Raw genomic sequence first — 227,266 nt, forward strand, 5'->3', positions numbered from 1 at the left:
TCGTCGACCATGTCGGCCTTGTTCAGGAACACCACGATGTGCGGCACGCCGACCTGACGCGACAGCAGGATGTGCTCGCGGGTCTGCGGCATCGGACCGTCAGCGGCCGAGCACACCAGGATCGCGCCGTCCATCTGCGCCGCACCGGTGATCATGTTCTTGACGTAGTCCGCGTGACCCGGGCAATCCACGTGCGCGTAGTGGCGCGTCGGGGATTCGTATTCCACGTGGGCGGTCGAGATCGTGATGCCGCGCGCCTTCTCTTCCGGCGCCGCGTCGATCGCGTCGTACGCCTTGAACTCGCCGCCGAAGCGCTCTGCGCCGATCTTGGTCAGCGCCGCGGTCAGCGTGGTCTTGCCGTGGTCGACGTGACCGATGGTGCCGACATTGACGTGCGGCTTGGTGCGCTCGAACTTACCCTTGGCCATGGCTGCTTCTTCTCGATGATCGTAGAAAGATTTGACGACTGAATATGGTGCTCACGAAAGGAATCGAACCTTCGACCTCCTCCTTACCAAGGAGGTGCTCTACCGACTGAGCTACGTGAGCGTTGTTCTATTGTGACACAAGCGCGTTCAATGGAGCGGGAGACGGGAATCGAACCCGCACCATCAGCTTGGAAGGCTGAGGTTCTACCGTTGAACTACTCCCGCTACGGGATGCCGCACTGCCACAACAAAATAACTGGTGGAGGGAGGTGGATTCGAACCACCGAAGGCGTAAGCCAGCAGATTTACAGTCTGCCCCCGTTGGCCGCTTGGGTATCCCTCCAACTTACCCACTCGAACCCGGCTGCGAAGCCGAAATCAGAGAGGGGTGAAACAGCCCGCTATTCTTCCCTGACATCCCCGCCTTGTCAACAGTATTTTGACGCGATGTCGAAGGAAATCGTCGTTGCCCGCATGCGCCCGGCCAGGACGCACGCGCGCATCAGACGTTGAAGCGGAAATGCAGGATATCGCCTTCCTGCACGCGGTACTCCTTGCCCTCCAGGCGCAGGCGCCCGGCTTCCTTGGCGCCGGCCTCGCCCTTGTACTTGATGAAGTCGTCGTAGGCGATGGTTTCGGCGCGGATGAAGCCCTTCTCGAAGTCGGTGTGGATCACCGCCGCGGCCTGCGGCGCGGTCGACCCGGCCTTGACCGTCCAGGCGCGCACTTCCTTCACCCCGGCGGTGAAGTAGGTCTGCAGCCCCAACAGGGTGTAGCCGGCACGGATCACCCGGTTCAGGCCCGGCTCGCTCAGGCCCAGGTCGGCCAGGAACGCGTCGCGATCGGCATCGTCGAGTTGCGACAGCTCTTCCTCGATCGCCGCCGACACCGGCACCACTTCGGCCCCCTCGGCCGCGGCATGCGCACGCACCGCATCCAGGTGCGGGTTGTTCTCGAAGCCGTCTTCCAGCACGTTGGCGATGTACATCACCGGCTTGAGGGTGAGCAGGAACAGATCGCGCACCAGCGCCTTCTCCTCCTCGTCCAGGCCAGCGTTGCGCCCGGCCTTGCCCTCTGCCAGCGCGGCCTGCAGCTTGGCCAGCACCGGCTTGCGCGCGGCCGCATCTTTGTCGCCACCCTTGGCCGCGCGCTCGGCGCGGTTGAGCGCCTTCTCGACGCTGTCCAGGTCGGCCAGGGCCAGCTCGGTGTCGATGGTTTCGATGTCGGAGACCGGGTCGACCTTGTTGTTCACGTGGATGATGTCGCCATGCTCGAAGCAGCGCACCACGTGGGTGATCGCATCGACCTCGCGGATGTGCGCCAGGAACTTGTTGCCCAGGCCTTCACCGCTGGCCGCACCGGCGACCAGGCCGGCGATGTCGACGAACTCGACCGCGGTCGGCACGACCTTCTGCGGATTGATGATCGCCGCCAGCGCGTTCAGGCGCGGATCCGGCACCGGCACCACGCCCACGTTCGGCTCGATGGTGCAGAACGGAAAATTGGCCGCGGCGATGCCCGCCTTGGTCAGCGCATTGAACAGGGTCGACTTGCCGACGTTGGGCAGGCCGACGATGCCGCATTTGATGCCCATGTGTGTGATCCGGGATTTGGGATTCGGGATTGGGGATTCGCCAGCCGCGCGGCCACGAATCCCCAATCCCCAATCACGAATCCCTGCTCGTATGCAACCGCTTCATCGCCTCGTTGAAGTCGCCCTGCACGGCCAGCGGCAGCACCGCGATGGCGTCGTCGATGGCGCGATCGATGAGGATCTGGTCGTCCTTGCCGGCACGCCCCAGCACCCACGGCACCACCTTGTCCTTGTGGCCGGGATGGCCGATGCCGATGCGCAGGCGGTGGAAGCCGGCATGCCCGAGCAGGCGGATGGTATCGCGCAGTCCGTTCTGGCCGCCGTGGCCGCCGTCGAACTTGAGCCGCGCCGTGCCCGGCGCCAGGTCCAGTTCGTCGTGCGCCAGCAGCGCCTGCGCCGGTTCGATCTTCCAGAAGCGCAATGCGGCCGTCACCGACTTGCCGCTGAGATTCATGAAGGTGGCCGGCTTCAGCAGCCACACCGCCCGTCCCGCGACCTCGACCTTGGCGGTCTCGCCGAACAGCTTGGCGTCCACGTTCCAGCGCGCGCCGGCCCGTTCGGCCAACGCGTCGACAAAACGAAACCCGGCGTTGTGCCGGGTATTCGCGTGTTCGGCGCCGGGGTTGCCCAGGCCGACGATCAGACGCAGACCAGTCATGCGCAATGCATCGCCGCAGCGCCCGGACCGAAGGCCCGGACGCTGCGCAGGCGATTACTTGCCGTCCTTCTTGGCCGGCTCGGCGGCAGCCGCCGCGTCGGTGGCTTCCGGCTCTTCCTCGACACGGCCGTGCTTGGCGATGACCACCGCCACGTCGTGCTCCTTGCCCAGCTTCAGTTCCGGCAGCTCGACGCCGGCCGGCAGCTTCAGGTCGGACAGGTGGATCACGTCGCCAACCGACAGCGCGGCCAGGTCGACTTCGACGAACTCCGGCAGGTCCTTCGGCAGGCACACCACCTGGATTTCGTTCAGCTCGTGGGTGACGACCACTTCGGCCGACTTGCCGGCCGGGGACACGTCCTCGTTGATGAAGTGCAGCGGCACCGAAGCGTGCAGCGCCTCGTTGTCGTTCACGCGCTGGAAGTCGATGTGCATGATCAGCTGCTTGAACGGGTGACGCTGCATATCGCGCAGCAGCACCTTCTGCACGTCGCCGTTCAGGCTCAGGCTGAGGATGGACGAATAGAACCAGTCGTTCTGGCTGGCCAGCCAGACTTCGTTGTGATCGAGCTGGATGTTGACCGGCTTCAGATCGCCACCGTAGACGATCGCCGGGATCAGGCCGTCGCGACGGAGGCGGCGGCTCGCACCCTTGCCCTCGACTTCGCGGCGCTGCACCTTGATTTCATGCGTGGTTGCCATTTGCGTTTACTACCTTGGTTGAATGAACCGCCTCGCGGCGGTTTGAAGGACTCTTCCGCGACCAGAAGAGTCTGTGTGGAGCAGGGATTGGGGAGTCGGGATTGGGGATTCGCCGAAGCGGCGCTGTTGCGAATCCCGAATTTCGAATCCCCAATCCCCGCCCTGAATCAGTCGACGTACAACGAGCTCACCGACTCGCCGAAGGCGATGCGGCGAATGGTTTCGGCCAGCAGCTCGGCGACGCTGAGCTGACGGATCTTGCCGCAGGCGCGGGCGGCCTCCGACAGCGGAATCGTGTCGGTGACCACCAGTTCGTCCAGCTGCGAATTGCTGATGTTGCTCACCGCCGGGCCGGACAGCACCGCGTGCGTGCAGTACGCCGCAACCTTCAGTGCGCCGCGCTCCTTCAGCGCGGCCGCGGCGGCGCACAGGGTGCCGGCGGTGTCGACGATGTCGTCGACCAGCACGCAGGTCTTGCCCTCGACGTCGCCGATGATGTTCATCACCGTCGACACGTTGGCGCGCGGGCGGCGCTTGTCGATGATCGCCAGGTCCGCGTCGTCCAGGCGCTTGGCCACGGCACGGGCGCGCACCACGCCGCCCACGTCCGGCGACACCACGATCAGGTTGTCGGTGCCGTAGGCGCGCCAGATGTCGGCCAGCAGCAGCGGCGAGGCGTAGACGTTGTCGACCGGGATGTCGAAGAAACCCTGGATCTGGTCGGCGTGCAGGTCGACGGTCAGCACCCGGTCGGTGTTGACCGCACTGAACATCTTGGCCGCAACCTTGGCGGTGATCGGCACGCGCGAGGAACGCATGCGCCGGTCCTGCCGCGAGTAGCCGAAGTACGGCACCACCGCGGTGACGCTGGCGGCGCTGGCGCGCTTGAGCGCGTCGATGATCACCAGCAGCTCCATCAGGTTCTCTGCGCTGGGCGCGCAGGTCGGCTGGATCACGAACACTTCCTGCCGGCGCACGTTCTCCTCGATCTCCACCTGCACTTCGCCGTCGGAGAAGCTGGAGACCATCGCCTTGCCGGGGCGTACGCCCAGCTCGCGGCAGATGCTTTTGGCCAGGGGCTTGTTGGCGTTGCCGGAGAACACCAGCAGGTTGCGTTGGTCTTGCATGAGGGGTCTCTGGGGTGGCTGCAAAGAGCGTGTGGCGGCGAAACGACGTGAATCGGAAAGCGAAGAGAAGCGATGCTTTTCCCATTGAATCCCCGCACATGGAGGTGCGGGCTTTTGCAGAGGGATCTGCATACCTAAATGGCAGGGGCGGTAGGATTCGAACCTACGAATGCCAGGATCAAAACCTGGTGCCTTGGGCCTCTTGGCGACGCCCCTGCGTAAACCTGTTCAAGCTTCCAGCGCGTCGAGCAGCGGCGAACGCGGGACGCCGCCTGCCACCCAGGCGCGCACCCCGTCCGGCAAGTCCGCCAGCGCGCGCACGGCGGCAGCGCGATCGGCGAACTCGACGAAACACCCGCTCCCCGACCCGGTCAGGCGTGGCGTGCCGATCCGCGCGAGCGCCTGGAACGTGGCCTGGACGGCCGGTTCGCGGCGAAGCAGGACCGGCTCGAACGCATTGCCGAGCAGGAAACCTGAAACGAAGTCCGCTATTTTCGCGGGCGCAGCATCCCGCGTCAAATCCGGGGACTGGAACAGCGCCGCGGTGGGCACGTGCACGCCCGGATCGGCCAGCACATACCAGGCCGGCGGCAACCCGAGCGGGGTCAGTCGCTCGCCCACGCCTTCGGCCCAGGCATCGCGCCCGCGCACGAACACCGGCACGTCCGCGCCCAGCGACAGGCCGAGGCCGGCCAGGGCATCCTCGTCCAGCCCTGCGCCCCACAACGCATTCAGCGCCACCAGCGCGGTGGCCGCATCGGACGAGCCGCCACCGAAGCCACCGCCCGCAGGAATGCGCTTTTCGACGCGGATATCCACACCTTGTGCGACATTCGCCGCTTTTTGCAGCAATCGCGCAGCACGCACCAGCAGGTCGTCGGCCTCGGCGACGCCGGCCACGGAGGGCCCGATCCGGGTCACCACGCCGTCCGCGCGCGGCCGCAGGTGCACCGTGTCGCCCCAGTCCAGCAGGCGGAACACGGTCTGCAACTGGTGGTAGCCGTCCGGCCGGCGGCCGGTGATCTGCAGAAACAGGTTCAGCTTCGCCGGGGCCGGCCAGGACGACCAGCCCCCGTCCTTGGCTCCGCTCATGGCGCAGGCACGCTCCAGGCGTCGACCAGCAGGCGCACCTTGGCGTCGCCGTTGCGCGCCTCGATGCGCCGCGGCAGCGCCGGCCGGCCATCGCTGGGCGGGTACCAGTCCTGGAATTCGATCTCCCAGCCCATCTGCCGCAGCGTGTGCGGCCGCCCCTGCGCGTCGTAGTCGACCCGCTCCGGCGCCTGCGCGTCGGTCGCCACCAGCCCGCGCACCCAGTCCGGCAACAGGTTGACCGGAATCTCCCAGCCGGTCGCCTCCAACAGCAGCTGCTCGGCGTTCTCGCCGTCGCGCGGTCCGCCCTCCAGCCCCTCCAGGCGCCCGGCCTCGGAGTGGCTGTCGCCGATCAGGCGCCAGCTCTGCCGGGTCACCGGCGCGCTGAGCTGCACTTCGTACTGCCGTTGCCGCTGCGTCCAGTCGATGCGGCCGCTGCCGCCGTTGCGCCCCTTGGTGATCGCCACCCGGCCCTGGAATGCCCAGTCCGGATGCGCCTGCAGCCACTGCGCGCGCGCCGCTTCGGCCTGCTGCGCAGCGACATCGGGCGTGGCGACGGCGACAGGCGCCGGAGTGCGGGACGGCAGCGCGCTGCAGCCGGCCAGCAGCAGCCCGGCGGCCAGCGCCCAGGCGGTGCGCAGACCGCGCCTCACGGCGCCACCTGTTCCAGGGCGCGGCGCAGCGCGCGGTTGTCCGGATCGAGCTTGCGTGCTTCGTCGAAGTACTTGTTGGCCTCCTCGCGCTTGCCCTGCTCCCACAGCACCTGGCCGATGTGCGCGGCGATCTCCGGATCCTTCACCAGGCTCCAGGCGCGGCGCAGTTGCACCAGCGCCTCCTGGGTCTTGCCCAGCCGATACAGCACCCAGCCGTAGCTGTCGATGATTGCGGCATTGTCGGGATCGGCGGTGCGTGCGCGGTCGATCAGCTGCAGCGCCTCGCGATAGCGCTTGGTGCGGTCGGCCAGGGTGTAGCCGAGCGCGTTCAGCGCCGCCACGTTCTCCGGCTCGGTGACCAGGATCTTGCGCAGGTCGGCCTCGGCGCGGTCGATGCGATCGCGGCGCTCCCACGACAGCCCGCGCGCGTACAGCAGCGCGTTGTCGTCCGGATACGCGGCCAGGCCGCGCTCGAACACCTGCAGCTCGCCGGCGTCGTCGCCGCTGCGCTGGCGCAGTTCCGCCTCCAGCACATACGCGTCGCGGCGCGCGGCATCGTCGGCCTCGGCATCGTCCTGCAGCGCGCGCGCCTCGGCGAAGGCCGCGTCCTTCTGGCCGAGCGCGTACAGCGCACCGGCGGCGCGCAGCCGCGCCTCGCTGCGCAGCGGACCGCCCGGCACGCCGCGGTACCAGTCCACCGCCTCCTGGTTGCGCTTGAGGAACTCGGCGATCTTGCCGAGCAGCAGGCGCCGCTCCGGATCGGGCCGGTCGGCACCCTTGCGCAGCTCGTCGTACAGCGCAGTCAGGGCGGCGTTGTCCTGCAGCTTGGCCAGCATCGAAGCGCGCAGGCCGTAGTTCTGGGTGGTCTGCGGCCCCAGCGCCAGCACCCGCGCCGCGGCGGCGGTGTCGCCGATCGCGTCATAGGCATACGCCAGCGCCGTGCGCAGTTCCGGGTCGCCCGACACCTTGGGTTCCACCCCCTGCAGCAGCGCGCGCGCCTGCTCGGTCTTGCCTGCCTGCTGCAGCTGCGTGGCATGCAGCAGCGCCACGCGCGGCTCCTGCGGGAAGCGCTTGACCAGTTGATCGACGATGCGCTCGGCCAGCTTGGGCTGGTCCAGCCGCAGCGCCAGGCGCCCGAACTCCTGCCAGGCTTCGAGCTGGTCGGGGATGGCATTGGCGTCGAGCAACTGGTCCAGGGCCTTGGCCGCCACCTCCGGATCGCGGTTGCCGCTGACCAGGGCGATCAGGGCAAAACGCCAGCCGCGCGGATCCTTGTCGCGCAGCAAGGCCACCAGCAGGCTGCGCGCCTGGCGCAGGTTGCCGCTGCGCAGGGCCAGCGAAGCCTCGGCGCTGCGCATGGCCAGCGACTCCGGCGCGCGCTGGCGCCACAGCGCCAGGGCCTGGGTGGCAGCGGCGCTGTCGTTGGCCAGCATTGCGATGCGGGTGGCGCGCTCGGCCAGGCCGGCGTCGCCGGGGCTGTCGTTGGCGGCCTGCAGGTACCAGCGCGAGGCATCGGCCAGTTGCCCGGCCTGCAGGGCGAACTCGCCGGCCAGCACCGGCGTCATCACGTCCTGGGCGGGGCTCGGCGCCTTGGCCGCGGCCGGTGCGGCCACGGCGGCGATTGCGGACAGCAGCAGAAAGGTACGGATGCGAATCAGTGCGGGCATCGGAAGCGGCCGGGCCGTAAAATGGGGCCCTGAATGGCCAGCAGCTTATCGCAAGCAACTGAACAGATGACGTTGTGGGTGCTCGGATTGAACCACCAGACCGCGCCGGTCGACCTGCGCGAACGGGTGGCATTCGCCGGCGACGCCTTGCCGCGCGCGCTGCAATCGCTGCGCGCGCTGCCCGACGTCGCCGAGGCGGCGCTGCTGTCCACCTGCAACCGCACCGAGCTGTACGCGATCGCCGGCGATGCGCAACACCTGGCCGATTGGCTGGATTCGCACGCCGCCGGCCTGCACGGCTACCTGTACCAGCACCAGGACGCGGACGCCGTGCGGCATCTGTTCCGCGTCGCCACCGGGCTGGACTCGATGGTGCTGGGCGAGCCGCAGATCCTCGGCCAGGTGAAGGACGCCTGGTCGCTGGCGCGCGAGCACGGGGCGATTGGCAGCCGCCTGGACCGGCTGTTCCAGCAGACCTTCTCGGTGGCCAAGCGCGCGCGCACCGACACCCGGGTCGGCGCCAATCCGGTCTCGGTCGCCTCCACCGCGGTGCGCCTGGCGCAGAGTTCCTTTGCCCGGCTCAGCGAATCCACCGTACTGCTGGTCGGCGCCGGCGAGACCATCGAGCTGGCCGCCAAGCATCTCAGCGAGGGCCGCGTGCGGCGCCTGTTGATCGCCAACCGCACCCTCGCCCACGCACAGGAACTGGCCAGCCGCCACGGCGGCGTGGCGCTGCCGCTGAGCGAGCTGGAGCGTCACCTGCACGAGGCCGACGTGGTGTTCTCGGCCACCGCCGCGCGCGAGCCGGTGGTGACGCGGGCGCAGGTCGAACAGGCGCTGCGCGCGCGCAAGCACAAGCCGATGCTGCTGTTCGACCTGGCGGTGCCGCGCGACATCGAGGCCGGCGTGGCCGACCTGGCCGACGCCTACCTGTACACCGTCGACGACCTGGAGCGCGCGGTCGAGGACAACCGCCGCGGCCGCCGCGAGGCCGCCGAAGCGGCCGAGGCGATCATCGACCTGCAGGTCGTGCGCTACATGGAAGCGCTGCAGGCCAGCACCCGCCAGGCCCCGCTCAAACGCCTGCGCGCGCATGGCGACAGCACCCGCGACGACGTGCTGGCCAAGGCGCGGCAACAACTGGCGCACGGCAAGCCGGCCGACGAGGTGCTGGAGTTCCTCGCCAACACCCTGACCAACCGCCTGCTGCATCCGCCCACCGCGGCCCTGCGCGAGGCGGCGCTGCGCGGCGACGCCGACCTGGCGCGCGCCGCCGAGCGCCTGTTCCCGGAGAAGCCGGGCTATTTCCATCCGATCCTGAAGACCGATGACACCGACCCTGCGCCGTAAGCTGGAGGCGCTGGCCGAGCGTCGCGAAGAACTCGAACGCCTGCTGTCCGACCCCGAGGTGGTGAGCGACAACACGCGCTTCCGCGATTACTCGCGCGAGTTCGCGCAACTGGAGCCGGTCGCCGCCGCGCTGGCCGCCGAGGCGGCGGCCAAGGCCGACCTGGCCTCGGCCGAGGCGATGCGCGCCGATCCGGAACTGCGCGAGCTGGCCGAGGAGGAAATCGCCGCCGCGCAGGCGCGCCTGGGCGAACTGGACGCGGAACTGGCGCTGCTGCTGGTGCCGCGCGATCCGCGCGACGACGGCAACCTGTTCCTGGAAGTGCGCGCCGGCACCGGCGGCGACGAGGCGGCGATCTTCGCCGGCGACCTGTTCCGCATGTACGCGCGCTACGCCGAACGCCAGGGCTGGAAGGTGGAAGTGGAATCGGACAGCCCCGGCGAGCACGGCGGCTACAAGGAGGTCGTGGCGCGCATCGTCGGCCGCGGCGCCTATTCCAAGCTGAAGTTCGAATCCGGCACGCACCGCGTGCAGCGCGTGCCGGCGACCGAATCGCAGGGCCGCATCCACACCTCCGCGGCGACGGTGGCGATCATTCCCGAGGCCGACGACGTGGAGGAGATCGCGATCAACCCGGCCGACCTGAAGATCGACACCTTCCGCTCCTCCGGCGCCGGCGGCCAGCACGTCAACAAGACCGAGTCGGCGATCCGCATCACCCACGTGCCCAGCGGCGTGGTGGTGGAGTGCCAGACCGAGCGCAGCCAGCACGCCAACCGCGACAAGGCGCTGAAGCGGCTGAAGGCGCAGTTGCTGGAGGCCGAGCGCAGCAAGCAGGCCGCGGCCGAGGCGCAGGACCGCAAGCTGCAGGTCGGCAGCGGCGACCGCAGCCAGCGCATCCGCACCTACAACTTTCCGCAGGGCCGCATCACCGACCACCGCGTCGAGGGCCTGACCCTGTACGACCTGCCGAACGTGATCGAGGGCGACCTGGATGCGCTGATCGGGCGCCTGAGCCACGAGCACCAGGTCGACGAGCTCGCGCGCCTGAGCGACAGCCCATGAGCGTGCGCGTGCGCCAAGCCGCTGCGCACGACCTGCCGGCGCTGGCAACGCTGTTCGATGCCTACCGGCAGTTCTATGGGCAGGCGCCGGATGCGGCGACCGCGCACGCCTTCCTCGCCGCGCGCCTGGGCAACGCCGAGTCGGTCGTGCTGCTGGCCGAGCGCGACGCGCAGGCCGCCGGCTTCGTGCAGTTGTATCCGTCCTTCTCCTCGGTGCGGGCGGCGCGGGTGTGGATCCTCAACGATCTGTACGTGGCGCCGGCGCACCGCCGCCACGGCGTGGCGCAGGCGCTGCTGCATGCCGCAGAGCGCCACGCCGCAAACGACGGCGCGGTGCGCATCGTGCTGGAGACCGCGCAGGACAATCTGTCCGCGCAGGCGCTGTACCGCGCCTGCGGCTGGCAGCAGGACCTGAGCGCGCAGCACTACGTCAAGGCGCTGGCGCCGTGAATGCGCGCCGCCCGCAATCGGCCGCGACCGCGACGGCCGCATGAACGGCGGCAGCGACGAACGCCTGCAACTGCAGGCCGCGGTGCGGCGCGATCCGCAGGATTTCCTGGCCTGGGTGATGCTCGCCGACGCCGAACTCGGCGCCGGCGCGGTGGCGGCCGGCGAACAGGCCGCCGCGCGCGCATTGCAGTTGCGCCCCGGGCATCCGGAGGCGCTGGCGCGGCTGGGCCGGGTGCGCTGGACCCAGGGTCGCCATGCCGAGGCGACGCAGGCCCTGCGCCAGGCGCTGCAGCAGGCGCCGCAGCACCCGGGCATCGCGGTGTGGCTGGGCCACGCGCTGGAAGACAGCGGCGAGGCCGAGGCCGCGGCGCAGGCCTACGCGCATGCCCATGCCCTGCTGCCGCAGGAACCGTCGATCGCCGCCTACCTGTTGAACTGGCGGCGCAAGCTGTGCGACTGGCGCGAACTGGACGCGCTGTCGCAGCAGGTGCGCAGCGCGGTGCGGCAAGGGCAGCCGACGATCGAACCGTTCGCCTTCCTCAACGAGGACGCGGGCGCGGACGAGCAACTGCGCTGCGCGCGCAACCGCGCCCAGGCGCTGGCGCGCACCCTCGCACCGCTGCCCGCCACGCAGGTGCGCCGCGATGGCGCGTTGCGCATCGGCTTCCTGTCCAACGGCTTCGGCGCGCATCCCACCGGCCTGCTGACCGTTGCCCTGTTCGAGCGCCTGCGCGCGCACGCCGACCTGCAGGTGTACCTGTTCGCGCTCAACGGCGATGACCGCAGCGCGCTCCGCGCGCGCCTGCAGGCGGCCGCACACGCGTGGCACGAGGTCGCCGGGCAGCCGCACCGGCAGATCGCCCAGCGCATCCGCGACGCCGGCATCGACCTGCTGTTCGATCTGCGCGGCTGGGGTGGCGGCGGCACGCCGGAGGTGCTGGCGCTGCGCCCGGCACCGGTGCAGCTGAACTGGCTGGCCTACCCCGGCACCTCCGGCGCGCCATGGATCGACTACGTGGTCGGCGATGCCTACGCGTTGCCGCCCGCACTGGCCGCGCACTACAGCGAGCGGGTGCTGCGGCTGCCGCGCGCCTTCCAGCCGTCCGACGACACCCGCCCCATCGGCATTCCGCCCGCGCGCCGCGATTGCGGGCTGCCCGAACACGGCACCGTGTTCTGCTGCTTCAACAACAGCTACAAACTCGGCCCACGCAGCATGGCGCGGATGCTGGAGGTGCTGCGCCAGGTACCGGACAGCGTGCTGTGGCTGCTGTCCGGCCCGGGCCAGGCCGATGACCGGCTGCGCGCGGTCGCCGCAGCGGCCGGCGTGGAACCGACGCGCCTGCGCTTCATGCCCAAACTGGCGCATCCGGACTATCTGGCGCGCTACCGGCACGCCGACCTGTTCCTGGACACGCATCCGTACAACGCGCACACCACCGCGTCCGATGCCTTGTGGGCCGGCTGCCCGGTGTTGACCTGCCCCGGCAGCACCTTCGCCGCCCGCGTGGCCGGCAGCCTCAACCATCATCTCGGCCTGGACGAGATGAATGCCGCCGACGACGCGGCGTTCGCCGCCACCGCGGTGCGCCTGGGGCGCGATCCCACGGCGCTGCACGCGTTGCGCGAAAAGCTGCAAGCGCGGCGCGCGGACAGCGGCCTGTTCGACATGCAAGGCTTCGCCGACGACTTCGCCGCGCTGCTGCGCGACACCGCGGCCCGCCACGGCTGGCAAGGCGCAGCCTCGGCCTGATCGCTTGCGCCTGCGCTGCGCGCCGCGGGATGCATCGAGCAGCGCAAGGTACTGGAACGCACTCCTGTTGCCATCGGGGTGGCCGATGCCTCCCCCTGGCATCGCATCCTTCGACCGCACACGACACACCCGGCGAGGAGGACGCGCCATCGCGCAGATCCCACCGATGCGTCACCGGCAGCGGGTGCGAGGCGCTGCGCGTGCATCCCCTTACCTGCGTCTCGCGGATCGCCCCCCGATGCTTGACCTCAAGCGAACTTGAGGTCTGATACTCCGCGCACGCTCCCTGTGCAGATCCCGCGATGTCGCCATCGTTCCCTCACCCGCTGCCCCTTCATCCCACGCCAGCGCGCAGCATGCTGCTCGCCGAGGCGCTCATCCCCGACCGCACCGCGCTGCTCGACTGCGTGCGCGGCCTGTGCGACCACCGACTGCAGGCCCTGACCTGGATGGAATCCCTGGGCGACACCCCCGACCTGCTGTACGCACGCTGCTGCTGCGACGCCGCGCCGGAACTGCATGGGCTGCTGCGCGCGCGCCTGCCGGCGCTACGGCGGACGCTGCGCCGCTACCGGCGCATCCGCAGCGGCGTCTCCGATCCGCACCGGGAAGCGTCCTGCGTGGTGGTCACGCGCGTCCCGACGCGCGATGCGGCATCGGCGCAGCGCCGTGCCGATGCCGCCTTCGCCGCCCTGCAGGACGGCGCGCATGCGCTGCGGGGCCTGATCGCCTCGCACCTCTACCTGTCCGACGATGGCCGCACCCTGCTCGAACGCACCGAGTGGCACAGCGCCGACGCGCAGCGACGCGCACTGCAGCGCGAGCCCGAGCGCCTGCCGCTGGCTGCCGATCGTGCCGCCAACGTACGCCGTTTCCGGCCACGCATGTTGGCGCTGCCATGTGAAGAAAGGACCACCGCCCATGCCCACGCCTGAATCGACAGAGCGCCGTGCCAGCAGGCTTCCCGCCGCAGCCTGCAGGCACGCCGCCTGCGGCCGCTGATCACACTTCCGGCCTTGGCGCCCCGCTCAGGCATTTCCGCTCGGCAGCCAGCATTGCGCGACGTGCCGGCTCGGTCCGCGACGGCCTCCCTTGCCCAACGCAGCCGCGGCTGAAGCAGTGGCGCCGGCAGGCTATACGCCGGCCGGGCGAGCGGCTAGGCTGCCGGCATGAGCGCCAACGCCGACTTCATCGCCTTGAACCTGTGCGTGCTGACCGTCTCGGACACACGCACCCTCGAGCAGGACAGCTCCGGCGACTACCTGGTCGCCGCGCTCGGCGGCGCCGGCCACCGTCTGCATGCGCGGGCGCTGCTGCCGGACGACCGCTACCGGATGCGCGCCACGGTCTCGGCCTGGATCGCCGATCCCGCCGTGGACGGCATCCTGGTCACGGGCGGCACCGGCTTCACCGGCCGCGACTCCACGCCCGAGGCGCTGCTGCCGCTGCTGGACAAGGAGATGCCCGGGTTCGGCGAACTGTTCCGCGCGATCAGCGTCGAGGAGATCGGCACCTCCTCCCTGCAGTCGCGCGCCTTCGCCGGCCTGGTCAACGCCACCTTCCTGTTCTGCCTGCCCGGCTCCACCTCGGCCTGCCGCACCGCCTGGGAGCGGATCATCGCCGCGCAACTGGATGCCCGCACCCGCCCCTGCAATCTGGCGACGCTGCGCCCGCGACTGAAGGAATGACCTGGACTCGCGCATGCCCCTGGATACCACGTTGCGTCTGCTGGCCAAGGCCAGCGGCATGAGCGCCGCGGACATCGCCGCGGCCATTCCGCGCGCCGGCGCGGCCACGGTCAAAGCCTGGATGGCCGGCGAGAAACTGCCCGGACGCGCCCAGCTCACCGCCTTGGCGCGCACCTTCGGCGTCCCCGCCGGCGCGCTGCTCGGCGAACTGGCCAGCCAACTGGACCCGGCGCGCACCCGCGGCGAACACGACCTGCTGCAGGCCTACCGCGCCCTCGATGCCCGCCAGCAGGGCGCGCTGCTGGAAGTGGCGCGCAGCATGGCCGGCACCGGCACCCGCAAGCGGAGCAGCAAATGAGTCACCTCAAGCGCAAGCAGTACAAGGCCCTGATGCAACCGCTGCAGCTGGAGCTGATGGCGATGGCGCAGGCGGTGCAGCACAGCGGCGAGCGCGTGCTGGTCCTGTTCGAAGGCCGCGATACCGCCGGCAAGGGCGGCGCGATCCAGGCCATCGCCGAACACCTCAACCCACGCCAATGCCGCGTGGTGGCCCTGCCCAAGCCGACCGACCGCGAAACCACGCAGTGGTATTTCCAGCGCCACATCGCGCACCTGCCGGCCGCCGGCGAGATCGTGCTGATGGACCGCAGCTGGTACAACCGCGCCGGCGTGGAACGGGTCATGGGCTACTGCAGCGACGCCGAGTACCACGCCTTCCTGCGCCAGACCCCGCTGTTCGAGCGGTTGTTGGTGGACGACGGTATCCGCCTGTTCAAGTACTGGCTGTGCGTGGACCAGGCGCAGCAGGAAAAGCGCTTCGCCGAGCGCCTGCACGACCCGCTGAAGGGCTGGAAACTGTCGCCGGTGGACCTGAAGTCGCGCAGCCAGTACGCCGACTACACCCGCGCCCGCGAAGCGATGCTGGAAGCCACCCACCGCGACTACGCGCCGTGGACCCTGGTCGATTTCAACGACCAGAAGCGCGGCCGCCTGACCCTGATCCGGCACCTGCTCGACCAGTTGCCGGAAACCCGCCTGCACGAACCGGACCTGGACCTGCCGCCGCTGAAGCACAAGCTGCACAAGGAAAAGTTCGGACTGCTGCAGCCGATTCCCTCGTATGGGGTCGGGAGTGGGGATTAGGGAGGGGATTGGTTGAACGCATGCGGCGTGCAGCTCGTCGAGCTTCGACAGTGCGTCGCTGGGCACGCGGTTAGCGGTTTCGGGAAAGCGCGTCGCGGCTGAAGCCGCTCCTACGCTGGATCCCGGCCACGGCGCCTGCTGCCTCCTGTAGGAGCGACTTCAGCCGCGACGGGCGGCACCATCCAAGCCTCTCGTCGCCCAAGGCGTCGGGACTGAAATCCCTCCCACAAGGAAAGCGCTGCGCTTCCGACGCATCGGAGGGCGGTGCGGGCACACCCGCAGCGCCAGCACGGGTCGGCTTTCCGAGTCGCGGCTGAAGCCGCTCCTACGGCGGCTCCGCGGCCCAGCGGCGATCGGACGGCGACACCATGCGCACGCACGGAAGTAGACATCCCCAATCCCCAATCCCGGGCGGCGGCCGCGCCACCCAGGCCACTGACAGCCTCAGCCCGCCGCCTTCGCCTTGCCCTGCCCCGGCGCCGGACCACCGGCGGCGGCGATCGCGGTTTCGATGTCGTGGGCGGTGACTGGCCCCAGGAACTGCTTGGCGACCTTGCCATCGGGCGCGATCAGGTAGGTCATCGGCAGGCCGCGCGGGGTGGCGAAATCGGCCGGCGGCGCGTAGGTGTCGACGATGACGATCGGGTAGGCCACCGGATGCTGCTTCAGGAAGGCCTGCATCTCCGCCGGCTCGATGTCCTCGTAGGCCAGGCCCACCACCTCGATGTTGTCGCGCATCACGTGCAGGGCCGACAACTCCGGCATCTCCTTCAGGCACGGCGCGCACCAGGTGGCCCAGAAATTCACCACCACCCACTGCCCGCGATGCGCGGCCAGGTCGTACTCACGCCCGTCCACCGCCTTCATCTTCAGGGTCGGCTCGGGGCGGGTCTCCTGCACCACCGATGGTCCAGCCGCCGGCGCGGCGGGCGCTTCCGGTGCTGCCGGCGCCTTGGGCGCGGCGGACGGCGCGGTGGTCGCGGCGCCGTCGGCCAGCTTGGGCGTGGGCTGGCGGTCGCAGCCGGCCAGCAACGCGGCGGCGGCGAACAGCGGGAACAGCAGGCGCATGGCGGTCATGCAAGGTCTCCGATCTCGGTGTAGAGGTCGCCGACACGACGCTTGAGCACGTCGCGCAGCGGCAGGCGCAGTTCGTCCAGCGCGCGGCAGGCCGCCTGGCCCAGGGCGTCGTCGCGGCACGGCAGATAGCTTTCGACGACGGGGATGCGCAACTGGCAATTCTCGTACAGTTCGGCCACCGGCAGGTCGCTCAGGTCGCGGGCCAGCAGCCAGTCGCCTTGTTCGGTGCGGCGGAGCAGACGGATGCGTTCCAGCTCGCACAGCAGTTGCTGCATCAGCGAGTCGGTCAGCATCGGCTCCAACTGCAGGATCTGGTCCTCCTGCAGTCCGCTGCCCTGCTTGCGTGCCTGCGCGAAGCGCCCGAGCAGGCGCAGCAGGCCGTAGATCTCGTAGCCGGCCGGCAGGCGCATCGAGGCCGGCTGGTAGCGGAAGGCGGCGATCGAGGACGACACCGAGGCGCCGAGCAGGATCGCGATCCAGCTCAGGTAGATCCACAGCAGGAAGATCGGCACGAACGCGACCGTGCCGTAGATGCGCTGGTACGACTGGAAGCTGCCCAGGTACAGACTCAGGCCCCACTTCACCAGTTCCAGCAGCAGCACCGCCAGCAGCGCGCCCGGCACCGCATGGCGCAGCTTGACCGTGTGGTGCGGCACCACCCGGTACACCAGGGTGATGCAGACGAATTCGATCAGCACCGGCGCCACGCTCAGTACTACCTGCGCCAGCAGCCGGCCCTCGCTGGTCTTGAACAGCGGCAGCGCGAAGAACCGCGCCGACACCGCCAGCGACGCCGCGGCCAGCAGCGCACCAAGGGTCAGCACCGTCCAGTACACCAGGAAGCGGGTCAGTTGCGGCCGCGCCGAGACCACCCGCCAGATCTGGTTGAAGGTCTGCTCGACGCTGTTGAGGGTGATCAGCAGCGAGACCACCAGCGCGATCACGCCGGCGGTGGTCAGTTGCCCGGCACTGGCCGAGAACTGCCGCAGGTAGGACTCCACCGAGCGCGCCGCGGCCGGCACGAAGTTGGAGAAGATGTAGTCGCTGAGCTGGTCGCTCCACTTGTCGAACACCGGGAACGCCGACAGCACCCCGAACACCACCACCGCCAACGGCACCAGCGCAAAGATGGTGGTGTAGGCCAGCGAGGCCGCGGCCTGGAACAGGCGGTCGTCGATGAAGCGCCGCCACAGGAAGCCGGCGAAGCTGCGCATGCGCGCGCGGTCGCGCAGGCGGTCGGCCCAGAGGTTGACGGTGTCCAGCGGCTGCATCGGGCAAGGGTACCCGATGCGCATGGACGCCGGCATCGTCGATACTGGCGGCCGTTCCGATCCACGAGAGGGCCGCATGGCCGAGATTCTGGTCCTGTACTACAGCCGCGGCGGCTCGGTGGCGCGCCTGGCACGGCAGATCGCGCGCGGCGTCGGCGAAGTGCCGGGCATGAGCGCGCGCCTGCGCACCGTGCCGCCGGTGGCGGCGGTCACCCAGACCAGCGCACCGCCGGTGCCCGACAGCGGCGCGCCGTACGTGGATGCCAGCGACCTGCGCGAATGCGTGGGCCTGGCACTGGGCAGCCCGACCCGTTTCGGCAACATGGCCGCGCCGGTCAAGCACTTCATCGACGGCCTCGGCGCCGACTGGGCCAGCGGCACCCTCGCCGGCAAGCCGGCGGCGGTGTTCACCTCGACCGCCTCCCTGCACGGCGGCCAGGAAGCCACCCTGCTGTCGATGCATCTGCCGCTACTGCACCACGGTTGCCTGATCGTCGGCATCCCCTACACCGAACCGCTGCTCAGCAGCACCCGCAGCGGCGGCACGCCCTATGGCGCCAGCCACGTCGCCGGCGCCGACGACGACCCGCAACCCAGCGAGGAAGAAGCGCAGCTGGCGCGCGCGCTCGGCCGACGCCTGGCCGACATCGCGCAACGACTGGCGGCGCCATGAGTGGTGGGCGCCTGCGGGTAGCGTTAGGGGTGGCGCTGCTGGCGCTGGCGGCGCTGTTCGCGGCCTGGTTCCACGACGATCGTCACCGTCTGGCCGCCCTGCTGGTGTTCGCGCTGCCGCCGCTGCTGCTCGCCGTGGGCGTGCTGCGCGGCTCGGCGCTGGCGCGATTCTGGAGCGGCGTCGGCGCGCTGCTGTGGTTCAGCCACGGGGTGATGACCGCCTGGAGCCACCCGCCGCAGCGCGGCTACGGCTGGGCCGAACTGCTGCTGGCGCTGCTGGTGGTGGGCCTGTCCAGCGCGCCAGGCATCCGCGCGCGTTTCGCCCGCCGCCGTGGCGCGGCCGGGCGCGACTGAGCGGCCGCACCGCCGCGCCCGGTATCATGGACGGCCTGCGCGGCCACGCCCGCGTCCCGACATGCTTCTAGGAACGGCAATGGAAGAACTCCTGATCGTCACCACCGGCGGCACGATCGACAAGATCTACTTCGACGACAAGTCCGACTATCAGATCGGCGACCCGCAGATCGGCCAGATCCTCAAGGAACTGGGCGTGACCTTCCGCTTCACCGTGATCCCGATCATCCGCAAGGATTCGCTGCACATCACCGACGAAGACCGCGAACTGATCCGCGCCACCATCGCCGCGCAGTCCGCGCGCCATGTGCTGATCACCCACGGCACCGACTCGATGGTGCAGACCGGCAAGGTGCTGCAGGCGATCGAAGGCAAGACCATCGTGATGACCGGTGCGCTGAACCCGGCCCGCTTCCGCGGCTCCGACGCCGAGTTCAACATCGGCTGCGCGGTGGGTGCGGTGCAGTCGCTGCCGGCCGGCGTCTACATCGCCATGAACGGGCGCATCTGGGACCCGCAGAAGGTGCGCAAGAACGTGGCGGCCAACCGCTTCGAAGCCGCCTGAGCGACCGCGATGTCCAAGGCCACACGCGCAACCACGGCGTTGGACGCGGCCGGCATCGCGTACCGGCTGCATCCGTACGACTACGCCGCCGAGGCTGGCGCCAAGGGCCTGCAGGCCGCGCAGGCGCTGGGCCTGCCGCCGGAGCGGGTACTGAAGAGCCTGATGGCCTGGGTCGACACGCGCGCGGTCTGCGTGGTGGTGCCATCCGACCGCCGCGTGCAGCTGAAGAAGCTGGCCGCCGCCGCGGGCGGCAAGGCCGCGCGGATGATGGAGGCTGCCGAGGCCGAGCGCCGCACCGGCTACAAGGTCGGCGGCATCAGTCCGCTGGGCCAGCAGCGGCCGGCGCCGGTGCTGATCGAGCAATCGGCGCTGGGCGCGGGCAGCGTGTGGTTCAACGCCGGGCAACGCGGCCTGCTGCTGGAGATGGAGGCCGCGCAGGTGCTCGACGCGCTGCAGGCGCGTGCCTGCGATCTGTGCGAGTAATGGCGACATCGGAGCGGGTGACGTAGATCGCGATCCTGCCCATCGCCGCGCCGGACAGCGCCTGCGCCGTGGCATTGGCGGGCACCCGGCTCCACGCTGCAGTGCCGGCGAGCGGATCCACATGACCACCGCAGCGATGGCGCGCAGGACGTAGCGCCATGGCGCGCCACGCGGCAGTGCGCGCGCATCGCCCATAAAAAAGCCTCGCGCCGAAGCGCGGGGCGACCGAGAGTGGCAGCAGCGGCGTCCTGGCCGCCCGCTGCGATCCGGCACCGGGAGGTGCGCGGCGGCCATGGCGCGGCCGCCGCGACGGAGTGCCTCAGTAGTCGGCCTTCAGGCTGACGCCGGAGAACGTGCTGTACGCCTTCACCCGCACGTAGTAGGTGCCGGCCTGCGGCGAGTTGAAGGTGCAGGTCTCGTTGTTGCCGTTGCGGTACGGACGGCAGTCGTAGGCCGAATCGGTCGGCGCGCTGCCGAAGCGCACGTACAGGTCGGCATCGCCGCTACCGCCGGAGGTGGCGACCGACAGGCTGCTGGCACCGGACGGCACCTTGACCGTGTAGTTCAACGAGGAACCGGTGTTGGCGCTGAGGTTGGTGACCGCCACGCCGTCCTGCAGTTCGTTGCTGCTGCCGCCACCGCCGCCGCCACCACCGCCGCTGCCGCCGTTCTGCGCCGCGGTGACCGCTGCGTTGGCGTCGAGCAGGCCGGCGCCGCAACCCTGCGAGCAGGAGAAGCTGGCCGCGGTGTTCTTGATGGTGCTTTCCACCTGCGCCGGGGTCAGCGCGGTCGGCGCCACCGACTGCATCAGCGCGACCACGCCGGCCACGTGCGGCGTCGCCATCGAGGTGCCGCTGTAGGAGGCGTAGCTGGCGTTGCCCGGGGTGGTGGTGCCGTCGTTGAGGGTCGACAGGATGCTCGAACCCGGCGCGGAGATGTCGATGCCCGAGCCGTAGTTCGAGTAGCTGGCCTTGGCCCGCGACGAGGTGGTGGCCGCCACTGCGATCACGTTGTTGCAGTTGGCCGGCACCGAGCTGGACACGTTGGTCGAGCTGTTGCCCGCCGCCACCACCACCGTGGTGCCGCGGCCGACCGCGCCGTTGATCGCGTTCTGGTAGGTGCTCGAGCAGGTGCCGCTGCCGCCCAGCGACATGTTGATCACTTCGGCCGGGTTCTGGTTGGCCGGCACGCCGCTGACGGTGCCACCGGAGGCCCAGGTGATCGCATCGGCGATGTCGGAGGTGTAGCCGCCGCACTTGCCGAGCACGCGCACCGGCACGATCTTGGCGTTGAACGCGGTGCCGGCCACGCCGGTGCCGTTGTTGGTGACCGCGGCGATGGTGCCGGCCACGTGGGTGCCGTGCCAGCTGGAGTCGGAGGCGGGCGAGCCGGAGTAGCACTCGCCGGCGGCGGACCAGTCGCCTTCGTCGGACGGGTCGCTGTCGCGGCCGTTGCCGTCGCGCGCGGCGTCGGCGTCGCTGATGAAGTCGTAGCCGGGCAGGATGTTGGCGTTGAGATCCGGGTGACTGGTGATGCCGGTGTCGATCACCGCCACGACCACGCCGTTGCCGGTGGCCTTGTCCCAGGCCGAACGCACGTTGATGCCGGCGTTGCTGGTGCCGAAGGCCCACTGGTCGCCCAGGCGCGGGTCGTTCGGGGTCAGCGCGATGGTCATGCGCTGGTCGACCTCGACGTACTCGACGTTCGGGTCGGCGGCGATCTGCCGCATCAGCGTCTCGGCCTCGGCGCGGTCCAGCGGACGGCTGGCCTTGACCACTTCCGGCCCCAGCGCCAGGCGGCGCAGGCTGGTCAGGCCGAGCGCACGGCCGTTCTTGGCCGGCAGCGCGGCGGCGGCCGACTGCAGCGTGGCGCGCAGCGCCGCCGAGGGCGCGGCAGCGGCCGCGGAGGCGCTGGAGATGCTGATCGGCGCGGCGTCGCGGGTCTTGACGATGAAGCGCTGCACGGTCGGCTCGGAAGACAGGCCGGAGAGGTTCACGTCACCGGCGAAGGCCGGGGTGGCCAGCAGCAGCGAGGTGAGAGCGGAGGCGCCCAGCACGACCAGCCACGGACGCTGGCGCGAACCACGATGCGACATTTCGAACATTCGGACTTCCTTTCGGTTGAGTAGCCGCCTGCTGGCGGTGTTCCGCGCCGCACCGGTCCGGCCCTGACCTGAACCTGGCGTGCATTGCGAGCCCGGCCGACCCATGTGTTGCCGACCATTCATCGAACCTAGCTCAGTACAAGCGCGTATGGAGCAGGGTGTGACGGAAATCCGTTGTACAAAACGGAGAAGTGCAATGAGTTTCGATGTAACAAAGAGATGCATACCTCACTTTTGTTGCGCTGCAGCATGGCGAGACGCCAAACTTGGCAAATCCAGAGCACATTTTTGGCTCTCGCGCGACACATCGGCAAGAACACGGGACAGCGGATACGGACAGACGGCGTGGTCTGCGGGACACCCCTGCGCGTCAGGATGGCCACGGAATGTCAGGGGAGCGGACGCTTTCGGAGAGACCGGGAGGCGGCGGCACAGAGAAGAGGCGCCGAGGCGCGAGAGACGCTCCAGCGCACCGCGGCGGCTACCGCCGGCGAAGGCCGACGACATGTCGCCGGACCATGCGCCACGGCGCGGATCCGTCCGCCAGGGCCGCCGACGGCCACCCTGGCGTCGGACACGGCAGGCTCAGCCCAGCCGCACCAGCCAGCCGTGGCGATCGGCGACGCGGCCGTACTGGATGTCGGTCAGTTCCTGGCGCAGCGACAGGGTCACCGGGCCGGTCGGGGCGGTCAGGTCGCCGACCTCAAAATCCTTGCCCTTGAGCTGGCCGATCGGGGTCACCACCGCGGCGGTGCCGCAGGCGAAGACCTCGGCGATCTCGCCCGAGGCCACGCCGTCGCGCCACTCGTCGATGCTCACCTGCCGCTCCACCACCTGCATGCCGCGGTCGCGGGCCAGTTGCAGGATGCTGTCGCGGGTGATGCCTTCCAGGATGCTGCCCGACAGTGCCGGGGTGACCAGGCTGCCGTCGCGCATCACCAGGAACACGTTCATGCCACCCAGTTCCTCGATGTACTTGCCCTCGACCGGGTCGAGGAACAGCACCTGCGAGCAGCCCTGCGCCTGCGCCTGCTGCTGCGGCAGCAGCGAGGCGGCGTAGTTGCCGCCGCACTTGGCCGCGCCGGTGCCGCCCTTGGCGGCGCGCGCGTAGTCGGTGGACAGCCAGATCGCCACCGGCGCCACGCCCTTGGCGAAGTAGGCGCCGGCCGGGCTGGCGATGACGTAGTAGCCGGCCTTCTGCGCGGCGCGCACGCCCAGGAACGCTTCGTTGGCGATCATGAACGGACGGAAGTACAGGCTGGTCTCCGGCGCCGACGGCACCCACGCCGCGTCGACCGCGATCAACTGCCGCAGCGACTCCACGAACAGCTCCACCGGCAGTTCCGGCAGCGCCAGGCGCTGCGCCGAGCGCTGCAGGCGCTTGCCGTTGGCCTCCGGGCGGAAGGTCCAGATCGAGCCGTCGGCATGGCGGTAGGCCTTGATGCCTTCGAAGATCTCCTGGCCGTAATGCAGCACCGAGGCGGCCGGGTCCAGCGCCAGCGGGCCGTAGGCACGCACTTCGGCGTCGTGCCAGCCCTGCTCGCGGCTCCATTCGATGGCGACCATGTGGTCGGTGAAATAGTTGCCGAAGCCCGGCGCGGCGAGGATCTGCGCGCGCGCCTCGGCGCTGCGCGCGGCGGTGGACGGGATCAGGCGGAACTGCGTGGACGGCTCGGTAGCGGACACCGGGAATTCCTGTGGTAGTCGAGGGATGGCCAGGGCCGCTGCGTCGTGGCGACGGCAGCGGCGGCGCCCGATCGGGCTCCGCACGACGCGCGAGGCGTCGCGCGCGGGTCAGAGCATGCCGGTTTCCAGGCGCGCGGCCTCGGACATCATATGCCGGCCCCATGGCGGATCGAACACCAGCTCGACGTCGGCTTCGGCCACCGTCGGGATCATCTCCAGCTTGCTGCGCACGTCGTCGACCAGGATCTCGCCCATGCCGCAGCCGGGCGCGGTCAGGGTCATCTTGACATCGACGGTGCGCTGGCCATCGTCGCGCGCGTGCATGGTCACGTCGTAGATCAGCCCAAGATCGACGATGTTGAACGGGATCTCGGGGTCGAAGCAGGTGCGCAGCTGTTGCCAGATCAGGGCCTCGACCTGCTCGTCGCCGGCGTCCTCGGGCAGTTCCAGCCCTGGCGGCGGCTCCTTGCCGATGGCGTCGCCGTCCTTGCCGGCGATGCGGAACAGGTTGCCCTCCACGAACACCGTGTAGCTGCCGCCCAGGGCCTGGGTGATGTAGCCGTAGCTGCCGGCCGGCAGGGTCACCGCGTCGCCCTGCGGCACCATCACCGCCGCGCAATCGCGTTCGAATTGGACAGGTTCGCTGCTGCGTGAGTACATGGGGGCGATATGGGGCCAGGCCCCGCCGGTGCAAGTCGTGCAGTTTATCCGAGTGCGCGGGGCGCGCGCCGGAAGTATCCTGTACGTCTTCTCCGGGAACATCGAATGCCGCCTTCCTCCACGCCGGCCAGGCCCTCGCACTGGCTGTGGCCCCTGCTGCTCGCCATGGGCTGTTTCACCGCGCTGATCGCCTGGTTGCTGGTGGCGCTGTCGCTGGGTCGCCAGGCCGGCTGGATGGCCGTGGTGGTGGCGCTGGAGATCGCCTGGATGCTGCGCCTGGGCAACCTGCCGCGCGGCCCGCTGCGCATCGCCGTGGCGATGCTGGCCACGGTGCTGGTGATCGTCGCCGCCAACTGGGGCATCGCCGCCGCGCAGATGGGCGCGGGCCTGGGCCTGAACGTGTGGGACTCGTCGCTGAAGATGGGTGCCCACTACGCCTGGACCCTGACCCGGCTGGCCAACAGCCCCGGCGATCTGCTGTGGCTGGGCATCGGCGTGGCCACCGCGTATTTCAGCGCGCGCTGAGCCGAGGCCCCCGGGTCGCGGCGGATGCCGCTGTTGGGGCGATGACGGTCTCGCAGGGAACGCCCTAGCCGATTCTTCGCGAAGCGCGGCGTTTGCAGGCGCGGCGCCTGTCCCCTTTTGCGGGATCAGCTACGGCAGGCCTTACCGGTAACGCCTGTCGCGGCTGAAGCCGCTCCTACGGTTCCTGCAGCCGCCCTGCACCGGCTCAATGCCCGCCTCCGTCCAGCGCCTTCAGTTCGCTGACCAGGGCCCCGGCGGCCTCGGCGCCGTCGCCATAGAGCATCCGGGTGTTGTCGGCATAGAACAGCGCGTTCTCGATGCCGGCGAAGCCGGTGCCCTTGCCGCGCTTGATCACGACGACGTTCCTGGACTTGACCACGTCCAGGATCGGCATGCCGTAGATCGGGCTGGCCGGATCGGTCCTGGCCACCGGATTGACCACGTCGTTGGCGCCGATCACCAGCGACACGTCGATGCTGGCGAACTCGGGGTTGATGTCGTCCATGTCGGCGATCAGGTCGTAGGGCACGCCGGCCTCGGCCAGCAGCACGTTCATGTGCCCAGGCATGCGCCCGGCCACCGGGTGGATCGCGAACTTGACCTTGACCCCGCGTTCGATCAGCCGCTGCGCCAACTCCCAGATCTTGTGCTGGGCCTGCGCCACCGCCATGCCGTAGCCGGGCACGATCACCACGCGCTCGGCATAGGCCATCATCGCCGCCACGTCGCCGGCCTCGATCGGCTTCTGGCTGCCGGCGATCGCCTGCGCCTGGCCGCCGCCACCGAAGTTGGAGAACAGCACGCCGCGGATCGGCCGGTTCATCGCCTTGGCCATCAGCCGGGTCAGCAGGATGCCGGCCGCGCCGACCATCATGCCGGCGATGATCAGCGCCTCGTTGCCGAGCACGTAACCTTCGAACGCCACCGCCAGGCCGGTGAAGGCGTTGTACAGCGAGATCACCACCGGCATGTCGGCGCCGCCGATCGGCAGCGTCATCAGCACGCCCAGGGCCAGCGCCAGCACGAAGAACAACACGATCGCCAGCGGACTGAGGCTGGTCGCGGCCCAGGCGCCCACGCCCAGCATCGCCACGCACACCAGCAGGTTGAACGCCTGCTGCGCGGGGAAGGTGACGCGCTTGTCCAGGCGGCCGTCGAGCTTGGCCCAGGCAACGATCGAGCCGGACAGCGACACCGCGCCGATCGCCGAGCCGATCACCGCCAATGCGAGCGTCGTCGCATCGGGCTGGCGCGCGGCCAGCGCGGCGATCGCGGCCTCGCTCCAGTGCGTGGTATCGCGGCGCATCAGGAACGAGAAGCGCAGCAGTTCCACCGCGCCGATCGCCGCCGCCGAGCCGCCGCCCATGCCGTTGTACAGCGCGACCATCTGCGGCATGTCGGTGATCGCCACCTTCTTGGCCGAGATCCACGCTGCGGCGGTGCCGAGCACGATCGCCAGCACGATCAGCGGCAGGTTGTGCAGGCCCGGCAGCAGGAAGGTGGCGGCGGTCGCCAGCAGCATGCCGAAGCCGGCCCAGCGGATGCCGCTGCGCGCGGTCCTGGGCGAAGCCATGCGCTGCAGGCCGAGCAGGAACAGGGTAGCGGCGACCAGGTAGCTGCTCTTGATCAGGATCGGCAACAGTTCCATCAGCAGGCGTGCTCCGAAAAAGGACATCTGCCCGAGCGGCAGCAGGTGGGAGAGAACGCCCGAGGCGATGCCGAGCAGCAGCGCGGGCAGGGCGACGGCGGCCAGCGCCGCGACGATGCGCGGATGCCGCGCATTCAATCCTTCGCCTTGGTCTTGGCGGCGTCCGGCTTGCTGGACTTGAACATGTCCAGCATGCGCTCGGTCACCACGTAGCCGCCGGCGGCGTTGCCGGCGCCGAGCAGCACCGCGACGAAGCCGATGGCTTTTTCCAGCGTCGTGTCGGCATGGCCCAGCACCACCATCGCGCCGATCAGGACGATGCCGTGGATGAAGTTGGAACCGGACATCAGCGGGGTGTGCAGGATCACCGGCACCCGCGAGATGATCACATGCCCGGCAATGGCCGCCAGCATGAAGATGTACAAGGCCACGAACCCGTCGCTCATCGCACTGTTCTCCCGGGCGCCGCGCCCGTCCGCCGCATCATAACCACGTGCTGAACCGCTGTGCGATGCCGCCCTGCCGTTGCGCGGAGGCGCCGGGCGATGGCCGGTCAACCGCGACCGCCGCGGCGCGTTTACCACGTCATCCCCCTGCCAGGAAGCTAAGCTGTGCTGGTGAGCACGCCTGCCCTCGCCCCGCCGTCGACCGATGCCGATGCCGAACAACGCCCGCTGCCGGCGTCGCTGGACGCGTTCCTGGCCGAGATCGGGCCGCGCGCGTTCCGCTTCGCCGAAGCCGGCCTGCGCCAGCGCGAGGACGCACTGGATGCGGTGCAGGACGCGATGATCAAGCTGCTGGCCTACCGCGAGCGCCCGGCGCAGGAGTGGACGCCGCTGTTCTGGAGCATCCTGCGCCGGCGCATCATCGACCTGCAGCGTCGCCGCAACTTCCGCCTGCGTTTCTGGGCACCGAACAGCGAGCGCGACGCGGACAGCCCGCCGGACTGGGCCGACGACGGCCCCAATCCGTCCGAGCAGCACGAGCGCCGCCAGACCCACGCGCGGCTGGTGACGGCGCTGCGTGCACTGCCGGCCCGGCAGCGCGAGGCCTTCACCCTGCGCGTGCTGGAAGAGCTGGACGTGGCCACCACCGCACGCGCGATGGGCTGCTCGGAAGGCTCGGTAAAAACCCATCTGTCGCGCGCCCGCGAGGCGCTGCAGAAACATCTGGAGGACGTCCGATGACATCCGATCCCACCCGCTCCGCGGACTTCGACGCGCGCCTGCGCGCGGTCCATCAGACTGGCCTACAGGCCCTGCCCGCGCCGACCCTGGCGCGACTGCGTGCGGCGCGCCAGCAGGCCAGCCAGACGCACACGGCACCGGGCCGTCGCTGGGGCTGGCTGCTGGCGGCGGTGCCGGCGCTGCTCGGTGCGGCGCTGGGCGTGCACCTGTTGCTGCGCCCTGCCCCGTCGGTACCGACCACCACCGCCAGCATCGCTGCCGGCACGCCCGCGATCGCGAGCACGCCGGCAGGCGCGGGCGCCGATACCGACCAGGCCGCGACCGCGATGCTGGACGAAAACCCCGACCTATACCTGTGGCTGGGCTCCGATACCTCGCTGGCAATGGAATGAACCCGATGACTCGCCTGATCCGTCTCTCCCTGGCGCTGGCGCTGCTGGCCGGCAGCGTCGTCCCGGTCGCTCTTGCCGCCCCGCCCCCGCCGGGACCGCCACCGCCACCTGCCGCCGACCGCGACGACGACGCCGGCCCACCGCTGCCCGACTGGGAACACCTGAGCCCGCAGCAGCGCGAGTTGCTGATCGCGCCGCTGCGCCAGCGCTGGAACGACATCCCGCAGCAACGCCGGCGCATGTTCGAGCACGCGCAGCGCTGGCAGTCGATGACCCCGGAGCAACGCGACCAAGCGCGCAAGGGTGCGCGTCGCTACGAGGACATGAGCCCGCAACAGCGCGAGAAAGCGCGGGTGCTGTTCGACCGCATGCGGGCGCTGCCGCCGGAGCAGCGCAAGGCGCTGCGCGACCGCTGGGAAGCGATGACGCCGGCGCAACGCGCCGCCTGGATCCGCGCCAATGCCGGCCCGGACAACCGGCCGCCGCCCGATGCGTCCAGGTAAGCGGGCAGCGCACGCCGGTCGAGACTTGCTGCGCATGCCGCGCGGCGCATCGTCGTGTGCCGCGGGCAATGGCCTCCAGCGAAGATCGCAGGACAACCCGTAGGAGCGGCTTCAGCCGCGACGGCGTTCCCGGTAAAGCCCGTCGCGGCGGAAGCCGCTCCTACATGGAACAGCAGCCTGCGAGGTGCTGGATCAAGTTGCCTACAATGCCGCCTGCTGGCTCGCCCGGTGTAAGGACACGGACATCAGTGCCTGGAGTCCAGCCAGACGCAAGCTGCTGCGCGGAGACCCGCGCGTCTAAAGCGATCGTCGAACGGCACGCTCTTTGTGGGAGCAACGTCAGGCGCGACGGGCTGTACCGGGAACGCCGGTCGCGGCTGAAGCCGCTCCTACAGGCATAACGTCGATAGACACCAGAGCGGCAGGTCGACTGCGAACCAGCCAACAGACGCGCCGGCGAAAGAAGGCGACCGCGTCACTGCTGTCCCCACTCTCACCGGGTCAACGCCCCGCAACGCCGACTCACGCCGTCCAGCGCGTCTTCGCCAGCAGTTCGTCGTTCCAGTCGTAGGCGATCGCGCCGTCCTTCAGGAACAGGGCGACGAAGTTGTAGACGTTGCGCGCGTACATTTCGCTGGCATGCACCGCGCCCATGCTGGCCAGGTCCAGCGGACCGGCGATGGTCACGCCGGCGTGTTCGAGGGTCTCTCCCGGCCGGGTCAGCTCGCAGTTGCCGCCGGTCTCGGCGGCCAGGTCCACCACCACGCTGCCGGGCTTCATGCCGGCGACCATCGCCGCGCTGAGGATCTTCGGCGCCGGCCGCCCCGGCACCGCAGCGGTGCATACCACCACGTCGATGCCCTTCAGGTGCTCGGCCAGACGGCGCTGCTGTTCCGCGCGTTCGTCGTCGGTGAGTTGCCGCGCGTAGCCGCCCTCGCCGGCGGCGCTGACGCCGAGATCGAGGAACTTGCCGCCCAGCGATTCGATCTGTTCGCGGGTTTCCGGGCGCACGTCGAAGCCCTCCACCTGCGCGCCCAGGCGCTTGGCGGTGGCGATGGCCTGCAGGCCGGCCACGCCGGCGCCGACGATCAGCACCTTGGAAGGACGGATGGTGCCGGCCGCGGTGGTCAGCATCGGGAAGAAGCGCGGCGCCAGCTGCGCGGCGATCAGGGTCGCCTTGTAGCCGGCCATGCCGGCCTGCGAGCTGAGCACGTCCATCGCCTGCGCGCGGGTGGTGCGCGGCAGCCGTTCCAACGGGAAGGCAACCAGCTGCCGGGCCTGCAACGCCGCCGCACGCGCCGGATCGGCCTGCGGCTGCAGGATGCCGACCACGCCGGCGCCTTCCTTGAGCTGCTCCAGCGCCAGCGCCGGCAACGGCTGCACGCACAGCACCAGATCCGCCTGCGCCGGGCTGTCGGCATCGGCCAGGCTGGCGCCGGCGGCCAGATAGGCGTCATCGACGAACCCGGCCGACACCCCGGCTTGCGGCTCGACCCGCACCTGCGCGCCCAGCGCGACCAGTTTCTTGACCGTCTCCGGCGTGGCCGCCACGCGGCGTTCGCCCTGCGCCGACTCCTTCACCACCAGCACCTGCACTGCCATGCGATTCCCCGTGCCTTGCCCGTCGTCCGCGCCGATCCTACAGGGTCCGCACGCCAGGTGGAGGCGCGCCGCTCGCCTGGCAGGCGTCGGTGGACAGGCGCGCTGGCGATGCGGACGCGATGGCATCCCCTGCGGGTCGCGTCGGTGCAGGCGCATGGCCGAGTCGGATGTGACGCGGCTTGCCAGGAACCGCGCATCGCCGAATGCGATGAGCAACGTGGATCGATGGTGCGCAGGCGCGGCGTCAGCCGCGACCGGCAGAGCGAGAAAACCCGGCGCGCCGGAGGCAACCTCCTAGAGCTAGGCAATGCCCGCGGATAGGATCGGTTTGAGTTGCGACGGGCATTGCCGGGAATGCCCGTCGCGGCTGAAGCCGCTCCTACGATCACGATGGCCTGTCGGCTAACAGCCGACAAAAGGCATCGTTCGTGATGCGCTGACACCGCCAATTCGGGCAGCGAGTTGCGCGTGACACGTGCGACGCCACCGCAGCGACGCCGGCGCCCCGCAACGTCCCTCAGTGCAAGGTCGCGCTATGCGGATCCAGGCGATCGATCACGCCCTGCATGGCGCTGTCGAAGGCGCCGTCGTCGACGTGGGCGCGCAGCCGGCCCAGCCGCACCATCACCGCCAGTTCTTCCGGCGAGGCCACGCAGAAGCGCACGCCGCGCCGGTTGACGAACAGCAGCCGCGACGAGATCGGGCTCACCCACGACAGCTTGCCGGCCTGCGTCTTGCCGTCGCGGTCGACGAAATCCAGCCAGGTGCCGATCGGCATCGCGCGGAAGCGGTCGGCGTCGGCGTTGTCGAAATCGTCCATGGTCTGCGCCGGCGACACTTCCACCGGCTGCGCCTCCTGCACCGGCGGCTGCGGCAGCGCCACCTGCGGCAGTTCCGGCAGCGGCCGCTCCAGTTCCGGGCGCAGTTCGGCCACCGCCTGCAGCGTGTCGTGCAGCGCATCGATCGCCGCCGCGGCCGCCTCGGCATGCAGGCCGACGCTGGCGAAGACGCGCTGCAACGCGCCCTGCCAGGCCTGCAACCAAGGCTTGCCGACGATGTGCCGCTGCGCCTCGGCAGCTTCCTCGAGCAGGCCGTCGGCCAGCGCCAGCGCATCGCGCACGCCGGGACCGCCCTCGCCTTCGCGCAGCATCGCCATGGTCAGGTGGTGCTGCCACGGCTGGCGCAGGAAATCCTGCAGCGCCTGCGGCAGCTGCCGGCCCTGCAGGCGCACCTGCAATTCTGCGTCGGCGCGCTGCCGCGCCAGTTCCAGCTTCTCCTGGCCGCGCTGGGTCTCGGCGGCGCGGCGCTCGGCGATCTCGATGCGGCGGCGATGCTGCATCAGGAAATCGCGGAATTCCTCTTCCAGGGTCAGGAAGATCGCCAGGTTCTCGTTGAACTCGGCCACCAGCCGGTCGATGATCTCCTCGACCTTGCCCATCAGCACGCGCTCGGCCTGGCTCTCGCCGGTGTTGCCCTCGCAGGCCTCGGCCAGCGAGTTGAGCAGGCGCCGCGCCGGGTGGGTCTTCTGCACGAACATGCGCCGGTCCAGCAGCGCGACCTTGACGAACGGCACCACCAGCCGGCCGATCAGTTCGCGCGAGCGGCCTTCCAAGTCGCGCTCGTCGAGCATCACGTCGAACAGCATGCCGACCAGGTCGATCGCGTCCTCGTCGACCGGATCCAGCCGTGCATGCGCCGGGTCCACGCCGAACTGGGTGGCATTGGACAGCACCTCGCTCTTGAGCCGCTGCGCCAGCGACTCGCTGTCGTCGCCGATCGCCGCGCGCAACGTGGCGCTGGGCGTGGCCTGCAGCAGCGAGAGCACCGACATCATCTCGCGCTGGCTCAGCGGCCGCTGCTGGCCAACCGCGGCGGTCGCCGCGGACGTGGCGCTCTCGCGCGCGTTGCGGGTCTGCTGCAGCAGCTCGTGCAACGCCTCCAGCAACACGCCCTGGCTGCCGCCGGGCAGGCGCGCCTCGGCACCCTCGTAGCGCTCGCCGGCCTGCAGGCTGCCGCGGCGCTCGGCCCACCGGTTGACGAAGCGGTTGGCCCAGGCCGGCGCGTAGTGTTCTTCCTCCTCGCCCAGCTCGGCACCGATGCCGGCATCGGCCGGCGCGCCGGGCTCGCGCGGCGGGCGCTGCTCCGGCGCCGGCGTGCGCCGCGGCGGCGGCGTTCGTGGCCGCGAGATCTCCGGCATCACCCCGGCCTGGGCGAGGCTGTCGTCCAGGTCCTGATAGAGCTTGCCGACCCCTGCAGTGAAATCGCGCTCGCACAGCTTGATCAGCACAAGCCGCACTTCCGGGGCCAGGTCGCTGGTGGAGAACGCGGCATGCACGGCCACGCCGATGTGTTCGGGGCCGATCGGATTGGTGTCCGCATCCAGTTCCAGGCCGCCGGCGATCCAGCCCAGGCGCCGGTCGATGCGGGTCAGCACCGGCTTCCACTCGCGCAGCAGCACGCTGGCCAGGTTGCGCACCGCCAGCCGCGATTCCAGTTCGTGTTCGGAGATCAGGCTCAGGCCCTGCCCATAGCCGGCCAGGGCGACCTCGGCCGACAGCGGCGCACCGGCCTCCAGCGCCTCCCAGGCGGTGTGCAGTTGCGCGCGGAAGCGCGCGGCGATCTCGTCGCGGCGGCGGCGCAGTTCGCGCATGCCGTCCAGGAACAGCAGCTGCGACGCGCCGGCGCTCTCGGCGCGGTCGAACAGCACATCGTCGAAATGCGCAAGCGCCGCGGCGAAGGCCTGGCCCAGCACCGGCAGCATGCCCTCGCGCGCCTGCGTCAACAGGCGCGGATCACGCGCCGGGTGTGCGTGCGGGCTGGGGCTGAAACTCATGCGCGACGGCTCCGCGCCATGGACGGCGCCAGGTAGAAGAATGGTGGAGGACGAACAGACGCGGCCCCTGTTTCCGCTCCTGCATGGTAGGCAAGGTAGCTGAATGTCGACCGTGATGGGCTACGCATTTCTCGCTCCAGAACGTGACACCGAGCAGGATCGTAGGGCGCGGCAGCGTAACCGCGCGTGCAGCGCGGCCTGAATACGCCCACTCAGGCCGCGACCGCCACCCGTTCCAGGCGGTCGACCGCGCCCTGCATGGCGCTGTAGAAGGCATCGTCGTCGCGATGCAGGCGCAGCCGGTCCAGCCGCGCCATCACCGCCAGCGCCTCGGCCGAGGCGACGCACAGGCGCCCGCCGCGACGGTTGACGAACAACAGGCGCGCCGAGATCGGACTCACCCAGGTCAGCTTGCCGGGCTGCACGCGGCCTTCGCGATCGACGAAATCCAGCCAGGTGCCCAGCGGCAGGGTGCGGAAGTAATCGGCGGTGATGTGGTCGAAATCGGTGGGCTGGGCCGGCTCCGGCAGTGCCGGCACGGTCTCGGCGGCAGGCGGCTCGGGCGCCTCCACGCTGGCCACGGGCAGCGCGGCCTGCAACGGCCGCGCGTGCGCCAGGTCGTCCAGCGCGGTGTGCAGGGACTGCCAGGCGGCCTCGGCGGCCGCCGCGTCCAGGCCGATGCTGGTCCACAGCCGGGTCAGCTCGGCGCGCTGCGGCTGCAGCCAGCCCTCCAGCGGCGCCGCACCGGCCTGGGCCTGGCGGCACTGCGCCAGCACCGCATCGCCCAGCGCCAGCGCCGCGGCGAGCGCGCTGCCCTGGCCGTCGTCGCGCAGGGCCGACTGCTGCACGTACTGGCACCAGGACTGGCGCAGGAAGGCATCGATCGGCGGCGGCAGGATCAGGTCGTCGCCGGCCTGCTGCAGCAGTTCGTGCACGGCCTGCGCGGCGCGCTGGCGGGCGACCTCGCGGCGCTCCTCCGCCCGCTGCAGTTCGGACGCGCGGCGCTCGGCGATCTCCACCCGGCGCCGGTACTGCTCGTAAGCGCTGCCGAACTCGGCCTCCAGCGCCAGGAACACCGCCAGGTGCTCGTCGAAATCGCGCACCACCCGCTCCACCGCCGCCTGCGCCTGCGCCAACAGCGCCTGCTCCGGGCCGGTGCTGCCGGCATTGCCGTCGCAGGCGTCGGCCAGCAGGTTGAGCAGGCGCCGCGCCGGATGCCCGTCGCGCACGAACAGGCGCCCGTCGATCAGTGCGACCTTGGCCATGGGCACCAGCATCTGGCCCAGCAGTTCGCGCTGCGCCGGCTGCAGCACGCACTCCTCCAGCATCACGTCGAACAGCAGGCCGACCAGATCCAGCGTGTCGGCGTCGGCCGGGTCCAGGCAGGTGCTCGCCGGATCCAGGCCGAGTGAGGCGCCGACGCCGGCGATCTGGCGGCGCAGGCCCTGCGCCAGCGGGCCGCCGTGCTCGCAGACGGCGGCAAACCCGGCCAAGGGCATGGTCTGCAGCAGCGACAGCACCGACAGCACCTCACGCGGCGACAGGCAGCGCCGGCCATCGCCCGCGCCCGCGTCCGGCTGCGCCTCGTGCAGCAGCGCGCGCAGCGCCGGCGGCAGGACGTCCTGCTCGTTGCGCGCGTGCGCGTCCAGCGCGCGTGCGGCGCGGCGCTGCGCCGCCGACAGCGGCGCGGCGGTTTCCCAGTTCTCGAAGAAGCGGCTGATCCAGTCCGGCGCCGCCTCGTCCTCGCTCGCGCCCAGGCGCGGGATGGCGCGGCGGCGCGGGCGCCCGCTGGGCAGCGCGCGGGCGCGCGCAACCTGGTTCAGGCGCTGCTCCAGTTGCGCATACAGCTCGCCGACGCGTTCCTGCAGTTCCTGCTCGCAGATCTTGACGATCGCCAGTTGCACCTGCGGCGCCAGCACCAGCCCGTGCAGCGCCGCATACACGGCCGCGCCCACGTGCTCGGGGCCGAACGGGTTGTTGTCGGCATCGATGCGCTGGCCGCCGGCGATGAAGCCGAGGAACCGGTTCAGCCGCATCAGTTCCGGCCGCCAGCGGTGCTGGATCGCGCCGGCCAGGTTACGCACCGCCAGGCGCACGTCCAGTTCCTGCTCCGAGACCAGGCTCAGATCGCCACGCTCGCGCGCCAGGCTGCGCTCCACCGACAGCGGACGGCCGGCCTCCAGCGCCTGCCAGGCCTGGGCCAGGTGCGCGCGGAAACGCGCGGCGATCGGCTCACGCTGCTGGCGCAGCAACTGGATCGCTTCGAAATAGTCGTTCTGGCTCGGCCCGGCGCGCTCGGCCATGCGGAACAGCGCCTCGGCCAGCACATCCAGCACCTCGCCGAAGGCGCCGGCGAGCGGGACCGACACCACATCCCGGACCTGCTCGAGCAGATCCGCGTTGCGGCTGGGCGACAACTCTTCAGCGTATTCAGCAAGGGTCATGGCAGTGTGATACGCAGGCAGCAGTGAGACCGACGTCAATCCGGAAGCTAGCGGCAGATCAGCAACGCAACGTGATTGTCCGTGTAACTGCGGCATCCGCTGCCGCCTGCGAGCGCGCGACTATAATTTCGCGCCCGCCCCACGGAATCGAGACTATGCGCACAATTCATTCGCTGCAAGCGCTGGATGCGCGCCGTTCGGTGCCATCCAAGCAACTCGGCGAGCCGGGACCGGACGCGGACACGCTGCTGGCCATGCTGCAGTCGGCGGTTCGTGTCCCCGATCACGGAAAGCTGGTGCCGTTCCGCTTCCTGCGCATCGCCGGCCCGGCGCGCCAGGCATTGGGCGACATCCTCGCCGAGCGCACCGTGCAGCGCGACCCGGGCGCGTCGCCGGCGGCGGTGGAAAAGGACCGCGAACGCTTCGCGCATGCGCCGGTGGTGATCGCGGTGATCACCTGCCTGCAGCGCGGGCACAAGGTGCCGGAAATCGAACAGTGGCTGACCGCCGGGTCGGTGTGCTTCGCGCTGCTGCAGGCGGCGCAGGCCTATGGCTTCGGCGCGCAATGGCTGACCGGCTGGATGGCGTATGACGAAATAGTGACCGCGCGGCTGGGTTTGGCCGAGCACGAACACGTCGCCGGCTTCATTCACATCGGCACCGCCCGCATCGACGCCCCGGAGCGCGAGCGGCCGGATCCGCGCGCGCTGCTCAGCGACTGGACGCCGTGAACGCAGGCCTGCCCCTGTCGCGGCCGCTGTACCTGGTCGACGCCAGCCTGTACGTGTTCCGCGCCTGGCATTCGATTCCCGACGAGTTCCAGGACGCGCAGGGCTGGCCGACCAACGCGGTGCACGGCTTCGCCCGCTTCCTGCTCGACCTGCTCGAGCGCGAACGCCCGCAACACATCGTGATCGCCTTCGACGAAGCGCTGGACAGTTGCTTCCGGCATCGCCTGTACACCGCCTACAAGGCCAACCGCGCGCCGGCGCCGGATGCGCTGCGCCGCCAGTTCGCGCACTGCAAGGCGCTGTGCGCGGCCTTGGGCCTGGGCGTGCTGGCGCACCACGACTACGAGGCCGACGACCTGATCGGCAGCGCCCTGCATCGCGCGCGCGGCGACGGCTTCCACGGCGTGATCGTCTCCGCCGACAAGGACCTGTCGCAGTTGCTGCTGGAATTTGACGAGCAATGGGACTACGGACGCGGCCAGCGCTGGGGCGCGGCCGGGGTCAAGGCACGCCACGGCGTGCATGCGCACCAGATCGCCGACTACCTGGCGTTGACCGGCGATGCGATCGACAACATTCCCGGGGTCACCGGCATCGGCGCCAAGTCGGCGGCGATCCTGCTGGCGCATTTCGGCGACCTGGACACGCTGCTGGCACGGGTCGAGGAAGTGGCGTTCCTGCGCCTGCGCGGTGCCGCGCAGATGGCCGTGCGCCTGCGCGAGCAGCGCGAACACGCGCTGCTGTGGCGGCAGCTGACCACCATCGCCCTGGACGCACCGCTGCACACCGCCGCGGCGGATTTCGCCCGCGGCGCGGCCGACGCCGACATGCTGCAGGGCCTGTGCGAGGCACTGCGCTTCGGGCCGCTGACCCGGCGCCGGCTGCTGCAGGCCGCCGGCCTGGAGCTTGCGGCCGGCTGAGCGCCGCGCTCGCCGCGCGGGCGGCGCTGCCGCTGGCCCGGCGCGGGTGCCCTTCGAGGCGAGAGGCCGCCGCAATGCTCGGCGCGCCCTGCCCGTGGCGCACAGCGAAACCGTGGCGCCGGTTCCGCGTCGCGCCCGCCGCACCGCAGGCCGCATGCCGCGCATCAAAAACACATCGCACGCTCTACACTGCACCGCATCGCCGGACCGCGCCGCGCGCGACCGCGCCTTCTTCCTCCGCTACCTGCGAGCTGCCCATGCCCCGCCATGATTCCCCGCCCCGCGTCGTCTACGAAGGCAAGTACCAGCGCATGGTCGTGCGCGGCACCTGGGAGTATTCCGAACGCGTGCATGCCGGCGGCCTGGCCGCGATCATCGTGGCGGTCACGCCGGACGACGAGGTGCTGTTCGTCGAACAGTTCCGCGTGCCGCTGCAGGCGCGCACCATCGAGATGCCGGCCGGCCTGGTCGGCGACATCGATGCCGGCGAATCGATCGAAGTGTCGGCGGTGCGCGAGCTGGAGGAGGAGACCGGCTGGACCGCCGACCACGCCGAGGTGCTGCTGATCGGCCCGACCTCGGCCGGCGCCAGCAACGAGAAGGTCGCCTTCGTGCGCGCCAGCGGCCTGCGCAAGGTCGGCAACGGCGGTGGCGACGCCAGCGAGGACATCACCGTGCATTCGGTGCCGCGCACGCGCGCTGCCGCGTGGCTGGTGCAGAAGATGGGCGAAGGCTACGCGTTGGACGCGAAACTGTGGGCCGGCCTGTGGATGATCGAACACGAGCTCGACGGTACGCCGCGTGGCTGAGGCATCCGTTTCCGACCTGCCGCCACTGCTGGGCGCCGACGACCCGGCGGTGTTCCGCATCCACCGCCCGCACGGCAGTTCGCCATTCGTGCTGCTGGCCGACCACGCCGGACAGGCGGTGCCGCGCGCGCTGCACGGTCTCGGCCTGGCGCAGGCGGACCTGGACCGGCACATCGGCTGGGACATCGGCATCGCCGGCACCACCCGCGCGCTGTCGGCGCTGCTCGACGCCTGGGCGATCGAGCAGACTTATTCGCGGCTGCTGATCGACTGCAACCGCCCGCTCGCCTCGCCGACGCTGATCCCGCCGGTCAGCGACCGCACCGTGGTACCGGGCAACGCCGGGCTCACGGCGACGCAGCGGCAGCAGCGCATCGACGCCGTGCACGCGCCCTACCACGCGCGCATCGCCGCCGAACTGGACGCGCGCCGCGCCGCCGCGCGGCCCACCGTGCTGGTGATGATGCACAGCTTCACCCCGGTGATGGACGGCGTGCCGCGGCCCTGGCATGCCGGCGTGCTGTACCACCGCGACACCCGCTTCGCCCACGCGCTGCTGCAGGCGCTGCGCGCGGAGGACGACCTGCTGGTCGGCGACAACGCACCGTATGCGGTCAGCGACAGCAGCGACTACGCGGTGCCCGTGCACGGCGAAGGCCGCGGCCTGCCGCATGTGGAACTGGAGATCCGCCAGGACCTGATCGCCGACGCCGCCGGCCAGCAGGCCTGGGCGCAACGGCTGGCGCGGATCTTCACCACGCTGCAGCCGCAGTTGCTGGCGCTGGGCTGAGCCGGGGCGGACGCAGGCCGGCCGATCGATCATGCCTCGCGCGGCAGGCAGGGCGCTGCGCCGCACTCGCCGCGCGGATAACGCAGGCACAACGCGATGGCCACGCCCACGACCGCGAACACAGCCGCCCCGTACTGCGCCTGCACCAACCCGTGCAGCGCCGCCGCGCTGGTGGCCGGTTGCGCGCCGCGCGCCGCATTGGCCACCATCACCAGCACCGCCAGGCCCACCGCACCGCCGATCTGCTGCGCCGTGGCGGCCATGCCCGAGGCCACGCCCTGCTGCGGCGCCGGCACGCCCTGACCGGCCACCACCCACATCGCCGTCCAGCTCATGCCCTGCCCCACACTGAGCAGGACAATGCCCGGCAGCAACGGCCAATAACCCGCGCCATGCGGCAATGCGACGGTCGCTGCGGCGATGCCCAGCGCGCCCGCGCTGAATCCCCAGGCCAGCACCTGCCGCGGCGAACGCCGCTGCAGCAAGCGCTCGGCGATGCGGATGCCGAAGGCGCAGACCACCGTCGGCGGCAGGAACGCCATGCCGGCCTGCAGCGGACTCCAGCCATAGCCGTCCTGAAAGTACAGCGCCAGGAAGTAGTACTGCACGCCGTAGCTGCTCATGAAAGCGAAGGTCAGGCCCAGCGCGGCGCGCAGACCGGGAAGACGCAGCAGCGCGAAGCGCATCAACGGATCGCGGCTGCGTTGCTCGATCCACACGAAGCCTGCCAGCAGCACCGCCGATGCCAGCAGGCAGGACAGCGTGACCGGCGCGCTCCAGCCCCATTCCGGGCCCTGCACCAGGGTGGCGACCAGCAGGCTGCCGCCGGCGGTCACGGTGGTGCATCCGGCCAGGTCGAAGGTGCGGCTATGCGCGCGCGGGCCATCGGCCGGCAACCACCGCCCTGCCGCCGCCGCGCAGGCGATGGCCGGCGGCACGATGACCGCCAGCACCGCCGGCCACCCGAAGGCCTGGGTCAGCGCGCCGCCCAGCAAAGTGCCCAGCGCCAGTCCCACCGCACTGGCCGTGCTCCAGATCGCCAACGCGCGATTGCGCGCCGCGCCTTCGGCATAGAGGGTGTTGATCAGGGCCAGGGTTGCCGGAAACAGCAATGCCGCGCCCACACCTTGCGCGGCCCGCGCGGCGATCAGCAGCACGGCGTTGGGTGCCAGCGCGCCCAGCAACGAGGCCAGCGCGAACAGCAGCATGCCCAGCCGGTAGAAGCGGCGCCGCCCCAACAGATCGGCTGCGCGGCCACCGAGCAGCAGGCAACCGCCGAATGCCACGGTGTAGGCGCTGACCACCCATTGCAGGCGCTGCGCGTCGATCTGCAGCGCCCGGCCCATGTCGTGCAAGGCGACGAAGATGATGGTCGCGTCCAGGGCGATCAGCAATTGCGCGGTGGCGAGCAGCGCCAACGCCCTGCGCGGATGGGATAGGGAGTGCATCGGCATCGGGGACATGGGGAGGAACCGCCAGTCTCACTGATGCGAAATCGCCGATAAATCCTGTGCTCTTCATATTTGTCATGATTTTTCGCATGAATCGCAAAAGCATGGATCTCAACGCGGTGCGCATGCTGGTGCGCGTGGCCGAAGCGCGCAGTTTCACCATCGCCGCCGGCCAGCTCGGCGTCAGTCAATCGGGGCTGTCCCGCGCGATCGGCAGGCTGGAAGCGACACTGGGGGTCAAGCTGCTGCAGCGCACGACCCGCAACGTCGGGCTGAGCCCGGACGGGCGCCAGTTCGTCGAGCAGGTAGCGCCGCTGCTGGGCGGGCTGGACGAGGCCGAGCGGCAACTGGCGGATCGCTCTTGCACGCCGTCCGGCACGCTCAGGATCAGCGCGCCGTCGATGTTCGGCCGCAAGGTGCTGGTGCCGCTGCTGGCCCCATTGCTGGCGCAGCATCCGCAGCTACGCGTGGAGACCGTGCTCAGCGACCGCCTGGTCGATCTGGTCGAGGAAGGCTTCGACGCGGCACTGCGCACCGGCCCCATCGCCGACAGGCGCATCGTCGCGCGCCCGTTGCGGCCGCTACGCTGGGTGACCGTCGCCAGTCCCGCCTACCTGGCCGCACGCGGCGCGCCCACCGATCTCGAGACGCTGCGCGATCACGCCTGCCTGGCGATCCGCAATCCGCGCAGCGGGCGCCTGGTGAACTGGCAATTCCTGCAGGAGGGGCAACGCTGCGGATTCGCGCCGCCGGCGCGGATGGTGTTCGACCACGGTGACCCGCTGGTGGAAGGCGCCATCGCCGGCATGGGCATCGTGCAGGTGATGGATTTCGCAGTGGCCGATGCACTGGCCGACGGACGCCTGCAACGTGTGCTGCAGGCCTTCGAAGGCCGCAGCCGCACGCTGTCGTTGATCTATCCGCCGTCGCGGCAACGCTCGGCCAAGCTGCACGTGTTGACGGAGGCCCTGCTGACCGGGAGCTGGTGAAGCCACTGCACCGCCGATGGCACGGCAATGCGCCGCGACGACGATGCACGCCATGCGCATGCGGCCCGTCGCCCTATGCCAGCGTCGGCACCGGCATCCACGGAAACGCCTTGTAGCCCTGTACCTGCAGCCGAATACCCAGCGCGGCGACATCGGCCGCGATCGCCGCGGCGCGGCGACGGTCCAGTGCCTCGCCCACGGTCAACGGCCCGGCGCGGCACGCTGCCAGCGCCTGCCTGATCGGACACTCCAGCAGGCGTGCGACCTGCTGCGCCACCGGCTTCAGGTGTTCGGGCGGGCAGCGCGCGAGCACCAGATCGAACGAGGCGAAGATGCCGGGGCCGACGCCCAGTGCACGGGCCGCCTCCCAGGCGTCCTCGTCCGCCTCGCCCAGGGCCTCGTCCACACCCTCCACCTGCAGGAACGCGTCGTACTCGGCGTAGTAGGCCAACGCCTGCGCGTAGTCCTGCAACGTGGACAGCGGGCATTGCCGCTTCTGCACATCCAGCACATCGGCGAACGTCGCCGGTTCCAGGTAGGGTGCCAGGCCCAGCGCGCGCCGCCGCCGGCACTGCGCCAGTGTCGTCGAACGCGGTGGCTTCGTCTGGCAGCAACCAGAAGCGCGCCTGCAGCGGATCCTCGCCAGTCGCATGCACCCAGCCGAACGCCTCGTGTATGTGGCCCTCGTCGTTGCAGGCGGCAAAGGCGTCCAGCGTCTCGCGCAGGCTCATCAGCGGGATCATGTGTCGTCGGACAGGCAGTGGCAGCGCAGTCTACGTCAGGCTTGCGCCGGGGCCCATGCGGGACCATGACGGCACGCCGCCGGACCTCGCCAGGGTCGGCGCCAGGCGAGACCACCACGTCCGCCCATGCAGTTCGCGGCCGGTGCGCCGCCGCGATGCGTGCCAGTGCAGCGACGAGGCTGGGTTGGCGCACATGCGCCAACGATCGGCAACGCATCCGATCGCCACTGCGACCATTCGGCATGCCTCGACCGCAGCGACGCTCAGCATGCTGAAGCGGCGAGCGCCCATCTTCACATCAAGCTGAGCGCTGGCTGCGCACGCTCGGGCTGGACCGGTGCGCACCCGCGCCCCGCCCCGCACCGGACACCCCATGCTCATCCGCCTCGGTTACGAGATTCGCTATCGGTTCGCGCAAGCGACGCCGATGCTGGCGATGCTGGACATCCATGACAGCCGCCGCGACGACATCGTCGCCGCCACCGCCTTGCACAGCGCGCCGGCGGTACCGCTGCACAGCTATCGCGACGGCTTCGGCAATCGCTGCACGCGCCTGCTGGCGCCCGCCGGCACGCTGACCCTGCGTGCCGATGCGGTGGTGCGCGACAGCGGGCTGCCGGACCAGTACCGCTACGATGCGGCGCAGACGCCGGTGGAGCAGTTGCCCGACGACACCCTGGTGTATCTGCTCGGCAGCCGCTACTGCGAAACCGACCTGCTCAGCGGCATGGCCTGGGAGCTGTTCGGCGGCACGCCAACCGGCTGGGCGCGGGTGCAGGCGATCTGCGACTACGTGCATGCGCACATCGCCTTCGGCTACGCCCACGCTTGCGCCACCAAGAGCGCCGCGCAGGCGTTGCAGGAAGGGCGCGGCGTGTGCCGCGACTTCGCGCATGCGGCCATCGCGCTGTGCCGCTGCATGAACATCCCGGCGCGCTACTGCACCGGCTATCTGGGCGACATCGGCGTCCCCGCCTTTGACGCGCCGATGGACTTTTCCGGCTGGTTCGAGGCCTTCCTCGACGGGCACTGGTACACCTTCGACGCGCGCCACAACCTGCCGCGCATCGGCCGGGTGCTGATCGCGCGCGGCCGCGATGCCGCCGACGTGGCGATCAGCACCACCTTCGGCGACAACGTGCTCGAATCGTTCGTGGTGTGGACCGAGGAGACCACGCAGGCGCAGCTCGACGCGCGGCCCGCACCGCCAGGTGCGGTCGAGGCTGCCGGGTACGCGCCTGGCAACGTGCTGGCCTGCTGAGCCGGAAACGGAGGCGCCGCACGGCGCCCCCTGCGTGAGCGCGCCGCGCAGGCGCGCGCGGACTCAGGCGAAACCGTCGGTGGCGCGCACCAGCGCGTCGACGTTCTCCGCCTCGAACGCCGAATGGCCGGCCGCCGGCGTGATCTGCAGCGTCGCCTTCGGCCAGGCCTTGGCCAGGTCCCAGGCGTTGGCCAGCGGGCACACCACGTCGTAGCGGCCGTGCACGATCACCCCGGGGATGTCGGCGATGCGGTGCGCGTCGCGCAGCAACTGGTCCTCGACCTCGAAGAAGCCGCCGTTGACGAAGTAGTGGTTCTCGATGCGCGCGAACGCCAGCGCGAAGTGCGGGTCTTCGTGGCTGTCGACGAAATCGGCATCCACGTGCAGGAAGCTGGTCGCGCCTTCCCACACGCTCCAGGCCTTGGCCGCGGCCAGGCGGGTGGCCTCGTCGTCGCTGGTCAGGCGCCGGTGGAAGGCCGAGATCAGGTCGGCGCGCTCCACCGGCGGGATCGCCGCGACGTAGTGCTCCCAGGCATCGGGGAACAGGCGGCTGGCACCTTCCTGGTAGAACCACTCCAGCTCCCAGCGGCGCAGCATGAAGATGCCGCGCAGCACCAGCTCGGTGACGCGCTGCGGATGCGTCTGCGCGTAGGCCAGCGCCAGGGTCGAGCCCCAACTGCCGCCGAACACCTGCCAGCGCTCGATGCCCAGGTGCGTGCGCAGCCGCTCGATGTCGGCGACCAGGTCCCAGGTGGTGTTGTCGACCAGGTCGGCATGCGGCGTGGAGCGGCCGGAACCGCGCTGGTCGAACAGCACGATGCGGTACTTGGCCGGGTCGTGGAAGCGGCGCATCTTCGCGTTGCAGCCGCCGCCGGGACCACCATGCAGCAGCACCACCGGCTTGCCGTGCGGATTGCCGCACTGTTCGTAGGACAGGGTATGCCGTGCGTCCACCGGCAACATGCCGCTGTCGAACGGCTCGATCTCGGGATACAGCGTGCGCATGGCGCCTCCTGCGGGAAAACCGCGATTCTACCCATGCGCGCCACGATCAGCGGCGCTGATCAGCAAACGGCCGGCCGCGAAGGGGCCCGGCACAGCGCCGACCGGTCACGCGGGATCGGGACTAACCGAGAACCGACGCGCTTCTGCCGTGCGCGTCCTGCTGCCGCTGCTGCGCTTCCATGGCCACGTGCTGCTCACGCTGCTGATTGAACGCCTGCGCCCGCTGTACCGTCTCGTGCATCGGTGCAGCCGCCTGCGCCACGTCCGTGGCGGCGCGAAAGCCAGGCGTGGTACCGGACACCCACAGCGTGTCGCCGGCCATCTGCACCCGGTCGATCTTGTCCGCGCCCACGATGCCGGCTTGCTTGGCGCCGAGCATCGCCTGCGCGACGTGCGCATCGTCGATATGCGCCGGCACGTCCTTGCGGATACGCGCGAACATGGCCTGATCGGACGCAGACAGCGCGCCGAGATTCTGCGCACGATCGGTTGCGTGTGCGGCCGACGGTGCCGCCTGGACGCTGGAAGCCGGCGGCGTCGACGCGCCATGCGGATGCGTCGCGGCAGGCGTCTGCGGATGCGGCTGCGCGGACGCAGGGGCCGGCGTGCCGCGCTGGAACCATTGCCCAGGATGGGTCAGCGTGTCGTAGGCCTGGCCCGCCGCGTGCTTGGCCGCATCGATGCCCTGCGTGGCGGTCTGTCTTGCGGTTTCGTACGCCTGCGTGCCGACCCGTGCGGCGCTGTCGGCCGCTTGCGAGATCGCGTGTCTGGTCGCGGCGTAGGTGTGCGTCACCGCGCGTTCGGCCCGCTCAACCCCATCGGAGACCGCCTGCTTGCCGAGCTGATACGTTTGTGTGGCGGCTTGCGCCGCAACCCGCGCGCCATCGTAGGCATTGACGATGTGATTGGCGACGTTGGCCACGCCCGCCTGGAAGCGAGGATCATGGATGCGTTCCACCACGGCGTCGGCAGCCGCATGCGCGCCTCGCTCCACGGCGCTTTTTGCCGATTCCAGTCCACCGCCTACCCAACGTGCCGCCGCATCCGCACCCCGGCCGTGCAGGCGGGCGGCTTCGCCCACCACATGCCCAGCCAGCGGCGCAACCGGGATGAACGGTGCGGTAAAGCGGCCACCCTCACGCGCCACCGCGGCTATGCGCTCGTCCAATGCCTGCACGTAGCGGCCGCTGGAACGCACCGCATCGGCACTGGATTGCAAGCCGTGCTGCACGCCCTGCACGATACCGCTGCCTTCGATCCGGTCACGGATAGGCTGATCGGCATGCAAGGTCAGGTATTCGTTCACTTGCCGCTGGACTCCGGGAGGCAGCAGGCGCTGGCCATCGCCTGCTTGCATCTGCCGCAGCGCCAGCGACAGTTCCCCGCGGTGTTGCGATACGTCGCTGCGGAAAGCTGCAATGGCCGCTTCATGCTCCTCAGAGCGCTGCACCGCCTCTGCGAAGCGGGCGGGTTGCAGCATATTCTCCGGACTCTGGCTGCCAAAGTGCTGTTGGCCGCCATGATCATCCAGGCGCATCGCGATCAGCACGTTGGGCGGCGGCGCGCCGGCCGGCGCATCCAGATAGCGCCCCGCGCGAAGGCTCTGGATGTCGTCCTGGCTGGCCAGCGACACTACCTCGCCGATATGCGGGCTGGCCGCGCTCACCACATCGCCGGCCATGCGGTAATTGGTGAGTTGGCAGCCCGGTTGCGCCGGACCATCGATCAGCTGCGCCGCGCCATAGCCGTTGAAGGTGGCGCCGCGCAGGCCGTACTTGGCCGCCTCGAGTTCCGCCAGCGCCCCGCCGAGGGAATGGCCGGCAACCGAGATCTGGTCACTGGGGATGCCGCGACTGGCTGCCTTGGCGAGCATGTCCGCGGTGAACGCATCGGCGGCGGCTTTTTGCGGATTGACATTGTCTCGCACCATCTTGGCGTCGACAGCAATGTCCTGCAGCGTGGTCAGCGCGTGGTCCCGCCTCTCCGCGCTGGTCGCCCCCGAAAACAGCGCTGGATCAGTGCCACGATAGGCGATGATGACGTCATGCGGCGCCGCCACGTTTTGATAGGCGGTCGCGTGAAAGCCGGTCGTCGGGTCGTTCGCATAACCGAAGACGGTATAGTCCTTGCCGTCCAGGGAAACGGCCTTCGACGTTTCGACATCACGCTGCGAGCGGTTGACATAGGCGTCGTTGGCCGCGTCGGCGCGCACCTGATCCATGTGGCTCATGGGATGACATCCTTGACGACGACGGTGACGAGAAAGTACGCATCTGGATGTTGCGAGACTTCAGGGTCTTCAGCAGTCAGGGTCTGCGCACCATAGCGCGCGGCGGCGCGGTCGCCGTACAAGCTCTTCTTGAAATAACTCGTCTGCAGGCCGTCGCGCAGGAGGGTATTCAACGTGTGGCTCCAGTTGAACCTGACTCCCGTGGCGACTGCCGTGATGCCCACACTGGTCACGTCCCAGTGGCATACGCCAAGCTTGTAGTAATCCTCGTCCTGCAAGGCGTCGCGGTAGAAATATCCTTTCCACGTGTGTTCGTCCACGCGAGCCATTTCAATGTCGATGCCAATGTTGGGGACATCCTGCTGGCCGAGGAATGAGTCCATCGGCAAGCATTTCTTGTTGACCACGTCATATCCGATGTAACCCGCGATCGAATCCCACGGTCCGGGAGCCTGCGACGTAGCGATGACTTCGTAGCGCTTGACCGGGTGTGGATTCTTCGCGGGGTCTTTCGGGCTGCCGTGTGTCATGGAACATCCTGCCGTCAGGGTTATGGAGAGGGTGAATGCAGCCAGGGCAATTCGGGTTTTCATGCGGGCACTCTACGCCGCAGCCGTCAGGGACGGCAACGCGCTGGCAGCGCGGCGCTCCAGCCTGACCGCCTCTTCCAGCGCCCACGGAAGACGGTCGCGCCACCGCACCTCATCGCAAACCATATTCAATGCCAGGCGGGGAGCGCGGCGCTTCAATAATGCGCGACTGAGCGCTCCACACTGACCCGCAGCGAATGCGGCACGGCGTTGCCGAGCCGGTGGATGACCGCGTTGTCTACGCATAGCGCCACGCCGACACCCGGGCTGGCGGGTGCAGCGCAGTGCGGAATTCCCATGGGATGGCTGCGGGCTTACGCCGCCAGCCACTGCCCAAGCGTGACCCGATCGCGCGCTTCCAGGTCCTGGTGGGTCGCCACCTCCACGAAGCCGGCCGCCTCCAGCAGCGCGCGTACCGCCGGGCCTTGGTCCCAGCCGTGTTCCAGCAGCAGCCAGCCACCGGGCAGCAGATGCGGCGGCGCGTCTGCGACGATCCGGCGCAGATCGTCCAGGCCATCGGGACCGGACGCCAGCGCACTGGCCGGTTCGTAGCGCAGGTCGCCCTGCTGCAGGTGCGGGTCGTCGGCGGCGATGTACGGCGGGTTGCTGGCGATCAGGTCGAAGCGCTGCCCGGCCAGCGGTGCCAGCCAGGCGCCGTGGACGAAGGCGACGTTATCCAGGCCGTGCGCATGCGCATTGGCCTGCGCCACCGCCAGGGCGGCTGCACTGAGGTCGGTGGCCGTCACCTGCGCCTGCGGGCGTTCGCTGGCCAGGGCCAGGGCGATGGCGCCGCTGCCGGTGCCGAGGTCGGCGACACGCCGGCCCGGCGCCGCATCCAGCCGCTCCAGCGCCAGTTCCACCAGCCGCTCGGTGTCCGCGCGCGGGATCAGCGTGGCCGGCCCGACCGCTAGGTCCAGGGTCCAGAAGCCGCGCCGGCCGGTCAGGTAGGCCACCGGCTCACCCTGCGCACGCCGCGCCAGCAGCGCCTGGAACCCAGCGACCACGGCCTCGGCCAGCGGCTCGCGGGCGTGCGCGAACAACCACGCGCGATCGCGTTGCAGGGCGTGCAGCAGCAAGGCTTCGGCGTCGCCGCGTTTGACCTGGAGGCAGGCCGCGCGCAGCAGGGACTCGGGGGTAGGCGCATTCATCGCTGTCACGATGACGCAGCGGGCGCGGAAAAGCCAACGTGGTAGAAGAGAGCAACGCCTAAGCGCCATGGGCGGCTGGCGCCATCGTGCGGCAGTGCAGCAAAGAGCCAGGCTTGGAAATCGATAGAGGAAACCTATCTATTTAATTCCATCAATCGATTTGAGGGATCTATCGGCGCCCCCTATCATGAGCCTCGTTCCATCCCCCGACCCTATTGCAACCACGAGGAAACTCCATGTCGTCTTTGATCAACACCCAGGTCCAGCCGTTCAAGGCCAACGCCTACCGCAACGGCGAATTCATCGAAGTCACCGACGCGGACCTGAAGGGCAAGTGGTCGGTGCTGATCTTCATGCCGGCCGCCTTCACCTTCAACTGCCCCACCGAAGTGGAAGACGCCGCCGAGCATTACGCCGAGTTCCAGAAGATCGGCGCCGAGGTCTACATCGTCACCACCGATACCCATTTCTCGCACAAGGTGTGGCACGAGACTTCGCCGGCGGTGGGCAAGGCCCAGTTCCCGCTGGTCGGCGACCCGACCCACCAGCTCACCCGCGCCTTCGGCGTGCACATCGAGGAAGAAGGCCTGGCCCTGCGCGGCACCTTCGTGATCAACCCGGAAGGCGTGATCAAGACCCTCGAGATCCACGACAATGCGATCGCGCGCGACGTCACCGAGACCCTGCGCAAGCTCAAGGCCGCGCAGTTCGTCGCCTCGCATCCGGGCGAGGTGTGCCCGGCCAAGTGGAAGGAAGGCGAGAAGAGCCTGAAGCCGTCGCTGGACCTGGTCGGCAAGATCTAAGCCGCCCTCGCTCCCATCTCCGCCTGCTGGCGGGGGTGGGGGTGAACCGCAGCCGGCATCGCGCGCCGGCGCCGGCTGCGGTTCATCCCTCCTCCCTTGTTCGCGGCGCACTGCCCTGGCAGTTCGCCTCCCCCTCGTTTTGCCCAACGTCAGGAGTCCGCCATGTTGGATGCCGATCTGAAAACCCAGTTGAAGGCCTACCTGGAGCGGGTCGTCCGGCCCATCCACATCACCGCGTCGGTGGACGATGGCGCTAAGTCGCGCGAGATGCTCGACCTGCTCGAGGATCTGGTGCTGCTGTCGGACAAGATCACCCTGGACGTGCACCGCGACAGCGGCGAGCGCGCCCCGTCGTTCGCGCTGAACAGCCCCGGCCACGACATCCACCTGCGCTTCGCCGGCCTGCCGATGGGCCACGAGTTCACCTCGCTGGTGCTGGCGCTGCTGCAGGTCGGCGGCCACCCGTCCAAGGCCACCGCCGAGCTGATCGAGCAGGTGCGCAACCTGCCCGGCGAATACCGCTTCGAAACCTATTTCTCGCTGTCCTGCCAGAACTGCCCGGACGTGGTGCAGGCGCTGAACCTGGCCGCGGTGCTGAACCCGAACATCCAGCACGTGGCCATCGACGGCGCACTGTTCCAGGACGAGGTCGAGGCGCGGCAGATCATGTCGGTGCCCACCGTCTACCTCAACGGCGAAGTCTTCGACCAGGGCCGCATGACCCTGGAGCAGATCGTGGCCAAGCTCGACACCGGCGCGGCCAAGCGCGACGCGGCGGCGATCGCGGCCAAGGCGCCGTTCGACGTGCTGGTGGTCGGCGGCGGCCCGGCCGGCGCGGCGGCGGCGATCTACGCCGCGCGCAAGGGCATCCGCACCGGCGTGGCGGCCGAGCGCTTCGGCGGCCAGGTGCTGGACACCATGGCGATCGAGAACTTCATCTCCGTGCAGGAGACCGAAGGCCCGAAGATGGCCGCGGCGCTGGAGCAGCACGTGCGCCAGTACGACGTGGACATCATGAACCTGCAGCGCGCCGAACAGCTGGTGCCGGCCGGTGCCGACGGCCTGGTCGAGGTCAAGCTCGCCAACGGCGCCTCGCTGAAGAGCCGCACGGTGATCCTGTCCACCGGCGCGCGCTGGCGGCAGATGAACGTGCCCGGCGAAGACCAGTACCGCAACAAGGGCGTGGCCTACTGCCCGCACTGCGACGGCCCGCTGTTCAAGGGCAAGCGCGTGGCGGTGATCGGCGGCGGCAACTCCGGCGTGGAAGCGGCGATCGACCTGGCCGGCATCGTCAGCCACGTGACCCTGGTCGAGTTCGACAGCAAGCTGCGCGCCGACGACGTCCTGCAGCGCAAGCTGCGCAGCCTGGGCAACGTCGACATCCTGGTCAACGCGCAGAGCACCGAGGTGCTGGGCGATGGCCAGAAGGTCACCGGCCTGGTGTACAAGGACCGCGTCGGCGGCGATGTGCATCGCCTGGCGCTGGAAGGCATCTTCGTGCAGATCGGGCTGCTGCCGAACACCGAGTGGCTGCAGGGCACGGTGGCGCTGTCGCCGCGCGGCGAGATCGTGGTCGACGACCGCGGCCAGACCTCGCTGCCGGGCGTGTTCGCCGCCGGCGATGCCACCACGGTGCCGTACAAGCAGATCATCATCGCCATGGGCGAAGGCTCCAAGGCGGCGCTGAGCGCCTTCGACCACCTGATCCGCCACAGCGCACCGGTCGCCAGCGGCAGCGTCGCCGAAGCGGCCTGATCCGCCCCGTCCCGCGCCGCCCTGCCGGCGCGGGACCCGGGCGTACGGCCTGCGACGCGCACGCCCATCTGTCTCGCCGTCAGCGGCGCCAGACGCTCTATGCTGTGATCCTGCGACACCTCCCGCCGCTGCGTCCCGAGGAACCCGTCGATGAACCTGCGTGATCTGAAATACCTGGTGGCGCTGGCCGATCACAAGCATTTCGGGCGCGCCGCCGCGGCCTGCTTCGTCAGCCAGCCGACGCTGTCCACGCAGATCAAGAAGCTCGAGGACGAACTGGGCGTGCCGCTGGTCGAACGCGCCCCGCGCAAGGTCATGCTGACCCCGGCCGGGCGCGAGGCGGCCAGCCGCGCGCGCGGCATCGTCGCCGAGATCGAGCAGATGAAGGAAGCGGCGCGGCGCAGCCAGGATCCGGAAGCCGGCACCGTACGCCTGGGCATCTTCCCCACACTCGGTCCGTACCTGCTGCCGCACGTGATCCCGCGCGTGCGCGAGCGCTTCCCGCAACTGGAACTGCTGCTGATCGAAGAGAAGAGCGACGTGCTGCTGACCCGCCTGCGCGAGGGCCGGCTGGACGCGGCGCTGCTGGCGCTGCCGCTGCACGACGAGCAGTTGCACGCCGAATTCCTGTTCGAGGAACCGTTCGTGCTGGCGGTGCCCGAGCAGCATCCGCTGGCGCGGCGGCCGACCCCGCTGACGCTGGAGGAACTGCACGCGCAACGCCTGCTGCTGCTCGAGGACGGGCACTGCCTGCGCGACCAGGCGCTGGACGTCTGCCATCTGTCCGGCGCGCTGGAGAAGGCCGAGTTCCAGGCCACCAGCCTGGAGACGCTGCGGCAAATGGTCGCCGCCAACGTCGGCGTGACCCTGTTGCCGCTGCTGGCGGTGCAGCCGCCGGTGGCCAATCCGCCGAACCTGCGGCTGCTGTCGTTCGCGCCCGACGGCGGGCCGAGCCGGCGCATCGCCATGCTGTGGCGGCGCAGTTCGGCGATGGGTGCGTTCCTGCAGCAACTGGCGCACCTGTTCGGCGCGCTGCCTGAAGCGTTGTTCACGCTGCCGGCGCAGGCGCCGCTGCCGAGCCAGGCGCCGCGCCAGGTGGCCTGAGCGGGGCCCGACCGGGCCGCGGCGTCGCATCGGCGCCGGCTTGCTTGCACAATGGCGACAGGGGGCGGCACGGTGCCGCCCCCGTTCGTTGTGCCATCCAACCGGAGCCTGTCCATGACTTCGCAACACCGCAGCGGCCTGCCGCCCTCGTTGATCGTCTCCAGCCGCGACCTCGCGCGCCTGGAAGCCCTGCTCGACTCCTCCGCCTTGCACCAGCACCCGGCCGCGCTCGCGCTGGGCGCAGAACTCGACCGCGCCACCGTCGTGGCGCCGGACCAACTTCCTCCCGGCATCGTCGCCATGCATTCGCGCGTGGAATGCGAAGACGAGCTGCACGGCGAGCGCCACCACCTGACCCTGGTCTATCCGCACGAAGCCGATGCCGCGCATGCGCGCATCTCGGTGCTGGCCCCGGTCGGCAGCGCCCTGCTCGGCCTGGGCGTGGGCCAGTCCATCGACTGGCAGGCGCCCGGCGGACGCCCGCTGCGCCTGCGCGTGACCGCGGTGCAGCGCGCCGACGACGACAACGCGCGCGCAGCGCGTTAACGTGCGCGGCCCTATCCTTGTTCCCACTCGTTCCCGAGAGATACCGATGACCTCTTCCGCCCCCTCCAAGCTCGCCCAGTTGCGCGAGTTGTCCGTGGTCGTGGCCGATACCGGCGACTACGACGCGATCAAGCGGCTCAAGCCGGTGGACTGCACCACCAACCCGACCCTGGTGAAGAAGGCGCTGGACCTGCCGGTCTATGCCGACCTGATCGACGAGGCGCTGGCCTGGGCGCGCGGCCAGGACGGCGACCACGCCGCCCTGGTCGACGAGATCGCCGACCGCCTGACCATCGGCGTCGGCGCCAAGCTCAGCGCGCTGGTGCCCGGCCGCGTGTCCACCGAAGTGGACGCCGACCTGGCCCACGACACCGCCGCCACCATCGCCAAGGCGCACAAGTTCATCGCCATGTACGCCGAACGCGGCATCCCCAAGGACCGCATCCTGATCAAGGTCGCCGCGACCTGGGAAGGCATCGAGGCGGCGCAGCAGTTGCAGAAGGACGGCATCGACTGCAACCTGACCCTGATCTTCAACCGCACCCAGGCCCTGGCCTGCGCCGAGGCCGGGGTCTTCCTGATCTCGCCGTTCGTCGGCCGCATCCTCGACTGGTACGTGGCCAAGGGCCAGACCCCGGCGACCATCGACGAAGACCCGGGCGTGCAGTTCGTGCGCGGCGTGTACGACGAGTTCAAGCGCCGCGGCTCGGCGACCGTGGTGATGGGCGCCTCGTTCCGCTCCACCGCGCAGATCGAGGCGCTGGCCGGCTGCGATCGCCTGACCATCTCGCCGGACCTGCTGGAGAAGCTCGACGCCGACCACGGCCCGCTGCCGCGCAAGCTCTCGCCCGGCCAGGCCGATGGCGCCAAGGTGGAACCGATCGACGCCAAGCGCTTCGCCGCCGACCTGGCGGCCGATCCGATGGCCACCGAGAAGCTGGCCGGCGGCATCGACACCTTCGCCAAGGACCTGCAGAGCCTGCGCGACACGATCCGGCACAAGCTGATCGGCTGAGCGGCGCTCGCCTTGCGGCACCCGAAGAGCGGCGGCGATGCCGCTCTTTGTTTGTGCGGGAAACCGGGAATGGGAATAGGGGGATGGGCGAGGCGGGTGTCCGCCGCGCGGCCTGTTCGTCGTTCGATCCGCTGCCGTCGGTGCAGGCCGCTGCGCGGCGCGGCGCCGCATCGGCAACGACGCGGAACACGGCAAACAGGCGCAGGCACAGCACATATCACCTGCGGCGCTTTCGACATCGCGTTGGCGCGGCCGCAACTTTTCCCGGGCTATGCTGCGCGCCCGAGTGCAGAGGCAAGGCAATGGCAACGATCGCGGTGGTGATGGTGGACGGCGTGGCGGACTGGGAGATCGGCACCATCCTGCCGGCGGCGCGAGCCTGGTTCGGCGACACGCTGCAGATCGCCAGCATCGACGGCAAGCCCATCACCTCGATCGGCGGCCTCGACCTGCACCCCACCTATGCCCTGTCGGATCTGGCGCCGTTGGACGCCGACCTCTGGCTGCTGCCCGGCAGCGACCGCTGGCAGGCCGGCGAGATTCCGGGCCTGAGCGCGTTGCTGCAACAGCGCCTGGAGGCCGGTCGCGGCGTCGCGGCGATCTGCGGCGCGACCCTGGCGCTGGCCTACGCCGGCCTGCTCGATACGCGCCCGCACACCAGCAACTCCGAAGCCTTCCTGCGCGAGCACGCCACTGTCTATGCCGGCAGCGCGCACTACCAGGAACGCCGCGTGGTCAGCGCTGACGGCCTGATCACCGCCCCCGGCACCAGCCCGGTCAGCTTCGCCGAGGCATGCCTGCGCCTGCTGCACCCCGAACGCGAGGAGCAGATCGCGCAGATGCGGCAGATGTTCGCGGCCGAGTTCGTCTAGCGCGACCAGTGCCACCTGTCATGCAGACGGCGGCATCGCAGCATGACTACACTTGTCGCCACACCCTGCAGTCCGCCATCGGCGGCTGCGCGCGGCGTCGCGGTCGATCGTGGCCGGGCATGACGTAACGGCGGTTACGCACACCCGCGCGCCGACAGGGTGCTTCCACGGCTTCGACAGGAGAGAGTGCATGCGCGGATGGATGGCGCGTTGTGTGTTTTTGCTGGCGCTTGCCACCGCCAGTGCCACCGGCATGGCCGCCACGCCGGCACCGACCCGGGTCGCGATCCTGGGCGTGGAGCACGCCGCGCAACTGGTCTCCGAGCGCGACCAGCCGGGCGTGCTCGCCGCGTTCCTGGAGCACCTCGCGCCGGACGCGATCTGCCTGGAGCGTCCGCCGGAGCAGGCGGCACGCGGTGACTATTACGAGTACACCTACGAGGTGCAGGGGGTGATCCTGCCGTACGCTGCGGCGCATCCCGTCGCCCTCTGTCCGATCGACTGGATGCCGCCGGTGGAGGACGCCAAGCTCGGCTTCGGCGTGGACCTGGACACCCCGCTGGAACTGCGCCGCGAACAGGGTTTCCAGGGCTTCCTGTCGTTCCCTGACAAGGCCGCCCTGCAGCGCGACTTCTTTGCCGCGGATGCCGCCGAGAACGTGGCCGCGGTGCAGAAGTGGGCGCAGACGCCGGCGCCCCGTGCCGACCAGGACCTGCCGCGGCGGCTGTACCTGTACCGCACCTTCCTGCAGGCCCAACGCATCCGCGCCGCGGCGCTGGCGCACCCGGGCAAGACGGTGCTGGTCGTGGTCGGCTATTTCCACAAGCCGGACCTGGAAGCGATCCTCGCGCACGATCCGGCGATCGCGCTGGTCAAGCCCTCGACGCTGGGGCGCCCGACGGCGGACGCGGTCGAGCGCGCCACCACCGCGACGCAGCGCGCGGCGATCCTCGCCTTCAACCTGCTCGGCACCCAAGCCGACACCGGCAACGTCGACTGGGCGTGGATGCGACGCGTCCTGGATGCCTACGCCGCCGACGCACCACCCGCCGAAACGGCGCTGTTGCGGACCCGCCTGGCGCTGCTGAGCGGCCAGCTCGCACCGGCCGAGGCGCGGCGGCGCTACGCACGGCTCGCCGAGGAGACGCCGGCCGAGCTGGAATTCGGCTGGACCGGGGTGCAGGACCGCACGCGCGTGGACTCCTTCTTCGACCCGTTCGGCAACCTGACAGTGCGCCAGCGCGCCACGCTGGAACTGGCACGGACCGACTATGCGCTCGGCCGCAGCCGCGACGGCGATGCGGCGATCGCACGACTCACCGCCGACCTGCCGCCGCGCAAGGCGCTGCAGCTTTCCGGCTACGCGGCGCGGCTGCGGCCCGCCGCCGGCAAGGGCAGCGCGGGTAGCGCCAAGTAAGCGGATGGCGTCGGCAAGACGCACGCTGTCGCCGCGCCCATCGAGGTGCAGTCTCGCTCCTTGAGAGGCTGCTTTGGCTTGATGCGTCCGAGTCCAGTCCGGAGCCGCAGCATGTCACTCGCCGAGTTCGCAGGTCGCTACAGCCATATCGCCGGCGTCATCGCCGCCGCTGGCGCGCTTCCCATGTTCTTCCTCAAGTGGAGGACCGGCTTTCTCGGGCTCTCGGTGAAACGTACGCAACGCCTGTACGCACTGTCCCTTGACGGCGCCTGGCGACATGCGGATGCGGCCGCCTTGCAGATCGCGGTCGGCAACGCGATCGGGGGCAACCTCGACGCCGACGAGATCAGAGTCGCGTTGGAACGCAGCAATGCAGCGCGGGTCCTGGCGTACTGCAAGATGGCCAAAGGCATGATTGGCCTGTCGGACGACAAGGCGCGCTTCGTACCCAAAGGGATCTGGAGATCGGCCAGGAGCTATCGAAAAGGGGCCATTGCGCTGTACGTGGCCGCATTCGTGCCTTGGCTGCTTGCGCCGGCCGCCTTCCATCTCTTTGAGCCATCCAACGAAAGTGCCGGTGGGATTGCGCTGGCGATGGTGCTATCGACCCCCATCCTGGCCTGGCTCTCTGCGTGTGCGGAGGCCGCTTACCGGCTCACCAGCGACTTCGATCGCAGATACCCTAGGCTTCAGCCGCTCCCGGCCACCAAAGGGCGGACGGGAGCGCGCAGGAAGCGTGCAGGCGCGCCGCAGCCAAGCGCGGGTGGGCCGCGGCGCAACCTGCGCGTCGAGGCTCAGGCCTCCAGCCCGATCGGGCAACTCACCCCGGTCCCGCCCAAACCGCAGTAGCCGCCCGGGTTCTTGGCCAAGTACTGCTGGTGCTCGTCCTCGGCGTAGTAGAACGGCGGCGCCGGGAAGCGGATCTCGGTGGTGATGGGGCCATAGCCGGCGGCGTCCAGGCGCTGCTGGTAGGCATCGCGGCTGGCCAGCGCGGCCTCGTACTGCGCCTGGGTGGTGCAATAGATCGCCGAGCGGTACTGGGTGCCGGTGTCGTTGCCCTGGCGCATGCCCTGGGTCGGATCGTGGCTTTCCCAGAAGGTCTGCAGCAACTGCTCGAAGCGCACGGTCTGCGGATCGAACGCCACCAGCACCGCCTCGGTGTGGCCGGTCTGGCCGGAGCAGACCTCGCGATAGGTGGCATTGGGCGTCTCGCCGCCGGCGTAGCCGACCGCGGTGCTGAACACGCCCGGCAGCGACCAGAACTTGCGTTCGGCGCCCCAAAAGCAACCCAGGCCGAACTGCACCTGCTCCAGGCCGGCGAAGGCGTCGCGCAACGGATGGCCGTTGACGAAGTGACGGTTGTGCAGCGGCAGCGGCTGCGCGCGTCCCGGCAGGCTCTCGCCCGGGCGCGGCAGGCGCTGCTTGAAGGCACCGATTCCCAACATGGCACGGACTCCTGGCAGCGACGGCGATGTCATGTGGATGGCGCTGCCGGCGTCCGCTTTCAAGTGCGCCCGGCCACCGCGGCGGCGGCGCCGGGCGTGACGCTCATTTCGCCGCGGCAGTGGCGGTGGCCGTGGCGACCGGCTCCGGCATCGCCGAGCTGTGGTGGTTGATGATCAGCCAGCGCCCGTCGCGCTTTTCGTAGACGAAGGTGTAGCGCGCCTGCACCTGGCGGGTGCTGCCGTCGGGATTGTTCAGGGTGAAGGTGTAGACGCCGGCATCGACCGCGCTGTCGTCGTCGAGCAGCCGCACCTGGCGGTAGTTGATGGCACCGCGCGGCTTGGCGGCGAGGAAGTGGCTGAAGTAGTCCTCGATCTCGGCGCGGCTGGCGCGGACCTGGTTGGACACGGTGGGCAGCAGCACGCCGTCGCGGGCGTACAGGTCGGCCACGCGCTGCGGGTTGCCGGTGGCCAGCGCCGCGTTCCAGCGGTCGAACAGGCCGGCGATCTCGCGTTCGGCGCTGCTGGCCGGCGTCGCCGGTTGGCCGTCGTAGTGCATCGCCGGCGCGGCCAGCGCGGTGGAGGTGGTGGTCAGGCCCAGTGCCAGGGCGAACAGGATGCGACGCATGGGAAGTCTCCGTGTGCTGAGGGGATGCCGTCTCGGGGCGAAGCGAGTATTGGCGGCCGCGGCTTGCGGAACATCCGCCGGGCGGCATATCCTCGAATATGCCGTTCGGCATACCGGAGACGCGCCCGTGCACCCTCCTTCCAATGCAGGCCAGTGGCGTGAAGCGCTGCGCCGCGACGCTGCCGACGCCGCGCGCTGGCAGGCCGTGGCCGCCGCCGCCGCGGCACTGCGCGAGGCCGGCGACGCCGCGCAGGCCGCCGCGCACGCACTCGTGCCGGCCAGTGTCCTGGTGGCGGCACCGCACGCCGCGGTGCTGGCCCTGCGCGGCGCGCGCTGCCTGGTGCTGGCCAGCCAGGGCGATGCGCTGCCACCCGGCGCCAGCGTCGCCGTCGAGGCCCCGGTCCATGCCTGGCGCCTGCGCGGCGAGGCCGCCGCCGAGGCCAGCGAACTGTGCCTGCCGATCGCCGCACTGGGCGTGCCGCTGGGCACGCTGTGCCTGGGCTGGAACACGCGCACCGTGCCGGCGCCGGAGGACGTGCAGGCCCTGTCTGCGATCGCCGCGCTGCTGGCGCCGCTGGCGGCCGAACCGCCGCGTGCGCCGCGGCGGCGCAAGCCGGCGCAGGCCGACCGCCTGGCCGTGCTCAGCGCGCGCGAGCGACAGGTGCTGGCGCTGCTGTCGCGCGGCCTCACCAATGCCGCGCTCGGCGCCGAACTGGGCATCAGCGCCGGCACCGCCAAGGTCCACGTCGAGCGCATCCTGCACAAGCTGCAGGTGGCCGACCGCACCCAGGCCGCAGTGGTCGCGGTGCAGGCGGGGGTGGCGCTGTGAGGGCGCTGGCGCGACGCTGGAACGACTGGCCGCTGACCCGCAAGAGCCTGGCGCTGGTGGCGTTGCCGCTGTTGCTGCTGGTGGCGGCGCTGGTGGCGATCTACAGCGTCGAACGGCAGAACATCGCCGCCGAGAACGACGTGCGCCGCACGTTGCAACTGCTCAGCGACCTGCACGAGGCGCATGCGCTGCTGGCCGAGACCGCCGCCGGCGTGCGCGGCTACCGGCTGGTGCGCCAGGATGCGTTCCTGACCCCGTATCGCGACGCCGAGCCGCGACTGAAGACCGTGGTGCAACGCCTGTCGCAACGCATCACCGACCCGCGCCAGGCGCAGCGCTTCGCCCGCATCCAGCCGCTGTTCGAGGAGAAGATGCAGGGCTGGCGGCGGCTGCTGGCGCCGGACCTGAGCCGCGAGGAAGAGATCCGCCAGTTGCGCGAAGGCAAGGTCACCCTCGACATCCTGCGCGCGGAACTGCGCGAGCTGCGCAACTACGAGACGGCGCAGCTGCAGGTGCGCACCGCCAAGGCGCAGGCGCTGCGCCAGCGCAACCTGCTGATCACCCTGTGCGCGGCGATGCTGGGCGGGCTCGGCGCGGTGCTGGCGGTGGCCTGGTTCGCCTCGTCGCTGTCGCGGCGCCTGCGCCAACTCTCGGCCAACGCCGACCGCCTCGGCGACGGCCGGCCATTGGCGCCGCAGCCGCCGGCCGGCGACGAACTGGGCCAGGTGGCGCAACGCCTGCAGCAGGCCAGCACCCTGCTCGCCGCGCGCGCCGAGGAAGCGCAGTCGGCGCGCCGCGAGGCCGAGAGCGCCAACCGCGCCAAGACCGAATTCCTCTCGCGCAGCAGCCACGAACTGCGCACCCCGCTCAACGCCATCCTCGGCTATGCGCAGGTGCTGGAGATGGACCTGCCGGGCGCGGCGCAGCGCGATCACCTGCAGCACATCCTCGGCGCCGGCCGGCACCTGCTGGGGCTGATCACCGAACTGCTCGACATCGCCCGCATCGAGGCCGATCAACTCGACCTGAGTCCACGTCCGGTGCCGGTGCGCACCGCGCTGGAGGAGGCGCTGGGCCTGGTCGCGCCGGAAGCGCAGGCGCGCGGCATCGTGCTGCGGCCGCCGCAGCCGCCGCCGGAATGGACCGTGCGCGCCGATCCGCAGCGGCTGCGCCAGGTGCTGATCAACCTGCTGTCCAACGCGATCAAGTTCAACCGCCCCGGTGGCGCGGTGTGGGTGAGCGCCGTGCCCGAAGGCCAGTCCCTGGCGCTGACCGTGCACGACCAGGGCCATGGCCTGACGCCGGCGCAGGTGCAGCGGCTGTTCACCCCGTTCGAGCGGCTCGGCGCCGAGCGCTCGGCGATCGAGGGCACCGGCCTGGGCCTGGCGCTGAGCAAGCGCCTGACCGAGGCGATGGGTGGGCGCATCGCCGTGGACAGCGGCCCGGACGGATCGCGGTTCACGGTCGCGCTGCCGCTGGACCGACCACAACCGGCGCCGTTGCCGGATCCGACGGTAGCGACGGCGGCGACGGGCGTGGCCCAGCGCCAGTTGCTCAGCGTGGAGGACAACCCGTCCAACCAGGCGCTGATCCGCACCCTGGTCGAACGCCGCCCGCACTGGCGCCTGCACGAGGCCGCCAGCCTGGCGCAGGCACACGCGCATCTGCAGCACGCCACGCCCGACCTGATCCTGCTCGACCTGCACCTGAGCGACGGCAACGGCGAGGACCTGCTGCAGGCGCTGCGCGCGCAACCGCACACCGCTGCCATCCCGGTGGTGGTGATCAGCGCCGATGCCACCGCGACCACGCTGGCACGCGTGCAGGGCGCCCCCGTGCGTGCCTATCTGACCAAGCCGCTGGACGTGGCCGACTTCTTTTCCATTCTGGACCGGCACCTCGCATGACCCGCAACGATGTCCTCGCCGCGCGCATCCTGATCGTCGACGACGAACCGGCCAACGTCCGCCTGCTGGAGGAACTGCTGCAGCGCGAGGGCTTCCGCCAGGTGGTGGCGACCACCGACCCGCAGCGGGTGCTGGGCCTGGTCGCCGCATTCGCGCCGGACCTGATCCTGCTCGACCTGGTGATGCCGGAGCTGGACGGCTACGCGATCCTGGAGCAACTGGCGCGGCTGGCCGGCCCGTCCAGCTTCCTGCCGGTGATCGTGCTCACCGCCGACCCCAGCCGCAGCGCCCGCCACCGCGCCCTCGGCCTGGGCGCCAAGGATTTCCTGACCAAGCCGCTGGACACCTTCGAGGTGGCCCTGCGGGTCTGGAACGTGGCCGAGACCGTGGTGCTGTTCAAGCGCCTGCGCGGCCTCGCCGTGGCCGATGCCGCGCCGCCGGGCTGGCGGGCGGAGTGACGGGACCCGGGACCCGGGACCCGGGACCCGGAAAAGCGTAAATAGCGATCTGTGGCAAAAACGGCAAAGAAAGTCCTCACCGGTATTCCTCCTGCCGCAGCTGGCCACGCTCGCGCTTGCCCCAGCCCCCCGGGTCCCCGGTCCCGGGTCCCGGCCTCTCCTACATCGCCCGCGTCACCTGCCCGCCCAGGCCCAATGCCATCAGCACTTCCTGCGCCTTTTCCAGCAGTTCGTCGGCCACGCAGACCTGGACCACGCCGAACGGCAGTTCGCCGGCGCCGCCAAGCAGGGCCTCGCCGAACACGAAGGCGGTGATGCCGGCGTCCTCCAGCGCGTGCTTGGCCAGGTGCGCATCGATCAGGTGCTGGGCGCGGTAGGCGATCTGCATGGTCGCGCCTCAGCCGGGTACGCCGACGGCGGCGGCGGGGGCACGCCAGGCGCGCTGCGGCCGCGCGGGCCGGAGCCGATCGCCGACGACGAAGCAGGACAAGGACATGGCGGGATCTCGCAGCTGAGCCAAGCCGCAGCCTACGCGCCGGGGCGGCCGCCGGCCAGCTCGGCTAAACTTGCGCTTTACTTATTCTCCGACGCGCGCATGTCCGACACCCCCGCCACCGACGCCTCCGCCCCGGCCGAGAAGAAAGACTTCATCCGCCAGATCGTCCGCGAGGACCTGGCCAGCGGCAAGCACACGGCCATCCGCACCCGCTTCCCGCCCGAGCCCAACGGCTATCTGCACATCGGCCACGCCAAGGCGATCTGCCTGGACTTCGGCATCGCCGCCGAGTTCGCCGGGCGCTGCAACCTGCGCTTCGACGACACCAATCCGGCCAAGGAAGACCCCGAATTCGTCGCCGCGATCCAGGACGACGTGCGCTGGCTGGGCTTCGACTGGGCCGAGCTGCGCCACGCCTCGGACTATTTCGAGGTGTACTACCTGGCCGCCGAAAAGCTGATCCGCGACGGCCACGCCTTCGTCTGCGACCTCTCCGCCGAGCAGGTGCGCGAGTACCGCGGCACCCTCACCGAGCCGGGCCGCGACTCGCCGTACCGCACCCGCAGCGTCGAGGAGAACCTGGACCTGTTCCGGCGCATGCGCGCGGGCGAGTTCCCGGACGGCGCGCGCACCCTGCGCGCCAAGATCGACATGAGCAGCGGCAACATCAACCTGCGCGACCCGGCGCTGTACCGGATCAAGCACGTCGAGCACCAGAACACCGGCAACGCCTGGCCGATCTACCCGATGTACGACTTCGCGCATTCGCTGGGCGATGCCGTGGAAGGCATCACCCACTCGCTGTGCACGCTGGAGTTCGAGGACCACCGCCCGCTGTACGACTGGTGCGTGGACAAGGTCGACCTGGCCGGCCACCCGGAGCTGCTGCAGCCGCTGCTGGACAAGGGCCTGCCGCGCGAGGCGGCCAAGCCGCGGCAGATCGAGTTCTCGCGGCTCAACATCAACTACACGGTGATGAGCAAGCGCAAGCTGACCCAGCTCGTCGCCGAAGGCCTGGTCGACGGCTGGGACGATCCGCGCATGTACACCCTGCAGGGCCTGCGCCGCCGCGGCTACACGCCGGCCGCGCTGCGCCTGCTGGTCGACCGCGTCGGCATCAGCAAGCAGAACTCGGTGATCGACTTCTCGGTGCTGGAAGGCTGCCTGCGCGAAGACCTGGACGCGCACGCCGCGCGGCGCATGGCGGTGATCGAGCCGCTGAAGCTGGTGCTGAGCAACCTGCCGGACGGCCACAGCGAGACGCTGACCTTCTCCAATCACCCCAAGGACGACAGCTTCGGCACGCGCGAAGTGCCGTTCTCGCGCGAGCTGTGGATCGAGCGCGAGGATTTCGCCGAAGTCCCGCCCAAGGGCTGGAAACGCCTGGTGCCGGGCGGCGAAGTACGGCTGCGCGGCGCCGGCATCGCCCGCGTCGACGAGGTGATCAAGAACGACGCCGGCGAGATCGTGGAACTGCGCGGCTGGCTCGACCCGGAATCGCGCCCGGGCATGGAAGGCGCCAACCGCAAGGTCAAGGGCACCATCCACTGGGTCAGCGCCGCGCACGCGGTGGAGGCGGAGATTCGCCTGTACGACCGCCTGTTCTCGGTGGAGAAGCCCGACGACGAGTCCGACGGCAAGACCTACCGCGATTATCTCAACCCCGCCTCCAAGCGCAGCGTGCGCGGCTACGTCGAACCCGCCGCCGCCCAGGCCGCGCCGGAGCAGGCGTTCCAGTTCGAGCGCACCGGCTATTTCGTCGCCGACCGCTACGACCACCGCGCCGACGCGCCGGTGTTCAACCGCAGCGTGACCCTGCGCGACACCTGGAGCGGCGGCCAGGGCGGCGCCTGACGCAGGGCGCCTGAGACAGTACGGGCTGCGGCCCTCGCGGCCGCACGCGCCAGCGCGCCGCGTGGGCCAGCGCCGGCCGATCCCGGCGTCTGGTCTCCGCACCGCATCGCTGGTACACCGCGATGAAACGCTCCAGGCGTCCGTAGGAGCGGCTTCAGCCGCGACGGGCCTTACCAGGAACCCAGGGTCGCGGCTGAAGCCGCTCCTACGACGACAGCGCGCCATCGGGCTGTCGCGAATCCCCAATCCCAGCCCTTCCCCCGCCACCACCCGCGCGCTAGCGTAACGGGCATGTCCCCCGCCCCCTCCTTCAGCCTGCGCAGCTACGGCCGCGATGGCGCTGCCCATCAGCACGGCCATGTGCAGTTGGTGCTGCCGCTGCACGGCACACTGGAACTGGACGTGGACGGGCGCGGTGGCTATCTGGACCGTTTCCGCGCTGCCGTGGTCGCACCGCAGACCCGGCATGCGCAGTCCGCGCTGGACCCCAACCGCTTCCTCATCGTCGATTGCGCCGCCGATGCTTTCGGCGACGACGCGCTGCAGCGCCTGCAACGGCAGCCCTTCCTCGACCTGCCCCCGCCCTTGCAGGATCTGCTCGCCGCGCAGGCACCGCATCCCGACCTTCACCTTGCCCATGCCCGGGCCGGCGCCGCGGTGCTGGCCTGGCTGCAGGCGAACACCGCGCCGCGCGGCTGGCAGCGGCTGCAGGCGCTGTGCCGGCGCATCGAAGCCGCGCCCGGCCAGGACTGGCCGGTGCGACGCATGGCGCAGCTGGCGCACCTGAGCCCGAGCCGCCTGCACGCGCTGTTTCGCGCCGCGCTGGGGCGCACGCCGCAGGATTGGGTGGCGGCACGGCGGCTGGACTGGCTGCGTCGGCAGCTGGCGCACGGCGACCGACCGATCGCATCGCTGGCCCAGGACAGCGGCTATGCCGACCAGAGCGCGCTGACCCGCGCGCTCAAGCGCAGCACCGGGCAAACCCCGGCCGCCTACCGCCGACGCCATCGCCCCGCGGCAGGACAGGAGTCTGGGACAAGCCGGCGCCCGCCGCCGGCGGCATGCTGAGCCGGAACCGTTGGAACGGAACCGGAACACATGCGCGAACGTCTATGGGCAGGGGTCGGCAGCGGCATGGCCGCGGGCGCGCTGTGGGGCCTGGTGTTTCTGGCGCCACAACTGCTGAGCGCGTTTTCGCCGCTGCAGCTGGCGGTCTCGCGCTACCTGGCCTATGGCGCCATCGCCGCCGTGGTGCTGTTGCCGCGCTGGCGCGCCGCGACCGCGCCGCTGGGCGCCGCCGAATGGTGGGCGCTGCTGCGCCTGAGCCTGCTCGGCAACATCGTCTACTACGTGCTGCTGGGCAGCGCGGTGCAGTGGGCCGGCGGCGCCGCCACCGCGCTGATCATCGGCCTGCTGCCGGCGGCGGTCACCGTGATCGGCTCGCGCGCGGCGGGCGCGGTGCGCTTGCGCCGGCTCGCCGCGCCCTGCGCGCTGTGCGTGCTCGGGGTGGCGCTGGTGGCGGTGCAGACCCTGGCCGTCGCGCGCCCGCACATTCCGACCAGCCTCGGCCTGCGCGCGGCCGGCCTGGCCTGCGCAGTCGGCGCGCTGGCGTGCTGGACCGCCTACTCGATCAAGAACGCACGCTGGCTGCGGCGGCGCGCGGACCTGTCCGGCCGCGACTGGTCGCTGCTCACCGGCGTGGTCACCGGCGCGCTGGCCCTGGTGTTGGCGCTGCCGGCCTTCGCCCTGCCCGGCACGGCGCATGCCAGCGATGCGTGGGGGCGCTTCTGGGGCATGGCGCTGGTGCTGGCGCTGTTCGCCTCGGTGATCGGCAATGCCTGCTGGAACCACGCCAGCCGGCTGCTGCCGCTGACCCTGGTCGGGCAGATGATCGTGTTCGAAACCGTCTTCGCGCTGCTGTACGGCTTCCTGTGGGAACAGCGCTGGCCGAACGCGCTGGAACTGCTGGCGATCGCCTGCCTGCTCGGCGGCGTGCTGTGGTGCACCCTGGTGCACACGCGGCCGCAGCCCGCAGCGCACGAAGCCAAGCCCGGTTAAGCCGCGCCGCCTAGACTGGCGCAGAGTCTCCCCGAGGGAATCGCGCCATGCACATCGTTCTGCGCCGCTGCTGCACCGCCTTCGCCCTGGCCACCGCACTCGCCGGCTGCGCCGCCTCCACGACGCCTGCCGGCGCTGCGCCGAATGCAGTCGCCAATGCCAACGCCAGCGCAGCGGCGGCGACCGGCAAGTGCGACGCCATCCCCGACCACGCTTACGCCCTGCCGGCCGGTCGCTTCGATGAGGTCGCGCAGCAACTGGCCCACGCCACCGGCTGCATGGTCGTGTATCGCGATCCCGGCCTCGCATCGCTGCCGGTCAACGCGGTGCAGGGGCAGGTCAGCATCCGCCAGGCGCTGCACCAGGCGCTCGACGGCACGGCGCTGCGGATCGCCCAGGAGAGCGTGGACACGCTGACGGTCGTGCGCCGCTGAGCCGGCGGCGGCACGGCGGATTGCTACCATGGCCGCACTCCACCGCACGGAAGGTCGCCATGCCCCGCCATTTCGCGTCGTTGCTGTGTTCGCTGTGCCTGCTCGCCGCCATGCTGCTGTCCAGCGCCTGCGCACGCAGCGAAACCGCCAAGCCTGCGGTGCCGGCCCCCGCGCCAGCGCCGACGGCGTCAGCACCGGGCCTGCCGATCAAGGTCGACACCAGTTGCCGCACCGATGCCGACTGCACGGTCAAGAACGTCGGCAACTGCTGCGGCGCGATGCCGGCCTGCGTCAACCGCGACAGCCCCACCGATCCGCAGGGGGTGATGGCGCAGTGCCAGGCCAGCGGCCGCATGAGCGTATGCGGCTCGCGCGCGATCGCCGGCTGCTCCTGCGTGTCCGGGCAATGCAGCGCGCGCCCCGCCCAAGCCGATACACTGCGCGCCCCCCAGCCTGCCGAACCCGTCCGCTGATGCTCTACGCGCAAGTCCACCTCACTCTGCCCGCCTGGATCCACGAGGCGGTCGATCCGCAGGCCGTCTACGCCAGCGACGCCGACAAGGTCGCACTGGCGGTGGAACTGTCGCGGCTGAACGTGGACGCCGGCAGCGGCGGTCCGTTCGGCGCGGCGGTGTTCGGCCCGGACCACCGCATCATCGCCGTCGGCGTCAACCGCGTGGTGCCGCAGACCACCTCGCTGGCGCACGCCGAGAACATGGCCTACATGCTGGCCCAGCAGCGCCTGCAGACCCCGCGGCTGAATGCGGTGCTGTCGCCGGTGACCCTGGCCACCTCCTCGCAGCCGTGCTGCCAGTGCTACGGCGCCACCATCTGGGCCGGCATCGACCGCCTGCTGATCGGCGCCAGCGCCGAGGACGTGATGGCACTGACTCCGTTCGACGAAGGCCCGCTGCCGGCGGACTGGGTGGGCGAGCTGCAGCGTCGCGGCATCGAGGTGGTACGCGGCCTGCACCGCGACGCCGCCTGCGCGGTGCTGCGCCGCTACGGCGAACTCGACAGCCCCCGCTACTGAAGCCGCCGGCGAAGGCTTGCCCATGTCCTCCGAGAACGGCGCGCTGGTCCATGGCCTGCTGTGCTACTGCCGGCCCGGCTTCGAACCCGAGCTGGCGGCCGAACTCAACGCCCGCGCCGGCGAGACCGGGCTGGCCGCCTACGCCCGCACCGAGCGCAACAGCGGCTATGCGTTGCTGCTAAGCGACACCGCGGTGCCGGCGCAGACGCTGCCCTGGCGCGGGTTGATCTTCGCCCGGCAAAAGCTGCAGCTGCTGGCCGAACTGCGCGAACTGCCGGCCAGCGACCGCATCGCGCCGATCCTGCAGGCGCTGGCCGGCCAGCCGCGCTTCGGCGACCTGTGGGTCGAACATCCGGACTCGGACGCCGCCAAGCCGCTGTCGGGCCTGGCACGCAGCTTCGGCAACGCGCTGCGCCCGGCACTGCGCAAGGCCGGCCTGCTCAGCGACAAGCCGCAGGCGCGGCTGCCGCGCCTGCACGTGTGCTTCCTGACCGGCACCCATGCCTTGCTGGCGGTGGCCGACAGCGAGGACAGCGCGCCGTGGCCGCTGGGCATCCCGCGCCTGAAGCTGCTGCCGGAAGCGCCTTCGCGTTCGGCCCTGAAGCTGGAGGAAGCGCTGCTGGCGCTGCTGACCCCGCACGAGCGCGAGACGCTGCTGCGCCCGGGCATGCGCGCCGCCGACCTCGGCGCCGCTCCCGGCGGCTGGACCTGGGTGCTGACCCGCCAGCACCTGCACGTGACCAGCGTGGACAACGGCCCGCTACGCCAGCACGTGCTCGACAGCGGCCTGGTCGACCACCTGCGTGCCGACGGCTTTCACTGGAAACCGCCGCAGCCGCTGGACTGGATGGTCTGCGACATGGTCGAGCAGCCGCGCCGCGTCGCCGAGCGCATGGCCACCTGGTTCCGCGAGGGCTGGTGCCGGCACGCGATCTTCAACCTGAAGCTGCCGATGAAGAAGCGCTGGGACGAAACCCGGCTATGCCTGGAGCTGTTCGCCGAGCGCGCCGAACGCCCGCTGCAGTTGCGCGCCAAGCAGCTCTACCACGACCGCGAAGAGATCACGGTGCTGGCGATGCCGCGCTGAGCGGCCGCGAGCCTCCATCCCATTTTTTTCGTAGGAGCGGCTTCAGCCGCGACAGGCTGTCCCTGGAACGCCTGTCGCGGCTGAAGCCGCTCCTACGGAGAGCACATTGCCGCCATCCACCGCTACAGCACGATCCGCGCCCCGTCCGCGCGCGCCGAGCGCTGGATCGCCTCCACAATGCGGATGTCGCGCAGGCCTTCCTCGCCAGGCACCCGCAGCGGCGTACCCTGCAAGATCGCCAGCGCATCCTCGTCCATCTGCAGCGCCTGCTGGTGCCGCACCCGCGCGTCGAACAGGCGGCCATCGCTGGCCCGGCCGCGCACGCCGTCGTAGGCCTGGAACGGCGCCAGTTCGTACCAGCCGTTCGCGCACTCGGCACGCAGCAGGTTCATGGTGCGGCCGAAGCTGGCCGCGCAGGTGGCGGTCACCTCGTGCGGGAACTCCAGGGTGAAGTGCGTGTGCTCGTCGACTTCGTCGAACAGCGCCGGCCGCTCCGTGGAACGCCGTGCGCTGACCGCCAGCGGCTCGGCGCCGATCGTGTAGCGCGCCGCGTTGAGCGGATACACGCCCATGTCGTACATCGCGCCGCCGCCGTACTGCGCGCGCAGCCGCCATGGCCGCTGCGCGGGGTCGGTGTCGCCATAGCCGGCATAGCCCGCCTCCGCGCGCACGCTGCGCATCGCCCCGAACGGGCGCTCGCCGGCCAGGGCGATGAGGCGCCGGGTGTTGGGCTCGTGCTGCATGCGGTAGCCGATGCTCAACCGCACCTTGTTGCGCGCGCAGGCCTCGATCATCGCCTGCGCCTGTTCGGCGTGCATCGCCATCGGCTTCTCGCACCACACGTGCTTGCCGGCGGCCGCGGCGCGGATGCTCAGCGGTGCGTGCAGGTGCGGCGGCGTGACCACGTAGACCACGTCGATGTCCGGATTGTCGGCGATGCGTTCCAGGTCGTCGTAGCTGTAGACGTTGCGATCCGGGATGCGGTAGCGCGCCTGCCATTGCGGGATCTTCTGCGGCGAGCCGGTGACGATGCCGGCCAGGCGACAGTGCCTGGTCAGGGCGAGACCCGGGGCCAGGCGATTGCTGGCGTAATCGCCCAGCCCGACCAGGGCCACGCCCAGCGGCTTGCGGCGATGTGCCGGCGCGGCGGCCCAGGCGGGCGATCCCAACAGGCCGGCGGCACCGGCGGACAGGCCGGCCAGCAGCAGGCGGCGGCGATTCGGCGAGAACGGCAGCATGCGCAACTCCGACCGGAAAGATTCCTCACCCTAACCGCTCGTGCGGCATCGGCACTGTGAGCGCCATCGCGCGATGCGCCGGGGCCTCTGGCACACTGCCGCCTCCCCCGCCGTCCGGATATCCGATGCGCTGCCGCCCCTTGCTCGCCGCCCTCGCCCTGCTGCTGGCTGCCCCCGCCGGCGCGCAGGAGGCCCTGTTCCACGCCCGCGACCTGGTCGGCGACGGCGTGTTCACCGACAAGATCGAAGGCCCTGCGACCGGCCCCGACGGTGCGCTGTACGTGGTCAACTTCGCCCACGACGGCAGCATCGGCCGGGTCCAGCGCGATGCCGACGGCCGCGGGCAGGCCACTCTGTTCGTCGATCTTCCTGAGGGCAGCATCGGCAACGGCATCCGCTTCGACCGCCGCGGGCGCATGTACGTGGCCGACTACGGTCAGCACCGCATCCTGCGCATCGCCCTGCGCAGCAAGCGCATCGAGGTCTACGCCACACTGCCGGGCGCCTTCCAGCCCAACGACATCGCGATGGCGCCGGACGGCACCCTGTATGCCAGCGACCCGGACTGGAAGCACGACGGCGGCCAGCTGTGGCGCATCGACCGCGACCGCAGCGCGCATCTGATCGAGACCGGCATGGGCACCACCAACGGCATCGAGGTCAGCCCCGACGGCAAGCGCCTGTACGTCAACGAGAGCGTGCAGCGGCGGATCTGGGTCTACGACCGCGCCGCCGACGGCAGCGTGTCCAACAAGCGGCTGTTCGCCAGCTTCGCCGATGCCGGCCTGGACGGCATGCGCTGCGACGTCGACGGCAACCTGTACGTGGCCCGCTACGACGCCGGCAAGGTGATCGTGCTGGCCCCCGACGGCACGCTGCTGCACGAGGTCGCGACCAAGGGCCGCAAGCCCACCAACCTGGCCTTCGGCGGCGCCGACGGACGCGATGTCGACGTGACCCTGCAGGACCGCGGCGCGATCGAAACCTTCCGCAGCGACCGCCCCGGACGCGAGCACGGACGCTGATGGGATGCGTATCGCAGCGGCGTCTCAGCCCGCGCAATGGCCGCCTGGCATGCTGGCTGCACTGACTGGAGGGCCGCGCACATGCAGCCGATCGAACTGAACAACCCGGCCGGCTTTGCCGACGAATTCCTGCGCCTGACCCTGTTGCAGGGCTTCCAGTCGCTGACCAAGCGCGACCTGGAACTGCTGATCTTCGTGTTGCTGGAACGCGACGGCGCGATCTCGCGCAGCGACTCCAACAACGCGGTGGCGATGCGCCTGCGGGTGACCCCGGCCAAGGTCAAGGGCCTGCGCCGCGACGGCTATGCGCGCTGGCGCGCGCTGGTGCCCGAGGACAACGAGGCGGCGCTGCAGCGCATCGTCGCCAGCGTGCTCACCGAGGACAACCTGCGCGCCGGGGCCAAGCACGTCAGCGAGCGCAGCAAGAAGGACGGCTTCCTGGCGATCCGCATCGAACACCCCGACGACCAGCAGCGCTTCGAACAGGCCATCGTCGACGTCGGCGCCATGCCCGTGTACGAGCGCAATCGCGACGTGATGGCGGTGCGCTTCGACACGCTGCTGAAGATCGCCGAGCGCTGGGGCTACCTGCAGCCGGAGCCGGAGAAGGTGACGCACGAGTTGCAGAAGCTGGCGCCCACCGCCGAAGAGGTCGCCGACCTGTTGAAGAAGGACGTGAGCAAGCTACGCTGGGAGGACGTGCGCCGCGCCCTCAACAGCCTCGGCGCCAAGGCCGTCGCCAGCACCGCCGAGGGCGGGCTGAAGGGCCTGTTGAAGCTCGCGTTTCCGTTCATCCCCGGCTGAGCCGGGGCCGCCATCCATCGCCGTACCGGAGTTTCGTCGTGTCCATGTCCTGCCGTTCCTTCGTCCTGCTCTGCTGCCTGTGCGCCTGCGCCGCGCCGGCCGCGGCGCAGAATCTCAACAGTGCCTCCAGCGCCACCACCGAACCGCTGCGCGACGTGCCGGTCAACGTGCGCGCGCAGCCGCTCAGCAACGGCGTGGTCACCCACCAGGTGCAGTTGCCGGCGACGCCCGGCGAAGCCCAGGTGACCGTGCGCAGCATCCAGCCGGACCGCGTCGCCGGCAGCTACCGCATCGACTTCGAGGCGCTGGATACCGACCACGACGGCTACATCAGCCGCAGCGAAGCGCAGGCCAACCCGTCGCTGGCCGACGAGTTCGATGCCTTGGACACCGCCCACAGCGGCCGCCTCAGCCGCGCGCAGCTGGCCGGCTGGCTGTAGGGCATCTGTCATCACGCCGGGACGCGTTCTGTAGGAGCGGCTTCAGCCGCGACGGAGCGTTACCGGTAAACCGGTCGCGGCTGAAGCCGCTCCTACAGGCAAGCTGCATTCGGCTTGCGTGTGGCGGAAGCAGATCATGCGAAGTGCGCTGTAGCCGCGCCGAGCTGCGTCCGGCACCGCCATGGCGGACGCCGTGGCAGCGTGAGCCGCGTTGGAGCGCGCATTGGAAACGCTTGCTAAACAGCGCCGGCGCGCAGATGCGAACGCCCGATTTTTTTAGTGTCGATTAATTCGGCCAGGCCTATGTTCTTGACTCCTTCCCAGCAACAGGAGTCGTGCCATGAACCGCATCGTTCCTCGTCTCGTCCCGTTCGCGTTTGCGCTGCTTGCCGCGCCGGCGCTGGCCATGGCGCAGTCGGCGCCGGACGAAGTGACCCTGCACCAGAACGGCCAGATCATCAATGTCACCTCGGTCGAACCGAACTCGATCGTCGGCGACTACCGCATCGATTTCGCCAAGCTCGACCGCAACCATGACGGCTACATCAGCCGCGCCGAGGCCAAGGCCGATCCCACGCTGTACGCCGAATTCGATGCCGTCGACGTGCAACACCACGGCCGCCTGAGCAAGGCCGACCTGGAAGGCTGGATGTCGACGTGACGCGACCCACGCGTCGACCGGCCCGCGTCCTTCCCACCACACGCGCCGCCTGCGGCCTTCCCGCCGCATGCGGCGCGATTGTTTTCTGAAGCGGCAAAACCACAGACACCAACGACACCCAGAGCGTCGCGCGACCACTTCAGCGCAGCGGCCGCCGCCGCACCGATCGCCGCGCCGCACGCGCCATCCAACACTCCCCGCCTTCCAGCGTCTCCTTCTACGCTGACGCGCGCTACAGCATCCCGTCCTGCAGCGGCGCATCCTGCGCTCCGCCCCAGGGATCGTCCAACAGATAGCGCGCCGCCACCGGCTGCGCCGCCGGTACCAGGGTGAGCCGGCAATACACCTCGTCGCCTTCGCAGACCTCGTAGTACAGCGCGTAGTCGCCGGGCTGCAGCGGCAAGGTCACATCGAAGGCCTCGGCGGCGGACGCTACCTGCACCCGCGCGTTTGGATTCACCCGGAATAGCACCTGCATGCGCCGCTGCGCGCGCGGGTCGGGCGCGAACGCCGTGGCCAGTACCACGTGCACCTGCGCGCCGAACGCGTCCTCGGGCAGCGGAGCGAACACCACGTAGTCGCGGTGCAGGATCGCCCCCTGCTCCAGGTTGCGCGGCCTCCAGCGGCAGGCGGCCTCGTTGAAGTCGCGGGCGCGCAACTGCACCTGGCTGTGGGAGATCAGCAGATCCACGGTCTGGGTCTGGGCCGCGTCTTGCATCGTCATCCTCCATGGCAGGGACGCGGCCTGCGTGCTGCGCTTCGCGCCCTACCCTCACCCAACCCCTCTCCCGAGGGGAGAGGGGCTCAAGCAAACCAGCCGAAGCTGGCTCTTCCTTCTCCCTCCGGGAGAAGGTGCCCCGAAGGGGCGGATGAGGGGACGGGCGCCGCTCGGCGCGTGGTCGGATCCTACGGCCGCCGCGTCCGGCTGGAACATGCGCCTACACGCCGGAAGCGCGCTTCCAGAAACCGTGCATCAACAGCGGCAGCTTGCCGGCCAGGCCCAGCAGCGGGCCGCGCAGCAGGGTCAGGTGCAGCTCGTCGTTGGAGAACAGGCGGTTGATCGCATCGAAGCCATAGGCCGCCACGGTGTTGTCGCTGCGGCGGCCGCGCGCCCAGCGCGCCAGCCGCTGCGGCGCCGCCCAGTCCACGCGCTGCGCCTGCGCCTGCCGCACCAACCCCGCCAACGCGGCAACGTCGCGCAGGCCGAGATTGACGCCCTGCCCGGCCAGCGGATGCACCACGTGCGCGGCATCGCCCAGCACCAGCAGGCGACCGCGCTGGTAGGCCTCCACCAGTTGCCGGCGCAACGGGAACCCCAGCCGCGGCGACAGCGCGCGCACCGCGCCCAGGCGCGCGCCGAAGGCCTGGGTCAGTTCGGCGCCGAACGCCGCATCGTCCAGCGCCAGCACCCGCGTCGCCTCGGCGTCGGGCAGGGTCCAGACGATCGAGCTGCGGCCATCGGCGAACGGCAGGAACGCCAGCGGCCCGCCCGGCAGGAAGCGCTGCCAGGCGGTGTCCTGGTGCGGTTGTTCGGTCTGTACGAAGGCGACCACGCCGCGCTGGCCGTAGTCGTGCGCCGGCGCGTCCAGTCCGGCCAGCCCGCGCAGGGTGGAATCGGCACCGTCGGCGGCGATCGCCAGGCGTGCGTCCAGGCGGCTGCCGTCGTCCAGGCGCAGGCGCGCACGTTCGGCCGAGGGCTCCAGCGCCTCCACCCGCGCCGGGCAATGCACCTGCACGCCGGCCGCCGGCAGCGCCGCCCATAGCTGTTCGACCAGCAGGCTGTGTTCGACGATCCAGCCGAGCTGGTCGCGGCCCAGGGTGTCGGCGTCGAAGGCCAGTTCGCCACCGCCACCGGCATCCCACACGCGCATGCGCCGGTAGGCGCTGGCGCGGTTGGCGACGACCTGCGGCCACACGCCAAGGCCCTGCAGCAGGGAGGCATTGTCGGGGGCGAAGGCGTACACGCGCAGGTCCGGCGTGTCGGCCGACCAGCGCGGCGGCTCGCGGCCCTCGACCAGGGCCACCGCCAGGCCTTCGCCGGCCAGGGCCAGCGCGCAGGCCGCGCCGACCACGCCGCCACCGACCACCACCACATCCAGCACGCCACGCCGACTCATGCGCGCGTCTCCCGGCACAGCTGCGGCACATCGCCGCGGAAGCCCATCGCGCCGCCGACCAGGAACGACTGCAGCGGCGCGGCCTGCGCTGCCGCCAGCAGGCCCAGGCTGCGCAGCGGGCGCAGCAGCGGGGTCGGATTGGCGGTCAGCCGCGCCAGCCCGCCGGAGAACGTCACCGTGCGTTGGCGATCCTGCTCGCGGCGCTGCGCGTACTGCTGCAGCAGTGCCGGCGCGCCCGGATCGGTGCCGTCGCGCTCGATCAGTTCGGCCAGGGTCAGCGCATCGCGCAGGCCCAGGTTGAAGCCCTGCGCGCCTAGCGGGTGCAGGGTCTGCGCGGCATTGCCCAGCAGCACCGCGCGTACGGCGGTCAGCCGCTCGGCCAGTACCTGCACGATCGGGTAGGCGCTGCGCTCGCCGCTGCCCAGCAGGCGGCCGACGCGCCAACCCAGCGCGTCCTGCAGCCGCTGCAGCCAGGCGCCCTCGTCCAGCGCCGCCACCGCATCCGCGTCCTCGGTGGCGACCGCATGGATCGCGCCGTAATGGCGGTCGCCGCGCGGCAGCAGCGCGGTCGGGCCGTCGTCGCGGAAGCGCTCGTAGGCGGTGCCGTCGGGCTGGCGGCTGCCGCGCACCCGCGCCACGAACAGGGTCTGCTGGAAATCGTGGCGTGTTGCGGCGATGCCCAGGGCCTCGCGCACCGCGCTGGCGCTGCCGTCGGCACCGACCAGCAGGCGCGTGTGCAGGACCTGCTCGCTGCCGTCGCGCACGATCCGCAGGCGGCGCACGCCGTCCTCGGGGTCGGCCTCCAGCGCCACGAACTGCGCCGGGCGATAGCGGGTGAGCCGCGTGGTCGCGGCCAGACTGGCCTCCAGCGCCTCGCCGAAGTCGCGCGCGACCACCACCTGGCCGAAGGCCTCGCGCCCGTAGTCGGCCGCCTCCAGCCGGACCCGGCCGAAATCCCCCGCGCGGCTGACGTGAATACGGCGGATCGGCCCGGTCGGCGCGCGCAGCCGCTGCATCACCCCGAGCGCGCCCAGCGCGTTGACCGTGGCGGCGGCGAAGCTGAGGTTGCGCTGGTCGAACACCGGCGGCAGCGCGCCCGGCGGCGCGGCCTCGACCAGGCCCACGTCGATCCCCAGCCGGTCCAGGGCGATGGCCAGGCTGGCGCCGACCAGGCCGCCGCCGACGATCACTACGTCATGTCGTTTGCTCATCCGGCCATGATACGACCCGCACCCGTCTGCCCGGTGAGCGCCGCCGCCCAGCTTGCGCAGCGCGGGCCGCCCCGGCGCGCCGCACTCGCGCGCGCCGCGCTTCCAGTAGAATCCGGGGTCTTACGTGCACCGGTGCCCGCCGCCATGACGCCTTCCGCCCACCGTCTCCCCGCCCTGCTGCTGTTGGCCGCGCTGCTGGCCGCGACCCGCATCAACCACTTCGGGGCGATCCCGGACGCGTCGTGGGCGGTGTTCTTCGTCGGCGGCTTCTATCTGCGCAGCTGGACCCGCTGGGCGTTCCCGCTGCTGATGGCGCTGGCGGTGCTGGTCGACTACCTGGTCATCCGCGGCCAGGGCCTGGATTTCTGGCAGCACTACTGCGTGTCGCCGGCCTACTGGTGCCTGATCCCGGCCTACTTCGTGCTGTGGGCCGGCGGCGCCTGGCTGGCGCGGCGCTACCGCGGCGCCGACTGGCGCACCCTGGGCCTGGCCGCCGCCAGCCTGCTGGTCGCGGTGGCGCTGTGCCACCTGCTGGCGCAGGGCAGCTTCTACTGGGTCAGCCGCAGCGTGCCGAACCCGACCCTGGCCGGCTGGTGGCAGAACTACAGCGACTGGCTGCTGCCGTACCTGGGCAGCGCCAGCCTGTACGTGGCGCTGGCCGCGGCGATCCAGGTCGGCGTCGAGCAACTGGCGCGGCTGGGCCAGCGCGGCCAGCCGGTCGGTCACTGACCGGGATGGGCAACCGCCTCTCCAAGATCTACACCCGCACCGGCGACGACGGCAGCACCGGCCTGGGCGACGGCAACCGGGTCGGCAAGGACTCGGCGCGGGTGGCCGCCTACGGCACCGTGGACGAAGCCAACTCGGCGATCGGCGTGATCCTGGCCTGCCCGCTGGCCGAGGACGTGCGGCAGCTGCTGACCGCGATCCAGCACCAGTTGTTCGATCTTGGCGGCGAGCTGTGCATCCCCGGCCACGCCGCGATCCAGGCCGCCGACATCGATGCGCTGGAACGGCACCTGGACCGCTACAACGACACCCTGCCGGCGCTGCAGGACTTCATCCTGCCCGCCGGCGGCGAAGCCGCGGCGCGCTGCCACCTGGCGCGCACCATCGTGCGCCGCGCCGAGCGCGAGACGGTGGCGCTGTCGCGCCAGGACGCGGTCCGCCCGGAAGCGGTGCGCTACCTCAACCGCCTCTCCGACCTGCTGTTCGTGCTGGCGCGGGTGCTGGCGCGGGCCGACGGCCACGGCGAAGTGCTGTGGCGCCACGACCGGCGCCAGGCCTGAGCGACACCCGGGCCGCGGCGCGCATGCTGATCTACACCCATCCTGCCTGCCTGGGGCACGCGCCCGGACCGGAACACCCGGAACGGCCGGAGCGCCTGGACGCGGTGACGACGGCACTGCGCGAGGCCTTTCCGGCGCTGGAGTGGCGCGAGGCACCGCTGGCCAAGCTCGGCGACCTGGCCCGGGTCCATGAGCGCGGCCTGATCGACCGCGTGCTGGCCGACCTCGACGGCCCGCAGATGCTCGACGTTGACACGGTGATCTCGCCCGGCTCGCGCGCCGCCGCACTGCGCGCCGCCGGCGCCGGCGTCGCCGCAGTGGATGCGGTGATGCACGGCGCCAGCGACACCGCGTTCTGTGCGGTGCGCCCGCCCGGCCATCACGCCACCGCCGACACCGCGATGGGCTTCTGCCTGTTCAACAACGTCGCGGTCGCCGCCGCCCATGCCCGCGATGCGCATGGCCTGGAGCGGATCGCCATCGTCGATTTCGACGTGCATCACGGCAACGGCACGCAGGCGATCTTCGAGCGCGAGTCGAAGGTGCAGTACCTCAGCACCCACCAGTCCGGGCTGTTCCCGCACACCGGCGGGGTCCACGACCGCGGCGTCGGCAACCTGCACAACGCACTGCTGCCGCCGGGCAGCGGCGGCTTCCGCTTCCGCAACACCTGGGCCGACCAGATGCTGCCGCTGCTGGACGCCTTCAAGCCGCAGCTGCTGCTGATCTCGGCCGGCTTCGACGCGCACATGCGCGACCCGCTGGCCGACCTGATGCTGGAGACCGAGGACTTCGGCTGGATCACCGCCGAACTGCGCGCGGTGGCGCAGCGGCACGCGCGCGGCCGGGTGGTGTCCCTGCTGGAAGGCGGCTACGACCTGCAGGCGCTGCGCGAGGGCAGCGTCGCCCACGTCGACGCGCTGCGCTGAGCGCGGGTCATCCAGGCAAAGGAGTGCCACACGGTGAGTGCGCGCCGCCGGCCAGGCCCGGCGGACATGCCCGGAACTGGATGGGCGCCGCCCTGGGCACCGATGAACCCCGCCCCCCGGCGCCGGGACGCCTTCATTGCCCCTATGCACGGGATGGGGCAAGCTAGCGACCGTTTTAGCCCGATACCTGACGCGCGTGCGCCGAACCCTTCGCCTGCTCCCTCTTCCGTTCAGTATCGCCCTCTGCCTGCCGGCCGTGGCGGCTGAAAAGCCGCCGAACTGGGGCCTGTGCCCGACCCCGGACGTGCTGCCCAAGTTCGACGACGCGCAGCAGCCGGACCCCAAGCTCGCGCAGAACCGCGACCAGCAGCCGACCAATATCGAAGGCGATCAGCTGTCGGGCACCACCACCATCCCGAACTACACCGGCAACGTCGCGCTCAAGCGCGGCGACCAGTTCATGGGCACCGACAGCCTGCGGGTGGACACCGAGACCGGCAACTACATCGCCGAAGGGCATGTGCGCTACCAGGATTCGTCGATCCGCATGATCGCCGACCGCGCCGAAGGCAACCAGGACACCGACACCCACAAGATCACCAACATCCGCTACCAGCTGCTGGCCCGCCGCGGCAACGGCAAGGCGGATTCGGTCGACCTGCAAGGCGCGCTGGGGCAGATGCACCGCTCCACCTACACCACCTGCGACCCCTCGCAGCGGGTGTGGGAACTGCACGCGCCGGAAATCGACGTCGACAACGACGAGGGCTTCGGCACCGCGCGCAACGCGATCCTGAAGGTTTACAACTTTCCGGTGCTGTATGCGCCCTGGTTCAAGTTCCCGATCGACGATCGCCGCAGCAGCGGTTTCCTGTTCCCGGCGCTCGGCATGTCCAGCCGCAACGGCTTCGACTACACCCAGCCGTACTACCTGAACCTGGCGCCGAACTACGACGCCACCCTGTATCCGCGCTTCATGGCCCGCCGCGGCCTGATGCTGGGCAGCGAATTCCGCTATCTCTACGAGGGCGGCAAGGGCGAGCTGCAGGCGGCCTACCTGCCCGACGACAAGCTGCGCGACAAGGATCGCGGCCGCTTCAGCTACCAGGGCTACCACAACATCAATTCGCAGTGGCAGGCGCGCGCCTCGCTGGCTTGGGTCAGCGACGAGCGCTACACCGAGGATTTCTCCAACCGCCTGCTCGGCAACGCGGTGTCCAACATCCAGAGCACGATCGGCGTCTACGGCACAGGCGAGACCTGGACCGCGGGCCTGATGGCCGACCGCTGGCAACTGACCGACTACACCCTGACCGAGGACGCGCTGCCGTACAACCGCCAGCCGCGCGCTTTCTTCAACTGGGACCAGTCGTTCGGCAACTACTTCGAAGCCGGCCTGTACAGCGAAGCCGTGCGCTTCGTGCACGACGACATCCACCAGAAAACCACCGACGGCACCTACGAGCGCACCGGCGTGGTCACCCCGCGCCCCGGCGGCAGCCGCCTGGACCTCAAGCCCTACATCTCGATGCCGCTGGCCGGCGCCGCCTGGTTCCTCAAGCCGACCCTGGCCTGGCGCTACACCGCCTATCAGCTGGACAAGGATCTGGCAGCCACGCTCGGCGGCGACACCACGCCCTCGCGCAGCCTGCCGATCGCCACGGTCGATGCGGGCGTGTACTTCGACCGCGATACCAAATGGGGCAACACCAACTATCTGCAGACCCTGGAACCGCGGCTGTTCTACCTGTACACGCCGTACCGCGACCAGAACGACCTGCCGATCTTCGATACCCGCGAGTTCACCTTCAGCTGGGGCCAGTTGTTCCGCGATTCGCGCTACACCGGCGCCGACCGCCAGAACGACGCCAACCAGCTGACCATGGCGCTGAGCTCGCGCCTGCTGCGTCAGGACGACGGCAAGGAGAAGCTCTCGGTCAGCCTCGGCCAGATCCTGTACTTCAGTGATTCCCGGGTCAGCCTGCCCAACAGCGACACCACCATCGAGCAGGGCAAGTCGGCCTGGGTGGCCGATGCCAACTACATGGTCAACGACCGCTGGACCCTGGGCGCCACCTATCAGTGGGATCCCAAGTACCACCGCAAGGATCTGGCCAGCTTCCGCGCGCGCTATCTGATGCCCGGCGACGGCATCGTCAACATCGGCTACCGCTATCGCCGCGACCTGCTGGAGCAGGCCGACGTCTCGTTCCTGTACCCGATCAATCCGACCTGGAGCGTGGTCGGCCGGCACTATTACTCGCTGATGGACAAGAAGCCGCTGGAGAGCATCCTCGGCGTGCAGTGGGACAGCTGCTGCCTGGCAGTACGGGCGCTGGCGCGCCGCTACGTGCGCAACCGCACCGGTGCGCTGGATACCGCGTTCCAGATCGAGTTCGTGCTCAAGGGCCTGTCCTCCCTGGGCCAGGACACGGACCGCGTTCTGCGCCGTGCTATTCTCGGCTACAACCGCGACGACCTGTACTTGGTCCCGCCCAGCAACACCACGACCGATCCGGACGCTTACGATCCGAACCAGATTCCATGACCAAGACCCTTTCTGTTTTTCTCGCCGCCCTGATGGCGGTCGCCGGCGTGTCCGCTCCGGCCGCCGCGCAACAAACCCAACCGCTGGACCGCATCGCCGCGGTGGTCGACGAGGATGTCGTGCTGCAGAGCGAGCTGGATCGTGCCGTGCGCAACGTGAAGGCGCAGTATGCCGGCCGCGAGGCGCAGCTGCCGCCGGATAACGTACTGCAGCGGCAGGTGCTCGAGCGTCTGATCCTGGTCAAGCTGCAGGTCGCGCGCGCCAACAGCACCGGCATCCGCGTCGGCGACGACGAGCTGAACCGCGCCATCGCCAGCATCGCCCAGCAGAACGGCACCGACGTGGACGGCCTGCGCAAGAAGCTGGCCGCCGACGGTATGTCCTACACCGACTTCCGCAACTCGGTGCGCGACGAGATCACCGTGCAGCGCCTGCGCCAGAGCTTCGCGCAGAGCCGCATCAACGTCAGCGAGGCCGAAGTCGACGCGGCGCTGGCGCAGCAGGCCACCACCGGCGCCCAGTACCACCTGGCGCACATCCTGGTCGGCCTGCCGGAAGGCGCGACCGCCGAGCAGATCAAGACCGCCCAGGGCAAGATCGACGGGGTCAAGAACCTGATCGACAAGGGCGAGATCGACTTCAACGCCGCCGCGGTGCGCTACTCCGACAGCCCCAATGCGCTGGAAGGCGGCGACCTGGGCTGGCGCAGCCTGGACGAAATCCCCAATGCGTTCGCGCAGCTGATCCGCGACATGAAGCCGGGCCAGGTGGTCGGCCCGCTGCGCGGCCCCAGCGGCTTCCAGCTGCTGAAGCTGATCGAGGTGCGCGATGCCTCGGCCAATCCGGAAAAGAAGACCGTCACCGAGTACCACGCCCGCCACATCCTGATCCGGGTCAACGACGCGCAGCCCGACGCGGCCGCCAAGGCCAAGATCGAGACCCTGCGTGCGCGCATCGCCGGCGGCGCCGACTTCCAGGCCGTGGCCAAGGAAGCCTCCGAAGACACCAACAGCCGCAGCCAGGGCGGCGACCTGGGCTGGTTCCCGGCCGACGCGTTCGGCCCGGACTTCGGCCAGCACGTGGCGAGCCTGCAGGACGGCCAGATCTCGCAGCCGTTCCGTACCGAGGCCGGCTGGCACATCGTGCAGCGCGTCGGCGAGCGCCAGACCGACGTGACCAGCGACACCCAGCGCGCCCAGGTCCGCGAAACCATCGGCCGCCGCAAGCTGGAAGAGGAATACAACCGCTTCCTGCAGGAAATGCGCGGCGAAGCCTACGTCGACATGCGCGTGGGCAACACCGACGCCGCCACCGCGCCGGCGGCCACGCCGGCGCCGGCGCCCGCCGCCAAGCCCTGATCCATGCGTCCCTCGCTCGCGCTGGTGCCGGGCGAGCCGGGCGGGATCGGCCCGGAGCTGTGCGTGCGGCTGGCGCAACAGCCGCGTCACGATTGCCAGCTCCTGGCCTTCGCCGATCCCGACACCTTGCGCGCCGCCGCCGCGGCGCTGGCGCTGCCGCTGCAGTTGCTGCCCGAATCCAGTCCCGCCCTCGCCCCTGGCGACCTGCGCCTGCGCACGGTCGCCAATGCCGTGCCCAGCCGCTTCGGCGCGACCGAGCCGGCCAATGCCGCGGCAGTGATCGCCGCGCTGACCCAGGCCGCCGACGCCTGCCTGAGCGGCGAACTGGCCGGCATGGTCACCGGCCCGGTGCACAAGGCCGCGATCAACGCCGGCGGCATCGCCTACACCGGCACTACTGAACTGTTAGCCCAGCACGCCGGCCGCGAGGTGGTGATGATGCTGGCCAACGCCATCGTGCGCGTGGCCCTGGTCACCACCCATCTACCGCTGCGCGCGGTCGCCGATGCGCTCACGCCGGCGCTGCTGGAACGCAGCCTGCGCATCACCGAGGCCGCCCTGCGCCGCGAGTTCGGCATCGCCACCCCGACCATCGCGGTGTTGGGGCTGAACCCGCATGCCGGCGAAGATGGTCACCTGGGCCTCGAGGAGATCCAGGTGATGCAACCGGTGCTGGACGCATTGCGCGCGGAGGGCATGCGCCTGCTCGGTCCGCTGCCGGCCGATACCGCGTTCCTGCCGCAGAAGCTGGCGAGCGTGGACGCGGTGCTGGCGATGTACCACGACCAGGGCCTGCCGGTGCTCAAGTACAGCGGATTCGAGCAGGCGGTGAACCTGACCCTGGGCCTGCCCTACCCGCGCGTCGCGGTCGATCACGGCACCGCGCTGGAGTTGGCCGGCCGCGGCGTGGCCGACCCGTCCAGCCTGTTCGCCGCCACCGCGCTGTGTGCGCAACTGGCCGCACGACGCGCGCAGTCCTAGGCCCGAACGGCGTTCGCCGATCTGCCGCAACCCGACGTTCCCGGTGATGCCGGTCGCGGCCAACGCCGCTGCTACGTGGCCGCATGCGCGCGCCACCCCGTGCATGCCGATAAAATGCCACGCATGACTTCCTCTCCCGGCTTCGGCGCCCCGGCCAAGAAATCCCTTGGCCAGCACTTCCTCAGCGACCGCCACTACATCGACAGCATCGTGCGCGCGGTCGACCCCAAGCTGGGCGACCGGCTGGTCGAGATCGGCCCCGGCCAGGGCGCGATCACCTTCCCGCTGCTGCGCCGGCACGGCCAGCTGACCGTGATCGAGTTCGATCGCGACCTGATCGCGCCGCTGACCGCGGCGGCGGCCGGCGTCGGCGAACTGACCATCCTCAACCGCGATGTGCTGTCGGTGGATTTCGCCGCCCTGGCCGAGGGCGCGCCCATCCGCCTGGTCGGCAACCTGCCGTACAACATTTCCTCGCCGATCCTGTTCCATGCGCTGGACCACGCCGCGGCGATCGCCGACATGCACTTCATGCTGCAGAAGGAAGTGGTCGACCGCATGGCCGCCGATCCCGGCAGCAAGGTCTACGGCCGGCTCAGCGTGATGCTGCAGGCCTACTGCGAGGTGACCTCGCTGTTCGTGGTGCCGCCGGGCGCGTTCCGGCCGCCGCCGAAGGTGGATTCGGCCGTGGTACGGCTGGTGCCGCGGCCGCCGCAGACGGTGGGCATCGCCGATCCCAAGCGCTTCGCCGATGTGGTCCGTGCCGCATTCGGCCAGCGCCGCAAGACCCTGCGCAACGCCTTGAACGGCGTCTGCGATGCCGCGCAGTTCGAGGCCGCGGGCGTGCGCCCGGACGCGCGTGCCGAGCAGCTCGAGGTCGCCGACTTCGTGCGCCTGGCCAATAGCGCACAAGCCTGAGCAGACGTCCCGCGCGGCCCGCGCATGCATGCGTGGTGCGAAGGTCTGCGCGCGCGTTGCTCTGCTTCTTGCATGCTGGCCCAGGCATCGCCGACCGCGCCGTAGTCGGCGCCGCAGCATGGCGAGCCGCCCAACACGGATCGCCGCTCCAACGCCCCTCCTGCACACTGCCCGCGGCAACAACAGGCCCGCACGGGCGACTCGCGCAGGCGGCAGCCAGGGCCGCTGCCGCGCGCCAGCCGCCTCGCAGTGACAACCGTTGACGCATCTCGCCTCAAACGGCAAAACACACTCTAAACTGTGGGGATGAACGATGACGCCCCCTATCGGATCGAGGTCGAAGTGTCGCCCCGATTCCTCGACGACCAATCGGCGCCGGAGGACGGACGCTACACGTTCGCCTACACGATCCGCATCCACAACCGCGGCCGCGTCGCCGCGCGCCTGATCGCCCGCCACTGGGAGATCACCGACGGCAACGGCCGCATCGAGCGCGTGGACGGCGATGGCGTGGTCGGCGAACAGCCGCGGCTGCGCCCGGGCGAGGATTTCCGCTACACCTCTGGGCTGGTGCTGGAGACCGAGCACGGCACGATGCGCGGCCACTACGACATGGAGGCTGACGACGGCACCCACTTCATCGCCGCGATCGCGCCGTTCGTGCTGTCCGTGCCGCGGACCTTGCACTGATGGCGGTCTGGGCGATCGGCGACCTGCAGGGTTGCTACGACATCACCCAGCAACTGCTGGAGAAGATCCGCTTCGATCCGGCGGTGGACCGGCTGTGGTTCTGCGGCGACCTGGTCAACCGCGGCGGGCAGTCGCTGGAAACCCTGCGCCTGGTGCACTCGCTGCGCGAACACAGCGTGGTGGTGCTGGGCAACCACAACCTGTCGCTGCTGGCGATCGGCGAGCGCAGCCCGGACGAACAGCGCAAGGTCAATCCGGACCTGCAGCGCATCGTGCTGGCCGAGGACCGCGACGAACTGCTGACCTGGCTGCGCATGCAGAAGCTGCTGCACGCCGACCGCGAGCTCGGCTGGATGATGATCCACGCCGGCCTGGCGCCGAAGTGGACCACCGCGCTGGCCGAGAAGCACGCGCGCGAGGTCGAGCAGCAGTTGCACGGCAACGGCTACCGCAAGCTGTTCCGCAACATGTATGGCGACCGCCCGGCATGGTCGCCGGGCCTCACCGGCTACGACCGCTCGCGCGCGATCATCAACCTGTTCACCCGTGCCCGCTACTGCACCCCGCGCGGGCGCATCGCGATCGAGGAAAAGGGCACACCCGGCACCCAGGCGCAAGGCCTGTACCCCTGGTTCGAGGTGCCGGGACGGGTCGAGCGCGACCTGAAGATCGTCTGCGGACACTGGTCGACGCTGGGCCTGACCATCACCCAGGGCGTGCACGCGATCGACACCGGCGCGGTCTGGGGCGGCAAGCTCACCGCCCTGCGCCTGGACAGCGAGGACCTGCAGGTCGTGCAGGTCCCCGGCCGCCCGGTACAGGGACCACCGCCGGCGGCGCGCAGCGGCACGCCGCGACGGCGCGGCGCACCAAACCGTGGCCAGGCACCGGCTGCCTCTGCGCCCGCGCAGGAGTGAGTTTCACGCGCTCCGTTGCGCTCTCGTAGGAGCGGCTTCAGCCGCGACAGACGTTCCCTGGAATGCCCGTCGCGGCTGAAGCCGCTCCTACGAAAGCCTGGCGGCGCCTACACCGCGCCAGACCGGCGCCGGTAGTCCACGAATTCGAAGGCCAGCGCATGCCGCGCATCGGCCGGGTGCGCCTGCCGCGCCACCACTTCCCACTGCGCCGGATCGAACGCGGGGAAATGCGCATCGGCACCGTCGACCACGGTGTCGACATGGGTCAGGTACAGCACCTCGGCCAACGGCAGGGCCAGGGCGAAGATGTCGCCGCCGCCGATCACCGCCAGTTCCGTGGCGCCGGCTTCGCGCGCGGCGTCGATCGCCGCCGGCAGCGATGCCACCGCCTGCATGTCCGCGAACGGCACCTGCCCGGAACGGGTCATCACCAGGTTCAAGCGCCCGGGCAGCGCGCGCCCCAGCGACTGTGCGGTCTTGCGCCCCATCAGCACCGGCTTGCCCAGCGTCAGCGCCTTGAACCGCTTGAGATCGTCCGGCAGGCGCCACGGCAGATCGTTGTCGCGGCCGATCGCATTGGCCCGATCCAGCGCCGCAATCAGGGAAATCCGGGGCCCAGGCCCCGGGACCCGGGACTCGTCGCTCCGCATCTGCCCCGATGTCGCCGCTTGCGCTTTTGCCGGGTCCCGGGCCCCGGGTCCCGAGTCCCGGCTGCTCATACGGCCACCGGCGCCTTGATCGCCGGATGCGGGTCGTAGCCCTCGATGGCGATGTCTTCGTAGGTGAAAGCGAACAGATCGGTGACCTCAGGATTCAGCCGCAGCCGCGGCAACGGCCGCGGCGTGCGCGCCAGTTGTTCGCGCGCCTGTTCGAAATGGTTGGAGTACAGGTGCGCATCGCCCAGTGTGTGCACGAAATCGCCCACGCCCAGACCGGTGGCCTGCGCCACCATGTGGGTCAGCAGCGCATAGCTGGCGATGTTGAACGGCACGCCGAGGAAGATGTCGCCGCTGCGCTGGTACAGCTGGCAACTGAGCTTGCCGTCGACCACATAGAACTGGAACAGGCTGTGGCACGGCATCAGCGCCATCTGCGGCAATTCGGCCACGTTCCAGGCGCTGATCACCAGCCGCCGCGAATCCGGATTGCGCTTGATCTCGTCCACCAGCCACTGCATCTGGTCGATCTCGCGGCCGTCGGCGCCGGTCCAGCGCCGCCACTGCTTGCCGTACACCGGGCCGAGTTCGCCCTGCGCATCGGCCCACTCGTCCCAGATGCTGACCTTGTTGTCCTTGAGATAGGCGATGTTGGTCTCGCCCTTCAGGAACCACAGCAACTCGTGCACGATCGAGCGCAGGTGCAGCTTCTTGGTGGTGACCAGGGGGAAGCCGTCGTTGAGGTCGAAACGCATCTGCCAGCCGAACACGCTGCGCGTGCCGGTGCCGGTGCGGTCGGATTTCTCCGCGCCATGCTCCAGCACGTGCTGCAGCAGGTCCAGGTACTGCTTCACTTGGTCACCTCCGGCGGCGGCACCGGCTGCAGCACGGGCGCGCTTCGCGAGCGCCACAACAGGAACACGCCCAACAGGATCAGCGGAATGCTCAGCTGCTGCCCGCGGGTCAGCCAATGGAACGCCAGGTAGCCGAGCTGCGCATCCGGCACGCGCACGAATTCCACGGCGAAGCGGAACACGCCGTACAGCAGCGCGAACAGGCCGGACACCGCATAGCGCGCGCGCGGCTTCATCGAGAACGTCCACAGCACCACGAACATCACCAGCCCTTCCAGCGCCGCTTCGTACAGCTGCGACGGATGACGGGCGTAGCGGTCCAGCAGGCCCGCGGCGTACTGCTGCTGCAGTTGCGCGGCGCTCATCAGGCTCTCCAGCGCCGGTGCGTTGGCCACTCCATCCGTCGCTGGCGCGTGCGGGAAGATCACGCCCCAGCCGGCGTGGGTCAACTTGCCCCACAACTCGCCGCCGACGAAATTGCCGATGCGGCCGAAGCCCAGGCCCAGCGGCACCAGCGGCGCGATGAAATCGACGGTGTCGAAGAAATGCAGGCGCGCCTTGCGCGTCCACCACAGGCAGGCCGCCAGCACGCCCAGCAGGCCGCCGTGGAAGCTCATGCCGCCGTCCCACACCTTGAAGATCAGCAGCGGATTGGCCAGGAAATCGGACAGCGCGTAGAAGAGCATGTAGCCGATGCGCCCGCCCAGCACCACGCCGAGCATCGCGTAGAACAGCAGATCGGAAAAGCCGTCCTCGTTCACCCCGGGCAGGCGACCGGCGCGGATGCGGCGGCGGCCCAGCCACCAGGCCGAGATGAAGCCGGCCAGATACATCAGCCCGTACCAATGCACCTTCACCGGACCGAACGAGAAGGCGATGGGATCGATCTGGTGGAGATAGGTCATGCGCAGGCGTCGGCCGGGGGCAAAGAGCGCCTATTCTGCCACCGACTCCGCTACTTGCCGCGATTTGCGGACGGCACAGTGGGGTGGCGCTTCATCTGCCGGCAGGCGCACGCGTCTGCCACCGACTCCGCTGCTTGCCGCCATTTGCGGACAGTACAGCGGGGTAGCGCTTCATCTGCCGGCAGGCGCACGCGTCTGCCACCGACTCCGCTGCTTGCCGCCATTTGCGGACAGTACAGCGGGGTATCGCTTCATCTGCCGGCAGGCGCAGACGTCTGCCAAGGAATTCGCTGCTTGCCGCGATTGCGCACGGCACAGCGGGGTGGCGCTTCATCTGCCGGCAGGCGCATACGTCCACCGCCGACTGCGCGTGTCACCGCTGCACAGTCAGACACGTTGCGCACTCCCGTAGGAGCGGCTTCAGCCGCGACGGGATTTATCGGGAAGGCCCGTCGCGGCTGAAGCCGCTCCTACGGGAGGGATGCATCGGCGGCAAGTCCGGTGCGGAAACCCAGACCAAGCAAATGGCTTGGATCGACCGCATGTGGGCGGCATCCGCACTCGCCGCATACCTGCCGGAAGCCAGCCTCCTTGTCCGCCACATCGACGCCAAAACGCCGCGTGTCATCTGGCGGCAGAACACACCCAGACTCCAGGCGCTCAGTCCAGCACGTGCGGCAGGTTCGGCAGCTCGTTCTCGCCCTGCTGGCCCGGCTGCGCCGGGAAGTGCGCGGCCAGCAGCGCCGAGACTGCGCCGACGCCGGCGATCACCGCCTGCTCCGGCTGGCCGGCGCGCATGTCGCGCTCGATCAGCGCGCAGACCTGGCGCCACTGCGCCGCGTCCACCCGCCCACGCAGGCCGCGGTCGGCGACGATCTCGATGTGGTGGTCGGCCAGCAGCAGGTAGATCAGCACGCCGTTGTTGGCCTCGGTATCCCAGGTGCGCAACTGCGCGAAGGCCTGCTCGGCGCGCAGCCGCGGCGCCACGCCGCGCAGCACCTGCGCCGGCGCCAGGCCCGACTCCACCGCGAACATCACCTGCCCGCTGTGCAGCCGCTCGCCGTCTGCAATCGCCGCGCCGATGCGCTCCAGGCTGGCCGCCGGGAACAGGCGCTGCGCGGATGGCGCGAACAGGTGCCGGAGCAGGCGCATCACCAGCTCCCCGAGGCGCCACCGCCTCCGGAACTGCCCCCGCCGCCACCCCAGCCGCCTCCGCCGCCGCCCCAACTTCCTCCGCCACCGCCGCCCCAGCCACCGCCGAAGCCGCCGCCTCCCCAACCTCCGCCGCCCCAGCCGCCCCAACCGCCGCCGCCAGCCGAGCGGCCCGGCGCGATCCCGACGAACAGGCCCAGCAACAGGCCGATCGCCCCAGTCAGCGCACCGACGAACAGCGACAGGCTCAACACCAGGCCGACGCCACCGCCGACCACGCCGCTCAGCACACCGCGCACAGGCCGCGACAGCCGCGCGAACAGCACCTGCGCGACCAGCGCCGCGAACAGGCCGGCGAAGAACCCGAATCCCAGGCCGCCGCCGCGCGAGGCCGAGGCATGCGCACTCACCGGCGCCGGTAACGCCTCGCCGTCGATCAGCTTGACCAGCATCGCGGTCGCTTCGGCAATCCCGCCGCTGTAGTCGCCGGCGCGGAAGCGCGGCACCAGGTACTCCTGGATGATGCGGTTGGCGGTAGCGTCGGGAATCGCGCCCTCCAGGCCATAGCCGGGCTGGATGCGCACGCGCCGGTCGTTCTTGGCCACCACCAGCAGTACGCCGTCGTCCACGCCCTTGCGGCCGAGCTTCCACTGGTCGAACACGCGCTGGGTGTATTGCTCGATGCTTTCCGGGGCGGTGCTGGGCACCACCAGCACCTGCAACTGGCTGCCTTTGCGCTGCTGCAGCTGCACCGCCTGCCGGTCCAGCTCCAGGCGCTGGTTCGGCGTCAGCGTGCCGGTGGTGTCCACCACCGGCGCATCCAGCGGCGGGATCGGCGCCTGCGCCTGCGCCCAGGCCACGCACGGCAGCAGCGCCAGCAGCAGCACCAGCCAGACGCAGGCGCGGCGATGGCCGGGCATGCGGTGGATGGCGCCGCGCAACGCCGCCGCACGCTCAGCCGACACGGATGTGGAACACACGCTCGGGCCCGCCCGCGGCGGCGCTTACTGCGCCGGCGCCGGCTGCTGCGGCTGCTGCGGCGCGGACGCCGGCTGGCCGCCGAAGTTCACCGCTGGCGCCTCGGAGATCTGCGCCTCGTTCTCCACCGAGAAGTTGGGCTTTTCCTTGTAGCCGAACAGCTTGGCGGTGATCACCTGCGGGAACGACAGGATGTAGGTGTTGTAGTCCTGCACCGCCTGGATGTAGCGGCCGCGCGCCACGGTGATGCGATTCTCGGTGCCTTCCAGTTGCGCCTGCAGGTCGCGGAAGGCCTGGTCGGATTTCAGGTTCGGGTAATTCTCGCTGACCACCAGCAGCCGCGACAGCGCGCTGGACAACTGGCCCTGCGCCTGCTGGAACTGCTGCAGCGAGGCGGCGTCGTCGGCGTTGACCTGCACCTGGCCGACGCGGGCGCGGGCGTTGGTCACGTCGGTCAGCACCTGCCGCTCCTGGTCGGCATAGCCCTTGACCGTGTTGACCAGGTTCGGCACCAGGTCGGCGCGGCGCTTGTACTGGTTCAGCACTTCCGACCAGCCGGCCTTGACCGCCTGGTCCTTCTGCTGGATCGCGTTGTAGCCGCAGCCGGACAGCAATACCGCCAGCGCGGCCAGGAACAGGGAGCGGGACAACAGGCGCATGCGATGACTCCGGCAGATGACTGCGCGCAGCTTGCCACGCCGCCGGTGAAAACGCAGCCGACCTCAGCCGTGGCTCACCACTTGCCGGCGCCGGGCACCTGGTGCGCCGCGGCGCGCCGGCGCATCAGCAGGTTCAGCCACTCCACCAGCACCGAGAAGCCCATCGCCGCGTAGATGTAGGGCTTGGGCACGTGCACGTCCAGGCCATCCAGGATCAGCACCACGCCGATCATCAGGATGAAGGCCAGCGCCAGCATCTTCACCGTCGGGTTGGCGTCGATGAAACGGCCCAGCGGGTTGGCCGCCAGCAGCATCACCGCCACCGCCAGCAGTACCGCCGCGATCATCACCGGGATGTGCTGGGCCATGCCCACCGCGGTGATCACCGAATCCAGCGAGAACACGATGTCGATCACCGCGATCTGCGCGATCACCATCCAGAACACGCCCGAGGCCTTGCTGGTGGTGGGGTCTTCGTCCTCGCCGCCGGTGATCAGTTCGCGGATCTCCATGGTGCCCTTCACCAGCAGGAACAGGCCGCCGATGATCAGCACCAGGTCGCGGATCGAGATCCCCATGCCGGCGACGCTGAACAGCTCGCCCTGCATGCGCGCCAGGAACGCCAGCGATACCAGCAGCGCGATGCGGGTCAGGCAGGCCACGGCGATGCCGAACTTGCGCGCGGCCGGGCGCTGCGCCTCCGGCAGCTTGCCCACCGCGATGGAGATGAACACCAGGTTGTCGATGCCCAGCACGATCTCCAACGCGCTCAGCGTCAACAGCGTCAGCCAGGTGTTGGGGTCGGCGAGAAACTCGAGGGCCATGGCGTCGGGTCCTTTAACAGAAGAAGAAACGGGCGGCGATCACAGCAGGCGCGGCAGCAGGATCAAGCCCCAGCACAGCACCACGTTGGCCAGCATCACGAAGACCGCGGCCGAGCCCATGTCCTTGGCGCGGCCGGCCAGCTCGTGATGCTCGGGGCCGTAGCGCTCGATCACCGCCTCGATCGCGGAATTGAGCAGTTCCACCGCCAGCACCAGCAGCAGCGAGCCGATCATCAGCACCTGCTGCACCGGCCCCTGCCCCAGCCACAGCGCCAACGGCGCCAGGATCAGGCACAGGCACACCTCCAGGCGGAACGAGGACTCGTGCAGCCAGGCTGCGCGCAGCCCCTGCCAGGACCAGCGTGCCGCCATCAGCATGCGGCGCGGCCCGCGCGGCAGATGCCCGAACTGGTCGGCCACGGCTCAGCCCCGTCCCAGGCAACGGGGACGCGACGACGACGGCCGGAAGGAATCGGTCATGGGCAAGGGCGCAGCGGGATAGGCCGCAATTTTGCCACAAGCCCCGCGGCGGCGCCCGGCATCGCCGTGGATTTGCCTGCATGCGGCGCCTGCGGCACCATCGCCGATCCCCTAGCTTCGAGGAGGCGTCATGCCCCGTTCGCCGCTGCGCGCACCGCTGCTCGCCCTGAGTCTGTTCAGCCTGTCCCTGCTGGGCCTGTCGCCGGCACGGGCGCTCACCCCGCCTGCGCCGCCCAGCGTGCCCGACCAGGTCTCCAATGCCGCCTGGGAAGAGGACATGGCGCGGTTCGCCAAGGACGATGCCGCACATCCGGTCAAACCCGGCGGCGTGCTGTTCGTCGGCAGCTCCTCGATCCGCTTCTGGACCTCGCTGGCCACGGACTTCCCCGGCGTGCAGACGCTCAACCGCGGCTTCGGCGGCTCGGAGATTCGCGACAGCACCTGGTACGCCGACCGCATCGTGGTGCCGTACAAGCCGCGCCTGATCGTGTTCTACGCCGGCGACAACGACCTCAACAGCGGCCGCAGCCCGCAACAGGTGCGCGACGACTTCGTGGCCTTCGTGACCCGGGTGCACCGCGACCTGCCCAAGACCCGCATCGTCTACCTGTCGATCAAGCCCAGCCCCTCGCGCGCGGCGCTGATGCCGAAGATGGCCGAGGCCAACGCGCTGATCCGCAAGGCCGCGGCCGGCCTGAAGCAGGTCCAGTTCGTCGACGTCTACACGCCGATGCTGGGCGCCGACGGGCAGCCCAGTGCCGAGCTGTTCGGACCGGACAAGCTGCACATGAACGCCGCCGGCTACGCGCTGTGGCGCGACACGCTGCGGCCGTACCTGGCTCCCTGACAGGCGGTGAACGGCCTCGCGCAGACGGCGCAATGGCGGCTGCCGGCCGGCACGGTCGGCGGCGTCCGCCGAGGGTTTTCCGCTGGCCACGGCACGGAGTAAGCCAGGATGCCCAGAGCCCTGGTCATCGAAGACGACGAAGTGACCGCCCGCGACATCGTCGCCGAACTCGGCGCGCATGGCTTCAGCGCCGACTGGATCGCCGACGGGCGCGACGGCCTGCAGCGCGCGCTGGCCGATGGCTACGACATCATCACCCTCGACCGCCTGCTGCCCGGCATGGACGGCATCGACGTGGTCTCCGAACTGCGCAAGCGCGCGGTGCAGACGCCGGTGCTGATGATCAGCGCGCTCTCGGAGGTGGACGAGCGCGTGCGCGGCCTGCGCGCGGGCGGCGACGACTACCTGACCAAGCCGTTCTCGCCCGACGAACTGGTGGCACGCGCCGAAGTGCTGGTACGCCGCCATCGCAACGCGGCGGCCACGCCCGAGACCCGCCTGCGCGTGGCCGACCTCGAACTCGACCTGGTCCGCCACAACGCACTGCGCGCCGGCCAGCCGCTCGCGCTGCTGCCCACCGAGTTCCGCCTGCTCGAGTTCCTGATGCGCAACGCAGGCCAGGTGGTGACGCGGCAGATGATCTTCGAACACGTCTGGGGCTTCCATTTCGACCCGGGCACCAACGTGATCGACGTGCATATCGGCCGCCTCCGCCGCAAGATCGACGGCAACGGCCAACCACCGCTCATCCGCACGATGCGCGGCTCGGGGTATGTCCTTGCCCCCGCTGAGTGACGCCTGGCGCTCGGCCACGACGCGGCTGATCCTGATCTACGGGGCGCTGTTCGCGATCTGGTGCATCGTGCTGCTGGGCATCGTGCAATGGGAGTCCACGCGCTACCTGTCGCACGTGATCGACCAGATGCTGGTCGCGCGCATCCATTACCTGGAGAACACCGACCCCAGGCGCCTGGCCGACACGGTGGGCGAAGCCAACGCCATCGACATCCAGGGCTTCATGTGGGTCGGTCTGTTCGACCCGCAGGGACACCGCATCGCCGGCAATATCGCCGAGATCCCCAAGGACGTGGCCACCGATGGCAGCGTCGGCCTGGTCAGCGCCAGGCTGATCGGTGCCGGCAACGACCGCCTGACCCAGGCCCGAGGCATCGCCAGGGAGCTGCCGGACGGGCGGCGTCTGGTCGTGGCCAAGGCGAGCACCGTGATCGACGGGCTGACCACCATCATCTACCGGGGGCTGTTGTGGGGACTGTCCCTGACCCTACTGCCGGGGCTGCTCGGCGGCATCCTCCTCGCGCGCGGCCCGGCGCGGCGCATCCGCGCCATCCAGCAAGCCATGCAGCCCATCCACCGCGGCGACCTCAGCGTGCGCCTGCCGGTGTCGCGGCGCGGCGACGAGGTGGACCTGCTGGCGGCCACGGTGAACCGGACCCTGGACGAGGTCGAGCGCCTGCTCGGCGAGGTGAAGGGCGTCACCGACAACATCGCCCACGACCTGCGCACCCCGCTGACGCGCATGCGCACGCGCCTGCACCGGCTGCAGCAGCAGTTCGAGGAGCGCCCGGAAGGCGCGCAACTGGACGCCTGCGTGAGCGAGATCGACACCGTGCTGACCCGATTCCGCGCGCTGCTGCGCGTGTCGGAACTGGAAGACCGCCAGCGCAGCGCCTGCTTCTCGACGATCGACCTGGACGCGCTGCTGCACGACGTCCATGCGTTCTACGCGCCCTTGGCCGAGGACCGCGGGCAGGTCTTCGACCTCGCGCTGCGGCCGCTGCCCGCCGTGCACGGCGATCCGCACCTGCTGTTCGAGGCACTGGCCAACCTGGTCGGCAATGCGATCAAGTTCACTCCCGATGGCGGGACGATCCGCCTGCTGGCAGGGACCGACCAGCACGGCAACGCCCGCATCGATGTCGCCGATACCGGACCCGGCATCGCCCCCGACGAACGCGAGACGATCTTCCGCCGCTTCTATCGCGCCGACCAGACCCGCTCCCAGCCCGGGTGCGGCCTGGGGCTGGCGATCGTCAGCGCCATCGTCCGCCTGCATGGCTACGACCTGCAGGTGGGCGGCGACACGGGCGGCGCGGTGTTCTCGCTGCTCTGCCCGCCCGCCACGTCGGCGCAGCACGCACGCGGCGCGCCCGGCCCGGCCTGACACACGGGCCGCCCGTGCCGGCAGGGCACCGATCCGCCCGGCGTGCCCGCCACTGGCGCCCAAGCCATTGAACCAGCGCGCGTTTGCGCCCAGGGCCGGGCTATCTAAATAAATCTTCATGACGCCGAGGAAAGGTCCGCAGGCAAAATCCGCCGCGACGCAACATTCGCGCAGGGAAACCGCTCCTCCATGATTGGCCTCGTCCGGATCGCACTGACGCGTCCGTATACCTTCGTCGTCCTGGCCCTGCTGATCCTGATCGTGGGCCCGCTCGCCGCGCTGCGCACGCCCACCGACATCTTTCCGGACATCAAGATCCCGGTGATCGCCGTGGTGTGGCAGTACAACGGCCTGCCGCCCGACCAGATGGCCGGCCGCGTCACCTCGCCGTTCGAACGCGTGCTCACCACCACCGTGAACGATGTCGAGCACATCGAAGCCAATTCGATCCAGGGCTTCGGCATCGTCAAGATCTTCTTCCAGCCCAACGTCGACATCCGCACCGCCAACGCGCAGGTCACCGCCGTCGCGCAGACCATGCTGCGGCAGCTGCCGCAAGGCACCACGCCGCCGCTGATCCTCAACTACAACGCCTCCACGGTGCCGATCATCCAGTTGGCGCTGTCCGGCAAAGGGCTCACCGAACAGAACCTGGCCGACCTCGGCCTCAACATCATCCGCCCGCAGTTGACCTCGGTGGCCGGTGCGGCGATCCCGTACCCGTTCGGCGGCAAGACCCGCCAGGTCCAGATCGACATCGATCCGCCGGCGCTGCAGGCGCGCGGCCTGTCGGCGCAGGACGTGGCCAACGCGCTGGCGGCGCAGAACCTCATCACCCCGGTGGGCACGCAGAAGATCGGCAAGTACGAATACACGCTTCAGCTCAACAACGCGCCGTCGGACATCGCCGAACTGGGCAATCTGCCGGTGAAGACCGTCGACGGCGCCACGGTGTTCATCCGCGACGTGGCGCATGTCCGCGACGGCGCGCCGCCGCAGACCAACATCGTGCACGTCAACGGCAATCGCTCGGTGCTGATGACGGTGATGAAGAACGGCTCGGCCTCGACGCTGGCGATCATCGCCGGCATCAAGGACCGGGTGGCGGCGATGAAGGATGCCCTGCCGCCGGACCTGCGGATCGTGCCCATCGGCGACCAGTCGCTGTTCGTCAGCGGCGCGATCGAGGGCGTGGCGCGCGAAGGCGTGATCGCCGCGGCGCTCACCAGCCTGATGATCCTGCTGTTCCTCGGCAGCTGGCGCTCGACGCTGATCATCGCCATCTCGATCCCGCTGGCGATCCTCGGCTCGATCGCCGCGCTGTCGGCGATCGGCGAAACGCTGAACATCATGACCCTGGGCGGCCTGGCGCTCGCCGTGGGCATCCTGGTGGACGATGCCACGGTGACCATCGAGAACATCAACTGGCACCTGGAGCAGGGCAAGTCGGTGGAAACGGCGATCATGGACGGCGCCTCGCAGATCGTGACGCCGGCCTTCGTCTCGCTGCTGTGCATCTGCATCGTGTTCGTGCCGATGTTCTTTCTGGAAGGCGTGGCGCGCTTCCTGTTCGTGCCGATGGCCGAGGCGGTGATGTTCGCGATGATCGCGTCCTTCCTGCTGTCGCGCACGCTGGTGCCGACCATGGCCAAGTACCTGCTGCGTCCGCATGCGCCGCATACCGACATGCACGGCGACGGCCATGGCCAGCCGCCGTCGCGCAATCCGCTGGTGCGCTTCCAGCGCGGTTTCGAAAAACGCTTCGAACGGGTGCGCGCCGGCTACTACGCCCTGCTCGAAACCGCGCTGCTGCGCCGCAGGGCGTTCGTGCCCGGCTTCCTGCTGTGCGTGGCGCTGTCGTTCCTGCTGCTGCCGATGCTCGGCCGCAACTTCTTCCCGTCGGTGGACTCGGGCCAGATCCTGATGCACGTGCGCGCCCCGGTCGGTACCCGCGTGGAGGAGACCGCGCACCTGTTCGCCGACGTGACCGGCGCGGTGCGCAGACTCATTCCGCCACACGATCTGGCCAGCGTGGTCGACAACATCGGGCTGTCGTCCTCGGGCATCAACAACACCTACAACAACACCGGCACCATCGGCTCGCAGGACGGCGACATCCAGATCGCGCTGAGCGAAGGCCACGCGCCCACGGCCGACTACGTGCGGATGCTGCGCCAGACCTTGCCGCGGCAGTTCCCGTCGGTGGTCTTCTCGTTCCCACCGGCCGACATCATCAGTCAGATCCTGAACTTCGGTGCGCCGGCGCCGGTGGACCTGCAGATCCGCGGCCCCAACCTCGCCGCCAACTTCGCCTATGCCAATCGGCTGCTGCGCGAGATCCGCCGCGTCCCCGGCGTGGCCGACGCGCGCATCCAGCAGTCGCAGGCCAGCCCCGGGTTCGCGGTGAACGTGGACCGCAGCCTTGCGCAACAGGTCGGCATCACCGAGCGCGACGTCAGCAGCAGCCTGGGCGTGAACCTCGCCGGCTCCAGCCAGATCGCCCCGACGTTCTGGCTGAACCCGCAGAACGGCGTGTCCTATCCCATCGTGATGCAGACACCGCAGTACAGCCTCGACAGCCTGCCCGACCTGCAGAACGTGCCGATCAGCCCCAGTGCCGGCCAGGGCGGCGCGCAGCGCCTGGGCGGGCTGGCGACGCTGTCGCGGACCGCGACCAATGCGGTGGTCAGCCAGTACAACATCAATGCGACCGTGGACATCTTCGCCTCCCCGCAGGACCGCGACTTGGGCGCGGTAGCCGCCGACATCCAGAAGATCCTCGACGCCGACCAGAAGTTCCTGCCCAAGGGCTCCAGCACGGTCCTGCTCGGCCAGGTGCAGACGATGAACAAGGCGTTCTCCGGCCTGATCTTCGGCCTGCTCGGCGCGATCGTGCTGATCTACCTGTTGATCGTGGTGAACTTCCAGTCGTGGAGCGATCCGTTCGTGATCGTGAGCGCCTTGCCCGCAGCGATCGCCGGCATCGTCTGGATGCTGTTCGCCACGCACACCACGCTGTCGGTCCCTGCGCTCACCGGCGCGATCATGTGCATGGGCGTGGCCACCGCCAACTCGATTCTGGTGGTCAGCTTCTGCCGCGAGCGCCTCGCCGCGCACGGCGACGCGGCGAAGGCGGCGCTGGAAGGCGGCTTCGTGCGCTTCCGCCCGGTGCTGATGACCGCGCTGGCGATGATCATCGGCATGGCGCCGATGGCCTTGGGCATGGGCGAAGGCGGCGAACAGAACGCACCGCTGGGCCGCGCCGTCATCGGCGGCCTGATCTTCGCCACCGTCAGCACGCTGTTCTTCGTGCCGATCGTCTTCAGCCTCATCCACCGTCGTGCCTCCCAGCCGTCCTCGCCCACGGCGCACGCCCCCGGAGCGTCCCCGCATGTCGCCTGATCAGTCCTCCCCCGTCCCGCCGCGCCGGCTGCGCCTGGCCGCGCTCATCGCCGCGATCGTGGTCCTGGCCATCGTCGTCGCCGGGGTCGCCACGCGCGCCGGCGACGCGCGCCGGCTGCGCACCTGGACCGCGGACCAGGCGGTGCCGACGGTGGCCGTGGTGGCCCCGCACACCGCCCAGGGCGACGGTGTCCTCAATCTCCCCGGTCGCCTGGAGGCGTATGCGCGCGCGCCGATCTTCGCCCGTGCCAGCGGCTACCTGAAATGGTGGAAGACCGACATCGGCGCCAAGGTGAAGGCCGGCGATGTGCTCGCCGAGATCGAGACGCCCGACCTGGACCAGCAGTTGCTCCAGGCCAAGGCCGACCTCGCCAACGCGCGCGTCAACGCCGCGCTGGCGCAGACCACCGCCAAACGCTGGCAAACCATGGGCCAGACCGAGGTGGTGTCCAAGCAGGCCGTGGACGAGAAGACCGGCGACTACGACGCCAAGCGCGCCCTCGCCCAGTCCGCACAGGCCAATCTCGACCACCTCCAAGCGCTGAAACGCTTCGCCACCCTGGTGGCGCCGTTCGACGGCACCGTCACCGCCCGCAACACCGATGTGGGCGCACTGATCAACGCCGGCGGCGGCCAGGAACTGTTCGTGGTGTCGGACACCCGCAAGCTGCGCATGTACGTGAACGTGCCGCAGAGCGATGCGCCATCGGTGCGCACGGGCAGCCGGGTGACGCTGACGGTGCCCGAATACCCGGGGCAGACCTTCAATGGCGTCGTCGACAGCGCATCGGGGGCCGTCAATGCCGCCTCCGGCACCACGCTGGTCCAGGTCGCCGTGGACAACCAGGACGGCAAGCTGCTGCCGGGCGGCTATGCCAGTGTCCGTCTCGATCTCCCGGCCGACGCCGCGCGGCTGCGGGTGCCGGCCAGCGCGCTGGTGTTCGACGACAAGGGCCTGCGCGTGGCAGTGGTCGACGCGCACGACACGGTCGCCTTCAAGCCGGTGACGATCGCGCGCGACTTCGGCAAGACCGTGGAACTGGGGTCCGGCGTGGCTGCCGGCGACCGCCTGATCGAAAGCCCGCCGGACGGCCTGGCCGACGGCGACAAGGTGCGCATCAGCGCGTCGAAGGCGGAAGGCGCACACGCCAAGGCGTGACCCTCGCGAAACCCCGCCGAGGCATGGCGGGAAACCTCCGGCGCGGCGCGGATGCTCGGCCGGCAACGGCGATCGCACGGCCACCGGCGCCAGGACGCAGCGCCCGCCCGGCGCCGGCGCCGGCGCTCAGGTTGCCGGAGCGAACCGTACCGTAGCGAGGATGCCGCCGCCTTCGGCGCTCTCCAGCGCGACCTGCCAGCCGAAGCGCTCGCACAACCGGCGCACGATCGACAGGCCCAGCCCGGCGCCCTGCGGGCGCTCCGGCTCGGCGCGGAAGAACGGTTCGAAGGCGTGCCGCAAGGCGTCCTCGGACATGCCGATGCCGGTATCGCGGATGCGGATGCGGTCGGCCTCGACCTCGACCTCGACACGCCCGGTATCGGTGTAGCTGCAGGCGTTGCGCAGCAGGTTGCTGACCACCACGTGCAGCACCCGCGGCGGCGCGTGCAGCGTCGCCGAGCCCAGCACGCGCACGCTCAGCGTCACCGGCTTGTCCGCCAGCAGCTCGCGCGCGTTCTCGGCCTCGTACTCGACCACGTCGGCCACGTCGAAGGTCTCGCTCTGCGGCACCACGTCCGCTTCGCGCGCCAGGATCAGGAAGGCGTCGATCACCGCCTCCATGTCGCGGCCAGCGCGCTGGATCCGCTGCAGGCTGCGGTGCAGGCGCGGCTGCAGCTCCTGCTCGGTCATCGCGATGTCGGTGGCGACGCGGATCACGGTCAGCGGCGTGCGCAGTTCGTGGCTGGCGTCGCGGGTGAAGTTGCGTTCGCGGGCGACGTGGTCGGTGACGCGCTGGGCCAGCGCATGCAGGGCCGCCGCCAGCTGCCGCGCCTCGCCCTGCACGTCGGCGGGCAGGTTTTCCGGGGCCAGTTCGGCGGCGACCGGATGCCGCGGATCCCAACGCGAGACGCGCCGCGCCAGCCAGTTCATCGGCGACAGCAAGCGCCGCGACACCCGCCAGGTCAGCCAGGCCACCACCAGCACCGCGATAAGGGTCAACAACGTGGGCACCACGCCGAACCAGAACGCCAGGCGCTGCGCCGGCGCGCGCAGGAACACCAGGTACAGGCGACCGGCCGGGTTCTGATCGACCAGCACGATCTCGCCACCGGGGCGGTCCTCGTGCAGGCCGGGCGCCAGCCCGCGCAGGTCGACGGGCACCGCGGCATCGGATTGGCCGCGCCCCACCAGATAGCCGCGCAGGCTGTGGGTGTTGGGCGGAGGCTGCTGCGGCTGTTGCGCATGCACGCGCCAGTAGTAGCGCGCCTCCTGCTTCAGGATCGACCCCACCAGCGAGTGCTGCACGATCGCCACCACCAGATAACTGGCAAGCGTGACCACGCAGCCCGCAAACACGATGCGGGCAATCAGGGCGAGGCGAAGTTTGCGCGGCAACCCGTGCGGCATACGGCATCCGTGATCGTTGCCGCGATTATAGGAAGGGCGATCGTGAGCCTTTCGTGCAAGCGGCCCCGTTCACCGGGGCCGCTGCGGATTCCACGATCGGGCGCCGCCTCAGCTCATCGGCTGGGCGATGTCGGCGATGCGGTAACCGGCGCTCTGCACGGTGTGCAGCAGCGGGCGGTCGAACGGCTTGTCGATGATCTTGCGCAGGTTGTACAGATGGCTGCGCAGGGTGTCCGAGTCCGGCAGGCCGTTGCCCCAGATCTCGCGCTCGATTTCCTGGCGGGTGACCACGCGCGGCGATTCGCGCATCAGGATGGTCAGCAGGCGCAGGCCGATCGGCGACAGCTGCAGTTCGGTGCCGGCGCGGGTGGCACGCATGCTCACCGGGTCCAGCACCAGGTCGGCCACCTTCAGCACTTCCGAGCCGACCTGGCGGCGCTCGCGGCGGATCAGTGCGCGCAGGCGTGCTTCCAGTTCCTGGATCGCGAACGGCTTGGTCAGGTAGTCGTCGGCGCCGAAGCCCAGACCGGTGAGCTTGTCGTCGAGGGTGTCGCGCGCGGTCAGCATCAGCACCGGGGTCGACTTGCGCGCATCGTTGCGCAGGCGGCGGCACACTTCGATGCCGTCCAGCCGCGGCAGCATCAGGTCCAGCACCACCACGTCGTAGCTGTTCTCCGCCGCCAGGCGGTAGCCGTCCAGGCCGTCGCAGGCGTAATCCACTTCGAACCCGCGGCCTTCCAGATACTCGCCGATCATCTCGGAAATATTGCGGTTGTCTTCCACCACCAGCACGAGCCCGGATGTTTCCTTGGTCTGACGCATAACGCTTCCTCAGTCTTCAGCTTTGTGAAACATGCCGGATGGGCGGTGGTGGCGGCGTGAAGACCGCTTCATCTGCCTGAGCCGGAAAAAACTTATTGCGCAATCAATGGCTTGAGTTGCGGCCACACGTTGTCCAGCACCTTGGGCTGGGCCGCGGCGGTGGGATGCAAGCCATCGCCCTGCATCAGCGCCGGGTTCAGCGCCACGCCTTCCAGCAGGAACGGCAGCAGGCCGGTCCGGTACTGCTTCGCCAGGTCGGCATAGACCGCGCGCAGGCGCTGCCGGTAACCCGGCCCGTAGTTCGGCGGCACGTCGATGCCCAGCAACAGCACCTTCGCGCCCGCGTCACGGCTGAGCACGATCATCTTCTCCAGGTTGCCGCGCAATTCGGCCGGGCTCAGCCCGCGCAAGGCGTCGTTACCGCCCAATTCGATGACCACCACAGATGGCCTGTGCTTCTGCAGCAGCGCCGGCAGGCGGGTCAGCGCGCCGGAGGAGGTCTCGCCGCTGATGCTGGCATTGACCACGGCCGGCGGCGTCCGCATCTGTTGCTGCAGGCGCTTGTCCAGCAAGGCCACCCAGCCGGACTGCAGCGGGATGTTGTGCGCTGCGCTGAGGCTGTCGCCGAGCACCAGCACCGGGCCCGTCGCACCTTTGGCACAGGCGATGACGGGCAGCAGCACCCACCATGCCAGCAACAGCCAGGCGCGGTGCGTCCAGGCCCGCTTGCTTCTCGTCTCATCACCACGCATCGGAGATTCCCTCATCGACAGTCAGGCCCCCACGCTTCGCGCCGGCATCGCCATCGACGTGCGCGATGTCGGCAAATCCGTCAGCGGACCGGAGGGTACGGTCCACATTCTCGACAAGGTCGGATTGACCATCGGTGAAGGCGACAGCGTCGCCATCGTCGGCGCCTCCGGCTCCGGCAAGACCACCCTGCTCGGCTTGCTGGCCGGCCTCGACCTGCCCACGCGCGGCGAGATCGTGCTGGCCGGGCAGTCGCTCAATGCGCTGGACGAGGAAGCTCGCGCCGCGTTGCGTGCACGCGAGGTCGGCTTCGTGTTCCAGAGTTTCCACTTGTTGCCCTCGCTGACCGCGGCCGAGAACATCGCCCTGCCGCTGGAACTGGCCGGACGCGAGGATCCGGCGCGGGTACGCGAAGTGCTGGAGGCGGTCGGACTGAGCGCGCGGGCGCGGCACTACCCACGGCAACTGTCCGGCGGCGAGCAGCAGCGCGTGGCGCTGGCGCGCGCGTTCGTGGCGCGGCCGCGCATCCTGTTCGCCGACGAGCCCACCGGCAGCCTCGACCAGGCCACCGGACAACAGATCAGCGACCTGCTGTTCGCGCTCAACGCCGGCAGCGACACCACCCTGGTGCTGGTCACCCACGACATGCGCCTGGCGCAGCGCTGCGAGCACCGCTACCGCCTCGACGGCGGCCGCCTGCGCGCCGCCGACGCGGCGGATGCCGCATGAACGTGCTGCGCCACGCCGCGCGCGCGCTGCGCCGCGAGCTGTTCGCCGGCGACCTGCTGACCGTGTTCGCCGCGCTGGTGCTGGGCGTGGCGGTGATGACCGCGGTCGGCACCCTGGTCGACCGGGTGACGCTGGCACTGACCGGCAGCGCCGCCGAGGTGATCGGCGGCGATCTCGGCGTCAGCGGACGCCAGGACATCCCGGCCGCCTTCGCCGAGGAGGCGCAGCGGCGCGGGCTGCGCAGCACGCGCCTGGTCAGTTTCCCCAGCGTACTGTTCCACGGCGACGCCAGCCAGATGGCCAACATCAAGGCGGTGGGCGCCGGTTATCCGCTGCGCGGCGAGCTGCTGGTGGCGCGCGATACCGTCGGCGCCGGCAGCGAACGCGCCGGGCCGCCGCCGCGCGGCGAGGCCTATGCCGATCCGCGCCTGCTCGAGGCCTTGGGCCTGAAGCTCGGCGACGCGCTGGAGTTCGGCGCCGGCACGCTGCGCGTGACCCGGGTGCTGCGCGCCGAGCCGGATGCCTCCGGCGAACTGATGCAGTTGTCGCCGCCGCTGCTGGTCAACCGCGCCGACGTCGATGCCGCCGGCCTGCTCGGCCCCGGCAGCCGTGCCTCCTACCGGCTGATGTTCGCCGGCGCGCCCGGCGAGATCGCCGCCCTGCGCGAATGGCTGGCGCCGCGCGCCAAGGCGTTCCGCCTGGTCGGCATCGAGGACACCCAGCGCGGCGTGCGCGGCGCCTTCGACCGCGCCGGGCGCTTCCTGGCGCTGGCCGCATTGCTGGCGGTGCTGCTGGCCGGCGTCGCCACCGCATTGGCCGCCAACCGCTTCGCCCTGCGTCGCATCGATCAGGTTGCCGTGCTGCGCTGCCTGGGTGCGCGCCAGCGCGACATCCTCGGCGCGCTGGCGCTGCAGTTGCTGCTGCTGGCGATCCCCGCCTGCGCGCTCGGCGTGGGCCTGGGCATGCTGGCCCAGGTCGGCCTGGTCGAAGCGCTGGGCAGCCTGATCCCCAACCGCCTGCCGCTGCCGCAGGCGACCCCGGCGCTGGCCGGCGCCGGCATCGGCCTGTTGCTGCTGCTCGGCTTCGGCCTGCCGCCGCTGCTGCGCCTGCGCGACGTACCGCCGATGCGCGTGCTCAACCGCAGTTTCGCCGCGCTGCCGCCGACCTCGCTGCTGGTCTACGCCGCGGCGCTGGTCGCCACCGTGGTGCTGGCGGTCTACGCCACCGGCGACGGCGTGCTGGCGGCCTGGGTGCTGGGTGGCCTGACCCTGCTGGCGGCGCTGGCCGCGGCGGTGGGCGGCGTGCTGCTGGCGGTGCTGCGGCGGCTGCAGGGACGCCTGCGCGGGCCATGGAAACTGGGCCTGGCCGCGCTGACCCGGCGCCGCGCGCTGAGCGTGGTGCAACTCGTGGGATTGTCGCTGTCGCTATGCGCGCTGTTGTTGCTGGCGGTGATCGGCCCCGGCCTGCTGGGACAATGGCGCGACCGACTGCCGGCGGACACGCCGAACTACTTCCTGATGAACATCCAGCCCGACCAGGCCGAGCAGGTGCTGAGCACCCTGCGCACGCTGGGCGTGGCCGACGCGGCAGTGGAACCGTTCAGCACCGGCAAGCTGGTGGCGATCAACGGCAAGCCGCCGCAGCGCCGCGAGCAGGGTCCGGACGACGACGGCGACGGCAGCGACCGGCCGATCAACTTCTCCTGGCGGCGAGAGTTCCCCGCCGCCAACCGGCTGCTGTCCGGACGCTTCTGGGCCGCCGACAGCACCGCCGCCGAGGCCTCGGTGGAGGAAGGCTGGGCGCAGCGCTACGGGCTCAAGCTCGGCGACCGCATCACCCTGCTGCTCGGCGACCAGCAGCGCAGCTTCACCGTGACCAGCCTGCGCAAGGCCGACTGGGATTCGTTCCGGGTCAACTTCTTCCTGCTGCTCAACGCCGGCGCGGTGCAGGATGCGCCGTACAACCTGATCTCCGCCTTCCACCTGCCGCGCGCCTCGGCCACGCAACTGAGCGGGCTCAGCCGCGCCTATCCGAACGTGTCGCTGCTGGATATCGACGCGATCCTGCAGCGCGTGCGCGAGGTCATCGACCGCGTCGCCCAGGCGGTGCAACTGGTGATGGGCTTCAGCCTGCTGGCCGGTGCATTGGTGTTGCTGGCTGCCTTGCAGGCCACCGCCGGCGAGCGCCGCTACGACAGCGCGGTGCTGCGCACGCTGGGCGCACGCCGTGGGCAGTTGCGCGGTGCGGTGCTGATCGAGTTCGGCGCGCTCGGCCTGCTCGCGGCACTCCTTGCGGTCGGCGCGGCCGCGATCATCGGCGTGGTGGTGGCCAGGCAGGCCTTCGACCTCGCGCTGTCGCCGCCGTGGCCGGCGCTGCTGCTCGGCGGCCTGGGCGGCGTGGCGCTGAGCCTGCTCGCCGGCTGGTCGGGCACCCGCCGCATTCTGCGCACGCCACCGGCACTGGCGCTGCGTGAGCAGTGAGTAGAGCCGGGAGCAGGGAATCGGGATTGGGGGGATTGGAGAAGTGCGACATGTGATGCTGTCGCCGCCGGCGCTCGACGGCAGTCCGTGGCAACGATAGTCGCAACGCGTGTCGCGCCTCGGAAAGGTGTATCGAAAGGACGCGAGACACGCAAAAAAAAGGGGAAGGCGCCATCCCGGCCGCCTTCCCCACCCTGGCTGATTGCCGACGCGGTCCTCAGCGCGCGGCCGGCGCCGGCGCCGTCCATTGCGCGAACACTGCATCGAGCTGCGCATCGCTGACCGGCTTGCCCTGTTGCACCGCCTCGGCCTGGCCGAACAGCGGCACGATGATCGCCATGCCATCGACCTTGGTCTTCAGGTGCACGCCCGGCGGCTTGCCGAGCAGGCCGTCCCAGCGCGCACGCACCCTGGCCCAGTAGCCCTGGGTCGCGTTCCAGTAGGTGAGCGCCGGGGTGAAGTCGACGGTCGTGGTCTTGACGTAGTCGTTGAAGCCGAACTCGCGCGCGATGGCCTGCTGGCTGCCGTCGGGCTTGCGCAGTACCTTGGTGTTGAACTGCTCGTGGGTCCAGCCGGCCGGGGTCAGCGTGTGCCGGTTGATCACTGCCAGCGCGTTGTAGTCGCTGCGCTTGGTGTACTCGCGACGCGGCAGTGGGCGCCAGCTCAGGTCGCTGGTCCAGGTCGGATGGCCATCGGCGTAGTCCCAGCGCCCGGTGCCGCAGTAGCGCGGGGCGTCGCTGACCTCGTACACGCACTGGGTCCAGGCGCCGCGGGTGACCGCCGCATCGAGCGGGCGCACCTGCCAGGTCTGGTCGGCGCTGAACTCGAAGCGCTGCGGCGCCTCGTAGATCCAGTCCTGGCGCCAGTGCTTGGTCACGTGACCGCTCTTGGGCTCCACCAGCAGATGCTGCAGCACCACCTTGCGCGGGCTGTCCTCGACCACGATCACCACCTCGTTACCACCGCTGCGCATTGGCGCGGCGCGGGTGTAGCCGGATTGCAGCAGCACCGTCTCGTCGAAGGCGAAGGCCACCGTGTACTCGCCCTGCATCGCCAGGATGCTGGCGCGGTCGCGCGCCGGATCGGCGTTCTCGGCATGGACGGGAAGGCTGCCGGCAAGCAGCAGGGCGCAGAACAGAGGCGGAGCTTTCATCATCGAGAGAGGTGTCTTGGGTGATGGGAACAAGGAAACGTATCGGCCGCTCACAACCGCAGCAGCGGCCACGGCCGCTCGGGATCGGGACGCGGCGCAGGGCGGCCGGCGCGGGCGCAACAGCAGTCGTCGACCAGCACGTCGCCCTCGGCCGCCTCCAGGCGCGCGATGCGCCGGGCGATGCTGGCGCCGAGCGGCGACACGCCGGCCACGCTGGCCGCCAGCACGCCATCGGCCGCGTGCAGGCGCAGCGCCCGCGCCTGCCAGCCATCGCCGCGCAGGCGCCCGGCGACGCGCCGCCACAGCCGCTCGGCGACGCCGCCGTCGGCGGCATCCTGCGCCGCGGGCAACGCCGACAGCAGCATGTCCCAGGCGACGAAGTCGCTGTCGGGCAGCAGGTACAGGCGCCAGCAGCACTGCTGCTGGCGGTCGTAGAAGCGCAGGCTCTCCAGCACGCCATCGCTGTCCACGTCCAGGTGCGCGGCCACGCCGCGGGCGTGGCGCCAGCCGATCAATTCGGCGCCGGTGCGGGCACGGTACAGGCACAACACGGTGCCCAGTGCGGCCAGTTGCGCCGGGCGCGGCAGCGGCGCAGCGGCGATCCGCTCCGATCCGGTACGCGCTGGCGCGGCCGTGCGCATCCGCGGCTACCAATCCAGCGCCAGGCTGACCGAGACGTTGCGCCCGGCGCCGGTATAGCGATCGAGCACCGCGCTGCTGGCCAGGGTCGCGCCGGGCAGCATGTTCCAGTCGATATAGCGGCGGTCGGCCAGGTTGAACACGCCCACGTCCAGCCGCGCGCCTTCGGTGAAGTGCCAGTGCGCGAGCAGGTCCAGGGTCGCGTAGCCGGCCGGCGTGTAGTAGGTGGCCAGTTCCGGTCGGCGCTTCTTCGCCACCGCGGTGGCGACCAGTTGCGTGCCCCAGGTGCTGCGGTCGTAGCCCAGGCCGAGCACGCCGCGCAGCGGATCCACCGAATTGAGCGGCGTGCCGTCGGTGCGGTTGTCGCCGCGCGCATAAGCGGCGCTGGCCTGCAGCGACCAGCCGGCCCAGCGCGCATCGAGTGCACCGAAGTCGATGCCGGCCTTGGCCTCCACGCCGCGGATGGTCACCCGGTCGACGTTGCGCGACTGATACAGCATCAGGCCGTCGGCGTTGAAGCCAACGAAGCGATAGGACTCGATGAAGTCGCGGTAGGCGTTGCGGTAGGCGCTCAGGCCGGCGTAGATCGCGGTACCGGCGTAGCGCACGCCCAGCTCGGCGCCGCGGCTGGTCTCCGGCTTCAGGTCGGGATTGGCGATCGCGGTGTAGCCGATCAGCAGATTGGTGAAGCCGATATTGACGTCGTTGTACGGCGGGGCGCGGAAGCCGTGCGCATAGTTGGCGTACAGCGACCAGGCGTCGTCCAGGCGCCAGATCACGCCGAGCTTGGGCGAGACGTTGCGGTCGCTGATCTTCTTCGCCGTCACGCCGGGATTGTCGGTGGCGAAGATCGCATCGACCTGCGGCGACAGCCGGTAGTAGTCGGCACGTAGCGCCGGCGTCAGGCTGAAGCGGCCGTCGGCCAGGGCGATCTCGTCCTGGAGGTAGGCACCGGCCTTGATCGTCTCGGTGATCGGGAAATCACGGACCGGGAAGGTCTCCATGCCCACGGTCTTGCTGATCGCCCCGGTGCGCAGGTTCAACGTGTGGCCGTCGCGCTTCTCGTGGGTATCGGTGTGCGACAGATCGATGCCGTAGCTGATGTCGTGCACGACGCGGCCCTGGTCCACCCGCTTGTGCAGGTTGGCCTGCAGCCCGTACAGGCGCTGGTCGAAGTCGTGCTCCATGTGCCGCAGCGTCGCGTTGCTGCGGCGCTCGTCGGTGCGCTGCAGGCTCTGGCTGTCCTGGCGGTACAACTGCCACTGCAGGTCGTCGGCGAGCCACGTGGCGAGTTGGTCCACCTCGTGGCCCAGCGACACGCGGGCGCGGGTCTGGTGGTCGCGGCCACGCTGCGACAGGATGCTGGCGGTGACGTTGCTCAGCGCATCGATGCGGGAATAGTCCTCGTTGCCTTCCACCGTAAGCTTCCAGCGCTGGTTGGCGCTGGGCGCGTAGACCAGCTTGCTGAGCAGGCTGCGGCCATCGCTGTTGAGCGGATTGGGCGCGGTGCGGGCGGCGCCGATGCTGCGGTTGTCGCCCTGGGTCTCGCTTTCCTGGCCCTGGCGATGGCTGACCGCGGCCATGCCGCTCCAGCGGTCGCCGCCGAAGGCGACCAGCGCGCCGGCGAACAGGCCCTTCCACTCGCTCTCGTAGCCGAACTTCAGGCCGACGTAGCTGTCCTTTCCCGGCGCCAGGTAGTCGGCCGGATCCTTGGTGACGTAGGCCACCACGCCGCCGAGCGCATCGGAGCCATACAGCGCGCTGGCCGGGCCGCGCACGATCTCCACGCGCTTGAGCGTGTCCATGTCGACGAAGTTACGGTTGGCGTTGAGGTAGCTGCCGAAGCTGAAGTTGTCCGAGACCGGGATGCCGTCGGTCTGGATCAGCACGCGGTTGCCGTCCAGGCCACGGATGCGGATGCCGGAGATGCCGCTGAAGCGGCCGCTGTTGCCGGTGGCGGACACGCCCGGCGTGTAGCGCAACAGGTCCTTCAGGTCGTGGACCAGGGCGCGATCCATCTGTTCGCGGTCGATCACATCGACGCTGCCGGGCACATCGACGATGGCGCGTTGGGTGCGGGTGGCAGTGACCTGCAGGCGATCGAAATCGCGGACGGCGGACGCCGCACTGGCGTCGGCGTCAGCGTTGGAGGACGAGACAGGGGCGGATGCGGGAGCGGCATGCGCGCAGGAGGCCAGGGCCAGCCACAGCGCGCCGGTCAGCGGAGTGGTACGGAACATGGAGAGCATCGGTGGTCGCGGAAGACCCTCGACCGGCACGGCGCGGGGTCCGCGCCTGGCCGAGGGGGAGAGAGAAGGATCGCGACTGCGAGGCGGCCGCGGCCGACGCGCAGGGGCGTCGGCCAGGTGGCGGCAGATCGAGCGGGGAGGCCGGCCGCGCGCGGCGGCCGGACGGCGTTACTTGGTCAGGATCAGCTTGTCGTTGCTGGTGTGGCGCAGGCGATAGACACGGTCGCCGTGCTGGATCAGCACTTCGCGGCGACCCTTGAGCAGCGCCTGGCTGCTGATGGTTTCTTCGGCCGGCACCGCGCGCGGCACGGTGCGCTCGCGCAGGCTCAGGGTTTCGGGGTGACGCAACAGCACGGGTTGAGCGGTCATGGTCGGACTCCATCCACGGGGTGCATCGAGATGATAATGATTCTCAATACTTAATCAAGACCCATTCTCGACCATTTCGATTCGCGATCACGATCGGAACCGCAAAAACCAAAGACACGGAAAATCGAAGGCGCGCCAGCGACGGCCGGCGCGGCGACGCCGGCCCGCAGTGGCTACGCCAGCGCGGACTCGACCCTGCCCCACCACGCCGGATCGTCGCGCTCGGCCAGGTCTAGCGCGGCCAGGTTTTCCAGCAACTGCGCGACCCGGCTGGCGCCCAGGATCACCGTGGACACATGCGGGTTGCGCAGGCACCAGGCGATCGCCAGCGCCGCCGGCGCCACGCCCTCGGCCGCAGCCAGCGCGGTGAAGGCGCGCGCGCGCTCGACCCGGCGCTGCGCCGGCGGCCCGATCACCTCCTGCTGCAGCCAGGCGTTGCGCTCCTGGCCCAGCCGCGAGGCCGGATCGATGCCGTCGTTGTACTTGCCGGTGAGCAGGCCCGAGGCCAGCGGCGACCAGATGGTGGTGCCCAGGCCGAGTTCGGCGTACAGCGGCGCGTACTCCTGCTCCACGCGCTGGCGATGCAGCAGGTTGTACTGGGGCTGTTCCATCGACGGCCCGTGCAGACCCAGCGCACGCGCCACCTGCGCCGCCTCGCGAATGCGCTCGGCCGGCCACTCGGAGGTGCCCCAGTACAGCACCTTGCCCTGGCGGATCAGCGCGTCCATCGCGCGCACGGTTTCCTCCAACGGCGTGTCCGGGTCGGGGCGATGGCAGTAGTACAGATCCAGGTAGTCCACCCGCAAGCGCTTGAGTGCGGCATGGCAGGCATCGGTGACGTGCTTGCGCGAGAGCCCGCGCTGGGTCGGGCGCGGCGACTCCACGGCGCCGAAGTAGACCTTGCTGGACACGCAGAAGCCGTCGCGCGGCAGCCGCAGGTCGGCGATCACATCGCCCATCACCTGCTCGGCGCGGCCGTGCGCATAGACCTCGGCGTTGTCGAAGAAGTTGATGCCGTGGTCCCAGGCGGCGGCGATCAGGTTGCGCGCTTCGTCGCGGCCGGTCTGCCCGCCGAAGTTGATCCAGGCGCCGAACGACAGCGCCGACAGTTGCAGCCCGGTGGCACCGAGGCGACGGTAATGCATGGCAACTCCTCCTGCTGAGCGAACCCGCGGCACGGCCGCGGTCGGCCGCACAGTGTAGCGGTCCTGCCGCGAGGCCCCGTCGGCATCGCCGCACCTGCGGCAGCGGGGCGCCCTGCTCTTCCGAATCCCCACTCCCCACTCCCGAACCCCCGACTGAACACCGCTCGCCTTGCCGGCCGTCACCCCCTGCACTAGGCTTCCCCTCTTTGGTCGGGGACCGGGGACGCAGATGGTCGAGGGATTGGGAAGGATCGGCTTCGGCCTGTTCGGTTTGGCGGTGTTGATCGGGATCACCTGGCTGTTCTCCAACAACCGCCGAGCGGTGGACTGGAAGCTGGTCGCGACCGGCCTCGTGCTGCAGATCGGTTTCGCCTCGCTGGTGCTGCTGGTCCCGGGCGGGCGCGAGGTGTTCGACTGGCTCGGCCAGGTGTTCGTGAAGGTGCTGAGCTTCGTCAACGAAGGCTCCAGCTTCATCTTCGGCAGCCTGCTCGACACCAAGACCTACGGCTTCATCTTCGCCTTCCAGGTGCTGCCGACCATCATCTTCTTCTCCGCGCTGATGGGCGTGCTGTACCACCTGGGGGTGATGCAGGCGGTGGTGCGGGTGATGGCCTGGGCGATCACCAAGGTGATGCGCGTGTCCGGCGCCGAGACCACCAGCGTCTGCGCCAGCGTGTTCATCGGCCAGACCGAGGCGCCGCTGACGGTGCGCCCCTACATCCCGCGCATGACCGAGTCCGAGCTGCTGACGATGATGATCGGCGGCATGGCGCACATCGCCGGCGGCGTGCTGGCGGCCTACGTGGGCATGCTCGGCGGCGGCGACCCGGCGCAGCAGGCGTTCTACGCCAAGCATCTGCTGGCGGCCAGCATCATGGCCGCGCCGGCGACGCTGGTGGTGGCCAAGCTGCTGATCCCGGAGACCGGCACGCCGCTGACCCGTGGCACGGTCAAGATGGAAGTGGAGAAGACCACCAGCAACGTGATCGACGCCGCCGCCGCCGGTGCTGGCGACGGCCTGCGCCTGGCGCTGAACATCGGCGCGATGCTGCTGGCGTTCATCGCCCTGATCGCGCTGGTCAACGCGCCGCTGACCTGGCTCGGCGACGTCACCGGCCTGGCCAGCGCGCTGGGCCGCCCGACCAACCTGTCCACCATCTTCGGCTACGTGCTGGCGCCGGTGGCCTGGGTGATCGGCACGCCGTGGCCGGATGCGACCACGGTCGGTTCGCTGATCGGCCAGAAGGTGGTCATCAACGAATTCGTCGCGTATACCGAGCTGTCGCGTATCGTCCAGGGCCAGGTGCCGGGCGTGAGCCTGAGCGCGGAAGGCCGGCTGGTCGCCACCTATGCGCTGTGCGGCTTCGCCAACTTCAGCTCGATCGCGATCCAGATCGGCGGCATTGGCGGCCTGGCCCCCGAGCGCCGCCACGACCTGGCCCGCTTCGGCCTGCGTGCGGTGCTGGGCGGCTCGATCGCCACGTTCATGACCGCGACCATCGCCGGGGTGCTGTCGCACTTCGCCTGATCCGGCCGCAGCATCCGCTACATCGTTTTCCTTTTTTCAGTTCCAGTCGAGAAGCAGTACATGCCTATGAGTTCGGTCATCGTCGTCGGTTCGTTCAATGTCGACCATGTGTGGCGTTGCGAGAATCTGCCCGCACCGGGGGCGACCATCGCCGGCCGCTACAGCACCGGCCCCGGCGGCAAGGGCTTCAACCAGGCGGTGGCGGCGGCCCGCGCTGGCGCGCGCACCAGCTTCGTCTGCGCGCTCGGCGACGATGCCGGCGGCGCGATGGCGCGCGGCCTGGCGGCGCAGGACGGCATCGCCCTGGTCGCCGAGGCCAGCACCGAGCCGACCGGCACCGGCGGCATCTACGTCGACGGCCACGGCCGCAACACCATCGTCATCGGCGCCGGCGCCAACGCCGCGCTGAGCCTGGACTTCGTGCAGGCGCAGCGCGCGCTGCTGGGCTCGGCGCGGGTGCTGCTGGCGCAGCTGGAGTCGCCGATCGAGACCATCGAGGCCACCCTGGCGCTGGCGCGCGAGGCCGGCCTGACCACGGTGCTCAATGCCGCCCCGGCCAACGCGCAAACCAGCATCGGCCTGCTCAAGCTGGCCGACGTGCTGACTCCCAACGAAACCGAGTTCGCCGCCCTGCTCGCGCGCCACGTCGGCGTGCGCGTGGACGCCGACGATGTCGCCGCCACCGATGGCGGCAGCCTGCATGCGCTGTGCCGCAAGCTGCTGCCGGGCGGCACCGTGGTGGTGACGCTGGGCGCGGTCGGCGCGTTCATCTCGCACCCCGAGGATCGCCTGCTCGGCGACACCCAGCCCTATTACCGGATCGGCGCCGAAGCCGCGCACACCGTGGACACCACCGGTGCCGGCGATGCCTTCAACGGCGCCCTGGTGGCCTCGCTGGCGCAATCGCCGAACGCCGCGTTCGCCACCCACGTGCGCTTCGCCAACCACTACGCGGCGCGCTCCACCGAAGCCGAGGGCGCGGCGGCGTCGATGCCCAAGCTGACCCCGGACAGCGCCGGCTGACGTGTCATTGTCCGGCAGCCGCTGGGCTGCCGGTGCGTCCTGTCACGCGGTGTAGCGTGACGCGGCACGCTTTGCCGCCGGTTGACATAAGAATAATTCTCACTAACATCCGCAGCCACTTTCGTCACATGGCTGAACCGATCATGTCTTTGCACCCACGCCCGGCGGCGCTCGTGACGGCACTGCTTGCCGCCTCTTCCCTACCCGTCGCACAAGCCGAGGACGTGGTCCAACTCGACCGGGTCAATGTCTCGGCCAGCACCAGCCGCCTGCCGGATTCGGCGGCGGCACTACCCAACACCATCACCGTGATCGACCAGGCGCAACTGCGCGAGCAACTGGCGCTGACTCAGGACGTGTCGCAAGTGCTGGCCAACCTGATTCCCTCGTTCTCGCCCTCGCGGCAGAAACTCACCACCTCGGGGGAGACGCTGCGCGGACGCAAGCCGCTGTACCTAGTCGACGGGGTGCCGCAGTCCACGCCGCTGCGCGAAGGCGGCCGCGACGGGCACACCATCGATCCGGCGATGATCGAGCGCATCGAGGTGATCCACGGCGCCAATGCGCTGCAGGGCCTGGGCGCATCCGGCGGCATCATCAACATCATCACCAAGCGCGCACCGCGCCAGGATGGGCAGAGCTTTCAGGAGATCGGCGTGGCCGGCAGCAGTGCGCTGCCGCACCGCGACGACAGCACGGGCTACCGTGCTTCCTATCTGTTCGGCACGCGCCGGGGCGCGTTCGACGCGGTGGCCGGCGCGTCATATGCACGCGAGGGCCTGTACTACGACGGCAACGGCCAGGCCGTCGGCGTGCAGGACACTCAGGGCGACCTGATGGATGCCAGCAGCCACGACCTGTTCGCCAAGCTGGGCTGGAACATCGATGCGCAGCGTCGGCTGCAATTGAATGCCAACCGCTACCAACTGCAGGGCGACAACGACTACCTCACCGTCCCCGGCAACATCGCCACGGGCCAACTGGCCACTTCGCGCCGTGGCCACAAGGACACCGCGGCGCCGCGTAATCGCTCCACGTCGCTGAGCCTGGACTACAGCGACAACGCACTGGCCGGTGGCTACCTGCAGGCGCAGGCCTACTGGGTGGATTTCGCCGGCCTCTATGGCGGCAGCAACTTCGCCAACCTTCTCAACGATGGCCGCAGCGTGTTCGACCAGTCGCAGAACACCTCGCGCAAGCTCGGCGCCAAGACCAGTTGGTCGCGCGGCGACCTGTTCGGGCTGCCGCTACGGGTCACGCTCGGCCTGGACCTGGCCCGCGACCGCACTTACCAGGAACTGGTCCGCAGCGGCCTGAAGTGGGTGCCGGCGACCACCTACAGTTCGCTGTCGCCGTTCCTGCAGACCGAGTACCGCATCGCCTCGCACTGGCTGCTGAGCGCCGGCGTGCGCTACGAGCGCGGCACGCTGGAAGTGCGCGACTTCACCACGATCCCCAGCAACAACGGCGGCCAGTTCGTGCGCGGCGGCAAGCCCACCACCACCGAGACCCTGCCCAACGTCGGCCTGGTCTGGGAGGCCACCGACGCGCTGAAGCTGTACGCGTCGTACTCGGAGGGCTACACCGTGGCCGACATCGGCCGCGTGCTGCGCTCCATCGACGTGCCGAACCAGCGCGTGGACACCCTGGTCGACCTGCGCCCGGTGATCTCCGACAATCGCGAGATTGGCGTGGACTACGAGGATGGCCGCTGGCTGATCCACGGCGCCTATTACTGGTCCGACGCCAAGCGCGGCACCCGTCTGGACTACGACACCGCCACCGAAAGCTACCGCGTGGCGCGCGAGCGCACCGAGATCCAGGGATTCGAGGGCACCGTCACCTGGCAAGCCAGCGACAGCACGCGCCTTGGCATGGGCTACGCCACCGCCGATGCTCGCTACGACAGCGACCGCGACGGCCGCGTCGACAGCGATATGCCCGGTGCCAGCGTCAGCCCGGACCGCATCACCGCCTTCTGGCAGCAGCAGTGGACCCCGGGCATTTCCACCCGCCTGCAGGGCAGCCACGCAGTCAGCCGCCGCTTCGACCTGCGCGGGCGGGAGGTGGCGCACTTCGGCGGCTACACCACGCTGGACCTGCAGACCAGTATCGCGCTGTCGCGGGGACAGTTGAGCGTGGGCGTGGAGAACCTGCTCGATCGCCAGTACGTGAGCTATTACGCGCAGACCACCCCGCGCAACGACACCTACACCGCCGGCCGCGGTCGGGTACTGACCCTGGGCTGGAACGTGCGTTTCTGACACGTCGAGCGGCGGGGCACGGCTATCGGCCTGCCCCGTCAGCGCGTGTGATGCACGCTGAAACCAGATGCGTCGGCCATTCGCAGTGCGGAGCCAACGCCGCGGACGCCCCCCCGGCAGAGAAGCGGCCCGTGACACGCTGAAAGGCGGCGTTGCGCCTCGCCCAGACGCCAGCGCGCGCCGCCTCTCAACGCGCCACAGGCCGCGTCGCACGCGTCTCAAAGTGCACAACACGCTCTAAACTAGGCGCATGCGTATCGGCCCCTACACGATCGAACCGAAGGTGATCCTGGCACCGATGGCCGGGGTCACCGACAAGCCGTTCCGGCTGCTGTGCAAGCGCCTGGGCGCCGGCCTGGCGGTGTCGGAGATGACCATCTCCGATCCGCGCTTCTGGCAGACCCGCAAGTCGCTGCAGCGCATGGACCACGCCGGCGAGCCGGACCCGGTCAGCGTGCAGATCGCCGGCACCGAACCGCAGCAACTGGCCGAGGCCGCGCGCTACAACGCCGACCACGGCGCGCAACTGATCGACATCAATATGGGCTGCCCGGCGAAGAAGGTGTGCAACGCCTGGGCCGGTTCGGCGCTGATGCGCGACGAGGCGCTGGTGGCGCGCATCCTCAGCGCGGTGGTGAAGGCCTCGCCGGTGCCGGTGACGCTGAAGATCCGTACCGGCTGGGACTGCGACCATCGCAACGGCCCGACCATCGCGCGCATCGCCGAGGACTGCGGCATCACCGCGCTGGCGGTGCACGGGCGCACCCGCGACCAGCATTACAGCGGCCAGGCCGAGTATGCCACCATCGCGCAGATCAAGGCGATGCTGCGCATTCCGGTGATCGCCAACGGCGACATCGATTCGCCGCAGAAGGCAGCGCAGGTGCTGGCCGCGACCGGCGCCGATGCGGTGATGGTCGGGCGCGCGGCGCAGGGCCGGCCGTGGATCTTCGGCGAGATCGCGCACTACCTGGCCACCGGCGAACTGCAGCCGGCGCCGTCGCTGGCGTTCGTGCGCGACACCCTGCTCGGCCACCTGCAGGCCCTGCACGATTTCTACGGCGAGGCGCAGGGCGTGCGCATCGCGCGCAAGCACCTGGGCTGGTACGCCAAGGACCGGCCGGAAAACGCCGCGTTCCGTGCCGTGGTCAACCGCGCCGAGAGCGCGCAGGCGCAACTGGCGCTGACCGCGGAGTACTTCGACGCGCTGATCGCCGGGGTGCCGCCGGCCTTGTCCGCTGCCGCCTGACGTTTTCTTCTCCCCTGGAGCACCGCCATGGGCACGTCTCCCGAAACCCCGACCTATCTGCACGGCTATTCCGACACCGAACAGGCGCGCCTGCTGAAACAGGCGCGCTTGCTGGAAGCCACCCTGTTCAACCAGATCGACTACACCGGCGCGCGGCGCCTGCTGGAAGTGGGCAGCGGCGTCGGCGCGCAGACCGAAGTGCTGCTGCGGCGCTTTCCCGACCTGCATGTCACCGGCATCGACCTGAGCGTGGCGCAACTGCAGGCCGCACGCGACAACCTGCAGCGCATGCCCTGGTGCCAGGACCGCTACACCCTGCAGCAGGCCGATGCCGGCGACCTGCCGTTCCAGCCGCGCAGCTTCGATGCGGCGTTCCTGTGCTGGGTGCTCGAGCACGTGCCGTCACCGGCGCGGGTGCTCAGCGAAGTGCGGCGGGTGCTGGCGCCGGGCTCGCCGGTGTACGTGACCGAGGTGATGAACGCCTCGTTCCTGCTGCATCCGTATTCGCCGAACGTGTGGCGCTACTGGATGGCGTTCAACGACTTCCAGTACGACCACGGCGGCGACCCGTTCGTCGGCGCCAAGCTCGGCAACCTGCTGCTGGCCGGCGGTTATCGCGACGTCAGCACCGAGATCAAGACCCTGCACCTGGACAACCGCGAGCCGGCGCGGCGCAAGACCATGATCGGGTTCTGGGAGGAACTGCTGCTGTCGGCGGCCGAACGGCTGCTGCAGGCCGGCGCGGTGGATGAGGAGACCGTGGCCGGCATGCGCCGGGAGATGGCGCAGGTGCAGAGCGACCCGGACGCGGTGTTCTTCTATTCGTTCGTGCAGGCGCATGCCACGGTGTATTGAGCGCGCTCGTGGCGCCGCTGGCGCCTGCGCGCTTATCGGCGTAGGCGATGCAGGCTCGACCCAAATCCGTCGCCACATCCGGGCCAGCGCCGCGCGGACGTGCCCGCGTGCTACCGGCGCCCGATACGCCGCCTGCAGCTGCCTCAGGGCGATTGCTTGCCAGCCGTCGCCCTGCTGCCGCGCCACCGCGACGTTGAAGTTGTCGCAGGCAGCTACTTTGCTGGCAATGCGGAGAAGGCTTGGCTCAGCCACCTCCAGAAGCCCGGATCAGCGCTGCGCCTGCACACCAGAATAGTGACGACATGTCCGCATTCTCGGTGTGTCTCAAACAAAGACGTCCCCGGCGGGAACGCCTTTGTTTATTTCGTCTGCGCTGCCTGCAGCAAGATCATGGGGCGATTTTTAGTTTGCGTAGAGTGGGAAATATCCTTGCGAAACGAGTATGTTGAAGGCTGAATGGGAGGTAGAGGCGGCCAATTCGCTGTTGCCATTAAAGAAAAGGAGGCCTCCCACATCGCACGCTGTGACAATCAACCAGCCCTTTTTCGGGTCTGGAGACCCGGCGTATTTCGCTGTGATGCCGGCCGCAAATTTGGACCAGTAGCGCGCGGAGTGTCTTGCCACGCTCAACGCGCCCAGAACCAGCGCCCCATTCTTCGACTTGGGATCGAGCCGCGCGATGCCTTCCCGTTCCAATTCCTCGAATTGCACCGCCGCAGCGTCAAGGTCACCGGCGTTCTGCACAACCTGGTCCATTCGCACGATGAACGAGAACTCGTAGGCACTGAGCTGTTGGCGCAGCCCGGCCAGGGTTTCGGCCATCGGCCGGGCCGGGTCGATTGCATCAATCATGGGCTGGTGCGTGGCGATGAAGCGCTCCAGCGGCATGCCGGGGTTGTAGCCGCACTTCTCGACCAGGACGGCGAGCGCCTCCTCGCGCGAGGCCTTGGTCTCCATCAGGCAACCCAGGTACATGTTGTGCTGGATGCCCGCTTGGTCGATCGGGTTCTCGGCCGCCAGCGCCGGGGGGGCGCCGAAGGCATTGCCGATCAGGAGGATGGCGGTTGCAGCAAAGAGCTTCTTATTCATGCGTGTTCCCATGCAATGGATAGAGGGTGGCCAGGTCTTCCGATGTTCCTGCGGAGGATCCAGGCGAAGCGATCACCACCGCACCGGCACAAGGCGCGATGCGACGGTTTCAGGCTAGGCGGGTCGGCAACGACGCACGAGGGCGAAACCGGGTCGCCAAGGGAACGAACCGGGTCGAATTGGCGAATCCGTGGCACCACCGCCGCATCGCGGAAACGCGGCCCTGGTTGCGGCTGTGTGTCACGACCGAAGAATCAATCCCTTACGTCGACTCAATCCCGATCCATACCCGCGGCTGCGCTGGAATCTGCATCGCCGCTGCAACTAGGCTGGTGCGAGCTCTTCTGTTTAGGAAGCTCACTGCCTGCCAGCACCCCGTCGTCCATGCCGCCGTCGTCGCGGCCCTCCTGACACAGCCCTGGGCCCTCCACGCCCACGACACCCTGCTGCCGGACCGCTGCCTGGAGCAGGACCACAAGCAGCAGGTGGTGATGAAGTTCGATTTCGACGGGGAACAATTGCGGCAGGTGATGGCCACGTGCGGGGTAGCCGACCACAAGCAGTCCCACTCGAATACCCCCGCAACATCGCCGTTTACTGCAACTTGCCTCGGCAATGAAGCTGCATCACGCCGCGCTCAACGCGCCGCTGTCGGCACCGGCGCACCGACCGGCACGGGCGACGCCGGTTCGACCCAGATCCGTTGCCACATCCGCACCAGCGCAGCCCGAATCTGCCCACGTGCCGCCGGCGCCCGGTAGGTGGCCTGCAACTGCCGCGGCGGCATCGCCTCCCAGCTGGCGCCGTGCTGCCGCGCCACCGCGAAATTGAAGTTGTAGTCCGGCTCCAGGCCCATGCGCAGGTCGCTGAGCACCAGTTCGCCATCTTTGACCTGCGCGCGCATGAAACCGCGGTTGAACCAGCTCAGCCGCTGCACCGCCGGCAGCGCACGCACTTGCGCCAGCGCCTGCGTGTTGGAGGGATAGCCCTGGAAGCGCATCGGCCCGCGATCGGCGACCAGCGAGCGCTCGCCGATCACATAGCCGTTCGGGGTCATCGCCACCACCCGCCACAACACCGTGTTGAACGGCATCGGCACCGAAAAGCGCGGCGCCTGCGCCAGGCCCATCGCCGCCAGCGCGCGGTCGGCCTCGCGATCGACCAGGTGCTTGGCCAGCAGCGACCAGCCCAGGTAGGTGCTGCTCAGCAGCAACCCGGCCAGCAAGGCCTGCTGCGCCGCGCGGCGCGCGCGGGCGAACCAGGCGATGGCGTAGGCGAGCAGCAGCCACAGCGTGTAGGCGGGATCGATGATGAACACGCTCGACCACATCGTCGGCGGCGGCCGCAGCGGCCACCACAGCTGCGTGCCGTAGACAGTGAACGCATCCAGCAACGGATGGGTGATCAGCGCCAGTTGGATCGCCCAGAACCAGCGGCGCGGCGCCTCGGCGACCCGCCCGTGGCCGAAGCGGCGGAACAGCCACCAGACCAGCCAGCCGAGCAGCGGCATCACGAACAGCGAATGGCTGAAGCTGCGATGCACCGTCATCAACGTGACTGGGTCGCGGGTCAGCGGCAGCAGGATCAGCGAGTCGAGATCGGGCACGGTGCCGAGTACGGCACCGGCGAGCAGTGCCGCACGCCGATGTGCAGCCGGCGCGATGGCCGCGGCAATGGCGCCGCCGAGGACGATCTGAGTAAGGGAATCCATCGGCCGATGCTAGCAGCGATGCGGCGCGAGGCGCGCCGCGGCGGCAGCGTTCGTCGTGACTGTCCGCTGGCTTCCCTGGAGAGCGTGGGCACGCCAATCCGCGGAAGCACCGTGGCGCGCCTCGCGCGGCGCGCATCAGCAGCCAGTGCCGCGGCTGAAACCGTTCCTGCACAGCTCGCACAGCATGTCGGGCCGGACGGCTGCCGGGTCAGGCAGGCACCATCCCCGCACGCCCGACAACGCCGCACAAGCAAGGCGCCCCTTCCGGGACGCCTTGCCATTTTTGCTGTACGCCGCTGGGATCAACCGCTCACTTGAACCAGCCGTGGACGACGTTGGAGACGGTCGCCGCCGTGCCGATGTTGTGCGAGGCGAGATAGCCGACCACGTCCGAACCGATGGTGGCCAGCCATTTCCAGAATCCCTTCTTCGCGGTGGCGCCAGCCGGGGACTCCCCCTGCTCTGCCGCATACTTGGACCAGTACTGGGTGGAGTGCCTGGCCACGCTCAGTCCGCCCAGGATCAGCGCACCATTCTGCGATTTCGGATCGAGCCGCGCGATGGCCTCCCGCTCCAGTTCCTCGAACTGCACCGCCGCCGCGTCCAGGTCCTCGGCGTTCTGCACGATCTGGTCCATCCGCTCGATGAACGAGTATTCGTAGGCACTGAGCTGCTGGCGCAGCCCGGCCAGGTTCTCGGTCATCGGCCGGGTCGGATCGACGCCATCGACGATGGGCTGCTGCGTGGCGACGAACCGCTCCAGCGGCACGCCGGGGGCATAGCCGCACTTCTTGACCAGCAGGGTCAGCGCGCCCTCGGCCGTGGCATTCAGGTCCATCAGGCAGCCCAGGTACATGTTGTGCTGGATACCGGCCTGGTCCACCGGGTTTTCGGCGGCCAGCGCAGGGGCGCCGACGACACTGCCCGCCAGCAGAGCGGTGGCGACAAGGAACTTCTTCTTCATGAGCGTTCTCTCGCTATTGGAAGGGATTGGAGATGGCTGGGTGCATGGATCGCCCCCGGGGGATATGGCCACCGCCGCATCGGCAGACGCTGCGATCCGGCGATTTCAGGCTAGGCAAGCCGCCACCGGGACACGAGGGCGAAGCCGGGCCGTGCGTGGAACGAACCGGGCCAGATCGGCGAGCCGAGCGCGGTGGCGTGGCTGCACGGCGCGGCGTGCCGCGTCTGCGGCGCGGATGCTCCGACCGTCAAGAATCAAGGCGTTAGGCGGATTTATTCCCGGTCTATACCCGCGGAGGCGCTGGCATCCGTCGCAGCGCCGCTCTTAGGCTGCGGGTCCGCTTTCCGCGCATTGCGAGGTTCCGATGTCTGCTTACCGCTCCGTCTTCCATGCCGCCGTCGTCGCGTTGCTGTTTGCCCTACCCTTGGCCGCCCACGGCCACGACACCTTGCCACCGGACTGGTGCCTGGAGCAGGACCAGGAACCGGAGGTCGTGGTGAAGTTCGATTTCGACGGCGAGCAGTTGCGGCAGACGATGGACAAGTGCGGGGTGGTCGATAGCCACGAGCCGTACACGAATACGCTGAACACCATTGCGGCCTATTGCGAGGTGGTGGCGCCGTCGCGATCGGCCAAGCCCATCGTGCTCGGTCCCACGACGTTCCTGGCCCGCGACCACCACAGCAGCTATCGCATGGAACACGGCTTGAAAGGCGCGTGCGTGGTCTGCCCGGCCAAGCGCGGGCGCTGACGCACCGTGCAGGCGCGCGCGCTCCTCAATGTGGCCAACGATCGCCAGCAGGAATGCCGGGCACGCTCAGCCCAGCGCGTCCCGGCGGGTGTAGGCCAGCACCGTGTCGATCCTGCACTGCAAGGCGGCGCGCGCCTCTGCCGACAGCCCCTCGCACTGCGCGAGCACGAAATAGGCCGAGCGCAGCACGTCCCGCCAGCGCGGGTTGCGCGGCAGCTTGGCGACCGCCAAATAGCGCTCCATCGCCCGCGCGCGCAGGCGCCCGTCGTCGATGTTCACGCGCCAGATCCGGCTGCGCTCGGCCAACTCCAGCCGGCCGGTCGCCGTGGCGCGCTCCCAGGTATCGATGACCGCCAGCATCAAGTCGACCAGCGCACGCCGGAAGGCATCGCGCAACGCAGGCGCGGCGGCCTCGGCTTGCGCGTGCTCGGCCTGCACGATGTCCGACGCCGCGCCACTGTCGCGTTCCTGCAGGGCGAGCACGACCAGGCCATCGCCGCCCTGCCAGGGCGCGAGGGTGGCGGCGAGCGGCGTGCCGTGCCGCGCCTCGACCTCAAGCCGCTGTGCGGCACTGTCCTCCATCCGTTCCAGCGCCGCCTGCAAGGCCGGTCGGTCGCTCTCGGCAACGCAGGCGAACACCGCCTGCCCGACCGGTTCGGCGGCGTCCGCGCCGCCAAGCAGCAGGCGGCCGGCACGATTGGTGGCCAGCACCTGGCCTTCGGCATCGAGCAGGCACAGCGCATCCTCGCGACTGTCGAGCAGGGTCTGCAGCAGGCTGCGATCCTCGGCCAGCGCATCGGCCTCTCGGCGATAGCGCGCGAGTTGCTCCTCGTGGCGGACCTGCTGCGCGGCTTGCAGCACGTGCTCGCGCTGCCGGCGACGCTGCAGCCACAGCCAGACGCCGAGCACCGCGGCGACGCCCGACACCAGCGCCAGCCACAGCAGCAAGGTGCGCTGGCGCAGCTGGACCTGGCGCAGGCGGTTTTCGCTCTGCAGGGCATCGATAGTGCGCTGCTTTTCGGCGGTATCGAAGCGGACCCGCAGCCAGTCCAACTGGCGATCGTGCTGCGCGCGCACCAGTGCGGCGGCTTCCGTGTTCGCACGCCGCAGCGTGGCGATGGCCGCGCCCGGATCGCCACTGCTTTCCTGCAGCCGTGCCAGTTCTTCCAGCAATGGCACCCGCACCGGATCGCCGCCGGCCGCCGCCGCCAACGCCGCGCGCAAGCGTGCCGCGGCGGCGGCGGCATTGCCTTGAAGCCGGGCCGTCCGCGCCAGTTGCAGCTGCAACGCGGACGGCAACGGCAGCGCCCATGCCTCGGCCAGCGCGAGCGCACTGGAGCTCCAGCGCTGCGCCTGCGCCACGTCGCCAAGCGCCAGTGCCGCGCGGATCAGGCCATCGTGCACACGCAGTTCGTACACCCGGCGGCCCTGCGCGCGGTACACGGCCAGCGCTTCCTGCAACCAGGCCAGCGCCTGCGCCGTGTCGCCACTGTCGAGCGCCAGCTCGGCCATGGTTTCCTGCACATGCGCGGCCTCGATGGCGTCGCCCTGCGCGCGGTTGGCGGCCAGCGCCTCGCGGTAGTAGCGCATCGCGGTGTCGGGCTCGCGCAGTTCGCGATACACGTCGGCGATATTGGTGAGCACGGACGCCGACGCCGCGCCGCGCGCGCGCTGCAGGTCCAGGCTCAGCGTCAGGTGGCGCAAGGCGCCGCGGAAATCGCCGAGCCGGCGCAGCGCCGCACCCACATTGTTCAGATCGCGCGCCTCGCCCGCACGGTCGTGCAGCGACCGGGACAGCGTGGCTGCACATTCGAAGCGCGCCAGCGCCTGCGGCAGGCGTTCGCGGCGGAAATCGAGAATGCCGCGGCGGCGGGTGAGTTCGTAGCGCAGGCGGGTATCGCCGGCATCGCCGATGTTGGCCGCGGCACAGTCCAGCGCCTGTTCGGCAGCGTCGAGGCGGCCGCCGTCGAGCTGCTCCTTGGCACGCGCAAACAATGCCGCGACCCGCGCTTCGCCCGCCGTGTGCGGCGTCGATACGCCCGCCTGCTGCACGCACAGCAACGGATCGGGAAGCGGACGCGGCGCCGCCGGCTCCGCGCAGCCATACACCGTGTTCTGCGCCATCGAGTCCGCACTTGCCGCGAGCAGCACGCCCAGGCACGCCAAGCGCAGGCATGTCCGCGGCCGCGCACCAGGCGCGGTGACATGCGCCTGGACAAGATCGCCGGAAACGGCAGACCAGGCCAAGCCGCGCCACGTCCCCATGGATCGGCGCGACCGGCCGCACAACGCCTTCCCTGGTTTCACGGTCTCCACAACTCCAGAACTGATCGGGATGCGGCGCACGCGCGCCGCCGCGCCATGGATCAGCGCGACGCCCGGACGCGAACGTGGGTTCCTGCCCGGGCATGCCGCGCCGACGCACCGCAGTAGACCCGATGCCACGGAAGCCGGGCAAGCATGCGCGGTGGTGATGCACACCCCACACGGGCAATCGTGGAATGGCGGTCACGCCAGGTTCTACGCTTCCGTCCAGTGCAGGGGCGCGGCGCCACGACCGGGGCGATCGCGATCGGGACAACGGCACGGCACGCAGACGCGGCAGCAGTCGAACGCAGCAATCTCCGGTCACGTGCCAGGCGGTTGCAGCGCCGCCTGGCAACGATCGCCTGACTCAGGCCGCGCGCGGCCAGGCGTTCTCCTGCACCAGCCGCAGGCGTGGCGGCAGTTCGCGCAGCACCTCGCCGCGGTGCGAGAGCAGGCGCAGCGTGCCGTCGGCGTCCTCGGCGAGCGCGGTGAGGCTTTCCACCCAGTCGCCGTCGTTGGCGTAGACCAGGCCGTCGCGCGCGAACAGCCCGGCGCGGTGCACGTGGCCACAGATCACTCCATCCAGGCCGCGACGGCGCGCGTCGTCCAGGCCGGCGGCGACGAAACGCTCGATGTAGCGCTCGGCGGCGCTGCTCTGCCGCTTCAGATAGTCGGCCAGCGACCAGTAGCGCATGCCCAGGCGGCGCCGCACGCGGTTGGTCAGCTGGTTGCCGGTGAGAATGCGGTAGTACAGCCAGTCGCCGAACTTCTCCTGCAGGCCGCCGAACTGGGTCACGCTGTCGTAGTCGTCGCCGTGCACCACCAGCAGGCGGCGTCCATCGGCGGTCGTGTGCACCGCGCGCCGGCGCACCTGCATGGCCGGCAGCGCCAGTCCGCAGAAGCGGCGGATCGGCCGGTCGTGGTTGCCGGGCACGTAGATCAGCTCGGTGCCGCCGCGGGCCAGCGCGTGCAGCGCATCGATCACGCGCTGGTGCGCCGCACTCCAGACCGCGCGGCGCTGCGCCATCCACCAGAAGTCGACGATGTCGCCGACCAGGTACAGCTGTTCGCAGCGCAGGCCGCCGAGGAAGTCGGCCAGTTCACGCGCATGGCAATGCGGCGCCCCCAGGTGCACATCGGAAACGAACACCGCGCGGCGCGGCGCCAGGCTGTTGAGAGGACTCATGCCACCACCTCTGCTTCGTTGCGGGGACGTTCGAGGTAGCGCGCGCGCTTCTTGCTGCGGATGCGCTGCAGGTCCAGCTCGATCAGGCCGTCGACGGCGTCGTTGAACGCGGGATCCACGCCGAAGGCGAGGAAGCGCGCACCGCCGGGCTCGCACAGATCGGTGTACTGCTTGTAGAGCATCGGCACCGCCGCGCCCAGCGCGTCGAGGTTGCCCTTGAGCACCTTGAAGGCGGTGTCGGCATCCAGTTCGTCGAACGCCGGCGGCGCTTCCGGATACGGGAACGGCCGCGCCGAGGCGGCTTCGCCGCTGGCGTCGCCGTAGTAGCGCGCGTAGTAGGCCACGATCTGCTCGCGCGCTTCGTACGGCAGCGCGGCGCTGATCGACACCGCGCCGAACAGGTAGCGCACCTGCGGATGGTCTTGTAGATACGCGCCGATGCCCTGCCACAGGTAGTCGATGCTGCGGCTGCCCCAGTAGTCCGGCACCACGAAGCTGCGGCCCAGCTCCATGCCCGCGGCGATGCGCGGCAGCATGCCCTCGCCGTAGCGGAACAGTTCGGCGGTGTAGAAGCCGGCCAGGCCGCGCTCGGCCAGCACCGGTGCGCCGCGGGCGACGCGATAGGCGCCGACCACGCGCGTAGCGGCGCCGTCCCACAGCACGATGTGCTCGTACCAGGTGTCGTAGTCGTCCAGGTCCAGGCGCCGGCCGGTGCCCTCGCCGACCGCGCGGAAGGTCAACTCGCGCAGCCGACCGATCTCGCGCAGCAGCGCCGAGCCGGCGCGCAGCCGGCCGACGCGGATCTGCTTGCCGTCCAGGGTGTGGCCGAGGCTGCGCAGGCCGGCCACCTCCACCGCCAACTGCGCCGGATCCTCGGCGGCGACCAGCGCCTCCTCGCTCGGCGCGGCCTGCCCACCGCTGCGGCCCAGTGCATACAGCTCGCTGCGCAGGCGGCGCATCAGCTCGGCTTCGGGCAGGTCCTGCGGCAGGGCGCGGGCGCGACCCAGGCTGAGCGCGATGCGGCGCTCGCGGCGGGCGAACATCTCGCGCGCCAGCAGCGCGGTGCCGGCGGGCTTGAACAGCGCCGAGGCACCATAGAACAGCGCCGAGTTGCGCGCATGGATACGCACGGGCAGCACCGGCGCGGCGGTGCGGAGGGCGAAGCGCAGGAAGCCGCGGCGCCAGCGCCCGTCGGCGACGCCGCCCCAGCCCAGCCGCGAGACCTCGCCGGCCGGGAATACGATCACACATTGCTCCTGCGCCAGCGCCTGCTCGATCGCCCGCACGCTGGCCGGCGACGGCGCGCCGCCGAGGATGCGCACCGGCAGCAGCAGGTCGCGCAGCCCCTCCAGCGCCCATAGGAAATCGTTGGCGACGATCTTCACGTCGCGCCGCACCTGGCCCACGCAGTCCAGCAGCGCCAGCGCATCCAGCGCGCCGGAGGGGTGGTTGGCGACGATCAGCAGGCGGCCACGTGCCGGGATGCAGTCGGCCGCGGTCGGTGCGACCACGTAGCGGGCCTGCAGGAAGTCCAGTCCGGCCTGGACCAGGGCGAACCCGCGCAGGTCGCGGTTGGCCTCCAGGAACGCGTCCAGCGCATCCAGTCCCGACCATTTCTGCAGGCTGCGCAGCAACGGCCGGACCAGCCGCGAACGGCGTCCGGCAAACCAGTGCGGGTAGCGGTCCTGGAGACGGCGTTCGAGTGCGAGCACGGCAAGCCCCCTTGCTGACTGCGCACAGCTTCGGCCGCGGCGGCGACACCGATCTTGCAATCTGGCTACGGCAAGGTGACGGGCGCACCGGGGCGCGCCAACCGGTTAACCTTGGGCAACGTCCGCCCCGGGCATCATGCACGCCGCCCGATGCCCGTGTATCATGCGCCTCCATCTTTTCATCCGAATACAAGGATATAGCCGCGATGTCCAGCTATCTCTTCACCTCCGAGTCGGTCTCCGAAGGCCACCCGGACAAGATCGCCGATCAGATCTCCGATGCGGTGCTCGACGCGATCCTGACCCAGGACAAGCGCGCGCGCGTGGCCTGCGAAACGCTGGTGAAGACCGGCGTGGCGATCGTCGCCGGCGAGATCACCACCAGCGCCTGGATCGACCTGGAAGCGCTGACCCGCAAGGTGATCCTGGACATCGGCTACAACAGCTCCGACGTCGGCTTCGACGGCGAGACCTGCGGCGTGCTCAACCTGATCGGCAAGCAGTCGCCGGACATCAACCAGGGCGTGGACCGCAAGAAGCCGGAAGAACAGGGCGCTGGCGACCAGGGCCTGATGTTCGGCTACGCCACCCGCGAGACCGACAGCTTCATGCCGGCCGCCATCCACCTGTCGCACCGCCTGGTCGAACAGCAGGCCAAGGTGCGCAAGAAGAAGAACTCGCCGCTGGCGTGGCTGCGCCCGGACGCCAAGAGCCAGGTCACCCTGCGCTACGAAGACGGCGTGGCGACCGCCATCGACGCGGTGGTGCTGTCCACCCAGCACGATCCGGACATCAAGCAGAAGCACCTGGTCGAAGCCGTGCGCGAGGAGATCCTCAAGCCGGTGCTGCCGGCCAAGTGGCTGCACAAGGGCACCAAGTTCCACATCAACCCGACCGGCAAGTTCGTGATCGGCGGGCCGGTGGGCGACTGCGGCCTGACCGGGCGCAAGATCATCGTCGACACCTACGGCGGCTGGGCGCGCCACGGCGGCGGCGCGTTCTCCGGCAAGGATCCGTCCAAGGTCGACCGCTCGGCCGCCTACGCCGCGCGCTACGTCGCCAAGAACGTGGTGGCCGCCGGCCTGGCCGACCGTTGCGAAGTGCAGGTGTCCTACGCCATCGGCGTGGCCGAGCCGACCTCGATCTCGGTCACCACCTTCGGCACCGGCAAGATCGCCGACGACAAGATCGAGAAGCTGATCCGCAAGCATTTCGACCTGCGTCCGTTCGGCATCATCCAGATGCTCGACCTGATCCACCCGATGTACCAGCAGACCGCCTCGTACGGCCATTTCGGCCGAACCCCGAAGGCCTTCACCTACACCGACGGCACCGGCGCCCAGCACCAGGCCACCGCGTTCTCGTGGGAGAAGACCGACCGCGCCGAGGCGCTGCGCGCGGACGCCAAGCTGAAGTAAGCCGACCTGTCGCGCTTGCAACAAGGAACGGGCCGCATTGCGGCCCGTTCTGCGTTTGGGGAATGGTGGTACCTGATCCGTCGACGGAGCCGCTGTCGCGGAAGTACGCCGTCGTCGGTGCCACCGCCTCCACACCTGAGCGTTTCGACGAACGCCTGTCGCGGCTGAAGCCGCTCCTACAGGAACAATGGCACATTGCTGGCGTCCGCAAGCAAAGGACACGGCATCGCAATGCCGGGCAACACGTCAATACGTTGTCCGTCGTAGGAGCGGCTTCAGCCGCGACGGGCTTTCCCGGGAACCCCTGTCGCGGCTGAAGCCGCTCCTACGAGGTGCAGACGAGCATCGATCCGGCTCAGCCGCGCCGTTGCAGCGCCGCCTGCAGCAACGACTGGAACTGCGGCAGCGGGCACAACCCGGTCGCGGCGTCGCTGCACCCCGGAATCTGCAGGGTCTGCAGCAGCGGCGGATGGCGCAGGCTCAGCGGGGTCAGCGCGCGCAACTGGTCCAGCGACTGCGCCTGGTAGCGCACGCGCACGTAGCGCTGACCATCGCGCGGATCGCGCACCTGCTCCACCACCAGGGCGCCGCCCGGGGGCGCGTCGTCGCGGCCGAAGCCGGGCAACTGGAAGTGCAGGTCGAGCAGGCCGCTGAGTGCGGCGATGTGGGTGTCGCTGGCGACCAGCACGCTCAGCCGTGGCGCGTCGGCCGTGGTCAGCGTGTCCAGCAGGCGGTGCGCCAGCGGCGCACCTGCGCGCGCGGCCATGTACTGCGGCCGTGCGTAGATCTCGAACAGCAAGGCATGCAACCGCGACACTGCAGCGATGCGCGCCGGGGTCGCGCGACCCCAGCCGACCTGGTCCAGCGGCATGCCTTCGGCGTACTGCAGGATGAACACCTCGGCCGTGCCCGAGGTCAGGTCCAGCGGCCCGTGCAGGGCCAGGCTGCGCCCGTTCGCGCCCGGGGTCAGCGACGAGGGCATGTGCACGAAATCGCAGCGCTGCGCGCAGCCGAGGATCTCCTGCATGGTGCGGAGTTCGCTCGCATACGGCGCCAGCACCGCGCCCGGGCCGCCGGTCTGGCGCTGGATCGATGTCACCGCCGCGGCGGCATCGAACTCCACCGCGCCGGCTTCCACCGGGCGGAACAGCGGGTCGTCGCTGCCCTCGGCCTGATGGCCGGCCTGCAGATGGCAGCCGGGCGCCAGCGTATCGGCGAGCACCTGTGCGCTGACGATGGTGCGCTGGTCGGTGTTGGCGTAGATGCTGACCGTGCCGTCGGCGGGACAGCCCTGCGCTGGCAGCACGCCATCGCGCAGCAGCCATTGCCGGGTGTAGTCGCCGCTGCGCGCCACCGCGGTGCGGCCGTGCGCGGTGAGCAGGCTCGGCGGCGTGTCCCACACCGGCCAGGGTTGCGGCGCCAGCGCGGCGGCCGCGGCCTCGCCCGGCAGCGGCGCGCGCACGCCGTGGCGGAACAGCATCCACACCTTGTCCACCTGCAACGCGGGCGCGGCCTTGGGCGCCAGCCGCGCCTGCGCGCCCAGCGTCGCCACCAGCAGCACGACCCACACCATCCAACGCAAGCTTGTCTTCATCGTCGTTCCCGAAATGGAAAGAGCCTCACGGCGCCGCAGCGCCGCACGCGGCCGTGACCCGGTCGCAACGCAGGCCCGTGGCGATGCCGAGCCAGTAGCCCAGCCGCTGCGGATCCGGCGCGCCGGCGTAGTAATCGGTGCTGATCCATTGCGCGCCAGCGTCCAACGCCGCCTGCGCGCGGCGCCGGTCGTGCGCGCGCGCCTCGCGGCCGTCGGCATCGGCGCGGGTGCGCACCACGAAGCCCTGCGTCACCAGCGCGCGGATCCGAGACGCCTCGGCCAGCGGATCCTCGATCGACAGCACCGCCGCCTCCGGTTGATCCGGCGCATACCAGCCGAACATCATGCGGCCGCGCAGCGATGGATGCGCCTGTCGATACAGCGCTTCGTGCCGCGGATTGCCGTCGAGCACGAACAGCAGGCGGCCGCGCGCCTGCGCCACGCGCGGCCAGGCATGCGCCAGCACCGCGTCGCGCAGGCTCGGCGCATCGCCGCGCACGTCGTCGGGCACGATCAGGTGCGCGCGCCCGATCACCTCGGCGATGTCGCGGTCCAGCGCGTCCAGGTCGTTGGCGTCTAAGGCGGAACGGTGCGGCCACAGGCCCGGCACCGGATCGAAATCCACCGCATTGACCAGCACCACCAGCGGCGCATGCCGCGGGTGCGCGCGCGACCAGGCGGCGAGGATCGCCAGGCAGTCGCGGAAGCGCAGGCAATGGCTGGCGTAGTCCAGGCCCGGCTGATGCAGGACCTTGGCTCCGCGCGCCCGCATGCGTGCGCGGGTGCTGGCGGCTGCGCGCGCATACGGCGCGGCATACAGGCCGCCATGCGGATCGGCGGCCACGTCGAGTTCGAGTTGCCGCAGCCCCAGCGCGAGCTGGGCCTGCAGCGAAGGATGGCCATAGGCCAGTGAAGGCCATTCGGCCGCGTCGTGCACCTGCAGGCGTCGCCGCACCAGCGCGGTCGGCACCGGTCGATAGCTGTTGTGCGAACCGAGCAGTTGCACCTGATCCAGGCGCAAGCCGTCGATCGGCAGCGTGGTCGGCACGTCCGCCGCACGGGCGGACGCCGACAGGCCCGCCAGCATCAGGCCGGCGAGCAGGACCGCGAGGCCAACAACGCCCCACCCGCCGCGCGGCACAGGGCCGCGCGGCGGGTGGCAACGTCCAGCGTGTGCCAGCACCCGGTTCAGAACGTGTACTTCACGTTCAGCAGCGCGGTGCGGCCGGCATCGACGATGTCGGAGATCGCCGTGCTGTTGCGGCCCACGTGCGCCCAGTAGCTCAGGCGGTTGGTGAGGTTGGCCACCGACAGGTCGGCGCGCAGGTGCTCGTTGAAGGTGTAGCCCACGTGCAGGTCCACGCGCGTGATCGGCTTGACCCACAGGTCGTCCCAGGTCGCGCCGCGGTTGTAGTAGTCGTACACCGAGACGTATTCGCCGGAGTAGTGGTAGGCCAGGTTCACCGACAGCGGGCCCTTCTCGTAGAACACCTCGGCGTTGGCCATCAGGTCCGGCGCGTTCTGGATGCGCTCGTCGTGGAAGCCGTCCATGCCCAGGTCGACGCGGGTGGTCTGGCGGGTGACGTTGGCGCCGATGCCGAAGCCGTCCAGCGGCGCCGGCATGCCCTGCAGGGTCTGCCGCACCGCGGCTTCGACGCCGAGCACCTTGCCGTCGCCGCCGTTCTGCGGACGCACGTAGCGCACGTTGCCGGCGCCGGTGCTGCTGCCGGCATTGGCCGGATCCGAGCCGCTCTCGTAGATGTAGTCGGTCAGGCGCTTGTAGTAGCCGGCCAGCATCGCGTGGCCGCCATGGCCGTTGTCCCACTCGCCGGACAGGTCCACGTTGAGCGACTTGATCGGCTTCAGGTCCGGGTTGCCCTCGGTGATGACCGTGGTGCCGTCGCTGGAGACGTCGTAGTTGGCGCCGCCGCCGAGCTGCACCAGCGCCGGCCGGGTGTAGCTGGTCCACACCGAGGCGCGGTACACCGCATTGCCGTTGCCCGGGCGGTAGTTCAGGAACACGCTCGGCAGCGGCACGTCGTAGCGGGTACGGTTGCTGCTGAAGAAGCCGGGCAGTTCGTTGCCGTTGGCGTCTTCGGGCATGGTCCAGAACGTGTTGCGGATGCTGGTGTGCTCGAAGCGCACGCCCGGGATCACTTCCACGTCGCCGCTGCGGAAGGTGGCCATCGCATACGCCGAGGTCACCGCCTCGTCGCCTCGCATGGTCGCGCAGTTCTGGTTGTTGATCGCCAGGCTGCCGCAGGTGTCGAAGCTGGCCGCGGTCAGGTGCTGGGCGATCATCGCCTTCAACCCGCCGTTGCTGAGCTTGACCGTCGGCCACGCGTACTTGCCCGGGTACACCGCGTCGTACTGGCCGACCACCAGGCCGGTGTGGCGCAGCAGGGTGCCGTCGGTGAACTTGCTGTTGGTCCAGTCGCGCGAGGTGAAGTCGCGGGAGCTGTCGACGTACTTCACGCCAAACTGGATGTTGCTGAGCGCGCCCTGGTCGAAGTCGTAGCGCACGTCGAACTTGGCGCCGCCCTTGGTCTGCCCGCTGTAGGACTTGGTCAGCTGGCCGTAGCGGCGCGCATACAGGCTGCCGATGTCGCTGGCCTGGGCCTGGATCGCCGGGGTCAGCAGCGGCTTGGGGAAGCCGTCGCTGTCGTAGCCGGAGAAGGTGGTGGCACCGCCGTACGGGAACTGGGTGGAGGCGTACTGGTCCACGCGCGCGGAAATTTCCACGTGGTCCGGGCGATCGTTGTCGCCATAGCTGTAGAACAGGTTCGGCGACAGCGTCCAGTTGCCCAGCTGCTTGTCGGCGCCGAACTGGAAGGTGGCCAGGTCCGCCACTTCCGGATTGGTCTCGTACCAGTAGCGCACCGCCACGCGGTTGATCTGCGGCTGGTACACGCCGGTGCTGCCGATCTGCACCAGGCTGACGTTGGCCGGCACCAGCTGGGTGTAGCCGGTGTTCTGCTCGGTCTTGGCGTAGGCGTAGGTGGCGCGCGCGTACAGCTGCAGGCTCGGGTCGACGTGCCAGTCGAAGGACACGTTGCCGCCATAGCGCTTGGTGTCGCCGGCGGAATAGCCGATGTTGGCACCAGTGGCCAGCAGCAGGTCCTGCGGATCGTAGCCGGGCGCCGGCTGGCCGCTGGCGGTGGTGCGCGAGAAGTACTTCTTGCCCCAGTCGCCGCGCGAGGCCGCGGCATTGGCCACTTCGCTGTTCACGTAGTGGCGCTCGTCGTAGTACGCGCTGGTGTACACGCCGAACTGATTGTCGGCGCCGAACTTGGCGTGGAACTCGCCGGCCGCGCCCTTGCCCAGGCCGTCGTCGCCGTAGTCGCGCGCACGGCTTTCCATGCGCCCGCTGGCGGTGACGCTGCCGCCCATCGCCTCGCTGTAGTCGAAGCCGCTGGGGGTGCGGTAGTCGATGGTGCCGCCGATCGCGTCGCCGTCCATCGCCGCGGTGGAGGTCTTGTTCAACACGATGGTCTGCAGGCCCGACGGCGGCAGCAGGCTCAACTGCACGCTGCGGCTGTACGGCAGGCCCTGGGCGACGTTGACGCCGTTGATGAGGTTGACGTTGTACTCGGCGTTGAGGCCGCGCACCGAGGCGAACATGCCCTCGCCGCGCGCGGCGCCGTCGACGCCGCCGAAGTACGACTGCCCGGTGTTGACCACGTTGACGCCCGGCAGCAGGCCCAGCGCCTCGGCGATGTTGTGCACGGCGGTGTACTTCAGGTCCTCGGCCGACAGCACGTTGGCCGTGTTGGTCGCCGCCATCTGCATGTCCGCGGCGTTGTAGCGGGTGACGGCGACGGTGATCTTGTCCAGGGTCTTGGCGCTGGCGTCGGACGCGGGGTTCTGCGTCTCCTGCGCATCCTGCGCCTGGGCCAAGGCCATCGGCGCGACACCGAGCAATGCTGCGGCGATCGCCAGTGACAGGCGTTTGGGAAGATGGATCGAGTGCGACATGAAAAATCCGAACGTAGGCGCGGCCAACGGAAACGTCCGCAGGCCGGGCATGGAGGAGGGAGAGAGGCCGTGATCGTGATCACGGCGGCGCGCATTGTTCGGGTTGGCGGCTGCAATTTCGTGACAACGATGTCACCCGAAACCAGCGACCCACGATTCGACACGTTTCATGCGTAATTCGGCACAACTGCAGAGACGCGTGCGCGCAGCGATGCGGGGCTGGCGCGGCGGACGATGCGATGCGTTGGGCTTGCGCGATGCGCAGCGAGGCGATCGCCCGCGCTGCGTCGCGCATTCTCCCGGCGGGCGTGGCGCGGCACGGGTGCCACCGGCGCGGCCCACGACGGCGCGCGCAGCCGCCCGTCGCGGGCGGGTCAGTGCGGCGGCGCGGCGGCGTCGACCTGCAACTGTGCGTGCAGGATGCGGCGGATCTCCAGGATCGCCTGCGGGGTCTCCTGCACGCTGTGCCCTGAGGTGACCACCAGTTCGGAGGCCGCGCCAGGCAGATGCGCACTGCGGTATGGCACCAGTCCGTCGTCGGAGTCGCCCAGCGGCACTGCCGGATCGCGGCGCGCGATGATGGTGTGGTAACGCACGCCCGCCGCGATCGGCAGATCTGCCACCGCGCGCACGAACGGATCGGTGTCGCGCAGATTGTCGATGCTGTTGGGCACGCGGATCGGCGTGCCATCGGGGCCGTCGATGCCCTGCAGCACGGTATTGAGGCGGTCGAGCAGCGCCACCGGCAGGCGCACCAGGCGCGCAGCCAGGCGCCCGAGGCGGCCTTCGGCGAAGGACGTACCGCGCTGCGGCGCGGCGATGAAGATGGCCCGGTCCACTTGCGGCAGCGGCGCGAAGCGCAGCAGCGGCTGCAACTGCGCCAGCGCCTGCGGATCCAGCGGGCGCCGGTCGGCGCGCGTGCCGATCAGGTCGTTCCACAGCGTGTCGCCGGAGTCGCTGACCAGCAATCGCCCGATCACCCCGCCCATGCTGTGGCCGATCAGCACCATGTGCTGCGACGCCGGCGCCTGCCCCTGTGGATCGAAATGGCGCAGGGTCTGCCGCAACAGCGCATCGATCTGCGCACGGTTCCAGGCGATCGGCATGTTGGTCGGGTAGTAGACCTGCCAGATCTGGTAGTGACGGCGCAGTTGCTCGTCGCCCATCAGTTCGTTGGCGACGTTGACCCAGGCCTCGGGACTGCTGGCTAGGCCGTGCAGCATCAGGATGATGCGCCGGTCCGGGTCGTACGGCTGCATCAGGTACAGGTGCGGCTGGTCCAGCCCGTGCTGGCGCCCGAGCATCGAACGCAGGGATTGCCGGGCGAACCCGGCACGCGCCAGCCACAGGCCGTAGGCCGCGGTGAAATTGGCCGCCAGCGGCAGGCGCTGGCCATGCACCTCGACCTCGCCGTCGCGGTACGGGTCGTAGGGCGCCACCACCACGCTGCGGGTGTCCAGCACCTGCGCCAGGCTGTCTCCGTCGAAGCGCAGCAGCACCGTGGTCGGCGCATACGGCATCTCGCTGAAGCCGCTGGCGTGCGCAGGCGCCGCCGAGGACGCGGTCGGGTCGCCGACCTTGGACGGGGCGATCTCCGCGACCAGCTCGGCGCCGAAGCCGTCGCGCCGGTAGGTGCTGCGCAGGCCATCGAAGCGCAACGTCGACGCCGGCAGCATCGCGTCCGGCCGCGCCACGCCGCCCGGCAGGCGGAAGCTGCCCATGTCCGCCCGCACCTGCCAACCGGCCGCGCGCAGGGTGTCGTCGTCGTGCAGTTCGCCGCTGGCGCTGCCGGCCCGCCAGCGCAGGAACAGCTCGCCGACCACCTGCTGCACCGCGTAGTTGTAGTAGTCGCGCACCTGGGTCTGCCGGTCCTCGAAGGCGCGCGTGCTGGCCGGCCGCTGGGTGTAGAACAGATACGCGTAGGCGTAGCGTGCCGCTTCCAGCCAGGCCTGCAGCGCCGCATCGTCCTGCGCCTGGCCCTGGCGCGGGGTGCGCGCGTTGGCCGCATGCACCCACAGCTCCGACAGCGTCGCCAGCCGCCGCTCCTGGTCCAGCCCCTGCAATGCGCGCAACTGCGTGGCGCAAGCGGGAATGTCCGCCTCGCAGGTCTTGGGATCGAGCGCGAGCACGCGCAGCGTCTCCAGGCTGGCGTCGCTGAGCCTGCCGGTGCTGAGCACGTCGCCGCGCTGGGTGGCGATGTAGTCGTCGGCGCTGCGCGACTGCACGCTGACCATCGCGCAGCCGGCGCCGAGCAGCAGCGCGGCAGCCAGCAGCGCGGCGCCCGCGCACCGCGCGAGACGTGCGCGCAGGCTCATGGGGTGACCGCGGGATCGTCGCCGGGAATGCCGGCGCGGATGCGCGTGGAGAAGTCGGCGCCAGCGCCGGCCGCGCGTGCGCGCTCGCCGATGCGGCCGCGCGCGCGCAGCGTGGCCAGGCTGTAGCCGGGCACGAAGCCATGCTGCGCGTAGACGTAGGACGGCAGGTAGCCGGACAGCAGCAGCCGATAGTCGAGCGGCAACGCAGGATCGAGCTTGCGCGCCAGTTCGAACACGATGGTGGTGCAGTTGCTGGTGGCGGTGTTGTAGAAGCGCGGCGTGCGCTGCAGTTGCTGCGCCTGTGCCACGTAGCCGAGGAACAGTTGGCGCAGTTGTGCGCGCGAGAGATTGAGCCGGTACAGGTACACGTCCTCGCCGCGCACGTTGCTGCGCACCGCCAGGATGTCGCGCTCGTCGGCGGCCACCATCACCTGCTCGAAATTGCGGAAGAATCCGGCCAGCGCCGAGAACGCTTCGCCGCGCTCCTTGCGGATCTCCAGCGAGAACACCACGCGGCGGCCGTCGTCGAAACCGAACGAAACCAGGGTGTGGGCGATCGCCGGCCCCATCCAGTACGAGAGCGCCAGGTCCGCCGAGGCGAGTTGCTCCAGGTCGTAGCGGCGGGTCTCCCAGCGCGGGGTGTAGTCGTGGTCGCTGCGCCAGGCGAAGTTGCGCACGTTGTGCAAGGTCACCACCTGCCCGTCCACCTGCGGCTGCAGCAACTGCGCGACATCGTCGGCCCACTCGCGGTTCTGCTGCGGCTGCAGCGCCGACCAGCCCACCACCATGCCCGCACAGCCGAACGCGAACAGCAGCGGCAGCACGCGGTACTCGCGCGGATGGCGAAGGCCCCACAGCGCCGCGCCGCCCAGCGCGGTCCACAGCAGCGCCGAGCCGTAGCGCACCACGGCGCCGGTATGCGGCAGATAGGCCAGGAACAGCGCGCCCCACAGGCTGGCGACCAGCACCGCCAGCATCGCCACGACGCGCGCCAGCCGCCACGGCCAGGCGCGTCTGCGCGCGGCGCCGGCGGCGCTCACAAGTCCGCCGCCGCCGCGGGCGTGGCCAGGGCGTGGCACAGCAGGCGGCAACCGCGTTGCGCCAGCGCCTTGCGTTCGGCCTCGTCGCTGCCGCGCTGGCAGGCGCCAAGCATGTCCATCGCCAGGGCCAAGTCCTGCTCGCCCAGGTCCGCACGACACAGGCCGGCGCCGATCGCACGCTGCAGGAACGGCAGCAGGATCGCCATCGCCCGCGTATGCGCCGCGGCGATCATCGGGTGCTCGCGCGGGAGCGACCGCCAATAGTCGGCCAGCGGCGCCGACATCGCGATGTGCTCGGCGACGTCGTACATCAGCAGGAACAGCCCGTCCGGCCGCGCACCGATCTCGCGCGCGCAGCCCTCCAGGCCGTCCAGGCCACGATCCAGCAGCGCCGCGATCAGTGCGGTGCGGTCGGCGAAGTGGCGGTACAGGGTGGCGCGGCCCAATCCGGCGCGCTCCACCACCAGTTCCAGCGGCGCCAGCACGCCGTGCTCGCAGAACACCTCGTCGGCGGCGTCCAGCAACAGGCGGCGGCGGTGGGCGGTATCGGCTCGCATCTCCATGCGCGGCATTATCGGACAATTTTGTCCGCTTGCAAGAGTGTGATGGCGGGCATCCACCGGCGGCGGCCGGCGGTGCCCTGAAGCGCCGGCCTCAGCCGGTGTTCTGCACGCCCTGGGCGACGCCGTTGACGCAGGCCACCAGCGCCCGCAGCAGGTCCTCGTCCTCGCCCTCGGTGGCACGCCAGCGCTGCAGCAGATCCACCTGCAGCACGCTGATCGGGTCGATGTAGGGATTGCGCAGGCGGATCGACAGCGCCAGGCGCGGATCGTGCTGCAGCAGCGAGGCCTGCCCGGTCAGCGCCTTCACCCAGCCCTTGGTCAGCGCCAGTTCGTCGCGGATGCGCGGGAAGAAGCGCGCGTGCAGCGGCCCGGACAGGCGCGAGAACATCTCGGCGATGTTGAGGTCGCCCTTGGACAGGACCATGGCGATGTCGTCGAGGAAGGTGCGGAAGAACGGCCAGTCGGCGGCCATCGCGCGCAGCGCGTCCTCGTGGCCGGCGTCCACCGCCGCCTGCAGGCCGCTGCCCACGCCGTACCAGCCCGGGATCACCGCGCGCGCCTGGCTCCAGGCGAACACCCAGGGGATCGCACGCAGGTTGGACAGCGCCGCATCCTGGCCGAGCCGCCGCGACGGCCGCGAGCCCAGGGTCATCCGCTCGATCACGTCGATCGGCGTGGCCAGGCGGAAATAGCGCATGAACTCGGCATCGCCGACGAAGCTGCGGTACGCCTGGCTGCTGTGTTCGGCGACCAGGTCCATCACCGGCCGCCAGCCAGCCTCGCGCGCGTCGGCCGCACGTGGGCGCAGGCTCGACAGCAGCACCGCACCGGTCATCTGTTCCAGCGAACGCAACGCCAGCGCACGGATGCCGTACTTGCGATGGATCACCTCGCCCTGCTCGGTCACGCGCAGGCGCCCGTCGACGCTGCCGCGCGGCGCCGCTTCCAGCGCGCGCGTGGTCTTGCCGCCGCCACGCACGATCGAGCCGCCGCGGCCGTGGAAGAAAGTCAGGCGGATGCCCAGGTCGGCCGCCGCCTCCAGCAGTTCCACCTGCGCACGCTGCAGGCCCCAGCGCGAGGCGGCGATGCCGCCGTCCTTGCCGCTGTCCGAATAGCCGAGCATCACCATCTGCACGTCGTCGCGCGCGGCCAGGTGGCGGCGGTAGACCGGATCGGCCAGCAGGTCGCGCAGGGTCGCGGTGCCGCCGCGCAGATCGTCCACGGTCTCGAACAACGGCACGATGTCCAGCGGCACCGCACCGTCGGCATCGACCAGGCCGCCGCGGCGCGCCAGCGCCAGCACGGTCAGCACGTCGGCGCGATCGTGCGCCATCGAGATGATGTAGCTGCCCAGCGCGTCGGCGCCGTGCCGCGCGCGTGCATCGGCGAGCGCGGCGAACACCGCGTCCAGCCGCGCATTTCCGTCGTCGCCGGCCGCCGGCAGGGTCTGCTCGCCGCCGGCATAGGCACCGAGCAGGTGCGCCCGCTCCTCCACCGACCGCGCGTCCCAGTCCTGCGTGTCCAGCGCGGCGGCGACCGCGCGCGCATGCACGCTGGACTCCTGGCGCACGTCCAGCCGCGCCAGGTGGAACCCGAAGCTGCGCACCCGCCACAGCAGGCGCCGCACCGCGAACCAGCCGGCGTGCAGGCCCTTGTTGGCCTGCAGGCTGTCCAGGATCAACTGCAGGTCGCTTTCCAGTTCGGTCGGCGCCGCATAGGCGCCGGGCGCATCGTCCAGCGTGGCCTGCAGGCGCGCGCGCATCAGGTCGTTGAGCAGGCGGTAGGGCATGTCGCCATGGCGCGGGCGCGAGCGCGCCGCGGCCTCCGGCAACAGTTGCCGGTAACGCTCCAGTTGCTCCAGCAGCGGCGCGCTGACCGCGACCAGGGTGGTCGACTGGCTGAGCAGGCTGGCCAGCTGCCACAGTTCCTTCAGGTAGCGCTCCAGCACTGCGCGCCGCTGCGCGTCGAGGGTGGCGGTGATGGTGGCGGCATCGACGTTGGGGTTGCCGTCCATGTCGCCGCCGACCCAGGTGCCGAAGCGCAGCAGCCGCGGCAGGGGCAGTGCCTGGCCGTAGGTCTGCTCGATGGCGTGCTCCAGGGTCTCGTACATCACCGGGATCACCCGATACAGCACCTGGGTCAGGTAGAAACCGACATGCTCGCGCTCGTCCTCCACGGTGGGCCGCACCGGCGAAGAGTCGGCGGTCTGCCACGAGGCGGTCAGCGCCATGCGGAACCGCGCCGCGTCGGTGGCGCGCTCGCCCGGGGTGCGCAGGCCGTCGAGGTTGTCGACCAGGCTGGCGACCATCAGCTGTTCCTTCTCCAGCAGCGCGCGTCGCACCGCCTCGGTCGGATGTGCGGTGAACACCGGCTCCACGTCGATGCGCGGCAGCCAGTCGCGCAGTTCCTCGATGCCGACGCCCTGCGCCTTGAGCCGGCGCAAGGCGTCGAGCAGGCCGTCCGGCTGCGGCGTGTCGGCGCTGCTGCGCTGGTAGTCGCGCCGGCGGCGGATGCGGTGCACGCGCTCGGCGATGTTGACCACCTGGAAATAGGTGCTGAAGGCGCGCACCAGCGCTTCGGCGTCGCGCGGCGCGCGCCCGGCGAGCTGCTCGCTCAGCGAGGACAGCGGCGCGGCGCGCTCGCGGCGCGCGATCGCGGTGGTGCGGATGCGTTCGATCTCGTCGAGGAACTGCGCAGACACCTGTTCGGCGAGCAGGTCGCCCACCAGGGCGCCGAGCCGGCGCACGTCGTCGCGTAAGGGGAGGTCGGGCGTGGCGAAGACGATGCTGCTGCGGGACTCGTTCATCGGGAAACGCATGGCTCGGCAGTGGGGGCGTCGCAAGCCTAACCGAAAAGGGAGCGCGTTCCCGTCGGCCATGGCGACGGTTTCAAAGCGAACCATTTGCCTTGCACGCCAGTCCCTGCTGCGCCCCGGCCGCACGAACGCGCAGCCGGGGCGCAGGCACGGCTCAGGGCGACGCGGCGCCGGCGGCAGTCGCAGTCGTACCCCGACTCGGCGTGGGCGTGGGCGCCGGCCCCAGATAGGTGCGCAGCCAGCGCTCGCTCTCGGCCAGCATCTGCAGCACCGACTCGCGTGCACGGTAGGCATGCGCCTCGTTGGGCAGCATCACCAGCCGGACGGTGCCGCCATTGCCCTTGATCGCGGCGTACATGCGCTCGCTCTGGATCGGGAAGGTGCCGGAGTTGTTGTCCTCGGCGCCGTGGATCAGCAGCAGCGGATCCTTGATCCGGTCGGCGTAGTTGAACGGCGACATCGCCTGGTACACCGGCTGCGCCTGCCAGTAGGTGCGCTCCTCGGACTGGAAGCCGAACGGGGTCAGCGAGCGGTTGTAGGCGCCGCTGCGGGCGATGCCGGCCTTGAACAGGCGGGTGTGCGCGAGCAGGTTGGCGGTCATGAAGGCGCCATACGAATGCCCGCCGATGGCGATGCGATCGCGATCGGCGACGCCGCGCCGCACCACCTCGTCCACCGCCGCCTGCGCATCGGCGACCAGTTGCTCGACGTAGGTGTCGTTGGGTTCGCGCGTGCCCTCGCCGACGATCGGCATCGACGGATCGTTGAGCACCGCATAGCCCAAGGCCAGGAACGCCTGCGGGCCCCAGTAACCGATCGCGTTGAAACGGTACGGCGAATCGGTGACCTGGCTGGCGGCGTCGGCGGATTTGAACTCGCCCGGGTAGGCCCACATCAGCATCGGCAGCGGGCCGTCGCGCTTGGCGTCGTAGCCCGGCGGCAGCAGCAGGGTCGCGGTCAGTTCCACGCCGTCCTTGCGCCGGTAGCGGATCTGCTCCTTGTGCACGTCGCGCAACTGCGGGGTGGGATGGGTGAAGCGGGTCAGCGCCACCGGCTCCGCGTCCGCGCGGTCGAGCCGATAGAAATTGCGCGGCTCCTGCGGCGTCTCGCGGGTGATCAGCAGGCGTTGGCCGCTGTCGTCGAGCAGCGCCTGCGGCACCGCGTAGTACGGCGCGTGCGACTGGAACAGGCGGGTGCTTTGCCGCGTGTCCAGATCATAGAGGTCCAGGAACGGCCGATCGCCCTGCGGCGAGGCGCCCTCGCCGCGCAGGAACAGGCTGTGGCCGTCGGCGGCGATCAGCAGGCGCGGGTTGCCGGCCGCATCGCGCTCGGTCACCGGCGTGCCCGGATCGGCATAGCGGTCCTCCTGCGAGCGCTGCACCAGCAGCTGCGGCGCCTGCGCGGGATGATCGGGCGCCACGCGCCACTGCCTGGTCTGGCGCGTCTTCCACCAGAACTCGTCGATCAGTGCCAGGTCGCCGCGGCCCCAGGTGATGCCGGCGAAACGCGACTGCAGGCGCGCCAGCGTCACCGGCGGCGCCGTGAACGGCGCGGCCTGCATCAGCACCGCGTCGCGCACGGCCGCTTCGCGCGCCGGGTCGCCGCCGTCCTGGGCCTCGGCCCAGACCAGGGTGGCCGGCGCGTCGCTGCGCCAGTCGATGTCGCGCACGCCGGTGCGCACCGCATCGTTACCGGTCGGCAGGCCTTCCACCAGCGGCAGGTTCGCCACCGTGTGCACCGGCTTGCCGGCCCGGTCGAGCACCTCGATGGTGCGCGGGAAGCCGCTGGCCGGCACCAGGTAGGAGAACGGCCGCTGCAGGCGCTGCGCGAGCAGATAACGGCCGTCCGGCGACGGCGCCAGCGACAGGTACAGATCCGGGGAAGCGATGCGCTGCACCTGCCCGTCGACGTCGACCAGCGCCGGCTGCGCGCGCAACTGGTCATCGAACTGGCGCGCGTCGGCCTCGTTCTTCAGCAGGTCCTGGTAGGTGCGCAAGGCGGTGGCGCCGCCACCAGCGGTCTGCTGCACCGCCGGCCCGGTCGGCACCGCGTCGGACGGCGGCGCGGCGCCCTGCGCCTGCGGCTGCAGCAGCACCAGCAACTGGCGGCTGTCGGGCATCCACGCATAGCCCTCGCCGGACACCGTATTGAGCCGCTCGGCGACCCGCCGCGCCCGCAGCGCGGCGATGTCCACCACCCACAGTTCGTTGGCGCCGCTGCGCGCATCGACCCGGTTGAAGGCCAGGTGGCGCTGGTCGGGCGCCCAGGCCATGCCGGCGATCGACAGCGGCGCCGGCAGGCCCTCGATCTGCAACTCGCTGCCGTCGGCGATGCGCAGCAGCCACAGCTTCTCGCCGAAGGCGAAGCGGCTCTGCGAACGGGTGCGCGGATGGATGCGCAACCCGGCCAGCTTGAGTTCCGGCTGCGCGACCTGGGCGATGCCGGGTAATGCGGGCAGCTGCAGCATCGCCGCCAGATCGCGCCGCGGGCTCAGCGACAGCTGCGGCGGCCGCGGCGCATCGACGATGGCCTGCAGCGGCGCCGACGGCAGCTGGTAGCCGCTGTCGGACGGATCGGCGCTCACGGCAGCCGCCGCAGGTGCCGAGGCCGCATTAGCGGCCGCGCTGCCGGCCGCGGCCAGGGCCGCGCACAGCAGGCTGAAGACCGGCCTGGCGACGCGGCGGCGCCCGCGCACTGTGATCTGGTTCATCTCTCCCCTCTCCTCGCATCGATCGAACCACCGACGTTAGCAGGGCCGGCGCCGGCCGCCCCCTGTCGATGGTTGGGCCTGATCGCGTGTTCAAGCGCCACACGCGGCAGCCGCTATAATCGGTTACCCCCTTGCGCCGAGGGGCGCTGCGACCGGATCGAGACCGAATTTCCCGTCTCCAGACCCGGCCAGGCTCGGCGCGAGGCTTGAGCGACAACGGCGCCCGGACTTCGCGAGTTTCTCGCCATTGACCGGAGCTTTATCGATGAACGCTGCACTCAAGCATTTTTCCACCGAGGGCGACTACAAGGTCGCCGACATTTCCCTGGCTGATTGGGGCCGCAAGGAACTGGACATCGCCGAGCACGAGATGCCGGGCCTGATGTCGATCCGCCGCCAGTACGCCACCGCCAAGCCGCTGGCCGGCGTGCGCGTCACCGGCTCGCTGCACATGACCATCCAGACCGCGGTGCTGATCGAGACGCTGAAGGACATCGGCGCCGACGTGCGCTGGGCCTCGTGCAACATCTTCTCCACCCAGGACCACGCCGCCGCGGCGATCGCCGCCACCGGCACCCCGGTGTTCGCCTGGAAGGGCGAGACGCTGGAGGAATATTGGGACTGCACCCTCGACGCACTGACCTTCACCCTGGCCGACGGCACCCAGACCGGCCCGGAACTGGTGGTGGACGACGGCGGCGACGTGACCCTGCTGATCCACAAGGGCTACGAGCTGGAGAACGGCTCCAAGTGGGTGGACGAACCGGCCTCCTCGCACGAGGAGCAGGTGATCAAGAACCTGCTCAAGCGCGTGGCGGTGGAGCGCCCGGGCTACTGGACCCGCGTGGTCAAGGACTGGAAGGGCGTCTCCGAAGAGACCACCACCGGCGTGCACCGCCTGTACCAGCTGGCCGAGGCCGGCACCCTGCTGATCCCGGCGATCAACGTCAACGACTCGGTGACCAAGAGCAAGTTCGACAACCTGTACGGCTGCCGCGAATCGCTGGCCGACGGCCTCAAGCGCGCGATGGACGTGATGCTGGCCGGCAAGGTCGCGGTGGTGTGCGGCTACGGCGACGTCGGCAAGGGCTCGGCGCACAGCCTGCGCGCCTACGGCGCCCGCGTCATCGTCACCGAGATCGACCCGATCTGCGCGCTGCAGGCGGCGATGGAAGGCTTCGAGGTCAACACCGTCGAGGACACCCTCGGCCAGGCCGACATCTACGTCACCACCACCGGCAACAAGGACATCATCCGCATCGAGCACCTGACGCAGATGAAGGACCAGGCCATCGTCTGCAACATCGGCCACTTCGACAACGAGATCCAGGTCGAGGCGCTGTACAAGCTGCCGGGCGTGCAGAAGATCAACATCAAGCCGCAGGTGGACAAGTTCGTGCTGCCCAACGGCAACGCGATCTTCCTGCTGGCCGAAGGCCGCCTGGTCAACCTGGGCTGCGCCACCGGCCATCCCAGCTTCGTGATGTCCAACAGCTTCGCCAACCAGACCCTGGCGCAGATCGACCTGTGGCAGAACAAGGACAGCTACGAGAAGCAGGTGTACCGCCTGCCGAAGAAGCTGGACGAGGAAGTGGCGCGCCTGCACCTGGAAAAGATCGGCGTGAAGCTGACCAAGCTCACCGACGAACAGGCCGCCTACCTCGGCGTGCCGGTCGACGGCCCGTTCAAGCCGGAGCACTACCGCTACTGAGCCGTTGGCAAGACATCGCCATGCAGACAGGAACGGGCGCCGCGAGGCGCCCGTTTTTCGTGCGATCGGTGCCGCGAGCGCATGGTCGGAAAGCTGGAAATTCGTATTGAGCGGGAACCGCAGGCATGGCTACTGCGCCGATCCCTGTTCCAAGCGGCGTTTCCGGCTAGGTGGCCGGAGCACCCGACCAGCCAGTCGCCTTGTACCACACCTGTGCTACATTGATTCCAAGCCAATTGCCTGGAGCTCTCCATGAGCACCACCACCATCCGCCTGCCGGACGCGCTCAAGGCCCGCATCGCCAAGGCCGCGGAAGCGGCCGGCACCACGTCGCACAACTTCATCCTGGAAGCCATCGCCGAGAAGGCCGAACTGGCCGAGCGGCGCGTCGACTTCCATGCCCAGGCCGATCAGCGCTGGGCCGAGTTCCTGGAAACGGGTGAGACCATTCCCTGGGACGAAGCGCGTGCCTATTTCAAGGCACTGGCCGCAGGAAAGCCCGCAGAGCAGCCGGTAGCGCGTAAGCTGGAAGACTGAGGTGACGCGCGTCCGCATCGCTCCCGGCGTGATCGAGGATCTGGAGCGGATCGCTGCGTATTTGCGCGACCACGAGAGCCAGCATGCCGAGGCGAGGACCGAGGAGATCGTCAGCGCGTTCGACGTGCTGGCGGGAAATCCCTTGATCGGCCGCCCGGTCCATGGAGACAACTGCGAACTGGTGATGGGCCGCGGTTCGCATGGGTATGTGGCGTTGTATCGCTATGTGGATGTGACTGATACGGTGATCGTGATGGCCATCCGCGGACAGCGGGAGGCGGGCTATGCACGCGGCGGATGAAACCGAGTCGACGTCCGCACCACCGCATCGACGGATGCCGGCAGGCGCATCGTGGATCGCCTTCAGGTCCATCGCGAACTGATTCGTCCTGACCGCGCCCTCGACAGCGACCAACGCGGCATCTCGCTGTCGGCGGATCAGGTGCTGAGTGACCGCAGCCGCAAAATTGCGACGATCGAAGCCAAGCACCGCGGGCATCAAACACCACGGCTTGGCCATTTCCGCGGGCGTCGACCAAGCCAAGCACGATGCGGCAGAACTGCAGGCATGTTCGTCTATGCCATCAACGGTTCAGCGGGTAGCACATCGGCATGGACACCGGCGCTAAAGGCGACATGACTCTCCCGCTTCCGACGCCGCAACTCGCAGAGGGGGACACTGCCTTCCACGCCTGCAACGGCACGATCTTTCAGGCCGTGCGCTCACCGGCCGGCGCGTACACCGAAATTTGGATCCGGCTGCGCGCGTGATACGGCGTACGTGTCCAGTCGCTCCAGCGCGCCTCGAGGCGCAAGCCGGCGATCTGCGCCATCAGGTCCAGTTCCGATGGCCACACATAACGGCGGCGCTCGCTGAAGATGCGCGTGCCCGATTCGCCCAGTACCACCACGCGCTGGTCGATACGCTGCTGCAGCGGATCGGGCTGCGAGCACACCAGCATCACCGCCGCGCCGTCGCCATCGGTGTCCGGCACGTCCAGCACCTGACTGACCTTGCCGCCGCCGTCGAACACCTCTGCGCCAGGCACTGCAGTTTGAATCAGCAAGCGCCCATCGGGCGCCAGGCAGCGTGCCGCGTTGACCATGCAACGCAACTGCTCGGCCTGGGTCAGCAGATACCCGAATGCCGCCACCGCATAGATCAGGCCGAACGGTCCGCACACCGGCATGTCGGCAAAATCGGCGCACACCAGCTGCAGGCGTTCGCTGCCGGGTTTGGCGCGCAAGGCCTCGAGCATCGCCGGCGCGTTGTCGATGCCGGTGACCGGTACATCGCAGCGCGCGAGCGGCAGGCCGATGCGGCCGGTGCCGATGCCGAGCTCCAGCGCCGCACGGCCCGCGGCCAGTTCGGCCAGGACGCCGACGCATTGCTGCGTGACGGCGTCGGGCCAGCGATCGTAGAAACGATCGTAGATCGCGGCCAGACGGTCGTACTCGTGGGTCACAGGCATCCGCAGCCACTCGTTGCCGAAGTGGCGCGACCATAGCACGCAGCAATGGCGACGGGATGGCGCCACGCACAGGGTGACACCGTGCATGGCAGCCGCTGCAATGCCCTGCGATCGCGCGCGCGACACACGACACGACGCCGCAGATGACAGGCGCATTGCAGTTGGCCGCGCTTCAGTCTTTCGCTTGCGTCGCCACTGCCAAGCAGGGATGCTTTTTCCCGCGCCTGTCACGGTGACAGGCGGGACAACCGCAACAGATCCCCATTCAATCAGGAGTATCGCCATGAAACGCCTTTTTGATTCGCTGTCGCGCTGGGTGCAGAGCCTCGGCGGCCGCAAGCTCGGCTACATCTACACCTACTGACCTTCCCGCCACCGTCGTGTGGCGTGCCTGTGCGAGAGGGGGCACACCGCCCCCTCTCGCGGCGCCAATCCTCGCGCCGCCACGCGTCCCGTTCGCCATGCGAAACATGCCAGCCTCCGTATCGCGGTGCGCCACCATGCGGATCTTCGCGTGACCGAACCGCACCGACTGCCGCCAGGGCCACGCGGGCACTGGGCGTTCGGCAATCGGCAGGCCTTCGCTGCCGATCCTCTGGAGTTCCTGCAACGCTGCGCCCGCGAGCATGGGGACGTGGTGCGGATCGCGGAGCGCACCTATCTGCTGGCGGCACCCGCCGCCATTGCCACGGTCCTTGGCGACGACGGCAGCCTCTATGCCAAGTCCGATCCGGATCCACGTGCGCGCCGCGCCGCGTTCCCGGCATCGGTGATGAACAGCGAGGGCGATATCTGGCGGCACAAGCGCCAGGCACTGCAGCCCGCGTTTCGCGCCAGCCTGGTACGCGACTATGCCGGACAGGCGCTCGCTGCCACGCAGTCGCTGCTGCAAGCGAGCAACGACAGCACTGGCGCGCAGGACTTGCGTCAGACGATGACGGCACTGTGTGCGGAACTGGGCGCCGGCTTCCTGCTCGGCGACACGGCACACGCGCCCGCGCTGCTGCGGATGCTGCCGATGCTCGATGCGATCCTGCAGCAGACGCGCACGCCGTCCGCGACGCCGGCCTGGTGGCCGAGTGCCGGCAAGCGCCGCCTACGTGCCGCACGCGGCGAACTGGACACCGCGCTGACGCAGATCCTGGCATCGCCGCGTTCGCCAAGCGCAGGCGTCTCGGTGCTGGAACTGCTGCAGCGCGACGATCCGCAGGGCCGCGGCTCCTGGTGCCGGGACGAAGCGGCGGCGATGCTGATGTCGGCGCTGGAGCCGATGGCGGCCGGCCTGACCTGGACACTGCTGCTGCTCGCCCAGCATCCGTCGATCGCGCAGGCGGTGGCGGAGGAAGCCGATGCCCTGCCCCACCTCGGCAGCGCATCCGACACGATCTGCGACGAAGCACTCGTCGAACGCCTGCCGCTGGCCCGCGCCTGCGTGAAGGAGGCCATGCGCCTGTATCCGCCGGCATGGATGACCGCGCGCATCGCGCAACGCGACACTACGCTGGACGGCTTCGCGGTGCCGCGCGGCACCCAGCTGATCGTCAGCCAGTGGGTGGTGCAGCGCGATCCGCGCCACTTCGCCGCGCCGGACAGCTTCATGCCGGCCCGCTGGCTGGACCCGACGCACGCCCCGGCGCGCTACACCTACTTTCCCTTCGGCGGCGGCCCGCGCAGTTGCGTCGGGAGCCAACTGGCGCTGGTGCAGATGACCGTGGTCGTGGCCGGCCTGCTGCGCGAACGCACGCTGCACCTGGCGGCGGATGCGCGGCCGCGGCCGTTCCCGGCGCTGGTGCTGCGCCCGCTCGATGTCCGCATCGCCTTGCGGCCGCGCACGGATTCTGCGCCCCACCAGCCGCCGGCCGCGACGACACCTCTCTCCTGCACAACGGACGCCCCGCATGGCTGACCCCGCCGCCTTCGCCAAGACCCGGGAGTATCCCAACCGCTTCTTCGATTCCGCGGCCTGGAACGAACTGGCCTTCCGCGACGGCGACATCGTCATCGCCAGCTATGCCAAGGCCGGCACGACGTGGCTGCAGCAGATCGTCGCGCAACTGCTGTTCGAGGGCGCGGCCGACGTCGACGTGTCGGCGATCTCGCCGTGGCTGGACGGCGTGTACCCGGACCGCGCCAGCAAGCTTGCGCTGCTGCAGGCGCAGACCCATCGGCGCTTCATCAAGACGCATCTGCCGGCCGATGCGCTGGTGGTCAGCGATCGCGCCAAGTATCTGTACATCGGCCGCGATGGCCGCGACATCGCGCTCAGCCTGTACGACCACCAGTGTGCGGTCAGCCAGGATGCGCAGGCGCGGCTGGACGCCGGCGCGGCCGAACCGGGCAAGCTGCGCGTGGTGCCGCCGCCGAGCTTGCCGGTGGACGCCTACGTGGCGCATTGGCTGGCCCACGACGGCGCGCCGTTCTGGCCATTCTGGGAGGGCGTGCGCAGCTGGTGGCAGCAGCGCGCGCAGCCCAACGTGCTGCTGGTGCACTACGCCGACCTGCTGCAGGATCTGCCCGCACAGGTGCGGCTCATCGCCGCGTTCCTGGAGATCCCGGTGCGCGAGGCGGCCTGGGAGACGATCCTGGCGCACTGCCAGTTCGGCTACATGCGCCAGCACGCCGCGCGCTACGTGCCACAGGGCGCCGGGCTGTGGCGCGAGGGCGGCAAGGCCTTCTTCAACCAGGGCCGCAGCGGCCGCTGGCGCACGCTGTTGCCGGCGGCCGTCGCCGCCGACTACGAGGCGCGCGCGCAGGCCGAGCTGGGCCGCGAGGCCGCGCAGTGGCTGGCACAGGGCGCAGGGGCGACGGCATGAGCCTGCGCGTCATCGGCGCCGGCCTCGGCCGCACCGGCACCCTGTCGCTGAAACTGGCGCTGGAACATCTGGGCCTGGGCCGTTGCTACCACGCCATGGAGCTGGCCGCGAACCTGCGCCAGTCCTTGCCGCAGTGGGACGCGGCGATCGACGGGCAGGCGGACTGGGACACGCTGTTCGCCGGCTACACCGCCACCGTCGACTATCCCGGCTGCTGCTTCTGGCGCGAGCTGGTCGCGCGCTACCCGCAGGCCAAGGTGATCCTGACCGTGCGCGATGCCGATGCCTGGTTCGATTCGGTGCGCAGCACCATCTTCGCCAGCGACGGCCGCGTGGCGGCCCTGTTCGGCCCCGAGGGCCAACGGCTGAGCCAGTTCCTGCGCCGCGGGTTCGCTGCGCGCATCGACGACCGCGACTTCATGACCGACTATTTCCATCGCTGGAACCAGGCGGTCATCGCCAGCGTGCCGGCGCACCGCCTGCTGGTGCTCGACACCGACGCGCAGGCGGGCTGGGAACCGCTGTGCACCTTCCTGGGCATGCCGGTGCCGGCGCAGCCGTATCCGCGCGTACATGCGCGCAACAGCGGCGGCACGCAAGCGCGCCCGCTGCCCACCGACCCGGCACAACGCGAACAACGCCTGCGCGACTACCTGGACCGGCTCGCCGTGGAGGCATTCGCGCCGTCCGCCGACGGCTGACCGCGCCCGGCTGCAGCGCAACATTGCGCTCGATGGTGAACGACCAGGCGCCGTCGATCGGGTTGGAGACAGACACCCGACCGTCGCCATCGGGCAGCTGGCGCACGCGCCAGCCAGCAACACCAGCGCTTACGGCCGCCAGTTGGCGTTGTGCTCCCAGAACGCCACGCTGCGCCGGTAGGCGTCGCGATCCAGCGCCACGCCTGAGCCGCCCTCCTCCACGCCCAGCGCGTTGCGCAGCATGGTGATCGGCGCCATTGGAATCTCCTGCGGCTCGGCGGTATACAGGCAACCGACCACGCCCCAGTCGGCCTCGATCGGCGCCCCCTCGTGCGCGAGCTGTTCGCGGCTGTAGAGGATCGGCAGCAGATAGGCGGCCACCGGCGGCTCGACGCCTTCGAACCAGCGCACCAGCACCGGCAGTTCCTCGCGGCTGCGTGCCTCGTAGCCGGAGCGCAGCAGGCGCCGGTTGGCGTCGGTGATCGGCACGGTCAGGCAGCGCGTCGAGGTCCAGTTGCGATGCACGTGCAACTTGCAGAACGGCGCGTAGCCGTCCAGCACCTGCAGCGGCGCGTGCGTGTTGAGATGCTGCTCGAACTGCTCCGGCGTGCAGTCCTGGATCGCATTGCGGCGGCCGTCGCGCGGAAACAGGCGGGTGCGGGCGAACGGCGTGAGGACGATGGACATGGCGTGCATGGCGAACGGGGGCGCACAAGCGTAGCGCGCGGCCGAGGCAGTGCCCACCGCTGCCATCGCTCACCGCGCCCCTCGGCATCGAGAGACCCGTAGGAGCGGCTTCAGCCGCGACCAGGCCTTCCCGGGAACGCCGGTCGCGGCTGAAGCCGCTCCTACGGGGCGTGCAGCCGACGTGCGGCTACGGATGCGCCAGGGCGTAGTCGATCGCCGCGCGCACCGCCGCCACCTGCGCGGCGTTGCACTGCTGCGGCGTGGCGCTGGCGCTGTCCGGGTACACCTCGGTGGTGGTGGTGTAGCGCGCGTCGGTGATGCCCGCGCACAGGCCCAGCCGCTTCACCGGATAGTTGATGACCCCCGGCGCCGCCAGCGGCGTGCCGATCAATGTGCCGGCGGCGTCGGCCGGCGCGATGTGGGTGACCTGCGCCACCGCGGCCAGCACCGCCTGCTGGAAGGCTGGCTGCGGATTCTCGCTGTCGCCGACCAGGTAGAAGCCGTCGGGAATGCCGCCCGGTTCGTAGGCGATGCCATCGCGCGCGGCCAGCGCCGGGCGGAACTCGGACTCGTCGCTGTCGGTGGTCTCGTGCAGGTCGATGTGCATGCGCACCCGATCGCGCAACGGCGCGACCAGGCGCAGCAGCGCCGCCGATTCCTGCGCCGGGCTGTCGGCGCGGAACGAACGGTTGGGATCGATCGCATCGGCGTTCCAGCGGTGGATGCGCTCGTACGCCCAGGGGCTCACGCACGGCGCCAGCAGCACGTTGGCGCGGCCGGCGTAGTCGTCGGCATGCTGCTGCGCGAACTGCAGCGCGCCGTGCACGCCGCTGGTCTCGTAGCCGTGCACGCCGCCGGTGACCAACATGCACGGCAGCGCGTCGTCCCAGCCGCGGCTGCGCAGCGCCAGCAGCGGATAGCGCTCCTGCGCATACGCCAACTGCCCGTACTCGACCACGTCCCAGCGCCCGCGCAGGTCTTCGATGGCAGCGACCACCTCGTCCTGGTAGCTGCGCCGGCTTGGCTGCCCGGCCAGCCAGGCCGCCTTCTCGGCGGCGCCCCAGGGCACGCCGGGGGTTCCGATCGGATAGAAGGATGCGCTGGTCATGGTGCGGCTCCGCGTCGACAGGTGAGGGCGGCGACTGTAGCAAAGCGCGCCCGCGGCGATGCGCGGCGCCGCGCACAGCGCGTTCGCGGCGCCGTCGGTCGGAAGCGGATGCCGATCCCGCTTTCGCCTGCTGTCGCCATGAATACGTATGTAGCGCACGCATGTTGCGCCGCGATGCGCGCTTAGCATCCTCCCGCCGCACGCCTGCCCCGCGGCGACGTCACGCCCTGTCCTGCAGGCGCCTTGCCTGCGCCCACGCACCGAGGAGATCGAACGATGCGCGTCCCTTCCGCTGCAAATCGTCTGCTGCGCCTGCACCGCTGGCGCAGCCTGCTGGTCGGCCTGCTGCTGTTCCTGGCCACCGCCAGCGCCCAGGCCGACGTCATCCTGCATGCGTTCAATTGGCCCTACGCTACCGTGGAAGCGCGCGCCGCGCAGATCGCCGCCGCCGGCTACCGCAAAGTGCTGGTGGCGCCGGCCTACCGCTCGCAGGGCGACGCCTGGTGGGCGCGCTATCAGCCGCAGGACATGCGCCTGATCGACAACCCGCTCGGCGACACCGACGCCTTCGCCAGCATGGTGCAGGCGCTGAAGGCCGTGGGCGTGGAGACCTATGCCGACGTGGTGCTCAACCACATGGCCAACGAAGCGGCCACGCGCTCGGACCTGAACTACCCGGGCAGCGCGGTGCTCGGCCAGTACGCCGCCAATCCGCAGCGCTATGCCGCGCTGCGGCTGTTCGGCGACCTCTCGCAGAATTTCCTCAGCGCCAGCGATTTCGGCCCGGCGCAGTGCATCACCAACTACAACGATCCCTACCAGGTGCGCACCTACCGCATCTGTGGCGGCGGCAGCGACCCCGGCCTGCCGGATCTGGTCGGCAACGACTGGGTGGTGCAGCAGCAGCGCAACTACCTGCTGGCGCTGAAGGCGCTGGGCGTCACCGGTTTCCGCATCGACGCCGCCAAGCACATGACCTTCGACCATCTGAACAAGGTACTCGATGCGCAGGTGCGCTCCGGGGTGCTGGTGTTCGGCGAGGTGATCACCGGCGGCGGCAGCGGCAATTCCGACTACGACCAGTTCCTGGCGCCGTACCTGCAGGCCACCCCGCACGCGGCCTACGACTTCCCGCTGTTCAACTCCGTGCGCAACGCCTTCGCCTACGGCGGCAGCATGGACCTGCTGGTCGATCCGGGCGCCTACGGCCAGGCGCTGCCGGGCGCGCGCGCAGTGACCTTCGCCATCACCCACGACATCCCCAACAACGCCGGCTTCCGCTACGCGATCATGGACCCGGTCGACGAGACCCTGGCCTACGCCTACCTGCTCGGCCGCGACGGCGGCGTGCCGATGGTGTACTCGGACAACAACGAGAGCGGCGACAACCGCTGGGTCAACGCCTATCAGCGCGACGACCTCAAGCGCATGGTCGGCTTCCACAACGCCGCGCAGGGCCGCGACATGCAGGTGTTGGCGCACGGCGCCTGCTACCTGCTGTTCCGCCGCGGCGACCTGGGCATCGTCGGCATCAACAAGTGCGGCACCGCCGTCACCGCCGCGGTGCCGATGAACGGCAGCGTGCTGCGCTGGAACGTCGACTACACCGATAGCCTGGGCTCCGGCAGCGTGGTGCGCATTTCCAGCAGCAGCTACACCTTCAGCCTGCCGCCGCGGCAGGCGCGGATGTGGAAGCGCTGAGCGTCCGCATCCGGCCGATGCGCCCGCGCGGGCGCGTCGGCCTAGGGCCTGTCGCCAATTCGCGAGTATTGCCGCGTTGAGTCTGGCAGGCCCGCGGCGGCGTTGCACGGCGCCGCGCCTGACTGGCCGTCAGGTCAAGCCGCGCGGCGCCGGCCGCGCGCCTGCCAGGCCCGACCCGAAGCGCCGCGATTGCGCACATTCATGGCAGCGTCATCGCGGCCCGGCATGCCCGGGGGTTGGTGACACGCCCGAGTCCCTCCGGGCCCGGCGACGGCAGCGCGACGCCGGCCGGGCCATTCCGCGGACCGGCCATATCTTGCATATCCATCCGGATGAAGAGATATACTGACCGCACCGCCCGCTGCGTTGCGCCCATGACCGCCATCAGCTTCGAGTTCTATCCGCCCAAGACCGACGAGCAGCGCGCGCAGCTCGACCGCACCGCCGCGCGGCTGAAGGCCTACGCCCCGGAATACGTCTCCTGCACCTTCGGCGCCGGCGGCTCGACCCTCAGCTACACCTCCGAGACCGTGCGCCACCTCAAGCAGCACCACCGCTTCGAGGCCGCGCCGCACCTGTCCTGCGTGGGCGGCAGCCGCGAGGAGATCCGCGAGCTGCTCAAGCTGTACCGGGCCATCGGTTGCCGCCGCCTGGTCGCACTGCGCGGCGACCTGCCCTCCGGCATGGGCCACCCCGGCGACCTGCGCTATGCCGCCGACCTGATCGCTTTCATCCGCGCCGAGCACGGCGACGCCTTCCATCTGGAAGTGGGCGCGTATCCGGAAACGCATCCGCAGGCCAACGACGCACTCAGCGACCTGCGCCACTTCAAGGCCAAGGTCGACGCCGGCGCCGATGCCGCCATTACCCAGTATTTCTACAACGCCGACGCCTATTTCCACTTCGTCGACGCGGTGCGCAAGCTCGGCGTGCAGATCCCGATCGTGCCCGGCATCATGCCGATCTCCAACTTCAGCCAGCTGCGGCGCTTCTCCGAACAGTGCGGCGCGGAAATCCCGCGCTGGATCGGCAAGCGCATGCAGGCCTACGGCGACGATGCCGAGGCCATCCGCGAGTTCGGCGCCGACGTGGTCGCCACGTTGTGCCAACGCCTGATCGACGGCGGCGCACCCGGGCTGCATTTCTACACGCTAAACCTGGCCAAGCCGACCACCAGCGTCCTGGCGCGTCTGCCCTTAGCCGTCGGCTGAGTGTCGCGGCCGCTGGCCGAACGCTGGGATTGGGGATTCGGGATTAGAGATCGGTAACAGCGGCGCGCGGCCTCGCGTTGGCGAATCCCCAATCCCCAATCCCGAATGCCAGCGCTCGTAAGGCATTCGCTCCGCAGTCACGCCGGCTGCGGCTACCCTGCGCCGATGCGCGCTCTTCCGCCGATGCTGCTCCTGTGCCTATGCGTGTTCGCCACGCCCGCCGCGGCGCAGCGGGTGAACCGCTGCAGCGGCCCCGACGGCACCACCGTGTTCAGCGATCGGCGCTGCGAGGACGTCGGCGCGATCGACCGGCTGCCGCCACCGGCCGCACCCGGCAACGTCGATGCCAGCGCCCGCGCCCTGGCGCCGCCGCAGTGCGTGCGCCGGCTCAGCGTACTGGCGCAGCAGATCCGCACCGCGGTGGAAACCCGCGACGTCAACCGGCTGTCGGCGCTGTACTGGTGGAACGGCGTCTCCGACGCCGGTGCGCAGCGCGTGCTCGACCGGCTGGACGCGATCGTGCGCCGTCCCCTGGTCGCGATCGTGCCGGTGTTGCCGGGCGACTCGGCAGAGACCGGCAGCACCACGCCCGCCGCGACGGCGGCCGTGCCGATGCCGGGCACGCCGGACAGTGATGGCGCCGGCGGCTCTTCGCGGGCGCACGCTACCGGGCTGCGTCTGCAGCAGACCCTGAGCGGCAGCATCACCCCGGCGTCCACCGTGCTGGGACTGCGCCGGCAGTACGACTGCTTCTGGATCAGCTTCTGAGGAGCCGGGATTCGGGATTGGGGATTGGGGATTCGCTACGGCGGCTCGCTGTACGCGCCATCCTTGCGTAGGAGCGGCTTCAGCCGCGACGTGGTGAAGCCGGGATTCGGGAATGGGGATTGGGGAATCGCAACAGCGGCTTCTCCCTACGCGCCACGCCACCCTCGCGGAGGAGTGGCTTCAGCCGCTACTTGTCGGCGATCCGATGTCGCGGCTGAAGCCGCTCCTACGGGCAGCGGTTGCTGCCACCCCACTCACGCCACGTCGGCCGCCAGCGGCCACAGCGCGCGGATCGCGGCGATGCCCTGGCCGCCATGGCGGCGCGCCTCGGCCACCTGGGTCGGCGCCAGGCCGCCGATCGGATAGATCGGCAGGGCGACCTGCTCGCGCAGGCGCTCGAACGCCTCCCAGCCCAGCGGTGCGGCGCCAGGATGGCTGGCGGTGGCGGCCAGCGGCCCGACCACCGCGAAATCGCAGCCGATGCGCTGCGCCGCCTGCAACTCTTCGAGACTGTGGCAGGACGCCGCCACGGGCTGTCCGGCCGGCAACGGACGCGCCTGCCACTGCGGCAACTGCTCCGCGCCCAGGTGCACGCCCACGCCCAGGTCCTGCGCCAGCGCCACGTCGCGATTGACCAGCACCTGTGCGCCACGCGCCGCGCACAGCGTCGCCGCGGCCCGCGCCAGCGGCAGCCACTGCTCGGCCGGCAGGCCGCGCGCGCGCAACTGCACGCGGCGCACGCCGGCGTCCAGCGCGCGCTCCAGCGCCGCCAACCACGGGCCCGGTTCGGTCGGCTCCGGCGTCACCAGGTAGCAAGCGGGTTGGCGCAGCATCGCCACCACCGGCTGGTCGGCCGGCGGCATCGCGTAGCGGCCCAGCTTGTCGGCGCTCACCCAGGTCAGCGCCTGGCCCTCGCGGCCGCGCGGCGTGCCCTTCCACGCCGACACCTGGCGCACTTCCAGGCGCAGGCGCTTGTCCGGGTAGCGCTGCGGCACTTCCATCAGCCAGTCGCCGACCACGGCCTCGATCCCCAGTTCCTCCTGCAGCTCGCGCACCAGCGCCTGCTCCGAGGTCTCGCCGGGCTCGCGCTTGCCGCCGGGGAATTCCCACAGGCCGGCCAGGTCGCGCCCCTCGGTGCGGCGGGTCAGCAGGATACGGCCGCGCGCATCGGTGATGACGCCGGCGACGACATGAATGGATCTGAGCGGTTCGGACATGGCGCAAGCTTGCCGTTTCCGGCAGCGCCAACGCAATCAACCGGGGTCACATCGTCGCCGATCGGCCGCGCACGACCGAGACCGTGCAGCCGGCCAATCCCGGGCCGATGCGCTGCACGACAACGCGCCTGCGCTCACAGCGGCTCAGTCAAATACCGCTGCAGCGTCTCTCCCAACACCCGCACCGCCAGCGGCCGGGTCAGGCCCCTAGCGGGAAATTCCAGCACGTAGCGCACCAGGGCGTAGCCCAGCATCTGCGAGGCGATCAGCGCGGCGCGCGTTTCCGCTGCCGCGCCCGGCCCGAGGTATCGCCGTACCGCCGTGCGCAGCTGCCTCTCGAAGATCTCCGTGATCCGCGCCTTGGCATCGGCGTGGCTCACCGCCGCGCGCAGCAGGGCCACCAGTTGATGGCCCGAGGGCGCGTCCTCCCAGACCGCGAAGAAATGCGCCGCCAGGCGTTCGCCCACCTCCTCGGCCGGGACGTCGCGCAGGTCGGGCAGGTGCAGGTCGAACTCCACCGCCGCCAGGAACAACTGCTCCTTGCTGCCGTAGTAGCGGATCACCAGCGCGACGTTGGCCTGCGCCTGCGCGGCGATCTGGCGCACCGTGGCGCCGTCGTAGCCGTGCAGGGCGAACAGCACCCGCGCCGATTCGAGAATGCGGTCTTTGGTGGCCTGCGAACGTGTCACGGGGGCATCCATGGAAGAACAGGCGCAGCGCCTGTAAACGGGAGTTTACTCCACAGCGGAAAGGGCGCAGGATTTAAACACACGCTTACAGAGAAAAGGCGATGAACGCCCACGCAGACATGCTGTCCACGGACGTCCTGATCGTGGGCGCCGGCCCCAGCGGGCTGGCGCTGCGCCTGGCCCTGGACCGCCTCGGGATCGCCTCGCTCCTGGTCGACCGGCATCCGGCTGGACTGAACACCTCGCGCGCCGCGGTGATCCATGCACGCACCCTGGAAGTGCTGGAACCGCTCGGCGTGGTGCCACGCCTGCTTGCGGCGGGCGTGCAGGCCACCCGGTTCCGCGTGCGCGACGGCGACCGGAGCCTGCTGCAGATCGGCTTCGACGACCTGCCCTCGGCGCACCGGTATGCGCTGATGTGCCCGCAGAACGCCACCGAGGCGATTCTGGGCGATGGGCTGGCGCCAGACTCCGCCACGGTGTGGCGGCCGGCACGCCTGCTGTCGTTTGCGGAGACAGCCGACGGCGTCAGCGCCGATCTGGAACTGCCGGAGCAGCGCCAGCGGCGCGTCCATGCGCAATGGATCGTCGGCTGCGACGGCGCGCACAGCGCCGTGCGCGAGGGCGCGGGGATCGCATTCCAGGGCGGCGACTACGCGCAGACCTTCGTGCTCGCCGATGTGCGCATGGCCTGGCCGCTGCCGCGCGAGGAGGTCAGCCTGTTCTTCTCGCCGCAGGGCCTGATGGTGGTGGCGCCGTTGCCGGAACCCGACGGCACGGCGGGCGATCGCCACCGGATCGTGGCGACGGTGGCGGACGCCATCGGGCCGCCGACGCTGGCGCAGATGCAGGCCGTGCTCGATGCGCGCGGGCCGCAAGGTGCGCGGACACGCATCGACGCGCTGCTGTGGAGTTCCGACTTCCATCTGCAGCACCGGGTGGCCGCGCAACTGCGCCGGGGGCGGGTGCTGCTGTGCGGCGATGCGGCGCACGTGCACAGCCCCGCCGGAGGCCAGGGCATGAATACCGGCATCCAGGACGCAATCGCCCTGGCGCCGGCGCTGCAGCGCGCGCTATGCCAGCACGATGAGCACGGCCTGGACGCGTGGGCGACCGGCCGCCGTCGCATCGCCCGCGGCGTGGTGCGCATGACCGACGCGATGACGCGCGCGGCCACGGCCACTGCGCCGGTGGCGCGCAGCGTTCGCAACGGCCTGCTCGGGTTGATCGATCATGCGCCGCCAATCCAACGCAGGCTGGCGGCCCGATTGGCCGAACTGGGCAACTGAGCGGCGAACCGCCGCTGCTCCGTAAAGGGACAGGAGCAGCGGGTCCTGGTCCTCCGTGGTGGAGGGCCGAGCACGCAGCGGCTACGCGCGTGCGCAGCCCTGCGTGGAGGCCAGGCTCAGCTCAGCTGGCCGTGGCAGTGCTTGTACTTCTTGCCGCTGCCGCAGGGGCACGGATCGTTGCGGCCGACCTTCGGCGCTTCGCGGGTCACCTGCGCCACGGTCGGCGCCGCGGCGCCGCCGCCCTGCACCTGCTCGGCTTCCTCGTCGGCGCCGTAGCCGCCGGCATCCTGGTGCTGGAACTGCGCCTGGCGCAGCTGCGCCTCCATCTGCTGGCGCTCCTGCGCCTCCAGCGCCGCCACTTCCTCCTCGCTGCGGATGCGCACCCGCGCCAGCAGGGTCACCACTTCGCGCTTGGCGTGCTCCAGCATCTCCGAGAACAGCTCGAAGGCTTCCTTCTTGTATTCCTGCTTGGGCTGCTTCTGCGCATAGCCGCGCAGATGGATGCCCTGGCGCAGGTAGTCCATGCGCGCCAGGTGCTCCTTCCAGCTCTGGTCGAGCACGGTGAGCATCACGTGCTTCTCCAGCGCGCGCATGGTCTCGCTGCCGATCGCCGATTCCTTCTCGCGGAAATGGCGGTCCACTTCCTCGCGCACCTTCTCGACGATGCCGTCCGCGTCCAGTTCTTCCTGGCGCTTGACCAGGTCGCTGATCGACAGCGACAGGCCCAGTTCGCTCGCGAGCGTGGCTTCCAGGCCCGGCAGGTCCCACTGGTCGTCCACCGAATTCGGCGGCACGAAGCGCGACACGATGTCGTAGATCACGTCGTCGCGGATGCCGTCGACGTTCTCCTTCACCGACTCGGCGTCCAGCAGCTCGTCGCGCTGGGCGTAGATCACCTTGCGCTGGTCGTTGTTGACGTCGTCGAAGTCGAGCAGGTTCTTGCGGATGTCGAAGTTGTGCGCCTCGACCTTGCGCTGCGCCTTCTCGATCTGCCGGCTGACTAGCTTGTCCTCGATGACGTCGTCTTCCTTCATGCCCATCATGCGCATCGCCTTCTGCACCCAGTCCGAGGCGAAGATGCGCATCAGGTTGTCTTCCAGCGACAGGTAGAAGCGCGAGGAACCCGGGTCGCCCTGGCGGCCGGAGCGGCCGCGCAGCTGGTTGTCGATACGCCGCGACTCGTGGCGCTCGGTGCCGATGATGTGCAGGCCGCCGGCGGCCTTGACCGCGTCGTGGCGCTCCTGCCAGGCCGCCTTCAGGCGGGCGCGCGTCGCGTCGTCAAGCTCCTCGCCCAGCGCATGCAGTTCGGCCTCCAGCGAGCCGCCGAGCACGATGTCGGTACCGCGGCCGGCCATGTTGGTGGCGATGGTCACCGCGCCCGGCTGGCCGGCGTTGGCGACGATCTGCGCTTCGCGCTCGTGCTGCTTGGCGTTGAGCACCTCGTGCTTCACGCCCGCCTTGCGCAGGTGCTCGGACAGCATCTCCGAGGTCTCGATCGAGGTGGTGCCGACCAGCACCGGCTGGCCGCGCTTGGCGCAGTCCTCGATGTCGGCCAGCACCGCGTTGAACTTGCCCTGGCGGTTGAGGAACACCTGGTCCGGCCAGTCCTTGCGGATGGTCGGGCGGTTGGTCGGGATCACCACCACTTCCAGGCCGTAGATGCTCTGGAACTCGTAGGCTTCGGTATCGGCCGTACCGGTCATGCCGGACAGCTTCTTGTACATGCGGAACAGGTTCTGGAAGGTGATGCTGGCCAGCGTCTGGTTCTCGCGCTGCACCGGCACGCCTTCCTTCGCCTCCACCGCCTGGTGCAGGCCGTCGGACCAACGGCGACCCGGCAGGGTGCGGCCGGTGAACTCGTCCACGATCACCACTTCGCCGTCGCGCACGATGTAGTCGACGTCGCGCTGGTAGATCGCGTGGGCGCGCAGCGCGGCATTGAGGTGGTGGACCACGCTCAGGTTCTGCGCGCCATACAGGCGGTCTTCCTCGTCGGCGAGGATGCCGGCGGCGCGCAGCAGTTCTTCGGCGTGCTCCATGCCCGCTTCGGACAGGTGCACCTGCTTGCCCTTCTCGTCGACCCAGAAGTCGCCCTCGCCCTCTTCCGACTCCTGCTTGACCAGCTGCGGCACGATGCGGTTGACGCGGATGTACAGCTCCGGCGACTCGTCGGCCGGGCCGGAGATGATCAGCGGGGTGCGCGCTTCGTCGATCAGGATCGAGTCGACTTCGTCGACGATGGCGTAGTTGAGCCCGCGCTGGAAGCGATCGGCCTTGGACAGCGCCATGTTGTCGCGCAGGTAGTCGAAGCCGAATTCGTTGTTGGTGCCGTAGGTGATGTCGGCGGCGTAGGCGGCGTGCTTGTCGCTGTGCGGCATGCCCGGGTACACCACGCCCACGGTCAGGCCCAGCCAGTTGTACAGCTTGCCCATCTGCGCGGCGTCGCGGCGCGCCAGGTAGTCGTTGACGGTGACCACGTGCACGCCCTTGTCTTCCAGCGCGTTGAGGTACACCGGCAGCGTCGCGACCAGGGTCTTGCCCTCGCCGGTGCGCATTTCCGCGATCTTGCCCAGGTGCAGGACCATGCCGCCGATCAACTGCACGTCGTAGTGGCGCATGCCCAGCACGCGGCGGCTGGCCTCGCGGCACACCGCGAACGCTTCCGGCAGCACCTTGTCCAGGGTCTCGCCGCCGGCGATGCGCCCGCGCAGTTCCGGGGTCTTGGCCTGCAGCTGCTCGTCGGAGAGCTGCTCCATCTCCGGCTCCAGCGCATTGATCTTGGCGACGATACGGTGGAGCTGGCGCAGTTGGCGCTCGTTGCGGCTACCGAAAACGCGAGTAAGCAGACTGTTGATCATTGAAGGAACCGGTTGGAAAGGAACGCCTCGGCGGCCCGATCCCCAGGGAATCGACGGGCCGCAAACGAAACAGGGCGCGAGGCGCCCTGTCGATGGCAAAGCACATTGTAGCTTGGGGCGGGGCCCGGCGATTCAATGCCGGCACACCGCCCTGCCGGACTCAGCCGCGGCCGCGGCGGCCCACCGGAATGGCGCCATCGCCGAGGAACTTGGCCGGGTTCACCACCACCCCGTCCTTCCACACCTCGAAATGCACGTGGGCACCGGTGGAACGGCCGGTGGAGCCGGCCTTGGCCACTTCCTGGCCGACCCGCACCAGGTCGCCGACCTTCACCGACAGTCGCGAATTGTGCGCGTAGCGGGTGACATAGCCATTGCCGTGATCGACCTCGACCACGTTGCCGTAGCCGCCGCGCACGCCGGAGTAGCTGACCACGCCGTCGGCCACCGCCAGCACCGGGTCGCCGACGTTGGCGTGGAAGTCGATGCCCTTGTGGTTGCCGGTGCCGCGGCCGAACGGATCGGCGCGGCCGCCGAAGGCCGAGGTGATGTAGCTGTTGCGGATCGGCATCCGCGAAGGCACCGCGTTCTGGTCCAGCTGATGGTCGAACAGCAGCGATTCCAGTACCGACAGCTGCTGGCCGGAGGTGGCGAACTGCTGCTGCAGCCCGTCCAGTTCCTTGCCCAGCTGCTGCGCCGGCATGTCGTGGCTGGGCTCGTCGTCGCCGCCACCGACGCCGACCGGCTGGTCGAAGTCGAACTCGCCGTCCTGCAGCTTGCCCATGCGGGTCAGACGCTCGCCGAGCGCATTGAGCCGGGTCGCCTGCGCCTGCAGTTCGCCCAGCCGCGCGGCCAGGGCGTTGACCTGGGTCTGCGCGTCGCGGCGCACCTGCGCCAGCTCCTGGTCCTGCCGCTCGAGCTTGGCGCGCAGTTGCGCCGAACCACCCCACCCGGCCGCAGCGCTGACGCCGATGCCGAGTACCATGCCGAGGCCGAGCACGGTACCGAGCGCGGCGAGGGGGCGGCGATCGGCGAATTCGCGCAATCGCCACGGCAACGTCTTGACCCCCTTTTCACTGGAACGGATTACGATCTTCTTGAACGTCATATGAGTTTTCATGTCTAAGCGAAAGTCCGGCGAAGGCCATACCGCCACGCCGCAGCCGGCACTGGACGCCGCACTGGCGGACAAGGCGGGCGACCCGTTGCGCCGCGCCCTGTGGCTCGACGCGCTGGACCGGCAGTTACGCCCCCATCTGCCGCCGAACCTGGCCTCCCGTTGCCGGTTGGCCAATGTGAACGGCGAACAGCTCGTTTTTCTCGTTGAGTCTCCGGTCTGGCACGCCCGGGTCAGGCTGGCCGAGGCCGACATCCTTGCTGCGGCCCGTTCCCTCGGGCTGAAAGTCACCAAAGTGACCGTCAAGACGGCGACTGCGCCCGCGCATTCCCCAATGCAGCAGGCAAGAAGCACGCCAGCTCCGGTTTCCGCGGCCACGCACAAGGGCTTGCGCGAGGCCCTGGCTTCCCTGCAGGACGTCGTCTCCGCGACGCCTGATGCGACCACGGGCTCCGACCGTGGCCGTCGACGTACGTAGACAGACACGCCGCGACCGACGCATCCTAGCGGGCGCCAGGCGTCAGGTCGTTACCGATTCGTTAAATCGACGTTAAGGGAAAAAGAAGAACCGGCCGATTGCCGATTCCGTGATACCCACCCGGCCGTCGGCCAGGCTTAACGGGTTCAGGCGTAAGCCGCAGCCCCGTAGGCCACCGGCGCCTGCTGCGCTGCGGATTCGAAGCTGACCCACTCCCACGCCGCCTGTTCGGCGAGCAGGGCGCGCACCAGCTTGTTGTTCAGCGCATGACCGGACTTGTAGCCCTCGTAGGCGCCCAGGATCGGGCCGCCGGCCAGGTACAGGTCTCCGATCGCATCGAGGATCTTGTGGCGCACGAACTCGTCGGCGTAGCGCAGGCCGTCGTCGTTGAGCACGCGGAACTCGTCGAGCACGATGGCGTTGTCCATCGAACCGCCCAGGCCGAGATTGCGCTCGCGCATGTACTCCAAGTCGCGCATGAAGCCGAAGGTGCGCGCGCGGGAGATTTCCTTGATGTAGGCCATCGTCGAGAACTCGATTTCCTGGCGCGACTGCTTGGCCGGGATCATCGGGTGATCGAACTGGATGGTGAAGCCGAGCTTGTAGCCACCGTCGTAGGGCACGAAGCGGGCGATCTTGTCGCCGTCGCGTACTTCCACCTCGCGCTTGATGCGGATGAAGCGCTTGGCCTTGCCCTGCTCGACGATGCCCGCCGACTGCAGCAGGAACACGAACGGACCTGCCGAGCCGTCCATGATCGGCAACTCGGCCGAGGACAGTTCGACGATGGCGTTGTCCACGCCGAGGCCGGCCATCGCCGACATCAGGTGCTCCACCGTCTGGATCTTGGCCTGGCCGCGGCTCAGGCCGGTACACAGCGTGGTCTCGGTGACCAGCTCGGCATCGGCAGGCACGTCCACCGCCGGATCCAGGTCCACGCGTCGGAACACGATGCCGTGGTCGGCCGGTGCGGGGCGCAGGGTCATGTAGACCTTGTCGCCGCTGTGCAGGCCCACGCCGGTGGCGCGGATCGTGTTCTTGAGGGTGCGTTGCTGGGTCATGGCAGACAGTCTGGGAACGTCTGTTCGCACGGGAACTGAACAGACAACGAGAATATCACGCGTTTAGCCAAATTTTAACAAAGCGGTCACAGCATCCCATGGTTGCAACGCTGGCCCGTGCCGGCGTCGCGGTCGCAAAAACCTGCCGGGTCGCGAGGACCCGGCAGCAAGGGACACGGCGCGCCGGTCAGGGAGGCGCTCCCGGACGGCGGTATTGCGGGCCGGCGCGGACGCCGGCCGATGACGCAGACCTCAGTCGGCCTGGCGGCGCAGAAACGCCGGGATGTCCAGGTAGTCGCTCGGCAGATCGGCCGCGGCCGGCGCCGGTGCGGACGCCGCCGCGCTCATGCCGTCGCCGCTCGGACGACGCAGGCCCAGGCCCATCGCACCGCCGACCGCCTTGGACACGGCGTCGCCGCCATGCTCGAAGTCGCCGAACTCCGGCTGGCCGGTGGTGGCGTTGCGCACCAGCTTGATCGGCGCGCGCTGTTCCGGGCGCTGCGACTGGCGCGACACCGCACGGTTCAGGCCGGTGGCGACCACGGTCACGCGCACTTCGTCCTGCATGTCCGGATCCAGCACGGTGCCGACCACCACGGTGGCGTCCTCGGAGGAGAAGCCTTCGATGGTGCGGCCGATCTCGTCGAACTCGGCCATGGTGAAGTCCGGGCCGGCTGTGATGTTGACCAGGATGCCGTTGGCGCCGGCCAGGTTGACGTCGTCCAGCAGCGGGTTCTGGATCGCCGCTTCGGCGGCGGCCTGCGCGCGGTCGTCGCCGCGGGCCGAGCCGGTGCCCATCATCGCCAGGCCCATTTCCGACATCACGGTGCGCACGTCGGCGAAGTCGACGTTGATCAGGCCCGGACGCACGATCAGGTCGGCGATGCCCTGCACCGCGCCCTGCAGCACGTCGTTGGCGGCGCGGAACGCCTGGATCATGGTGGCGTTGCGGCCGAGCACGGTGATCAGCTTTTCATTCGGAATGGTGATCAGCGAGTCGCAGTGCTGGCTCAGTTCCTCGATGCCCTTCAGCGCCACCTGCATGCGGCGGCGGCCTTCGAACGGGAACGGCTTGGTGACCACGGCCACGGTCAGGATGCCCATCTCCTTGGCCAGCTGCGCCACCACCGGCGCGGCGCCGGTGCCGGTGCCGCCGCCCATGCCGGCGGTGATGAAAACCATGTCCGCGCCCTGCAGCGCGTCCATGATGCGCTCGCGGTCTTCCAGCGCGGCCTGGCGGCCGACTTCCGGGTTCGCGCCCGCGCCCAGGCCCTTGGTGACGTTGGTGCCGAGCTGCAGCTGCAGCTTGGCGCCGCAGTTCTTGATCGCCTGCGAGTCGGTGTTGGCGGTGATGAATTCCACGCCGTCCACGCTGCTGCTGACCATGTGCGCGACCGCGTTGCCGCCGCCGCCGCCCACGCCAACGACCTTGATCACTGCATTGGGTGCCATCTTTTCAATCAGTTCGAAATGCGCCATGTCCGTTTCCTCTTTGAGCCGGGATTCGGGATTCGGGATTGGGGATTCGGAAGTGCTCCGATCCTGCATCCCGCCTCTCCGTCCGGCGAGTGTTGTTGTTTGGATGCCGGGATTGGGGATTCGGGATTGGGGATCCGCAAAAGCGGCCCTCCAGTCCCATGCCCTGCTCCGCGGCGGAATCACTGCAAAAAAACCCTATCGCCTGCCTGCCTACCGCTCTCTACTCTCTCTCTGCCTACCGCTGTTGCTCCCACCAATCCCGAATCTCGAATTCCCAATCCCGGCTCCATCAGAACTCGCCGCGATACCAGTTCTTCAATTTCTTGAACAAGCTGCCGGCGCGGCCGGTCGGCAGCGACGGGCGGCGCGGGTGTTCGATCTGGCTGCCCATCAGCAGCAGGCCCACGCCGGTGGCGTGGACCGGGTTGCCGACGACTTCGCCCAGGCCGGTGACGTGCTGGGGAATGCCCACGCGCACCGGCATCTGCACCATTTCCTCGGCCAGTTCGACCACGCCTTCCATCTTCGAGGCGCCGCCGGTGAGCACCATGCCGGCGCGCACCAGTTCCTCGAAGCCGGAGCGGCGCAGTTCGGCCTGCACCATCTCGAAGATTTCCTCGTAGCGGCCCTGCACCGCCTGCGCCAGCGAATGGCGCGGCATGCGCCGCGGCGGGCGGTCGCCGACGCTGGGCACCTGGATGCTTTCTTCCGCGGTGGCCAGCTGCGCCAGCGCGCAGGCGTAGCGCACCTTGATCTGCTCGGCTTCCGGGGTCGGCGTGCGCAGCATGTGCGCGATGTCGTTGGTGACATGGTCGCCGGCGATCGGCAGCGAGGCGGTGTGGCAGATCGCGCCCTGCACGAACACCGCCAGATCGGTGGTGCCGGCGCCCATGTCCACCAGCACCACGCCCAGCTCGCGCTCGTCGGCGGTCAGCACCGCCACCGAGGACGCCAGCGAGGACAGGATCAGGTCGTCCACCTGCAGGCCGCAGCGCTGCACGCACTTGCTGATGTTGGCCGCGGCCGACTGCGCGCACACCACCAGGTGCGCGTGCACCTCCAGGCGCACACCGGTCATGCCGACCGGGTTGCGGATGCCTTCCTGCGAATCGTCCAGCACATACTCGCGCGGGATCGCGTGGAGGATGCGCTGGTCGGCCGGGATCGCCACCGCCTTGGCCGCTTCCAGCACGCGATCCAGATCGTTCCAGGTCACCTCGCCGTCGCGGATCGGGACGATGCCCGGCGAGTTCTTGCACTGCACGTGGTTGCCGGAGATCGACGCGTACACAGAGCGGATCTCGCAGCCGGCCATCAGCTCGGCTTCCTCGATCGCGCGCTGGATCGACTGCACGGTGGATTCGATGTCCACGACCACGCCGCGCTTGAGGCCGCGCGACTCGTGCGAACCGATGCCGATCACCTCGATCGGATTGCCGGGCGAGTATTCGCCGACCAGCGCGACGACCTTGGAGGTGCCGATGTCCAGTCCAACGATGAGGGATTTGTCGCCTTTGCGGTTCATGTCTTGGAGCCGGGAATAGAGAATCGGGAATGGGGAAGGGAGAAGAGCGGGCTCTCGCGACGGGACGGAGGGTCGGCCAGTGCCGCATGGCGTGTGGGCTGGGCCGGCGCCGCGGGCTTCTTCTCCTTGCCCGGCTCCTTGCTCGGCTCTTTGCTCTCGGGCACCCATGCCACCGTGAATCCGTTGGTGTAGCGCAGGTCGGCGCGCGCCAGCGGCGGCTGGCCCGGCTGCAGCAGTTGCGGCAGCACGCGGGCGAAGCGCTCCAGGCGGGCGCGTGCGTCGTCGCGGCCGACCACCACCTGCACGCCATTGCCCAGCGCCAGCGACCAGCTGCCGCGCGCGTCCAGGGCCACGCCCTGCACCGGCAAACCGACCGGCGCGAACAGCGCGCGCGAGGCGTTGTACAGCGCGACCACGTCGGCGGCCTTGGCGTCGGGGCCGGCCAGGTGCGGCAGGGCCACGTCGCGCAGTTCGTTGGGCAGGGCGAAGATGCGGCCCTGCTCGGACAGCATGCGGTCTTCGCCCCAGCGCGCGAACGGACGGTGCTCGACGACGCGCACTTCCAGCACGTCCGGCCAGCGCTTGCGCACGCGCGCACTCTCCACCCACGGCAGGCGCTCGATCGCGTCCTGCGCATCCTGCAGGCGCACCGCGAAGAAGCCGCGGCGCGCATACGGCAGCACCACCTGGCGCAACTGCTCGGCGGACACGCGCTTGAAGTCGCCGCTGACCTGCAGCCGGCTCAGCGGCCAACGCTCGGCGCCGACCCAGCCATTGAGCACGGCCACGATCGGCAGCGCGACCAGGGCCAGCGCCAGCAGCCAGGCGAGGATGCGCAAGGAGGCGTTCATGGGCGCGCTCCGCGCGCGGGATTGGAGATCGGGAATTGGGGATTGGCGCAACGCGCGCAGCAGGACGCCACGGCAGCGCGAAGCGCACGCCGTGCGAATCCCCAATCCCGAATCCCCAATCCCGGCTTCACAGCGTCTGCTCCAGGATGCGCCAGCACAGGCCGGCGAAATCCACGCCCAGTTGCGCTGCGGCCTTGGGCACCAGCGAGTGGCTGGTCATGCCCGGGGCGGTGTTGACTTCGATCAGTTGCAGGCCGCGCACGCGGTCGCGCATCACGTCCACGCGGCCCCAGCCGCTGCAGCCGGCGGCGGCGAACGCCTGTAGGGCAAGCTGGCGGATCTGGGCCTCGTCCTCACCCTCCATGCCCGGGCACAGGTACTGGGTGTCCTCGGCGATGTACTTGGCGTGGTAGTCGTACCAGTCGCCAGCCGGGACGATGCGGATCGACGGCAGCGCGATGTCGCCGAGGATGCCGACGGTGTATTCCTCGCCCTGCACCATCTGCTCCATCAGCAGTTCGCCGTGGTAGTCGGCGGCGAAGGCGCGCACCGGCGCCAGGTCTGCCTCGGCCAGCACGCGAAACACGCCGACGCTGGAGCCTTCGCAGGCCGGCTTGACGAACAGCGGGTAGCCCAGCGCGGCAGCCGCCGCGGCCAGGTCGGCCTTGGCGTCGATGCGGGCGAAGCCCGGGGTCGGCAGGCCGGCGGCGATCCACACCTGCTTGGTGCGGATCTTGTCCAGGGTCAGCGCGCTGCCGAGCACGTCCGGGCCGGTGAACGGCACCTGCAGCGCGCGCAGCAGGCCCTGCAGCACGCCGTTCTCGCCGTCGCCGCCATGCAGGATGTTGAACACGCGATCCACCGCGCCGGCACGGATGCGCTCCAGCAACGCCGGGATGCCGTCCACCGGCTGCGCGTCGACGCCGCGGCTGCGCAGCGCCTCGAGCACATTGGCGCCGGAGTTCAGCGACACTTCGCGCTCGCTGGACGTGCCGCCGAGCAACACGGCGACGCGGCCGAACGCGGCCGGGTCGGTGACGCGCGGCGGCGGCAGCGGCTGCGCGCTCATGCGTCCGCTCCCACGGCGAAGCCGTGCTGGGCGATGTGCTGGGCGACGTAGCCGATGTCGCCCGCCCCCATCATCAGCAGCAGGTCACCGTCCTGCAGCACGTCCGGCAGCACGCTGCCGAGTTCGCCGACCTGGCCGACCACGACCGGCTCGCTGCGGCCGCGCGCACGGATCGCGCGCGCCAGCGAACGCGCGTCGGCCCCCGGGATCGGCGCCTCGCCGGCCGGGTAGACCTCGCTGAGCACCAGCGCGTCCACCTCCGACAGCACCGCGGCGAAGGCGTCGAACTGGTCGCGGGTGCGGCTGTAGCGATGCGGCTGGAATGCGACCACCAGGCGCTTGTCCGGCCAGCCGCCACGGGCGGCGGCGAACACCGCGGCCAGCTCGCGCGGATGGTGGCCGTAGTCATCGACCACGCGCACGCGCGCGCCGCCGGCGGTGGTCACTTCGCCCAGGTCGTTGAAGCGACGGCCGATGCCGGCGAAGCCCTGCAGCGCACTGGCGATCGCCTCCGGCGCCACGCCCAGCTGCCAGCCGATGGCGGCGGCGGCCAGGGCGTTGAGCACGTTGTGGCGGCCCGGCAGCGCCAGGGTCACCGGGATGCTGCTGCCTTCCGGCAGACGCAGGGTGAAGCGCATGCGCGGACCGTCCTGGACCACGTCCTCGGCACGCACGTCGGCGTTCTCGCTGAGGCCGTAGCTCATCACGTGGCGCGGCGTCTTCGCCGCCAGCGCGGCCACTTCCGGATCGTCGATGCACAGCACGGCCAGCCCGTAGAACGGCAGGCGCTGCAGGAACTCGGCGAACGCGGCCTGGACCCGGGCGAAGTCGTTGCCGTAGTTCTCCAGGTGATCGGCATCGATGTTGGTGATGACCGAGATCAGCGGGTTCAGGCGCAGGAAGCTGCCGTCGCTCTCGTCGGCCTCGGCCACCAGCCACTGGCCGCCGCCGAGCTTGGCGTTGGCGCCGGCGGCGAGCAACTGGCCGCCGATCACGAAGGTCGGGTCCAGCCCGCCTTCGCTGAGCACCGCCGCGGCCAGGCTGGTGGTGGTGGTCTTGCCGTGGGTGCCGGCCACCGCAATACCGCGACGGAAGCGCATCAGCTCGGCCAGCATCGCCGCACGCGGCATGATCGGAATGCGCTGGCTGCGCGCTTCCATCAGTTCCGGGTTGTCCTCGCGGATCGCGCTGGACACCACCACGCAGTCGGTGCCGAGCACGTTGGCGGCTGAATGTCCGCGCATCACCCGTGCGCCGAGCTTGACCAGGCGCCGGGTCGCCGCGTTGTCGGCGTTGTCCGAGCCGGAAACCTCATAACCCAGGGTCAGCATGACCTCGGCAATGCCGCTCATGCCGGTACCGCCGATGCCGACGAAGTGCACGCGCGGGAACGCGCGGACCAGGTCGCCGGTGTCGTGGAGGCGGCGGATCACAGGGCACCTCCGGTGGAGGTGCCGGGATTCGGCATTCGGGATTGGGGATTCGTGTCGCTGGCGGCCGATTGCCGCAGCGCTGCACGTTGTACGGGTGTCTGCATGGTGTCCTGCTTGTGCTCCTGCTTTTTACCAATCCCCAATCCCGAATCCCGACTCCCGGCTTCTTCCATCACGATGTCCGCGATGCGCTCGGCGGCGTCGGGCTTGGCCAGTTGGCGTGCGGCCTCGGCCATCGCCAGGCGCTGTGCGGGCTGTGCCAGCAGGTCGCGCAGCACGCGCTGCAGGTGCTCGGCCAGGGCGTCGTCCTGCTTCAGCAGCACGGCGGCACCGCGCTCGACCAGGTATTCGGCGTTGCGGGTCTGGTGGTCATCGACGGCGGCGGCGAACGGCACCAGCACGCTGCCGATGCCGACCGCGCACAGTTCGGCCAGGGTCGAGGCACCGGCGCGACACACCACCAGGTCGGCCCAGGCGTAGGCGGCGGCCATGTCGCCAATGAAGGCTTCGACGCTGGCGGCGACGCCGGCGTCGGCGTAGGCACGCGCGGCTTCCTCGCGCAGCGCTTCGCCGCACTGGTGGCGCACGTCGACCGCCACGCCGAGCGCGGCCAGCGCCTGCGGCAGCGCCTGGTTGAGCACGCGTGCGCCCTGGCTGCCGCCCAGCACCAGCAGCCGCGGCGCGCCGTGGCGCGCGGCCAGGCGCTGCGCCGGCGGCGCCAGTGCGGCGATCTCGGCGCGCACCGGGTTGCCTACCGCTTCCTCACGCGTGGCGAAGCTGCCGGGGAAGCCAGTCAGCACGCGCCGCGCGACGCGCGCCAGCACCTTGTTGGTCAGGCCCGGCGCGCGGTTCTGTTCGTGCACCAGCAGCGGCAGCTTGAGCAGCCGCGCGGCCAGGCCGCCTGGGCCGGCAGCGAAGCCGCCGAAGCTGATCACCGCGCGCGGCGCGCGCCGGCGCAGCACGAAGCCGGCGGCGCGCACCGCGCGCAGCACCCGCACCGGCGCGCCGAACAGGGCCAGCGCGCCCTTGCCGCGCAGCCCACCGATCTCGATCGTGTCCAGCTCGATGCCGTGTTCCGGCACCAGCCGCGTTTCCATGCGCCCGGCCGCGCCCAGCCACACCACCGGCACGCCGCGCGCGCGCAGCACCTTGGCCACGGCCAGCGCGGGGAAGATGTGTCCGCCGGTGCCGCCGGCAAGAATCATCACCGGTCGACCGCCCTGCACCGTGCTCATCCCAGCCTCCCGAAGGTGGGTTCGACGCGCGGCTGCATGCGGCTGGTGCCGCGCCCCGGCGCGCCCTGGATCGCGGCGGCGACTGCGCTGGCGCTGGCTTCGCGGGCGGCGTGCAGGTCCTCGGCGTTGTCCACGGTCTGCTTGACCGGCATCGCCGCGTCGCTGCGCACCAGCGCCACCTGGCGCTCGGCGCGATTGAGTTCGTAGGACACGCGCAGCAGCAGGCCCATCGCCGCGCAGGTCATCAGCACGCTGGAACCGCCGGCGGAGATCAGCGGCAGGGTCAGGCCCTTGGTCGGCAGGATGCCCAGGTTCACGCCGACCGAGACGAAGCTCTGCAGGCTGATCCACAGGCCGATGCCGAAGGCGATGTAGCCGGAGAAGTGGCGCTTCATCTCCACGCAGCGCATGCCCAGCCAGAACGCGCGGCCGACCAGCAGCGCGTACAGCGAGATGATCAGGCACACGCCGACGAAGCCCAGTTCCTCGGCGATGACCGAGAAGATGAAGTCGGTGTGCGCTTCCGGCAGGTAGTTGAGCTTCTGCACCGAGCCGCCCAGGCCGACCCCGAACAGTTCGCCGCGGCCCACCGCCATCAGCGCGTTGGACAGCTGGTAGCCGGAGCCGAGCTGGTCGGCCCACGGATCCAGGAACGAGGTGATGCGGCGCAGGCGGTACGGCTCGAGGATCGCGATGAAGGCGAACACCGGCAGGCCGATCACGATCGGCATCGACATGCGCGGCAGGTTCACCCCGCCCAGCACCAGCATGCCGGCGGTGATCGCCAGCAGCAGCGTGGAGGAACCGAAGTCCGGCTGCAGCAGCAGCAGGCCGACCAGTGCCACCGCCACGCCCAGCGGCTTGAGCATCGCCGGCCAGGTCGCGTTGACCTCGTCGCGGAAGCGCACCAGATAGCTGGACAGCCACACGATGTACAGCACCTTCACCGCTTCCACGGTCTGGAAGCGCGAGATGCCCAGGTTGATCCAGCGCCGCGCGCCGTTGACGGTGCTGCCGAGACCGGGCACGAACACCACCAGCAGCAGGCCGAAGCAGGCCAGCAGCAGCAACTGGTTGTACTGCTCGATGTTCTTCAGCTCCGTGCGCATCGCCCAGATCGCCAGGCCGACACCGCCGGCCAGGAACAGCAGGTGGCGGCTGAGGTAGTAGAACGGGCTGGTGGTCAGCTCGATCGAGCTGGAGCCGACCATCACCACGCCCAGCGACGCCAGCGCCACCGCGGCGCCGAGCAGCCACGGGTCGTAGCGGCCACCGATGGCCTCCAGGCGGGTCGCTTGGCGAGCAGCGTCGTTCATCAGCGCACCTTCAACGTGGCCAGGCCGACCAGCACCAGCACCACCGAAATGATCCAGAAGCGCACGATCACCCGCGGCTCCGGCCAGCCCTTCAGCTCGAAGTGGTGGTGGATCGGCGCCATGCGGAACACGCGCTTGCCGGTGAGCTTGAACGAGGCGACCTGGATCATCACCGACAGGGTCTCGATGACGAACACGCCGCCCATGATCACCAGCACCAGTTCCTGGCGCACGATCACCGCGATGGTGCCCAGCACCGCGCCCAGCGCCAGCGCGCCGATGTCGCCCATGAACACCATCGCCGGGTAGGTGTTGAACCACAGGAAGCCCAGGCCCGCGCCGGCGATCGCCGCGCAGATGATGATCAGTTCGCCGGCGCCGGGGATGGTCGGGATCTTCAGGTAGGCGGAGAACACCGCGTTGCCCGAGGCATAGGCGAACACGCCCAGCGCGCAGGCCACCAGCACGGTCGGCATGATCGCCAGGCCGTCCAGGCCGTCGGTCAGGTTGACCGCATTGGAGAAGCCGACGATCCAGAAGTAGGCGATGGCGACGAAGCTGATCCCGGCCAGCGGCAGCGCGATCGACTTGAACATCGGGATGTAGAAGGTGATCGCCGCCGGCACGTCGGCGGTGTAGTACAGGAACAGGCCGGCGGCCAGGCCGAAGATCGACTGCAGCAGGTACTTCCAGCGCGACTTCAGCCCGTTGGGGTCGCGGCGCACGATCTTGATCCAGTCGTCGTACCAGCCGATCACGCCGAACGCCAGCATCACCGCCAGCACCAGCCACACGTAGCGGTTGCGCAGGTCGCCCCACAGCAGCACCGACAGCAGCACGGTGAGCAGGATCAGCGAGCCGCCCATGGTCGGGGTGCCGGCCTTGGAGAAGTGGGTCTGCGGGCCGTCCTGGCGGATCGGCTGGCCGCCCTTGAACTGCGCCAGCTTGCGGATCACCGCCGGGCCCAGCCACAGCGACAGGAACAGCGAGGTCAGCGCCGCGAGGATGCCGCGGAAGGTCAGATAGCCGAACAGCCCGAACATGCTTTCGAGCTGCTGCAGCCAGCGGGCGAGTTCAAGCAGCATGCGGCGCCTCCTGTGCCTGGTTCAGCAGCGCACGCACCACGGTGTCCATGGCGCTGCCGCGCGAGCCCTTGACGAGGAGCGTGGCCGGGACCCGGGACCCGGGACCCGGGTCCCGCGAAGGCGCGCCAACGGACGGCGCGCCGGTGTTCTCATGCATGTGCTTCACTTCCTGCTCTTGATCCTGCTGTTTCCGGGCCCCGGGTCCCGGGTCCCGGGTCCCGGCTACTGCGGCCAGATCGCGCTGCAGCGCCTCGATCAGCGCCGCGTGGCTGTCGAAGACGCGGCCGTTCTCGCCGAAGGCCTGCGCGGCGTGGGCGCTGAGCGGGCCCAGCGCGTACAGCCGGGTCAGCCCGGCATCGCGTGCGCGGCGGCCGCCGCTGGCGTGCAGCGCTTCGGCGCCGGCGCCGAGTTCGCGCATGTCGCCCAGTACCAGCCAGCGCTCGCCGCCAGCTGCGGCCAGCGCATCGATCGCCGCGGCCAGCGAGCCGGGGTTGGCGTTGTAGCTGTCGTCGATCAGCACCGCGCCGTTGGGCAGCGTGTGGGTGATCTGCCGACCGGGGACCGGCTGCACCTGCGCCAGGCCGCCGGCGATGCGCGCCGGCGCCACGCCCAGCGCCAGCGCCAGCGCGGCGGCGGCCAGGGCGTTCTGGAGGTTGTGCCGGCCCGGCAGCGGCAGCGTCGCCTCGACATCGCCGCGCGGCGTGGTCAGCACGAACTGGGTGCGGTCGGCGGCCATGCGCACCTGCGCGGCACCGATCTCGGCGCCCGGCTGCAGGCCGAAGCGCAGCACCTGCGGCCGCGCCTCGCCCGTCGGCAGGCGCTGCTCGAACCACAGGCCGAAGGCGTCGTCGGCGTTGATCACCGCAGTGCCGTCGGCCGGCAGCGCGGTGTAGATGGCGCCCTTGGTCTGCGCCACGCCGAGCAGGCTGCCCATGCGCTCCAGGTGCGCGGCGGCGATGTTGTTGACCAGCGACACCTGCGGCGGCGCGATGTCGGTGAGATAGGCGATGTCGCCCGGCTTGCCGGCGCCCATTTCGTAGATGGCGTAGTCGGCGTCGTCCGGCGCCTCGATCACCGCCAGCGGCAGGCCGATCTCGTTGTTGCGGTTGCCGGGATTGGCGTAGACGCTGCCGCCGTCGATGCGGCAGGCGTGCTGCAGGATCGCCAGCAGCAGTGCCTTGACGCTGGTCTTGCCGTTGCTGCCGGTGATCGCGGCCACGCGGGTGGCGCGGCCGCGCTGCATGCCGGCGGCGATGCGCGCCAGTGCCAACTCGGTGTCGGCGGCAACGATCTGCGGCAGTTCGATCTGCGGCTGCACGCGCTCCACCAGCAGCGCGCTGGCGCCGCGCGCGGCGGCATCGGCAACGAAGGCGTGGCCGTCGAAACGCTCGCCACGCAGCGCCACGTACAGGCTGCCGGCCGCCAGGCTGCGGGTGTCGTGGCTGATCGCGTCGATCGCCACGTCGTCGCCGTGCAGCTCGGCGCCGGCCCAGTGCGCGATCATCGACAACGGCAGGCGCTTCATCGGGCCGCCTCCGCCGCATGCGCGCGCAGGGCCTGCGCGGCGACCTCGGTGTCGTCGAACGGATGGCGCACGCCGGCGATCTCCTGGTAGGGCTCGTGGCCCTTGCCTGCGATCAGCACGATGTCGTCGGCGCCGGCGGCGACCGCCATGGCGATCGCCTGCGCGCGGTCGCGCTGCACCTGCACCGTCTGCATGCCGCCGAAGCCGGCCAGGATGTCGGCGACGATGGCATCGCCGTCCTCGCCACGCGGGTTGTCGTCGGTGACCACCACGCGCTCGGCCAGACGCTGCGCGATCGCCGCCATCTGTGGACGCTTGCCGGTGTCGCGCTCGCCGCCGCAGCCGAACACGCAGGTGATGCGGCCCTGCGCGTGCGCGCGCAGGCTCTGCAGCGCCTGCTCCAGCGCGTCGGGGGTGTGCGCATAGTCGACCACCACCAGCGGCTGCGCGCCGTCGCCGCCAAGGCGGTTCATGCGCCCGCGGATCGGCTGCAGCTGCGCCAGGGCGGCGGCGATGCGCACCGGCGCCACGTCCAGCGCATGCAGCGCGCCAGCCACGGCCAGCAGGTTGTCGACGTTGAAACGGCCCAGCAACGGCGACTGCAGCGGATGCCGCTCCTCGCCGATCACCAGGGTGAAGCCGATGCCGCGCGCGTCCAGGCGCAGCGCCTCGGCGCGTACCTCGGCGCCGTCCTGGCCGCGCGAACTGACCGCGATGCGACGCAGCGCCGGATCCAGCGTGGCCAGCAACTCGCGGCCGAACGCATCGTCCAGGTTGATCACCGCCGACTTCAGCCCCGGCGTGGCGAACAGACGCGCCTTGGCCGCGCCGTAGCCGGCCATGTCGCCGTGGTAGTCGAGATGGTCGCGGGTGAGATTGGTGAACACCGCCACGTCGAAATGCACCGCGTCCACGCGGCCCTGATCGAGCGCGTGCGAGCTGACCTCCATCGCCACCGCCTGCGCGCCGGCGTCGCGCAACTGCGCCAGCAGCGCGTGCAGCGGCAGCACCAGCGGCGTGGTGAAGCCGGTCGGCTGCACCTGCCCGTACAGGCCGGCGCCGAGCGTGCCGATGCTGCCGCTGCGCGTGCCCAGCAGGTGCCAGGCCTGCGCCAGCAACTGCACGGTGGAGGTCTTGCCGTTGGTGCCGGTGACCCCGACCATGGTCATGGTCTGCGACGGATGGCCGTGGAACTGGTCGGCCATCGCGCCCATGCGCGCGCGCAGGCCCGGCACCGCGATCGCGTCGGCCGGCGCCGGCAGCTCGGCCGGGGCCGGCGGGTCGTACAGCACGGCGACGGCGCCGTTGGCGCGCGCCTGCTCGACGAAGCCCAGGCCGTGCGCGCCGAACCCGGCGATCGCCACGAAGGCATCGCCCGGGCGTACCGCGCGGCTGTCCATGACCAGCCCGGACACCTGCACATCGTGCGGCAGCGCCACGCCCGGCAACAGTTGCGACAGCGACATGGCGCGGGTCACTGGCGGGTCTCCTGCAGCGGTGCCGGCAACGCGGCCGGCGCCGGCGGCGCCACGGCGCGCGCGCTGGGCAGCGCAGCATCGACCTCGGCGGCGGCGTCGGGCACGGTGGCCGGATCCGGCTCCAACGGTGCCGGCGGCGGCGCATGGCCGCTTTTGCCGGCGGCCTGTGCGGCCAGCCACGACTGGATATCGTCCGGCGGCACGTCCATCAGGCGCAGCGCGCCTTCCATCACGTTGTGGAACACCGGCGCCGACACCAGGCCGCCGTAGTACTTGGCGCCCTGCGGGTCGTTGATGACGATGACCGTGGCAAAACGCGGGTTGCTCGCCGGCACCAGGCCCGCGAACAGCGCGTTGTAGTGGCCGCGCTCGTAGCCGCCGGGGCCGGCCTTGCGCGCGGTGCCGGTCTTGCCGGCCACGTGGTAGCCCAGGATCGCCGCGCCCTTGGCGCCGCCCTGGGTGACCACGGTCTCCATCATCGCCACCACTTCCTTGGCGATCGCCGGGTCCAGCACCTGCTTGCTGTCCTCGTGCTGGCCCTTGACGAAGGTCGGAGTGACCAGGCGGCCGCCGTTGCCCAGCGCGCAATAGGCACGGGCGATCTGCAGCGGCGTCACCGACAGGCCGTAGCCGTAGGACATGGTTGTCTTGGACGAACCGCTCCAGCGCGCCGGCGACGGGAACACGCCGGCCGATTCGCCGGGGAAGCCGCTGTGCGGGGAGCTGCCGTAGCCGTAGCTGTGGACCTGGTCGTAGAAGGTCTGGTCCGGCAGCTTGGCCGCGATCTTCGCCGCGCCGATGTTGGAACTGCGGGTGATCACCCCGGTCACGGTCAGCACGCCGTTGTTGCGCGGCACGTCCTTGATGGTGAAGCGGCCCACGGACATGTAGCCGGGGTTGGTGTCGATCAGCGTGTCCTTGGTCACCACCCCGGCCTTGAGCGCGGTGGAGATGGTCAGCGGCTTCATCGTCGAGCCCGGCTCGACCAGGTCGGTGACCGCGCGGTTGCGGCGCACGTCCGGGTTGACCCCGTTGACCGCATTGGGGTTGTAGGTCGGTAGGTTGACCATGGCCAGGATCTCGCCGGTGGCCACGTCCATGATCACGATCGAGCCGCCGGCGGCCTTGTTCTCGACCAGCGCGTTGCGCAGTTCCTTGTAGGCCAGGAACTGGATGCGGCGGTCGATGCTCAGGGTCAGGTCCTTGCCCGGCTGCGCCGGCTTGACCAGGTCGATGCTCTCGACGATCGCACCCTTGCGGTCGCGGATCACCCGCTTGGCGCCCGGCTTGCCGCGCAGCCAGGAATCGAACGCCAGCTCCAGCCCTTCCTGACCGCGGTCGTCGATATTGGTGAAGCCCAGCACGTGCGCCATCGCTTCGCCCTGCGGGTAGAAGCGGCGGAATTCGCGCTGCGAGAACACGCCGGGAATGCCCAGCGCGACCACCGCATGCGCCTTGTCCGGATTGATCCGGCGCTTGAGGTACATGAACTCCTTGTCCGCCTTCTGCGACAGCTTGGCGGTCAGTTCGTCGACCGGCAGCTCCAGCGCCTGCGCCAGCTGCGGGATGCGGTCCGGGCTGCGCAGCAGTTCCTGCGGGTTGACCCAGATCGATTCCACCGGCGTGGACACCGCCAGCGGCTCGCCGTTGCGGTCGGTGATCATGCCGCGGGAGGTGGCAATCGGCAGTTCGCGCAGGTAGCGCGCTTCGCCCTGGCGCTGGTAGAAGTCGCTGTTGATCAGCTGCACGTAGGCCGCGCGACCGATCAGCGTCACCGAACATAGGCCCAGCGCCGCGCCGACCAGCGCCAGGCGGCCGCGCAGGTTGAAGTTGCTGCGGGGGCGGTTGCGGCCGCTCTTGTTCACGGGCGCACCACCACGATGTCGCCGGTCTCGGGGAACTTCATCCCCAGCCGCTCGCGCGCGACCTGGTCGACGCGATTGCTCTCGGCCCAGGTCGCCTGCTCCAGCTGCAGCCGGCCGAACTCGATGTTCAGTTCGTCACGGTTGTGCTCCAGCCGCGACAGCTCCACGAACAACTGGCGATGGCGATGGCGCATGTACACCACCCCGATCGCCGAGGCGATGGTGCAGGCGAGCAGCACGAGCAGCAGCAGCCGGCTCATGGGGCGCTCCTGTGGAGCGCGCTCGGGACCCGGGGCTCGGGACCCGGGACCCGAGAAAGGCCAAAGCCCGACGGCTCATCGCTTTCGTTTTTGCTCTTGCTCTTTCCGGGTCCCGGGTCCCGAGTCCCGGGTCCCGGCTCTCCCAGCTTCTCAGCCACTCGCAGCACCGCGCTGCGCGCGCGCGGGTTCGCCGCCAGTTCGTCGGCGTCGGCCTTGATCGCGCCGCCATGCAGGCGCAGGGTCGGCACGAAGGCCGTGGCCTCGGGCAGGCGGCGGTTGCTCGGCGGGGCCTTGGCGTGGCGCTGCATGAACTGCTTGACGATGCGGTCTTCCAGCGAGTGGAAGCTGATCACCGCCAGGCGGCCGCCGGGCTTGAGCCGGGCCAGCGCCGCGTCCAGGCCGGTTTCCAGATCGGCCAGCTCGCGGTTGATGTGGATGCGGATGGCCTGGAAGCTGCGCGTGGCCGGGTGGGTCTTGCTGTCGCCGCGCGGCATCACGCTGGCGATCAGGTCGGCCAGTTCGGCGGTGCGGGTCAGCGGCTGCTTCTCGCGGCGGGCGACGATGGCGCGGGCGATGCGCCGGCTCTGCCGCTCTTCGCCGTAGGTCCACAGCACGTCGGCGATCTCGCGCTCGTCGGCGCGCGCCAGCCACTGCGCCGCGCTCTCGCCGGCGTCCGGGTCCATGCGCATGTCCAGCGGGCCGTCCTTGCCGAAGGAGAAGCCGCGCGCGGCCACGTCCAGCTGCGGCGAGGACACGCCCAGGTCGAACAGCACCCCGTCCAGGGCGACCGCGGCGTCCCAGTGGCCCAGTTCGGCGAAGCTGCCGCGATAGATGGACACGCGCGCGTCGGCGCCGAACGCATGTTCGGCTTCGGCGATCGCCTCGGGGTCCTTGTCCATCACCAGCAGCCGGCCTCCTGGGCCGAGTTTGTGCAGCACCCCGCGCGCGTGTCCGCCACGCCCGAACGTGCCATCCAGATAGATTCCGTTTTCGATCACCTGCAGCCCGTCCAGGACCTGCGCGAACAACACCGGCACATGCGCCGCCGATGGTTGCGACACCGGGAGGTGACCGGCCTGCGCCTGTCCGCGCATCCGGACACCCCGACTCACAACTTCAGATCGAGCAATCCATCGCCCAGATCCTCGTCAGACAACGTCTGCTGGATCAGTGCGCGATGAGCCTGCTCGCTCCACAGTTCGAACTTGTCGCCCATGCCCAACAGCACGGCGCGCTTTTCAATGCCCACCGCGGCGCGATGGCTCGGCGGAATGGTGATGCGGGCGTTGGCATCCAGCTCCAGCGCGGCCGACGAACCCACCAGCTTCTGCTGCAGGACCCGCACCACGCGCTGGGTGTTGGGCTTGGCCATGACGTCGTCACGGACCCGCTCCCACTCCTTCTCCGCATACAGCCACAGGCAGCCGGCCTCGAACGGGTTGTAGGTCAGCACCAGCCGATTGCCGCTCACGCGCGCGACGAGGTCGCGGTACGCGGTGGGAACCGCCATACGCCCCTTGTCGTCCACAGTGATTGCGGTCTCGCCCTGAAACACGACGCCTGCACCTTTCCGAATCCGCCTGGGCGGTCATTGAACCACGAAAAACCACAAAAAACCCGGTTTCCCCTCAAGTGCCCACCTTAGCAGCGCGCAACGGGTTGTCAACAACTTTGCGAGCGGTAAATCGCTAGCGGGATCAATGGTTTGCAACGATCTTTAGAGACTTGTTCAAGGCTTATCCACAAGTTACTGTTTCGTCTCAAATTTTGAGATTGAACGGAAATTCAGGCCCGTGTACGGGACGTTAAGGCCGCCGTCACCGGCCATCGACATGCCCCCTGCACTCGCGCCGCGTTGCGCAAGCGCGCACACTGCGGCGCATGTGTCTGGTCGTTCTCGCGCACGCTGCGCACCCGCGATGGCGCTTGCTGCTGGTCGGCAACCGCGACGAATTCCACGCCCGTCCGACCGCGCCGCTGCAGCGCTGGCCGGCCCCGGCGCAGCGCCTGCTGGCCGGACGCGACCTGCGCTCCGGCGGTACCTGGGTGGGACTGGACGACGCCGGCCGCTGCGCCGTGGTCACCAACGTGCGCGACCCGCTGGCGGCGATGTCCGGCGCCTCGCGCGGCGCCCTGATCGCCGACTACCTGACCGGCGCGGAGCCGGCCGCGGCCTTTGCCGACGCGCTGGCGGCGCGCGCCGACGCCTATCCGCCGTTCAACCTGCTGCTGGCCGATGCCGCCGGCGCCGCCTACGTGGGCAACCACCCGCCCGGCCGCAGCGCCCTGGCGCCCGGCGTCCACGGCATGTCCAACGGCGCGCTCGACGCGCCCTGGCCGAAGACCCTGCGCCTGCGCGCGGCCGTGACCGCCTGGATCGCCGCCGGCGACGACGACCTGGCCCCGCTGTGGCGGGCGCTGGCCGACGAGACCCTGGCCGACCCGGCCGACCTCCCCGACACCGGGGTCGGCCCGGACCTGGAGCGGCGGCTGTCGCCGGCCTTCATCCGCGGCCACGACTACGGCACCCGCGCCAGCACCATCGTCGCGGTCGACGCCGCCGGCCATGGCTGGATCCACGAGCGCCGGTTCGGCCCGGACGGGGTGTTTCTGGGCGAGACGCGCCTGGAGAACCGGAACCTGGGGACGGATACCGGGAAGCAGTGACGCCTGCGCTCAGGCATCGACCCCGGCGGCGGTGGCGGAACAGCGCTGGCCCGTCGGGTGACTGCAGCCGGGACTGAAGTCCCTCCCACAAGGGAAACACGGCGACGGCGGAGGGAAGCAACATGGAGACGGCGACCAGCGGGGATCCATGACGCCGCCGGGGTCAGCACCTGACAGGCGCGCAGCACAAGCGAGCGCCAGAGCGCGTCTGTAAAAGAAGAAGGTGGCGGAGCCGGCCGATAAGCCGGGTTCTGTCGTGGACAGTCATTCTTCTAGGCGCACCGTCACCGGTACGCTCAAGCAACCTACCCGGACCCGACGCGGGCCGCGCCATGAGGTCCCTATTTGGTCTTGCTCCAGGTGGGGTTTGCCGTGCCGGTCCGTTACCGGACTCGCGGTGCGCTCTTACCGCACCATTTCACCCTTACCGGCCTGCTTGCGCAGACGTAGGCGGTATCTTTCTGTTGCACTAGTCCGTCGGCTCGCGCCGCCCAGGCGTTACCTGGCACCTTGCCCTATGGAGCCCGGACTTTCCTCGGCATCCCGCCGCACCGAAATGCGATTGGATGACGCGACTGTCTGGCCGGCTCCGCCGTGCCTATTGTCGCACGTGCAGTCGGCAACATGTTCCTGATCGCCAGCAGGCAGGCGCTGCGCGTTGCCTCACCCGCCGTACAAGGCCTTGCGCGAAGCGCCGGTCAGTTCGGCGGCCAGCTTGGCGGCGGTGGACGGCGGCAGGTGTTCGCTGAGCTTGGCGTAGACGCGGCGGCCTTCGGCCAACTGCGCGTCGGCATCGTCGCCGGCACCCTGCACCATCAGCACGAACTCGCCCTTGCGCTGGTTGTCGTCGGCCTCGACCCGCGCGTGCAGGTCGGCCAGGGTGCCGTCGAGCACGGTCTCGAACAATTTGGTCAGTTCGCGCGCCAGCACCGCCGGGCGGGCGTCGCCGAAGGCGGCGCGGCAATCGGCCAGGGACTCGGCGATGCGGTGCGAGGCTTCGTAGAACACCAGGGTGCGTGGTTCGCTGGCCAACCGGACCAGGCGCTCGCGCCGCGCCGAGGCCTTGGCCGGGAGGAAGCCCTCGAAGGCGAAGCGGTCGCTGGGCAGGCCGGCCACGCTGAGCGCGGCGATCGCCGCGCAGGCGCCCGGCACCGGGCTGACCCGCACCCCGGCCGCGCGCGCGGCGCGCACCAGGCGGTAGCCGGGATCGCTGACCAGCGGGGTGCCGGCGTCGCTGACCAGGGCCAGCGACTGCCCCTCCAGCAGGCGCGCGACGATACGCTGCGACAGCGCCTCCTCGTTGTGTTCATGCAGCGCCAGCAGCGGCCGCTCGATCCCGAAGTGCGCCAGCAACTGGCCGCTGCGGCGGGTGTCCTCGGCGCAGATCGCCGCCACCGTGCGCAGGGTCTCCTGGGCGCGCGGCGTCAGGTCGGCGAGGTTGCCGATCGGCGTGGCGACGACGTGCAGGGTTCCGGGCTGGGCGCTCATCTACGGGCTTTCCATGGTCAAGGGTAGAATCGTAGCGGTTTTCCCCGGCGCGCCCGGCGTGCCCAGCCGAATGGACCAGAAATGAACAAGCGATTCGCAAGGATTTCCGCCCTGTCGCTGCTGGCGTTGCTCATCGCCGGCTGCGCCACCTCCAGCGTGACGCCGAGCGCCTCGCCGGCCCAATCGGCGGCGCTGGCGCTGCTGGACCAGGGCAAGCCGCGGGACGCGGCGCAGCAGCTCGAGGCGCAGGCCGCCGGCGCCACCGGCAGCGCCCGCAACCAGTTGCTGGGCGACGCCGCCTTCGCCTGGTACGAGGCCGGCGACGCCGCCCGCGCGCGCAGCCTGCTGGCGCAGGTGCAGACGCGGCAGTTGCCGCCGCTGAGCAAGGTGCGGGTGGCGCTGGTCGAGGCCGAGCTGGCCCTGGCCGACCGCCAGCCGGCCAAGGCGCTGCAGGCGCTGGGCAGCGATCCGCAGGCGGTGCCGCAGAACCTGCGCGCGCGCTGGCACCTGGCCCGCGCGCAGGCGCTGGAAGGCACCGGCGACGCCAACGCGGCGCTGGACGAACGCGCCCGCGCCGACAACGGCCTCAGCGGCCAGGCGCGCAGCGACAACCAGCGCGCCATCGTGCGTCAGCTGGCCACGCTCAACGACGCCACCCTGCAGGCGCGCGCCGGCGCGCTGCCGGCCGGCGACCCGCTGTACAACTTCGTCGGCCGCGCCCTGCTGAGCCGCGGCCTGGCACTGCCGCGCCCGTTCGACCGCGGCGAGCAGTGGGGCTTCGACACCAGCAAGCGGCCGCCGGCCGAGCGCGACGGCTACCGCCCGCCGGCCAAGCTGGCGGTGCTGCTGCCGTTGAGCGGCAGCCTGGCCACCGCGGCCGCGCCGGTGCGCGACGGCCTGCTCGCCGGCTATTACGGCGAGACCCGGCGGCGCCCGCCGATCGACTTCATCGACACCACCGGCACCCCGGCCGGGGCGCTGGCCGCTTATCAGAAGGCGGTCGATGGCGGCGCCGACTTCGTGGTCGGCCCGCTCGGCCGCGACGAGGTCACCGCGCTGTTCGCGCGCGACGCGCTGCCGGTACCGGTGCTGGCGCTGAACCGCGGCACCCACGCCCCGCCCGGCGGCAGCGCCGGCTTCTCGCTGGCCCCGGAGGACGACGGCATCGCCGCCGCCGAGTACCTGCTGGCGCACGAGCGCAGCAATACGTTGGTGATCGGCAGCAACGACGACAACGGCCGCCGTGCGGTGGCCGCGTTCCGCGACCGCTTCAGCGAGCGTGGCGGCAAGGTCGCCGGCAGCATCAGCGTGGCCGAGACGCCCGGCGACATCGCTGCGCAACTGCGCAACGCCGGCGCCGCCGACTCGGTGCTGCTGGCGGTGAAGGGCACTACCGCCCGCGCGCTGGCGCCGCAGCTGGCACTGGCCGGTTTCGCCGGCAAGACCCGGGTCGCGACCTCGCAGCTGGTGCTGGGCACCGGCAAGCCGGAGGACGACCTGGTGCTGGACGGCATCGTCTACCCCAGCGAACTGTGGAACGTGCGCGGCGTCGGCGGCCTGCCGGCGGCGACCAGCGTGGCCGACATGCTGCCGACCGCGCGCGGCCCGGCCGGGCGCCTGTTCGCGTTCGGCTACGACGCCTGGCAGATCACCGCGTACCTGGAGAAGCTGGCGACCGGCAAGGACAGCGCCCTGCGCGGCGCCACTGGCGTGCTGCACCTGGACGGCTTCGGCAACATCGTGCGCACCCCGGCCTGGTCCACCTTCAGCGGCGGGCGCCCGACCCCGCTGCCCGATGGAAACTGAGCGGCGCCGACGCGGCAACGCGGTGGAAGCGGCGGCGCGCGCAGAACTGGAGCGCGCCGGCCTGCGCTTGATCGCCGCCAACGTCGCCTTCCGCGGCGGCGAGCTGGACCTGGTGATGCAGCAGGCGCAGAGCCTGGTGTTCGTCGAAGTGCGCTACCGGCGCAGCACCGCGTTCGGCGGCGGCGCGGCCTCGGTGGACCTGCGCAAGCGCCGCCGCCTGCTGCTGGCGGCGCAACTGTTCCTGGCCGCGCATCCGCAGTACGCCAGCTGGCCATGCCGCTTCGACGTGGTCGAGGCCGAAGGCGACCCGCCGCGGCTGACCTGGCTACGCGACGCGTTCCGCGCCGAGGATTGCTGAGATGCCCAGCATCTTCACCCACGCCGCGGTACCGCTGGCGCTGTGGGCCGCCGCCGATCGCGGGCGCATCTCCACGCGCCTGCTCGGCGCCGGCATCGTCGCGGCGATGCTGCCCGACGCCGACGTGCTCGGCTTCGCCCTGCACATCCCCTACGCCGACGCCTTCGGCCATCGCGGCGCCAGCCACTCGCTGCTGTTCGCCGTGGTGCTGGGCGCGCTCGGCGCGCTGCTGCACCGGCCCCTGCGCGCCGGCGCGGTGCAGGCGGCCGCATGGCTGTTCGTCTGCACCGCCTCGCACCCGCTGCTCGACGCGATGACCTCCGGCGGCCTCGGCGTGGCCCTGGCCTGGCCGTGGAGCGAGCAGCGCTGGTTCGCGCCGTGGCGGCCGATCCGGGTCTCGCCGTTCGCCAACGGCTTCTTCAGCGCGCGCGGCCTGGCCACGCTGCTGTCGGAACTGCGCTGGGTGTGGCTGCCGCTGGCGCTGGCGGTGCTCACCTGGAAACTGCTGCAGCCGCCCTCGCCCACCGCGTCTTCCTCTTCGCCGCCTTCGTCATGACCACACCGCTGCCCGCCGCGCTCACCGACACCCTCGCCACCCTGCTCGGCCCAGAGGGCTGGCGCACCGACGCCGACAGCCGGCGCAGCTACGGCGAAGACGATTCGCGGCGCTGGGCGCTGGCCGACGCGGTGGCGCTGCCGCAGACCCGCGAACAGGTGCAGGCGATCGTGCGCGCCTGCCGCGCGCACCGCGTGCCGCTGGTGGCGCGCGGTGCCGGCACCGGTACCGCCGGCGCCGCGGTGCCGTTCTCCGGTGGCGTGGTGCTGTCGTTCGCGCGCATGAACCGCATCGTGCAACTGCGCCCGGCGGACCGCTGCGCAGTGGTGGAACCCGGCGTGCTCAACGGCGACCTGCAGCAAGCGCTGGCGCCGCACGGGCTGTTCTGGCCGCCGGACCCGTCCAGCGCGGAGATCTGCAGCGTCGGCGGCAACCTGTCGACCAATGCCGGCGGGCCGCGCGCGGTGAAGTACGGCGCCACCCGCGACAACGTGCTCGGCCTGGTCGCGGTGACCGGCAGCGGCGAGGTGATCCGCTGCGGCGGCGCCTATACCAAGGACGCCACCGGCTACGACCTGACCCACCTGCTGGTCGGCAGCGAAGGCACCCTGGCGCTGATCGTGGAAGCGACGCTGAAGCTGTCGCCGCGGCCGCTGGCGCAGGCCGGGCTGCGCGCGTTGTACCGCGACGCCGCCGGTGCCGCCGCCGCGGTGTCGCGGCTGATGGCGCAGCCGAGCACGCCGACCATGCTGGAGTTCATGGACCGCAGCGCGATCGCACTGCTGCGCCGCAACGGCAGCGACGTGCCCGAGGCCGGTGCGATGCTGCTGATCGAGGCCGACGGCGACCACGACACCCTGCCCTACGCGCTGCAGGCGCTGGGCGCGGCGGCCGAGGGCGACGGCCTGCTGGCGCTGGACGTGGCCGCCGACGGCAGCGCGCGCGATCGCCTGTGGGCCGCGCGCCGCGCGCTGTCGCCGGCGCTGCGCACGATCCGACCGGGCAAGATCAACGAGGACGTGGTGGTTCCGGTGTCGCGCATTCCCGAGCTGGTCGCCGGCGTGGAAGCGCTGGCCGCCGAGTTCGACCTGCCGATCGTCGCCTTCGGCCATGCCGGCAACGGCAACCTGCACGTCAACATCATGTACGCGCCGGACGACGCCGCCGAAACCGCGCGTGCCCAGGCCGCTCTGCCGCGGCTGTTCGCGCTGGTACTGGCGCTGGAGGGCACGCTGTCCGGCGAACACGGCATCGGCGTGGCCAAGCGCGACTACATGGACCAGGCCTTCGACGCCGCCACCCTGGACGCGATGCGCGCGATCAAGCGCGCGCTGGATCCGGATGGGATCCTCAATCCGGGGAAGGTGTTGCCGAAGCCTTGAGGGGGATTGGGGATTGGGGATTGGGGATTGGGGATTGGGGATTGGGGATTGGGGGTTCGGGGTTCGGGATTCGGGATTCGGGATTCGGGATTCGGGATTCGGGATTCGCAACAGCGTCTTTCGCGTACTGATCCATTGCAACGTCGCCATGCCGCCATGCCGTTGTAGGAGCGGCCTCAGCCGCGACGGGCATCACCGGTAAGACGACGGTCGCGGCTGAAGCCGCTCCTACGATGGACCGGGCGATCGCGGCACAAGCAATGGCATGGCGCTATCGCTGCCGTCGACCGATGCGGTGCGCGGCGGCGATGTGCCCTGCCGGACACTACTGCCGCGAATGCAGCTTTCAAGGCGCCCACTCGGCAGACGTGACCACACTGACGTGATCGGCCCCTTCGGCGAGCGTCGGCGCTTCGAAGAGGTCGTGCACCGAGCGGATCGCCTCCTCCGGAACCTGTTCGTCCGCTGCCCGCTGCAGGTTCCGCGCAAGCGCAACGGGCAGTGCGACCTTGATCCAGACGATCTCGATCCGGGCGCCGGCCGCGTTCGCAATGGCGATGATCGGCGCCCGATGCCGGGCACCGGGCAGCGCCGCATCGAAGTAGACGGTGCATGGCCGTACCGGTTGCCGCGCAATCCACGTGGTCTTGCCCGCGCCCTGCAGGCCGCACACGATGACGACCGTCCAGGTGCCGGCGGATTCGCACGCACCGGCGAGGATCGTGGTCAGGGCATCGTGGCTTTGCCGCCACGCGGCTTGGTTGCGTTCCGGTGTCCACTCGCGGCCACGTTCCGTTTGCAGGAAGTGGTCCGGGTTGACCACGATGGGAAGGGAGCACACGGTCATCTGTTCTTTCGTTTATCGCGTTCCACCGCCTCCAAGGGCACGCGTTGCCGCCGTAGGAGCGGCTTCAGCCGCGACCGGGCGTTACCGGGAAGCCCAAGGTCGCGGCTGAAGCCGCTCCTACGGACAGCGGGGAAGGCCGCTACATCCGATCACGCCGACGGACACTGCACGCCGATGAAGCGCAACCCCACGCCCGGCTCGGTGGCGATGTAGCGCGGGGCCACGGCGCTGTCGCCGAGTTTCTGCCGCAGCTTGCCGACCAGGATGCGCAGGTAGTGGGTGTCGTCCTGATGAGTGGGCCCCCACAGTTCGCGCAGCAGTTGCGGCTGCGTCACCACGCGGCCGCTGTGGCGCAGCAGCAGGGCGAGCAGCGCGTACTCCTTGCGGCTGAGCGGCAGTGCCTCGCCGTCCAGGCGCACCTCGCGCAGGCCCAGGTGGATGTGCAGGTGGCCGTCGTCGAACACCGGCTCGGCCTCGCCGGCCACCGGCTGCATGCGCAGCAGCACGCGGATGCGCGCCATCAATTCCTGCACGCCGAAGGGCTTGGTCACGTAGTCGTTGGCGCCGGCGTCCAGCGCCTGCACCTTCTCGGCCTCGCCGGCGCGCACGGTCAGCATGATCACCGGCACCGACGACCATTGCCGCAGTTCGCGCAGCACGCTGTGTCCGTCCTGGTCGGGCAGGCCGATGTCCAGCACCACCAGTTCGGCGCCGTGCGCGGCCAGCTGCGCCAGGCCGCCGGCGCCGGTGTCGGCCTGCAGCACGCGGTAGCCCTGTGCGCGCAGGCTGATGTCGAGGAACCGGCGGATCTGCGGCTCGTCGTCGATGACCAGCACGCGCGGCGGCGGAATCGGATCGGCGTGGGACTCAGTCGGCATCGGGGCGGGACGGCGGCGCGGCGGGTTCGATGAGCGGCAGGGTAATGCGGATCGTGGTGCCGCGGCCATCGGGACCGGGCAGCGCCTCGACGCTGCCGCCGTGCGCGCCGATCATGCCCTGGCAGATGGTCAGGCCCAGGCCGGTGCCGTGGCGGCCGCGATCGCCGCGCTCGACGCTGTAGAACATGTCGAAGATACGCGCGCGCTCGTCCTCGGGAATGCCCGGGCCGCGGTCGCTGATGTCGATGCGCAGGCGGCCCTCGACCATGCCGGCGGCGACGCGGATCGCCGCGTCCGCCGGCGAGAACTTGGCGGCGTTCTCCAGCACGTTGAAGATCGCCTGTTCGACCAGCGCCGGGTGCACCCACAGCGTCGGCAGGTCCGCGGCCAGGGCGATGTCCAGGCGCACCTGCGGCTGGTAGCGCTGCAGGCGCCGCGCGGCCGAGCCGATCAGTTCGTCCACGCCGATCCAGTCGCGGTTCAAGGTCAGCCCGGTGTGGCCGAGCCGGGTCATGTCCAGCAGGTTCTGGATATAGCGGTCCAGGCGCTCGCCTTCCAGTTGGATGGTGTCGAGCAGGCTGCGGCGATCGTCCGCGTCCATCGCCTGGCCGTAACTGGACAGGCTGCTGGCCGCGCCGATCATCGCCGCCAGCGGCGAGCGCAGGTCGTGCGAGACCGAGGACAGCAGCGCCGAGCGCAGCCGCTCGGTCTCGCCGCTGACTCGCGCGCTCTCCAGGTCGGCCACCAGGCGCGTGCGCAGTGCGGCCTGGCCGATGTCCTCGACCATCGCTTCGGCCAGGCGCTGCTGCTCCAGGCCCGGGCGCTGCACGCCGGCGCCGAAGCGCAGCCCGACCACGCCGATCGTGCCGCGCTCGTGGCGCACCGGCAGGAACCACCAGCTCGCGCCGGCCAGGGTGTCGGTGAAGCGGCCGGTGGCCTGGCCGTGGCGCTGTGCCCAATCGGCGGCGCTGCGGTCCACCGCGGCCATCGACGGTGCGTAGTCGTCGGCCCCGTCGTGGGCGCGCTCCAGCGGCTGCAGGCGCAACCAGGCCTCGGCGTCGAGCGTACCGGCGAGCGCGCGGCGCCCGGCCTCCAGCACCTGGCCGAGATCGGCGGCGCTGGCCAGTTCACGGCCCAGCCGCTGCAGCGCGGTGGTCTGCGCGTTGGCCGCGCGCAGCGCCAGCACCTGCATGCGCAGGCGCGAGGCCAGGCGCCCGGCGACCAGCGCCGCGACCAGGAACAGCAGCACCGTGACCAGGCCCTGGCGCGCGCCGATGTGCAGCGTGTAGCGCGGATCGATGAAGAAGAAATCGTAGGCGAGGAAACTCAGGATGGCGGCCAGCACCGCCGCGGCCATCCGCGTCTTCGCCGCCACCATCACCACCGCGACGATGAACACCATCGACAGGTCGTCGATGCCGACCCAGCGCTCGGCCAGCCAGCCCACCGCGACCGCGGCCAGGGTGGCGACCGTGGCGAACACCAGGTCGTCGCGCGACAGCCAATGCCCCGGGCTGCGCCAGCGCCGCCGCGCGCGGGCGCGCGCCTCCGGCGAACTGATGATCACCAGTTCGTAGTGCGCGCCGCGTTGCAACAGTTGCTGGGTCAGGGTGCGGTTGATCATGCGCGCCAGCGGGCGCTCGCGGGTGCGGCCCAGCACCAGCGTGGACACGCCGCTGCGCGCGGCGTGGTCGAGCAAGGTGTCGGCGACGTTGGCGCCGTGCAGCAGCGCGGCCTCGCCACCGAGCCGGCGCGCCAGCGCGAACGCGCGGTCGATTTCCAGCTGCCAGTCGGCGTCGGGCTGCGCCTGGGTCTGCACGGTCACCACGGTCCACGGCGCACCGCGGCGCTCGGCCAGGCGTCGTGCCACCCGCACCAGGTAGTCGGACTGGCCGCGGCCATCGATCGCCACCATCACCGTGCGCCGTAGCGCGACGCTGGTGCGGCCCTGCGCCGCCTGCACGTCGCGCAGATCGTTGTCGACGCGGTCGGCCGCGGTCTGCATCGCCAGCTCGCGCAGCGCGGCCAGGTTCGACGGCGAGAAGAACGCCTGCAGTGCCTGCCCGGCCTGCTCGGGCAGATACACCTTGCCCTGCTGCAGGCGCTCGATCAGCTCGCGCGGCGGCAGGTCGACCAGGACGATGTCGCGCAGGCGGTCGAAGATCGCATCGGGCACGGTCTCGCTGACGCGCACGCCGGTGATGCGGTGGACCACGTCGTTGAGGCTTTCCAGGTGCTGGATGTTGACCGTGCTGTAGACGTCGATGCCGGCGTCGAGCAATTCCTGCACGTCCTGCCAGCGCCGCTCGTGGCGGCTGCCGGGTGCGTTGCGATGGGCCAGTTCGTCCACCAGCACCAGCGGCGGGCGCAGCGCCAGCAGCGCATCCAGGTCCATCTCCTCCAGGGTGCGGCCGCGGTACTCCAGCCGCCGCCGCGGCTGCACGGTGAGCCCTTCCAGCAGCGCCGCGGTCTCGGCGCGGCCGTGGGTCTCGACCACGCCGACCACCAGGTTGCTGCCCTGCTGCTGCAACTGCCGCGCGCGCGACAGCATCGCGTAGGTCTTGCCCACCCCCGGCGCCGCGCCGAGGAACACGGTCAGGCGCCCGCCGCGCTCGCGCTGCAGTTCGCCGATCAGGGCATCGGCCTGTTGGGTGCGGGGATCAGACATGGTTAGTGGAGGCGGAAGTTTGGCGGGTGCGGGGACCCGGGACCCGTAAAAGCGTAACAGCGCTACTTCGCCTACCGCTGTTGCTGTTGCATTCGCTCTTCCCGGGCGCCGGGTCCCGGGTCCCGGGTCCCGGCGCCACCATCAAGCGCCAAGTTCAACCCAAGCACATTCACCCTCGCCTCCCCCAGCACGCCGAACTGGCGCGGCTGGGTCTGCGCGGCGACCAGGGCGGCGACGGTCTGCGGTGGCAGGCCGCGCGCGGCGGCCACGCGCGCCACTTGCAGTTGCGCGGCCTCGACGCTGATGTCCGGGTCCATGCCGCTGCCGGACTGGGTGACCAGGTCGTCCGGCACCTGCGCCGGGTCGATGCCCTCGCGCGCGGCCACCGCCTGGCGGGTGTCGTCCAGGCGCTTGCGCAGGTCGGGGTTGCTGCGTGCCTGGTTGCTGCCGGCCGCCGACATCGGGTCGTACTTGGCGCCGGACGGACGCGGCTGGAAATAGCCGGCGGCGGCGAACGGCTGTGCCACCAGCGCCGAGCCGACCACGCGGCCGTCCTTGGTGCGCAGGCTGCCGTTGGCCTGTTCGGGGAACAGCGCGCCGGCCAGCACGGTGGCCAGCAGCGAGTACAGCGCCGCGGACGCGAGCACCAGCAGCGGCAGCACCAGCACGGCGCGCCAGCGCATCGGTTCGCGGGGGGAAACGGAGGACACGGTCATGGAGGCAATTCCGAAAGAGCGTGAGAATCGGCGCCGGGGTCAGCCCAACGCCACCAGCAGCAGGTCGATGGCCTTGATCCCGACGAACGGCAGCAGCACGCCGCCCACGCCATAGATCAGCATGTTCCGGCGCAGCAGCGAGGTCGCCGAGGACGGGGTGAAGCGCACGCCGCGCAGCGCCAGCGGGATCAGCGCCGGGATCACCAGCGCATTGAAGATCAGCGCCGCCAGCACCGCGTTGGTCGGGCTGGACAGGTGCATCACGTTCAGTGCGGCCATCTGCGGGATCGAGGCGGCGAACAGCGCCGGCAGGATCGCGAAATACTTGGACACGTCGTTGGCCAGCGAGAAGGTGGTCAGCGCGCCGCGGGTGATCAGCTGCTGCTTGCCCACTTCCACCACCGCCAGCAGCTTGGCCGGATCCGAATCCAGGTCGACCATGTTGCCGGCCTCCTTGGCCGCCTGGGTGCCGGAGTTCATCGCCAGGCCGACGTCGGCCTGGGCCAGCGCCGGGGCGTCGTTGGTGCCGTCGCCGACCATCGCCACCAGGCGTCCGCCGGCCTGCTCCTGGCGGATGCGCGCCAGCTTGTCCTCGGGCGTGGCCTCGGCGATGTAGTCGTCGACGCCGGCCTCGGCGGCGATGGCCGCGGCGGTGAGCGGGTTGTCGCCGGTGATCATCACCGTCTTGACGCCCATCGCACGCAGCCGCGCGAACTTCTCGCGCACGCCGTGCTTGACCACGTCCGACAGCTCGACCACGCCCAGCACGTGCCGGCCCTCGGCCACCACCAGCGGCGTGGCGCCGCTGCGCGCCACCTGCTCGACCCGGCTCTTCAGCTCCGCCGGCACCTGCCCGCCCAGCGCGGTGACGTGGCGGATCAATGCATCGGCGGCGCCCTTGCGGATCGACCGCGGCGGCTGCATGCCGGCCGCCGGCAGGTCGACGCCGGACATGCGCGTCTGCGCGGTGAAGGCGACGAACTCGGCACCGGCCGGATCGGCCGGCGGCAGGCCCTGCTCGCGGGCCAGGCGCACGATCGACTTGCCTTCCGGGGTCGGATCGGCCAGCGACGACAGCATCGCCGCCTCGCGCAGCTGCGCCACGTCCACGCCGCTGAGCGCATGGAACACGGTGGCCTGGCGGTCGCCGTGGGTGATGGTGCCGGTCTTGTCCAGCAGCAGCACGTCGACGTCGCCGGCCACTTCCACCGCCTTGCCCGACTTGGCCAGCACGTTGGCCGACAGCGCGCGGTTCATGCCGGCGATGCCGATCGCCGGCAGCAGCCCGCCGATGGTGGTCGGGATCAGGCACACCAGCAGCGCGATCAACAGCAGCGGATCCACGTGCACGCCGACGAAGCCGGCGATCGCCGGCAGCGTGGCGACCACGATCAGGAAGGTCAGGGTCATCGCCGCCAGCAGCATGGTCAGCGCGATCTCGTTCGGCGTCTTCTGCCGGTTGGCGCCTTCCACCAGCGCGATCATCCGGTCCAGGAAGCTGTGGCCCGGCTCGGCGGTGACCTTCACCAGGATCTCGTCGGACAGCACCTTGGTGCCGCCGATGACGCCGGAGCGGTCGGTGCCGGCCTCGCGCAGCACCGGCGCAGACTCGCCGGTGACCGCGGCCTCGTTGATCGTGGCCAGGCCGTGCACGATCTCGCCGTCGGCCGGGATCAGCTCCCCGGCCGAGACCACCACCAGGTCGCCCGGGCGCAGTTCGGCGGCCGGCACGCTGGTCTCGCCGTCCAGCCGCGCGCTGGCGACCCGGCGCGCCACCAGGTCCTTGCGCGCGCGCCGCAGCGAGGCGGCCTGGCCGCGGCCGCGCGCCTCGGCCACCGCCTCGGCGAAGTTGCCGAACAGCACGGTGACCAGCAGGATCGCGGTCACCGCCCAGCCAAAGCCGGCCGGGCCCTGGCCGGCCACGGTAATCAGCGCCGACAGCAGCGTGCCGGCAAAGACCACGGCCATCACCGGGCTGCCGAGCAGATGCCGCGGCGACAGCTTCAGCACGCTGTCGCGCAAGGCCGCGCGCAGCGCCGCGGCATCGAACAGCCCAGGCCGGCGCGCCGGCGAAGAAGCCACGGAAGTAGAAGGAAGCGGGGTGCTCATCGTCGTCGTCTCAGTGCGCGGCCAGGGTCAGGTGATCGGCGATCGGTCCCAACACCAGGGCCGGCGTGAATTGCAGAACGGTCAGGACCGCGATGACCGCGATCAGGGTCAGCGCGAAGGTCGGGGTTTCCACCTGCAGGCTGCCGCCGGTTTCTGGCGCCACCCGCTTGCGCGCCAGTTGTGCGGCCACGATCAGCGGCACGATCAGCGCCGGATAACGGCCCAGCAGCAGCACCGCGGTGCAGCTCAGGTTCCACCACGGAATACCGTCGCCCAGCCCCTCGAAGCCGGAGCCGTTGTTGGCGAACGCCGAGGTGTACTCGTAGAACACCTGGCTGATGCCATGGAAGCCGGGATTGGAGGTCGCCGAGATCGACGCCGGCAGGGCCAGGGTGACCGCGGTGAAGCCGAGCAGCACCAGCGGTTGCAACAGGATCAGCAGCGCTAGCAGACGCACTTCCGGCGCCTCGATCTTGCGCCCGAACAACTCCGGGGTGCGCCCGGTCATCAAGCCAGCCAGGAACACACTCAGCAGCAGATAGACCAGGAACTGCTGCAGACCGCAGCCGATGCCACCCCAGATCGCGTTGATCAGCATGTTGACCATGGCCACGCCGCCGGTCAGCGGCGCCAGCGAATCGTGCATGGCGTTGACCGAGCCGTTGGAGGTTTGCGTGGTCAGCGACGACCAGGCCGCCGACGCATCGACGCCGAAGCGCACCTCCTTGCCTTCCATCAGCGCGGCGCTGCCGGGCGCATGGCCTTCGGCCCACAGCGACACCGCGGTGGACGCCAGCGACATCACCAGCATGCTGCCGAGCACCAGCGCGGTGAACTTGCGGCGTCCGGTGAACGGGCCGACCATGAACGCCACCGCCACCGGGATCAGCACGATGGCCAGCACTTCCAGCAGATTCGAGAACGGCGTGGGATTCTCCAGCGCCATCGCGCTGTTGGGGCCGTACCAGCCGCCGCCGTTGGTGCCGAGCTGCTTGATCGCCACCATCGCCGCGACCGGGCCGAGCGGGATCTTCTGCGTCTGCTGCCCGGCGCTGGCGTCCAGCGGCGTGGCGACCGGACCGGCGGCCAGCGTCGACGGCACGCCCTGCTGGGTCAGCAGCAGCGTCCACAGCAGGCACAGCGGCAGCAGGAAGCGCAGGGTCGGCCGGATCACGTCGGCCCAGTAGTTGCCGAGATCCACGTCCTGCGTCGCCTCGCCACCGGTGGCGGCCGCAGCGGTGCGCGCCGCGTCATGGCCACGCCCGCCGAACAGGCCGCGCAACGTCGCCGCCACCAGCGCCAGGCCCATCATCGGGGTGATGAACTGCAGGCCGACCACGCCCACCGCCTGCGACAGGTACGACAGCTGCGCCTGGCCCGAGTAATGCTGCTGGTCGGTGTTGGTGAGGAACGAGACCATGGTGTGCAGCGCCACGTCCCAACGCATGTTGGGCACCGCATCGGGATTGAACGGCAGCCAGGCCTGGGTCACGAACAGCGCGAACACCAGCACGCCCAGCACCAGGTTGCTGGCCAGGAACGCACCGGCATAGGCGCGCCAGTGCATGCCGCGCGCCGGATCGGTCCCGAGCAGGCGGTACAGCGGGCGTTCGATCCAGCCGAACAGCGCGTCGCCGCGCATCGGCGCCCCGCGCATCACCTTGGCCAGGTACAGGCCCAGCGGCCATCCCAGCAGCAGCGCGAGCGCATAGACAAGCAGTGTATCGATCATGGAAGTGGCACTCGGCTCAGAAATCTTCGGGGCGCAGGATCACGTACAGCAGGTAACCGGCCGCGACGATCACCGCCACGCCGCAAACGAACGAAAGCCAACCGCTCATGGTCTCAACTCCGAAACAAAGGGACGGCCCGCCGCAGGGCAGGCCGCAATCGCATGGGAATACCCCCGCGCGCGACGCGCACGGCGGCAGAAGGGAAGCGCAACATGGCGACGCACGCCGGGTCGGACAGGCCTTCTGGCCCAGGCCGGCATTATCGAAGCCGGCGCCATAAACTCTCCGTGGCGAAGCGGCGCGGCGCGCATAAATTCTGCGTAAAACCGCGCGGCGCCGGTGATCGCGCGCGATCGCAGGCGCATCGCCATGGTCTGCGCCGGCAGCGCGCGATGCCGCGCGACGCCGCCGGCACCGCGTGCGCCGTCCTCAGTAATGCAGGATCGCGTCGATCAACGCCGTGGCCTGATGATTGCGGCGCCCCCCGTCGTAGGCGGGGAAATCGTAGGCGTGCTCATAGCGCAGCTCGGGGCGGATCTCCAGGTCCTGCGACACCCAGTGGGTCAGCCCGATGGTGTGGCTGGAGTAGCGCGTGGCGAAGCCGGTGCGCTGGCCGTCGTGGTCGTTCACGAACTCGTTGCGAATCGCCAGCATGTCCGACGCGCCGAGCTGGATGTTGACGTAGTTGACGATGGCATCGGCGGTGCTGCGTCCCAGCGGGAAGTCCGGCGCCTCGCCCAACGCATAGCCCGGGCGCCCGGTCGGCGCATGCGACTGCGACGGATCGGTGGCCAGTGCCTGGTCGCGCACGTAGAGGTGGTAGGCCTCGGTGAGCATGTGCACCTTCGGCGAGAAGCGGTGGCCCCAGGTCAGCACGAACTCCTGCAGGTTGTTGTAGGTCTGCGCGGCGTTGTTGTACGACTCCACGCAGGGATACAGCATGTCGTCGTTGCTCTTGGAGACCCAGCGCAGGCAGGCCTGCGCGCTCAGGCGGCTGGTCGCGTCCCAGATCGCCGAATCGTCGCCGCCATGCACGCCGAGTTGCAGCGTCCACTGGTCGTTGAGCTTGGTGGTGGTGAGCACGCCCATGTTGGTATAGGCATCGACCGTGTACAGGATCGAGTGGGTCAGCAGATAGTTGTTCGGCGAGAACTGCGCCTCGATGTCCGGCAACGACAGATAGCGGCCGACCGTGACCAGCATGCCCTGCGCCACCGACGGCAGGTACAGGTCCACGTGCGCGATCATCGGATCGTTGCCGTAGATCTTGCCGTTGAGCGCGCTGTTTGGCTGCGGGTGGTGCAGCAACTGGTCGCTGGTGACGCCCTTCATCGTGGTGTAGTGGTAGTCGTAGCCGTAGAGGTCGTCGAGGTGGAAGCCCCAGTCGACATGATCGGTCTGCACCGTGTCCGGCACGCGCTGCAGGCGGATCAACGCCTGGTTGAATTCGCCGCGGTTGGGCCGTGTGGAGTAGGACAGCGGATAGTTGGTGCGCGAGGACGTGCTGGCGTTGAGCGAGGGATTGATCCAGCCGTACAGCTCGATGCGGTTGCGCTGCATCCACTGCCCCACGCGCGTGCAGGCCAGGGCCTTCTCCACCGGATACTGCGCATTCTCGTTGGGCACGCCGACCGGATAGTCCACCGCGCCGAGCTGCCATTCGGCCGACGGGAACGGCGGCGAGGAGAACGGCGCCGCCAGGCCGCGGCGCGCCGGCGGCGGCGCATCGGGATCGGCCGGTTGCGCATCCTCGCGATAGGCGGAGGCCAGGCGCGAGAAGAAGCCATTGGCGCAATCGGCGCTGCGCGCCAGCGGCGCCGTGGCGGCATCCGAGGCCGGCATCGCCTCGGACACGGGCGCCGCCAGGCCCGCGGCGGCGGCATCGCCCGCACACAGCAGGGCCAGGGACAGGAACAGGGGATGGAGCTTCATGGACATTGCGACTTCGGCTCTGCAACGAGCCGTCCTTTTCGGGTGGAGGGAGGCAACGACAGCGCGCCGCCTCACGCGCACGCGCCATCGCAGGCGATGCGCCTGGTGGCCCATCGCGGGGAGAGAGGTGGAATGCGGCGCCGCGGCGGCGGCGTCAGCGGGTCACTGCGCGTGCAGTGAACGCGCGCGGCTGCGTGGAGGCGGATGCTGCGACGCGCTGCGACAGCCGTGGCGACGTCGCAACGCGCGAAGAATGGCGGCGATGCTGATGCGGACACCAGGCCAGTGCGCCCCCAGCGGATGCCGCAGGTGGCGCCTGCAGGCGACCGTTGCAGGCAGCGGCAGGCTCAAGATCGCAACCATCGATTCCACGCACACATCCCCGTCGTCAGCGCGGAAAGTATGCGGAATCGCCGGATATCTTCGTTGCAAAGCGCGCGCCGGTTCGAATAAAAGCTGCGTAAATTCGTGCGCGTGACTAGCGTCGCGTCGATCCTGGCTATACGAGGCTGCGCCCGTACCCTCATCCGCCCCTACGGGGCACCTTCTCCCAATGGGAGAAGGGAAAGGCCGAAGCCCCTCTCCCACCGGGAGAGGGGTTGGGGTGAGGGTCGGCGCGCGAAGCGCACGCGCGGACCTATCACTGCGAGGCTGCGCCCGCACCCTCATCCGCCCCTGCGGGGCACCTTCTCCCAATGGGAGAAGGGAAAGGCCGAAGCCCTTCTCCCACCGGGAGAGGGGTTGGGGTGAGGGTCGGCGCGCGAAGCGCACGCGCGGACCTATCACTGCGAGGCTGCGCCCGCACCCTCATCCGCCCCTGCGGGGCACCTTCTCCCAATGGGAGAAGGAAAAACCACTGCCTCAGTGCAACGGCACACTCAGGAACGACGGCGCCGCCGCCGGCGAACTGAAGCTCACGGTGCCGCCGAAGCGGCTGGCCGAGGTGTAGCGCGGGTCGGTGGTGTCCACCACCAGCACCAGGCGGCGGCCAGCCGGGATGTCGACCGCGGTCGCCTGCAGCGCCAGGTCGAGGGTGACCGGCGTGCCCGGCGTCGCGTTCCGCAGCGTGTACGGCACGTGGCTGAGCAATTGCGCCGAACCCGACCCGTCCATGCTGTAGAGATAAGCGAACAGCGATACGTTCGACTGGCTCGGGGTCACCGTCAGCCGCAGCGACGGCGCGCCGGCCAGGCGCTTGTCGCTGGCCAACACCGGGCCGCTCCACACCGCGGCACCCACCCGGCTGACCAGCGGAATCGAGGTCGTCACCGGTTGGCCGAGGCCCTGCAGCAGGCCACTGACCATCACGACACCGGAATCGGCCAGCGTCGGCACGTCGGTGGCGATGCGGTAGTTCCAGCCGCTGCTGTTGGCGCTGGTCAGCGCCCCGGTCGGCAGCAGCAGGCCGCTGGGGCCCGTCAGGCCGTAGCGGGTGGCGCCGGCCTGCACGCTGTTCCAGTCGGCATAGCTGAGCCAGTCGCCACCGAGGGTGGACAGTTGCACCGGCGCTTCGCGGTCCACGCCGTTGTCGCGGCCCTTGAGGTAGCGGTCGAACCAGCGCGTGGCCTCGGTATACACCTGGTTCGGCAGGCCCAGCGCACCCGGCAGTTCGGCGGTGGCGTGGTCGCCCTGACTGAACATCAGATGCTTGGGCACGCTCAGCCGGTTGTACAGGTCGATGTACTGATTCGGCGGGAACAGGCCGTCGTTGAAGGCATTGGCCATCAGCACCGCCGGGCCGTTGCGGTTGAGCGCCTGCACCTCGTTGATCACCCCGCGCTCGGCCGCCTTGGGCAGGAAGCCCTGTACCGCGCCGTCGTAGTCGCCGACCGCCACGTGCGCGGTGATCCGCGCCAGGTCCGGGCCGGGCCGGCCGGTGAGCGTGCCGGCACCGACCAGCAGGGCGACGCCCTGCTGGCTGACCGTGCTGTTGGCGTACAGCGAGGCCTGCAGATCGGCCCAGCCGCTGAGTGCGGCCACCGCCTTGATCCGCGGGTCGCGCGCGGCGGCGAGCAGGCTGGTGCCGGCGCCGTAGGAGATGCCGGAGACGCCGATCGCCTTGGCGTCGGCCGGGGTGTTGGCCAGCGCCCAGTCGATCACCGCGCTGACGTCCTCCACGGTCGGTGCCCCGGCGATGTCGATCAGCCCCTGCGAATCCCAGAACCCGCGCGAGGTGTAGCTGACCACCACATAGCCGTCGTTGGCCAGTTCGCTGGCGCGGCCCACGTACTCCAGGTTCGGCAGCGACCAGCTGGCCGGCATCACCACCAGCGGGAACGGTCCGGGTCCCTGCCCCTGCGGCACCAGGACCAGCGCGCCGAGCTTGGTGCCATCGAAACTGGAAATGCTCTGGTACTGCTTGCTGAAGCCGGCCGCGGCCGCGGCGGCGGAGAACACCAGCAGCATCGCGCCAAGGGCGATGCGACGTGAGACGGACATGCGCATGGACTGCCTCCCAAGCGGCGCCGGACCGGGATGGCCGGCTGCCGGAACGGTTACGCCAGAACGGTGACAAGCGCTCGACACGGGGCCGGGCAGGCGGACCGTACCACCGGGTACGGGCGATGTTCACGCCGCAGTGCGGCACGGTATGGAAGGGGGTGTCGGTCGACCTTGGCGCGCGGCACACCGGCGCTGGCGCCGCGGCCCGTGGCCGGCGCGCGCTCAGGCCACGCGGCTCAGCTCAGAAAGTGCTGGTAGCCGCTTCGAGGCGGTTGCCACCGCTGGCCGTCGGCATCGCGCACCACGATGCCGCGACCGGCGACGATGCGGCCGATCGGCGTCGCCGCGACCCCCACCGCCTGCAGCGCCTGCACGATCGCCGCGCGCTGCGCCGGGTCGGCGGTGAAGCAGAGTTCGTAGTCGTCGCCGCCGCCCAGTTGCCAGGCATGCACCTGCGCAGGGGCCGCGTCGGCCGGGGCGGCGACCGCCGGCAGCGCGGCCAGGTCCAGTTCGGCACCGACGCCGCTGCGCGCGCAGATGTGCTCCAGGTCGGCCAGCAGACCGTCGGACACATCTACGCAGGCGCGCGCCAGGCCGCGCAGGCGCACGCCCGCCTGCACGCGCGGCGTCGGCCGCAGCAGGCGCTGGCGCAGGCGTTCGTGCAGGGGATCGGCGGCCGGCGTGGTCACGTCCAGGCGGCCAGCCTGCCACAGCGCCAGCGCCGCGGCGGCCTCGCCCGGCTGACCGGTCACCCAGACCTCCTCGCCCGGTTGTGCGGCATCGCGGCGCAGCGCCGCCGTCGCCGGCACGCTGCCGATCGCGGTGACCGACAAGGCCAGCGGCCCACGCGTGGTGTCGCCGCCGGCCAGGCCGATGCCGTGCGCGTCGGCCAGCGCGAAGAAGCCCTCGGCGAACGCATCGACCCAGGCCATGTCGACCTGCGGCAGCGACAGCGACAGCGTGCACCAGCGCGGCTGCGCGCCCATCGCCGCCAGGTCGGACAGATTCACCGCCAAGGTCTTCCAGCCGATGTCGGCGGCCGCGGTCTCGGCCGGAAAATGCACCCCGGCATTGAGCGTATCGGTGGTGATCGCCAGCAACTCCCCTGCTGGCGGCAGCAGCAAGGCCGCATCGTCGCCGATGCCCAGCGGCAGGTCGTCACGCGCCCGACTGCGTGCGCGCAGGCGCTCGATCAGATCGAATTCGGGCATTGGAGGGCCGGGATTGGAGATTTGGGATTGGGGATTGGCAAAAGCGCGTTCGCGGACAGGAATGCGGCTCCTGCGAATCCCCAATCCCGAATGCCCAATCCCGCGCCGTCAGGCGCCTCCGCCCGACTCCACCGCGCGCCACTGCAGCGCGGCGCGGTCGAGGACGCCGTTGACGTAGGTGTGGCCGTGCTCGGAGCCAAAGCGCTTGGCGGTCTCGATCGCTTCGTTGATCACCACGCGGTACGGCACGTCCATGCGGTGCAGCAGTTCGTAGGCGGCCAGGCGCAGCACCGCGCGCTCGATCGCGTCCACTTCCTCGACCGTGCGGTCCAGGTAGCCGACCAGCGCTTCGTCCAGTTCGGCGCGGTGCTTGAGCACGCCTTCGACCAGGTTCTCGAAGTACACCAGGTCGGCGATCTCGTGCGCCTGCTCGTGCGCGAACTGCGCGATCACGTGCTGGGCGTTGCCGCCGGAAATCTGCCAGGCGTAGATCGCCTGCAGCGCACGCCGGCGCGCGCGCGAACGCAGGACCGGATCGACGCCGTCGCGGCGTGGGTGGTGCTTGTGGCCAGCGGGTTTGTTCACGGCAGCAGCTCCAGCAGGTTGACCATCTCCAGCGCACCCAGCGCCGCTTCCTCGCCCTTGTTGCCATGGCTGCCACCGGCACGCGCCTCGGCATCCTCGACCCGCTCCACCGCGAGCACGCCGTTGAGCACCGGGATGCGGAAGTCCAGCGACACCCGCAGCAGGCCCTCGGCGCAGCCGTCGGCGACGTGTTCGTAGTGGCGGGTATCGCCGCGGATCACGCAGCCCAGCGCGATGATCGCGGCATGCTTGCCGGCCGCGGCCAGGCGTGCGGCGACCAGCGGCAGCTCCCACGCGCCCGGCACCCGGATCACGTCCACCGCGTCCTCGGCGATGCCGTTGCCGGCCAGGCTCTGCCGCGCGCCGGCGACCAGCACGTCGGTGATGCGGGCGTTCCAGCGGCTGGCGATGATCGCGAAACGCGCCGACTCGGGAGTACGGAGGTCGCCTTCGTAATGGGACATGGCGGTGGCAGCTTGAGGGGGTGGGAGAGTTTAACAGCCGGGACCCGGGACCCGGGGCCGGGGACCCGGGAGAAGCAAAAGCGATGGCATGCAGAGATCCGATCCGCGCCGGAATCAGGCGCTTCCGGGTCCCGGGTCCCGGGTCCCGGTCCCCGGCTCCACATGCTCCACCACCTCCAGCCCGAACCCGGCCAGGCCGATCTGCCGGCGCGGGGTGCCGAGCACGCGCAGCTTGCCCAGGCCCAGGTCGGCCAGGATCTGGCTGCCGGCGCCGTTGCGCCGCCACTGGCCTACGTCCTTGCCGTGCGCCGCCTCCGGCTGCGCGCGCAGCCGCGCCAGCAGCGCCTCGCTGTCGCGCGGCGCCGACAGCACCACCATCACCCCGCGCTCGGCGGCGGCGATCGCGCGCAAGGCGTCGCTGGCGGCCACGCCGAAATCGTCGCGACGCCAGTGCAGCAGGTCGGCCAACGGGTTCTCCACCTGCACCCGCACCAGGGTCGGCGTCTCTGCGTCCGGGGTGCCGCGGACCAGGGCGAAGTGCAGGTCGTGGGCGATGCGGTCGCGGTAGGTGACCAGGGTAAAGCCGCCGAACTCGGTGTCGATCGGCCGCTCGTCGATGCGCTCGACGGTGTGCTCAGTGGCCAGGCGGTAGGCGATCAGGTCGGCGATCGAGCCCATCTTCAGCCCGTGGGTGCGGGCGAACGCCTCCAGCTGCGGACGCCGCGCCATGCTGCCGTCGGGGTTGAGCACTTCCACCAGCACGCCGGCCGGCTCCAGCCCCGCCAGCATCGGCAGGTCGCTGGCGGCCTCGGTGTGGCCGGCGCGGGTCAGCACCCCGCCCGGCTGGGCGATCAGCGGGAAGATGTGGCCGGGCTGGCTGAGGTCGTGCGGCTTGGCGTCCGGCTTGACCGCGGTGCGCACGGTATGGGCGCGGTCGTAGGCGGAGATGCCGGTGGTCACACCCTCGGCCGCCTCGATGCTGACGGTGAAGTTGGTATGGAATTGCGCGGTGTTGCGCTGGACCATCGGCGCCAGGCCCAGCTGCGCGCAGCGCTCGCGGGTCAGCGACAGGCACACCAGGCCGCGCGCGTGGGTGACCATGAAGTTGATGTCCGAGGGCTTGACCAGCTCGGCGGCCATGATCAGGTCGCCCTCGTTCTCGCGGTCCTCGTCGTCGACGATGACCACCATGCGGCCGGCGCGGAGTTCTTCCAGCAGCTCGGGGACGGAGGCGAAATTCAGGCTCGGGGTAACGGAAGGCGACATGCGGGGACTCGCGGAAAGACGGAAGGCGCCGCGCGCGCCGCAGACGGCGGCGCAGCGTGGCGGACAGGCGAAACGGACGCGGCCAGGATCAGTCCTGGCGGCCCTGCAGCAGGCGTTCGACGTAGCGCGCGACCAGGTCGATCTCCAGGTTCACCGCCGCGCCGACCGCGGTCTGCGCGAACGCGGTGTGCGCCACGGTGTGCGGGATCAGCGCGACTTCGAAGCCTTCGGCGTCGACCTCGTTGACGGTGAGGCTGACCCCGTCCACGCAGATCGAGCCCTTCTTGGCGATGTAGCGCAGCAGCGCCGCCGGCGCAGCGAAACGCCAGCGCTGCGCGCGCGCGTCGTCGTGGATCGACAGCACCTGGCCGAGCCCGTCGACGTGGCCGCTGACCAGGTGCCCGCCGAGGCGATCGCTGGGACGCATCGCCCGCTCCAGATTCAGTGCCGCGCCCTCGGCCAGGCGGCCGAGCGTGGTCAGCGCCAGGGTCTCGGTGGAGGCGTCGGCCTGGAAAGAGGCCGCGTCGAAGGCGACCACGGTCAGGCACACGCCGTTGACCGCGATGCTCTCGCCCAGGCGCACGTCGGCGAACGGCAGGCTGCCGGTGGCGAAGGTGAAGCGGATGTCGCCGCCCTGCGGCTGGCGTGCGGCGAGATGGCCGACGCCTTCGATGATTCCGGTGAACATAGCTACGTTTCTCGCAATGGGGTGAGCGAAAAACGCCACAAGGCAAACAGGCACGCGCACAGCCGCGAGGCTGCGCGAAGGCCGTCTTCTTTCATCCGGACTATACCGTCGGCTCCGGCATCGCACCGGATCTGCTGACCTTCCCGATTCGACGCGTCGCGCCTGCGCCGGGAAGCGCTCGCGGGCTCGTGCGCGAACGCACCTACCGCCGGTGGGGAATCGCACCCCGCCCTGAAGACGTTTGTGGTCGCCGGCGAACCGGCCCGCGCATTCTAGCAGGCGTGGTCACGCAGGCCTGACGCGCACTGGCGACCAGCGCAGGACACTGCATCGCGCGATGCCCCCCCAAGACAGCAATGTGAAATATTTGTTAATATGCTCGCGGCGACAGCGACGTCGCCCGTGTCCGCCCTGCAACGGGGCACTGACACTGCCATTCATTCGGAGAGCACCACCCATGCGCAACACCCTGATCCTGGCTGCCCTGTTGGCGGCCGCGCCCTTTGCCGCGTCGGCTGAAGGCTTGAGCTACAACTATGTCGAAGGCGGCTGGAACCGCACCGAGATCAACGTCAACGCGTCCTCCGAGGACGTCAATGGCGGCTACCTGCGCGGTTCCTGGCAGATCGCCGAGCCGGCGTATGTGTTCGGCGGCTACCAGCGCGCCAGGGAGGACTTCGTCCTGTCCGAGGTGTACACCGCCAAGATGACCGTGCAGCAGGCCAGCCTGGGCATCGGCTACCGGCAGGAAATGACCGAGCGCGTCGACTTCATCGCAGACGCCAGCGTACTGCGGGTCAAGGCCGAAGCCGACCTGCGCGAGGACGGCGTGCGTCTCGGCCGCGGATCCGATTCCAGTACTTTGGGCGCCGTCAATCTCGGCTTGCGCGGCAAGCCCTCGCCGCGGACCGAAGCCTGGATCAAGGCCGGCTACATCGACGGCAGCGATGCCGACCAGGGCAAGTTCGTCGGCACTCTCGGTGGCCAGATCAACTTCACGCGCACCTGGGGCATGGTCGGCGAATTCGAATACATCGATGACGCCAGCCAGTACAAGGTCGGCGTGCGCGCCAGCTTCTGATCCAACGCGCGGCGTGTTGAGCGCACAAAGGGCACGCCGGCATGCACCGCCGGCGTGCCCTTTGCGTTTCTGCGCCCCGTTGGTGGACTCAGCCCGCCGCCGGGAGATAGCGCAAGCGCAGGTCCTGCCCCACTTGCACCACGTCGGCAAGCTGCAGCGGCAGGCGCTGCGCCATGGTGTCGATACCCAGCCCGGCCAGCAGCGGTCGGGCGCTGTCGCCCAACAGCAGCGGCGCCATGTACACCAGCAGCTCGTCGACCAGGCCGGCACGCAGCAGTGCGCCGCTCAGCGTCGCCCCCGCTTCGACCTGGACCTCGTTGATGCCGCGCTCGCCGAGCAGGCGCAGCGCCGCGTGCAGGTCGCAGCGGCCGTCGTGCAGCGGCACCGCGGCGAACGCGGCGTGATCCGAGGCCGGCGGCGCGCGGTCCGGCGCATGCAGGTACAGGGTCGGTGCGCTGCCGTCGCGGACCTTGGGCTGGGCCAGGCTGCGCAGGTGCGCATCCAGCACCACGCGCAGCGGCGGCATCACCTCGGTCGCTGCGTCCAGGCGCACGGTCAGCGCCGGGTCGTCGGCCAGCACGGTGCCGGCACCGGTGAGAATGGCGCCGGCGCGGGCCCGCCAGTGCTGCACGTCCTGGCGCGCGGCAGGACCGGTGATCCATTTCGATTCGCCGCTGGCCAGGGCGGTGCGTCCGTCCAGGCTGGCGCCGAGCTTGATCCGCAGCCACGGGCGGCCGCGCTCCACCCGCGACAGGAAACCGCGGTTGAGCGCGCGCGCCTGCGCCTCCATCAACCCCGCCTGCACCGCGATGCCGGCCTCGCGCAGCAGCGCGAAGCCGCCGCCATTGACCTGCGGGAACGGGTCGGCCATCGCCGCTACCACCCGCGCCACGCCTGCCTCGATCAGCGCAAGCGCGCATGGCGGGGTGCGGCCGTAGTGCGCGCACGGCTCCAGGGTCACGTAGGCGGTGGCGCCGCGTGCGCGCTCGCCAGCGGCGCGCAGCGCGAACACCTCCGCGTGCGGCCCGCCGGCGCGCTGATGGAAGCCCTCGCCAACCACCGCGCCGTCGCGCACGATCACGCAGCCGACCATCGGGTTCGGCCGCGTGGTGTAGGCGCCGCGCTCGGCCAGGCGCAGGGCCTGCGCCATCCAGCGATGGTCGTCGGCGGAAAATCCGGGCGACTGCGGATCGCTCATGCGGCACCGCCGCCGGCGTCGATGCGCATCACCACCACGTGCAGCGGCCCGAGCGGCAAGTCGGCGTGGCGCTGCCAGCCCAGGCGCTCGTAGAACGGCACCAGCACCGGCTCGCAATACAGATACAGCCACTGCACGCCGAAGCGCGCGGCGGCCTGCACGCAGTGTGCGACCAGGGCGGCGGCGACGCCGGCACCGCGCGCCTGCGGCCGCACGTACAGCGTGGCCAACCACGGCGAGAACTGGCGGATACGCGCGTCGTCGTTCTGCAGCAGGCTCACCGAACCCAGCCAATCCTCGCCGTCCAGGGCGATCCAGCTGGTGGGGATGCGGCGGTCGTCGCGGTGGCTGCGCAGGTCGGCCTCGGCCTCCACCACGTTCCATTCCGGCAACAGCGGACCGAAGGCCTGCAGATGCTCCTGCGCCAGCGCGGGGATGTGCTGCGCCGCCTCGGCCAGACAGACGATGCGCATGCGCTCAGCGCTTGCCGGTCTTGTCGCCCGGCTTGGCCGCGCGCACCAGGTCCAGCAGCGGCAACTGTTCGCTGCCCACCGGCAACTCGCGCTCGAGCTTCTCGATCTCCTCGCGGAAATCGGCCACGTCCTGGAAGCTGCGGTACACCGAGGCGAACCGCACATAGCCGACGTGGTCGAGCTTGCGCAGCTCGGCCATCACGTACTCGCCGACCCGGATCGAGGGCAGTTCGCGCTCGCCAGACATGCGCAGCTGGTGCACCACCGCACGCACCGCCGCCTCGATCTGCTCTTCGGCCACCGGCCGCTTCTGCAGCGCGCGATCGAAGCTGGTGCGCAGCTTGCGCGCATCGAACGCCTCGCGGCCGCCGTCGCTCTTGATCACCGTCGGCAGCTTGAGTTCGATGGTCTCCAGCGTACTGAAGCGCTCACCGCAGGCCTCGCACTCGCGACGACGGCGGATCGTCGCGCCGTCCTCGGACACGCGCGAATCGATCACCCGGGTATCGGTGTGCTGGCAGAAGGGGCAGTGCATCAGGGGCTGGGATTGGGGATTGGGGATTGGGGATTGGAAAAAGCAGGAGCATCAGGAGCCGAGCTTACGCCCAATCCCGAACCCCCAATCTCCAATCCCCGCCGCTCAGCCATACACCGGATACTTGCGGCACTGCGCGGTCACCGCGTTGCGCACGCGCGCCAGCACGGCGTCGTCGGCCGGGGCGTCGAGCACGTCGGCGATCCAGTTGGCCAGGTCGACGCAGTCCTGTTCCAGGTAGCCGCGGGTGGTGATCGCCGGGGTGCCCAGGCGCAGGCCCGAGGTCACGAACGGCGAGCGCGGGTCGTTGGGCACCGAGTTCTTGTTGACGGTGATGTGGGCCTTGCCCAGCGCCGCTTCCGCGTCCTTGCCGGAGACATCGCGGCCGATCATGTCGACCAGCATCAGGTGGTTTTCGGTGCCGCCGGAGACGATCTTGTAGCCGCGCGCGATCAGGGTCTTGGCCATGGCCTGCGCGTTCTTCACCACCTGCTGCTGGTAGCCGGTGAACTCCGGCTCCAGCGCCTCCTTGAACGCCACCGCCTTGGCCGCGATCACGTGCATCAGCGGGCCGCCCTGGATGCCGGGGAACACGATCGACTGCAGCTTCTTGGACAGGTCCTCGAGCTTGTCGCCGGCACCGGCGGCACTGGCGACGATGATGCCGCCACGCGGGCCGCGCAGGGTCTTGTGGGTGGTGGAGGTGACCACGTGCGCGTGCGGCAGCGGGGTCGGATAGACGCCGGCGGCGACCAGGCCGGCCACGTGCGCCATGTCCACGAAGAAATACGCGCCGACCTTGTCGGCGATGGCGCGGAAACGCGCCCAGTCGATCACCTGCGAGTAGGCGGAGAAGCCGGCCACCACCATCTTCGGCTTGTGTTCCAGGGCCAACCGCTCGACCTCGTCGTAGTCGATCAGGCCCTGGTCGTTGACGCCGTACTGCACGGCGTTGAACAGCTTGCCGGAAGCGTTGACCTTGGCGCCGTGGGTCAGGTGGCCGCCGTGTGCCAGCGACATGCCGAGGATGGTGTCGCCCGGCTGCAGCAGCGCGAAGTACACCGCCTGGTTGGCCTGCGAGCCGCTGTGCGGCTGCACGTTGGCGTAGTCCGCGCCGAACAGCTGCTTGACCCGGTCGATCGCCAGTTGCTCGGCGACGTCGACGAATTCGCAGCCACCGTAGTAGCGCTTGCCCGGATAGCCTTCGGCGTACTTGTTGGTGAGCTGGCTGCCCTGCGCTTCCATCACCAGCGGGCTGCAGTAGTTCTCGCTGGCGATGAGCTCGACATGGTCTTCCTGGCGGCCGGCTTCGGCGGCGATGGCGCGGGCCAGTTCGGGATCATAGGTTTCGATGCGGGCGTCGCGCGGGAACATCGGGTCTCCGGGGGCATGGACAGAAGGCAGACGACTAGTTTAAGCCCCGCGCGCGCCCGAGGGCGAACCAAAACGCGAACGGCCTCCCGAAGGAGGCCGTTCGCCGGTGTTGCAACCGAGGTCAGCGGCCGCTGAGCACCAGGTCGGCGATGACGCCGGTGGCGATGGCGACCAGCAGCAGGTTGCCGGTGTCGTCGCGCACCCAGCGGTAGCCGTACGGCGGGCGCCGGACCTGATAGCGGTCGTAGTCGTAGACCACGTAGTTCGGGCCGTAGTAGCGCTGGCCGCGGGCCCAGCGCGGCGGACCCGGGCGGTAGTAGACGACGTCCGGGCCGTTGCGATAACCGTCGCGGTAGCCGCGGTCGTAGGCGCGACGGGCATCGCGGCGGTCGCGCTCGCGGTCGCGCCAGTAGCGCTCACGGTCGGCGTCGCGGTAGCCACGGTCGTACCAGCCGTGGTCGCGCGGACCCGGGCCCGGCGGCGGGGGCGGCGGGCCCGGAGGACCCGGCGGGCCCCAACCGGGGCCCGGGCCGCCCGGACCCCAGGCGAACGCGGGTGGCGCCATGAAACCCAGCGCCAGCGCGGACGAGAGGGCAATTGTGGCAATGCGTTTCATGTTCATGGCAACTCCGTCACGTGGTGTGGCGGTTGCATTTAGGCCGTTTTCGTCTGAACCGTCTCCTGCTGGAATCGGTTACGTATTCAGCTTGCCGGATCGGGCTAGGAAAGCGTTCATCCAGCGGCATTTCCTGCCTGCGCATGCAGGCGCAACAGCGCAGCCTGCGCTGTGTCATCGGCTGGCAAATAGACCACCAGGCGGTTGCCGTTGCGCGGCGCCGACCACCAGTTGACCTGATGCAGGCGCAACTCGCCTTCCGTCGGATGGCGGAAGCGCTTGAGCTGGTTCTCCACGCCCCGCACCTCGCGCCGCTGCCACCACAGCGCATCGAATTCGGACGAGGCCGCACGGTAGCGCGCCAGCAAGGCCTCCCATTCCGGCTCGCCCAGGTGCTCGGCCATCGCCGCGCGCAACATCGCCACCATGTGCTGCAGCACGTCCTGCCGATCGAGCAACGCGTCGCGCCAGCGCGGATTGGTGAAGGCCTGATAGACGCAGTTGCGGTCGGCGTCAGGCAAGTCGGCCAGGGTCACGCCCATCAGGCGCTGAAAGGCCGGGTTGGCGCCGAGGATGTCGAAGCGCGGGGTCTGCAGCATCGCCGGCCACGGCCCGAGCTGGTCCAGCAACATGCGCGCGGTGCCGGTCAGCCGTTCGCACGGCGGCGGCGCCAGTGCGGTGGTGCCGCCCACCCCGGCCAGCGCCAGCACGTGCGCGGTTTCCACCTCCGAGCACTGCAGGGCGTGGGCGATGGCGGTCAGCACACGCGCCGAGGCGCGCACCGGGCGCCCCTGTTCCAGCCAGGTGTACCAGGTCACGCCGACATCGGCGAGCAAGGCCACCTCCTCGCGGCGCAGGCCCGGGGTGCGCCGCCTGCCGCCGCGCGGCAGCGCCAGGCGCGCCGGATCCAGGCTCTCGCGGCGCGCGCGCAGGAAGGCGCCCAGCGCCCGGGCGCGCTCGCTGGCCAGGGCCGGGCCGGACGCGGCGGGTGCGGCCGCCCGCTGCGGCGTGGGGGTGGAATGCGCGAGGTCCAGTTGCATCGTCTTCTCCGCGTTGCGGTCCGCACGTGACCAACGGTGCCGTGCCGGCGCACGGCGAAGGCTGCGCCGCCGTGTCCCGCCTGCCTGCCGGATGCGGTGCCGAGGCGACCGCCCGGGATGCCAGGGAGGCACCTTCAGTACCAGGATAAATGAGTCCTTGTACCAGTTTACTGGGCTTCCATACTGCGCGCCATGACCTCCCCCGCCTCCCCCGCCTCCCCCACCTCCGACATGTCCACCACCGCCCCCACCCTCAGCCGCCGCGGCCTGGGCATCCTGCTGATCGGGCAGATGCTGCCGTTGATCGACTTCTCCATCCTCAATGTCGCGCTCGGCTCGATCGCGCACACGCTGCACGCGTCGGCGACCCAACTGGAACTGATCGTGGCCGTCTACGGCGTCGCCTTCGCGGTGGGCCTGGCGGCGGGCGGCCGGCTCGGCGACAACCTCGGCCGGCGCCGCGTGTTCGGGGCCGGCGTGCTGCTGTTCGGCCTGGCCTCGTTGCTGTGCGGCGTGGCCGGTTCGGTGGGCGCGCTGCTGGCCGGCCGCACGCTGCAGGGGCTGGGCGCGGCGCTGGCGGTGCCGCAGATCCTCGCCACCATCCACGTCAGCCTGCACGGCAAGGCGCACGCGCGGGCGCTGGCACTGTACGGCTCGCTGGGCGGCATCGCCTTCGTCATCGGCCAGGTGCTGGGCGGATCGCTGGTCAGCGCCGACATCGGCGGCTCCGGCTGGCGCAGCGTGTTCCTGATCAACCTGCCGTTCTGCCTGCTGGCGCTGGCCAGCCTGCGCGCCGTGCCGGAGACCCGCGCGTCGCAGCGGATGCCGCCCGACCTGGCCGGCGCCGGGTTGCTGGGGCTGTTCCTGGCCTGCCTGCTGCTGCCGCTGGCGCTGGGCCCGGCGCTGCACTGGCCGCCGGCGTGCCTGGCGGTGCTGGCGGCCTGCCTGCCGCTGCTGGCGGTGCTGACCCGGGTGGAACTGTGGCAGGAACGGCGCGGACGGACCCCGCTGCTGCCACCGGCCTTGCTGCGGCTGCCCAGCGTGCGCTTCGCGCTGCTGGTGGGCGGGGTGTTCTTCACCTGCTGGAGCGGCTTCATGTTCGTGCTGGCGCTGACCCTGCAGACCGGCGCCGGTCTCTCGCCGCTGCAGTCGGGCAACGCCTTCATCGTGCTGGGGGCGGCCTACTTCGCCTCCGCGCTGGTCAGCGCCCGCGTGGCGACGCGCTGCGGCCCGCTGCCGACGCTGCTGCTGGGCTGTCTGGTGCAGATGCTGGGCCTGCTGGCGCTGGGCTGGACGCTGCACGCCGTGTGGCCGCATCCGGGCGCGCGCAACCTGGCGCCGGCGACGACGCTGATCGGCGCCGGCCAGGCCTGGATCGTGGCCAGCTTCTACCGCATCGGCCTGTCCCAGGTCCCTACCGCGCATGCCGGCGCGGGCAGCGCCATGCTCTCCACCATCCTGCAGGCGGCCATGGGCCTGGGCCCGGCGGCACTGGGCGCCATCTATGCGCACGCCCGCGGCGGCGGCAGCCTGGCCGCGATGCAGGCCGCCCTGCACAGCGAATGGCTGGCGATGCTGGTGCTGGTGATCTGCGCGCTGTTCTATCTGCGCCGGCAACGTCGCGCGGGCGCCTCGTCAACGGCGACCACGGCTGCGCTGCCGCCGATCGCCGAGTAGGCCGCGCGGCAACGAATGCCGGCGGCCGTCCGGCTATAATCCGCCATCCCTTTCGACGCCCTCCGGCCGCCGGCCGGCGGGCGACCTGCGCCTTTGGAGCCGCCATGTCGCAATACATCTACACCATGAACCGGGTCAGCAAGACCGTGCCGCCCAAGCGCCAGATCATCAAGGACATCTCGCTGTCGTTCTTCCCCGGCGCCAAGATCGGCCTGCTCGGCCTCAACGGCGCCGGCAAGTCCACCGTGCTGAAGATCATGGCCGGCGTGGACACCGATTTCGAAGGCGAGGCGCGTCCGCAGCCCGGCACCAAGGTCGGCTACCTGGCGCAGGAGCCGGAGCTGGACCCGAACAAGACCGTGCGCGAGTCGGTCGAGGAAGGCGTGGGCGAAGTGCTGCAGGCGCAGGCCGCGCTGGAAGCGGTGTATGCCGCCTATGCCGAGGAAGGCGCCGACTTCGACGCGCTGGCCAAGGAACAGGAGCGCCTGGAGGCGATCCTGGCCGCCGGCGACGCGCACACCCTGGAGAACCAGCTCGACGTGGCCGCCGACGCGCTGCGGCTGCCGCCGTGGGACGCCAAGATCGCCAACCTGTCCGGCGGCGAGAAGCGCCGTGTGGCGCTGTGCCGGCTGTTGCTGCAGAAGCCGGACATGCTGCTGCTCGACGAACCGACCAACCACCTCGACGCCGAATCGGTGGAGTGGCTGGAGCAGTTCCTGGCGCGCTACACCGGCACCGTGGTCGCGGTCACCCACGATCGCTACTTCCTCGACAACGCCGCCGAGTGGATCCTGGAACTGGACCGCGGCCGCGGCATTCCGTGGAAGGGCAACTACACCGAATGGCTGATGCAGAAGGACGAGCGCCTGAAGCAGGAAGAGAACCAGGAGAAGGCGCGGCAGAAGGCGATCCAGAAGGAACTGGAGTGGGCCCGGCAGAACGCCAAGGGCGGCCGTTCCAAGGGCAAGGCGCGTCTGGCGCGCCTGGACGAGCTGCAGTCGGTCGATTACCAGAAGCGCAACGAGACCAACGAAATCTTCATTCCGCCGGGCGAGCGCCTGGGCAACTCGGTGATGGAGTTCAAGAACGTCTCCAAGAAGTTCGGCGACCGCCTGCTGATCGACAACCTGTCGATGATCATCCCGCCGGGCGCCATCGTCGGCATCATCGGCCCCAACGGTGCCGGTAAGTCGACCCTGTTCAAGATGATCACCGGGCAGGAGAAGCCGGATTCGGGCGAGATCGTGGTCGGGCCGACCGTGCAGCTGTCGTACGTGGACCAGAGCCGCGACAAGCTGGAAGGCAACCACAACGTGTTCCAGGAGATTTCCGGCGGCCTGGACATCCTCAACATCAACGGCGTGGAGATCCAGTCGCGCGCCTACATCGGCCGCTTCAACTTCAAGGGCCAGGACCAGCAGAAGATGGTCGGTTCGCTGTCCGGCGGTGAGCGCGGCCGCCTGCACATGGCCAAGACCCTGCTGCAGGGCGGCAACGTGCTGCTGCTCGACGAACCGTCCAACGACCTGGACATCGAAACCCTGCGCGCGCTGGAAGACGCGCTGCTGGAGTTCCCGGGCAACACCTTCGTGATCTCGCACGATCGCTGGTTCCTGGACCGCATCGCCACTCACATCCTCGCCTTCGAGGGCGACTCGCACGTGGAGTTCTTCCAGGGCAACTACCGCGAGTACGAAGAGGACAAGAAGCGCCGCCTGGGCGACGACGCCGGCCCGAAGCGCTTGCGCTTCAAGGCGCTGAAGTAAGCCACAGCGCGTTTCTAGCAGCACCCGCCACGGCCCGCCTCGCGCGGGCCGTGAGCGTTCTGGGACTTGCAGGTGATCGGCGCTGTCGTAGGAGCGGCTTCAGCCGCGACCGAGGCGTAACCGGTAACGCCCGGTCGCGGCTGAAGCCGCTCCTACGAAAAGCACGTCGATCCTGCGCTACAGCTCGTACGACAGCACGTCCTCGAAACCGAACTTGTCGAAGTCGCGGATGCGCGAGGGATACAGCCGGCCGATCAGGTGGTCGTGCTCGTGCTGGACCACGCGGGCATGGAAACCCTCGGCCTCGCGCTGCAGCGGGGTGCCGTCCGGCAGCACGCCGCGGTAGCGGATGTGCCGGTAGCGCGGAATCACCGCGCGCAGCCCGGGAATGGACAGGCAGCCTTCCCAGCCGTCCTCCAGCTCGTCGGACAGCGGTTCGATCACCACATTGGCCAGGGCGGTGCGCGGCACCGGCGGCGCGTCCGGATAGCGCGCGCTGCGCTCGAAGCCGAACACCATCAACTGCAGGTCCACCGCGATCTGCGGCGCGGCCAGGCCGACGCCGCGTGCGGCGTCCATGGTCTCGAACATGTCGGCCACCAGCGCGTGCAGCTGCGCGCTGTCGAAGTCGGTGACCGGCGGCGCCTGGCGCAGCAGACGCGGGTCGCCCATGCGGATGATGTCGCGGATCATGGCGAACTCCTGGCAGCGGGGATGGCCGCGATTATCCGCCGTGGTGGCGGGGCGTGCAGCGGGGTAACTGCGCACCCTGCAACAGCCGTGATGCAGCGTTCCGATCCCGCGCGCCGCAAGGCTGCTGGCGAAAAGCTGTAGGAGCGGCTTCAGCCGCGACGGGCTCTCCCGTGGAACGCCCGTCGCGGCTGAAGCCGCTCCTACGTACGACGGGAGCAGCGCGCCCGCGGCGCCCTACTCCGGCACGTACGGCGAGGCCAGCACCTGCGGACGGCGGCCGAGGCCGGCGCCGAGCCGGTCGAGCACGAAGCGCACGTAGATGTTGGTGCTGAATTGGGTGTAGTCGCGGGCGTTGTTGAACAGCAGGCGGCCGCCCAGGAACAGTTGCGGGGCGATCTGCCACTCCGCCGCGCCGGCGATGTTGTAGGACATGCCGGTCTTGCTCTGCCCGGCGTAGACCGGCGCGACGTAGCGGTCGGTCAGGCCCAGCAGCGCGGCCAGCGAGGCAGCGTCGTAGGCGGCCTGCTGCATCTGCGCGCTGGTCGGGAAGTACGGGCTGTCGTCGCTGCGGAAGTGCTGCACGCCGACGCTGGCGTCCACGCTCCAGTTGACCGTGCGTCCGGCCGTGCGCCCGCTCCAGTGCACCGGGAAGCCCAGGTCCACGTAATCCTGCGGGCTGAAGTAGCCGCCCTGGCCGTAGGTGTAGCCGCCCAGGTTCTTGTCGTACTGCATCGCGGTCAGGTTGAGGCCGGCGGTCAGCGACTGGTTCTCGGTGTCCAGCGCGTGCACGTACACGCCCAGGTCGACCTGGCGGTGGTCGTTGTCGGCGACGTTGCGGCCGACCAGGCGATCGGCGCTGACGCTGGCGTAGCCGCCGAGCAGGCCGTTGTCGAGGGTGGCCGACAGGCGCAGGCCGTTGCTGGTCACGCCGCCCCAGCCGAGTCCGGCGCGGCCGTCGTCGACGCCACCGAAGGACAGCAGGCTGTCGCTGACCGCACGCCGGAACACCTCGCCCGAATAGGTCAGGTTCTCGCCGGCCTGGCCGCGATAGCCGACGCCGCCGACGATGCGCCGCTCGGGGAAGCCGACCGGCGTGCTGCCCAGATCGGCGCTGAAGCCGCCGTTCTTGTAGGTCACCGCCATGCCGACGCCGCGCGCGTCCTGGTCCATGCGCCGCGCCCCGTTGCCGTTGGCAGCCATGGTGTACAGCGCCTGGCTGAAGCCGGCCGGGGTCAGCGCCGCGGCGGTGGGGTTGGCGGCGAGGTTGCGGAAGCGGGCGATGTCGGCGGCGCTGAGGTCGGCGCTGCGCGAGGCATCGCCGAGGATGGCGCTGGCCAGCGTGCCGATCGCGGTGTCGGCGGCGGTATTGCCGAGCAGGAACGCCGACAGCGGTTCGGCGTACAGCGCCTGCAGCGCCGCCGCCTCGCGCTGCGCATTGGTCAGCGCCGGGTCGGTGTCGTTGAACAGCTTGTTGTACAGCCCGGTGTTGACCGCGTAGGTGCGCAGCGCGTTGCGGGTGACGTTGCTGTTGCCCTCGGTGAGCAGCAGTTGGTACAGGTCGCTGCCGACCAGGGTGTCGATCGGGGTGCGGTCGGCGGCCAGGGCATCGCCCATCGCCGCCGCGGGGCCGGCGCCGAAGCGGCTGGCGGTGGCGTAGCCGGTGCCGAGCGTGCCGGCATCGAGCAGGGTCGGGGTGACGTCGACCTGCAGCTTGCCCTCGCCTACTGCGAACTCGCCGTGCAGCGGCACTTCCAGATCGCGCAACCGGCCCAGGCCGGCTTCGCCGTCGCGGGCGCGGTAGCTGGCGCCGGTAGCGAGACTGTCGCTGTTCTCGGCCTGCACCTCGCGCAACTCGTCGAGCACGCTGGAACCGCCCACGGACGTGGCCGCTGCGGGCGGCTGGCGCAGGGACCCACGCGGCGCGGCGGCCAGCAACCCGTCATCGCCGGGCAGCGCGCGCGGTGCGGTGCGGGTGGTCGTGGTCGTGCGCTGGCCCGGCACCGGCAATGCGGCCAGGGCCACGCCGGCGGCACTGGCGCTGGCCGGCGGCGGCAGGTCGTCGCCGGCGGCCACGGCCAGCGCGGATCCCGGCAGTGCGGACGCCGCGTAGGCCGGCGCCGGCATGCCGCCGCCGAGGCTGTCGGACACCACCGCGGCGCTGCGCGGCATGCGCCCGTTCATGCCGGCGAACGGATTGAGCGGGCGCCCGGCGGCGGCATAGGACGCCGGGCCATTGGCCGCCGGCAGGCCGTTGTCGTACTGTCCCGCCTCGCGCGCCTGCGCCGCCAGCGCGGCGCGGAAGTAGCTCTCGGCCTTGCGGTTCTTGCCGGCGCTGCGGTACACGCGGCCGGCGGCCGCGAGCACCTGCGGCGAATCCGGCGCCTGCGCCAGCGCACGTTGCAGATAGTCCTCGGCACTGTGCAGGTCGCGCAGCGCGGCGGCGGTGTTGGCCGCGGCGATCAGCGTGTCCAGGTCGTTGGGCGACTGCTGCAGTTGCTGCTGGTACAGCACCAGCGCCTGGCGCTGGTCGCCGGCGGCGGCGTACAGCCGCGCCAGCGCGGCCACCGCCTGCGAATCCTGGTTCTGCTGCGCCAGCAGCGGCGCCAGCGCGTCGTAGGCGGCTTCGAGGTTGCCGAGTTCGCGCAGCGCATCGACCTGGCGCAGCACGTAGCCGCTGCGCAGCGCCTGGTAGCGGCGTTGCTGCTCGGCGCTCATGTCGGCGTCGCGCAGTTGCCGCAGGGTCGCTGCCAGTTCCGCGTCCTGGTGCGCGCGCAACAGCACGCCGGCGTACTGCAGGCGCGCCTCGGTGGAGGGGTTCTGCGCGACCAGGCGCTGCGCCAGGGTCAGCGCGCGCTGGTTGCTGCCGATGTCGGCATAGGCACCGGCCATCGCCGCCAGCAGCGCCGGCTGCTCCAGCGCATCGCCCAGCGCGGCCTCGGTGCGGCCCAGCAGCAACTGCGCTTCGCCGCCACGGCCCTGCTGTTGCAGCAGCCGCGCCTGTGCCGCCTGCTGTTCGACCCAGGCGGTATTGCGCAGCGCACGCATCTCGGCGGTGCGCGCAGTGGCCGGGATGCGCTCCAGGCTGGCGTAGGCGGTGGCCCAGTCGCCACGCTCCTGCGCCAGCAGTGCGTTGGCGTACAGCGCCTCGGGCATGTCGCCGTGCACCGCGAGCAGGCCATCCATGACGCTGCGCGCCTGGTCCGGACGCCCGGCCTGCTGGTACAGCCGCGCCAGGTCCAGGCGCACCCACGGATCGCCCGGGTTGTCGACCATCGCCTTCTCCAGTTCGCTCTGCGCGGTGACGCTGTCGCCGGCCTCCAGCGCCTGCTGCGCGCGGGCGCGCTGCAGGTTGGCTTTCAGCGCGGACTCGCCGCCGGCCTGCTGGCGCTGCGCCGGGCTGAGCCGGGCGAACAGCGCACTGGCCTCGGTGGCGCGACCCTGGCGGCTGTACAGGGCGATCAGGCCCTGCAGCGCGCCGCTGTCGTCGGCATGCAGACGCAGCGCCTCGCGGTAGCTCTTCTCGGCCGCGGCGGCGTCGCTGGCCGCCTGCAGGTCGCCCAGCAGCGCGTAGCCGGCGGCCTCCTCGGGCTTGAGCTTGACCGCTTGCTGGGCCAGGCGCAGCGCCGCGTCGCTGTCGCCGCGTGTGCGTGCGTCCTGTGCCTGCTGCAGTTGCAGCCAGTAGCGCGCGCTGTCCAGCGCGCTGCGCCATTTGCCGTTGGCGGCCGCGGCCGGGCGCAGCAGTTCCTGCGCTTCGCCGAAGCGCTGCTGGCGCAACCGCACCGAGCCCAGGCCGCCGAGCGCCTCGGCATCGCGCGGGCGCGCGCGCAGCACCTGCGCGAAGCGCTGTTCGGCCAGCGCCAGGTTGCCGGCGTTGAGCGCCTTGAAGCCCTCGCCGAGTTGTTCGCCGGCCGGGTCGCCGCCGCCTTGCGCGCGCCGCGCCTGCACCTGCGCCAGCTTGTTGGCGACCTCGGCATCGTTCGGATTGGCGGCCAGGAACGCCTGGTACAACGGCGCATCGGCGAGCCCGGCGTTGAGCCACAGCAGGGCCTGGCGCCAGGCGGCGCGGGCCGGGCCGGCGACATCGGCACGCTTGCTCAGCGCGGCGAGCTGGGCGATGCCCTCGCGCCGCGACGGTTCGCGATAGGTCAGCACCTGTGCCAGCGCCAGCGCCGCGGCGGTGTTGTCCGGCTGCGCGGCGGCCAGGCGGCGCAGGCCGTCGCGCGCGCCCTCCCAGCCCTGCGGCGTGCCGGCCAGCGCCTGGTAGTACTCCAGCGCCAGCGCGTCCGGCGGGCCCTTGCCGTCAAACAGCGCCTGGTAGGCGCGCACCGCGTCCACGTAGCGGCCCGCGGCGGCGGCGCGGCGCGCGTTGCGCAGCTCGATCGTGTCGCCGCTGCCACCGCTGCCGCCGATCGACATGGCCAGGCGCTGGGTCTGCGGCGCCTGCGGATGCGCCTTCTGCAGTTGCGCCAGGCGCTTGCGCGCGTCGGTCTGGCGGCCCTGCGCCAGATCGATCTGGGCCAGGCCGAGCAGCGCATCGGGCTGGTTCGGGTCGACCTGCAGCAACTTGCGCCAGGCGTCGGCGGCGAGGTCGTCGCGGCCCTGGTCATGCCAGTAGTTGCCCTGGCTGACCAGTTGCTGGGTGGCGGTGGCGTTCTGCGCCTGTGCGCTGCCGGCGAGCAGGCACAGGTCGATCATGCCGGCCAGGTACAGGGGCTTGAGGTTCATGCGGAGCATTGGGTTCTCCAGGCGGGCTGCAGCGCGCCGTCTGCGGAAAAGCGGTAACGGTTGTCGAGCCAGGCGCGGCCGAACAGGATCAGCACCCGGTCGTAGTAGGGAAGCCGGGCCGCGGCGGCGTCGCCGGGCGCGGGAATGCGTTGCGCCTGCGCCTTGAGCAGCGCCGGTTCGCGCAGCGCGCTCAGGTACGGCAGCAGGGCCGCGGAAAAGCCGGGCGGCGCCTGGCCGCTGCCGACGCCCTGGCGGGTGTCGATCTTCTCGTCGAGGCGGCCCTGCGCACGCAGTTGCTGCAGCGGGCCGGACAGATCGTCGAGCAGTGTCTTGCGCAGCGGCTCGGCGGGATCGAGCATGCCGGCCCACAGGTACACGCGGATCGCGTCGTAGCTGCCCAGCGCCCCCTTGTCCGGATCGACGCCGAACTCGCGGCCGTTCCAGGCGATCCAGTCCGGGGCGAAGCCGACCGGCGCGCTGTCGCGCAGCAGGCGCGCGCTGCGCGTGGCCAGGCCGGCCCATGGCCCCTTCGGATCGACCGCGGCGAAGCGCCGCAGCAACTGGATCGGCAGGTAACTGGGGTTGAGCGTCCAGCGCTGCGGCTTGACGAACCCCTTGGCCGCCGGCAAGAGCATGCTGCCGAACCCGGGCAACTCGGCAAGCTCGGTGCGCCGCACCAGCGCCAGCGTCTGCAGGCCGGCCTGGGTGTAGCCGGGCCGCTGCCACAGGCGCCCGGCCTCGAGCAGCACGTAGGCGATCCACAGGTCGGCGTCGCTGGCGGTGTTGCCGTCGAGCACGCGCCAACTGTCGTCGCTGGCGCGGCCCCACAGCCACGCCGGCAGCACCTGCTGCGGGCGGCCGCCGCACAGGTTGTGCCGGGTCCAGCCGAGCACGCGCTCGAACAGCACCTGGTCGTTGGCCACCAGCGCGAAGAACAGCGCGTAGGACTGGCCTTCGGAAGTGCTGCGCTGGTCGGCGTGCTGGAAATCGATCACCCTCCCGCTGGCATCGAGGTGCTTGCCGACGAATGCGGTCCACTCGCGCCACGGCGCGCAGGCCGGCGCTGCGGCGAGCGCGGCGCGCGCCGGCGGCAGCAGCGTCGCCGCACCGGCGGCGAGCAGGCCGCCGAGCAGGCGCCGGCGTTGGCCAGTGTGTGCGTTCACTGGCCTTCCTGCAGCCGCGCCGCCGAATGCCGGCGCAGCACCACGCGTGCGGCCAGCGCCAGCAGCACGCTCAGCGCCACCACCGCCAGGCCGAGCAGCAGCGGATGCTGCGAGAAGTACCAGCGCGCCCAGGTCGGCAGCGGCAGGTGGCCGACGTAGTAGGTCTGGTTGCCGGCCAGGCTGCGCACCTTGCCCTTCTGCAGCAGCACCACGCTGCCCTGGAAATCCTTCAGCGTGGCCGGTTCGAACCAGGCGTCGAAGAAGTCCTCGACGCTGGCCGGGTCCTCGGCCAGCAGCGCGACCACGCTGCGCCCGGCCTTCAGCGGCGACTGGAAGCCCATCAGCACCACATCGCCGGGCGCCGGCTTCACCGCGACCTCGGCAGTGGTCGGCAGGTCGGTGCGGCGCGGATCGAACGCCAGGAAGCCGGGCAGCTTGTCCAGCACCCAGTCGCTCATCGAAAACCGCTGTCCGCTGGCGCCATCGCCGATCGGCAGCACCGCGCTCCAGCGCTGGAACAGCGGCTGCGAGCGCAGACTGCCGAACACCAGCAGGTCGCTGTCGGCGTGCTTGTCGACCTCGGCGGCGTGGATCAGGGTCACCCGCAGCGCCGGATAGCCGGTGGACGCGCCGAGCCGGCCGAGCAGGGTCAGCAGGTTGGCCATGTCCTGATCGCCGATCTCGTCCGGCACCACCACGGTGGATTCGGACAGGTCGGCCAGGCGCGTGAACGGGAAGCCGGCATTGCCGAACGCGGCCAGGTTCGGCATCGCCATGTAGTGATGGAACGAGCGCAGGTCCACGCTGGAATCCGCATCGATCGCGCCGGACACGTCGGGGAAGGTGTTCTTGCACGCCTCCGCCTGCGGACGGTCGAAGAAGAAGTGGAAGCGCAGCTGGCTGTTGGCCGAGAACGGCCCGGTCGGCAGCAGCAGCTTCTGCTCCACCGGCATCGCGCCCTTGGGCGAGAGCTCGTGCCACCAGCGCAGCGGCAACGACTCGGCGTAGGCGTGACCGGTCAGCGGCAGCGTGGTCACGAAGGCCTCGTTGATGCTGACGTTGAGCGCGGACTTGTTCTGCGTCTCCGGCACCGTATAGCGGTAGCGCAGGTTGATCGGGATGCCGTCGCGCTGCCACACGAACAGATCCGGCGGCAGCTGCAGGCCGACCCGGATCAGATCGGGGTGGTAGCCACTGACGTTCAGTTGCGCGGTCTGCGCGACCAGCTCGCCGAAGCGCACCGGCCTGTCGCTGGAGATCCAGTTGGGCGCGTCGTAGGGCTTGCGCGGCTGCGCCTGCTTGAGCTCGCCGATGCGCGCCACCGGGCCGTTGAACGGCGTGCCCAGGCTCAGCGCGGTGGCGGCCTGCTGCAGGTCGGCGTCGTCGCGGCCCAGCACCAGCAGCAGCTTGCCGGTGGCATCGCGCGGGTTGGCGACCATCGCCAGGGTCGGACCGGAGATCTCGCTCAAGCCGGCCTGGGTCGCCGCCAGTTCCGCCGGCAGGGTCGCAGCGGTGGCGAACAGCACCGCATTGCCGGTGGCCGGCACGTCGCCGATGGCCACGCCGAACGACGCGCCGCGGTAGCCGGCCTGCGCGCCGAACCAGGAGGCGACGATGCCGGCGCTGCGCAGCGTGGGCAGGTCCGGGCGTTGCGGGAACACGAACGGCAGTTCCAAGCGGCGCGTGTCGCGCTTGTCGTAGAACGGCACCGGCAGCAGCGCCAGGTCGTTGCGCAGCACCAGCGGGGTGGCGGTCAGCGACAGCCGCGTGGACGGATCGATGTTGGCCCACAGGCTGGTGTGGTCCGGGTCCTCGCAGTCGCGGGTGTAATGGCCGATCAGCTGCAGGTTGAGCCGGTTGTAGTCGCTGATCAGGCGCGGATCGATCGGCACGTCGCTCTGCTGCAGCTTGCCGGCGTTCTCGCGACTGACCGGCAGGGTCGCCACGGTGACGCCGTTGACGCTGACCTTCAGGTGCGACAGGTCCGGCAGCAGCGCCGGCGAATAGCTGTACACCAGGTGCAGGTTCGCCGCCTGCACCACTTCGTCGGTACGGGTGCTGAAGGGAATGCCGGCGCTGCCCTGGATGCCGCGCAGGGTCATCTCGTAGTCCACGCCGAGCTGCTTGAGCGTGGCCGAGCGCTCGCGCTCGGCCGGCGACGGCAGCGGCGTGGCGGTCGCGGCGGCCGCCGGCGACGGCGCGGTGGCGGGAAGGGTCGGCTCCTGGGCCAGGGCGAGGCCGGACAGGACCGTGAGACAGCACGCAGCCAGGGCGGGTAGACGCATCGACGGCAACCGGAAAGAAGGGAAAGAGAGGGAGCAACGCACCACCGCGGGACGACGACTCACGGCGCCGCCTCCTCGCCGGTGGCGCGGCCGCGCCAGCCGCTGCGCGCGCTGCTGGCGATGTGCTGACCGAGGCGCCGGAAGCCGCGCATGCTGGCCGCGAACACGCGCCCCAGCGACACCCAGAAGCGGTCGCGGTCGTGGCGGCCCCACTGCGACACCCAGATGTCGGCGCGGGCGAAGGTGCAGGCCACCAGCCAGCGCTCTTGTTCGATCGACATCGGCCGGAACTGGATGCTGATTTCGCCGTCGCGGTCGTGGCGCACCATCGCCGGCAGGCGCTTGGAACTGCCGCGCTGCGGCAGCGCGATCTCCACCGGCATGTCCGGCTCCACCGGCACCGGCGCGAGCAGGCGCAGGGCCATGCCACCGGTGGAGAAGTTGACGGTGCGGCAGGCCAGTTCGCGGCCATCGGCCAGGTGCAGCGTGGCCGGGATGTCCAGCGGCACGCGATGCGAGCGGCGCACCTGGCGCATCTCGCTGGCGGTGGCGATGGTGGCGCCGAGCAGCAGCACGTTGTAGGCGGTCCACGCCAGGTTGAACCAGATGGTCTGCGCCTCGCCGCCGGCCTGCACGCTGAGCAGGCGCATCACGCCCGCGACCACGCCGGCCAGGTTGAGCACCAGCAGGAACAGGTAGGGCTTGGCGATCTGCCCGTCGAAGTAGCTGCGCGGCACCAGGCCGCCTTTGGGGGTGACGTTGAACTTGCCGAGCTTGGGATTGAACAGTGCCACCAGCGTCGGGCGCAGGATGTACCAGGCCAGGGTGGTCTCGTAGACCTCGTTCCACAGCAGGTGGCGGAACTTGCCCTGGGTGCGCAGGTTGGTCAGGTTGGCCTGCAGGATGTGCGGCAGCGCGTAGGCCAGGATCATCAGCGCCGAGGCGTGGATCACGTGCGCGCCGAAGAACAGGAAGGCCAGCGGCGCGGTGAGGTACACGATGCGCGGCAGCCCGTAGAAGAAGTGCAGCATCGCGTTGGCGTAGCACAGCCGCTGCGACAGGCGCAGGCCCTTGCCCAGCAGCGGATTGTCCAGCCGCGCGATCTGCGCCATGCCGCGCGCCCAGCGGATGCGCTGGGCGACGTGGCCGGACAGGCTCTCGGTGGCCAGGCCGGCGGCCTGCGGCACCGCGATGTAGGCGCTGCGGTAGCCGCGACGGTGCAGCTTCAGTGCGGTGTGCGCGTCCTCGGTGACGGTCTCCACCGCCACCCCGCCCACTTCCTCCAGCGGCTTGCGCTTGATCACCGTGCACGAGCCGCAGAAGAAGGTGGCATCCCACTGGTCGTTGCCGTCCTGCAGCAGGCCGTAGAACAGCTCGCCCTCGTTGGGCACCTTGCCGTGGTTGCCGAGGTTGCGCTCGAACGGATCGGCCGAGAAGAAGTAGTGCGGCATCTGCACCACCGCCAGCTTGGCGTCGCGCAGGAACCAGCCCATCGCCACCTGCAGGAACGAGCGCGTGGGGATGTGGTCGCAGTCGAAGATCGCCACGTACTCGCCGCTGGACTTCTTCAGCGCGGCATTGATGTTGCCGGCCTTGGCGTGGAAGTTGTTGGTGCGGGTGACGTAGTGGATGCCGGCCTGCGCGCAGAACGCGCGAAACTCGTCGCGGCGGCCGTCGTCGAGCAGGTAGATATTGAGCTTGTCGGCGGGCCAGTCCATCACGCTGGCGGCGAGAATGGTCGAGCGCACCACCGACAGCGGTTCGTTGTAGGTGGGGATGAACAGGTCGACGCTGGGCCATTGCCGCTGGTCGGCCGGCAGCGGCAGCGGCCGCCGGTTCAGCGGCCACAGCACCTGGAAATAGCCCAGGGCCAGGATCACGAATGCGTACAGTTCGGCCAGCAGCAGGCCCAGGCCCAGGCTCAGGTCGATCGGGCTGCTCATGCCCACGGTCTGGGTCAGGCGCCACCAGATGTAGCGCGAGGACACCGCCAGCGACAGCGCCATCATCACCAGGATCGCCAGGCGGCTGCCACTGCGCCGCAGCAGCATCGCCGCGGCGAACACCACCAGCGAGAACACCAGTTGCTGCGGCACCTCCATGGGGATGGCGACGACGAAGACCAGCAACACGGCGCCCAGCAGCCACAGCGACCAGTTGGCCAGGACATGCAGCGGGCGCGCGGCATGCGACGCGGAGGCAGCGCTCATCGGCGGTTCCTAACAAGGGGGAGGAGGTCGGCGCGCGGTCTTCCCCACCACGCGGCGACGGCAAACAGGGCGGCGCCCGAGGCGCCGCGCGGCATCAACGAGTCAAGAAGCGCTTGAGCGGACCGCCCGGCGCCGGCACGGCGGCCTCGCGGCCAGCCTCGAGCAGGCGCTGGAACAACTGCTGCAACGGCGTGCCGCTGCCGGTTCCCGCCACGGCGGCGGCCGGCGCCGGCGCAGCCGGGGCGGCAGGCGCTGGCGGCGGCGGCGCAACCGGCAACGGGGCG

198 protein-coding genes, 4 tRNA genes, 1 other RNA gene and 2 riboswitches (1 of these 205 cut by a window edge) are annotated in these 227,266 nt (G+C 70.2%); of the genes, 87 read left to right on the forward strand and 116 right to left on the reverse strand.

Annotation, left to right across the window (positions count from 1 at the left end; genetic code table 11):
- The 12 genes from FHR56_RS00005 to FHR56_RS00060 form a co-directional block, all read right to left on the reverse strand.
- On the reverse strand, nt 1-428 hold a 428-nt coding region (locus FHR56_RS00005), incomplete at its 3' end, for a GTP-binding protein (protein WP_184502332.1).
- Nucleotides 429-473: 45 nt separating this feature from the next.
- A tRNA-Thr gene (locus tag FHR56_RS00010) sits at nt 474-549 on the reverse strand.
- A gap of 30 nt (nt 550-579) precedes the next feature.
- A tRNA-Gly gene (locus FHR56_RS00015) sits at nt 580-653 on the reverse strand.
- Between the two features lie 32 nt (nt 654-685).
- Nucleotides 686-771: transfer RNA gene (locus FHR56_RS00020), tRNA-Tyr, on the reverse strand.
- 159 nt (nt 772-930) lie between these two features.
- Entirely contained in the window at nt 931-2,022 is a 1,092-nt protein-coding gene (gene ychF / locus FHR56_RS00025; RefSeq protein ID WP_184502333.1) for a redox-regulated ATPase YchF, read from the reverse strand.
- 73 nt (nt 2,023-2,095) lie between these two features.
- On the reverse strand, nt 2,096-2,680 hold the full coding sequence (gene pth / locus FHR56_RS00030; RefSeq protein WP_184502334.1) for an aminoacyl-tRNA hydrolase: 585 nt from the start codon (nt 2,678-2,680) through the stop codon (nt 2,096-2,098).
- Between the two features lie 54 nt (nt 2,681-2,734).
- The gene (locus FHR56_RS00035; protein WP_017907366.1) at nt 2,735-3,382 is read right to left on the reverse strand and encodes a 50S ribosomal protein L25/general stress protein Ctc; all 648 of its coding nucleotides are present in this window, start codon (nt 3,380-3,382) and stop codon (nt 2,735-2,737) included.
- Nucleotides 3,383-3,549: 167 nt separating this feature from the next.
- Nucleotides 3,550-4,509: a ribose-phosphate diphosphokinase gene (locus FHR56_RS00040; RefSeq protein WP_184502335.1), complete on the reverse strand. Its 960-nt coding sequence runs from the start codon at nt 4,507-4,509 to the stop codon at nt 3,550-3,552.
- Between the two features lie 139 nt (nt 4,510-4,648).
- Nucleotides 4,649-4,725: transfer RNA gene (locus FHR56_RS00045), tRNA-Gln, on the reverse strand.
- 12 nt (nt 4,726-4,737) lie between these two features.
- The gene (gene ispE, locus FHR56_RS00050) at nt 4,738-5,601 is read right to left on the reverse strand and encodes a 4-(cytidine 5'-diphospho)-2-C-methyl-D-erythritol kinase (protein WP_184502336.1); all 864 of its coding nucleotides are present in this window, start codon (nt 5,599-5,601) and stop codon (nt 4,738-4,740) included.
- Entirely contained in the window at nt 5,598-6,251 is a 654-nt protein-coding gene (gene lolB, locus FHR56_RS00055; RefSeq protein ID WP_184502337.1) for a lipoprotein insertase outer membrane protein LolB, read from the reverse strand. Before lolB ends, ispE begins: the two co-directional genes overlap by 4 nt.
- The gene (locus FHR56_RS00060; RefSeq protein ID WP_184502338.1) at nt 6,248-7,918 is read right to left on the reverse strand and encodes a tetratricopeptide repeat protein; all 1,671 of its coding nucleotides are present in this window, start codon (nt 7,916-7,918) and stop codon (nt 6,248-6,250) included. Before FHR56_RS00060 ends, lolB begins: the two co-directional genes overlap by 4 nt.
- A gap of 66 nt (nt 7,919-7,984) precedes the next feature.
- Between FHR56_RS00060 and hemA the strand changes: the two genes are divergently transcribed.
- The 8 genes from hemA (at nt 7,985) to ppk2 (ending at nt 15,364) form a co-directional block, all read left to right on the forward strand.
- Complete coding sequence (gene hemA / locus FHR56_RS00065; RefSeq protein WP_184502339.1) at nt 7,985-9,268, forward strand: glutamyl-tRNA reductase; 1,284 nt, start codon at nt 7,985-7,987, stop codon at nt 9,266-9,268.
- The gene (gene prfA / locus FHR56_RS00070) at nt 9,246-10,331 is read left to right on the forward strand and encodes a peptide chain release factor 1 (protein WP_184502340.1); all 1,086 of its coding nucleotides are present in this window, start codon (nt 9,246-9,248) and stop codon (nt 10,329-10,331) included. The genes hemA and prfA overlap by 23 nt, the downstream gene beginning before the upstream one ends.
- Nucleotides 10,328-10,780 (forward strand): GNAT family N-acetyltransferase, encoded by a 453-nt coding sequence (locus FHR56_RS00075; RefSeq protein WP_184502341.1) that lies wholly within the window; start codon nt 10,328-10,330, stop codon nt 10,778-10,780. The genes prfA and FHR56_RS00075 overlap by 4 nt, the downstream gene beginning before the upstream one ends.
- 40 nt (nt 10,781-10,820) lie before the next feature.
- On the forward strand, nt 10,821-12,533 hold the full coding sequence (locus FHR56_RS00080; protein ID WP_184502342.1) for a tetratricopeptide repeat protein: 1,713 nt from the start codon (nt 10,821-10,823) through the stop codon (nt 12,531-12,533).
- Nucleotides 12,534-12,889: 356 nt separating this feature from the next.
- A complete protein-coding gene (locus FHR56_RS00085; RefSeq protein ID WP_184502343.1) occupies nt 12,890-13,468 on the forward strand; it encodes a hypothetical protein in 579 nt (192 codons plus the stop codon).
- A 234-nt stretch (nt 13,469-13,702) separates the two neighbouring features.
- The gene (gene moaB / locus FHR56_RS00090) at nt 13,703-14,221 is read left to right on the forward strand and encodes a molybdenum cofactor biosynthesis protein B (protein WP_184502344.1); all 519 of its coding nucleotides are present in this window, start codon (nt 13,703-13,705) and stop codon (nt 14,219-14,221) included.
- 13 nt (nt 14,222-14,234) lie between these two features.
- A complete protein-coding gene (locus tag FHR56_RS00095) occupies nt 14,235-14,579 on the forward strand; it encodes a helix-turn-helix domain-containing protein (protein ID WP_010341252.1) in 345 nt (114 codons plus the stop codon).
- Nucleotides 14,576-15,364, forward strand: coding sequence for a polyphosphate kinase 2 (ppk2, locus tag FHR56_RS00100; RefSeq protein ID WP_184502345.1), 789 nt, complete (start codon nt 14,576-14,578; stop codon nt 15,362-15,364). Before FHR56_RS00095 ends, ppk2 begins: the two co-directional genes overlap by 4 nt.
- A gap of 444 nt (nt 15,365-15,808) precedes the next feature.
- Here ppk2 and FHR56_RS00105 read toward each other — a convergent pair whose 3' ends face one another.
- Both FHR56_RS00105 and FHR56_RS00110 read right to left on the reverse strand, forming a co-directional pair.
- Nucleotides 15,809-16,432 (reverse strand): TlpA disulfide reductase family protein, encoded by a 624-nt coding sequence (locus tag FHR56_RS00105; protein WP_260400264.1) that lies wholly within the window; start codon nt 16,430-16,432, stop codon nt 15,809-15,811.
- Nucleotides 16,433-16,437: 5 nt separating this feature from the next.
- Complete coding sequence (locus tag FHR56_RS00110) at nt 16,438-17,712, reverse strand: YihY family inner membrane protein (RefSeq protein WP_184502570.1); 1,275 nt, start codon at nt 17,710-17,712, stop codon at nt 16,438-16,440.
- Between the two features lie 76 nt (nt 17,713-17,788).
- Between FHR56_RS00110 and wrbA the strand changes: the two genes are divergently transcribed.
- The 4 genes from wrbA to ybaK all read left to right on the forward strand — a co-directional run bounded on the left by wrbA (nt 17,789) and on the right by ybaK (nt 19,786).
- Nucleotides 17,789-18,385, forward strand: coding sequence for an NAD(P)H:quinone oxidoreductase (gene wrbA / locus FHR56_RS00115; RefSeq protein WP_184502346.1), 597 nt, complete (start codon nt 17,789-17,791; stop codon nt 18,383-18,385).
- Nucleotides 18,382-18,738: a DUF2069 domain-containing protein gene (locus tag FHR56_RS00120; protein WP_184502347.1), complete on the forward strand. Its 357-nt coding sequence runs from the start codon at nt 18,382-18,384 to the stop codon at nt 18,736-18,738. Before wrbA ends, FHR56_RS00120 begins: the two co-directional genes overlap by 4 nt.
- 79 nt (nt 18,739-18,817) lie before the next feature.
- Nucleotides 18,818-19,303 (forward strand): asparaginase domain-containing protein, encoded by a 486-nt coding sequence (locus FHR56_RS00125; protein WP_017909075.1) that lies wholly within the window; start codon nt 18,818-18,820, stop codon nt 19,301-19,303.
- 9 nt (nt 19,304-19,312) lie between these two features.
- Complete coding sequence (gene ybaK / locus FHR56_RS00130; RefSeq protein WP_184502348.1) at nt 19,313-19,786, forward strand: Cys-tRNA(Pro) deacylase; 474 nt, start codon at nt 19,313-19,315, stop codon at nt 19,784-19,786.
- Nucleotides 19,787-20,105: 319 nt separating this feature from the next.
- Here ybaK and FHR56_RS00135 read toward each other — a convergent pair whose 3' ends face one another.
- The 3 genes from FHR56_RS00135 to sufT all read right to left on the reverse strand — a co-directional run bounded on the left by FHR56_RS00135 (nt 20,106) and on the right by sufT (nt 24,236).
- Nucleotides 20,106-21,890 carry a S8 family peptidase gene (locus tag FHR56_RS00135; protein ID WP_184502349.1) on the reverse strand — a complete coding sequence of 595 codons (1,785 nt, stop codon included), beginning with the start codon at nt 21,888-21,890 and terminating at the stop codon, nt 20,106-20,108.
- Nucleotides 21,891-22,475: 585 nt separating this feature from the next.
- Nucleotides 22,476-23,576 (reverse strand): branched-chain amino acid aminotransferase, encoded by a 1,101-nt coding sequence (locus tag FHR56_RS00140; RefSeq protein ID WP_184502350.1) that lies wholly within the window; start codon nt 23,574-23,576, stop codon nt 22,476-22,478.
- Nucleotides 23,577-23,684: 108 nt separating this feature from the next.
- Entirely contained in the window at nt 23,685-24,236 is a 552-nt protein-coding gene (sufT, locus tag FHR56_RS00145) for a putative Fe-S cluster assembly protein SufT (protein ID WP_184502351.1), read from the reverse strand.
- Between the two features lie 105 nt (nt 24,237-24,341).
- Here sufT and FHR56_RS00150 point away from each other — a divergent pair, with 105 nt between their 5' ends.
- Nucleotides 24,342-24,761: a hypothetical protein gene (locus tag FHR56_RS00150; RefSeq protein ID WP_184502352.1), complete on the forward strand. Its 420-nt coding sequence runs from the start codon at nt 24,342-24,344 to the stop codon at nt 24,759-24,761.
- Between the two features lie 205 nt (nt 24,762-24,966).
- Here FHR56_RS00150 and FHR56_RS00155 read toward each other — a convergent pair whose 3' ends face one another.
- Both FHR56_RS00155 and FHR56_RS00160 read right to left on the reverse strand, forming a co-directional pair.
- Nucleotides 24,967-26,436 carry an NAD(P)(+) transhydrogenase (Re/Si-specific) subunit beta gene (locus tag FHR56_RS00155; protein ID WP_184502571.1) on the reverse strand — a complete coding sequence of 490 codons (1,470 nt, stop codon included), beginning with the start codon at nt 26,434-26,436 and terminating at the stop codon, nt 24,967-24,969.
- A gap of 107 nt (nt 26,437-26,543) precedes the next feature.
- A complete protein-coding gene (locus tag FHR56_RS00160; protein WP_010341238.1) occupies nt 26,544-26,855 on the reverse strand; it encodes an NAD(P) transhydrogenase subunit alpha in 312 nt (103 codons plus the stop codon).
- A 165-nt stretch (nt 26,856-27,020) separates the two neighbouring features.
- Here FHR56_RS00160 and FHR56_RS00165 point away from each other — a divergent pair, with 165 nt between their 5' ends.
- The 3 genes from FHR56_RS00165 to FHR56_RS00175 are packed head-to-tail and all read left to right on the forward strand — an operon-like array spanning nt 27,021 to nt 28,491.
- Nucleotides 27,021-27,596: an RNA polymerase sigma factor gene (locus tag FHR56_RS00165; RefSeq protein WP_184502353.1), complete on the forward strand. Its 576-nt coding sequence runs from the start codon at nt 27,021-27,023 to the stop codon at nt 27,594-27,596.
- Entirely contained in the window at nt 27,593-27,988 is a 396-nt protein-coding gene (locus tag FHR56_RS00170) for a hypothetical protein (protein ID WP_184502354.1), read from the forward strand. The genes FHR56_RS00165 and FHR56_RS00170 overlap by 4 nt, the downstream gene beginning before the upstream one ends.
- 5 nt (nt 27,989-27,993) lie before the next feature.
- Nucleotides 27,994-28,491, forward strand: coding sequence for a DUF3106 domain-containing protein (locus FHR56_RS00175; protein ID WP_184502355.1), 498 nt, complete (start codon nt 27,994-27,996; stop codon nt 28,489-28,491).
- A 522-nt stretch (nt 28,492-29,013) separates the two neighbouring features.
- On the opposite strand, the gene FHR56_RS00180 is transcribed toward FHR56_RS00175, so the two are convergent.
- The 3 genes from FHR56_RS00180 to FHR56_RS00190 all read right to left on the reverse strand — a co-directional run bounded on the left by FHR56_RS00180 (nt 29,014) and on the right by FHR56_RS00190 (nt 35,370).
- Complete coding sequence (locus FHR56_RS00180; protein WP_184502356.1) at nt 29,014-30,093, reverse strand: NAD(P) transhydrogenase subunit alpha; 1,080 nt, start codon at nt 30,091-30,093, stop codon at nt 29,014-29,016.
- A gap of 517 nt (nt 30,094-30,610) precedes the next feature.
- The gene (locus tag FHR56_RS00185) at nt 30,611-32,926 is read right to left on the reverse strand and encodes a DUF1631 domain-containing protein (protein WP_184502357.1); all 2,316 of its coding nucleotides are present in this window, start codon (nt 32,924-32,926) and stop codon (nt 30,611-30,613) included.
- A gap of 212 nt (nt 32,927-33,138) precedes the next feature.
- Nucleotides 33,139-35,370 (reverse strand): DUF1631 family protein, encoded by a 2,232-nt coding sequence (locus FHR56_RS00190; protein WP_184502358.1) that lies wholly within the window; start codon nt 35,368-35,370, stop codon nt 33,139-33,141.
- A gap of 155 nt (nt 35,371-35,525) precedes the next feature.
- On the opposite strand from FHR56_RS00190, the gene FHR56_RS00195 reads away from it, so the two are divergent.
- The 4 genes from FHR56_RS00195 (at nt 35,526) to FHR56_RS00210 (ending at nt 38,620) form a co-directional block, all read left to right on the forward strand.
- Nucleotides 35,526-36,101 carry a nitroreductase gene (locus FHR56_RS00195; protein WP_184502359.1) on the forward strand — a complete coding sequence of 192 codons (576 nt, stop codon included), beginning with the start codon at nt 35,526-35,528 and terminating at the stop codon, nt 36,099-36,101.
- Nucleotides 36,098-37,021 carry a 5'-3' exonuclease H3TH domain-containing protein gene (locus FHR56_RS00200; protein WP_184502360.1) on the forward strand — a complete coding sequence of 308 codons (924 nt, stop codon included), beginning with the start codon at nt 36,098-36,100 and terminating at the stop codon, nt 37,019-37,021. Before FHR56_RS00195 ends, FHR56_RS00200 begins: the two co-directional genes overlap by 4 nt.
- Nucleotides 37,022-37,278: 257 nt before the next feature.
- Complete coding sequence (locus FHR56_RS00205) at nt 37,279-37,830, forward strand: NUDIX hydrolase (RefSeq protein ID WP_184502361.1); 552 nt, start codon at nt 37,279-37,281, stop codon at nt 37,828-37,830.
- A complete protein-coding gene (locus FHR56_RS00210) occupies nt 37,823-38,620 on the forward strand; it encodes an N-formylglutamate amidohydrolase (RefSeq protein ID WP_184502362.1) in 798 nt (265 codons plus the stop codon). Before FHR56_RS00205 ends, FHR56_RS00210 begins: the two co-directional genes overlap by 8 nt.
- A 29-nt stretch (nt 38,621-38,649) precedes the next feature.
- On the opposite strand, the gene FHR56_RS00215 is transcribed toward FHR56_RS00210, so the two are convergent.
- Nucleotides 38,650-40,068 carry an MFS transporter gene (locus tag FHR56_RS00215; RefSeq protein ID WP_184502363.1) on the reverse strand — a complete coding sequence of 473 codons (1,419 nt, stop codon included), beginning with the start codon at nt 40,066-40,068 and terminating at the stop codon, nt 38,650-38,652.
- Between the two features lie 107 nt (nt 40,069-40,175).
- On the opposite strand from FHR56_RS00215, the gene FHR56_RS00220 reads away from it, so the two are divergent.
- A complete protein-coding gene (locus FHR56_RS00220; RefSeq protein WP_184502572.1) occupies nt 40,176-41,060 on the forward strand; it encodes a LysR family transcriptional regulator in 885 nt (294 codons plus the stop codon).
- A gap of 73 nt (nt 41,061-41,133) precedes the next feature.
- On the opposite strand, the gene FHR56_RS00225 is transcribed toward FHR56_RS00220, so the two are convergent.
- Entirely contained in the window at nt 41,134-41,571 is a 438-nt protein-coding gene (locus FHR56_RS00225; protein WP_260400226.1) for a hypothetical protein, read from the reverse strand.
- Nucleotides 41,572-42,176: 605 nt separating this feature from the next.
- Here FHR56_RS00225 and FHR56_RS00230 point away from each other — a divergent pair.
- Entirely contained in the window at nt 42,177-43,064 is an 888-nt protein-coding gene (locus FHR56_RS00230; protein ID WP_184502364.1) for a transglutaminase family protein, read from the forward strand.
- 63 nt (nt 43,065-43,127) lie between these two features.
- On the opposite strand, the gene pip is transcribed toward FHR56_RS00230, so the two are convergent.
- From pip to prmC, 4 genes are all read right to left on the reverse strand, one after another.
- Nucleotides 43,128-44,069 (reverse strand): prolyl aminopeptidase, encoded by a 942-nt coding sequence (gene pip, locus FHR56_RS00235; RefSeq protein WP_184502365.1) that lies wholly within the window; start codon nt 44,067-44,069, stop codon nt 43,128-43,130.
- Nucleotides 44,070-44,190: 121 nt separating this feature from the next.
- Nucleotides 44,191-46,299, reverse strand: coding sequence for a hypothetical protein (locus FHR56_RS00240; RefSeq protein WP_184502366.1), 2,109 nt, complete (start codon nt 46,297-46,299; stop codon nt 44,191-44,193).
- On the reverse strand, nt 46,296-46,892 hold the full coding sequence (locus FHR56_RS00245) for a hypothetical protein (RefSeq protein WP_260400227.1): 597 nt from the start codon (nt 46,890-46,892) through the stop codon (nt 46,296-46,298). Before FHR56_RS00245 ends, FHR56_RS00240 begins: the two co-directional genes overlap by 4 nt.
- Before the next feature lie 311 nt (nt 46,893-47,203).
- Nucleotides 47,204-48,037, reverse strand: a complete 834-nt coding sequence (gene prmC, locus FHR56_RS00250) for a peptide chain release factor N(5)-glutamine methyltransferase (protein WP_184502367.1) — start codon at nt 48,035-48,037, stop codon at nt 47,204-47,206.
- Nucleotides 48,038-48,273: 236 nt separating this feature from the next.
- On the opposite strand from prmC, the gene ahpC reads away from it, so the two are divergent.
- The 8 genes from ahpC (at nt 48,274) to FHR56_RS00290 (ending at nt 56,398) form a co-directional block, all read left to right on the forward strand.
- The gene (gene ahpC / locus FHR56_RS00255; protein WP_019795895.1) at nt 48,274-48,840 is read left to right on the forward strand and encodes an alkyl hydroperoxide reductase subunit C; all 567 of its coding nucleotides are present in this window, start codon (nt 48,274-48,276) and stop codon (nt 48,838-48,840) included.
- Nucleotides 48,841-49,002: 162 nt separating this feature from the next.
- Nucleotides 49,003-50,595: an alkyl hydroperoxide reductase subunit F gene (gene ahpF / locus FHR56_RS00260; protein ID WP_184502368.1), complete on the forward strand. Its 1,593-nt coding sequence runs from the start codon at nt 49,003-49,005 to the stop codon at nt 50,593-50,595.
- Nucleotides 50,596-50,745: 150 nt separating this feature from the next.
- Entirely contained in the window at nt 50,746-51,699 is a 954-nt protein-coding gene (locus tag FHR56_RS00265; RefSeq protein ID WP_184502369.1) for a LysR substrate-binding domain-containing protein, read from the forward strand.
- Nucleotides 51,700-51,813: 114 nt separating this feature from the next.
- Nucleotides 51,814-52,245 (forward strand): nucleoside diphosphate kinase regulator, encoded by a 432-nt coding sequence (gene rnk, locus FHR56_RS00270; protein WP_184502370.1) that lies wholly within the window; start codon nt 51,814-51,816, stop codon nt 52,243-52,245.
- Nucleotides 52,246-52,291: 46 nt separating this feature from the next.
- Nucleotides 52,292-53,260 (forward strand): transaldolase, encoded by a 969-nt coding sequence (tal, locus tag FHR56_RS00275; RefSeq protein WP_184502371.1) that lies wholly within the window; start codon nt 52,292-52,294, stop codon nt 53,258-53,260.
- Between the two features lie 302 nt (nt 53,261-53,562).
- Complete coding sequence (locus FHR56_RS00280; protein WP_184502372.1) at nt 53,563-54,132, forward strand: type 1 glutamine amidotransferase family protein; 570 nt, start codon at nt 53,563-53,565, stop codon at nt 54,130-54,132.
- Nucleotides 54,133-54,322: 190 nt separating this feature from the next.
- Nucleotides 54,323-55,549 (forward strand): hypothetical protein, encoded by a 1,227-nt coding sequence (locus tag FHR56_RS00285; protein ID WP_184502373.1) that lies wholly within the window; start codon nt 54,323-54,325, stop codon nt 55,547-55,549.
- A 111-nt stretch (nt 55,550-55,660) separates the two neighbouring features.
- The gene (locus tag FHR56_RS00290; RefSeq protein WP_184502374.1) at nt 55,661-56,398 is read left to right on the forward strand and encodes a hypothetical protein; all 738 of its coding nucleotides are present in this window, start codon (nt 55,661-55,663) and stop codon (nt 56,396-56,398) included.
- Here FHR56_RS00290 and msrA read toward each other — a convergent pair.
- Nucleotides 56,344-56,994 carry a peptide-methionine (S)-S-oxide reductase MsrA gene (gene msrA / locus FHR56_RS00295; protein WP_150410396.1) on the reverse strand — a complete coding sequence of 217 codons (651 nt, stop codon included), beginning with the start codon at nt 56,992-56,994 and terminating at the stop codon, nt 56,344-56,346. The two genes, FHR56_RS00290 and msrA, sit on opposite strands and share 55 nt — an antisense overlap.
- A 103-nt stretch (nt 56,995-57,097) precedes the next feature.
- On the reverse strand, nt 57,098-57,619 hold the full coding sequence (locus FHR56_RS00300) for an SgcJ/EcaC family oxidoreductase (protein ID WP_184502375.1): 522 nt from the start codon (nt 57,617-57,619) through the stop codon (nt 57,098-57,100).
- 127 nt (nt 57,620-57,746) lie between these two features.
- Between FHR56_RS00300 and FHR56_RS00305 the strand changes: the two genes are divergently transcribed.
- Genes FHR56_RS00305 through FHR56_RS00315 form a run of 3 tightly spaced genes read left to right on the forward strand, consistent with a single transcriptional unit; the run spans nt 57,747 to nt 60,813 of the window.
- The gene (locus tag FHR56_RS00305; protein WP_184502376.1) at nt 57,747-58,448 is read left to right on the forward strand and encodes a helix-turn-helix transcriptional regulator; all 702 of its coding nucleotides are present in this window, start codon (nt 57,747-57,749) and stop codon (nt 58,446-58,448) included.
- A complete protein-coding gene (locus tag FHR56_RS00310; protein WP_184502377.1) occupies nt 58,445-60,355 on the forward strand; it encodes an ATP-binding protein in 1,911 nt (636 codons plus the stop codon). Before FHR56_RS00305 ends, FHR56_RS00310 begins: the two co-directional genes overlap by 4 nt.
- Nucleotides 60,352-60,813, forward strand: coding sequence for a response regulator (locus FHR56_RS00315; RefSeq protein WP_184502378.1), 462 nt, complete (start codon nt 60,352-60,354; stop codon nt 60,811-60,813). Before FHR56_RS00310 ends, FHR56_RS00315 begins: the two co-directional genes overlap by 4 nt.
- Before the next feature lie 160 nt (nt 60,814-60,973).
- On the opposite strand, the gene FHR56_RS00320 is transcribed toward FHR56_RS00315, so the two are convergent.
- Nucleotides 60,974-61,201 carry a DUF2007 domain-containing protein gene (locus FHR56_RS00320; protein ID WP_017915895.1) on the reverse strand — a complete coding sequence of 76 codons (228 nt, stop codon included), beginning with the start codon at nt 61,199-61,201 and terminating at the stop codon, nt 60,974-60,976.
- Between the two features lie 207 nt (nt 61,202-61,408).
- Here FHR56_RS00320 and FHR56_RS00325 point away from each other — a divergent pair, with 207 nt between their 5' ends.
- From FHR56_RS00325 to rlmM, 7 genes are all read left to right on the forward strand, one after another.
- On the forward strand, nt 61,409-63,163 hold the full coding sequence (locus tag FHR56_RS00325) for a glutamine--tRNA ligase/YqeY domain fusion protein (protein WP_184502379.1): 1,755 nt from the start codon (nt 61,409-61,411) through the stop codon (nt 63,161-63,163).
- Nucleotides 63,164-63,454: 291 nt separating this feature from the next.
- Entirely contained in the window at nt 63,455-64,231 is a 777-nt protein-coding gene (locus FHR56_RS00330; protein WP_160948411.1) for an AraC family transcriptional regulator, read from the forward strand.
- 30 nt (nt 64,232-64,261) lie between these two features.
- Complete coding sequence (locus FHR56_RS00335; protein WP_160948410.1) at nt 64,262-65,221, forward strand: DMT family transporter; 960 nt, start codon at nt 64,262-64,264, stop codon at nt 65,219-65,221.
- Nucleotides 65,222-65,268: 47 nt separating this feature from the next.
- Complete coding sequence (locus FHR56_RS00340; protein WP_160948409.1) at nt 65,269-65,655, forward strand: STN domain-containing protein; 387 nt, start codon at nt 65,269-65,271, stop codon at nt 65,653-65,655.
- 59 nt (nt 65,656-65,714) lie between these two features.
- The gene (locus tag FHR56_RS00345; RefSeq protein ID WP_160948408.1) at nt 65,715-66,128 is read left to right on the forward strand and encodes a hypothetical protein; all 414 of its coding nucleotides are present in this window, start codon (nt 65,715-65,717) and stop codon (nt 66,126-66,128) included.
- Nucleotides 66,128-66,688 (forward strand): nucleoside deaminase, encoded by a 561-nt coding sequence (locus tag FHR56_RS00350; RefSeq protein WP_017914178.1) that lies wholly within the window; start codon nt 66,128-66,130, stop codon nt 66,686-66,688. Before FHR56_RS00345 ends, FHR56_RS00350 begins: the two co-directional genes overlap by 1 nt.
- A 22-nt stretch (nt 66,689-66,710) precedes the next feature.
- Entirely contained in the window at nt 66,711-67,775 is a 1,065-nt protein-coding gene (gene rlmM / locus FHR56_RS00355; protein WP_160948407.1) for a 23S rRNA (cytidine(2498)-2'-O)-methyltransferase RlmM, read from the forward strand.
- Nucleotides 67,776-67,897: 122 nt separating this feature from the next.
- Here the strand turns inward: rlmM and FHR56_RS00360 are convergent, their stop codons facing one another.
- Nucleotides 67,898-69,013: a Gfo/Idh/MocA family oxidoreductase gene (locus tag FHR56_RS00360; protein ID WP_160948406.1), complete on the reverse strand. Its 1,116-nt coding sequence runs from the start codon at nt 69,011-69,013 to the stop codon at nt 67,898-67,900.
- A 125-nt stretch (nt 69,014-69,138) separates the two neighbouring features.
- On the opposite strand from FHR56_RS00360, the gene FHR56_RS00365 reads away from it, so the two are divergent.
- The 4 genes from FHR56_RS00365 (at nt 69,139) to FHR56_RS00380 (ending at nt 71,943) form a co-directional block, all read left to right on the forward strand.
- Complete coding sequence (locus tag FHR56_RS00365; RefSeq protein ID WP_160948405.1) at nt 69,139-70,038, forward strand: SMP-30/gluconolactonase/LRE family protein; 900 nt, start codon at nt 69,139-69,141, stop codon at nt 70,036-70,038.
- Between the two features lie 81 nt (nt 70,039-70,119).
- A complete protein-coding gene (locus FHR56_RS00370; RefSeq protein WP_019798102.1) occupies nt 70,120-70,842 on the forward strand; it encodes a hypothetical protein in 723 nt (240 codons plus the stop codon).
- A gap of 44 nt (nt 70,843-70,886) precedes the next feature.
- A complete protein-coding gene (locus tag FHR56_RS00375) occupies nt 70,887-71,282 on the forward strand; it encodes a hypothetical protein (RefSeq protein ID WP_019798101.1) in 396 nt (131 codons plus the stop codon).
- A gap of 340 nt (nt 71,283-71,622) precedes the next feature.
- On the forward strand, nt 71,623-71,943 hold the full coding sequence (locus FHR56_RS00380) for a hypothetical protein (RefSeq protein ID WP_160948404.1): 321 nt from the start codon (nt 71,623-71,625) through the stop codon (nt 71,941-71,943).
- A gap of 232 nt (nt 71,944-72,175) precedes the next feature.
- On the opposite strand, the gene comJ is transcribed toward FHR56_RS00380, so the two are convergent.
- The 3 genes from comJ to ubiH all read right to left on the reverse strand — a co-directional run bounded on the left by comJ (nt 72,176) and on the right by ubiH (nt 75,271).
- Nucleotides 72,176-72,661, reverse strand: a complete 486-nt coding sequence (gene comJ / locus FHR56_RS00385) for a competence protein ComJ (protein ID WP_160948403.1) — start codon at nt 72,659-72,661, stop codon at nt 72,176-72,178.
- A 220-nt stretch (nt 72,662-72,881) separates the two neighbouring features.
- Nucleotides 72,882-74,060 (reverse strand): UbiH/UbiF family hydroxylase, encoded by a 1,179-nt coding sequence (locus FHR56_RS00390; RefSeq protein WP_160948402.1) that lies wholly within the window; start codon nt 74,058-74,060, stop codon nt 72,882-72,884.
- Nucleotides 74,057-75,271: a 2-octaprenyl-6-methoxyphenyl hydroxylase gene (gene ubiH, locus FHR56_RS00395; RefSeq protein WP_160948401.1), complete on the reverse strand. Its 1,215-nt coding sequence runs from the start codon at nt 75,269-75,271 to the stop codon at nt 74,057-74,059. Before ubiH ends, FHR56_RS00390 begins: the two co-directional genes overlap by 4 nt.
- 144 nt (nt 75,272-75,415) lie before the next feature.
- Between ubiH and FHR56_RS00400 the strand changes: the two genes are divergently transcribed.
- The 9 genes from FHR56_RS00400 (at nt 75,416) to FHR56_RS00440 (ending at nt 84,901) form a co-directional block, all read left to right on the forward strand.
- Nucleotides 75,416-76,000: a hypothetical protein gene (locus FHR56_RS00400; protein WP_160948400.1), complete on the forward strand. Its 585-nt coding sequence runs from the start codon at nt 75,416-75,418 to the stop codon at nt 75,998-76,000.
- Nucleotides 76,001-76,005: 5 nt separating this feature from the next.
- A complete protein-coding gene (locus FHR56_RS00405) occupies nt 76,006-76,560 on the forward strand; it encodes a cob(I)yrinic acid a,c-diamide adenosyltransferase (protein WP_160948399.1) in 555 nt (184 codons plus the stop codon).
- A gap of 23 nt (nt 76,561-76,583) precedes the next feature.
- The gene (locus tag FHR56_RS00410) at nt 76,584-77,489 is read left to right on the forward strand and encodes a histone deacetylase family protein (RefSeq protein ID WP_160948398.1); all 906 of its coding nucleotides are present in this window, start codon (nt 76,584-76,586) and stop codon (nt 77,487-77,489) included.
- Between the two features lie 196 nt (nt 77,490-77,685).
- A complete protein-coding gene (lptD, locus tag FHR56_RS00415; RefSeq protein WP_160948397.1) occupies nt 77,686-80,037 on the forward strand; it encodes an LPS-assembly protein LptD in 2,352 nt (783 codons plus the stop codon).
- Nucleotides 80,034-81,395 carry a peptidylprolyl isomerase gene (locus FHR56_RS00420; RefSeq protein WP_160948396.1) on the forward strand — a complete coding sequence of 454 codons (1,362 nt, stop codon included), beginning with the start codon at nt 80,034-80,036 and terminating at the stop codon, nt 81,393-81,395. The genes lptD and FHR56_RS00420 overlap by 4 nt, the downstream gene beginning before the upstream one ends.
- Before the next feature lie 3 nt (nt 81,396-81,398).
- Nucleotides 81,399-82,376 carry a 4-hydroxythreonine-4-phosphate dehydrogenase PdxA gene (gene pdxA, locus FHR56_RS00425; protein ID WP_160948395.1) on the forward strand — a complete coding sequence of 326 codons (978 nt, stop codon included), beginning with the start codon at nt 81,399-81,401 and terminating at the stop codon, nt 82,374-82,376.
- A 123-nt stretch (nt 82,377-82,499) separates the two neighbouring features.
- On the forward strand, nt 82,500-83,294 hold the full coding sequence (gene rsmA, locus FHR56_RS00430; protein WP_160948394.1) for a 16S rRNA (adenine(1518)-N(6)/adenine(1519)-N(6))-dimethyltransferase RsmA: 795 nt from the start codon (nt 82,500-82,502) through the stop codon (nt 83,292-83,294).
- Between the two features lie 306 nt (nt 83,295-83,600).
- Nucleotides 83,601-83,984 (forward strand): Co2+/Mg2+ efflux protein ApaG, encoded by a 384-nt coding sequence (gene apaG / locus FHR56_RS00435; RefSeq protein WP_010340000.1) that lies wholly within the window; start codon nt 83,601-83,603, stop codon nt 83,982-83,984.
- Nucleotides 83,984-84,901, forward strand: a complete 918-nt coding sequence (locus FHR56_RS00440; protein ID WP_184502380.1) for a symmetrical bis(5'-nucleosyl)-tetraphosphatase — start codon at nt 83,984-83,986, stop codon at nt 84,899-84,901. The genes apaG and FHR56_RS00440 overlap by 1 nt, the downstream gene beginning before the upstream one ends.
- Before the next feature lie 107 nt (nt 84,902-85,008).
- Here FHR56_RS00440 and FHR56_RS00445 read toward each other — a convergent pair whose 3' ends face one another.
- From FHR56_RS00445 to FHR56_RS00480, 8 genes are all read right to left on the reverse strand, one after another.
- Nucleotides 85,009-85,551, reverse strand: coding sequence for a dihydrofolate reductase (locus FHR56_RS00445; protein WP_184502381.1), 543 nt, complete (start codon nt 85,549-85,551; stop codon nt 85,009-85,011).
- Between the two features lie 65 nt (nt 85,552-85,616).
- The gene (locus tag FHR56_RS00450) at nt 85,617-86,411 is read right to left on the reverse strand and encodes a thymidylate synthase (RefSeq protein WP_160948392.1); all 795 of its coding nucleotides are present in this window, start codon (nt 86,409-86,411) and stop codon (nt 85,617-85,619) included.
- Nucleotides 86,408-87,316, reverse strand: a complete 909-nt coding sequence (gene lgt, locus FHR56_RS00455) for a prolipoprotein diacylglyceryl transferase (RefSeq protein ID WP_160948391.1) — start codon at nt 87,314-87,316, stop codon at nt 86,408-86,410. Before lgt ends, FHR56_RS00450 begins: the two co-directional genes overlap by 4 nt.
- 660 nt (nt 87,317-87,976) lie before the next feature.
- Nucleotides 87,977-88,468: a TPM domain-containing protein gene (locus FHR56_RS00460; protein WP_160948390.1), complete on the reverse strand. Its 492-nt coding sequence runs from the start codon at nt 88,466-88,468 to the stop codon at nt 87,977-87,979.
- Nucleotides 88,468-89,388 (reverse strand): TPM domain-containing protein, encoded by a 921-nt coding sequence (locus FHR56_RS00465; protein ID WP_184502574.1) that lies wholly within the window; start codon nt 89,386-89,388, stop codon nt 88,468-88,470. The genes FHR56_RS00460 and FHR56_RS00465 overlap by 1 nt, the downstream gene beginning before the upstream one ends.
- An 84-nt stretch (nt 89,389-89,472) precedes the next feature.
- Nucleotides 89,473-90,105 (reverse strand): LemA family protein, encoded by a 633-nt coding sequence (locus tag FHR56_RS00470; RefSeq protein WP_160948054.1) that lies wholly within the window; start codon nt 90,103-90,105, stop codon nt 89,473-89,475.
- 74 nt (nt 90,106-90,179) lie between these two features.
- Nucleotides 90,180-90,929, reverse strand: a complete 750-nt coding sequence (locus tag FHR56_RS00475; RefSeq protein ID WP_019796876.1) for a TerC family protein — start codon at nt 90,927-90,929, stop codon at nt 90,180-90,182.
- 39 nt (nt 90,930-90,968) lie between these two features.
- Entirely contained in the window at nt 90,969-91,349 is a 381-nt protein-coding gene (locus tag FHR56_RS00480; protein ID WP_019796877.1) for a diacylglycerol kinase, read from the reverse strand.
- A gap of 190 nt (nt 91,350-91,539) precedes the next feature.
- On the opposite strand from FHR56_RS00480, the gene FHR56_RS00485 reads away from it, so the two are divergent.
- From FHR56_RS00485 to FHR56_RS00505, 5 genes are all read left to right on the forward strand, one after another.
- The gene (locus tag FHR56_RS00485) at nt 91,540-92,256 is read left to right on the forward strand and encodes an SGNH/GDSL hydrolase family protein (RefSeq protein ID WP_160948055.1); all 717 of its coding nucleotides are present in this window, start codon (nt 91,540-91,542) and stop codon (nt 92,254-92,256) included.
- A 108-nt stretch (nt 92,257-92,364) separates the two neighbouring features.
- Nucleotides 92,365-93,051 carry a response regulator transcription factor gene (locus FHR56_RS00490; RefSeq protein WP_160948056.1) on the forward strand — a complete coding sequence of 229 codons (687 nt, stop codon included), beginning with the start codon at nt 92,365-92,367 and terminating at the stop codon, nt 93,049-93,051.
- Nucleotides 93,029-94,438: a HAMP domain-containing sensor histidine kinase gene (locus FHR56_RS00495; protein WP_160948057.1), complete on the forward strand. Its 1,410-nt coding sequence runs from the start codon at nt 93,029-93,031 to the stop codon at nt 94,436-94,438. The genes FHR56_RS00490 and FHR56_RS00495 overlap by 23 nt, the downstream gene beginning before the upstream one ends.
- A 189-nt stretch (nt 94,439-94,627) precedes the next feature.
- On the forward strand, nt 94,628-97,840 hold the full coding sequence (locus tag FHR56_RS00500) for an efflux RND transporter permease subunit (protein WP_160948058.1): 3,213 nt from the start codon (nt 94,628-94,630) through the stop codon (nt 97,838-97,840).
- The gene (locus FHR56_RS00505; protein WP_160948059.1) at nt 97,830-98,999 is read left to right on the forward strand and encodes an efflux RND transporter periplasmic adaptor subunit; all 1,170 of its coding nucleotides are present in this window, start codon (nt 97,830-97,832) and stop codon (nt 98,997-98,999) included. The genes FHR56_RS00500 and FHR56_RS00505 overlap by 11 nt, the downstream gene beginning before the upstream one ends.
- Before the next feature lie 126 nt (nt 99,000-99,125).
- Here the strand turns inward: FHR56_RS00505 and FHR56_RS00510 are convergent, their stop codons facing one another.
- From FHR56_RS00510 to FHR56_RS00520, 3 genes are all read right to left on the reverse strand, one after another.
- Nucleotides 99,126-100,406, reverse strand: a complete 1,281-nt coding sequence (locus FHR56_RS00510; RefSeq protein ID WP_160948060.1) for a HAMP domain-containing sensor histidine kinase — start codon at nt 100,404-100,406, stop codon at nt 99,126-99,128.
- 108 nt (nt 100,407-100,514) lie between these two features.
- Nucleotides 100,515-101,228, reverse strand: a complete 714-nt coding sequence (locus FHR56_RS00515) for a response regulator transcription factor (protein WP_003481607.1) — start codon at nt 101,226-101,228, stop codon at nt 100,515-100,517.
- A 92-nt stretch (nt 101,229-101,320) separates the two neighbouring features.
- Nucleotides 101,321-101,980, reverse strand: coding sequence for an arylesterase (locus FHR56_RS00520; RefSeq protein WP_160948061.1), 660 nt, complete (start codon nt 101,978-101,980; stop codon nt 101,321-101,323).
- A 124-nt stretch (nt 101,981-102,104) separates the two neighbouring features.
- Between FHR56_RS00520 and FHR56_RS00525 the strand changes: the two genes are divergently transcribed.
- Complete coding sequence (locus tag FHR56_RS00525) at nt 102,105-102,707, forward strand: ATP-binding cassette domain-containing protein (RefSeq protein WP_010342203.1); 603 nt, start codon at nt 102,105-102,107, stop codon at nt 102,705-102,707.
- Complete coding sequence (locus tag FHR56_RS00530) at nt 102,704-105,187, forward strand: FtsX-like permease family protein (RefSeq protein ID WP_160948062.1); 2,484 nt, start codon at nt 102,704-102,706, stop codon at nt 105,185-105,187. Before FHR56_RS00525 ends, FHR56_RS00530 begins: the two co-directional genes overlap by 4 nt.
- Before the next feature lie 217 nt (nt 105,188-105,404).
- On the opposite strand, the gene FHR56_RS00535 is transcribed toward FHR56_RS00530, so the two are convergent.
- The 5 genes from FHR56_RS00535 to FHR56_RS00555 form a co-directional block, all read right to left on the reverse strand.
- Nucleotides 105,405-106,343, reverse strand: coding sequence for a DUF6607 family protein (locus FHR56_RS00535; RefSeq protein WP_160948063.1), 939 nt, complete (start codon nt 106,341-106,343; stop codon nt 105,405-105,407).
- 47 nt (nt 106,344-106,390) lie between these two features.
- Complete coding sequence (locus tag FHR56_RS00540) at nt 106,391-106,981, reverse strand: Hemin transport protein (protein WP_160948064.1); 591 nt, start codon at nt 106,979-106,981, stop codon at nt 106,391-106,393.
- Between the two features lie 6 nt (nt 106,982-106,987).
- A complete protein-coding gene (locus FHR56_RS00545) occupies nt 106,988-109,219 on the reverse strand; it encodes a TonB-dependent hemoglobin/transferrin/lactoferrin family receptor (protein ID WP_160948065.1) in 2,232 nt (743 codons plus the stop codon).
- A 177-nt stretch (nt 109,220-109,396) separates the two neighbouring features.
- Complete coding sequence (locus tag FHR56_RS00550; RefSeq protein ID WP_017907561.1) at nt 109,397-109,597, reverse strand: hemin uptake protein HemP; 201 nt, start codon at nt 109,595-109,597, stop codon at nt 109,397-109,399.
- 173 nt (nt 109,598-109,770) lie between these two features.
- A complete protein-coding gene (locus FHR56_RS00555; RefSeq protein ID WP_160948066.1) occupies nt 109,771-110,742 on the reverse strand; it encodes an aldo/keto reductase in 972 nt (323 codons plus the stop codon).
- A 229-nt stretch (nt 110,743-110,971) separates the two neighbouring features.
- On the opposite strand from FHR56_RS00555, the gene FHR56_RS00560 reads away from it, so the two are divergent.
- The 5 genes from FHR56_RS00560 (at nt 110,972) to FHR56_RS00580 (ending at nt 117,661) form a co-directional block, all read left to right on the forward strand.
- Nucleotides 110,972-112,270 (forward strand): nucleoside transporter C-terminal domain-containing protein, encoded by a 1,299-nt coding sequence (locus tag FHR56_RS00560; RefSeq protein ID WP_160948067.1) that lies wholly within the window; start codon nt 110,972-110,974, stop codon nt 112,268-112,270.
- Between the two features lie 66 nt (nt 112,271-112,336).
- The gene (locus tag FHR56_RS00565) at nt 112,337-113,293 is read left to right on the forward strand and encodes a ribokinase (protein ID WP_160948112.1); all 957 of its coding nucleotides are present in this window, start codon (nt 112,337-112,339) and stop codon (nt 113,291-113,293) included.
- Between the two features lie 224 nt (nt 113,294-113,517).
- Entirely contained in the window at nt 113,518-115,557 is a 2,040-nt protein-coding gene (locus FHR56_RS00570; protein WP_160948068.1) for a TonB-dependent receptor, read from the forward strand.
- A gap of 250 nt (nt 115,558-115,807) precedes the next feature.
- Nucleotides 115,808-116,806: a tRNA dihydrouridine synthase DusB gene (gene dusB / locus FHR56_RS00575; protein ID WP_160948069.1), complete on the forward strand. Its 999-nt coding sequence runs from the start codon at nt 115,808-115,810 to the stop codon at nt 116,804-116,806.
- A 27-nt stretch (nt 116,807-116,833) separates the two neighbouring features.
- The gene (locus FHR56_RS00580; RefSeq protein ID WP_160948070.1) at nt 116,834-117,661 is read left to right on the forward strand and encodes a class I SAM-dependent methyltransferase; all 828 of its coding nucleotides are present in this window, start codon (nt 116,834-116,836) and stop codon (nt 117,659-117,661) included.
- A 402-nt stretch (nt 117,662-118,063) separates the two neighbouring features.
- Here FHR56_RS00580 and FHR56_RS00585 read toward each other — a convergent pair whose 3' ends face one another.
- The 4 genes from FHR56_RS00585 to FHR56_RS00600 all read right to left on the reverse strand — a co-directional run bounded on the left by FHR56_RS00585 (nt 118,064) and on the right by FHR56_RS00600 (nt 121,425).
- The gene (locus FHR56_RS00585; protein ID WP_237473350.1) at nt 118,064-118,750 is read right to left on the reverse strand and encodes a hypothetical protein; all 687 of its coding nucleotides are present in this window, start codon (nt 118,748-118,750) and stop codon (nt 118,064-118,066) included.
- Between the two features lie 272 nt (nt 118,751-119,022).
- Complete coding sequence (locus tag FHR56_RS00590) at nt 119,023-119,307, reverse strand: hypothetical protein (protein ID WP_160948071.1); 285 nt, start codon at nt 119,305-119,307, stop codon at nt 119,023-119,025.
- 80 nt (nt 119,308-119,387) lie between these two features.
- Nucleotides 119,388-120,461, reverse strand: coding sequence for a metal-dependent hydrolase (locus FHR56_RS00595; protein ID WP_160948072.1), 1,074 nt, complete (start codon nt 120,459-120,461; stop codon nt 119,388-119,390).
- 310 nt (nt 120,462-120,771) lie between these two features.
- Nucleotides 120,772-121,425 carry a hypothetical protein gene (locus FHR56_RS00600; protein WP_160948073.1) on the reverse strand — a complete coding sequence of 218 codons (654 nt, stop codon included), beginning with the start codon at nt 121,423-121,425 and terminating at the stop codon, nt 120,772-120,774.
- A 364-nt stretch (nt 121,426-121,789) separates the two neighbouring features.
- Here FHR56_RS00600 and FHR56_RS00605 point away from each other — a divergent pair, with 364 nt between their 5' ends.
- Nucleotides 121,790-122,176 (forward strand): hypothetical protein, encoded by a 387-nt coding sequence (locus FHR56_RS00605; RefSeq protein WP_160948074.1) that lies wholly within the window; start codon nt 121,790-121,792, stop codon nt 122,174-122,176.
- 66 nt (nt 122,177-122,242) lie between these two features.
- Here the strand turns inward: FHR56_RS00605 and FHR56_RS00610 are convergent, their stop codons facing one another.
- From FHR56_RS00610 to FHR56_RS00620, 3 genes are all read right to left on the reverse strand, one after another.
- Complete coding sequence (locus FHR56_RS00610) at nt 122,243-124,300, reverse strand: tetratricopeptide repeat protein (RefSeq protein WP_160948075.1); 2,058 nt, start codon at nt 124,298-124,300, stop codon at nt 122,243-122,245.
- Between the two features lie 550 nt (nt 124,301-124,850).
- Complete coding sequence (locus FHR56_RS00615; RefSeq protein ID WP_019797873.1) at nt 124,851-125,669, reverse strand: UDP-2,3-diacylglucosamine diphosphatase; 819 nt, start codon at nt 125,667-125,669, stop codon at nt 124,851-124,853.
- Entirely contained in the window at nt 125,666-127,381 is a 1,716-nt protein-coding gene (locus FHR56_RS00620; protein ID WP_184502382.1) for a lysophospholipid acyltransferase family protein, read from the reverse strand. Before FHR56_RS00620 ends, FHR56_RS00615 begins: the two co-directional genes overlap by 4 nt.
- Nucleotides 127,382-127,587: 206 nt before the next feature.
- Between FHR56_RS00620 and metK the strand changes: the two genes are divergently transcribed.
- Nucleotides 127,588-128,799: a methionine adenosyltransferase gene (gene metK / locus FHR56_RS00625; RefSeq protein WP_010342184.1), complete on the forward strand. Its 1,212-nt coding sequence runs from the start codon at nt 127,588-127,590 to the stop codon at nt 128,797-128,799.
- Nucleotides 128,800-129,154: 355 nt separating this feature from the next.
- Here metK and FHR56_RS00630 read toward each other — a convergent pair whose 3' ends face one another.
- From FHR56_RS00630 to FHR56_RS00665, 8 genes are all read right to left on the reverse strand, one after another.
- On the reverse strand, nt 129,155-130,393 hold the full coding sequence (locus FHR56_RS00630; RefSeq protein ID WP_237473351.1) for a histidine-type phosphatase: 1,239 nt from the start codon (nt 130,391-130,393) through the stop codon (nt 129,155-129,157).
- A gap of 25 nt (nt 130,394-130,418) precedes the next feature.
- Nucleotides 130,419-131,480 (reverse strand): Ca2+-dependent phosphoinositide-specific phospholipase C, encoded by a 1,062-nt coding sequence (locus FHR56_RS00635; RefSeq protein ID WP_202407062.1) that lies wholly within the window; start codon nt 131,478-131,480, stop codon nt 130,419-130,421.
- Nucleotides 131,481-131,581: 101 nt separating this feature from the next.
- Nucleotides 131,582-134,368 carry a TonB-dependent receptor gene (locus FHR56_RS00640; RefSeq protein WP_184502383.1) on the reverse strand — a complete coding sequence of 929 codons (2,787 nt, stop codon included), beginning with the start codon at nt 134,366-134,368 and terminating at the stop codon, nt 131,582-131,584.
- A gap of 374 nt (nt 134,369-134,742) precedes the next feature.
- Nucleotides 134,743-136,677 carry an alpha/beta fold hydrolase gene (locus FHR56_RS00645; RefSeq protein ID WP_184502575.1) on the reverse strand — a complete coding sequence of 645 codons (1,935 nt, stop codon included), beginning with the start codon at nt 136,675-136,677 and terminating at the stop codon, nt 134,743-134,745.
- Between the two features lie 2 nt (nt 136,678-136,679).
- A complete protein-coding gene (locus FHR56_RS00650; RefSeq protein ID WP_160948116.1) occupies nt 136,680-137,660 on the reverse strand; it encodes a DUF4105 domain-containing protein in 981 nt (326 codons plus the stop codon).
- A 59-nt stretch (nt 137,661-137,719) separates the two neighbouring features.
- Complete coding sequence (locus tag FHR56_RS00655) at nt 137,720-138,295, reverse strand: TetR/AcrR family transcriptional regulator (RefSeq protein ID WP_184502384.1); 576 nt, start codon at nt 138,293-138,295, stop codon at nt 137,720-137,722.
- 82 nt (nt 138,296-138,377) lie between these two features.
- Nucleotides 138,378-141,092 carry a phosphoenolpyruvate carboxylase gene (ppc, locus tag FHR56_RS00660; protein ID WP_160948079.1) on the reverse strand — a complete coding sequence of 905 codons (2,715 nt, stop codon included), beginning with the start codon at nt 141,090-141,092 and terminating at the stop codon, nt 138,378-138,380.
- A gap of 163 nt (nt 141,093-141,255) precedes the next feature.
- On the reverse strand, nt 141,256-143,811 hold the full coding sequence (locus tag FHR56_RS00665) for a prolyl oligopeptidase family serine peptidase (RefSeq protein ID WP_237473352.1): 2,556 nt from the start codon (nt 143,809-143,811) through the stop codon (nt 141,256-141,258).
- 132 nt (nt 143,812-143,943) lie between these two features.
- A riboswitch (S-adenosyl-L-homocysteine riboswitch) is annotated at nt 143,944-144,043 on the forward strand.
- A 33-nt stretch (nt 144,044-144,076) separates the two neighbouring features.
- On the opposite strand from FHR56_RS00665, the gene ahcY reads away from it, so the two are divergent.
- The 4 genes from ahcY (at nt 144,077) to FHR56_RS00685 (ending at nt 146,699) form a co-directional block, all read left to right on the forward strand.
- Nucleotides 144,077-145,522 (forward strand): adenosylhomocysteinase, encoded by a 1,446-nt coding sequence (gene ahcY, locus FHR56_RS00670; protein WP_160948080.1) that lies wholly within the window; start codon nt 144,077-144,079, stop codon nt 145,520-145,522.
- Nucleotides 145,523-145,774: 252 nt separating this feature from the next.
- Complete coding sequence (locus tag FHR56_RS00675; protein WP_160948081.1) at nt 145,775-146,059, forward strand: ribbon-helix-helix protein, CopG family; 285 nt, start codon at nt 145,775-145,777, stop codon at nt 146,057-146,059.
- Between the two features lies 1 nt (nt 146,060).
- Nucleotides 146,061-146,360 (forward strand): type II toxin-antitoxin system RelE/ParE family toxin, encoded by a 300-nt coding sequence (locus FHR56_RS00680; protein WP_160948082.1) that lies wholly within the window; start codon nt 146,061-146,063, stop codon nt 146,358-146,360.
- A 51-nt stretch (nt 146,361-146,411) separates the two neighbouring features.
- On the forward strand, nt 146,412-146,699 hold the full coding sequence (locus FHR56_RS00685) for a hypothetical protein (RefSeq protein ID WP_160948083.1): 288 nt from the start codon (nt 146,412-146,414) through the stop codon (nt 146,697-146,699).
- Nucleotides 146,700-146,769: 70 nt separating this feature from the next.
- Here the strand turns inward: FHR56_RS00685 and FHR56_RS00690 are convergent, their stop codons facing one another.
- Nucleotides 146,770-147,531: a class I SAM-dependent methyltransferase gene (locus tag FHR56_RS00690; RefSeq protein WP_160948118.1), complete on the reverse strand. Its 762-nt coding sequence runs from the start codon at nt 147,529-147,531 to the stop codon at nt 146,770-146,772.
- A gap of 514 nt (nt 147,532-148,045) precedes the next feature.
- Here FHR56_RS00690 and FHR56_RS00695 point away from each other — a divergent pair.
- From FHR56_RS00695 to FHR56_RS00705, 3 genes are read left to right on the forward strand one after another with little or no spacing between them, the layout of a single operon-like run.
- On the forward strand, nt 148,046-149,437 hold the full coding sequence (locus FHR56_RS00695) for a cytochrome P450 (protein WP_160948084.1): 1,392 nt from the start codon (nt 148,046-148,048) through the stop codon (nt 149,435-149,437).
- Nucleotides 149,430-150,344 (forward strand): sulfotransferase domain-containing protein, encoded by a 915-nt coding sequence (locus tag FHR56_RS00700; RefSeq protein WP_160948085.1) that lies wholly within the window; start codon nt 149,430-149,432, stop codon nt 150,342-150,344. Before FHR56_RS00695 ends, FHR56_RS00700 begins: the two co-directional genes overlap by 8 nt.
- Entirely contained in the window at nt 150,341-151,045 is a 705-nt protein-coding gene (locus FHR56_RS00705) for a sulfotransferase family protein (RefSeq protein ID WP_160948086.1), read from the forward strand. Before FHR56_RS00700 ends, FHR56_RS00705 begins: the two co-directional genes overlap by 4 nt.
- Before the next feature lie 129 nt (nt 151,046-151,174).
- Here the strand turns inward: FHR56_RS00705 and FHR56_RS00710 are convergent, their stop codons facing one another.
- Both FHR56_RS00710 and FHR56_RS00715 read right to left on the reverse strand, forming a co-directional pair.
- Entirely contained in the window at nt 151,175-151,732 is a 558-nt protein-coding gene (locus FHR56_RS00710) for a DUF3228 family protein (RefSeq protein ID WP_160948087.1), read from the reverse strand.
- A 187-nt stretch (nt 151,733-151,919) separates the two neighbouring features.
- Nucleotides 151,920-152,840, reverse strand: coding sequence for a M14 family metallocarboxypeptidase (locus tag FHR56_RS00715; protein WP_160948088.1), 921 nt, complete (start codon nt 152,838-152,840; stop codon nt 151,920-151,922).
- 330 nt (nt 152,841-153,170) lie between these two features.
- Here FHR56_RS00715 and FHR56_RS00720 point away from each other — a divergent pair, with 330 nt between their 5' ends.
- The 3 genes from FHR56_RS00720 to FHR56_RS00730 all read left to right on the forward strand — a co-directional run bounded on the left by FHR56_RS00720 (nt 153,171) and on the right by FHR56_RS00730 (nt 156,520).
- A complete protein-coding gene (locus FHR56_RS00720; RefSeq protein WP_184502576.1) occupies nt 153,171-154,541 on the forward strand; it encodes an alpha-amylase family protein in 1,371 nt (456 codons plus the stop codon).
- Between the two features lie 374 nt (nt 154,542-154,915).
- On the forward strand, nt 154,916-155,752 hold the full coding sequence (gene metF, locus FHR56_RS00725; protein WP_160948090.1) for a methylenetetrahydrofolate reductase [NAD(P)H]: 837 nt from the start codon (nt 154,916-154,918) through the stop codon (nt 155,750-155,752).
- A 165-nt stretch (nt 155,753-155,917) separates the two neighbouring features.
- The gene (locus tag FHR56_RS00730) at nt 155,918-156,520 is read left to right on the forward strand and encodes a DUF4124 domain-containing protein (RefSeq protein WP_160948091.1); all 603 of its coding nucleotides are present in this window, start codon (nt 155,918-155,920) and stop codon (nt 156,518-156,520) included.
- A 254-nt stretch (nt 156,521-156,774) separates the two neighbouring features.
- On the opposite strand, the gene FHR56_RS00735 is transcribed toward FHR56_RS00730, so the two are convergent.
- Complete coding sequence (locus FHR56_RS00735) at nt 156,775-157,737, reverse strand: Nudix family hydrolase (protein ID WP_160948092.1); 963 nt, start codon at nt 157,735-157,737, stop codon at nt 156,775-156,777.
- Between the two features lie 134 nt (nt 157,738-157,871).
- Nucleotides 157,872-158,426 carry a TetR family transcriptional regulator gene (locus FHR56_RS00740; RefSeq protein ID WP_160948093.1) on the reverse strand — a complete coding sequence of 185 codons (555 nt, stop codon included), beginning with the start codon at nt 158,424-158,426 and terminating at the stop codon, nt 157,872-157,874.
- Between the two features lie 101 nt (nt 158,427-158,527).
- On the opposite strand from FHR56_RS00740, the gene FHR56_RS00745 reads away from it, so the two are divergent.
- Complete coding sequence (locus FHR56_RS00745) at nt 158,528-159,715, forward strand: FAD-dependent monooxygenase (protein WP_184502385.1); 1,188 nt, start codon at nt 158,528-158,530, stop codon at nt 159,713-159,715.
- Between the two features lie 116 nt (nt 159,716-159,831).
- Here the strand turns inward: FHR56_RS00745 and secA are convergent, their stop codons facing one another.
- On the reverse strand, nt 159,832-162,573 hold the full coding sequence (gene secA / locus FHR56_RS00750; RefSeq protein WP_160948095.1) for a preprotein translocase subunit SecA: 2,742 nt from the start codon (nt 162,571-162,573) through the stop codon (nt 159,832-159,834).
- Nucleotides 162,574-162,733: 160 nt separating this feature from the next.
- The gene (locus FHR56_RS00755; RefSeq protein ID WP_160948096.1) at nt 162,734-163,681 is read right to left on the reverse strand and encodes a M23 family metallopeptidase; all 948 of its coding nucleotides are present in this window, start codon (nt 163,679-163,681) and stop codon (nt 162,734-162,736) included.
- A 10-nt stretch (nt 163,682-163,691) separates the two neighbouring features.
- Here FHR56_RS00755 and FHR56_RS00760 point away from each other — a divergent pair, with 10 nt between their 5' ends.
- On the forward strand, nt 163,692-164,168 hold the full coding sequence (locus tag FHR56_RS00760) for a DUF721 domain-containing protein (protein ID WP_160948097.1): 477 nt from the start codon (nt 163,692-163,694) through the stop codon (nt 164,166-164,168).
- Nucleotides 164,169-164,314: 146 nt separating this feature from the next.
- Here FHR56_RS00760 and lpxC read toward each other — a convergent pair whose 3' ends face one another.
- From lpxC to mraZ, 15 genes are all read right to left on the reverse strand, one after another.
- Nucleotides 164,315-165,229 (reverse strand): UDP-3-O-acyl-N-acetylglucosamine deacetylase, encoded by a 915-nt coding sequence (lpxC, locus tag FHR56_RS00765; RefSeq protein ID WP_160948098.1) that lies wholly within the window; start codon nt 165,227-165,229, stop codon nt 164,315-164,317.
- Between the two features lie 252 nt (nt 165,230-165,481).
- A complete protein-coding gene (gene ftsZ / locus FHR56_RS00770; protein ID WP_010340120.1) occupies nt 165,482-166,708 on the reverse strand; it encodes a cell division protein FtsZ in 1,227 nt (408 codons plus the stop codon).
- Nucleotides 166,709-166,997: 289 nt separating this feature from the next.
- Nucleotides 166,998-168,233 (reverse strand): cell division protein FtsA, encoded by a 1,236-nt coding sequence (gene ftsA, locus FHR56_RS00775; protein ID WP_010340121.1) that lies wholly within the window; start codon nt 168,231-168,233, stop codon nt 166,998-167,000.
- Entirely contained in the window at nt 168,230-169,084 is an 855-nt protein-coding gene (locus FHR56_RS00780; protein ID WP_160948099.1) for a cell division protein FtsQ/DivIB, read from the reverse strand. Before FHR56_RS00780 ends, ftsA begins: the two co-directional genes overlap by 4 nt.
- A gap of 127 nt (nt 169,085-169,211) precedes the next feature.
- Complete coding sequence (locus FHR56_RS00785; RefSeq protein ID WP_160948100.1) at nt 169,212-170,153, reverse strand: D-alanine--D-alanine ligase; 942 nt, start codon at nt 170,151-170,153, stop codon at nt 169,212-169,214.
- Nucleotides 170,150-171,586 carry a UDP-N-acetylmuramate--L-alanine ligase gene (gene murC / locus FHR56_RS00790; protein WP_160948101.1) on the reverse strand — a complete coding sequence of 479 codons (1,437 nt, stop codon included), beginning with the start codon at nt 171,584-171,586 and terminating at the stop codon, nt 170,150-170,152. Before murC ends, FHR56_RS00785 begins: the two co-directional genes overlap by 4 nt.
- Nucleotides 171,583-172,821, reverse strand: a complete 1,239-nt coding sequence (gene murG / locus FHR56_RS00795; protein WP_237473353.1) for an undecaprenyldiphospho-muramoylpentapeptide beta-N-acetylglucosaminyltransferase — start codon at nt 172,819-172,821, stop codon at nt 171,583-171,585. The genes murC and murG overlap by 4 nt, the downstream gene beginning before the upstream one ends.
- Nucleotides 172,818-174,137 carry a putative lipid II flippase FtsW gene (gene ftsW / locus FHR56_RS00800; RefSeq protein ID WP_160948102.1) on the reverse strand — a complete coding sequence of 440 codons (1,320 nt, stop codon included), beginning with the start codon at nt 174,135-174,137 and terminating at the stop codon, nt 172,818-172,820. Before ftsW ends, murG begins: the two co-directional genes overlap by 4 nt.
- Nucleotides 174,137-175,222, reverse strand: coding sequence for a phospho-N-acetylmuramoyl-pentapeptide-transferase (gene mraY, locus FHR56_RS00805; RefSeq protein ID WP_010344435.1), 1,086 nt, complete (start codon nt 175,220-175,222; stop codon nt 174,137-174,139). Before mraY ends, ftsW begins: the two co-directional genes overlap by 1 nt.
- Nucleotides 175,212-176,747, reverse strand: coding sequence for a UDP-N-acetylmuramoyl-tripeptide--D-alanyl-D-alanine ligase (gene murF / locus FHR56_RS00810; protein WP_160948103.1), 1,536 nt, complete (start codon nt 176,745-176,747; stop codon nt 175,212-175,214). Before murF ends, mraY begins: the two co-directional genes overlap by 11 nt.
- Nucleotides 176,744-178,225 (reverse strand): UDP-N-acetylmuramoyl-L-alanyl-D-glutamate--2,6-diaminopimelate ligase, encoded by a 1,482-nt coding sequence (locus tag FHR56_RS00815; protein WP_160948104.1) that lies wholly within the window; start codon nt 178,223-178,225, stop codon nt 176,744-176,746. The genes murF and FHR56_RS00815 overlap by 4 nt, the downstream gene beginning before the upstream one ends.
- Nucleotides 178,222-180,090 carry a penicillin-binding transpeptidase domain-containing protein gene (locus FHR56_RS00820; protein ID WP_160948105.1) on the reverse strand — a complete coding sequence of 623 codons (1,869 nt, stop codon included), beginning with the start codon at nt 180,088-180,090 and terminating at the stop codon, nt 178,222-178,224. The genes FHR56_RS00815 and FHR56_RS00820 overlap by 4 nt, the downstream gene beginning before the upstream one ends.
- Nucleotides 180,087-180,350, reverse strand: coding sequence for a cell division protein FtsL (ftsL, locus tag FHR56_RS00825; RefSeq protein WP_010344441.1), 264 nt, complete (start codon nt 180,348-180,350; stop codon nt 180,087-180,089). The genes FHR56_RS00820 and ftsL overlap by 4 nt, the downstream gene beginning before the upstream one ends.
- Complete coding sequence (gene rsmH / locus FHR56_RS00830; RefSeq protein ID WP_160948120.1) at nt 180,347-181,444, reverse strand: 16S rRNA (cytosine(1402)-N(4))-methyltransferase RsmH; 1,098 nt, start codon at nt 181,442-181,444, stop codon at nt 180,347-180,349. Before rsmH ends, ftsL begins: the two co-directional genes overlap by 4 nt.
- Nucleotides 181,445-181,458: 14 nt before the next feature.
- A complete protein-coding gene (gene mraZ, locus FHR56_RS00835; RefSeq protein ID WP_026144304.1) occupies nt 181,459-181,905 on the reverse strand; it encodes a division/cell wall cluster transcriptional repressor MraZ in 447 nt (148 codons plus the stop codon).
- Between the two features lie 326 nt (nt 181,906-182,231).
- Between mraZ and FHR56_RS00840 the strand changes: the two genes are divergently transcribed.
- Nucleotides 182,232-183,017 carry an NRDE family protein gene (locus FHR56_RS00840; protein WP_160948106.1) on the forward strand — a complete coding sequence of 262 codons (786 nt, stop codon included), beginning with the start codon at nt 182,232-182,234 and terminating at the stop codon, nt 183,015-183,017.
- Between the two features lie 224 nt (nt 183,018-183,241).
- Here the strand turns inward: FHR56_RS00840 and rnpB are convergent.
- Both rnpB and rsmI read right to left on the reverse strand, forming a co-directional pair.
- An RNA gene (gene rnpB, locus FHR56_RS00845) (RNase P RNA component class A) lies at nt 183,242-183,608 on the reverse strand.
- Between the two features lie 72 nt (nt 183,609-183,680).
- Nucleotides 183,681-184,505 carry a 16S rRNA (cytidine(1402)-2'-O)-methyltransferase gene (rsmI, locus tag FHR56_RS00850; protein WP_160948107.1) on the reverse strand — a complete coding sequence of 275 codons (825 nt, stop codon included), beginning with the start codon at nt 184,503-184,505 and terminating at the stop codon, nt 183,681-183,683.
- Nucleotides 184,506-184,586: 81 nt separating this feature from the next.
- On the opposite strand from rsmI, the gene FHR56_RS00855 reads away from it, so the two are divergent.
- Genes FHR56_RS00855 through FHR56_RS00870 form a run of 4 tightly spaced genes read left to right on the forward strand, consistent with a single transcriptional unit; the run spans nt 184,587 to nt 188,607 of the window.
- Nucleotides 184,587-186,311 (forward strand): penicillin-binding protein activator, encoded by a 1,725-nt coding sequence (locus FHR56_RS00855; protein ID WP_160948108.1) that lies wholly within the window; start codon nt 184,587-184,589, stop codon nt 186,309-186,311.
- A complete protein-coding gene (locus tag FHR56_RS00860; RefSeq protein ID WP_160948109.1) occupies nt 186,301-186,669 on the forward strand; it encodes a YraN family protein in 369 nt (122 codons plus the stop codon). The genes FHR56_RS00855 and FHR56_RS00860 overlap by 11 nt, the downstream gene beginning before the upstream one ends.
- Before the next feature lies 1 nt (nt 186,670).
- Nucleotides 186,671-187,225, forward strand: a complete 555-nt coding sequence (locus FHR56_RS00865; RefSeq protein ID WP_160948110.1) for a metal-dependent hydrolase — start codon at nt 186,671-186,673, stop codon at nt 187,223-187,225.
- Complete coding sequence (locus FHR56_RS00870; protein ID WP_184502386.1) at nt 187,222-188,607, forward strand: FAD-linked oxidase C-terminal domain-containing protein; 1,386 nt, start codon at nt 187,222-187,224, stop codon at nt 188,605-188,607. The genes FHR56_RS00865 and FHR56_RS00870 overlap by 4 nt, the downstream gene beginning before the upstream one ends.
- A gap of 346 nt (nt 188,608-188,953) precedes the next feature.
- Here FHR56_RS00870 and FHR56_RS00875 read toward each other — a convergent pair whose 3' ends face one another.
- The 14 genes from FHR56_RS00875 to FHR56_RS00940 all read right to left on the reverse strand — a co-directional run bounded on the left by FHR56_RS00875 (nt 188,954) and on the right by FHR56_RS00940 (nt 206,146).
- Nucleotides 188,954-189,454 carry an AAA family ATPase gene (locus FHR56_RS00875; RefSeq protein ID WP_160948429.1) on the reverse strand — a complete coding sequence of 167 codons (501 nt, stop codon included), beginning with the start codon at nt 189,452-189,454 and terminating at the stop codon, nt 188,954-188,956.
- 149 nt (nt 189,455-189,603) lie between these two features.
- Nucleotides 189,604-190,332: a response regulator transcription factor gene (locus tag FHR56_RS00880; RefSeq protein ID WP_160948428.1), complete on the reverse strand. Its 729-nt coding sequence runs from the start codon at nt 190,330-190,332 to the stop codon at nt 189,604-189,606.
- The gene (locus tag FHR56_RS00885) at nt 190,322-193,000 is read right to left on the reverse strand and encodes a sensor histidine kinase KdpD (RefSeq protein ID WP_160948427.1); all 2,679 of its coding nucleotides are present in this window, start codon (nt 192,998-193,000) and stop codon (nt 190,322-190,324) included. The genes FHR56_RS00880 and FHR56_RS00885 overlap by 11 nt, the downstream gene beginning before the upstream one ends.
- 71 nt (nt 193,001-193,071) lie before the next feature.
- Nucleotides 193,072-193,683 (reverse strand): potassium-transporting ATPase subunit KdpC, encoded by a 612-nt coding sequence (gene kdpC, locus FHR56_RS00890; protein WP_237473372.1) that lies wholly within the window; start codon nt 193,681-193,683, stop codon nt 193,072-193,074.
- 72 nt (nt 193,684-193,755) lie between these two features.
- Nucleotides 193,756-195,825: a potassium-transporting ATPase subunit KdpB gene (kdpB, locus tag FHR56_RS00895; RefSeq protein WP_184502387.1), complete on the reverse strand. Its 2,070-nt coding sequence runs from the start codon at nt 195,823-195,825 to the stop codon at nt 193,756-193,758.
- A 10-nt stretch (nt 195,826-195,835) separates the two neighbouring features.
- Nucleotides 195,836-197,557: a potassium-transporting ATPase subunit KdpA gene (kdpA, locus tag FHR56_RS00900; protein ID WP_160948424.1), complete on the reverse strand. Its 1,722-nt coding sequence runs from the start codon at nt 197,555-197,557 to the stop codon at nt 195,836-195,838.
- A gap of 16 nt (nt 197,558-197,573) precedes the next feature.
- Nucleotides 197,574-197,666 (reverse strand): potassium-transporting ATPase subunit F, encoded by a 93-nt coding sequence (locus tag FHR56_RS00905; RefSeq protein WP_010341961.1) that lies wholly within the window; start codon nt 197,664-197,666, stop codon nt 197,574-197,576.
- A 321-nt stretch (nt 197,667-197,987) separates the two neighbouring features.
- Nucleotides 197,988-199,496, reverse strand: coding sequence for an outer membrane beta-barrel protein (locus FHR56_RS00910; RefSeq protein ID WP_160948423.1), 1,509 nt, complete (start codon nt 199,494-199,496; stop codon nt 197,988-197,990).
- An 855-nt stretch (nt 199,497-200,351) separates the two neighbouring features.
- Complete coding sequence (locus FHR56_RS00915) at nt 200,352-201,935, reverse strand: CocE/NonD family hydrolase (RefSeq protein ID WP_160948422.1); 1,584 nt, start codon at nt 201,933-201,935, stop codon at nt 200,352-200,354.
- A gap of 233 nt (nt 201,936-202,168) precedes the next feature.
- On the reverse strand, nt 202,169-203,143 hold the full coding sequence (gene thiL / locus FHR56_RS00920; RefSeq protein WP_160948421.1) for a thiamine-phosphate kinase: 975 nt from the start codon (nt 203,141-203,143) through the stop codon (nt 202,169-202,171).
- A 108-nt stretch (nt 203,144-203,251) separates the two neighbouring features.
- Nucleotides 203,252-203,728 (reverse strand): transcription antitermination factor NusB, encoded by a 477-nt coding sequence (gene nusB / locus FHR56_RS00925; RefSeq protein ID WP_019796520.1) that lies wholly within the window; start codon nt 203,726-203,728, stop codon nt 203,252-203,254.
- On the reverse strand, nt 203,725-204,192 hold the full coding sequence (gene ribH / locus FHR56_RS00930) for a 6,7-dimethyl-8-ribityllumazine synthase (protein WP_160948420.1): 468 nt from the start codon (nt 204,190-204,192) through the stop codon (nt 203,725-203,727). Before ribH ends, nusB begins: the two co-directional genes overlap by 4 nt.
- A 114-nt stretch (nt 204,193-204,306) precedes the next feature.
- Nucleotides 204,307-205,434 carry a 3,4-dihydroxy-2-butanone-4-phosphate synthase gene (ribB, locus tag FHR56_RS00935; protein WP_160948430.1) on the reverse strand — a complete coding sequence of 376 codons (1,128 nt, stop codon included), beginning with the start codon at nt 205,432-205,434 and terminating at the stop codon, nt 204,307-204,309.
- A 112-nt stretch (nt 205,435-205,546) separates the two neighbouring features.
- Nucleotides 205,547-206,146 (reverse strand): riboflavin synthase, encoded by a 600-nt coding sequence (locus FHR56_RS00940; RefSeq protein WP_160948419.1) that lies wholly within the window; start codon nt 206,144-206,146, stop codon nt 205,547-205,549.
- 79 nt (nt 206,147-206,225) lie between these two features.
- Nucleotides 206,226-206,389: riboswitch (FMN riboswitch) on the reverse strand.
- A 214-nt stretch (nt 206,390-206,603) separates the two neighbouring features.
- Here FHR56_RS00940 and FHR56_RS00945 point away from each other — a divergent pair.
- Entirely contained in the window at nt 206,604-207,227 is a 624-nt protein-coding gene (locus FHR56_RS00945; RefSeq protein WP_160948418.1) for an outer membrane beta-barrel protein, read from the forward strand.
- 88 nt (nt 207,228-207,315) lie between these two features.
- Here FHR56_RS00945 and ribD read toward each other — a convergent pair whose 3' ends face one another.
- From ribD to FHR56_RS00975, 6 genes are all read right to left on the reverse strand, one after another.
- A complete protein-coding gene (gene ribD, locus FHR56_RS00950; RefSeq protein WP_160948417.1) occupies nt 207,316-208,425 on the reverse strand; it encodes a bifunctional diaminohydroxyphosphoribosylaminopyrimidine deaminase/5-amino-6-(5-phosphoribosylamino)uracil reductase RibD in 1,110 nt (369 codons plus the stop codon).
- A complete protein-coding gene (locus tag FHR56_RS00955; RefSeq protein ID WP_160948416.1) occupies nt 208,422-208,898 on the reverse strand; it encodes a GNAT family N-acetyltransferase in 477 nt (158 codons plus the stop codon). The genes ribD and FHR56_RS00955 overlap by 4 nt, the downstream gene beginning before the upstream one ends.
- Nucleotides 208,899-208,902: 4 nt before the next feature.
- Nucleotides 208,903-209,433, reverse strand: coding sequence for a transcriptional regulator NrdR (gene nrdR, locus FHR56_RS00960; RefSeq protein WP_010340907.1), 531 nt, complete (start codon nt 209,431-209,433; stop codon nt 208,903-208,905).
- Nucleotides 209,434-209,538: 105 nt separating this feature from the next.
- Nucleotides 209,539-210,807 carry a serine hydroxymethyltransferase gene (gene glyA / locus FHR56_RS00965; RefSeq protein ID WP_160948415.1) on the reverse strand — a complete coding sequence of 423 codons (1,269 nt, stop codon included), beginning with the start codon at nt 210,805-210,807 and terminating at the stop codon, nt 209,539-209,541.
- 121 nt (nt 210,808-210,928) lie between these two features.
- Nucleotides 210,929-211,429, reverse strand: coding sequence for an RcnB family protein (locus FHR56_RS00970; RefSeq protein ID WP_160948414.1), 501 nt, complete (start codon nt 211,427-211,429; stop codon nt 210,929-210,931).
- A 110-nt stretch (nt 211,430-211,539) separates the two neighbouring features.
- Nucleotides 211,540-212,463: a helix-turn-helix transcriptional regulator gene (locus FHR56_RS00975; RefSeq protein ID WP_160948413.1), complete on the reverse strand. Its 924-nt coding sequence runs from the start codon at nt 212,461-212,463 to the stop codon at nt 211,540-211,542.
- Between the two features lie 231 nt (nt 212,464-212,694).
- On the opposite strand from FHR56_RS00975, the gene FHR56_RS00980 reads away from it, so the two are divergent.
- Nucleotides 212,695-214,140 (forward strand): MFS transporter, encoded by a 1,446-nt coding sequence (locus FHR56_RS00980; RefSeq protein WP_160948283.1) that lies wholly within the window; start codon nt 212,695-212,697, stop codon nt 214,138-214,140.
- A 104-nt stretch (nt 214,141-214,244) separates the two neighbouring features.
- The gene (gene ettA / locus FHR56_RS00985; protein WP_017908418.1) at nt 214,245-215,906 is read left to right on the forward strand and encodes an energy-dependent translational throttle protein EttA; all 1,662 of its coding nucleotides are present in this window, start codon (nt 214,245-214,247) and stop codon (nt 215,904-215,906) included.
- 177 nt (nt 215,907-216,083) lie between these two features.
- Here ettA and FHR56_RS00990 read toward each other — a convergent pair whose 3' ends face one another.
- The 6 genes from FHR56_RS00990 to FHR56_RS01015 form a co-directional block, all read right to left on the reverse strand.
- Complete coding sequence (locus FHR56_RS00990; RefSeq protein ID WP_160948284.1) at nt 216,084-216,599, reverse strand: peptide deformylase; 516 nt, start codon at nt 216,597-216,599, stop codon at nt 216,084-216,086.
- 234 nt (nt 216,600-216,833) lie between these two features.
- A complete protein-coding gene (locus FHR56_RS00995) occupies nt 216,834-221,333 on the reverse strand; it encodes a cellulose synthase subunit BcsC-related outer membrane protein (protein WP_160948285.1) in 4,500 nt (1,499 codons plus the stop codon).
- Complete coding sequence (gene bcsZ, locus FHR56_RS01000) at nt 221,321-222,487, reverse strand: cellulose synthase complex periplasmic endoglucanase BcsZ (protein WP_160948286.1); 1,167 nt, start codon at nt 222,485-222,487, stop codon at nt 221,321-221,323. The genes FHR56_RS00995 and bcsZ overlap by 13 nt, the downstream gene beginning before the upstream one ends.
- Nucleotides 222,484-224,772, reverse strand: a complete 2,289-nt coding sequence (gene bcsB / locus FHR56_RS01005; protein WP_160948287.1) for a cellulose biosynthesis cyclic di-GMP-binding regulatory protein BcsB — start codon at nt 224,770-224,772, stop codon at nt 222,484-222,486. The genes bcsZ and bcsB overlap by 4 nt, the downstream gene beginning before the upstream one ends.
- Before the next feature lie 59 nt (nt 224,773-224,831).
- A complete protein-coding gene (gene bcsA / locus FHR56_RS01010) occupies nt 224,832-226,982 on the reverse strand; it encodes a UDP-forming cellulose synthase catalytic subunit (protein ID WP_160948288.1) in 2,151 nt (716 codons plus the stop codon).
- Nucleotides 226,983-227,076: 94 nt separating this feature from the next.
- On the reverse strand, nt 227,077-227,266 hold the end of the coding sequence (locus tag FHR56_RS01015) for a hypothetical protein (protein WP_160948289.1). Its footprint extends 218 nt past the window's final position; the window shows 190 of its 408 coding nt (coding positions 219-408); its start codon lies beyond the right edge, outside the window — the gene reads right to left on this strand; the stop codon is at nt 227,077-227,079.

Origin of the sequence: Xanthomonas sp. F10 (genome assembly GCF_014206815.1) — a bacterium.
Taxonomy (GTDB): Bacteria; Pseudomonadota; Gammaproteobacteria; order Xanthomonadales; family Xanthomonadaceae; genus Xanthomonas_A; species Xanthomonas_A indica.

Bases quoted from the DNA above. Each gene is read 5' to 3' on its own strand.
- lpxC (WP_160948098.1), bottom strand. From the start codon at position 165,229: ATGACCCAGCAACGCACCCTCAAGAACACGATCCGCGCCACCGGCGTG.
- FHR56_RS00160 (WP_010341238.1), bottom strand. From the start codon at position 26,855: ATGAGCGACGGGTTCGTGGCCTTGTACATCTTCATGCTGGCGGCCATT.
- FHR56_RS00915 (WP_160948422.1), bottom strand. From the start codon at position 201,935: ATGCGCATGTCCGTCTCACGTCGCATCGCCCTTGGCGCGATGCTGCTG.
- lgt (WP_160948391.1), bottom strand. From the start codon at position 87,316: ATGACCTATCTCCACCAGATCGATCCCATCGCCTTCTCGTTCGGTCCG.
- dusB (WP_160948069.1), top strand. From the start codon at position 115,808: ATGCGTATCGGCCCCTACACGATCGAACCGAAGGTGATCCTGGCACCG.
- FHR56_RS00705 (WP_160948086.1), top strand. From the start codon at position 150,341: ATGAGCCTGCGCGTCATCGGCGCCGGCCTCGGCCGCACCGGCACCCTG.
- FHR56_RS00735 (WP_160948092.1), bottom strand. From the start codon at position 157,737: ATGTCCGAACCGCTCAGATCCATTCATGTCGTCGCCGGCGTCATCACC.
- FHR56_RS00615 (WP_019797873.1), bottom strand. From the start codon at position 125,669: ATGAGTCCTCTCAACAGCCTGGCGCCGCGCCGCGCGGTGTTCGTTTCC.
- moaB (WP_184502344.1), top strand. From the start codon at position 13,703: ATGAGCGCCAACGCCGACTTCATCGCCTTGAACCTGTGCGTGCTGACC.
- FHR56_RS00105 (WP_260400264.1), bottom strand. From the start codon at position 16,432: ATGCGCCTGCTGTTCCCGCTGTTCGCCGCCGCCGCGTTGCTGGCCGGC.
- FHR56_RS00505 (WP_160948059.1), top strand. From the start codon at position 97,830: ATGTCGCCTGATCAGTCCTCCCCCGTCCCGCCGCGCCGGCTGCGCCTG.
- FHR56_RS00125 (WP_017909075.1), top strand. From the start codon at position 18,818: ATGGAAGAACTCCTGATCGTCACCACCGGCGGCACGATCGACAAGATC.
- FHR56_RS00155 (WP_184502571.1), bottom strand. From the start codon at position 26,436: ATGTCCTTTTTCGGAGCACGCCTGCTGATGGAACTGTTGCCGATCCTG.
- kdpA (WP_160948424.1), bottom strand. From the start codon at position 197,557: ATGATCGATACACTGCTTGTCTATGCGCTCGCGCTGCTGCTGGGATGG.
- rlmM (WP_160948407.1), top strand. From the start codon at position 66,711: ATGTCCTCCGAGAACGGCGCGCTGGTCCATGGCCTGCTGTGCTACTGC.
- ftsZ (WP_010340120.1), bottom strand. From the start codon at position 166,708: ATGGCGCATTTCGAACTGATTGAAAAGATGGCACCCAATGCAGTGATC.
- prmC (WP_184502367.1), bottom strand. From the start codon at position 48,037: ATGAATGCGCCTACCCCCGAGTCCCTGCTGCGCGCGGCCTGCCTCCAG.
- FHR56_RS00870 (WP_184502386.1), top strand. From the start codon at position 187,222: ATGACCACACCGCTGCCCGCCGCGCTCACCGACACCCTCGCCACCCTG.
- FHR56_RS00600 (WP_160948073.1), bottom strand. From the start codon at position 121,425: ATGAAGAAGAAGTTCCTTGTCGCCACCGCTCTGCTGGCGGGCAGTGTC.
- FHR56_RS00375 (WP_019798101.1), top strand. From the start codon at position 70,887: ATGTCCTGCCGTTCCTTCGTCCTGCTCTGCTGCCTGTGCGCCTGCGCC.
- FHR56_RS00855 (WP_160948108.1), top strand. From the start codon at position 184,587: ATGAACAAGCGATTCGCAAGGATTTCCGCCCTGTCGCTGCTGGCGTTG.
- FHR56_RS00500 (WP_160948058.1), top strand. From the start codon at position 94,628: ATGATTGGCCTCGTCCGGATCGCACTGACGCGTCCGTATACCTTCGTC.
- rsmA (WP_160948394.1), top strand. From the start codon at position 82,500: ATGACTTCCTCTCCCGGCTTCGGCGCCCCGGCCAAGAAATCCCTTGGC.
- FHR56_RS00550 (WP_017907561.1), bottom strand. From the start codon at position 109,597: ATGACCGCTCAACCCGTGCTGTTGCGTCACCCCGAAACCCTGAGCCTG.
- FHR56_RS00365 (WP_160948405.1), top strand. From the start codon at position 69,139: ATGCGCTGCCGCCCCTTGCTCGCCGCCCTCGCCCTGCTGCTGGCTGCC.
- ribD (WP_160948417.1), bottom strand. From the start codon at position 208,425: ATGAGCGATCCGCAGTCGCCCGGATTTTCCGCCGACGACCATCGCTGG.
- FHR56_RS00940 (WP_160948419.1), bottom strand. From the start codon at position 206,146: ATGTTCACCGGAATCATCGAAGGCGTCGGCCATCTCGCCGCACGCCAG.
- tal (WP_184502371.1), top strand. From the start codon at position 52,292: ATGACCTCTTCCGCCCCCTCCAAGCTCGCCCAGTTGCGCGAGTTGTCC.
- FHR56_RS00240 (WP_184502366.1), bottom strand. From the start codon at position 46,299: ATGAGCCACATGGATCAGGTGCGCGCCGACGCGGCCAACGACGCCTAT.
- FHR56_RS00360 (WP_160948406.1), bottom strand. From the start codon at position 69,013: ATGCTGCCGTTCTCGCCGAATCGCCGCCGCCTGCTGCTGGCCGGCCTG.
- rsmI (WP_160948107.1), bottom strand. From the start codon at position 184,505: ATGAGCGCCCAGCCCGGAACCCTGCACGTCGTCGCCACGCCGATCGGC.
- FHR56_RS00975 (WP_160948413.1), bottom strand. From the start codon at position 212,463: ATGCAACTGGACCTCGCGCATTCCACCCCCACGCCGCAGCGGGCGGCC.
- sufT (WP_184502351.1), bottom strand. From the start codon at position 24,236: ATGTACTCACGCAGCAGCGAACCTGTCCAATTCGAACGCGATTGCGCG.
- FHR56_RS00535 (WP_160948063.1), bottom strand. From the start codon at position 106,343: ATGATGAAAGCTCCGCCTCTGTTCTGCGCCCTGCTGCTTGCCGGCAGC.
- FHR56_RS00885 (WP_160948427.1), bottom strand. From the start codon at position 193,000: ATGTCTGATCCCCGCACCCAACAGGCCGATGCCCTGATCGGCGAACTG.
- FHR56_RS00095 (WP_010341252.1), top strand. From the start codon at position 14,235: ATGCCCCTGGATACCACGTTGCGTCTGCTGGCCAAGGCCAGCGGCATG.
- FHR56_RS00650 (WP_160948116.1), bottom strand. From the start codon at position 137,660: ATGCTGGCGGTGCTGGTCGCCAGCCTGTGGGGCGCGCTGTTCCTGGCC.
- FHR56_RS00485 (WP_160948055.1), top strand. From the start codon at position 91,540: ATGCCCCGTTCGCCGCTGCGCGCACCGCTGCTCGCCCTGAGTCTGTTC.
- hemA (WP_184502339.1), top strand. From the start codon at position 7,985: ATGACGTTGTGGGTGCTCGGATTGAACCACCAGACCGCGCCGGTCGAC.
- ispE (WP_184502336.1), bottom strand. From the start codon at position 5,601: ATGAGCGGAGCCAAGGACGGGGGCTGGTCGTCCTGGCCGGCCCCGGCG.
- FHR56_RS00980 (WP_160948283.1), top strand. From the start codon at position 212,695: ATGTCCACCACCGCCCCCACCCTCAGCCGCCGCGGCCTGGGCATCCTG.
- FHR56_RS00315 (WP_184502378.1), top strand. From the start codon at position 60,352: ATGACCCGCAACGATGTCCTCGCCGCGCGCATCCTGATCGTCGACGAC.
- FHR56_RS00345 (WP_160948408.1), top strand. From the start codon at position 65,715: ATGCCCCGCCATTTCGCGTCGTTGCTGTGTTCGCTGTGCCTGCTCGCC.
- FHR56_RS00785 (WP_160948100.1), bottom strand. From the start codon at position 170,153: ATGAGCGCGCAGCCGCTGCCGCCGCCGCGCGTCACCGACCCGGCCGCG.
- FHR56_RS00565 (WP_160948112.1), top strand. From the start codon at position 112,337: ATGAGTTCGGTCATCGTCGTCGGTTCGTTCAATGTCGACCATGTGTGG.
- FHR56_RS00860 (WP_160948109.1), top strand. From the start codon at position 186,301: ATGGAAACTGAGCGGCGCCGACGCGGCAACGCGGTGGAAGCGGCGGCG.
- FHR56_RS00605 (WP_160948074.1), top strand. From the start codon at position 121,790: ATGTCTGCTTACCGCTCCGTCTTCCATGCCGCCGTCGTCGCGTTGCTG.
- FHR56_RS00195 (WP_184502359.1), top strand. From the start codon at position 35,526: ATGCGCACAATTCATTCGCTGCAAGCGCTGGATGCGCGCCGTTCGGTG.
- FHR56_RS00475 (WP_019796876.1), bottom strand. From the start codon at position 90,929: ATGGCCCTCGAGTTTCTCGCCGACCCCAACACCTGGCTGACGCTGTTG.
- FHR56_RS00420 (WP_160948396.1), top strand. From the start codon at position 80,034: ATGACCAAGACCCTTTCTGTTTTTCTCGCCGCCCTGATGGCGGTCGCC.
- FHR56_RS00755 (WP_160948096.1), bottom strand. From the start codon at position 163,681: ATGACGTTCAAGAAGATCGTAATCCGTTCCAGTGAAAAGGGGGTCAAG.
- FHR56_RS00675 (WP_160948081.1), top strand. From the start codon at position 145,775: ATGAGCACCACCACCATCCGCCTGCCGGACGCGCTCAAGGCCCGCATC.
- FHR56_RS00175 (WP_184502355.1), top strand. From the start codon at position 27,994: ATGACTCGCCTGATCCGTCTCTCCCTGGCGCTGGCGCTGCTGGCCGGC.
- apaG (WP_010340000.1), top strand. From the start codon at position 83,601: ATGAACGATGACGCCCCCTATCGGATCGAGGTCGAAGTGTCGCCCCGA.
- FHR56_RS00220 (WP_184502572.1), top strand. From the start codon at position 40,176: ATGGATCTCAACGCGGTGCGCATGCTGGTGCGCGTGGCCGAAGCGCGC.
- FHR56_RS00445 (WP_184502381.1), bottom strand. From the start codon at position 85,551: ATGCGGAGCGACGAGTCCCGGGTCCCGGGGCCTGGGCCCCGGATTTCC.
- FHR56_RS00760 (WP_160948097.1), top strand. From the start codon at position 163,692: ATGTCTAAGCGAAAGTCCGGCGAAGGCCATACCGCCACGCCGCAGCCG.
- FHR56_RS00320 (WP_017915895.1), bottom strand. From the start codon at position 61,201: ATGCAGATCGCCTACCGCGCCCAGCACCTGATCGATGCGCACCTGGCC.
- kdpB (WP_184502387.1), bottom strand. From the start codon at position 195,825: ATGAGCACCCCGCTTCCTTCTACTTCCGTGGCTTCTTCGCCGGCGCGC.
- FHR56_RS00230 (WP_184502364.1), top strand. From the start codon at position 42,177: ATGCTCATCCGCCTCGGTTACGAGATTCGCTATCGGTTCGCGCAAGCG.
- FHR56_RS00510 (WP_160948060.1), bottom strand. From the start codon at position 100,406: ATGCCGCACGGGTTGCCGCGCAAACTTCGCCTCGCCCTGATTGCCCGC.
- FHR56_RS00190 (WP_184502358.1), bottom strand. From the start codon at position 35,370: ATGACCCTTGCTGAATACGCTGAAGAGTTGTCGCCCAGCCGCAACGCG.
- FHR56_RS00035 (WP_017907366.1), bottom strand. From the start codon at position 3,382: ATGGCAACCACGCATGAAATCAAGGTGCAGCGCCGCGAAGTCGAGGGC.
- FHR56_RS00470 (WP_160948054.1), bottom strand. From the start codon at position 90,105: ATGCGCCTGTTGTCCCGCTCCCTGTTCCTGGCCGCGCTGGCGGTATTG.
- metK (WP_010342184.1), top strand. From the start codon at position 127,588: ATGTCCAGCTATCTCTTCACCTCCGAGTCGGTCTCCGAAGGCCACCCG.
- FHR56_RS00080 (WP_184502342.1), top strand. From the start codon at position 10,821: ATGAACGGCGGCAGCGACGAACGCCTGCAACTGCAGGCCGCGGTGCGG.
- FHR56_RS00640 (WP_184502383.1), bottom strand. From the start codon at position 134,368: ATGTCGCACTCGATCCATCTTCCCAAACGCCTGTCACTGGCGATCGCC.
- murF (WP_160948103.1), bottom strand. From the start codon at position 176,747: ATGAAGCGCCTGCCGTTGTCGATGATCGCGCACTGGGCCGGCGCCGAG.
- FHR56_RS00545 (WP_160948065.1), bottom strand. From the start codon at position 109,219: ATGTTCCGTACCACTCCGCTGACCGGCGCGCTGTGGCTGGCCCTGGCC.
- FHR56_RS00730 (WP_160948091.1), top strand. From the start codon at position 155,918: ATGCGCGCTCTTCCGCCGATGCTGCTCCTGTGCCTATGCGTGTTCGCC.
- rnk (WP_184502370.1), top strand. From the start codon at position 51,814: ATGACTTCGCAACACCGCAGCGGCCTGCCGCCCTCGTTGATCGTCTCC.
- FHR56_RS00215 (WP_184502363.1), bottom strand. From the start codon at position 40,068: ATGCACTCCCTATCCCATCCGCGCAGGGCGTTGGCGCTGCTCGCCACC.
- FHR56_RS00170 (WP_184502354.1), top strand. From the start codon at position 27,593: ATGACATCCGATCCCACCCGCTCCGCGGACTTCGACGCGCGCCTGCGC.
- ahcY (WP_160948080.1), top strand. From the start codon at position 144,077: ATGAACGCTGCACTCAAGCATTTTTCCACCGAGGGCGACTACAAGGTC.
- FHR56_RS00865 (WP_160948110.1), top strand. From the start codon at position 186,671: ATGCCCAGCATCTTCACCCACGCCGCGGTACCGCTGGCGCTGTGGGCC.
- FHR56_RS00180 (WP_184502356.1), bottom strand. From the start codon at position 30,093: ATGGCAGTGCAGGTGCTGGTGGTGAAGGAGTCGGCGCAGGGCGAACGC.
- bcsB (WP_160948287.1), bottom strand. From the start codon at position 224,772: ATGCGTCTACCCGCCCTGGCTGCGTGCTGTCTCACGGTCCTGTCCGGC.
- FHR56_RS00580 (WP_160948070.1), top strand. From the start codon at position 116,834: ATGGGCACGTCTCCCGAAACCCCGACCTATCTGCACGGCTATTCCGAC.
- FHR56_RS00390 (WP_160948402.1), bottom strand. From the start codon at position 74,060: ATGAGTCGGCGTGGCGTGCTGGATGTGGTGGTGGTCGGTGGCGGCGTG.
- FHR56_RS00560 (WP_160948067.1), top strand. From the start codon at position 110,972: ATGGTCGAGGGATTGGGAAGGATCGGCTTCGGCCTGTTCGGTTTGGCG.
- ahpF (WP_184502368.1), top strand. From the start codon at position 49,003: ATGTTGGATGCCGATCTGAAAACCCAGTTGAAGGCCTACCTGGAGCGG.
- FHR56_RS00060 (WP_184502338.1), bottom strand. From the start codon at position 7,918: ATGCCCGCACTGATTCGCATCCGTACCTTTCTGCTGCTGTCCGCAATC.
- FHR56_RS00665 (WP_237473352.1), bottom strand. From the start codon at position 143,811: ATGAACCAGATCACAGTGCGCGGGCGCCGCCGCGTCGCCAGGCCGGTC.
- FHR56_RS00265 (WP_184502369.1), top strand. From the start codon at position 50,746: ATGAACCTGCGTGATCTGAAATACCTGGTGGCGCTGGCCGATCACAAG.
- FHR56_RS00990 (WP_160948284.1), bottom strand. From the start codon at position 216,599: ATGATCCGCGACATCATCCGCATGGGCGACCCGCGTCTGCTGCGCCAG.
- FHR56_RS00410 (WP_160948398.1), top strand. From the start codon at position 76,584: ATGCTGATCTACACCCATCCTGCCTGCCTGGGGCACGCGCCCGGACCG.
- FHR56_RS00690 (WP_160948118.1), bottom strand. From the start codon at position 147,531: ATGCCTGTGACCCACGAGTACGACCGTCTGGCCGCGATCTACGATCGT.
- FHR56_RS00380 (WP_160948404.1), top strand. From the start codon at position 71,623: ATGAACCGCATCGTTCCTCGTCTCGTCCCGTTCGCGTTTGCGCTGCTT.
- FHR56_RS00840 (WP_160948106.1), top strand. From the start codon at position 182,232: ATGTGTCTGGTCGTTCTCGCGCACGCTGCGCACCCGCGATGGCGCTTG.
- FHR56_RS00185 (WP_184502357.1), bottom strand. From the start codon at position 32,926: ATGAGTTTCAGCCCCAGCCCGCACGCACACCCGGCGCGTGATCCGCGC.
- pth (WP_184502334.1), bottom strand. From the start codon at position 2,680: ATGACTGGTCTGCGTCTGATCGTCGGCCTGGGCAACCCCGGCGCCGAA.
- FHR56_RS00300 (WP_184502375.1), bottom strand. From the start codon at position 57,619: ATGCGTCGCATCCTGTTCGCCCTGGCACTGGGCCTGACCACCACCTCC.
- FHR56_RS00955 (WP_160948416.1), bottom strand. From the start codon at position 208,898: ATGCGCATCGTCTGTCTGGCCGAGGCGGCGCAGCACATCCCCGCGCTG.
- FHR56_RS00335 (WP_160948410.1), top strand. From the start codon at position 64,262: ATGCGCGAACGTCTATGGGCAGGGGTCGGCAGCGGCATGGCCGCGGGC.
- FHR56_RS00555 (WP_160948066.1), bottom strand. From the start codon at position 110,742: ATGCATTACCGTCGCCTCGGTGCCACCGGGCTGCAACTGTCGGCGCTG.
- FHR56_RS00715 (WP_160948088.1), bottom strand. From the start codon at position 152,840: ATGACCAGCGCATCCTTCTATCCGATCGGAACCCCCGGCGTGCCCTGG.
- FHR56_RS00340 (WP_160948409.1), top strand. From the start codon at position 65,269: ATGCACATCGTTCTGCGCCGCTGCTGCACCGCCTTCGCCCTGGCCACC.
- FHR56_RS00585 (WP_237473350.1), bottom strand. From the start codon at position 118,750: ATGAATAAGAAGCTCTTTGCTGCAACCGCCATCCTCCTGATCGGCAAT.
- FHR56_RS00880 (WP_160948428.1), bottom strand. From the start codon at position 190,332: ATGCCGACTGAGTCCCACGCCGATCCGATTCCGCCGCCGCGCGTGCTG.
- FHR56_RS00540 (WP_160948064.1), bottom strand. From the start codon at position 106,981: ATGCGCACGGCCGCGCCAGCGCGTACCGGATCGGAGCGGATCGCCGCT.
- FHR56_RS00655 (WP_184502384.1), bottom strand. From the start codon at position 138,295: ATGCCGCGCATGGAGATGCGAGCCGATACCGCCCACCGCCGCCGCCTG.
- FHR56_RS00350 (WP_017914178.1), top strand. From the start codon at position 66,128: ATGCTCTACGCGCAAGTCCACCTCACTCTGCCCGCCTGGATCCACGAG.
- murG (WP_237473353.1), bottom strand. From the start codon at position 172,821: ATGAGCACGGTGCAGGGCGGTCGACCGGTGATGATTCTTGCCGGCGGC.
- bcsA (WP_160948288.1), bottom strand. From the start codon at position 226,982: ATGAGCGCTGCCTCCGCGTCGCATGCCGCGCGCCCGCTGCATGTCCTG.
- FHR56_RS00040 (WP_184502335.1), bottom strand. From the start codon at position 4,509: ATGCAAGACCAACGCAACCTGCTGGTGTTCTCCGGCAACGCCAACAAG.
- FHR56_RS00120 (WP_184502347.1), top strand. From the start codon at position 18,382: ATGAGTGGTGGGCGCCTGCGGGTAGCGTTAGGGGTGGCGCTGCTGGCG.
- FHR56_RS00995 (WP_160948285.1), bottom strand. From the start codon at position 221,333: ATGCTCCGCATGAACCTCAAGCCCCTGTACCTGGCCGGCATGATCGAC.
- FHR56_RS00515 (WP_003481607.1), bottom strand. From the start codon at position 101,228: ATGCGTCAGACCAAGGAAACATCCGGGCTCGTGCTGGTGGTGGAAGAC.
- ftsL (WP_010344441.1), bottom strand. From the start codon at position 180,350: ATGAGCCGGCTGCTGCTGCTCGTGCTGCTCGCCTGCACCATCGCCTCG.
- FHR56_RS00710 (WP_160948087.1), bottom strand. From the start codon at position 151,732: ATGTCCATCGTCCTCACGCCGTTCGCCCGCACCCGCCTGTTTCCGCGC.
- ahpC (WP_019795895.1), top strand. From the start codon at position 48,274: ATGTCGTCTTTGATCAACACCCAGGTCCAGCCGTTCAAGGCCAACGCC.
- FHR56_RS00945 (WP_160948418.1), top strand. From the start codon at position 206,604: ATGCGCAACACCCTGATCCTGGCTGCCCTGTTGGCGGCCGCGCCCTTT.
- nrdR (WP_010340907.1), bottom strand. From the start codon at position 209,433: ATGCACTGCCCCTTCTGCCAGCACACCGATACCCGGGTGATCGATTCG.
- pdxA (WP_160948395.1), top strand. From the start codon at position 81,399: ATGCGTCCCTCGCTCGCGCTGGTGCCGGGCGAGCCGGGCGGGATCGGC.
- prfA (WP_184502340.1), top strand. From the start codon at position 9,246: ATGACACCGACCCTGCGCCGTAAGCTGGAGGCGCTGGCCGAGCGTCGC.
- wrbA (WP_184502346.1), top strand. From the start codon at position 17,789: ATGGCCGAGATTCTGGTCCTGTACTACAGCCGCGGCGGCTCGGTGGCG.
- FHR56_RS00700 (WP_160948085.1), top strand. From the start codon at position 149,430: ATGGCTGACCCCGCCGCCTTCGCCAAGACCCGGGAGTATCCCAACCGC.
- FHR56_RS00610 (WP_160948075.1), bottom strand. From the start codon at position 124,300: ATGGCGCAGAACACGGTGTATGGCTGCGCGGAGCCGGCGGCGCCGCGT.
- ppk2 (WP_184502345.1), top strand. From the start codon at position 14,576: ATGAGTCACCTCAAGCGCAAGCAGTACAAGGCCCTGATGCAACCGCTG.
- FHR56_RS00205 (WP_184502361.1), top strand. From the start codon at position 37,279: ATGCCCCGCCATGATTCCCCGCCCCGCGTCGTCTACGAAGGCAAGTAC.
- FHR56_RS00405 (WP_160948399.1), top strand. From the start codon at position 76,006: ATGGGCAACCGCCTCTCCAAGATCTACACCCGCACCGGCGACGACGGC.
- ribH (WP_160948420.1), bottom strand. From the start codon at position 204,192: ATGTCCCATTACGAAGGCGACCTCCGTACTCCCGAGTCGGCGCGTTTC.
- mraY (WP_010344435.1), bottom strand. From the start codon at position 175,222: ATGCTGCTTGAACTCGCCCGCTGGCTGCAGCAGCTCGAAAGCATGTTC.
- kdpC (WP_237473372.1), bottom strand. From the start codon at position 193,683: ATGCGCTGGCGCGCCGTGCTGGTGCTGCCGCTGCTGGTGCTCGCGTCC.
- FHR56_RS00970 (WP_160948414.1), bottom strand. From the start codon at position 211,429: ATGAACATGAAACGCATTGCCACAATTGCCCTCTCGTCCGCGCTGGCG.
- FHR56_RS00330 (WP_160948411.1), top strand. From the start codon at position 63,455: ATGTCCCCCGCCCCCTCCTTCAGCCTGCGCAGCTACGGCCGCGATGGC.
- FHR56_RS00135 (WP_184502349.1), bottom strand. From the start codon at position 21,890: ATGTTCGAAATGTCGCATCGTGGTTCGCGCCAGCGTCCGTGGCTGGTC.
- FHR56_RS00285 (WP_184502373.1), top strand. From the start codon at position 54,323: ATGCGCGGATGGATGGCGCGTTGTGTGTTTTTGCTGGCGCTTGCCACC.
- metF (WP_160948090.1), top strand. From the start codon at position 154,916: ATGACCGCCATCAGCTTCGAGTTCTATCCGCCCAAGACCGACGAGCAG.
- FHR56_RS00520 (WP_160948061.1), bottom strand. From the start codon at position 101,980: ATGCGTGGTGATGAGACGAGAAGCAAGCGGGCCTGGACGCACCGCGCC.
- comJ (WP_160948403.1), bottom strand. From the start codon at position 72,661: ATGCAAGACGCGGCCCAGACCCAGACCGTGGATCTGCTGATCTCCCAC.
- FHR56_RS00780 (WP_160948099.1), bottom strand. From the start codon at position 169,084: ATGAACGCCTCCTTGCGCATCCTCGCCTGGCTGCTGGCGCTGGCCCTG.
- thiL (WP_160948421.1), bottom strand. From the start codon at position 203,143: ATGCCCGAATTCGATCTGATCGAGCGCCTGCGCGCACGCAGTCGGGCG.
- ftsA (WP_010340121.1), bottom strand. From the start codon at position 168,233: ATGAACCGCAAAGGCGACAAATCCCTCATCGTTGGACTGGACATCGGC.
- FHR56_RS00910 (WP_160948423.1), bottom strand. From the start codon at position 199,496: ATGTCCATGAAGCTCCATCCCCTGTTCCTGTCCCTGGCCCTGCTGTGT.
- FHR56_RS00595 (WP_160948072.1), bottom strand. From the start codon at position 120,461: ATGGATTCCCTTACTCAGATCGTCCTCGGCGGCGCCATTGCCGCGGCC.
- FHR56_RS00110 (WP_184502570.1), bottom strand. From the start codon at position 17,712: ATGCAGCCGCTGGACACCGTCAACCTCTGGGCCGACCGCCTGCGCGAC.
- FHR56_RS00530 (WP_160948062.1), top strand. From the start codon at position 102,704: ATGAACGTGCTGCGCCACGCCGCGCGCGCGCTGCGCCGCGAGCTGTTC.
- FHR56_RS00745 (WP_184502385.1), top strand. From the start codon at position 158,528: ATGAACGCCCACGCAGACATGCTGTCCACGGACGTCCTGATCGTGGGC.
- ftsW (WP_160948102.1), bottom strand. From the start codon at position 174,137: ATGAACGACGCTGCTCGCCAAGCGACCCGCCTGGAGGCCATCGGTGGC.
- FHR56_RS00245 (WP_260400227.1), bottom strand. From the start codon at position 46,892: ATGAAAACCCGAATTGCCCTGGCTGCATTCACCCTCTCCATAACCCTG.
- secA (WP_160948095.1), bottom strand. From the start codon at position 162,573: ATGATCAACAGTCTGCTTACTCGCGTTTTCGGTAGCCGCAACGAGCGC.
- rsmH (WP_160948120.1), bottom strand. From the start codon at position 181,444: ATGCGCGGACAGGCGCAGGCCGGTCACCTCCCGGTGTCGCAACCATCG.
- FHR56_RS00440 (WP_184502380.1), top strand. From the start codon at position 83,984: ATGGCGGTCTGGGCGATCGGCGACCTGCAGGGTTGCTACGACATCACC.
- pip (WP_184502365.1), bottom strand. From the start codon at position 44,069: ATGCGCACGCTGTATCCCGAGATCGAGCCGTTCGACAGCGGCATGTTG.
- FHR56_RS00490 (WP_160948056.1), top strand. From the start codon at position 92,365: ATGCCCAGAGCCCTGGTCATCGAAGACGACGAAGTGACCGCCCGCGAC.
- ybaK (WP_184502348.1), top strand. From the start codon at position 19,313: ATGTCCAAGGCCACACGCGCAACCACGGCGTTGGACGCGGCCGGCATC.
- FHR56_RS00635 (WP_202407062.1), bottom strand. From the start codon at position 131,480: ATGCTGGCGGGCCTGTCGGCGTCCGCCCGTGCGGCGGACGTGCCGACC.
- FHR56_RS00150 (WP_184502352.1), top strand. From the start codon at position 24,342: ATGCCGCCTTCCTCCACGCCGGCCAGGCCCTCGCACTGGCTGTGGCCC.
- msrA (WP_150410396.1), bottom strand. From the start codon at position 56,994: ATGTTGGGAATCGGTGCCTTCAAGCAGCGCCTGCCGCGCCCGGGCGAG.
- FHR56_RS00875 (WP_160948429.1), bottom strand. From the start codon at position 189,454: ATGACCGTGTGCTCCCTTCCCATCGTGGTCAACCCGGACCACTTCCTG.
- FHR56_RS00465 (WP_184502574.1), bottom strand. From the start codon at position 89,388: ATGCCCGGCCATCGCCGCGCCTGCGTCTGGCTGGTGCTGCTGCTGGCG.
- FHR56_RS00290 (WP_184502374.1), top strand. From the start codon at position 55,661: ATGTCACTCGCCGAGTTCGCAGGTCGCTACAGCCATATCGCCGGCGTC.
- FHR56_RS00325 (WP_184502379.1), top strand. From the start codon at position 61,409: ATGTCCGACACCCCCGCCACCGACGCCTCCGCCCCGGCCGAGAAGAAA.
- FHR56_RS00075 (WP_184502341.1), top strand. From the start codon at position 10,328: ATGAGCGTGCGCGTGCGCCAAGCCGCTGCGCACGACCTGCCGGCGCTG.
- ettA (WP_017908418.1), top strand. From the start codon at position 214,245: ATGTCGCAATACATCTACACCATGAACCGGGTCAGCAAGACCGTGCCG.
- ubiH (WP_160948401.1), bottom strand. From the start codon at position 75,271: ATGAGCAAACGACATGACGTAGTGATCGTCGGCGGCGGCCTGGTCGGC.
- FHR56_RS00280 (WP_184502372.1), top strand. From the start codon at position 53,563: ATGGCAACGATCGCGGTGGTGATGGTGGACGGCGTGGCGGACTGGGAG.
- glyA (WP_160948415.1), bottom strand. From the start codon at position 210,807: ATGTTCCCGCGCGACGCCCGCATCGAAACCTATGATCCCGAACTGGCC.
- ychF (WP_184502333.1), bottom strand. From the start codon at position 2,022: ATGGGCATCAAATGCGGCATCGTCGGCCTGCCCAACGTCGGCAAGTCG.
- ppc (WP_160948079.1), bottom strand. From the start codon at position 141,092: ATGAACGAGTCCCGCAGCAGCATCGTCTTCGCCACGCCCGACCTCCCC.
- FHR56_RS00495 (WP_160948057.1), top strand. From the start codon at position 93,029: ATGTCCTTGCCCCCGCTGAGTGACGCCTGGCGCTCGGCCACGACGCGG.
- FHR56_RS00630 (WP_237473351.1), bottom strand. From the start codon at position 130,393: ATGAAGACAAGCTTGCGTTGGATGGTGTGGGTCGTGCTGCTGGTGGCG.
- FHR56_RS00460 (WP_160948390.1), bottom strand. From the start codon at position 88,468: ATGCGCCTGCTCCGGCACCTGTTCGCGCCATCCGCGCAGCGCCTGTTC.
- FHR56_RS00370 (WP_019798102.1), top strand. From the start codon at position 70,120: ATGCAGCCGATCGAACTGAACAACCCGGCCGGCTTTGCCGACGAATTC.
- FHR56_RS00905 (WP_010341961.1), bottom strand. From the start codon at position 197,666: ATGAGCGGTTGGCTTTCGTTCGTTTGCGGCGTGGCGGTGATCGTCGCG.
- FHR56_RS00085 (WP_184502343.1), top strand. From the start codon at position 12,890: ATGCTGCTCGCCGAGGCGCTCATCCCCGACCGCACCGCGCTGCTCGAC.
- FHR56_RS00400 (WP_160948400.1), top strand. From the start codon at position 75,416: ATGACGCCTTCCGCCCACCGTCTCCCCGCCCTGCTGCTGTTGGCCGCG.